The following is a 224264-nucleotide window of genomic DNA, read 5'->3' as shown; positions in this document are numbered from 1 at the left end:
CGCGGGGCAGGCGGGCCTGTCCAGCGCCTACCACCTGCGCAGGCACGGCCTGGACTTCGTCGTCCTCGACGCCAACCCCACCCCCGGCGGCGCCTGGCACCACCGCAGGCCCGGCCTGGTCATGGACAAGGTGCACGGCTTCCACAGCCTGCCCGGCCTCGCCCTGGGCACCCCGGACCCCCAGCGCCCCGCCGCGGAGGCCATCACCGACTACTTCGCCCGGTACGAGGCCGAGTTGGGCCTGCCCGTCGTCCGCCCTGCCCGGGTGACCTCGGTCACCGACGCGGGCGAGCGGCTCACCGTCTCCGCCGACCGCGCCTGGTCCGCGCGGGCGCTGATCAACGCGACCGGCACGTGGGGCAAGCCGTTCTGGCCGCGCTACCCCGGCCAGGAGACCTTCCAGGGCCGCCAGCTCCACAGCGCCGACTACCGCGCGCCCGAGGACTTCCGCGGCAGGCGCGTGGTCGTCGTCGGCGGCGGGACCTCCGCGGTGGAGGCGCTGCTGGAGATCGGCCCGCTCGCCGCGGAGACCACCTGGGTCACCCGCCGCCCGCCGGTCTTCCGCGAGGGCCCCTTCACTCCCGAGTACGGCCGCGCCGCCGTGGCCAGGGTCGCCGACCGGGTCGCCGCGGGGCTGCCGCCCGCCAGCGTCGTCAGCGTCACCGACCTGTCCCTGACGCCCCAGGTCGAGGCCGCCATCGCCCGCGGGGAACTGCGGCGCAGGCCCCTGTTCGACCGGATCACCCCGACCGGCGTCCGCTGGGCGGACGGCACCGAGATCGATGCCGACGTGATCCTCTGGGCCACCGGCTTCCGGGCCGCGCTCGACCACCTGGCGCCGCTGCGGCTGCGCTCGCCCGGCGGCGGCATCGCCATGACCGGCACCCGGGTCACCGCCGACCCGCGCGTCCACCTGGTCGGCTACGGCCCCTCCGCCAGCACGGTCGGCGCCACCCGGGCGGGCCGCGCCGCCGCCGCCGAGGTCCGCGCCCTGCTGGCCAGGACGCCGGTCCCGGCCTGATCACTGCTGGCTGATCACCCCTGGGCGGGGCGCTCCAGGTAGGTCTCGTCGGGCTTGCCGAAACCGAAGCCCTCGTAGAGCCCGTGGGCGTCGGCGGTGTGCAGCATCCACCGGAAGCGCGCGCCCGGCCCGTCCTCGACCATCCGGTGGACCAGCGCCTTGCCCAGGCCCTGCCCGCGCGCCGACGCCAGGACGTAGACGTCGGCCAGGTAGGCCATCGAGACCCCGTCCGAGGTGGCCCTGGCGAAGCCCACCTGCGCCCCGGTGCCCGCCTCGTACGCGCCGACGACGCGCCACGCCGCGCGCAGCTGCGCCTCGAACTGCTCCCGGGTGCGCCACCGGCCCCAGTACGGCTCGGTGGACAGGAACGCCCACACGGCGCCGACATCGATGCGGTCCGGGTCGTCATCCAGGTCGTACACGCCCGCGAAACTACCCGCCCGCGGCGTAGCGGGCAGGTGAGATCCCGATGGCCGCGGTGAACTCGCGGGTGAAGTGCGCCTGGTCGCTGAAACCCAGGTCACCGGCCAGCGCGGCCCAGTCCACCACCCCGCCCCCGTCGGCGCGGGCGGCGGCCTCGTGCATCCGGTACCGGCGGATCACCCACTTCGGACCGACGCCGACGTAGTCGTTGAACAGCCGCTGTACCGAGCGCACCGTGCGGCCGACACCAGCCGCCAGCTCGTCGACCCGGGTCAACCCGCGGTCCTCGGCGATGGCGGCCACCAGCGCGCGCACCTCGTCCACCGCGGGGTCGACCGGCGGGCACAGCGGCAGCAGCGCGGCCTCGGCGGCCTCGACACCGCCGCCGGAGAGCACGGGACCCGAGAGCACGGGACCGGGCGCGAAACCGGGCAGCAGGTCGGCGGCGGCGAAGCGCTCGTCGGTCAGCGACGAGACCCGCCTGCCCAGCCACGGGCGGAACCCGCCCGCGTGGAAGCGCACCCCGTGCGCCTGCCCGCGGCCGACCAGCCGCGCGCGGAACAGCCCGTGCAGCACCCCGTAGACCCAGGCGCCGTCCTCCTCGAACACCAGGTGGACGTTGGGATGGGGCACGACCCGCTGGGTGAAGGCGTCGGCGAGGTCCCACGAGACCTGCCAGTGGTACTCGACGAACGGTGCCAGCGCCGGGGACGGCGGGGCCTTGCGCAGCTCGAACTTGGTCCGCGCCGTCCTCGGGTCCAGCACGCCGGGGCTCGCCTCGTCCACCACAGCCACGAGTCCACGGTAGACCGCCGTCACGTTTCTTCAGCCGTCGCGTTTCTTCAAGACGCGCCACCGGGGCCCGACCTACCGTCGCGGGCATGGAACACCGCCTCATGGCCGACGCGGCGGCCGCCGCCGTCGAGATCGCCCGCAACGTCAAGCCCAGCCAGTACGACCTGCCCACGCCGTGCCCGGAGTGGGACGTGCGCGCCCTGGCCAACCACCTGACCCACTGGTCCGCCGTGGTCTCCGAGCGCACCGCCCGCAAGCTGCCCCGCCCCACCGACGGCTCCGAGGACGAGGGCGTCGACTACACCGACGGCGACTGGCCCGCCTTCTTCGCCGAGCGCATCGGGCGCGCCGTCGCCGCGTGGTCCGAGCCGGGCGCGTGGGAGGGCGAGTCGGTGATGGCGGCGAGCCCGCTGCCCGCCCGCACGATCGCCACGATGCTCTTCGGCGACATCGTCGTGCACGGCTGGGACCTCGCCGCGGCCACCGGGCAGACCCTCGTCGTCTCCGAGGAGGTGGCCCAGGCGGCGCTGCGCGGCATCGAGGGCATGGCGGTCATGGGCCGCGAGTGGGGCGCGTTCGGTCCCGAGGTGAGCGTCCCGGCCGACGCCCCGACCCTGGTGCGCGCGTTGGCGCTGAGCGGCCGCGACCCGAGGTGGCGGCCGTAGTCTTCGGTCATGTCGTGGGACGTGGTGGTCGTCGGGGGCGGTATCGCCGGGGTGTCGATCGCCGGTGAGCTGGCGGCGAGCGGGTCGGTCCTGCTGGTGGAGGCCGAGGCGGAGCTGGCCCGGCACACGACCGGGCGCTCGGCGGCGATCTACCTGCCCTCCTACGGCAGCCCGGTCGTCCGGGCGCTGACCGCGGCGTCCAAGCCCCGCATGGACGACGACCTGCTCACCCCGCGCGCGATGCTCTGGCTGGCGACCGCCGGGCCGGGCCGGGACATCCCCGGCGCCCACCCGATCGACGTCGAGCGCGCCCGGGAGCTGTGCCCGGCGCTGCGCCCGGGCGCGGTCACCGCCGCCGCGCTGGACGAGCACACCGCCGACATCGACGCGATGGGGCTGCACCAGTCCTACGTCCGCGGCCTGCGCGCCCGCGGGGGCGAGGTCCGCCGGGGAGCGCCGCTGACCGCGCTGGCCAGGGACGGCGCGGGCTGGCGGGTCGGCCTCGGCGCCGACGAAGTCACCGCTGGGCTCGTCGTGGCCGCGGCCGGGGCGTGGACCGACCAGGTCGCCGCCATGGCCGGGGTGCCGCCGCTGGGGCTGAGGCCGCTGCGCCGGACCATCGCCATCGCCGCGGGCGGGCCCGTCGACCCCGGCTGGCCGATGGTCGCCGACATCGACGACCGGTTCTACTTCCGGCCCGAGTCCGGCGCGCTGCTGGTCTCGCCCGCCGACGAGACCCCCAGCGAGCCCGTCGACGCCAGGCCCGACGACCTCGACGTCGCCCTCGCCCTGGACCGGGTCAACGAGGTCACCACGCTGGGGCTGCGGTCGGTGCGCACGGCGTGGGCCGGGCTGCGCACCTTCGCCCCGGACCGCGACCCAGTGGTCGGCGCCCATTCCGAGCACCCCGGTTTCGCGTTCTTCGCGGGCCAGGGCGGCTACGGCATCCAGATGGCCGCCGCGCTCGCCGCCGCCGGGGCCGCGGTGATCACCGGACAGCCTTTGCCCGCCGACATCGCGGTCACGCAGGCGCAGCTTTCGCCCAATCGCTTCTCCTGACCAGTGGTCACGGCCGGGGATTCGCCGGAGGTCTCGGCGGCCGAGCTTCCCGCTGGACGCACCGGCGAAAGGCCCGAGTACGACCAGGTACGAGGACCTTCCTCCGGCACACCCAGCGGAAACCTCGATCCACCGATACCCCCAGCGCATCCCCGCCCGCAACCACTAGTGTTACGCGCCAGTACGGCGGAGGGAGTCCCATGACGGACATGCGGTCGCGGCTCGCCGGGATCGTCGGCGGGCCGAACGTGCGCGCGGGCGCGGACGCCGCCGAGGACTACGCCCGCGACGAGGGCCTGACCAGCGTCGCGAGCAGGCCCGCCTACGTGGTGTGCCCCTCGACGGCCGGGGAAGTGGCCGAGATCCTGCGCTGCGCCACCGAGACCGGGACCCCGGTCACCGCGCGCGGGTCCGGCACCGGGCTCTCCGGCGCGGCCGTGCCCCGCGAGGACGCGATCCTGGTGTCCTTCGAGCGGATGAACGCCGTCCTGGAGATCGACACCGAGAACCACGTCGCCGTGGTGCAGCCCGGGGTCACCCTGCGCGAGCTGGAGGAGCGCACCGCGGAGCACGGGCTCGTCTACCCGGTCTACCCCGGCGAGCTGGGCGGCAGCCTCGGCGGCAACGTGGCCACCAACGCGGGCGGGATGCGCGCGGTCCGCTACGGCGTCACCCGCCACCACGTGCTCGGCATCGAGGCGGTGCTGGCCACCGGCGAGGTGCTCCGCTGCGGCGGCAAGTACGTCAAGGCCAGCACCGGCTACGACCTCACCCAGCTCGTCGTCGGCTCCGAGGGCACGCTGGCCCTGGTCACCGAGGCCACCCTGAAGCTGCAGCCGCGCGTGGCCCACCAGGCCACCGTGCTGGCGCCCTTCACCGACCTCACCGCCGTCGTCCGGGCCGTGCCGAAGGTCGTCGCCAGCGGGATCGGCCCGCTGATCCTGGAGTACATCGACGCCATGACGATGGGCGCGATCACCTACACCCACGACCTGCAGCTGGGCATCCCCGACCAGGTCCGCGACACCTCGCAGGCGTACCTGGTGGTCATGCTGGAGAACCGCGACACCGAGCGGCTCGACGACGACGTCGCCGCCACCGGCCAGCTGCTCAGCGACCTCGGCGCCGTCGACGCCTACGTGCTGCCCGGCCCGTCGGCCCGGCGGCTGATCGAGGCCCGCGAGCAGGCGTTCTACACCGCGAAGGGCGCGGGCGCCGACGACATCATCGACACCGTGCTGCCGCGCGCCGCGCTGCCGGAGTTCATGGCCAGGGTCACCGGCGTCGCCCAGGCGACGGAGACCTTCGTCGTGGGCTGCGGGCACGCGGGCGACGGCAACGTGCACCTGGCGGTGTTCCAGAAGGACGCCGAGAAGCGGGCCAAGGCGCTGCACGGCCTCTTCGCAGCGAGCCTGGAGCTGGGCGGGGCGATCTCCGGCGAGCACGGCGTCGGCCACGCCAAGAAGCGCTACTTCCTCGACCTGGAGGACCCGGCGAAGATCGCGCTCATGAAGCGGATCAAGCAGGCGTTCGACCCCAGTGGCGTGCTCAACCCGGGCGTCCTGTTCGACTGACGGAATGGACCACATGAACGGCGCACAGTCCCTCATCCGCACCCTCGTCGACTCCGGTGTCGAGGTGTGCTTCGCCAACCCCGGCACCTCCGAGATGCACTTCGTCGCCGCGCTGGACTCGGTGCCGAAGATGCGGGGGGTGCTGGCCCTGTTCGAGGGGGTGGTGACGGGGGCGGCCGACGGCTACGCCCGGATGGCGGGCAAGCCCGCCGCGACCCTGCTGCACCTGGGCCCCGGCATGGCCAACGGCATGGCGAACCTGCACAACGCCCGCCGCGCGCACACCCCGATCGTCAACGTCATCGGCGACCACGCGGGCTACCACAAGGGGTTCGACGCCCCGCTGGAGTCCGACATCGACGCCCTCAACGGCTGGACGAACGGCTGGAACCGCACCTCGACCGACACCGCCGCGGTCGGCAGGGACGCGGCCGAGGCCGTCGCCGCCGCCCGCACCGCGCCCGGCCGCATCGCCAACCTGGTCCTGCCCGCCGACGTGTCCTGGGGCGAGGGCGGCCACCCCGTCGCGGAGATCATCCCGCCTGCCCCCGCCACCGTGGACGACGCGCGGATCGCCGACGTCGCGGGCGTCCTCGGCGAGTCCACCGTGATCCTGCTGGGCGCGGGCGTGACCGGTGAGCGCGGCCTGCGCGCCGCAGGCCGTGTCGCCGCCGCCACCGGCGCCAAGCTGTTCGCCGAGACCTTCCCCGCCCGCATCGAGCGCGGCGCGGGCCTGCCCGCCGTCGACCGGCTCGGCTACCTGGCCGAGCAGGTCCAGTGGCAGCTCACCGACATCAAGCACCTGGTCCTGGTCGGCGCCAAGGCCCCGGTCTCGTTCTTCGCCTACCCGGGCAAGCCCAGCGAGCTCACCCCCGAGGGCTGCGCGGTGCACACCCTGGCTGAGCTGACCGACGACACCGCCGACGCCCTGGACCGCCTGGCCGAGAAGGTGGCCGCGGGCGTGGAACCGGTCCTGTCCGCCGCCCCGCGCCCCGCCCTGCCCACCGGCGAGCTGACCCCGCAGAACTGGGCCGACGTGATCGGCGCCCTGCTGCCGGAAGCCGCGATCATCTCCGACGAGGCCAACACCTCCGGCCTGATGGTCCCCATGGCCACCGCGGGCGCCCCCCGCCACGACGTCCTCACCCTGACCGGCGGCGCCATCGGCCAGGGCCTGCCCGTGGCCATCGGCGCGGCGATCGCCTGCCCCGACCGCCCGGTCATCTGCCTGCAGTCCGACGGCAGCGCCATGTACACCATCTCGGCCCTGTGGACGATGGCCCGGGAGAACCTCAACATCACCACGGTCCTGCTCAACAACCGCGCCTACGCCATCCTCCGGATGGAGCTGACCCGGGTGGGCGCCGAGAGCGGCGGCGACCGCGCCAGGGCCCTGTTCGACCTCTCCGGCCCCGACCTGGACTTCACCGCGATCGCCCAGGGCATGGGCGTCCCGGCGACCCGGGCGACGACGGCGGAGGAGTTGGCCGAGCAGTTCCGGAACGCCCTCTCCACCCCCGGCCCGCACCTCATCGAGGCGATGGTGCCGTCCCTGATCTGACCGCCCAGGAGCGACACCGCGCATTCGCCCAACCGCGAACCTTTGCACCGTTGTGCCCGCGACGCCGCGTGCGAGCGCGACGTTGCCGATGCTCAACAGGCACATGCCCGCGCCTCGGTGGTGGTCGCCTGCGGTGAACGCGTCCAGGGCCTGCCGGAAATGGGTCATCGCTTCGGTGAGGTCACCGTGGTGCTGAGCCACCAGACCCATTCCGCGGCGGGAGAACCCGGCTGCCCAGTGGTCGCCGATCCGCTGGGCGATCGCATGGGCGGCGGTGTACCGCTGGAGCGCTTGGGGGTGGTCGGCGTCACGGAGTTCGACGTCACCCAGGCACAGCAGGTTGACGGCTTCACCGGGCAGGTCGGCGATGACGCGGGCCGAGGCCAGCCCCTCCTCGTGCAGGTGTCGCCATTCGGTCCAGTAGCAGCGGAGTTCGAACAGCGCGCTGAGCACGACGGGCAGCTTCCAGGCGATGTCGTACTGGCCGAGGTCCACGGCCTGGCGCTGGGCGTCGAGGAGGTTGAGGCGTTCGCGCTCGTACCAGTCGAGGGCGCTGTCGGCGTCGGGGAACTCGGTGACCTGCTCGAAGGCGGCCGGGGCGAGGGCGACCGGCTGGGCGTGGGGCAGGACGCGTTGGCGAGCGGCGTGCGCCGTGTGGACGTACCAGGTGAGCATGCGCCGGAAACACCGTGGGGAGGCGGGAAGCAGGTGCCGGATCTGCTTGGCCGAAACCGCGTTGTCGATGACCACCAGGACGCTGCGCCCACCCAGCAGCGACCGGTAGAGCGCGGCCCGCTCAGCCAATTCGACGGGCATGGTGTCGGGGTCGACACCGAAGGCGCGGATGAAGCCGTCCAAGGCCTGCCCGGCTGTCAACGCGGTTCCCGTGGCGTATCCGCGCATGTCGACGTAGAGGTCGCCGTCGCGGACATTCTCACTCATGCCAGCGGGCGAAACCTCCCGTCGTGGCGCTGGGCGTACTCGGCGAACGGGATCGACAGGTCGACGGCGACATCGCGCCAGCGGCAGGCTTGGTCGACTTCTCCGGCATCCTCCACCAGCTCCGCGCCGACGAACCCGTCGCCATCGTCATAGAGCATGTGCACCAGAGACGTGGAATCGAACAGCCAGTAGTCCAGCCGGGGGAGACCTTCTGGCCAGTGACCGGCGCCGACCGGGATCACCCGCACGTCCTCACCCGCGCGGACGGTCTCGGCGTAGGTCCACGCGCACTCGAACCGCAGATAATCCGACAAGGGCTCTTCCACCACGTGCACCCGCCCAATCACCCGCCCGGAGCCGACCACCACGGACAACACTTTCATCGACCCACGCGGAGACATTGGGGAACACCCCGCGCTCACCGTCGGTCAGGAAACGGCGGAATTCGACAGCTTCCGTGGCAACGTCATAATTCTGCCCGCACTCCAGACGGAAGACCGACTCCCGCGTCTTGAGGAGGCGCTCCAACAACTCCGCCAAGCTCACCGGAGTGTGGCCTTGCCTCACCTCTCATCCTCCGCCGCACCTTGGTGAAACCGGTCCACCGCCGCGAGCAGGGTCCGCGCGGAGATCACAACAGCCCGCTCACCTGAGGCCCACACCACTCAGACCCTCCACCTCCACCGGCTCGACCTCCACTCCCTGCACCACGAAATCGCCACTGTCGGCCACGCAGACCGCGGGGCAGTTAACCGTTCCAGAGGGGCAATCGGTTCCGAGCAGCGTGAGCCTCATGCGAACCACCCATCGGCGAAGAGTATGACAACAACAGGATGGAACTATGCAGTTGCGCCAACAATCACCCAACAGGTTGCTATTGTTCCTGTCGGCGTTCTGTCACTTTTTTGGCGGCTCAATCAGGTGCTCGACGGTGGAGTACGGTGGCAATCTCCGTAGCGGGTGCGGAGTTCCCCACCGATCCGAGCCAGTTCCCATTGGACGGAGGCGGGCTCCACCACCTCGACCATCGCGCCCCAGCCCGCCAGGTTCCTGGCGATATCCAAGGCCGTGGGAGCCCCGAGCCGAACTCGGGATCGGCCGTCGGCCAGTTCTTCATCGGCATGGCAATGCCTGCCGAACTGATTTCGCAGGACCGGCACGAAGCGGGTCTCGATCAAGACGACCGCCCATACGCGCGAGCGTCGCTGCTCCACTTCCCCGACCACTCGCTCCCACGCCGCGGCGAGGGTGAAGTCGTCGGGTCGGGCGGCGGTTTCCTCGGTCGGTTCGGCGCTGGTGATCCGGTCCACCCGGAACGTGCGCTGACCCCGGTCGGTCCCCGCCAGCAGGTACCAGACGTCGTCCTTGTCGACCAGGCCCCACGGGTCGACCAGGCGCTCCGAGCGTTCCCGCGCGCCGCTGGTGTAGGTCAGGCGGACCTTGCGCCTGCGGACCACGGCCGCCTGCAACAGGTCGACCAGCTCGGGCCGCGCCCGGTCGCGCGCTCCCCACCGGGTCGGATCGATCACCACCGCGCTCGCCGCGGCCTCGGCGTCCGCGCGGAACGTCGACGGCAGCGCCCGCACGAGTTTGCGCAGCGCGGCCTTCGCCTCCCCTGACACCGCCGCGGCGGGCCCGACCAGCAGGAACAGCGCCTGCGCCTCCGGGGCCGACAACCCGCTCAGATCCGTCCGGGCGCCCCCGACCAGCGACCAGCCACCCCCGCGCCCCGCCTGCGGGTACACCGGAATCCCCGCCGCCGACAGCGCTTCGAGGTCGCGCCGGGCGGTGGCGACGGAGACCTCCAGCGCCGCGGCCAGCTCCGCCGCCGTCACCCGGCCGCGTGCCTGCATCAGCAGGAGGGCGGCGACAAGCCGGTCGGCCCGCATGATCCCTCCCGAAAAGTGCTCAGTTGATGAGCACTTTAGCCCGGAGACTGGTGTCACCAAGGAAAGGAAGCACCATGCTGCGAGGACTCACCACCATCACCTACTTCACCGACGACGTGCCCGCCGCCGTCGCCTGGTACGCCGACATCCTCGGCGCGGACCCGTACTTCGTCCGCCCGGTGGACGGCCCGCCCGCCTACGTCGAGTTCCGCATCGGCGACCACCAGCACGAGCTGGGCGTCCTCGACCGCCGCTACGCCCCCCACACCGGGACCGGCGGCACCGTCACGTACTGGGCCGTCGACGACGTCCACGCCGCCTACGAGCACCTGATCTCCCGAGGCGCCACCGAGCACGACAAGCCCACCGAGCGCGGCCCCGGCTTCACCACCGCCTCGGTGATCGACCCGTTCGGCAACATCCTCGGCGTCATGTACAACCAGCACTACCTCGACGTCACCAACGGCAGGACATGAGCACCCCAGCGCCTGAGAGACCCAAATTCACCCGATCCGTGACACCCGAACGGATGTCAGCACAAAGTGTCCACTGTGGTCTCGACAGGCGGTCCACCCGGGACAGCTCACGGCGAGTCATCGACCACGATCGGCCGCACCACGGCATCCTCGTCGGGAACGCGGTCCTGGTCGGCGCGGGCGCGGCGGCTCGCCTCATTCATCTCGATGACGTCGGTGGCCCAGTCGCCGACTTCCCGTGCCACATCGCGGACCGCGGTGGTGACGATCTGCGCGATGCGCCCGACGTGGTCGGCGGCGGACTCCGTCAGCTCCTGCAGGGTGTCCTTGCGCGACTCGAACTCGCTGACCATCGGCTGCTCCCCGGGGCTCACGCCGCGCGCGGCGCGCGGTCGGTCTCGACGGTACCGGGCGGGCTCGGCGTGGGCTTCCCGCGCAGCCAGTCCGGCAGGGCGAGCCGGACGATCTTGCCGAACACCGAGCCCAGCTGCCTCGCCAGGCCGCCGGTGTTGTACGGCAGGCCGTACTTCGCGCAGATCGCCCGCACCTCCGGGGCGATCATCGGGTAGCGCCGGGCCGGGATGTCCGGGAACAGGTGGTGCTCGATCTGGTGGGACAGGTTGCCGGACATGACGTGGAACAGCGGGCTGCCGGTGATGTTGGCCGAGCCGAGCATCTGCCGGTGGTACCACTGCCCGCGGCTCTCGTTCGCGGTCTCCTCCTCGGTGAAGGAGGCGACGCCCGCCGGGAAGTGTCCACAGAAGATGATCGAGAACGCCCACACGTTGCGCACCAGGTTCGCCGTCGCGTTGCCCACCAGCGTCGGCACGAACAGCGGGCCGCTCAGCGCGGGGAACAGCGCGTAGTCCTTGAGGACCTGCTTGACCCCCTTGTGCCACATGCGCTTGCGCTCGGCGGCGGTCTCCGACCACTTCTTCTCCCCGGTGGCCAGCTTCTCGGCTTCGAGGTCGTGCAGCATTACCCCCCACTGGAAGAAGACCATCAGCAGCGCCGCGTACACCGGGTTGCCGAGGTAGTAGGGGTTCCACTTCTGCTCGGGGTCGATCCGCAGGATGCCGTAGCCGATGTCGCGGTCCTTGCCGAGGATGTTGGTGAAGGTGTGGTGCACGTAGTTGTGCGAGTGCTTCCAGTTCGCCGCGGGCGCGACGGTGTCCCACTCGAACATCCGCGAGTTCAGCGCCGGGTCGCGCATCCAGTCGTACTGCCCGTGCATCACGTTGTGGCCGATCTCCATGTTGTCCAGGATCTTGGAGACCGACAGCGCGGCCGTGCCCGCGAGCCAGGCGGGCGGCAGGAAGCCCAGCAACAGCAGGCCGCGCCCGGCGACCTCCAGGGCCCGCTGGACCTTCACCACGTCGAGGATGTACTTGCGGTCGGCCTCGCCGAGGTCGGCGAGCACCCGCCGGCGGAGCTCGTCGAGGTCGCGGCCGAGGGCGTCGAACTGGGCCGGGGTGAGCTGGGGGGTCATGGCAGTCCTCTACAGGTCGAGGGTGACGTCGCCGACGGGGACGCGGACGCAGAGCTGGACCTCGGTGTCCGGGTCGGTGGACACCTCGCCGCTGCGCACGTCGCGCACGCGGCCCGCGGTCTTGACGCTGGTGCAGGAGAAGCAGATGCCCATGCGGCAGCCGTGCGCGGGGGTCAGCCCGGCGGCCTCGGCCTGCTCCAGCAGCGTGTGCCCGGTGTTGGGGGCGCTGCGGCCGCTGCGGGCGAAGGTGAGCGTGCCCGTGGCCTCGCCGGTGTCCACCACGATCGGCGCGGGCGCGAACTCCTCGGTCCGCAGCCGCTCGGTTACACCGAGGCGGGTGTAGATCTCGGTGACGGCGCCCATCAGGCCGGGCGGCCCGCAGAGGTACGCGGGCGCCTCGGCGAACCAGGGGGCGGCCGCGCGCAGGTGCTCCTCGGTGCAGGAGCCGCGCAGGTCACCGTCGTCGGCACTGGTGCAGGCCAGAACGAGCCGGACGCTGGGGTGGCGCTCGGCGAGGGCGCGCAGGTCGGCGAGGTGCGGCACGTCGGCCTGGCGCTTGGCGTAGTGCAGGAAGACGACCTCGCCGCGGTGGTCCTCATCGGCCAGCGTGCGCAGCATCGACAGCACCGGGGTGACGCCGCTGCCGCCGCTGACGAGCAGGACGCGCTCGGGCCGCGGGGTGTCCAGGGTGAACCCGCCCTCGGCCCGCGACAGGTGCAGCACCAGCCCGGCGCGGGCGTTGCCGTGCAGCCAGCGCGAGACGAGTCCGCTGTCGTGCGCCTTGATCGTCAGGTCGAACGCGCCGGGGCGGTGCTGGGAGGTCGCGGGGGAGTAGCAGCGGGTCTGCCGGACGCCGTCGATGTCGACCCCTACCCGCACGAACTGCCCCGCGGTGAACCCGCGCCACCGCCGGGTCGGCCGAACGGTCAGCGTGACCGTGCCCGGAGTGCTTCGGTGCACGTTCGTAACCTGACCCCGCAGTTCGTGGACGGTGAGCAGGGGGTTGACCAGTTCCAGGTATCGGTCCAGGCCATGCGGGGTGGCGAGGGCCTCCAGCAGGCGGAGACCGGCGGTGACGGCCATCGGGTCCTCCCAGTTGGTGTACGTTCGTACACTGAAAAGGGAACGCGGGAACGGCGCGGCTGTCAACCCGAGACGGCTGTGAACACCGCAACAAGGTGCCCGGAGGACCGATGGATCGCGCGCGTACGCTCACTGTCGTGAGCGACGTGGCCGTGGGGACCCGGCAGGAACGCAAGCGGCGCACCAGGCAGGCGCTGTTGGACGCCGCCCTCGGCCTGCTCGACCGCAGCAGCCTGGCCGGGCTGAGCCTGCGCGAGGTCACCCGCGAGGTCGGCATCGTGCCGACCGCGTTCTACCGGCACTTCGCCTCGATGGACGAGCTCGGCGTCGCCCTCGTCGAGGAGAGCATGCGCACCCTGCGCGCCATGCTCCGCGACGCGCGGCGGACCAGGGTGGACGACGCCATCCGCGGCTCGGTGGCCATCCTCGCCGAGCAGGTGCTGGCCAACGAGAACCACTTCCGGTTCCTCATCCGCGAGCGCCACGGCGGCGTCTCGCGGGTGCGCGGGGCCATCGCCACCGAGCTGCGGCTGGTCGGCAGCGAGCTGGCCACCGACCTGGCCCGCTTCCCCGGCTTGGCCGAGTGGGACCCCGAGGACCTGCGGATGGTCGCCGACCTCATGGTCTCCGGGATGCTCGGCATCGTCAGCGCCCTGCTCGACGGCCCCCGCCACCCCGAGGCCGTGGCCGAGGCGATCAAGGTCGGCGAGCGGCAGCTCCGGATCATCGCGCTGGGCATGGCACATTGGAGGAGCACGGCGACCTAGGGTCACGCCACTGGCCCAATCCGGACGTACGGACTGTTTTTTCTCCGGTATCCGCGCAGGTCAGCCCGTGATCGTTGGCTAACGGCAACTGGGATCATCGCCGCGAACCACCCATGAGGTGGTAAACCATGGGGCGTGACGGCCAACACTGTCGTAGGGGTCCCCAAGGAGTCCGCTCCGGGCGAGCGGCGGGTCGCCCTCGTCCCCAAAGTCGTGGAGCGGCTGCGCGCCCGCGGCATCGACGTCGTGGTCGAACCCGGCGCCGCGACCGCTGCCCTGATCCCCGACGGGGCCTACACCGCCGTCGGGGCGTCGATGGGCGACCCGTGGGCCGCCGACCTGGTGGTCAAGGTCAGCGCGCCGACCGGGGAGGAGATCACCCGCCTGCGCCCCGGCGCGACCGTGATCGGCTTCCTCGCCCCGCTCACCGACCCGGCGAACGTCGAGGCGCTCAAAGCCGCGGGCGTCACCGGGTTCGCCATGGAGTCGGTGCCGCGCATCTCCCGCGCCCAGTCGATGGACGCGCTGTCCTCCCAGGCCAACGTGGCCGGGTACCGCGCCGCGCTGCTGGCCGCCGAGCACCTGACCCGGTTCTTCCCCATGCTCACCACCGCCGCGGGCACCGTCCCGCCCGCCAAGGTGCTCGTCCTCGGCGCGGGGGTGGCCGGGCTCCAGGCGCTGGCCACCGCGCGCAGGCTGGGCGCGCACACCACCGGCTACGACGTGCGCCCCGAGGTCGCCGAGCAGGTCCGCTCGGTCGGCTCGCAGTGGCTGGACCTGGGCATCGAGGCCGCGGGCAGCGGCGGGTACGCCCGCGCGCTCACCGACGCCGAGCGCGAGGAGCAGCAGCGCCAGCTGGGCAAGGCCATCGGCGGCTTCGACGCGGTCATCACCACCGCGCAGGTCCCCGGCCGCCCGGCCCCGCGCCTGGTCACCGCCGACGCGGTGCGCGGGATGCGGCCCGGCGCCGTGGTGGTCGACCTGGCCGGGGAGTCCGGCGGCAACTGCGAGCTGAGCGAGCCCGGCGGCACCGTCGTGGCCTACGACGTCACGGTGACCGCGCCGCTGAACCTGCCCGCCACCATGCCCGAGCACGCCAGCGAGCTGTACGCGCGCAACGTGCTCGCGCTCATCGAGCTGCTGGTCGACGCCGACGGTGCGCTCACCCCCGACTTCGCCGACGAGATCGTCCGCGGCGCGTGCGTGACCCGGGAAGGGGAATAGATGCTGCTGCAGAACCTGGCGGTGCTCGTGCTCGCGGGCTTCGTCGGCTTCCTGGTCATCTCCAAGGTGCCCAACACCCTGCACACGCCGCTGATGTCGGGCACCAACGCCATCCACGGCATCGTGCTGCTCGGCGGGCTGATCGTGCTCGGCCTCGGCGCCGAGGGCACGCTGGACAAGATCCTGCTGGTGGTCGCGATCGCGTTCGGCACGATCAACGTCGTCGGCGGGTTCCTGGTCACCGACCGGATGCTGGCGATGTTCAAGTCGCCCGCGGACAAGCGCGGGCGCCAGGGGGAGACGAAGCGATGACCCTCGTCCAGATCCTCTACATCATCGCCTTCGCCCTGTTCATCTACGGCCTGATGGGGCTGACCGGCCCGCGCACGGCGGTGCGCGGCAACTGGATCGCCGCCGCCGGGATGGGCGTGGCCGTCGTGGCGACGCTGATGCTGCCCGGCATGGGCAACTGGTGGCTGATCCTGCTCGGCCTGGCCATCGGCGCCGCTGTCGGCGTGCCCTCGGCGCGGCGGGTGAAGATGACCGCGATGCCGCAGATGGTGGCGCTGTTCAACGGCGTCGGCGGCGGCGCGGTCGCGCTGATCGCCTGGGTGGAGTTCCGCCAGAGCGAGGGGTTCGCCCACGAGGCGATGTACGTGGCCATCGCCAGCCTGTTCGCCGCGCTGGTCGGGTCGATCTCGTTCTGGGGCTCGATCATCGCCTTCGGCAAGCTCCAGGAGGTCCTGCCCGGCCGCCCGATCGGGGCGGGCAGGCTCCAGCAGCCGATCAACCTGCTGCTGCTCGTGGCCTGCGTCGCCTGCGTGGTGGCCATCGTCGCGGGATCGGCCTCGCAGTGGCTGATCATCGGGCTGCTCGTGCTCTCCGCCGCGCTGGGCGTGCTCGTCGTGCTGCCCATCGGCGGCGCGGACATGCCGGTGGTCATCTCCCTGCTCAACGCCCTGACCGGCCTGAGCGCCGCGGCCATGGGCCTGTCGCTGGACAACACCGCGCTGATCGTCGCGGGCATGATCGTCGGCGCGTCCGGCACGATCCTGACCAACCTGATGGCCAAGGCCATGAACCGCTCCATCCCGGCCATCGTCGCCGGTGGCTTCGGCGGCGACGGCGGCCCGGCCGCGGAGTTCGACGGCGACCGCACCGTCCGGCGCACCAGCGCCGCCGACGCGGCCGTCCAGATGGCCTACGCCAACCAGGTCGTGGTCGTCCCCGGCTACGGCATGGCCGTCGCGCAGGCCCAGCACGCGGTGCGCGAGATGGCCGACCTGCTGGAGTCCAGGGGTGTGTCGGTGTACTACGCCATCCACCCGGTGGCAGGCCGCATGCCCGGCCACATGAACGTCCTGCTGGCCGAGGCCGACGTGCCCTACGACCGGCTCAAGGAGATGGACGAGATCAACGGCGAGTTCAGCCGCACCGACGTCGCCCTGGTGATCGGCGCCAACGACGTCACCAACCCGGCCGCCCGCACCGACCCCTCCTCCCCGATCTACGGCATGCCCATCCTCAACGTGGACGAGAGCCGCTCGGTGATCGTCCTCAAGCGCGGCATGGCCACCGGCTTCGCGGGCGTCGACAACACCCTGTACTTCGACCCCAAGACGGCCATGCTCTTCGGCGACGCCAAGTCCTCGGTCTCGGATGTGGCCGAGGAGTTGAAGAACCTCTAGCAAGCCCTCAACAGGACCGGACCGGGCGCCATGCCCGGCCCGGAACGCGCCACGGCGGTGTGGGTCAGGGTGGTGGCGGGGACGCTGGTGCGCAGTTCGTTGTTGGCGTAGATGTCGTCGACGAGCCGGACCCGCCGCCGTGGGCGCACCGCGCCGAGGTGATCCACGACTTCCCGTACCGGCCGCCGGTGAAAGACAAGCAGGCGCCCGCCCTGCCGCTAAACCAGGCGGGCATCGGGCGCCTGTCCTATTTCCCGCTGCCGGATGGCGCGCCGGATGTGCGGCGGGCGAGGCTATCCGGAAACGGCGGCGACGCGCGCGACGCGGGCGTTCCGGGCGGTCGCGGCAGCCATGCCGGGCGGTTTCCGGATCGCCCGCGGGCCCTGGCCCGCGCCGCGGGCCCGGCTCGTGGTCGGCGCCATCGGCGCGACGACTTGCCGACCTATAAGGGGAAAATCCGACGGCGCCCACGGGTGTGGGCGCCGTCAGTGCTGTTAGTTGCGCGCGCTACTAGCCGTTGTGTGCTTCCTGGAAACGCATCACGAGCGCGTGCGGGATACGCCCGCGCTCGGCGATGGTCTCGCCCTGACTGCGGGCCCATTCGCGGATCGCCTGGTTGTCGGGCTTGTCCACGGCCGCCGCCTTCCGGGTGCTCGCGGCCTTGCCGCGCTTGCCCCCGGTCTTGCGGGCGTGCCCGACGAACTCCGCCAGCGACTCGCGCAGGCGGGAGGCGTTCTCCGCGGACAAGTCGATCAGGAAGTCCACGCCGTCGAGAGCGAAGGCGACGGTCTCGTCGGCCTTGCCACCGTCGAGATCATCGACCAACTCGACAACGGTCTTCTGTGCCACGGTTTCCTCCGCGTGGTGTGTGCCAGTCTGGAATCGGCGAATCAGACCCGCATGGGCGGATCACCATATCCCCCAAAGCGCCGATCGGGGGGAGCTTATCGCCTAACCGGCGCCGCTTGTCATCGGGCCGCGCCGACTGGCCGCAAGTTTGGCCGGAATATTCTTCAGCTTCATGCCCGGCCGATATTCCGTGTTGCCCGCACACGAGACATTTCGGTGTTCTCGCTACCCGGTCACGGCCAACCGCAGCGCCCGCTCGGCCACCCCGCGCAGGTCCGGGTCCGCCGGGTCGGAGGTCTTGTCCAGCCAGACCGCCCGCACCAGCTTGACGCTGTTGCCCTCCCGGCCGGTGACGAAGGCCGCCGAGTCGAACGTCGGCGCCACCCCGCCGGGCCAGGCCACCGCGTCCTGGTCGCGCACCCCGCCCGCGCCCGGCCGCTCGGCGACGGCCAGCAGCTCGGTGGCGGTGGGGCTGGCCGCGAACCGCAGCACCGAGACCAGCACCGCGGCCCGGTCCCCGTCCGCGGTGGCCTCGTAGCGGGACCTGATCACCCGCACGCACCCGTTGCGCTCCAGCCAGGCCCGCACGTCCCCGTACGTCGCCGCCACGCAGTCCGGACCGGCCGCGCTGCCGCGCGCGGCGAAGGACACCCCGTCCACGCCGACAGCGGCCTCGACGGGTGTCTGCCGCCCCTCCGACGCGGAGTCACCCGAGCCCAGTGCCAGCACGATGCCCGCGACCAGCAGCACCAACACCAGCGCCGCGGCGGCGATCGGCAGCCAGCGCGGCCCGCGCCTGACGCGCTCGGCGCGCGGCGACGCCGAGGACGGCTCCCGGACGACCGACTTGGGGATGAACGTCGTGCGCGCGGCGGGCGCGAACTCCGGGAAGCCCTCGGCGACCAGCTCCTCGGTGTCGAGGTCCACCCCGGGGTGCAGGGCGGTCAGCAGGGCGCGCGCCTGCGACACCGTGCACGGGTGGTCGTGGGTGGCCAGCTCGCGGGCCGCGGTGAGCAGGGTCATCGGCTCCGGGTGCAGGATGCGCACCCCGCGCATGAGGTCGGCCGAGGGCTGGGAGACGTGCGAGACGTAGGGCCCGACCGCGATCACCACCCCGACCGGCAGCGGCTCGACCCGCCGCGCCTGCAACCGCGCGGTCACCGCCGCTCCCGAGGCCAGTGCCTCCGCGCCGGGGTTGCGCGCGCCGTCGGGGCGCACCAGCGGCCAGCCGTCGGTCTTCCACTGCCCGGCCAGCGGCGCCTCCAGCCGCACCGCGGGGTCCGGCAGGTCGACGCCGGTCACCACGATCAGCCCGCGCGGCAACAGGACCACCGCGTCGAGGGGGTGCGGGCACTGCGGCGGGTGCACGCCCAGCAGCGCCACGCCGCCGAGCACGGAGCCCCCCGGGCCCCACGCGGCGAGCGCGGCCCGCACGTCGGCGCTGACCTTGGCGATGGGCTCGCCCAGCCGCAACAGCCGCACGTCACACCTCCCGATCGGCGTGAGTTCCCGCTCAGTATCCGGATCGACACGCTAGCGGGCTCGCTGTTCACCCGATCGCCTGACCTGTGTGACGGGGGTGGCCTCCGTGATTCGTGTGGCCAAAGTGATCGGTTGCGGGCACAATGGCATCCGGGAAAGACCGCGATGTGCGGGGCCGTCGGCGCGTTCGGGGACGTAGGGGAAGACGATCCTCGTCGAGCACCGGAGGTCAGCAGTGAGCACCCGTGGAAACACCCGAGGCGTGGTGTACGTCCACTCGTCGCCGACTGCGGTTTGCCCGCACGTCGAGTGGGCGATCTCCGGCACGCTCGGGGTGCGCGCAGAGCTGCGCTGGACGCCGCAGCCCGCCGCACCCGGCCAGTTGCGCGCCGAGTACGCGTGGACGGCCGAACAGGGCAGCGGCGCCAAGCTGGCCGCCGCCCTGCGCGCGTGGCCGATGATCCGCTTCGAGGTCACCGAGGACCCGAGCGCGGGTGTCGACGGCGAGCGCTGGTGCTTCGCGCCCGCGCTGGGCCTCTGGCACGCCCGCACCAGCGCCAACGGCGACATCGTCGTCGGCGAGGACCAGTTGCGGACCCTCGCCGCGAACGCCCGCGCGGGGGAGTCCTTCGCCTTCGGCGTCGACGAGCTGCTGGGCGCGTCGTGGGACGAGGCCCTGGAGCCCTACCGGCGCGCGGGCGACGGCGCGCCCATCACCTGGCTGCACCAGGTCGGCTGAGTGGCATCCTGGTCCGGTGCGCTCTGACCGGCAGTCCTGGCTGCTCCCGGCGGTCCTGCTCGCGGTGATGGTCACCGCGGCGGGCGGCCTGCTCGCCCGTGACCTCTACGCCGAGACCCCGGTGACCCCGCCCGCGATCCTCCCGACGAGCACCAGCGCGCTGCCCGTGGCCGAGCAGCCGGGCAGGCGCGACGTGCAGGGCACCCAGGACGCGACCAGGCACCCGATGTACGAGACCGTCCGCCAGCTCCTGCAGACGCACTTCGACGCCATCAACGGGCGCAGCTACGAGCGCTGGATGACCACGGTGACCTCGACGGTCACCAAGCACCGGCCCGAGGAGGACTGGCGGGCGGCCTACCGGTCCACTCAGGACGGCAGCGTCGTGGTGTACCGGGTCGAGAGCGGTCCCGCGGAGAGCGCCAGGGTGTTCCTGAGCTTCGTCAGCACCCAGGACGTCGCGGACGCGCCGCTGGAGCTGCCCGAGGAGTGCATCCGGTGGCACGTGGTCTACGCGGTGGTGATCGAGAACGGCGCGTGGCGCATCGACGCGGGCGCCACGGGGGCCAGCCCCCAGCACGACCCCTGCTGAACGCGAAAGCCCCTGTCCACCGCGGTGGACAGGGGCTTTCGCGTCGAGTTCTACAGCGGGATGTTGCCGTGCGCGCCGCGCCCGGCAGGCGCCGCTGCCAGGGCCTCGGCAAGGCGCTGGCGGGTCTGGCGCGGCTCGATGACCTCGTCCACCACGCCGATCGCCATGGCCCGCTCCACGCCGCCCGCGAGGCGCTCGTGGTCGGCGGTCAGCTGGGCCAGCTTCTCCTCGCGCTCGGCCTCCGGCGTGGCGGCCAGGGTCTTGCGGTGCAGGATGCCCACCGCGGCCTTGGCGCCCATCACCGCGACCTCCGCCTGCGGCCAGGCGAACACCGCGGTGGCGCCCAGCGAGCGGGAGTTCATCGCGATGTACGCGCCGCCGTAGGACTTGCGCAGCACCAGCGTCACCCGGGGCACGACCGCCTCGGCGAACGCGTGCAGCAGCTTGGCCCCCCGGCGCACGACCCCGCCCCACTCCTGGCCGACGCCCGGCAGGTACCCGGGCACGTCGACCAGCACGACCAGCGGAACCCCGAAGCTGTCGCACATCCGCACGAACCGCGCGGCCTTCTCCGCCGAGAGCGAGTCGAGGCAGCCGCCCTTGCGCAGCGGGTTGTTCGCGATCACGCCCACCGTGCGCCCGCCGAGGCGGCCGAGGCCGACGACGATGTTGGGCGCCCACTTCGCCTGCAGCTCCTCGAACTCCGAGCGCCCGTCCTCGCCCATGTCCAGCAGGCCGCGCACGACCGGCTTGATGTCGTAGGCCCGGTTCGGCTGCTCGGGCAGCAGCGCCCGCAGGTCCTCCTGGCCGCGCACGGCGTGCAGGTCGAACATGCCCGGCTTGGCGAACATCGCGGTGATCCGCCTGGCCCTGCGGTAGGCGTCGGGCTCGTCGTCGGCGAGCACGTGCACCACGCCGGACTTGCGCCCGTGCGCCTCGGCCCCGCCGAGGCCCTCCTGGTCGATCTGCTCGCCGGTCACGCTGCGGACCACGTCCGGGCCGGTGACGAACACCCTGCCCTGCGGGGCCATGATCACGATGTCGGTCAGCGCGGGCCCGTAGGCCGCGCCGCCTGCGGCCGGGCCGACGACCACCGAGATCTGCGGCACCCGGCCGGAGGCGCGGATCATCGCGGCGAAGACGTTGCCCACCGCGTCCAGCGACTCGACGCCCTCGGCCAGCCGGGCCCCGCCGCAGTGCCACACGCCGACGACCGGGCAGCGCTCCCGCAGCGCGGTGTCGATCGCCTCCACGATGTGCCCGCAGCCGTCGGTGCCCATCGCGCCGCCCATCTTGGTGGCGTCGGTGCAGTAGGCGATCACCTTGGTGCCGTTGATCCGGCCGCGCACGGCGTACACGCCGCTGGAGTCGGCAGGGCGCAGCGGCGCCAGCGAGTCGGGGTCGAGGAGCGCGGTGAGGCGGACCTGCGGGTCGCGGGGGTCCAGCTCGCGCCGCTCGTCGCCGCCGCTCTCCGGGCGGGTGGCCAGGGCGGTCATCTGTTTGTGCTCCCTAAGTGGGGGGTCATGCGGTGAAAGCGAGCGCGACGTTGTGCCCGCCGAAGCCGAACGAGTCGTTGATCGCGGCGTGCAGCTCCACCTTGCGCGGCTGCCCGGCCACCACGTCCAGGCCGATCCGGGGGTCGAGCTGCTCGAGGTTGCGGGTCGCGGGGATGACGCCGTAGTAGATCGAGAGCAGCGTGAAGATGCTCTCCACCGCGCCCGCGCCGCCGACCAGGTGGCCCATCGAGGACTTCGGCGCGGTCAGCACCACGTGCTCGCCGATGGCCTTGCGGATCGCGGCGGCCTCGCCGACGTCGCCGACCACCGTGGAGGTGGCGTGGGCGTTGACGTGGCCGATGTCGGCCGCGGTCAGCCCGGCCATCTGCACCGCGTGCTGGATGGCCCTGATCTGGCCGATGCCGTCGGGGTGGTTGCCGGTGATGTGGTGGGCGTCGGAGGTCATCCCGTAGCCCGCGAGGCGGCCGTACACCCGAGCCCCGCGCGCGGCGGCGTGGTCGGCGCGCTCGAGCACCAGCACACCCGCGCCCTCGCCGAGGACGAAGCCGTCGCGCTCGGTGTCGAACGGGCGCGAGGCCCGCTCCGGCTCGTCGTTGCGGGTGCTCAGCGTCCGCGACTGGGCGAACCCGGCCACCGTGATCGGGTGGATGCACGCCTCGGCCCCACCGGCGACGACCACGTCGGCCCTGCCGTTCTGGATCATCTGGTACGCGCTGGCCAGGCCCTCGGCGCCGGAGGCGCAGGCGGACGCCGGGGAGTGCACGCCCGCGCGGGCGCGCAGCTCGATGCCCACGTGCGCGGCCGGGCCGTTGGGCATCAGCATCGGCACCGTCAGCGGTGAGACCTTGCGCAGGCCCTGCGTCTCCAGGATGTCGTCCTGGTCGAGCAGGGTCACGGGGCCGCCGATTCCGGTGCCGATGCTGACCCCGAGGCGCTCGGGGTCGACCGACTCGTGCTCGTCGGTCGGCAGCTCGAAGCCCGCGTCCGCCCAGGCTTCCCTGGCCGCGATCAGCGCGATCTGCTCGCACCGGTCGAGCCTGCGGGCCTGCACCCGGGGCAGCACCTCGCTGGGGTCGACCGCCAGCGGGGCGTGCAGCCGGGCGGGCAGGCCGAAGCGCTCGACCCAGTCCGCGTCGTTGCTGCGGACGCCGTTCGCGCCTGCCAGCAGCGCTTCCCAGGTGGCGGAGACGTTCCCACCGAGCGGCGTGGTTGCGCCGATACCGGTGACGACGACGTCGACGTTGCTCATGGGGTATTCCTTCGCGAAGCGGGAGTGGCCTGCCGGCGCCGGACGGCCCGGGGTGCTCCTTCGAGCGGGTGGATCAGACGTTGGCCGAGACGTACTTGACCGCGTCGCCGACCGTCTTGAGGTTGGCCAGCTCGTCGTCGGGGATCTTGACGCCGAACCGGTCCTCTGCCTGCACGGCGATCTCGACCATCGACAGCGAGTCGATGTCCAGGTCGTCCACGAAGGACTTGTCCGCGGTCACGTCGTCGGGTGCCACGCCCGCGACCTCCTCGACGATCTCGGCGAGGCCGGTGAGGATGTCCGAATCGCTGGGCTTGTCCGCCATCGCTGACGTCCTTCCTATTGTGCCAACCGGGCCGGTACCGCACCGCCCGGAAACCTTGTGAGCACCCTTTCAGGGGCAGATCACGGCCTGTCCGGCGTAGGACAGGCCCGCGCCGAAGCCGATCAGCAGCGCGATGTCGCCGGGCTTGATCCGGCCCGCGGCGCGCATGTGGTCCATCGCCATCGGGATCGACGCCGAGGAGGTGTTGCCCGAGTGCACGATGTCGTCGGCGACGACCATGTCCTCGCGCGCGCCCTTGGCCCGCAGCCGCTTGGCGATGGCCTCCACGATACGCAGGTTCGCCTGGTGCGGGATGAGGACGTCCACATCGGAGGGTCGCAGACCGGCGGCCTCCAGCGCGCGCAGCGCGATCGGCGCGATCTGGGTGGTCGCCCACCGGAAGACCGACTGGCCCTCCTGGAAGATGTAGCGGTTGTCGCGCATGTAGATCATGTCGACCAGGTCGCCCGCGCTGCCCCAGACCACCGGGCCGATGCCGGGGGTCTCGGACGGGCCGACCACGGCGGCGCCCGCGCCGTCGGCGAAGATGATCGCGTTGGCCCTGTCCACCGGGTCCACCCAGTCGGTCAGCTTCTCGGCGCCGATCACCAGCACCCGCCGCGCCGAGCCCGCGCGCACCAGGTCCGAGGCGGTGTTGAGGGCGTAGCAGAAGCCCGCGCAGGCGGCGTTGAGGTCGAAGGCGCCCGCGGCCTTCACCCCGATCCGGTCGGCCACCTGGGCCGCGCCGTTCGGGATGGGCGTCGGCATGGTGCAGTTGGCCAGGATCACGGTGTCCACATCGGAGGGCGTGAGGCCGGAGTCGGCCAGCGCCTTGGACCCGGCGATGACGGCCATGTCGACGAGCAGCTCGTCCTTGGCCGCGAAGCGCCGCTCGGCGATGCCGACCCGCTCCTTGATCCACTGGTCGGTGGTGTCCATGATCCGCGAGAGGTCGTCGTTGGTGACGATCCGCTCGGGCTGGTGGCTGCCCACGCCCATCAGGCGGGTCGCGGCCGCGCCCTGGGTGATGCGCAGTGCGGTCATGCGGTGGTGCTCCCGATCAGCTCGGCCACCGCGTCGAGGTCGGCGGGGCTCTTGAGGGCCGCGGTGGGGACGCCCTTCAGCTCGCGCTTGGCGAGGCCGACGAGCGCGCCCGCGGGCGGGAACTCGACGATCGCGGAAACACCGCGCTCGGCCATCGCCGCCTGGCACAGGTCCCAGCGCACGGGGCTGGTGACCTGCTCGACGAGGCGGGACAGCACGTCGGGTCCGGTGGTGACGACGGCGCCGTCGCGGTTGGACAGCAGTGTGCGCGCCGGGTCGGCCGGGGTCGCCAGCGTCGCGGCGTGGGCCCGCAGTGCCTCTTGGGCGGGGGCCATGTAGCGGGTGTGGAAGGCGCCCGCGACCTTGAGGGCGATCACCTTGGCGTCGGTGGGCGGCTCGGCGGCCAGCTCCTTGAGCGCCTGGGCCGAGCCCGCGGCGACGATCTGGCCCGCGCCGTTGCGGTTGGCCGCGACGAGGTCCAGCTCGGCGAGGCGGGCCAGGATGCCCTCCTCGGTGCCGCGGACCAGCGCGGCCATGCCGGTCTGCTCCAGCTCGCAGGCCGCGGCCATCTCCCGGCCGCGCACGGCGGCCATGGCCAGCGCGTCCTCGGCGCTGAGCACCCCGGCGATCACGGCGGCGGCGAACTCGCCGATGGAGTGGCCCGCGACCAGCGCCTCGGCGGGGATCTCCACGCGCTCGCGCAGGGCCTCGTAGGCCAGGAGGGTGGCCGCGACGATCAGCGGCTGGGTGATCGCGGTGTCCTTGATCTCCTCGGCGTCGGCCGTGGTGCCGAGCCGGGCCAGGTCCAGCCCCGTGACCTCGGAGAACCCCGCCAGGCGCTCAGCGGCGCCGGGCAGTTCGAGCCACGCGGAGAGCATGCCAGGGGTCTGGGAGCCCTGTCCGGGCGCGAGTAGTGCGATCACTCGTCCACTGAACACTGTTCCGGCCGTCGACGCGCATGCTGTGACTCACCAAGTCGACGCGGCTCCTTTGTAGGAAACCTCCAAAGGTTACCGGCCGATGAACGCCGTAGGCGGCCAAGAGTTGTCTGGTATGGCAGGATCACACGCAGTGATCACCACAGCCCGCGGGCCCTGGAGAGGCGGCCGACGGCGAGGGCGACCCGCAGCACGAGCGCGTCGCGGGGGTCGGCGGCGTTGCGCCCGGTGAGCTCGGTCGCCTTGCGCAGCCGGTAGCGGACCGTGTTCGGGTGCACGAACAGCTGGCGCGCGCACATCTCCAGCACCCCGCCCGCGGCCAGGTACGCCTCGACGGTCTCCAGCAGCGCGCCGCCCGCCTCCTCCAGCGGCCGGGCGACCCGGTCGATGAGCTGCCACTCCGCCTCCGGGTCACCGGCCAGCGCCCGCTCGGGCAGCACGTCGGTCGAGCGCACCGGGCGGGGGGCGTCGGGCCAGGCGACCACCGCGCGCAGCCCGGACAGCGCGTCGGCGGCGCTGCGGTGCCCCTCGGCCAGGCTCGCCACGGTCGGCCCGGCGACCACCGCGCCCTCGCCGAAGGCGTGCGCCATCCGGCCCAGCGCCTCCCGGTCGGCGGCGCTGTCGGTGGGCCCGGCCAGCACCACGACCAGCCGCGAGCCCTGGACCCCGAGCAGCACCGGCCGCCCGGCCCGCGCCGCGCGGCTGCGCACCTCGTAGACGACGGTGGGCGGGTCGTCCGATGGCGGGTTGCCGACCAGCACGGTCGCTTCGGCCGCCGGGTCCCAGCCCAGCGCGGCAGCGCGTGAGAGCAGGGACTCCTCCGCGTCGCCGCGCACGATCCCGTCGACGACCAGCGCTTCGAGCCGCGCGTCCCAGGCGCCGCGAGCTTCCGCGGCCGAGGCGTAGGACATGGCGGAGGCGAAGGCGACTTCCCGCCCGTAGCGCAGCACGGCTTCGGAGAGCACGGCGCGCTCGTCGTCGTCGGCGGCGAGGTCGGGCACCATCTCCTCGAACACCCGCAGCGAGACCCGCACCATTTCCACGGTCTGCCGCAGGCTCACCCACCGGGACAGCTCCCGCGGCGCCCCGCGGAAGGTGTCGGTGGTCAGCCGCAGGGCCTCACGCGGGTCCTTGAGCCACGCCGTGAACCCGGCGACGCCGTTCTGGGCCACCAGCAGCACACTGGCCCGCTGGTCAGCGGGCATCCGCCCGAACCAGGGGAACTCCCGGTCCATGGCCGCCACCGCCGCCGAGGCCAGCTTCCCCGAAGCCCGCTCCACCGCCCCCAACGTCCCCGCAGACAACCGCCGCCCACTCACCCCCCCAGACTCCCACACCCCACCCCCCACCGAACCCCCCAACCGGATCACCAACCGGATCACCAACCGGCCCCCGCCACCACCTCTCCCACCAACCCCCAGACATCACCCGCACCCCATCCGACCCCACCAACCCTCCGGAAACCACCGGCACCCCAAGAACATCACCAGCGAGCCCCCGGACACCACAGGCAACCCGGCGCCTCCAGACCCCCGTCGAGCTTCCAGACACCGCTGGCGAGCCTCCGACACCGTTGTTGAGCCTCCGACACCGCTGGCAACCGCCTGGACACCACGCTGGTTCAGGAACCCGCCGCACCGTGGGGGTCTGGGGGGCTCGGCCCCCCAGGAGTAATCGAAGGACCGATCCCAGCGAAGCGCGCAGCGCGAGCAGGGTCATCGAATCGGTCCGGAACAGGCCGCCCGGCATGTCGGTGCGCTCAATGCCGGGCGGCCATCTCCCCGGTCCCCACCGGTGATTCCACTATGGATCTATGGCGGGCGGACTGCCAGACGGGACAAGGGATTTCCCCCGTTCGTGGCATGTGTCTGCGGTTGCAGGGGCGGACGGCGGAGGAAAGGATCAAATAGGACAGTCATGACCGTCGGGGGACGTAGGGAGGTTCACGCCATGGGTCAGGAGCTTCGGGAAGGGCTGGGGCAGGCGTGGTCGATGGTGGCCACGTTCGTGCCCAAGCTGCTGGCTTTCCTGGTCATCCTGCTGATCGGCTGGTTGATCGCGAAAGCCGTGTCCAAGGGGCTGTCGATGCTCATGGGGAAGCTCGGCTTCGGCCGCCTCATGGAGAGGACCGGGCTCACCAACCTGACCCGGAACTCCGGCGTCGACCCCGGCACGATCATCGTCAAGCTCGTCTACTACTTCATCCTGCTGATCGCGCTGCAGCTGGCGTTCGGCGTGTTCGGGGATTCGAACCCGGTGAGCCAGCTGCTCAACGAGGTGATCGCGTTCCTGCCGCGCATCCTGGTGGCGATCGTGCTGCTGATCGTGGCCGCCGCGGTGGCCAGGGTGGTGCGCGACCTGGTGACCAGCTCGCTCGGCAACCGGCCGTTCGGGCCCGCGCTGGGCACGGCCGCGTACGTCCTCATCCTGGCGCTCGGTGTCATCGCCGCGCTGAACCAGGTCCACATCGCGACCTCGGTGACCACCCCGGTGCTCATCACCGTGCTGGCCACGGTCGGCGCCATCCTGGCCATCGGCCTGGGCGGCGGCCTGATCAAGCCGATGCAGGAGCGGTGGGGCGGGTGGATCGACCGCGCAGAGTCGCAGCTGGGCGGCAACTCGTCTCCGCGCGGTCAGGCTCCCCAGGGCGCGTACACCGCGCCCCCGGGCAGTGCTGAGGCCCCGACCCCGCCCGCCGGGTTCGAGCAGCGTCCGCCGCAGTAAGTGCCGCAATAGGTGCCGCGGTAGGTCGTGCGTGGTCGAAGGGCGCCGGATCGTCTCAGGCGCCCCTTCGGCGTGTTCGAACGGCATCCCAGGCGAGGTGGGCGGGAACATCCACATCGCGTCCCGCGTTGCGGGGTGTGGAGACGTGCGCTCCGGGGTCGGTGCAACTCCGAGCCGGCGGTGACAGCCCGCGACCCGCTCGCTGAGCGGTTGACCTGGTGGAATTCCGGGGCCGACGGTCAAAGTCCGGATGGGAGGACGCGCGCGCCGCCCGCGCGCGCCCTGGTGCCGCACGGGCGGTCTGCGGCGTCCTCCTGTCCGCCCCCGGGGTGCCTGGGGCGAGGAGGATGACGTGCACGTGCTGAGGGAAAGCGGCTTCGTGGTGTTCGGGCAGCCGGTCACCTGGGCCGAGCTGATCGGGCAGGTGTTCGCGCTCGCCGTGGTGTTCCTGGCGCAGCGGCGGACCCTGTGGACGTGGCCGGTGCAACTGGTGTCGGTGGCCCTGCTCTTCGCCGTCTACACCTCCGCGCACCTGGGCGGGCTGGCCGTGCGCCAGGTCGTCGTCGGGCTGATCGCGGTCTACGGCTGGTGGGCGTGGACCCGGCGCCGGGACCCGGTGTTCGGCGTGGCCGTGCGCCGGGCGACAGGGACGGAACTGGCCGTGGTGGCCGCGCTGTACGCGGGCGGGACCGTGGCGTTCGCGCTGGTCCTGGAGTCGCTGGGCGCCTCGTGGGCGCCGTGGCCGGACGCGGCGATCTTCGTCGGGACTGTGCTGGCGTTCGCGCTGCAGGCCCGCGGCCTGGTCGAGTTCTGGCTGGTGTGGCTGGTGGTCGACGCCGTCGGCGTGCCGCTGCAGATCGCGTCGGGCCTGTGGTTCAGCGCCGGGGTCTACCTGGTGTTCGCCGGGCTGGTCGTGCACGGCTGGGTGAGCTGGTACCGCTCGGCCCGCGCCCAACTGGCCGTGGCGTGACGACGGGGGCGCCCCACTGAAGGGACGCCCCCGTCGTCGATCAGGCCACGCCGGGGTCGGACGTCTGCGGACCGGCCGCGGTGACGTCGTCGATCCGGTAGCGGCGGGCGGCCTCGGCCGCCGTCGAGGCGTCGACCTCGCCGCGGCGGGCCAGCGCGCTCAGCACGCCGACGGTGATGCACTCGGCGTCGACCATGAAGTGCCTGCGCGCGGCCGGGCGGGTGTCGGAGAAGCCGAACCCGTCGGTGCCCAGGGTCAGCATGTCCGTCGGCACCCACGGCCGGATCAGGTCCGGCACCGCGCTCATCCAGTCCGACACCGCGACCACCGGGCCGGACGAGCCTGCCAGCGCCGTGGTGATGTACGGCTTGCGCGGCTCGGCGCCCGGGTGCAGCAGGTTGCGCCGGTCGGTGTCCACCGCCTCGCGGCGCAGCTCCGACCACGACGTCGCCGACCACACGTCGGCGTGCACCCCCCACTCCTCGGCCAGCATCCCCTGCGCCTTCAGCGCCCACGGCATCGCCACGCCGGAGGCGAGGATCTGCGCGCGCGGGCCGTCGCCGCCCTCGGCCTGGCGGTACCGGTAGAGCCCGCGCAGCAGGCCCTCCACGTCCAGGCCCTCGGGCTCGGCGGGCTGCTGGTAGGGGTCGTTGTAGACGGTGAGGTAGTAGAAGATGTCCTCCGCCTGCTCCCCGTACATGCGGCGCAGGCCGTCCTTGACGATGTGCGCCAGCTCGAAGCCCCACGCCGCGTCGTAGGCCACCACGGCCGGGTTGGTCGCCGCCAGCAGCAGCGAGTGCCCGTCGTTGTGCTGGAGGCCCTCGCCGGTCAGCGTCGTGCGCCCCGCGGTGGCGCCCAGCACGAAGCCGCGCGCCATCTGGTCGGCCGCGGCCCACAGGCCGTCGCCCGTGCGCTGGAAGCCGAACATCGAGTAGAAGATGTAGACCGGGATCATCGGCTCGCCGTGGGTGGCGTAGGAGGTCCCCGCCGCGGTGAACGACGCCGTCGAGCCCGCCTCGTTGATGCCCTCGTGCAGGATCTGGCCCTGCTCGCTCTCCTTGTAGGACAGCATGAGCGAGGCGTCGACGGAGGTGTAGAGCTGGCCCTGCGGGTTGTAGATCTTCTGCGTCGGGAACATCGAGTCCATGCCGAACGTGCGCGCCTCGTCCGGGATGATCGGCACGATCCGGCCGCCGATCTCGGGGTCCTTGGCCAGGTCCCTGATCAGCCGGACGAACGCCATCGTGGTGGCGACCTCCTGCTTGCCGGAGCCGCGCTTGACCACCTCGTAGACCTTGTCGCCGGGCAGCACCAGCGCCTTGGCCTTGCCGCGGCGCTCGGGCAGGTACCCGCCGAGCTGGCGGCGGCGCTCCTGCAGGTACTGGATCTCCGGGGCGTCGTTGCCCGGGTGGTAGTACGGCGGCAGGTACGGGTCGTGTTCGAGCTCGGCGTCCTCGATCGGGATGCGCAGGGTGTCGCGGAAGAGCTTGAGGTCGGCCAGCGCCATCTTCTTCATCTGGTGCGTGGCGTTGCGGGCCTCGAAGTGCGGGCCGAGGTTGTAGCCCTTGATCGTCTTGGCCAGGATGACCGTCGGCTGGCCGTGGTGGTCCATCGCCGCCTGGTAGGCCGCGAAGACCTTGCGGTAGTCGTGGCCGCCGCGCTTGAGGTTCCAGATGTCCGGGTCGGACATCGGCTTGACCAGTTCCTTGGTGCGCGGGTCGCGGCCGAAGAAGTGCTCGCGGACGAACGCGCCGTCGTTGGCCTTGTAGGTCTGGTAGTCGCCGTCGGGCGTGGTGTTCATCAGGTTGATCAGCGCGCCGTCGCGGTCGGCGTGCAGCAGGGCGTCCCACTCCCGGCCCCAGATGACCTTGATCACGTTCCAGCCCGCGCCGCGGAAGTGGGACTCCAGCTCCTGGATGATCTTGCCGTTGCCGCGGACCGGGCCGTCGAGGCGCTGCAGGTTGCAGTTGATGACGAAGGTCAGGTTGTCGAGCTGCTCGTTGGCCGCGACGTGGATCAGCCCGCGCGACTCCGGCTCGTCCATCTCGCCGTCGCCGAGGAAGGCCCACACGTGCTGGTCGGAGGTGTCCTTGATGCCCCGGTCGCGCAGGTAGCGGTTGAACCGCGCCTGGTAGATCGCGTTCATCGGGCCAAGGCCCATGGAGACGGTCGGGAACTCCCAGAAGTCCGGCATCAGCCGCGGGTGCGGGTAGGACGGCAGGCCGCCGCCTGGACCGGCGTGGGAGAGTTCCTGTCGGAACCCGTCGAGCTGGTCGGCCGAGATGCGGCCCTCAAGGAACGCGCGGGCGTAGATGCCGGGGGAGGCGTGGCCCTGTACGTAGATGTGGTCGCCGCCGCCGGGGTGGTCCTTGCCCCGGAAGAACCAGTTGAAGCCGACCTCGTAGAGGGCGGCGGAGGACGCGTAGGTGGAGATGTGCCCGCCCACCCCGACGCCGGGCCGCTGCGCCCGGTGCACCGTCATCGCCGCGTTCCACCTGATCCAGGCGCGGTAGCGGCGCTCGACCTCCTCGTCGCCGGGGAACCACGGCTCCTTCTCGGTCGGGATGGTGTTGACGTAGTCGGTGCTGGTCAGCGCGGGGAGGCCGACGTGGCTCTCCCGGGCGCGCTCCAGCAGGCGCAGCATCAGGTAGCGGGCGCGCTGCTGGCCGCCCGCGGCGAGGGCGGCGTCGAAGGAGTCCAGCCACTCCGACGTCTCCTCGGGGTCGATGTCCGGGAGGTGCGCCGCGAGGCCGTCACGGATCACGCGGACCCGCTCGGGCGTGCTCTTGCTGTTCTGGGAGGCCAACTCCGAACTCCAGCCTGCGTCGATGGGGCAGTGCACGCGCGCGCGGTTAACGCGCGCGCGTATGGACACTCTGCCATGCTGCTCTGAATCGTGACTGACGTCATCGTTACTGGTCAGTACGGGTGGCGAACCCGATCTGGGGGGACACCATCGCGGCGTGTCGGGAAGCGGACGGTTGCGCTGGTGGCCACACTCAGTGTTCGCTATCGCCTAACCGAACAGGCATAACGCGGTCGGACGGGCTCTGGAAGCCCGACCGACGCGAGAGCGGGACTGGAGGAAAGACACCGTGGTGGCCGCGGGAGACGCCGGGTACGCAGGCGTCGCCGACAAACTGGGGATCGCACAAGACAACGTCGTCCAGGAAATTGGCTGGGACGAGGACGTCGACGACGAGATTCGCGCTGCCGTCGAGGAGCGCATCGGGAGTGAGATCCTCGACGAAGACGCCGACGACGTTGTCGACGTCGTCCTGCTCTGGTGGCGGGAGGACGACGGCGACCTCGTGGACGCGCTCATGGACGCCATCGGGCCGCTCGCCGACAGTGGGGTGATCTGGGTGCTCACACCGAAGACCGGCCGCCCGGGCCACGTCGAGCCCAGCGAGATCGCCGAGGCGGTGCCAACCGCGGGGTTGTCGCAGACCTCGAGCGTGAGCGTGGGGGAGGACTGGATCGGCACTCGCCTGGTCTCGCCGAAGACGGCCAAGACGAAGCGTTGACGTCCACCCGTCGAACACCCGGGCGGTCCGCCGTCCGGGTGCCCTAGGCTTGGTCGAAGCACCAGCCGATCGTGTATATGGGAGGACTCTGCAGATGGCGATCGAGGTCGGTTCCAAGGCCCCGGACTTCACGCTCAACGACTACAACAAGCAGCCGGTGAAGCTGTCCGACTTCCGCGGCGACAAGAACGTGCTGCTGGTCTTCTACCCCTTCGCCTTCAGCGGCATCTGCACGGGTGAGCTGTGCCAGGTGCGCGACGAGCTCGCCGAGTACTCCGACAACAACGTCCAGGTCCTCGGCGTCTCGGTCGACACCCCGTTCAGCCTGAAGGCGTGGGCGGACCAGCAGGGCTACACCTTCCCCCTGCTGTCCGACTTCTGGCCCCACGGCGAGGTCGCGAAGACCTACGGCGTCTTCCACGAGGACGCGGGCCTGGCCCTCCGCGGCACCTTCCTGATCGACACCGAAGGCACCGTCCGCTACGCCGAGGTCAACGCCCCCGGCGAGGCCCGTGACCAGGACGCCTGGAAGAAGGCCGTCTCCACCCTGGCCTGACTCATCGCGGCCTCCCGGCAACCCCGTGCCGGGAGCCCCGCGGGCGTATAGCTCAGCGGAAGAGCACTCGGCTTACACCCGAGCGGTCGCAGGTTCAAATCCTGCTGCGCCCACCAAAATTGACTCTCTCGAACCCTCGCACCCTGAACAGGGTGCGAGGCGGAGACGGGCAAGCTTTCACCCTCCACCTCGGCCTGACCGCCCGTGAACGCCGAAGGGCGCAACTACTCGCTGGCAGACTGCAATTGAATAAGCCAGTGCTCCTTCTTCTTTGTGAACGTTCCTTCAGGCAATTGCGGTCTTATTCCTGTCGGTTGTGTGCATCGTGTGTAGAAGTCGCCAAGCTTGCTGATCGCGATAGTCTGGGTCGACGGCGACCGTCAACTGTGCAAGATCATTCTGACTTTGCGGGCAGCGCAGCGCTGCTCGTCGCCTCTATGCTTGTCGGTATGCGTGTTTTGTTTGTCAGTCTTGGGTCGGTGGGGCACACCTATCCGTTGATTCCGCTTGCCGTCGCGGCGCGGGATGTGGGGGTTGAGGTGCATTTCGCGGCGGGGGAGGGGGTGCATGGGCCGTTGGAGGCTGAGGGGTTGCGGCCGTTTCGGCCCGCGGACTCGTTTTATGAGATCTATGCGGAGGACCTTGAGCCGGAGTTGGCGCGGTTGCGGCCTGATCTGGTGGTGCACGGGTGGGGGTGCCGGGGGCGGCCATTGCCGCGTTCCGGGCGGGGATTCCGGGAATCTGGCATGGGTTCGGGCGGATGATTCCTGAGGGGATCGGGTTTGAGCTGCCGACCAGGATCGCTGGGGCTCCCGGGCGGCCGCACCTTGATATCTGTCCGCCTTCCTTGCAGGACGAGGGATTTCTCGCCGCGGAAGACCGGATTGAACTGCGGCCCGTGTCGTATTCCGCGCCGGGTGCGCTGCCGGTGCGGGACAATGGCGGGAAGCCGCTGGTCTATCTGACGCTTGGCACCGCGTTCGGGACTCCCGAGTTGCTCGCCATGGCCATTGACGGGCTGGCGGGGCTGGACGTGCACGTGGTGGTCGCCACTGGGCGGGTCCTCCCGGAGCAGCTTGGGGACGTGCCCGGCAATGTCACGGTGCGGGAGTGGGTGCCGCAGGCGGAGTTGCTGCCGCATGTCGATGTGGTTGTCCACCACGGGGGCAGCGGGACCACTCTGGGGGCGCTCGCCGTCGGTGCCGTGCAGTTGATCCTGCCGCAGGGGGCCGACCAGTTCGCCAACGCGGAGGCCGTGACCGCCGTGGGAGCGGGGGTGCGGCTGCTCCCGGACGAACTCGGCGCGGACGCCATCGCCTCCCAGGTTCAGAAGCTGCTGCCATGCCGTACCGGGTACAGGGACGCGGCGCGGGGGCTTGCCGAGAAGATCGCGCGCATGCCGTCCCCGGCGGAGGTCGCTCGGAGGCTGCCGGAGTACGCCAAGCGCGCGTGAGCGCTCTGTTGTGGCATCGCCCGACCGGCGGTGGGGGCAGGAGGGGACTCATGGTGCGAGTGGGCGCCAGGGGTGTTCCCGGCTAGGCATGGATACCGTTCGGGGGTTGCCTGCCGTTCGGGTGAATGCGCCGATCGGCGGAGTGTGTTCGGACGAACGGCGCAACGGGGTGGTTGGGGCCCGTTCGTCGCAGGTTGTTGCTGTTTGGGCTCGGGGCACCGGTGAGGGTGTCCTCGGGGGTTTGGGGGGAGGGCAAACTGGCTTACATGCGGCACCGCTTTCAGGTAGGGCTCCCCGCGGCAACAGGGAGCCCTACGCGGTGTCCGCACTCCTCGAGTACCCCGATGAAGAGCCAGAAGGAGGACGAACATGCTGACGGTAACGCGTTCGCGAGGTGATGAGCCAGCGAAGCCCGCGCGGGTCTGGGTGATCCTGACCGCCGCGGGTGGTCAGCAGGAGGTCGTGCCGCTCAGGGAACTGTTCGAACGGCCGCGGTTCCTCGACTGGGTGGAGATCGTCACCCGCAAAGGATCGGTCGGCGGCGAGCGGACGCACCTGAGGCGGCGCTGACAGGAGCGGCAGGCTGGTGCACCAATCACCAGCCTGCCGCCTCCCCCGCAACGATGGCGAACGCCTCAGGGTGCGGCCGGCCACCGAGGCTGTCGGGCGGTGTCCCTATCGTCACCTCACGACACCGCGCACCTGGAGGCCCCGTGACCGAGGAGATCGGCCCGCTCGTCGCCCGCACCATCACCACCCGCGCCGCCGACGGGCGCACGATGATCGGCCACGCCGTGCTGTGCCGCGACGCCGATTCGGTGGCGCTGTGGCAGGTCAGCACGGACGGGCTGGCCACTGGCGCCTGGGTGGTCCCCGCCGAGGAGGCCTTCGGCGAGGCCGCCGCCTGGCTGGTGAGCTGCTGCGCCCAGCGCGCGGTGATCGACGTCGACGTCGAGCCGGGCCTCGCGGTGCTCGCCGAGCTGCGCGAGGCCGCGGGTGTCACCGGCCCCGCCCCGCGCTCGGTGTCCCTGGTGGACGCCGTCGCCGAGATCGCCGCCGTGCGCGCCCAGTGCGAGGCGGCGGTGGCCGAGCGCAAGGAGGCCAACAAGGCGATCCAGTCCCTGGAGTGGCCGCTGGACCTGCCCGCCGAGGCCCCCACCGACCTGGCGGGCTTCCGCGAACTGGCCCGCCTGCCCCATCCGCGCGCCGAGCGCGCCGTGGCCGCCGAAGCGCTGTCGCGGTGCGCGGTGGCGGGGTGGGTCGTGCAGCGGTGGAAGGAGACGGTCTCGGTCATGCGCAGGCGCAACTACCTGCTGGAGCTGATCGGCGGCCCGGCGCTGCTGCCGCCGCGCTGGGAAGCCGTGCTGTGCGAGGCGTTCACCGACTAGGTCGTGTTTCAGATGTGGGGGGCGGGAGAGTCGTGATCAGTCCACTCGCCGGCGGTGCGGACGGATCGTCCTCATACCGGTGTTGTATTCGGGCGTGTCCGGCCCGTGCCGCCTGCGGGCGGACTGGCGCGGCTATGCCGTGTCCCACATCTGAAACACGGCCTAGGTCGGGGCTGGAGAGTCGTGATCAGTCCCGGCCGCCTGCGGTGTGGACGGATCGGTGTCGTGTGCGGGCGGACTGGCACGGCTGGGCCGTGCTTCATATCTGAACCACGGCTTGGTGCCCCGCGCCGGTGATTTCGGCGCGGAGTCAGGCCGTCGGGAAGTCAGCGGACCGGCTGCAGGTCCTCCTCCGGCTCGGCGGACTCCGCTGCCAGGGCGATCGCCGGTGCGGTGCGGTTCTTGTTGCGCTTGCGGATGATGTGGACGGCGAAGAAGGCGACCGCCGCGCCGCCGACGACGAGGATGCCGCCGGTGCTCAGGTACTTCTCGATCTGCTTGGCCGCCTCGCCGAGCGCCGCGCCGATGGCGATGTGCAGGGCTGACCAGCACGCCGCGCCCGCGACGACGGCGGGGAGGAACTTGCGGTACGGCAGGCCGGAGGTGCCCGCGGCGGCCGGGGTCAGGGTGCGGACGACGGGCAGGAAGCGGGCGAAGAACACCGCCCAGGCCCCGCGCCTGCGCAGGATGTCGGTGGCCCTGTCCCAGCCGTCCACACCGTACTTCTGGATGAGCTTGGTCTCGCGCAGCTTCGGCCCGAACCGGCGGCCGATGGCGTAGCCGACCGAGTCGCCGACGCCCGCGCACACCGTGACCACGCCCCACAGGATCAGGAACCGGGCGGTGGAGTTGACCGTCGTGGCCGCGATGAGCAGGCCGCCTTCGCCGGGGGCGATGAAGCCGAGGCCGATGGTGCACTCGGCCAGCACCAGGCCGCCGGTCGCGGCGACCAGGGCGGGCTGCGGCAGGGCCTGTAGCCAGGTCAGGACGTCAGTCAACAGCGCCACGGTGGTTGATCCCCCCTCGAACTGCGGCCGCCCCGCTGGCGCCGCACGTGAAGTCTCTCGTTCAGAGGGAGCCTGGCATAAGCGGGTTCCACCCTGAATCAGACTGGGAGCGGACCCGTAGGGGCTACTTGCGCAGTAGCGCGGTGATCTCCTGGCGCGCCTCGCCCGCCTCGGCGAGGTGGCGCAGGTTCTCCGGGACGGTGTCGCCGCGGTGGGCGACGGCCTGGGTGTAGAGCCTGCCCGCGCGGTAGGACGAGCGGACCAGCGGACCGGCCATCACCCCGGCGAACCCGATCTCCTCGGCGGTTTCCTTGTGCGCCAGGAACTCCTCGGGCCTGACCCAGCGCTCCACGGGGTGGTGGCGCACGCTCGGGCGCAGGTACTGGGTGATCGTGATGATCTCGCAGCCCGCGGTGTGCAGGTCGCGCAGCGCGGCGGTGACCTCATCGGCGGTCTCGCCCATGCCCAGGATGAGGTTGGACTTGGTGACCAGGCCCACCTCCCGCGCGCGGGTGATGACCTCTAGCGAGCGCTCGTAGCGGAACGCGGGCCGGATGCGCTTGAAGATGCGCGGGACGGTCTCGACGTTGTGCGCGAGCACCTCAGGGCGCGACCCGAAGACCTCGGCGAGCTGCTCGGGCTCGGCGTTGAAGTCCGGGATCAGCAGCTCGACGCCGGTGCCGGGGTTGAGGGCGTGGATCTGGCGGACGGTCTCGGCGTAGAGCCAGGCGCCGCCGTCGGGCAGGTCGTCGCGGGCCACGCCGGTGACCGTGGAGTAGCGCAGGCCCATCGCCTGCACGGACTCGGCGACCCGGCGCGGCTCCTCGCGGTCGAGGTCGGCGGGCTTGCCGGTGTCGATCTGGCAGAAGTCGCAGCGGCGGGTGCACTGGTCACCGCCGATGAGGAAGGTCGCCTCGCGGTCCTCCCAGCACTCGAAGATGTTGGGACAGCCCGCTTCCTCGCACACCGTGTGCAGGCCCTCGCGCTTGACCAGGCCCTTGAGCTCGCGGTACCCCGGGCCCATCTTGGCCCGGGTCTTGATCCACGATGGCTTCTTCTCGATGGGCGTCTCGCTGTTGCGCGCTTCCAGGCGCAGCAGCTTCCGACCCTCAGGCGCGACCGTCACGTCCGCCAGGTTACGCCGCGCCTCGCGGTGAGCGGCATCACGCGGGGTCAGGGGCCACGCCGGTCAGCTCGGCGGTGCGCTCCCAGAGCCCGCGGCCGAGGTCGGGATTGAGGGCAGCCGCGCGGGGCTTGGCCGGGCCGGGATCGCCGTAGACCTCGCCGGGGCCTTGCGGGCCGTAGTACTGCCCGCCGGTGACGTCGGGGGCGGTGGCGGCGTAGAGCTGGGGGAGGGCGCCGCGCTCCAGCGACTGGGTGATGAGTCGGTTGCCGAAAGAGACCACCGAGGTCAGCGCGCGGCCGAGTGCTCCGGAACTTCGCTGGCGGGCGGAGTTGGCGGCCAGCTCGGTCATGGTCATACCGGGGTGCGCGGCGACGCTGAGCACGTCGAGGCCCGCGGCGCGGACCCGGCGGTCCAGCTCGATGGCGAAGACCAGGTTCGCTAGCTTGGCCGCGCTGTAGGCCGCGGTCGCGCGGTAGCGGCGGCGCTCGAAGTTGAGGTCGTCGACATCGAGGCCGGGGCCGCGGTGGGCGATGCTGGAGACGGTCACCACGCGGGCCGACTCGCGCAGCGCGGGCATCAGCAGCCAGGTCAAGGCGGCGTGGCCGAGGTGGTTGGTGCCGATCTGCAGCTCGAAGCCGTCGGCGGTGCGCCTGTGCGGGGTGGCCATGACGCCCGCGTTGTTCATCAGGACGTGCAGGCGGTCGTCGGTGCGCTCGCGGACCTCGGCGGCGGCCCTGCGCACGGAGGCGAGGTCGGCCAGGTCCAGGGGCAGCAGCTCGGCCGCGCCGTCGATGGTGGCCAGCGCGGCCTTGCCGCGGTCGACCGAGCGGCAGCCCATGAGCACGTGCGCGCCTCTGCCCGCCAGGACTTGCGCGCTGCGCAGGCCCAATCCGGAGTTCGCTCCCGTGACCAGGACCGTGCGGCCACTCAGATCGGGGATGTCGGCCTCGGACCACGCCATGTCGCGCCCTTCCTACTCATCAGTACGTCCCATGTTAGGGGCGCGCTGATGAGAAGGTCCTCAGGCGCTGGTGACCAGCCCGCGCAGGAACTGCTCGACGGGGTTGCCCCGCCGCTGGACCTGCTTGGGCGGCGCGGAGCGGATCAGGGTGAGGAAGGCCGCGCCCACCCGGCTGATCTCCGCGCGCGGCTCGGCGGGCCCGGCGAGGCCCGCGGCGAGCGCCAGCATCCGCTGCTCGCCTGCGATGGCCGCGGTCAGGGCGCTGTCGGCGTTGGCGTCGAGCACGCGGCGCAGCACCGGGTTCTCGGCGGCCGTGGCGCGCCAGGCCGCGGCCACCGCCTCGACCAGATCGATGCCGGGGTCGCGCTCGGCCTCGAGCTGCGCCAGCCCCACCCGGCCGGTCAGGCGCACTGACCAGCGGTAGTGCAGGGCGAGCAGCGCCTCACCGCGATCGGCGAATTCCGCCGCGGCCTTCTCCGGGAGGGGCAGCGGGCCCTCCGGGTCGTGCCTGGCCAGCTCAAGCACCGCGTCGAGAGCGTCCCGCCTGCGGTAGAAGTCGGTCCAGCCCATGGCTCGTTCCCCTCTCGCCGTGACCTGCGCCATACCGTGAGTTTGCGACATACCATCGGTACGGTCCCGATGTCGCCAACCTACCACGGGTACGTACCGTCGGTATGTCGTAATCTCGTGACCGTGGTGACAACCTCGTCGCGAAAAGCCGACTACAGCGAGTCGACCAGGCAGGCCCTGGTCGACTCCGCGGTCGAGCTGTTCACCGAGGGCGGCTACGCAGCCACGTCACTGGACGCCGTCGCCCGCCGCGCCCGGGTCACCAAGGGCGCGCTGTACCACCACTTCAGCGGCAAGCAGGCCCTGTTCGAGGCCGCGTTCGCCACCGTGGAGGCCGTCGTCGTCGCCCGGCTCGGCGACGTGGTGGTCAACGGCCCCGGCAGCGCGTGGGACCGGGTTATCGGCGGCGTGCGGGAGTACGTGCGGGTCTGCCTGGAGCCGTCCTACCAGCGCATCGTCATCCACGAGGGCCCGGTCGTGATGGGCTGGGAGCGGTGGCGCGCGGCGGAGGAGCACTACAGCTACGGCCTGATCCGCGCGGCCCTGGAGTCGCTGATGCGCGCCGGGGAGATCGACGAACTCCCCGTGGAGACCACCGCCCGCATCCTGTTCGGCGCGCTGTCGACCGGCGCGGCGATCATCGCGGGCGCCGAGGACCCGGAGCGGGCGGTGGCGGAGGTCTCGACGACGATCGTGCGGGTGCTGGAGGGGATACGCCGCTCGCCGGTCAGCTGAGGGCGAAGGTGACGCCGGGGACGCTGGGCGTCGCCTGGCGGATGTCGTGCTCGCGCACGGGCAGGGCGCCTTCCAGGGCGTCCGGGACCGCGGCGCGGGCGAGGGGGAGCACCTCGGCGACGGTGACCTGGCGGCCCAGCTCGGCGGTCAGGGAGGTGACCCCGGCGTCGCGGATGCCGCAGGGGACGATGCGGTCGAAGGCGGTGAGGTCGGCGTCGCAGTTGATCTCGAAGCCGTGCAGGGTGACGCCGCGCTGCACGCGGATGCCGATGGCGGCGACCTTGCGCTCCGGGCGGGTGGCGTCGGCGGGCAGCCAGACGCCGCTGCGGCCCTCGACGCGGCCGGTCGGCAGCCCGAAGGCCGCGCACACCGAGATCAGGGCCTCCTCGATCCGGCGGACGTACTGCACCACGTCGATCGGGTCGTCGAGCTTGATGATCGGGTACCCGACCAGCTGGCCCGGCCCGTGCCAGGTGATCTTGCCGCCGCGGTCGACGTCGATGACCGGGGTGCCGTCCGCGGGGCGGTCGGCGGGCTCGGTGCGCTTGCCCGCGGTGTAGACCGAGGGGTGCTCCAGCAGCAGCAGCGTGTCCGGACCGGCGCCGTCGGCGCGGGCGGTGGCCAGCTCGCGCTGGAGCTCCCAGGCGGGCAGGTACTCGATCAGTCCGAGTTCGCGCACGGCCACCGGGTGGGCGTCGGCGCGGCAGGAAGCGGTGCTCACACCCGCGACCTTACGCCGCCCCGCCGGGCCGGGAGCAGCCCAAGGCCGGTGGCGGTGAGCAGGCCGAGGCCGACCACGCCCAGGCTCGCGCCGAGCACGTCGGTCAGCCAGTGCACGTCCAGCACCATCCGGCACAGCGCCGCCAGCGCCACCGCGGCGACCGACCACCACAGCACCGCCCGCAGCCACCGACCGGCCAGCCACGCGCACAGCACCACCGCGGTGAAGGCCGCCGACGCCACCGACACCACGTGCCCGCTCGGGAAGCTGAAATCGGGGTACTCGCGCGGCCTGCTCCGCTCGAACAGCGGCTTGGCCAGCGACACCGTCCGGCACGCCGCCAGCAGCACGGCCGACCGCAACAGCAGACCCCGCACCTCCCGGTCGCCTCGGCGGTGCGCTGCCAGGGCCGCGATGAGCAGCCCGAGCCCGAGGACCACCGGCAGGACCGGCCCCAGCACCGCGCTCACCACGAACGCGACGTCACCGACCCCCGCCTCCCAGCCGCCGCCCACCGACTCCGCCACCAACCGGTCCACCGTCGGCGTGGTGTCCGACACGGTCACGCCCAGGACCAAAAACGCGATCAGCAGCAGCCCGCCCGCGCTGATCCGGCTCATCGGGTCTCTGTGGCGGCCAATGCCTTGTCCACCGTGGAATAGGTGAAAGTGAACCCGTTGTCCTGCAACACCTTCGGCACGAGGTGTTGGCTGCGGAGAACCTCGTCGGCCAGTTCGCCCAAGGCCAGGTGCAGGGCGGTCCGGGGGACGGCGAAGGGGGCGGGGCGGTGGCGCGCCGCGGCGAGGGCCCGGGTGAACTCGCTGTTCCGCGCCGGGGTCGGGCCCACCAGGTTCACCGGGCCGGAGATGTCGGTGCGCAAGAGGAAGGCCAGGGCGGCGACCTCGTCGTCCAGGTGAATCCAGGGCATGTACTGCTTGCCGCTGCCCAGGCGCCCGCCCAGGGCGAGGGAGAACAAGGGCCGCAGCGGACCCAGCAGACCGCCGCGAGGGGACAGCACCTGCGCGCTGCGGGCCAGCACGACCCGGGCGTTCGCCGCGGGCGCGGTCGCCCGCTCCCACTGCTCGCACAGCTCGGCCAGGAAGCCCGAGCCCCGGGGCGCGGACTCGTCGGCCGGGCCGCCCTCGGTGTCGCCGTAGTAGCCCACCGCGGAGCCGTTCACCAGGACCGGCACGCCGTGCTCGGCCACCGCGGCGGCCAAGACCTCCGTGGGCTCGATCCGGCTGTCCAGCAGCACCTGCTTGCGGGCCGCGCTCCAGCGGCGGTCGGCGACGCCCGCGCCGCACAGGTTGACCACCGCGTCGGCGCCGTCGAGGGCGCCGGGGTCCAGCCGCCCGGCCGGGGGGTCCCAGCCGCGCTCGTCGGCCGCCGAGGGCGCGCGGCGCACCAGGCGCACCACCTCGTCGCCGTCGCGGCGCAGTCGGGCGGCCAGGGCGGTCCCGATGAGGCCGGAGGACCCGGCGAGCACAACACGCATGCGGTTGATGGTCCCTGACCCGGCTGACGCCCGCAGGATCGGGTGAACGCGGACCGGGCCGCCCCCACGAATGGGGACGGCCCGGAAACGGCGATCGCTACAGGCCCAGGTCGGCCTCGAAAGCGCCTTCCTCCAAGCGGGTCTTCACCGTGCTGAGGAACCGGCCCGCGTCCGCGCCGTCGATGAGGCGGTGGTCGTAGGTCAGGGCCAGGTACACCATCGAGCGGACGGCGATGCTGTCGTCGCCGTTGTCGTCGGTGACCACGACCGGGCGCTTGACGACCAGGCCGACACCCAGGATCGCGACCTGCGGCACCGGGATGATCGGGGTGTCGAACAGCGCGCCCTGGCTGCCCAGGTTGGTCAGCGTGAACGTCGCGCCGAACAGCTCGTCGGGGGTCACCTTGTTGGCGCGGGTGCGCTCGGCGATGTCGACGATCTTGTGCGCGAGGCCCGCCAGGTTCAGCTCGCCCGCGTTGTGGATGCCCGGCAGCAGCAGCCCCCGGTCGGTGTCCACGGCGATGCCCAGGTGCTCGGCGGCGTGGTAGGTGACCTCTTTGGTCTCGTCGTTGATCGAGGCGTTGAGCTTCGGGTGCTGCTTGAGCGCCTCGACAGCGGCCTTGGCGAAGAAGGGCAGGAACGTCAGCTTGACGCCCTCGCGCTGCTCGAAGGCCGTCTTCGACCGCGTCCGCAGCTTGGCCACCCTGGTGATGTCGACCTCGATGACCTGGGTGAGCTGCGCGGCGGTCTGCAGCGACTCGACCATCCGCCGCGAGACCGTCTGGCGTAGCCGCGTCATCTTCTGCGTGGTGCCGCGCAGCGTGGTGTCGACCTGGACCGGCTTGCTCGTCGCGACCGGAGCGCTCGTCGCCGCGGCGGCGGGCTGCTGCGGCTGCGGGGCGGGGGCCTTGGCGGCCTCGGCCGCGGCCAGCACGTCCTGCTTGCGGATGCGGCCGCCGATGCCGGACCCGCGCACCGAGCCCAGGTCGACGCCGTGCTCGGCGGCCAGCTTGCGCACCAGCGGGGTCACGTAGGGGGAGCCGTCACGGCCGCCCTCGCCGCCCTGGGGCGCGTCCTGCTTCGGCGCGGGCGCCTGCTGCTTCGGGGCCTCCTGCTTGGGAGCCTCTTGCTTCGGCGCTTCCTGCTTGGGGGCCTCCTGCTGGGGCGCTTCCTGCTGGGGAGCCTCGCTCTGCTGGGGGGGCTCCGGCTCGGACTGGGCCGGGGCCGCCGAGCTGTCGCCGATCACGCCGAGCTTGCCGCCGACGTCGACGGTGGTGTCCTCGCCCGCGGTGATCTCCAGCAGGGTGCCCGCCACCGGCGAGGGGATCTCGGTGTCGACCTTGTCGGTGGACACCTCCAGCAGCGCCTCGTCGACCTCGACGGAGTCGCCGACCTGCTTGAGCCAGCGGGTCACGGTGCCCTCGGTGACGCTCTCGCCCAGCGCGGGCATCGTCACGTCGGTGCCCTTGGCGTTGCCCTTGGGCGCGTCGGGGGACGGCTGCGGCTCCGGCGGCGCCTCCTCCTCGGCCCGCGGCTCGGGCTCCGGCTGGGACTCGGGCTGGGATTCAGGCTGGGCCTCGGGCTCGGGCTGGGACTCGACGTCCCCCCCGGAGTCCTGACCCGAGTCACCAGGGCCGTCCCCGATGACGGCGAGCTGCGCGCCCACCGCCACGGTCTCGTCCTCCTGCGCCACGATCTTCTGCAGCACACCCGCCGCGGGCGAGGGGATCTCGGTGTCGACCTTGTCGGTGGACACCTCCAGCAACGGCTCGTCGACGGCGACGGTGTCGCCCTCCTGCTTGAGCCACCGCGTCACGGTGCCTTCGGTCACGCTCTCACCGAGCGCGGGCATCTCTACGGAGAACGCCATGGTTTCCAGGACTCCTCGGACTTGCTAGCGGGCTGACAGGGTGGACCTACGGACCCGCGGTCAGCCGTGCACGTGCAGTGGCTTGCCCGCGAGGGCGAGGAACGCCTCGCCCAGGGCCTCGTTCTGCGTCGGGTGGGCGTGCACCAGCGGGGCCACGTCCTCGGGGAATGCCTCCCAGTTGTAGATCAGCTGGGCCTCGCCGATCAGCTCGCCGACGCGCTCGCCGACCATGGTCACGCCGACGACCGGCCCGTTGGGCTCGCGGACCAGCTTCACGCCGCCGGAGGTCTTCAGGATCTGGCTCTTGCCGTTGCCCGACAGGGCGTAGACGAGGGTCTCGGCGCTGCCGAACTTCTCCTTGGCCTGCGCCTCGGTGAGGCCGACCGAGGCGACCTCCGGGTTGCAGTAGGTCACCCGGGGGATGCCCGCCTCGTCGATCAGCCTGGGCTCCAGGCCCACGATCTGCTCGGCGACGAAGATGCCCTGCTGGAAGCCGCGGTGGGCCAGCTGCAGGCCGGGGACCAGGTCGCCGACGGCGTAGACGTTGGGCAGGTTGGTGCGCAGGCGCCCGTCGGTGACGACGAAGCCGCGCTCCATGGCGACCCCGGCCTCCTCGTAGCCGTGGCCCGCGCTGTTGGGGCCGCGGCCGACCGCGACGAGCAGCAGGTCGGCCTCCAGGGTCTCCCCGGACTCCAGGGACACGGACACGCCGGTGTCGTTCTGGGTGGCGCCGGTGAACCGCACGCCGGTCTTGAAGGCGATCTTGCGCTTGCGGAAGGCGCGCTCGAGCTGCTTGGAGGCCCACTCGTCCTCGGCGGGCACCAGCCGGGGCAGCGCCTCGACCACGGTCACCTCGGCGCCGAAGGAGCGCCACACGCTGGCGAACTCCACGCCGATCACGCCGCCGCCGAGCACGACGACGCGCTCGGGGATGTGGTCGAGGTTGAGCGCCTGGTCACTGGTGATGATCCGGCCGCCGATCTCCAGGCCGGGCAGGGTGCGCGCGTAGGAGCCGGTGGCGAGCACGACGTTCTTGCCGGTGTAGCGGGTGCCCTCGACCTCGACGGAGTTCGGGCCGACGAAGGTGCCCGCGCCGCTGACCAGGGTGACCTTGTTGGCCTTGACCAGGCCCTGCAGGCCCTTGTAGAGGTTGGCGACGATGCCGTCCTTGTAGGAGTTGACACCGTGGATGTCGATGCCCTCCAGCGAGGACTTCACCCCGAACTTGTCGCCCTCGCGGGCGAGGTCGGCGACCTCGGCGGCGTGCAGCAGGGCCTTGGTCGGGATGCAGCCGCGGTGCAGGCAGGTCCCCCCGACCTTGTCCTTCTCCACCAGGATCACCGACAGGCCGAGCTCGGCGGCGCGGAAGGCGCACGCGTAGCCGCCCGATCCGCCACCGAGGATCACCAGGTCGGCTGTGGCGGGGGTGTCAGTCACGGGATCTCCTCGACGAGCGACTACGTGGTCCAGGTCGCCCGCGCGGTGTCCGGGCGTGCCACCAGCGACCATCTTTCCACTTCGCGGCGTTGCGCCGCGCAGTGGCCGGGGTGTCGGAGACCACGATCAGGTTACTAGTCGGTACCCCTGGGACAATGGACGCACAGAGCCCGGATCAGCCGATTACGGAGGTGGGCCGACGTGGGCCTTTTCGACTCGCTGCGCCGCAAGCGCGGCAAGGCCAAGCCCGGCACCTTGCGCCCGGCCAGCAAGCAGGACACCACGCACCTGGACGAGTGGGCGAACTCCAGGACCGGCGTCGAAGCCTACGTCGAGCCCCGCACCAACGTCACCGACACCACCGTCGTGCTGGTCGCGCACGACGGGGAGTGGACGCGGCGGCGCATCGCCGACTTCGACGCCGCCCTGGAGTTCGGCCGCAAGCGCAAGATGCCGGTCTACGAGGTGGCCCGCGTCGGCTATCCCCAGCGCATGCGTGACTACATGGCCCGTCAGAAGAAGGAGGGCCAGGACTAGCCGTTCTCGGCGATGTCGGCCAGCACGGCGGCCAGCGTGCGCACCGGGACCCCGGTGCCGCCGCGGCTGGTGTAGCCCCAGGCGCCCTCGGCGTTGTAGGCCGGGCCCGCGATGTCGACGTGCGCCCACGGCACGCCGTCGGCGACGAACTCGCCGAGGAAGATGCCCGCGGCCAGCATCCCGCCCCAGCGGTGCCCGGTGACGTTGGCCAGGTCGGCCAGCCGCGAGTCCAGGTCGGCGCGCAGCTCCTCGGGCAGCGGCATCGCCCACGCGCCCTCGCCGACGGCGCGGCCCAGGGTGGCCACCCGGTCGCGGAACTCCGGCGTGCCCATGACCCCGGAGGTCCGCTTGCCGAGGGCGACGACCTGCGCGCCGGTCAGCGTCGAGGTCTCGATGAGGTAGTCGGGGGCGTCCTCGCAGGCGCGCACGATGGCGTCGGCCAGGATCAGCCTGCCCTCGGCGTCGGTGTTGAGGACCTCGACGGTCGTGCCGCCGTACATCGTCAGCACGTCGCCGGGGCGGTAGGCGTCGCCGGAGGGCATGTTCTCGGCCATCGGGACGGTGGCGGTGACCTCCAGCGGGTACTTCAGCTTCGCCGCCAGCACGACGGTGGCCACGACCGCGGCGGCGCCGCTCATGTCCGAGGTCATCTGGTCCATCGCGGCGGCGGGCTTGATCGAGATGCCGCCGGTGTCGAAGGTGATGCCCTTGCCGATCAGGGCGACCTTGGCCTTGGGCCGGGCGCCGCGCCAGGTCATCCTGACCAGGCGGGGACCGCGGGTGGAGCCGCCGCCGACGCCCATGATGCCGCCGAAGCCGCCCTTGCGCAGGGCCTTCTCGTCGAGCACCTCGACCTCGAGCCCGGCGGCCTTGCCCAGGGCGGCGGCCTTCTCGGCGAAGGAGCCGGGGTAGAGGTCGTTCGGCGGGGTGTTGATGAAGTCGCGGGCGGTGGCCACCGCCTCGGCGATCGCGGTGGCGGCCTTCAGCGTGGCCCGGTGCTCCTTGAGCGTGCCCTCCTCGGGCACGGCGAAGTCGACCTTGACCGCCCCATCCTTGGCAGGCCCGTTCTTGGCTGGCTCGGACTTGTACGCGGTGAACGAGTACGCGCCCAGCGCCGCCCCCTCGACCGCGGCCTGCAGGTCGAGAGTGGACAGCAGGCTGGCGACGCGGGCGGTGCCGCTCAGCGCGCGCGCCGCGGCGCCCGAGGCGCGGCGGACCTGCTCGCCCGCGATGCCGTCCTCATCGGAGCCGAGGCCGACGGCGACGACGACGGTCGCGGGGACCTTGCCGAGGGCGGGCAGCTTGACGACCTCGTCGGCCTTGCCGGTGGCGCCCAGCGCGGTCAGCGTCTCGGCGAGCGTGCCCCCGAAGGCCGCGTCCACGGCCTCGGCGCCGGGCTGCAGCGCCACGCCGTCGGCGGTGCGGACGGTGCCGAGGACGAGCGCGTCGACGGCGGCCTCGGCGGCCGGGGTGGCGGCCAGCGCCAGCTTGGGGGCGGTCACTTGGTGGCTCCTAGGGAGTTCTGTCGACCGGCCGCGGCCTCATGGGCGCCCCAGGTCGGTCCGGGCGAGATGTGGACGAATGCTAACGACTTGCCACTGGCTTTCAACCGAAGTCGGCTGGAGAAACACCGGGGAGATCTGGCACGGTTGTGACCGTGACAGAGCTGGGACAGGCCACGGGCGCCGCCTCGGTTATGGTGCCGGGTTTCCTGCTCGGCGCCATGGCCGCGGGCGCGCTCGCGGTCGCCGGGCCCGCCGCGGCCGAGGCGGGTGGCTGGGCGCTGGCCGGGCTCGTGCTGACCGTCGTCGTGGCGGGTCTCACCACTGCCTCCATGATCGACCTCGCCGCGCACCACGGCGCGTTGAGCGGGTACGCGCACGTCAGGGAGGCGCGCGGGCCGTGGATGGGTCGGGTGGCGGCCGTGCTGTCGGTGTCGGGGCGGGTGGTCGCGGCGGGGGCGCTCGCGTCCGCCGCTGGTCACGCCGTGTTGCCCTCGGCGCCGCGGGCGGCCGCCGTCGCGGTGGTGGTCCTCGCCGCGGGGCTGGTGGTGGCGGGCTTTCGTCCACCGCCCGCCGTGCTGCATGTGGTGATCGTCACACTGGGTCTTGTGGTGGCCGCATGCGTTGTGGTGGCGCCGGTTGCGCCGCCGGACGTGCCCGGGGACGTCGCGGGGGTTGACAGCCCACTCGGCGTCGTGCCCGCGGCCGGGCTGCTGTTCCTCGGGTTCGCGGGCATCGAGCGGATCACCGGGGTGCGGCCGTCGCGGGCGCTGCTCGTGCTCGGCGGTGGCGCGGCGGTGCTCGCCGTCGTGGTGTTCGCGGTGCTGCGCCAGCTCGGCGGGCCGCGCCTGGCGGCCTCCCCGGCGCCGCTGCGCGACGCGCTCGCCGCCGCGGACGGGACCGCGCTGACCCCGCTGCTGGTGCTCGGGCTGGCCGCGGCGGCGGTGCTGGTGGTCCGCCCGCTGCTGTCCGATGTGGCCGGAACCCTCCGCGAGCTGGCCGACGCGGGCGAGCTGCGCTCCGGGGTCTACGCCGGACAGGCGGCGGCGGTGCTCGCGGCGGGGGTGGCGGTGGCGCTGCCCACCGGGTTCGCCGTCGCGCTGGCTGTGACGCTGCTGCTGGGCTACTTCGCCGTGGTCAACTCCGCGGCCCGGACGCTGGCGCGGTGCGAGCGCTCGTCGTGGGTGCGGTCGGGGTGCTGCGGGCTCGCGCTGTGCGTGGTGCTGGCGGTCAACGTCTCGGTGCCCGCGCTGCTGGCCGCGGTGGCCGTGCTGCTGGTCGGCGCGGGTCTGTTCGCCATGGTCAGGTCAACCGCGGGTAACGAAAGGTAGCTTTGCGACAGTCGGACTTCCGATCCTCGGGATACCGATTTCCCCGGCTGGCGCGGCGGGCTACCGTTTTCCCATGACGCCCTTCACACGCACCCCCAACCCGCAGCCGGCGACCCCGGAGAGGGTCGCGGAGGTACTGGCGAAGCCGGGCTTCGGGCAGCATTTCACCGACCACATGGTGACAATCCGCCACACCGTTGCCGACGGCTGGCACGACGCCCGTGTCGAGCCCTTCGCCCCCATCACGCTCGCCCCGTCCGCGATGGTGCTGCACTACGGGCAGGCCATCTTCGAAGGGCTCAAGGCATACCGCCAGCCCGACGGGTCGATCGCCTCGTTCCGGCCGGAGGTCAACGCCGCCCGGCTGCGCTCCTCCGCGCGCCGCCTCGCCATGCCCGAGCTGCCCGACGAGCTGTTCATCGCCTCGCTGCGGGAGCTGCTGGCCGTCGACGCGCACTGGGTCCCGACCCGGGACGAGGAGTCGCTCTACATCCGGCCGTTCATGATCTCCACCGAGGCGGGCCTGGGGGTGCGCCCGGCCTCGGAGTACCTGTACCTGGTGATCGCCTCCCCCGCGGGGGCGTACTTCCCCGGCGGGGTGAGGCCGGTGACGGTGTGGCTCTCGGCCGAGTACGTGCGCGCCGCGCCCGGCGGCACCGGCGCGGCCAAGTTCGCGGGCAACTACGCCGCCTCCCTCGCCGCGCAGGCCCAGGCCGCCGAGCAGGGCTGCGACCAGGTGGTGTGGCTCGACGCCGTCGAGCGCCGCTGGGTGGAGGAGATGGGCGGGATGAACCTGTTCTTCGTCCTCGGCTCCGGCGCCGACGCCCGCCTGGTCACCCCGGAGCTGTCCGGCGCGCTGCTGCCCGGGGTCACCCGCGACTCGCTGCTGGCCATGGCCGCCGACCTCGGCTACGGCGTGGAGGAGCGGCGCATCTCCACCGACGAGTGGGAGAAGAAGGCCGAGTCCGGTGAGCTGACCGAGGTCTTCGCCTGCGGCACCGCGGCGGTGATCACCCCGGTGGGCCACGTCAAGCACGCGGGCGGCGCCTTCGACATCAGCGGCGGCGCGACCGGCCCGGTGACGACCCAGCTGCGCGAGAGCCTGATCTCCCTGCAGCGCGGCGGTGTGGCCGACACCCGCGGCTGGATGACCACGCTGGTCCCGTGACCCGGGCGCTGTGCGCCGCGCGTGGTCGCGGCGCACAGCGCGGGGTGTCCGGGTCAGAGCGTGCCCGGGATGAGGACCGCCAGGGTGGCCAGCTCGCAGGCCGCGCCGAGGACGTCGCCGGTGACCCCGCCCAGGCGCCTGCGGACGTGGCGGATCAGGACCGCGACCACCAGCGCGGCCAGCACGACGCCGGTCGTGGCCGCCCAGGGGTCGCCGGGGACGGCGAAGGTGGCCGCCGCGACGGCGACGGCCAGCCAGGCGACGGGGACGAGCCCCGGCTGGGTGCTCGCCACCAGCGCGCCCAGCCCCTCGGGGCGCGCGGCGGGGATGCCGCGCAGGCAGCAGGCGGTGAACGCGATCCGGCCCGCGGTGACGGCCAGGACGGCGACGCCGAGCCTGCCGGGGTCGAGGGCGGCGAACGCGGCGGCCTGCCCGCCCATCACCACGATCAGCGTGGCCACCGCGAACGGGCCCGCGCCGCCGTCGCGCATCACCGCGAGGGCGCGCTCGGGCGGGCCGTAGCAGCCGAGGCCGTCGGCGGTGTCGGCCAGCCCGTCGAGGTGCATACCGCGGGTGGACAGGGCCAGCAACGCCACCGCCAGCAGCCCGCCCAGCAGCGGCGGCAGGCCGATCAGGTGTGCTGTCCACAGCAGAGCGAAGGTCGCCGTTCCCAGGAGCAGCCCGACGACCGGGGCCAGCGCGATGGCCCTCCCGGCCGCCCGTCCGTCCACTTTGGGCACGTGCAGTGGCAGGACGGTGAGCCAGGACAGCGCCAGGCGCACTACTCCCCGCCCGCGGTGCTCACGCCCGCTTCGCCGAAGGTCGCCATCTCGGCCAGGACGCGCACCGCCGCGGCGACCAGGGGCAGCGCGACCGCCGCGCCCGAGCCCTCGCCCAAGCGCATGTCCAGATCGATGACGGGCGTCAGCTCCAACTGCTCCAGCACCATCTGGTGCGCGGGCTCCACCGAGCGGTGCCCGGCCACCCACCACCGCACCGCGCCGGGCGCCAGCTCCTCGGCCACCAGCGCCGCGGCCCCGATGACCACGCCGTCGAGGATCACCGGGGTCTTGCGCACGGCGGCCTGGGCGAGGAAACCGGCCGCGGCGGCCAGGTCGGCGCCCGCGGCGGTGCGCAGCAGGGCCACCGGGTCGGCGGTGACCGGCCGGGCCCGGCGCAGGGCGTCGCGCACGGCGACGGCCTTGCGCATCCAGCCCTGGTCGTCGATGCCGGTGCCGCGGCCCACCACGGCGACCGGCTCCGCGCCGGTCAGCGCGGCGATCAGCACCGCGGCCGGGGTGGTGTTGCCGATGCCCATGTCCCCGGCGATCAGCAGGTCCGCGCCGCTGTCGACCTCCTCGTCGGCGATGGCCCTGCCCGCGTCGATCGCCTGGCGGACCTCGGTGTCGGTGAGGGCGTCCTCGCGGTCGATGGAGCCCGAGGAGCGGCGCACCTTGTGCCCGGCGACGCCCTCGGGGGTGTCGGCGTCGACGGCCATGTCGACCACCCGCACGCCCGCCCCCGCCGCCGCGGCCAGCACGTTGACCGCCGCGCCGCCCGCGACGAAGTTCGCCACCATCTGCCCGGTGACCTCGCTGGGGTAGGCCGAGACGCCGTGGCGCGCGATGCCGTGGTCACCGGCGAACACCACGATCCGGGGCCGGGTGAACGGCCGCGGCGGGCAGACCCCCTGGCACGCGGCGATCCAGACGCCGAGCTCCTCCAGCCGCCCCAGCGAGCCCGCGGGCTTGGTGAGCTGGCCGTGGCGGGCGATCGCGGCCTCCCGCGCGTCCCCGCTCGGGGCTTCGACAGGCGGGAAGTTCACCGGGTGCCTCCTTGTTTCAGGCGCAGCGGCAGGCCCGCGACCAGCAGCAGCACCTCGGTGCACACCTCGGCCATGGACGCGTTCACCGCGCCGAGCTCGTCGCGGAAGAGCCTGCCAGAGCGGGTGCCGGGGACGACACCCAGCCCGACCTCGGCGGAGACCAGGGTCAGCGGGGCCGGGCAGGCGAGGGCGGCGTCGACCAGCGCGGTCCTTTGTGGGGTGAGGTCGACGCCGCCGTCCCAGGCGTTCGCGTCGTCCAGCTCGTTGGTCAGCCAGGTGGCGAGGTCGTCGACCAGCACGGGCAGCTCGGCCGTCCGGAGCGCCGCGGTGAGGCAGGCGGTGTCCGGCGTCTCGACCGTGCGCCAGCTCGCGGGCCTGCGCCCGATGTGCGCGGCGATGCGGGCGTCCCACTCGGCGTCACCGGGGACGCGCCGCGCCGTCGCCAGGTAGAGGGCGGGCCCGTTGTCCAGCAGCCCCTCGGCGTAGGCCGACTTGCCCGACCGCGCCCCGCCGAGCACCAGCGTCATCCCCACGGCCGCGCACGCTACCGTTGCCGCGGTGAGCTTCTTCTGGCGGTACGAGGACAACTCCGGCGCGTCCGTTCCCGGCCCTGACCAGCACTTCGAGGAGCGGGTCATGGCCGAGGAATGGCTCGGCGAGCACTGGCGGGACCTGGCCGACCGCGGGGTCGACCAGGTCACCCTCGTCTACGTCGGCGAGGTCGTCTACGGCCCGATGAGCCTGCACTCGCCGTAGGCCCTAGCGGTCAGCCCGGCAGGATCGCGGCGATCTCGTCGGCGGCGGCCTGCCCGTAGGCGCCCGCGATCCGCTTCACCGCGATGGCCTTGTCGAAGGTCCACTCCTGGGTGCCGATGGTCTCCAACACCAGCACGGCGATCAGCGAGCCCAGCTGCGCCGAGCGCTCCAGCCCCAGGCCCTGGGTGAGGCCCGCGAGCAGGCCCGCCCGGAAGCCGTCGCCGACGCCGGTCGGGTCGGACTTGGCGGTCTCCGGGACGGCGCCGACGTGGATGCTGGTGCCGTCGGCGGAGACGATCTCCACGCCCTTCTCGCCGAGGGTGGTGATGCGCAGCCCGACCCGGGACATGACCTCGGACTCGGTCCAGCCCGTCTTCTGGCGCAGCAGCTCCCACTCGTAGTCGTTGCTGAACAGGTAGTCCGCGCCATCGATGAAGGAGCGGATGGCCGCGCCGTCCATGCGGGCCATCTGCTGGGAGGGGTCGACGGCGAACGTGTACCCGCGCTGGCGGCACTCCTCGGCGTGGCGGACCATGCCCTCGGGGTCGTCCGGGCTGATCAGCACCAGGTCCAGCCCGCCCGCGTGCTCGGCGACCGGGGCCAGCTCGATGTTGCGCGACTCGGACATGGCGCCCGCGTAGAACGAGGCGATCTGGTTCATGTCGTCGTCGGTGGTGCAGACGAAGCGGGCGGTGTGGGCGACCTCGGAGACGTGCACGCCCGAGCAGTCCACGCCGTGGCGCTCCAGCCAGGAGCGGTAGTCGGCGAAGTCGGCGCCGACCGCGCCGACCAGGATCGGGGCGCAGCCCAGGACACCGAGGCCGAAGGCGATGTTGGCGCCGATGCCGCCACGGCGGACCACGAGGTCGTCGACCAGGAAGCTCAGCGACACCCGGTGCAGCTGGTCGGCGACCAGCTGGTCGGCGAACCTCCCCGGGAAGTGCATGAGGTGGTCGGTGGCGATGCTTCCGCTGACGGCAACGGGCACGAGGCGCTCCCTGTCTCGGGCTGGTCGTCTGCACGCGACCACCCGGACGGGTGGCCATGGATCACCGTTCGACACTACCGGGGCGTACCCCTGGGCAGGGCAGCGCGAACGTGCCTAGTGTGCCGGAATGAGCACTCTGGAACCGGAGAGCATCGGAGATTTGATAGCCGACTGCGCCGACATCCCGTCCGACCTCCTCGCCGCCGCCGACCTCCCAGGGCCGCGAGCTGCGGCGACGTGGTCGGTGGACGAGAAGTGCGTGGCCCAGGTCGCCGACCTGGACGCCTACGTCTGAACAAGCGGCGAGGGCCGCGACTGTGACAGTCGCGGCCCTCGCCGTCAGTGCTGCTTCAACGCGCGATCAGTTGCGCGCGATCAGTTGAACGAGTCCCCGCAGGCGCAGCTGCCGCCCGCGTTCGGGTTGTCGATGGTGAAGCCCTGCTTCTCGATCGAGTCCACGAAGTCGATGACCGCGCCCTGCACGTACGGCGCGCTCATCCGGTCCACGGCCACCTTCAGGCCGCCGAAGTCCTTCATCAGGTCGCCGTCGAGGCTGCGCTCGTCGAAGAAGAGCTGGTAGCGAAGGCCCGCGCAGCCGCCGGGCTGCACCGCGATGCGCAGGTGCATGTCGTCACGGCCCTCCTGGTCGAGCAGGGCCTTGGCCTTGGTGGCGGCGGCGTCGGTCAGCTCGACACCGTGGGTGGCCGCCTCGGTGCTGTTCTGCTGAGCGGTCGTCATCGTTCTCCCTCGGACAGGTCCGGCTCGGGTCGTACTCCCAGAACAACAGGGTACGCGCGGGCATTGTTCCCGCCGCCCCTGCGCCCATGGTGACACAGCGACGGACGTGCGGGGCAACCTTGTGAACAGCTCAACGCGGGCCGGGCCTCACCGCCACTGGCGGGCCACGTGCTCGGCGAGGTCGGCCAGCGTGCCCGCGGGGTCGGCCAGCGCGGCGGCCACCGACCCGGCGTGCTCGGCGACGGCGTGCACCTCGGCGATGCCGATGGAGGCGGCCTGGGTGCGCCCCACGCTGGCCTGACCGGCCAGGGCGAGGCACGGCAGCCCGCGCTCGGCGGCGGCCGCGGCGACGCCGGTGACCAGCTTGCCGCGCAGGGACTGCCAGTCGAGGCTGCCCTCACCGGTGATCACCAGCCCGGCCCCGGCGACCGCGGCGTCCAGGCCGGTGGCGGTGCGCACGATCCCGGCGCCGGAGGCGCGCGTCCCGCCGAGGGCGAGGATGGCCGCGCCCAGCCCGCCCGCGGCGCCCGCGCCCGGCTCGTCGGCGACCGGCTCGCGCCACCCGGCCAGCACGCCCGCCCACTGGGTCAACCCCGCTTCGAGCCGCTCGACGGCGGCCGGGTCGGCCCCCTTCTGCGGACCGAAGGTGACGGCCGCGCCGTGCGGACCCAACAGGGGGTTGGTGACGTCGGTCGCGGCGACGATGTCGTCCAGGCCGCCGAGGTCGGCGGTGCCCTCGACGCGGGCGCAGCGGACCAGGGCCGACCCGCCCTCCAGCGGCGTGCCGTTCTCGTCGACGGCGACCGCGCCCAGGGCGGCCAGCATCCCGGCGCCGCCATCGGTGGTCACCGACCCGCCCAGGCCGATCACCGCGCGGCGGAAGCCCTGGTCCCGGGCGGCGGCGAACAGGTCGCCGACCCCTCGGGTGCCCACGCGCTCGCAGACCTCGGCGCGCCGCCCGGCGGGCACCAGGTGCAGGCCCGCGGCCTCGGCGGACTCCAGGTAGGCGACGCCGCCGCTGCCCAGCCAGCGCGCCTGGACGGGCTCGCCGAGGGGCCCGGTGACGGTCTCGGTGCGCAGTTCGCCGCCGATGGCCGTGTGCAGGACCTCGACGAACCCGGGGCCGCCGTCGGCCAGCGGGCGCAGGACCAGCTCGTGGTCCGGGGCGCCGCGGCGCCAGCCCGCGGCGATGGCGGTGGCGGCCTCGGCCGCGGTCAGGGTGCCGCCGAAGCAGTCCGGGGCGATGACGACTCGCACGAGCCGGAGCATAGCGATCACCGCGGCTGTCCTACCCTTGTCGCGTGAGGTTCCTTCGCCGCAACCCGGCCACCACCGACGACGCCGACCAGGCCGAGGAGTCGGCCGTCACTGTGGGCGAGGACGCCCAGCCCAGGGGCTACACCCCGCCCAAGTCGCGAGCGACCCCCAAGCGCCGCGAGGCCGAGCGCAAGCGCGGCCCCGTCGCGCCGCCGCCGAAGACGACCCGCGAGGCGATCCGCCGCTCCCGGGGCAACAAGGAGGAGCGCAAGGCGCTGGCCGCCAAGCGCCGCGAGCAGCGCGTCCAGCAGCGCGAGCGGATGATGGCGGGCGACGAGAAGTACCTCATGCCCCGCGACCGCGGTCCGGTGAAGGGCTACATCCGCGACCTGGTCGACTCCCGCCGCAACCTGCTCGGGCTGTTCATGCCGCTGGCCATCCTGGTGTTCGTGGCGCTGCTGGTGCCGTCGCTGGCCGTGCAGTACTACGCCACGCTGGCGTGCCTGATCATGCTGGTGGCGATGATCGCCGAGGCCGTGCTGAACGGCAGGCGGATCGCCAAGCAGGTCAGGGCCAAGTTCCCGAAGGAGACCGGCCGCGGCTTCGGCATCGGCTGGTACGCCTTCGTCCGCGCCACGCAGCTGCGCCGGATGCGGGTGCCCAAGCCGAGGGTGCGGCCCGGGGAAGCGGTTAGTTAGCAGTTCGAACTATGCTGGCGGCATGGAGTTTCGTCGCCTCGGCCGCAGCGGCCTCAACGTCAGTGAGATCTCGTACGGCAACTGGCTCACCCACGCCTCCCAGGTCGAGGAGGACGCCGCCCACGCGTGTGTGAAAGCGGCCCTCGACGCGGGCATCACCACCTTCGACACCGCCGACGTCTACGCCAACACCAAGGCGGAGTCGGTGCTCGGGCGGGCGCTGAAGGGGCAGCGCCGGGAGGGCCTGGAGATCTTCACCAAGGTCTTCTGGCCCACCGGCCCCGGCGGCCCGAACGACCGCGGGCTGGGCCGCAAGCACATCATGGAGTCCGCGCACGCCTCGCTGCGCAGGCTCGAGACCGACTACCTGGACCTCTACCAGGCGCACCGCTTCGACAAGACCGTGCCGCTCGAGGAGACCATGCTGGCCTTCGCCGACCTGGTCCGCCACGGCAAGGTCCTCTACATCGGCGTCTCGGAGTGGAACGCCGAGCAGATCACCCGCGGCGCGGCCCTGGCCCGCGAGCTGAACGTGCCGCTGGTCTCCAGCCAGCCGCAGTACTCGATGCTCTGGCGGGTCATCGAGTCCCAGGTCGTGCCCGCCTGCGAGCGCGAGGGCATCTCCCAGATCGTGTGGTCCCCGATCGCCCAGGGCGTGCTGACCGGCAAGTACGCCCCGGGCGCCGAGCCCCCGGCGGGCTCGCGCGCCACCGACGAGGCCGGCGGCAAGAACATGATCGCCCGCTGGATGCGCGACGACGTGCTCACCGCGGTGCAGGACCTGCGCCCGCTGGCCGAGCAGGCCGGGCTGTCCCTGGCCCAGCTGGCCATCGCCTGGGTCCTGCAGAACCCCAACGTCGCCTCGGCGATCATCGGGGCGTCGCGGCCCGAGCAGGTCACCGAGAACGTCAAGGCCGCCGGTGTGACGCTCGACGCCGACCTGATGGCCAAGATCGACGACGTTCTCGAGGGCGTTGTCGAGCGCGACCCGATGCAGACCGTCACCCCGTGACCGCGCTCCCGGTCGCTCCCGGCCTCGGGGGCGACCGGGGCGGCGTCACGCGGTGAGGATCACCGGGCCGTCGGCGGTGATGGCGACGGAGTGCTCGGAGTGGGCGGCCCGGCTGCCGTCGCGGGTGCGCAGGGTCCAGCCGTCGGGGTCCACGTCGTAGGGGTCCTCGCCGCCCTTGTGGAGCATGGGCTCGATGGCCAGGACCAGGCCCTCCCGCAGGCGCATGCCCCGGTTCGGGGCGCCCTCGTTGGGCACCGACGGGGACTCGTGCATGGCGCGGCCGATGCCGTGGCCGCCGAAGTCCGGCGGGATGCCGTAGCCGCCCGCGCGGGCGACCGTGCCGATGGCGTGGGCGATGTCGCCCATCCGGTTGCCGGGCACGGCCGCGGCGATGCCCGCCGCCAGGGCCCGCTCGGACGCCTCGACCAGGGCGAGGTCGGTCTCGTCCGGGGTCCCGACCACGAAGGACATGGCCGCGTCGCCGTGCCAGCCGTCGAGGTGCGCGCCGAAGTCGATGCTCAGCAGGTCGCCGTCGCGCAGCGCGGCCGTGGTCGGGATGCCGTGGACGATCGCGTCGTTGACCGACGTGCACAGCACCGCGGGGAACGGGGTCGGCGCGAAGCGCGGGCGGTAGCCCAGGAACGACGACCCGGCGCCGTGGGCGGCGAGCACGTCGCGCGCCACGGCGTCGAGTTCCAGCAGGGTCGTGCCCACGGCCGCGGCCGCGCGGACGGCGGCGAGCGCCGCGGCGACGACCGCGCCCGCCGCCCGCATCGCGGCGATCTCGGCGGGGGTCTTCAGCTCAATCATGGGATAACAATACCGGTATTACTATCCCGGTCAATCCGCACTACCATCACGGACATGGTGCGACCACCCCTGACCACGGCCGAGCGCGAGCGCGGCGAGCGGCTCGGCCGAGCGCTGCGCGAGGCCCGCGGCGCCCGGAGCATGACCGAGGTCGCCGCGGCCGCCGGGGTGCCGGTGGAGACGCTGCGCAAGATCGAGAGCGGCCGCGTGCCCACGCCCGCCTTCTTCACCGTCGCCGCCCTCGCCGGGGCGCTCGGGATGTCCCTGGACGGTCTCGCCGCCATGAACCGGGCCGCCGTGGATCAGATCTTGACGGGGTAGTGCGGCTCGGGGACGACCGGGCGGATGCGGCGCTCGATGAAGATGCCGTGCCAGATCATGAAGACCAGCAGCGCCCAGATGCGGCGGCTGTGGTCCAGCGCGCCCGACCGGTGCTCCTCCAGCAGGCGCATGACCGCGTTCTTGTTCAGCAGGGCGTCGGTCTGCGACTCCAGGATGATCGTGCGGGCCCAGTCGTACATCTCCGCGCGCAGCCACAGCCGGATCGGCACCGGGAAGCCCAGCTTGCGGCGGTTGAGCACGTGCGCGGGCACGACCTCGCGCAGGGCCTGGCGCAGGGCGTACTTGGTGGTCTCGCGGGTGATCTTCTCCTCGAGCGGCACATCCGCCGCCACCGCGAAGACCGCGGGGTCGAGGAACGGCACCCGCAGCTCCAGCGAGTTCGCCATGGTCATCTTGTCGGCCTTGACCAGAATGTCGCCGCGCAGCCAGGTGTAGAGGTCCACGTGCTGCATCCGGGTGACCGGGTCCCAGCCCGCCGACTCCCGGTACGGCCCGGCGGTCAGGTCGCGGTGGCCCACCCGCGGGTCGAAGGTGCGCAGGACCGGCGCGAGCTGGTCGTCGCGGAAGATGCGGGCGTTGCCGTAGTAGCGCTCCTCCAGCGACAGCGAGCCGCGGCGCAGCAGGTCCTTGCCGCGGGTGCCCTCGGGGATCTTCGTCGACACCTTGCCCAGCAGCTTGCGCAGCGACCCCGGCACCCGCTCGAAGGGCGCCAGCGACAGCGGCTCGCGGTAGATCGTGTACCCGCCGAACAGCTCGTCGGCACCCTCGCCGGAGAGCACCACCTTCACGTGCTTGCGCGCCTCGCGGGCGATGAACCACAGCGGCACCAGCGCCGGGTCGGCCACCGGGTCGTCGAGGTACCAGACGATCAGCGGCAGGGCCTCCATCATCTCCGGCGCCGAGACCGTCCTGACCACGTGCTTGACCCCGATCGCCGCGGCCGACTCGGCGGCGACGTCGACCTCGGAGTAGCCCTGGCGCTCGAACCCGGTGGTGAAGGTCACCAGGTCCGGGTTGTGCTGCTTGGCCAGCGCGGCGATCGCGGTGGAGTCGATGCCGCCGGAGAGGAACGAGCCCACGGTGACGTCGGCGCGCATGTGCATCCGGACCGAGTCGCTCATCACATCGGCGATGCGCGCGTACAGCCGCTCGGCCTCGGCCGGGCCGTGCACCGGCTTCGGCGTGAACTTCGGCACGAAGTAGCGGCGCTTCACCGGCCCATCGCCCGGGGTCAGCGTGAACGCCGTGCCGGACTCGATGCGGTGGATCGTGGTGTGCAGGCTCGCGGGCTCCGGCACGTACTGCAGCGTCAGGTAGTGCTGGAGCGCGCGGCGGTCCAGCTCCAGCGGGATGCCCAGCACCGGGGCCAGCTCCAGCAGCGACTTCTTCTCGCTGGCGAAGGCCGCCCCACCCGGGCCGACGGCGTAGAACAGCGGCTTGATGCCGAACGGGTCGCGCGCGCCGAACAGGGTCTGCTTGTGGCTGTCCCAGATCAGGAACGCGAACATGCCGCGCAGCCGGGACACCGCCGCCTCGCCGAGGTAGTGGTAGGCGGCCACGATCGTCTCGGAGTCACCGTCGGTGTGGAAGACCGCGCCGAAGCGGCCGGTCAGCTCCGCCCGCAGCTCCAGGTAGTTGTAGATCTCGCCGTTGAACAGCAGCGTGTACCGGTGCGGCGCCTCGGCGGGCCCCCACACGAGCGGCTGGTGGGAGTGCTCGATGTCGATCATCGAGAGCCGGTTGAAGCCGAACACGGCCTCGCCGCCGTTCCACGTCCCGCTCTCGTCCGGGCCGCGGTGCCGCTGGCACCGCATCGCCGCGCCCACCGCGGACCGGGCCGCGGCGGCGTCCATGTCGGAGGGACAGATCAGTCCAAGCAGACCGCACACGGGTTCTCGCGCACCTCTCGTGGTCCGGCGGGGGGAGAGGCCAGTATGCCGGTGCGCGAGTTCACCGGTGTGACCCACGTCCGATCACCCTCCAGCGGTGTGGCGCAGGTCGCTGGGCTAGGCTCCGGATGCTCCTGGAGGGCCGCTGCGCAGCCGTAACCGCGCTCGGCGGGGGCGTGGAGTCATCGTGTCGAGGAGGATCGCGCAGTGGGCACACCGCAGGCCACCGGGGCCGATCGGCCCGGGAACCGCACGGCACGGGCGGCGAAGCTGGCCGGTGTCGTCGCACTGGTCGCCATCCTGGCCACCGGCTGCTCCACCGAGGAGGTCCTGCGGTTCGGCTGGCCGGAGGGCATCACCCCGCAGGCCGACCGGATGCGGGTCTTCTGGACCTGGTCGGTCGTCGCCGCGCTCATCATCGGCGTGATCACCTGGGTGCTGATCCTGTGGCCGGTCGTGGCCCACCGCAAGCGCGGGGAGAAGCTGCCCAAGCAGTTCCAGTACAACCACTTCCTGGAGCTCATCTACACCGGCATCCCGGTGGTGATCGTGGTGGTGCTGTTCTACTTCACCGCCACCACCCAGAACTACGTGCAGGCCGAGACCGACGACCCGGACGTCGTGGTGGACGTGATCGGCTTCCAGTGGAACTGGGAGTTCGACTACCTCTCCTACAAGGACACCACCGGCGTCGAGCGCGAGCCCGCCGCACCCGGTGACGAGACCGTGCGCACCATCGGCAGCTCCGCGGAAATCCCGATCCTGGTGCTGCCCAACGACCGGGTGATCGAGTACCGGCTGCGCGCCCACGACGTCATCCACTCGTTCTTCGTCCCGGAGTTCCTGTTCAAGCGCGACGTCTTCCCGCACCCGGACAAGAACAACCAGGACGCCACGTTCCAGAACCGCATCGACCAGACCGGCTCCTTCGTCGGCCGCTGCGCGGAGCTGTGCGGCACCTACCACGCGATGATGAACTTCGAGGTCCGCGTGGTCACCCCGGAGATCTTCGACCGGTACATGGACCTGCGCACCAAGGTCAACCCCGCCACCGGCAAGGGCTACACCACCGCCGAGGCGCTGACCGAGCTCAACTGCGGAGACCTGTGCGTCCCGCACGCGGTGACCACCTCGCCGTTCAACACCGACCGCACCGCGCGCACCGCGTCCGGCTGAGAGCGAAGGACTCCTAGCAATGAAGGTCGAAGCCAGGCTGTTCGACGTCACCACGGGCTTCTTCTTCCTCGCCGCCATCGTCTACGGGCTGTGGTCCAAGGCAGCGGACGGCTTCGTGGAGCCGGTGGGCACCGTCGGGCTGATCCTGACCGGCGGGCTCTCGCTGATCATCGGCTCGTACTTCCACTTCATCGCCCGCAGGCTGACCCAGCGCCCCGAGGACAACCCCGACGCCGAGATCAGCGACGGCGCCGGTGAGCTGGGCTTCTTCAGCCCGGGCAGCTACTGGCCGGTCGCCATCGCCGCCTCGGCGGCGCTCGCGGGCCTGGCCATGGCGTTCTGGCAGATCTGGCTGCTGGTCATCGCCGTGGTGCTGGTGCTGATCACCGTCGGCGGGCTGGTGTTCGAGTACCACACCCGGCCCGATCACGACTGACACCCACGCTGGGGAAGGACCGTCGCCGTCATGGCGGCGGTCTTTTCACTTTATGCCGCACTTTCAGCGGCGTTCTTCTCGTGCCAGGCTCAGTGGGCGGAAGGAATTCCGTGCCCGCCCGGTGCCGCGCGGCGACGTTCCCGGCCGACCCCGGGAACGCGGCCCGCCCGGCACGATCGCGGGCAACCGGACCACGGCGCCCGGCGATCCCGGGCGCCCAAGAACAGCAGGGAGCCGCCCCGTGAAGCTCGCCAGCCGCATGGACCGCCTTGGCACGGAATCGGCCTTCGAGGTGCTGGCCAAGGCCAAGGCCCTGGAGGCGACCGGCACCCCGGTGATCCACCTGGAGATCGGCGAACCGGACTTCGACACCCCCGCGCACATCGCCCGCGCCGCGCGGGACGCCCTGGAACGCGGCATGACCCACTATGTGCCCGCCCCCGGCATCCCGGAGCTGCGCGCCGCGGTGACCGCGTCCCTGGAGCGCGACGGGCGGATGACGACCACCCCCGATCGGGTGATCGTGACCCCGGGCGCCAAGCCGATCATGTTCTTCACCATCCTCGCGCTCTGCGAGGAGGGCGACGAGGTGCTGTACCCGGACCCCGGCTTCCCGATGTACGCCTCCATCGCCGCCTTCGCGGGCGCGACCCCGGTCCCGGTGCCCCTGCGCGAGGCCAACGGCTTCACCATCGACCCCGACGAGCTGGCCGCGCTGGTCACCCCGCGCACCAAGCTGCTGATCCTCAACTCCCCGCACAACCCGTGCGGCAGCGCGCTGGACCGCGCCCAGATCGAGGCCATCGCCGACATCGCCATCCGCCACGACCTGACGGTGCTCTCCGACGAGGTCTACTGGGCCCTGCGCTACGGCGGCGAGCACCACAGCGTGCTGGACGTGCCCGGCATGGCCGAGCGCACCGTCCTGCTCGACGGGTGGTCCAAGACCTACGCCATGACCGGCTGGCGGCTGGGCTACGGGGTGTTCCCGGCCGAGCTGGTCGAGCCGGTGTCCCGGCTGGTCATCAACTCGGTGTCGTGCACGTCGGCGTTCAGCCAGCACGCGGCCATCGCGGCGCTGGAGGGCCCGCGCGAGGACGTCGACCGGATGCGGGAGGCGTTCGCGGCCCGCGCGGAGATCGTCGTCGACGGGCTCAACGCGATCCCCGGCGTGTCGTGCGTGCGGCCCGGCGGGGCGTTCTACGCCTTCCCGAACGTCACCGGCCTCGGCCTGTCCTCCGGCGAGCTGGCCGACCGGCTGCTCAACGAGGCCGGGGTCGCCGCGCTCCCCGGCACGGCGTTCGGCCAGTACGGCGAGGGCTACCTGCGCTTCTCCTACGCCAATTCCACCGACAACATCAAGGCCGCCATCGGCGCGTTCGCCGACCTGGCCGGAGAGGTGACCCGTGGCTGACGCGGTGCTGGTGACCCGGCGCATGGTCGACGCGGCGATGGCCGCCCTGGACGGGCTCGGCCCGGTGGAGGTCTACACCGGCCCGCCGACGGCGATCCCGCGCGAGGAGCTGCTGCGCAGGGTGGCGGGCAAGGCCGGGCTGCTCACCGTCCTGACCGAGCGCGTCGACGCCGAGCTGCTGGACGCGGCGGGCCCGCAGCTGCGGGTGGTGGCCAACCACGCCGTCGGAGTGGACAACATCGACATCCCCGAGTGCACCCGGCGCGGGGTCCTGGTCACCAACACCCCCGACGTGCTGACCGAGGCCACCGCCGACCTGGCCTGGTCGCTGGTCCTGGCCTGCGTCCGCCGCGTCGCCGAGGGCGACCGCTTCCTGCGCGCGGGCACGCCGTGGACCTGGGACCCGCGCATGATGCTCGGCCACGACCTGCACGGCCGCGTGCTGGGCATCGTCGGCTGCGGGCGCATCGGCCAGGCCACCGCGCGCCGGGCGCTCGGCTTCGGGATGCGGGTCGTCTACCACAACTCCCGGCCCCTGCCGCCGGAGGTCGCCGAGCCGCTGAAGGCGGAGTGGCGCTCCTTCGACGACCTGCTCGCCGAGTCCGACGTCGTCTCAGCGCACTGCCCGCTGACCGACGACACCCGGCACCTGTTCGGCGCGTCGGCGTTCCGGCGGATGAAGCCGACCGCGGTGCTGGTGAACACCGCGCGCGGACCGGTGGTGGACGAGGCCGCGCTGGTCGAGGCGCTGCGCGCCGGGGAGATCTTCGCCGCGGGGCTCGACGTCTACGAGCAGGAGCCCCAGGTGCACCCCGGCCTGCTGGAGCTGGACTCGGTGACGCTGCTGCCGCACCTGGGCAGCGCCACCGTCGGCACCCGCGAGGCGATGGGCCTGCTCGCGGTCGGCAACCTCACCGCGGCGCTGGCCGGGGAGCGACCCCGGAGCCTGCTCAACCCCGAGGCGCTCTAGGCCAGCTCGCGGGACAGAGTGGCCCAGCGCTCCAGCAGGGACGCCGCCGCGCCGGAGTCGATGGCTTCCGCGGCGGCGCCCAGGCCCGCGCCGAGGTCGGCGTGCAGGTCGGCGGTCAGCCCGCGGAACGCGGCGATGGCCCCGGCGGCGTTGACCAGGACGGCCTCGCGGACCGGGCCCGGCTTGCCCGCGACCAGGTCGCGCACGACCGCGGCGTTGACCTCGGCGTCACCGCCGCGCAGGTCGGCGGGGGCGGCGGGGGAGACGCCGAGGCGGGTGGGGTCGACGGAGTCCTCGCGGACCGTGCCGCCGGAGACCACCCACACCCGGGTGGTGGTCGTGGTGGTGATCTCGTCGAGGTTGTCGTCGCCGCGCACGACCAGGACGCTGGCGCCGCGCTTGGCGAAGACCTCGGCGACGATCGGGGCCATCCGGGCGTTCGCGCAGCCGACCAGGCCCGCGCGCGGCTGGGCCGGGTTGGTCAGCGGGCCCAGCACGTTGAACGCCGTCGGGATGCCCAGCTCGCGCCGGGGCGGGCCGGTGAAGCGGAAGGCCGGGTGGAACGCGGGCGCGAAGCAGAAGCCGATGCCCACCGCGCGCACGCACTCGGCCACGGCGTCGGGGGTCAGCTCGATGGCCACCCCCAGCGTCTCCAGCACGTCGGCCGTCCCGCACTGCGAGGACGCAGCCCGGTTGCCGTGCTTGACCACCGGCACGCCCGCGGCGGCGGTGACCAGGGCGCTCATGGTGGAGATGTTCACAGTGTGGGCTTGGTCGCCGCCGGTGCCCACGACGTCGACGGCGTCGGCGGACACCTCGACCCGCCGGGCGTGCGCGAGCATGCCCGAGGCCATCCCCTCGACCTCGGTGGCCGTCTCGCCCTTGGCGCGCAGGGCGACGGCGAACCCGGCGATCTGCGCGGGGGTGGCCGTGCCGGTCATGATCTGGTCCATCGCCCAGGCGGTGTCCTCCGCGCCGAGGTCGACGCGGTCGATGAGCCGGGTCAGCAGGGCGGGCCAGGTGCGGGCCACGACGGTCACCCGCGCAGGACGGGCAGGCGCTTGGTGCGCAGCACGTCGGCGACGGTCTCGGCGGCGGTCAGCGGGTCGAGCGGGTGCACGAGCACCGCCTCCGCCCGCGACCACGTCGCCAGCCAGCGGTCGTCCTTGCGGCGCACGGCGACCACGATCGGGGGGCAGTCGGCGATCTCGTCCTTGAGCTGCCGCGCCAGCCCGATGCCACCGGTCGGCTGGGCCTCGCCGTCGAGGATCGCCAGGTCGATCTCGCCGCTGTCCATCGCCATCAACACCCCGGAGATGGTGTCGACCTCGGCGTAGACCACGCGGCCGATGTCGGCGGCGGGCCGCCTGCCCACGGCTGTGACGATGGTCTCGCGCACCTCTGGCCGGTGGCTGAACACCAGGATCTTCAACGGCTGCGTGGTCATGGCGTCCTCCAATGGTCGGGCCAGGCGATGTTATCGGGCTCACCGCCGTGCGTCCTCGAGGGTTCCTAGCTCGTGACTTGAGCTATTTCCTGCGGATTAACCGCCGGGGAAAAGCCCAGCGCAAGTGTGACGCGGTGCACGCAAGACCCGACCGGGCGCGCCCCTTACCCGCAAGACATAATGCGTCGCGTGACAGCAGCAGCGCCCTCCATCGGTCAGCGCATCCACTCGCTGAACCGGCCGAACATGGTCAGCGTCGGCACCATCGTGTGGTTGTCGAGCGAGCTGATGTTCTTCGCCGGCCTGTTCGCCATGTTCTTCACGGTGAAGGCGCAGAACGCCACTGGCGTGTGGCCGCCGATCCTGGAGTCCACCGGCGAGCCGATCCACCTGAACCTGCCGCTGGCGCTGCCGTTCACCATCATCCTGGTCGCGTCCTCGTTCACCTGCCAGCTGGGCGTGTTCGCCGCCGAGCGCGGCGACGTGTTCGGGCTGCGCCGGTGGTACCTCTTGACCTTGATCATGGGCGCGGTCTTCGTCGGCGGCCAGGCCTATGAGTACTTCCAGCTCGTGCACGAGGGCGTGACGATCCCGTCCGGCGCCTACGGCACGGTCTTCTTCCTCACCACCGGTTTCCACGGCCTGCACGTGATCGGCGGCCTGATCGCCTTCGTGTACCTGCTCATGCGCACCCGCCTGAGCAAGTTCACCCCGGCGCAGGCCACGTCGGCGATCGTCGTGTCGTACTACTGGCACTTCGTCGATGTCGTCTGGATCGGCCTGTTCGCGATCATCTACCTGGTGCCGTGATGGCCGCCCACCACCGCTTCGCCGCTCCCGAACCGACCGCAAGGGTTGCTGCTCAATGATCAACAAACTCCGCAGCCGGACGAAGCTGCGCAGGCGGGTGGCCGGTCTGCTGGCCCTGTCCTTCGCGTTGATGTCGGTCGGGCTGCTCTACACCGCCTTCGCCCCGGAACCCCCGGTCGCCCAGGCCCAGGCCGACCCCGCGCTGCTGCGCAAGGGTGAGCTGATCTACAACCGCACCTGCATCTCCTGCCACGGCGCGAACCTCGAAGGCGTGACCGACCGGGGTCCCAGCCTCATCGGCATCGGCGAGGCGGCGGTGTACTTCCAGACCGCCACCGGCCGCATGCCGATGGTGCGCCAAGAGGCCCAGGCCGACCGCAAGCCCCCGGCGCTGACCCCGGACGAGATCGACGCCCTGATGGCGTTCGTGCAGTCCCGCGGCGGCGGCGTCACCCTGCCCGAGGGCGAGGGCGCCGCGCTGGTCGGCGACAACCCCGCGCGCGGCGGCGACCTGTTCCGGCTCAACTGCGCCTCCTGCCACAACTTCACCGGCCGCGGCGGCGCGCTGTCCTCGGGCAAGTACGCGCCCAAGCTGGACGGCGTCACCGAGCAGCAGATGTACGCGGCGATGCTGAGCGGCCCGCAGAACATGCCCAAGTTCTCCGACCGGCAGCTCTCCCCCGAGGAGAAGAAGGACATCATCGCCTTCGTCAACTCGGTCACCGACGGCAACAACAACCCCGGCGGCAACGCGCTCGGCGGTCTCGGCCCGCAGTCCGAGGGCCTGATCGCGTTCATCGTGGGCATCGCCGCGCTGGTGGGCATCACCCTGTGGATTGGGGCGAAAGCATGAGCGCCAACAACCCCGAGCAGCAGCCCACCGAGGCCGAGCTCGCCGAGATGTCGCGCGACGAGCTGGTCCGCCTCGGCACCAGGCTCGACGGCGTGGAGCTGGTCGAGTACCCCGACCCGTGGCCGGTCAAGGGCACCCGCGCGGAGAAGCGCGCCGAGCGGCTGGTCGCCCTCTGGTTCGCCATCGCCGCCCTCGCCGGGCTGGCCTTCATCGTCGTCTTCGTCGCCTGGCCCGCCGACTACGTGCCGCCGAGCGACCCCGGCCACTTCATGTACTCGCTCTACACCCCGATGCTCGGCCTCACCCTCGGCGTGTCGATCCTCGGCATCGGCGTCGGCGTGCTGCTCTACACCAAGAAGTTCATCCCGCACGAGCTGGCCGTGCAGCAGCGCCACGACGGCGGCTCCAGCGAGATCGACAAGGCCACGGTCGTCGCCGGGCTGGCCGACGCGGGCAACCGCAGCACCATCACCCGCCGCCCGCTGATCAAGGCGACCCTGGGTGCGGGCGCGGGCGTCATGGGCCTGGGCCTGGGCGTGTTCGCCATCGGCGGGTTCCTCCGCGACCCGTGGAAGAACAGCGACGGCAAGGAGTCGCTGTGGCGCACCGGCTGGCACGAGCCCAGCGGCGAGCGGGTCTACCTGCGCCGCGCCACCGGCAACCCGCACGAGGTCGTGCTGGTGACCCCCGGTGACCTCGACACCGGCGCCATGGAGACGGTCTTCCCGTTCCGCGAGTCCGAGCGCGACGACGAGCACGCGCTGGCCGTGGCGCTCAAGCGCTCGGACAACCCGGTCATGCTGATCCGCCTGCGGCCCGAGGACGCGGCCAAGGTGATCAAGCACCAGGGCCAGGAAGACTTCAACTACGGCGATTACTACGCCTACTCCAAGATCTGCAGCCACCTGGGGTGCCCGACGTCGCTCTACGAGCAGCGCACCAACCGCATCCTGTGCCCGTGCCACCAGTCGCAGTTCGACGCGCTGCAGTACGCCAAGCCCATCTTCGGCCCGGCCACCCGCAAACTGGCGCAGCTGCCCATCGCCCTCGACGAGGAGACGGGCTACCTTTACGCCAGGAGCGATTTCATCGAGCCCATCGGGCCCGCGTTCTGGGAGCGTAAGTCATGAGTGCGATCACAACTCCCACGAAGCCCCGGTCGGTGGCCGCTCGCGCCGCCGGTGGCGCCGCGAAGTGGGCCGACGACCGGTATCACATGGCGGGCGGCATGCGCCGCCAGTTCAACAAGGTCTTCCCGACGCACTGGTCCTTCCTGCTCGGCGAGATCGCGCTCTACAGCTTCATCGTGCTGCTGCTGACGGGCACCTACCTGGCGCTGTTCTTCGACCCGTCCATGGTCGAGGTCGTCTACCAGGGCTCGTTCACCAACCTGCGCGGCCTGGAGATGTCGAGGGCCTACGAGTCCTCGCTGGAGATCGCCTTCGACGTTCGCGGCGGCCTGTTCGCCCGCCAGATGCACCACTGGGCGGCGCTGCTGTTCATGGCCGCCCTGGTCACGCACATGTTCCGGGTGTTCTTCACCGGCGCGTTCCGGCGCCCGCGCGAGGTCAACTGGGTCATCGGCGTGCTGCTGTTCATGCTGGGCGCGCTCGAGGGCTTCTCCGGCTACTCCCTGCCCGACGACCTGCTCTCCGGCGCGGGCCTGCGGATCATGTCCGGGCTGATCCTGACCATCCCGGTCATCGGCACCTGGACGCACTGGCTGCTCTTCGGCAGCGAGTTCCCCGGCACCGAGATCGTGCCGCGGCTCTACACGCTGCACATCCTGCTGCTGCCCGGCATCATCCTGGCGCTGATCGGCGTGCACCTGGCGCTGGTCTGGTACCAGAAGCACACGCAGTTCCCGGGCGTGGGGCGCAAGGAGACCAACGTCGTCGGCGTGCGGATCATGCCGGTGTTCGCGGTCAAGGCCGGTGGCTTCTTCGCCGTCGTCGTCGCGGTCACCGCGCTGCTCGGCGGGCTGTTCCAGATCAACCCCATCTGGAACTTCGGCCCGTTCAACGCCGCGCACATCTCCGCGGGCACGGTGCCCGACTGGTACATGGGCTGGACGGACGGCCTCATCCGGCTCTGGCCCGCGTGGGAGGTCTACCTCGGGGACTACACGATCCCGGCGTCGTTCTTCCCGTTCATGCTCGGCCTGCCGCTGCTGTGCGGTGTCGCCGCGGTGTACCCCTGGATCGAGCGGCGGTTCACCAGGGACTACGCCCACCACAACCTGCTGCAGCGCCCGCGCGACGTCCCGGTGCGCACCAGCCTCGGCATGATGGCGATCACCTACTTCATGGTGTCGCTGCTGTCGGCGGCCAACGACGTGCTGGCGGAGAAGTTCTTCATCTCCCTCAACGCCACGACGTGGATCGGCCGCATCGGGCTGCTCGTGCTGCCGCCGCTGGCGTACTTCATCACCTACCGCATCTGCCTCGGCCTGCAGCGCGCGGACCGCGAGGTGCTGGAGCACGGTGTGGAGACCGGCATCATCAAGCGCCTCCCGCACGGCGAGTTCATCGAGGTGCACCAGCCGCTCGGCCCGGTCGACGACCACGGCCACCCGATCCCGCTGGAGTACCAGGGCGCCCCGGTGCCCAAGAAGATGAACAAGCTGGGCTCGGCTGGCGAGCCGGTGCAGGGCTCCTGGCTCAGCCCGGACCCGCCGGAGGAGACCGTGGCCCTGGCCCGCGCCCGCGCGGCCCAGCACGGCCACGGCGCCGCGCAGATCGAGTCGGGCCCGACCGAGACCGGCACGCACACCGCGTCGATGCAGGACCCGACCAAGGAACTCTGACGCACCGCGCTGACGTATTGCGCTGACGCACTGCGCTGACAGGGGCGGCACCCGGCTCGGGTGCCACCCCTTCGCGCGATAGCCTGCCGCCGTGACCAGATGGGCGGGCGCGGTGTGCCTTCTCCTGTCGCTCGCCGCGTGCGCGACCCCGACATCCCCCGCGGAGGCACCTGCCGTGAGCGCCGTCGCCGAGGGCTGCCCGTACCCGGACTCCGGTTTCGACTGCGACTTCCAGCGCCGCTTCGCCGCGGCCGAGCGCTACGCCGGGACCAGGCCCGGCGCGACGGCGGTGGTGGTCCGCGACCGCGGCCTGGACGCCGTCTGGCGCAATCCGCACGCCGGTGACCTGGTCTGGACGGCGTCGACGATCAAGCTCGCGATGGCGGCGGACCTGCTCGTGCGCCACCGCGCCGGGGACATCGCGCTGAGCGGGGCCGACCGCGCCGACCTGGACGCGATGCTGTTCGACTCCGACGACAAGGCCGCCACCGCCCTGTGGATGCGCTACTCCGGGCCCGACCACACGGTGTTCAACGCCGCCTTCCCGCGCCTCGGGTTGACCTCGCTGCGCCCGCAGCCCGGGTTCGGCCCGGTGTTCCCGTACTGGGGCTTCCAGAAGTGCACGGCGGAGGACCTGGACCGGCTGCTCGCCCACGTGCTGGGCTCGCTGGCCGAGGCCGACCGCGACTACCTGGTGGACCGGATGCGCTCCGTCGCCCCGAACCAGCAGTGGGGCGTGTGGGCGGCGGGGCCCTCGGCCCGGCCGGGCACGAAGAACGGCTGGTCCGATGAGGACACCGGCTGGGTGATGAACAGCATCGGGTTCGTCGGCCCCGATGAGCGCTACACCGTGGTGATCCTCAACGACCTGCGCGGCGAGGGCGGCTACGACGAGGGCAGGGAGACCACGAGCGAGGTCGCCCGCCTGCTGTTCGCGGGCCGGTTCTGACTACCACTTCTGCTCGTCGCCGAAGATCCGGCTGTCGCTGAAGTCGTCGTCATCGGGGCGCTGGGGCTCGGTTCGGGGCTCATCGACGCCGGGGATGCGCTGCACGGTGTCGCGGTCGCCGCCCAGGGGGACGAACGCCTCGGCGACGGTGCTCGCGGCGCTCTGGCGGGCCTTGCGGGCCACCGCCATGATCTCCGCGGCCAACTCGGCGGCGGGCCGCTGGGTGGCCTTGTCCGCCAGGCGCAGGTCCAGCAGCGCGCCGTTGGGGGCCACGGTGACGGTGATGGCGCGGTCCTGGGAGGTCTCGGTGGTGCCCGCGGACTCCAGGTCGCGCTTGAACGCGGTGGCCTTCTGCTGGAGGTCGGCGACCTTGCGCTCGAAGTCGGCCAACCACTCGTCCGGGGTCTGCACGCCGGACAGCATAGGGTGGCCGGGACGACACCGTCCCGAATTGTCCTACCGAAGGGAACTGCCGATGATCACGGCGATCGTGCTCATCCACGCCGCGACCGACCGCCTCCCGGAGACGGCGCAGAAGATCGCCGACATCGACGGGGTGAGCGAGGTCTACTCCTGCGCCGGGGACGTCGACCTGATCGCCGTGGTGCGCGTCGGCGACCACGAGGCCCTGGCCGAACTGGTGCCCGGCGCGATCGGCAAGGTCGACGGCGTGCTCGACACCGACACCCACATCGCGTTCCGCTCCTACTCCAGCCGCGACACCGAGGCCGCCTTCGCCATCGGCATCGACGAGCCCTGAGCCACGTCCCGTCTGGGTGGTCCGAGCGGCGGTCAGCGACCCGTGAAGTACACGAGGGTCTTGCCGTCGTTGGCGATCAGGGACCAGTGCGCGCGGTTGTCCTGGGCGCCTGTGACGTCGAAGAGACCGCCCCGTCCGCTCCGGCAGGCCACCGCGATCACGACGGGGGCGCCCTGCGCGACAGCGGAAATCGGCAGCGGGAATCGGCCTTTCTGGAAACCCCGGAATCGTGGGTCTGTGACCGCGCCTGTCCGCCGCCTGCTGGTTGCGGGGTGCTGCTAGTCGCGGGGGATCTGGGACGTGCGGGCGTGGTCGGCGCGTTCGAGCCAGTGCCGCCAGGTGGCGGCGGCGTGTGCGGGTTCGGTCCACGGGGTCGAGGTGCGCACCAGGCGGGTGCCGGGGCGGTCCAGCCAGCGCAGGATGACCGACACCTCCTCCGGTGCGGCGCCGTGGAGCGGGCCGGGGCCGGTGAAGACGGTCTCCGCCGAGGCGACGAGCTGCTCGACGACCGGCATGGGGGCGATGCCGCGCGGGGCCACCCCGGCGCTGGCCAGGCGGCCGTGGCGCACGACGGCGAACTCCCAGCCGCCCGCGCCGTCGGGGCGGGCGGCGATCAGCTCGGCGACGCGGGCCAGCGCGGCCAGCCGCTGGCCGCGGTCGAGCGCGCGGATCAGCGTGCTCATGCGGTCGCGGTCGGTGCGGGCCTCCTCGTAGCGCTGGGCGGCGGAGAGGTCCAGCAGGCGGGCTTCCAGGGCGCGCAACGGGTCGGTGCGGGCGCCCGCGACCAGGGCGCCGACGCTGTCGACGGCGGGGGCGTACTCGGCGGCGCTCTGGTGGCCCGCGCAGGGGGCGGCGCAGCGGTCGAGCTCGGCCAGGGCGCACGGGGTCGCCGAGGGGGAGCGGGTCGGGATGCGGATGGTGCACGGGCGGATGCCGGTGGCCTGCTGGAGCGCGTGCATGGCGTCCTCGGCCATGGAGCGGCTGCGCAGCGGGCCCAGGGCGCCGTCGCGGGGGGCGCGGACCAGGGACAGGCGCGGGAAGGGCTCGTCGGTGAGGGTGACCCACCAGGCGTTGTGGGGGTTCTTGGAGCGGCGGTTGTAGGCGGGCTTGTGCGCGGAGATCAGGCGCAGCTCGCGGACCTCGGCCTCCAGCGAGTGCGCGCAGGTGACGTGGTCGACCCGGACGGCGAGGGCGACCATCTCGCGCAGGCGGCGGCGGACCTCGCCCGCGGTGAAGTACTGCCGGACCCGGCGGCGCAGGTCCGAGGCGGTGCCGACGTAGAGCACCTCCTCCGACGGCCCGCGGAACAGGTACACCCCGGGCTCGTTGGGCAGGTCCTCGGCGAGGGACCGCTTGCGCCGCTGGGCGTCGGTGACCTCCGGCAGGTAGCCGAGCAGCTCCTCCAGCGACTGCACGCCCAGCGACCCGACCCGCCCCAGCAGGCCGTGCAGCACGTCGACGGTGGCGCGGGCGTCGGCGAGGGCGCGGTGGATGGGCTGGGTCTCGGCGCGGAAGAGCGCGGCCAGGGCGGAGAGCCTGCAGCTGGGCGCCTCCTCCCGGCTGAGCACCCGCCTGCCGAGGCGGACCGTGCAGACCACGGTGGGCTTGGGCCAGGCGTAGCCGAGCCTGGCGCAGGCGGCCTTGACGAACCCGACGTCGAACCCGGCGTTGTGCGCGACGAGGACCGACCCGGCGGCGAACTCCAGGAAGGCGGGCAGCACGGTGCGCAGCCGGGGCGCCGCCGAGACCATGACCTCGGTGATGCCGGTCAGCGACACCACCTCCGGCGGGATGCCCCGCTCCGGGTCGACCAGGGTGGCGAACTCGCCCAAGACCACGCCGCCGCGCACCTTGACCGCGCCGAACTCGGTGATCGCGTCGGCCTCGTGGCTGCCGCCGGTGGTCTCCAGGTCGAAGACCACGAAGGTGGTCTCGCGCAACGGCGTGCCCAGCTCGTCGAAGGTCAACTGCCCAGTCCCGGTCATCCCCCTGAAGCTAGGTCACGGCACCGACAAAAAGCGGACACGCCGCACTGCGTCGTTACCATGCCCGACTAACCTGGAGAGATGGCTCCGCCTCCGGGTTCCGCGCCCGCTGACCCGCCGTCCACGCCGGACCACGAGTTCCGGGATTCCACTGTGGACTGGGCGGCGCTGCCGGAGCCGGTCAGGGCCAGGCTCGCCGAGCTGGCCGCCGAGGCCGTCGGCGCCCTGCCCTCGGTGGACGTCCCCCAGCCGCTGCGCGCGGTGGCCCGCTTCGCCCCCGCCAAGCGGGCCAGGCTCGGCGGCGGGCTCATCCTGGCCAGCCTCCGGGAGGCCGCGGCGTTCCGCACCGCGGTGGTGACCTGGGCCCGCGAGCACAAGCCCGCCGCCCTCGACATCGGCACCACCGACCCGGTGGCCGCCGCCGCGGCGGCCGTGCTGCTCGGCGAGGACTCCGCGGTCCACTACATCGAGCTGGTCGGACGCCGGGCCACCGACTTCGCCCTGCGCGCCGAGCGCGACGCCGCGGTGGCCAAGCTCCGCAGGACCGAGGCCGAGCTGACCCGCGTCCAAGCCCTGCTCGACGACTCCGCGACCGTCGCCGACCGCGTCCGCGCCGAGGGCGAGACCGAGCTGGAGCGGCTCCGCAAGCGCCTGCGGGAACAGGGCGTGAAGCTGCGCGATGCCAAGGACGCCGCCGCCGCGGCCGCCGCCGAGCTCGCCGAGGTGCAGAAGAAGGTGGCCGCCGACCTCACGGTCCTGACCGAGCAGCGCGACCGGGAGCGCGAGCGCGTCGAACACGAGCGGGCCAGGGCCGAGCGGGCCGAGACCGACGCCGAGATCGCCCGGCAGTCGGCGCGCGAGGCCCGCCAGGCCGACGAGGTGCGCCTCGCGCTGCTGGTCGACACCCTCGACGGGGCGGTGACGGGCCTGCGCCGCGAGCTGGCCCTGGGCGGCGGCGGCCCCCGCCCGGCCGACCTCGTGCGCGGCGCGACGGCGGCACAGGGCGTGGCGGGCCGGGTGGAGGACCCGGCCGCGCTGGACCGGCTGCTGGCGCTGCCGTCGGTGCACTTGGTGGTCGACGGGTACAACGTGACCAAGACCGGTTATCCGGAGTTGTCGCTGGCGGATCAGCGGGACCGGCTGATCCGCCAGTTGGCGTCGCTGGCGGCGCGGACGTCCGCCGAGGTGACGCTGGTGTTCGACGGGGCCGGGGTGGTGGCGGTGCCGGTCGCCGCGCCCCGGGGTGTCCGGGTGCTGTTCAGCGACCCCGGGGTATTGGCGGACGACGTCATTCGCGCATTGGTCACCGCGGAGCCCGAGGGCAGGCCGGTGGTGGTCGCGACATCGGATCGGGCGGTCGCGGATTCGGTGCGCCGACGGGGTGCCCACCCGGTTCCCTCCGCCGTTCTCCTCGCCCGCTTGGGCCGCATCTGAACGGCGGCCGGATCGTCCATGATGTCGCTGCGCCAGCCGATTGCCTACCCGGCTGTACTGCGCTTGACCAGGCGATAGTTTGCTCATCGCCGCCCCCCCGAGGTGCTGGCGCCGGCCGAGGAAAATCCGCTTTTCTTGGTATTCTCGCGAAAGTATTGGTATTTCTCGGGAATTCCCGCAAAAACGTTTGTGATGGCGGGGACTTCCTGTGGCGGTGGGTGTGAATAGGGCGCGCGTATTGGCCGCCGCGATGGTGGTGGGTGTGGTCCTTTGGCAGCCATTGGCGGTGGCGCAGCGGAATGAACCGCCCCGCCCGCCAGAGGCCGGGGCCGGGCCCGGTGCCGTGGTGCCTGACCCCCGCCCCGGCGAGGCGTTCGCCGATCCCGCCGTCGCCGCGCTCCAGCGCACCGCGGGCGACGTGCAGCGCGAGCTGTCCGACCTCTCCGCCCAGATCCGCACCGCCGAGGACGACCTGCGCGCCGCCACCGAGGCCGCCGACGCCGCCCGGACCGAGCGCCAGGCCGCCGATGAGGTCGTCGCCGCCCAGCAGGCCGAGGTCGACCGGTTCACCGCCGCGCTCCTCGCCGTCCAGTTCCGCCCCGGTGACATCCAGGTGCTCCTGACCGTCGGCGCCCCGGCCGACTTCCTCCAGGGCAGCGCCATGATCGACCGCCTGCGCGCCGAGCAGGACGGCACCCTGACCGCCGCCCTGACCAGGCAGCGGGCCGCGCGCACCGCCGAGCAGGGCGCCGTCGACGCCCAGAACACCGCGGGCAGGCGCAAGGCCGACCTCGACCGGCGCACCGCCGACGCGACCAACCGGGCCGCCGCGGTCTCCTCGGAGATGCGCGGCCGGATCGCCGAGACCGACGCCGCGGTCATCGCCGCCCAGCGGGCCCAGCGGGAGCGCAACGAGCGGACCGCCGAGAACTGGCGGGCGTACACCGGCAGGCTCCGAGCCGCCGGGATCACCGCGCCATCGGCGGCGGCCCTGCGCGACCCGGCCGCGCTGCCCCCGGGACTGCGTCCCGTGCCCGGGAAGGACGGCCCCCAGGCCGGTGTCGCCGAGACGGTCCTCCCCGGTGGGGAGCGGCTGCTGGTCCTGTCCAGGGAGACGATCGCCGCCGTCGACACCGCGGTGGCCGCCCTCGGCAAGCCCTACGTCCCCGGGCGCGGCGGGGAAGGCCCCACCGCCTACTCCTGCGACGGTCTCGTCCGGGCCGTCTACAAGCGCGCCCTCCCCGCCTCGGCGGACGAGCAGATGGCCGTGCTCCAGCCGGTCGCCGAGCCCCAGCCCGGTGACGTGGTGTTCGTCGGACCCGCCCGCCTCGGCGTGCAGGGCGTGGGCATCGTGCTGGACGAGCGGACCATGCTGGCCGCCGACGCCCGGCTGGCCGGGGTCGTCGTCACCGACCTGCCCGGCGCCGACACCGTGCTCGGCCTCGCCCGGCCCGCCCTCGGCGCCCGTCCGGCGCGGCCGGTGCCCCGGGCCGACGACGGCGGGCTCACCTGGCGCTGCGGCGGCGTCCAGCTCCCGCCGCGGGGGCCGGGGGAGGCCGCGGGGGCGTGGGGCGGCTACCCCAACGGCCTGATCCCGGCGGCGGCGCTGTGCCCGCTCGGCGTCGGCGGCCACGCCCTGCGCTGCGACGCCGCGGGCGCCTACCGGGCGATGTCGGAGGCGTTCGGGGCCGCGTTCGGCGGGCCGCTGTGCATCACCGACTCCTACCGCACCTTCTCCGCGCAGGTCCGGCTCTACGGGCAGAAGCCCGCCCTGGCCGCCGTGCCGGGCACCAGCAACCACGGCTGGGGCCTGGCCGTGGACCTCTGCGGCGGCGCGCAGTCCTTCGGCTCGCCGGAGTACCGCTGGCTGGCGGCCAACGCCGCGGTTTTCGGGTGGTCGAATCCGGCGTGGGCACAACCGGGACGCGGCCGTGAGGAACCGTGGCACTGGGAATTCATTGGCGCCTGACCTGGGCCGGGATATCGTCGGTTCGAACACCTGAGCGAAATTGTCGGTCCCTTCCCCTAACGTGATCAGCGTTGGACCGCGAGTGAGGGAAAGGAGTCCGGGCCATGATCATTGACTGCGACCGGTGCGAGGTCCGCGCCAAGGACGCGTGTGCCGACTGTGTGGTCAGCGTGCTGCTGGGCGCGCCGCCCACCGTCGACCTCGACCCGTCCGAGCAGGCCGCCATCGATGCCCTCGCCGCCGCCGGGATGATCCCGCGGCTGCGCTTGGTGCCGGTGGAGAAGTCAGCGTGATCGCGTCGAATTCGGCCGACACGCCCGGGTGAATCCGGCGGCTCGCTGAGTGGTCGGTGTGGATCGGTGAGTGGTTTCACCACCCGGGTGAACTGTGCTGTTGTGCTCATCACACAACGCAGTCAGCACTGCTCCGTTGGGGGTTCCTCGCGAATCTCCCGGTGTTTTGGCCACGGTCGGTAGACGCGGTGGCTTACGTTTCGTAACCTGTCCGAGATTTCGCGGCAGCCCGTCGCCAACCCCGAGGCGACGACGCGGAATCGCCGCCCTGCTCGGCCCGTGAGGGCCGGACCGGTCCCCCCAACGGTCGGCAGCCTTCACACGTCGGCGTGGCGGTCATGAGGACAAAGGAGTACGCGCGACGTGTCGTCGCATCGACTCAAGCGGGCCCTGAAGGGCGCGATGGGTGTCACCGCAGTCGTCGCGGTGGTGAGCTTCTCCCCCTCACCCGCCCTGGCCCAACCCCCCGCCCCCCCGAACACCGCCTCCGAGGCGGTCAAGAAGTACCAAGAGCTCAGCGAGCAGGCCAGCAACGTCAACGAGGACCTGCTCAAGGCCAAGGAAGACCTGAAGGTCAAGCAGGCCGAGTACGACAAGGCCACCAAGGACGTCGCCGCGGCCAAGAAGCTGGAGCAGGCCGCGCGCGCCCAGGAGGAGCAGTTCCGCGGCGAGGTCGACGACCTGGCCAGCGCCTCGTTCCAGGGCGCTCGGTTCAACAAGGTCTCCGCCCTGCTGACCGGGGACTCCCCGGAGGACTTCCTCGAGCGCGCGTCGGCCTTGTCGGTCCTGGCCGCCGACAGCGAGCAGGCGCTGACCAAGTACACCGGCGCGGTCAGCACCGCCGAGGAGGCCCGCAAGGCCGCCGAGGACGGCCAGCGCCGCGCCGCGGAGGCCAAGGCCTCCGCCGAGAAGCTCACCGCCGAGATCACCAAGAAGCGCGACGACCTGCAGAAGCAGATCACCGAGGTCGAGCAGGCCAAGCAGCGGCTGACCGCCAAGGAGAACCAGGAGCTGCAAGGCCCCTCCGACGACGGTGTCTACCTGGCTCCGCAGGGCGCCGCCGGGATCGCCATGCAGACCGCCCTGGACCAGCGCGGCGACCCGTACGTGTGGGGCGCCGAGGGCCCGAACGCCTTCGACTGCTCCGGGCTGGTCCTCTACGCCTACCGCGCCGCGGGCGTGTCGCTCCCGCACTCCAGCCGGGCGCAGTACGGCTACGGCAAGTCGGTGTCCCAGAGCGAGCTGCAGCCCGGCGACCTGCTGTTCTACGGCGGCAGCGCGTCGTCCATCCACCACGTCGCCATGTACATCGGCGGCGGGCGGATCGTGCACGCCTCCACCTCGGGTGTCCCGGTGAAGACCGACACCGTCGCGGGCGGCGGCCGTGATTACTTCGGCGCCAAGCGCATCGTCGGCTGAGGCCGACACGCGCTGAGCGGGATTGACCGGGCTCGCGGCCACACGGCCGCGGGCCCGGTCCCGTTCTGCCTTACGATTCCGAAATGGCCTCCAGGGCGAAGGTGCGGTCGTGGCTGGGCGCGGTCGTCGCGCTGATCGCCGCGGCCGGGGTCGCCCTGGTGTCGCTGCCCGGCGGCGAGACGGGCCCCGGCGGGCAGAGCGGCCAGGGCCAGCCCATGGGCGCCCGCCCGCCCGCCGAGCCCTCCGCCGTCGACGCCCTGCGCGGGGACGCGGTGTCCGCGCTGCTGGAGCGCCGCGCCGCGGCCGTCCGCGACCGCGACCAGGCCGCGTTCCTGGCCACCGTCGACCCCAGCGCCGAGCCGGTGTTCCACGAGAGCCAGCAGGCCCTGTTCGAGGCCCTGGCGGACGTGCCGCTGGAGCACTGGTCCTACCGCGTCGACGCCGCCGACGTGCTCGACCTGACCGGGCTGCCCGAGGCCGACCTCACCGCGGAGGAGCTGTGGGCCCCCGGCGTCGAGCTGCGCTACGCCCTGCGCGGGGTGGACAGCGTGCCCACCGGGCAGGCCATGGGCTACCTCTTCGCCCGCCGCGGCGACGCCTGGTACCTGCACTCCGACACCGCCCTGTCCGAGCTGGGCAGGCGCACGTGGCGCGGGCCGTGGGACTTCGGGCCGTGCCAGGTGGTGGCCACCGAGTTCGGGCTGGTGCTGGCCCACCCGGGCAGCCAGCCGATGGTCGACCGGCTGGTGCGCGAGCTGGACCCGGCGGTGCGGTCGGTGGGCGAGGTGTGGGGCCAGGACTGGTCGCGCAAGGTGGCGCTGATCCTGCCGGACAGCCCGTTCGAGATGCGGGCGCTGGTCGGGCCGGACTTCCCGGTGGATTCGGTGGTCGCCGTGGCCACCGCCGACCGGGTGGACACCGCGGCCAACCTCGCCGTCGGCCAGCGCGTGGTGCTCAGCCCGATGGGGGCGCGGGCGCTGTCGGTGGCCTCCCTGCGGGTCGTGCTGCGCCACGAGATCACCCACGTGGCCGCGCGCGGCAGCACCGTCGACGGCTCGCCCATGTGGCTGCTGGAGGGCTTCGCGGACTACGTGGGCTACCGCGACAGCGGCCTGTCGCTGGAGCAGGGCGCCCCGGACCTGGCCGCCCTGGTCCGCTCGGCCGGTCCGCCGCCCGGCCTGCCGGAGGACCGGTCCTTCCGCGGGCAGGACAAGGAGCTCGACCTCGCCTACCAGCAGGCGTGGTCGATCGCCCGGTTCATCGCCGAGCGCTACGGCGAGCCGCGGCTGGTCGCCCTCTACCGCTCGGTGGCGGGCGCCGGGCCGGTGTCGGCCGCGGAGACCGACACCCTGCTGCGCGCGTCCATCGGCCTCGACCGCGCCGGCCTGCTGGCCCAGTGGCGCGATCACCTGGGGGAAGCACTGCGCTGATGGCGAGCCACTAGGTTGGTTGAATGCGCAGGACTCTGCTGGTCACCAACGACTTCCCGCCCCGGCCGGGTGGCATCCAGACCTACCTGCACAACTTCGCCACCCGACTCGACGATCTTGTGGTGTACGCGCCCGCCTGGGAGGGCGCGGCCGAGTTCGACGCCCAGCAGCCGTTCCCGGTCGTGCGCCATCCCGGCTCGCTGATGCTGCCGACACCGGCGGTGGCCCGCCGCGCGCGGGAGATCGTCCGGTCCGAGGGCTGCGGGACCGTGTGGTTCGGCGCGGCGGCCCCGCTGGCCCTGCTCGGCTCGCTGGGCGCGGAGCGGACGGTGGCGAGCACCCACGGCCACGAGGTCGGCTGGTCGATGCTGCCCGCCGCCCGGCAGGCCCTGCGCCGCATCGGCTCGACCGTCGACGTGGTCACCTACGTCAGCCAGTACACCCGGGCCCGCTTCGCCGCCGCCTTCGGGCCGAGGGCCGGGCTGGAGCTGCTGCCCTCCGGCGTCGACACCGACCTGTACCGCCCGGACGACGCCGCCCGCGCCGAACTGCGCGTGCGCTACGGGCTGGGGGACCGGCCGGTGGTGGTGTGCGTGTCCCGGCTGATGCCGCGCAAGGGCCAGGACGTGCTGATCCGCGCCCTGCCCGCCATCCGCGCCGCCGCCCCGGACGCCAAGCTGCTGCTGGTCGGCGGCGGCCCCTACCGATCCCGCCTCACCGCGCTGGCCGCCTCGACCGGGATGTCCGAGCACGTCGTGTTCACCGGCTCGGTCCCCTGGTCGGAACTGCCTGCCCACTACGCCGTCGGCGATGTCTTCGCCATGCCCTGCCGCACCCACGCGCGCGGCCTGGACGTGGAGGGCCTGGGCATCGTCTTCCTGGAGGCCGCCGCGACCGGCCTGCCCGTCGTCGCGGGCGACTCCGGCGGCGCGCCCGAGACCGTCGAGGACGGGCACACCGGGCACATGGTCGACGGCCGCTCGGTCGAGGAGGTCGCCGACCGGGTCGGGGCCCTGCTCGCCGACCCGTCGCGCGCCCGCTCGATGGGCGCCGCGGGCCGCGAGTGGATGCGCCGCGCCTGGACCTGGCGCGAGCGCACGGCCCGCCTCGCCGCGCTCCTCGACGGCGAAACCGTCTACCGCAGGCGGTAGACGCGCTAGCTCTCGTAGATCGAGACGATGGTGTCGGAGTGCGCCTTGAGGATGACGTCCCTGCGCAGCTTCAGGCTGGGCGTCACCTCGCCCGCGGCTTCGCTGAAGTCGCGGGGGAGCACGACGAAGGCGCGGATGGACTCCGCCCGGGAGACCGCGGTGTTGGCCTCGTCGACGGCGGCTTGGACCTCGGCGCGCAGGTCGGGGTCCTCGGCCAGGGTGGTGGGGTCGGCGGCCTTGCCGCGCGCGTACGCCCAGGTGGTGAGGAAGTCGGGGTCGAGGGTGACCAGGGCGGCGACGAACGGCTTGCGGTCGCCGACCACCAGGCACTGGCTGACCAGCGGGTGCCTGCGCACGCGGTCCTCCAGCACCGCGGGGGCGACGTTCTTGCCCGCCGCGGTCACGATGATCTCCTTCTTGCGCCCGGTGATCCGCAGGTAGCCGTCGGCGTCGAGTTCGCCGAGGTCGCCGGTGCGCAGCCAGCCGCCGGAGAAGGTCTCGGCGGTGGCGGCCGGGTCGCGCCAGTAGCCGCGGGCGACCATCGGGCCGGTGAGCTGGATCTCGCCGTCGTCGGCGACGCGGACGCCCGCGCCCGCCACGGGCCGCCCGACCGTGCCCACCCGGAACGCCGCCTGGGTGTTGACGCACACCGCCGCGGCGGTCTCGGTCAGCCCGTACCCCTCGTACACCGGCACCCCGACGCCGCGGAAGAAGTGCGCGAGGTGCTCGCCCAGCGGGGCGCTGCCGGAGATCGCCGCGACGCAGCGCCCGCCGAGCACGCCGCGCAGCCGCGTGTAGACCACGCGGGCGGCCACGGCGTGGCGCGCGCGCAGGCCCAGCGGCACGGTGCCGGAGTCCAAGGCACGGCTGTAGGCCACCGCCAGCTCCTCGGCGAGGTCGAACACCTGCCCGCGGCCCGTGGCGTGCGCGTTGCGGCGGGCGGAGTCGTAGACCTTCTCGAAGACCCGCGGCACGGCGACGACGAACGTCGGCCGGAACGTCGCCAGGTCCGCGACCAGGGTTCCGGTGCCCGGCAGGTGGCCCAGGGTGGTGCGCGCGTAGACGCAGCACAGCGAGATGGCGCGGGCGAACACGTGCGCCAGCGGCAGGAACACCAGCATCGAGTGGCCCGGGCGCAGCAGGTGCGGGAAGGCGGCGATGTCGGCGCGGATCTGCGAGAGCAGGTTGGCGTGGGTCAGCTCGACGCCCTTGGGCCGCCCGGTGGTGCCGGAGGTGTAGACGAGCGTGGCCAGGTCATCGGCGCCGACGGCGCGGCGGCGGCGGTGCGCCTCGGCGTCGGGGACCGCCGCGCCCAGGGCGGTCAGCTCGTCGACGGCCGCGGCGGTGTCGGCGCCGGGGTCGATCTGCCAGATCCGCACGGCCTCGCCGAGGCGCTCGACCACGTCCCGCACCGTGCTCCGGTGCCGGTCGTCCTCCACGACGACGGCCTTGGCGCCGGAGTCGGCGAGGACCCAGGCGACCTGCTCGGCCGAGGACGTCTCGTAGACCGGCACGCTGACCCCGCCCGCCGCCCAGACCGCGAAGTCGACCAGCGTCCACTCGTAGCGGGTGCGGGCCATCAGCGCGACCCGGTCGCCCGGCTCGACCCCCGCGGCGATCAGGCCCTTGGCCACGGCCAGCACCTGCGCGGCGAACTCGCCGGTGGTGACGTCGAGCCAGACGCCGTCGACCCTGCGGCGGAAGGCGACGGCGTCGGCGAACCGCTCGGCGTTGGCCCAGACCATGTCGGTCAGGCTCTCCTCGGCCGCCACCGCGCCGATCGCGGGCACGCCGTATTCGCGCACGTCACCACTCCGTAGATCGTTGGCCACTCCTGGCAAGGTAGTCCCGGGCGGGGGCGGCCCGAGCGTCGGTCTGGCATCCTGCACCCGTGCCGCAAGTGGACGTGGTGGACGAGACGTTCGTGGTGGCCCCGCCGCGCGCGGTGGCCGCGGTCTTCGCCGATCCCGCCGCCTGGGCGGGCTTCTGGCCCGACCTCGAACCGACGGTCTACGCCGACCGCGGCGACGAGGGGCTGCGCTGGACCGTGCGCGGGGCGCTGGTCGGCACCATGGAGGTGTGGCTGGAGCCGATGCTCGACGGCACCCTCCTGCACTACTTCCTGCGCGCGGACCTGCCTGGCGCGTCCTCCCCGCGCGCGCTGCACCGGGAGAAGACGCGGCGGCAGCTGGCGGCCAAGGACCTGGCGTTCCGGCTCAAGGCCGTCCTGGAGGACGGCCGCGCCCCCGGCTGCGCGCCGTAGGCTGGGCTCCGTGCGGGTACATGTCGTCTCCGACGTGCACGGCAACGTCGAGGCGCTCAAGCGGGCCGGGGACGGCGCGGACGCGCTCATCGTGCTCGGCGACCTGATCGATTTCGTGGACTACCACGACCACTCCGCGGGCATCTTCGGCCGGGTCTTCGGCCCGGAGCTGGTCGGCGAGTTCGCCCGCCTGCGCCGTGACGGCCGTCCCGGTGAGGCCGGGGCGTACGCGCGCACCCTGTGGACCGGGCTGGCGGACGCGAAGGCCACCGTGGAGGCCGCGGTGCGCGAGCAGTACGCGGCCCTGTTCGCCGCGCTGCCCGCCCCGACGTACGCCACGCCCGGCAACGTCGACCTCCCCGGCCTGTGGTCGGAGTTCGCCGGTGGCGGGGTCCAGGTGCTCGACGGCGAGGTGGCCGAGATCGGCGGGCTGCGGTTCGGGTTCGTCGGCGGGGCGCTGCTGCCCGCCGGGGTCTCCCCGCCGCCGGGCACGGCGGTGTTCCGGGCGTACCTGCGCGCGCCGGAGGAGTTCGACGCCGCGGTGGCCGCGCTGCCCGAGGTCGACGTGCTGTGCACCCACGCGCCCCCCGACCTGCCGGAGCTGACCTACGACGTGATGGCGCGGCGGGTGGAGGTCGGCTCGGCCGGGCTGGTGGCGCGGATGCGGGCGGACCGGCCGCGGTGGGCGGTGTTCGGGCACGTCCACCAGCCGCTGTGCGCCCGGATGCGCTTCCTCGCCACCGAGTGCGCCAACGTCGGGCACTTCCAGCGCAGCGAGACCCCGTACGTGCTGCGCTGGTGACGCAGGTAACCTCTGCCCTCATGTCCGACGAGTCCACCCAGTCCATCGTCGTCGACGCGCCCGCCGAGCGGATCATGGCGGTGATCGCGGACTTCCCGGCCTACCCGGAGTGGGCGGACGCGGTCAAGGCCGCGCAGGTGGGGTCCGTCGACGGCCAGGGCCGCGCAGAGCAGGTCACCTTCACCCTCGACGCCGGGATGTTCAAGGACGTCTACACCCTGGCCTACACCTGGTCCGACGACGGGTGCTCGGTGGAGTGGGACCTGGTCAAGGGGCAGATGCAGCGCTCGCAGAAGGGCCGCTACCTGCTGACCGAGCGCGACGGCCGCACCGAGGTGACCTACACGCTGTCGGTGCAGCTCGCGGTCCCGATGATCGGCCTGTTCCGGCGCAAGGCCGAGAAGATGATCATGGACATCGCGCTCAAGGAGCTCAAGCGCCGGGCCGAACAGGACTGATGCGCCTCCTGCTGTTCACCGGCAAGGGCGGGGTGGGCAAGACCACCCTGGCCGCGGCGACGGCCGTGCGCCTGGCCGACTCCGGTCGCAGGGCACTGGTCGTCTCCACCGACCCCGCGCACTCCCTCGCCGACGCGTTCGGCGCCCGGCTCACCGGCGATCCGTCCGAAGTGGACTACCTGCTCTCGGCGGCCCACATCGACGCCCGCGCCCTGGTGGACCGCTCGTGGTCGTCGCTGCGGTCGGGCGCGCGCTCGCTGTTCGGCCGTCTCGGGCTCGACGCGATCGATGCCGAGGAGCTGTCGGTGCTGCCGGGGGTCGACGACCTGCTGGCGCTCTCGGAGGTCGTGCGGCTGGCCGCCGGGCCGTGGGACGCGGTGGTGGTCGACTGCGGCCCGACGGCGGAGACCCTGCGGCTGCTGGCCCTGCCCGAGGCCGCGGCGGGCTACCTGCGCCGCTTCGGCGAGTTGCGGGAACTGGCGGCCAAGATGGCGAGCCTGCGCGCGGTCCTGGCCGACCCGGCGGTGACCGGCGTGCGCCTGGTGCTCACCCCGGAACGCCTGGTGGTCGCGGAAACCCGCCGGACGCTGACCGCCTTGACGCTGAAGGGAATCCGGGTCGAGGCGCTGATCGCCAACCGCCTCGTGCCCCGCGCCCGGCGCTGGTCCGGCCCCGCGGCGAACTGGCTGCGCGTCCGCAGGTCCGAACAGGACAGTGTCTTGTCCGATCTGGACTCGATGTCGCTGCCGGTGCGCGTGGTCGAGCACCGCGCCACCGAGCCGATCGGCCTGCCCGCCCTGCGCGAGGTCGCCGCCGAGCTGTACGGCGACGGCGACCCCCTGGACGCCCCGGCCGAGCCCACCCGCCTGCTCTCCATCACCGCCGACGGCGAGGACCACCTGCTGGCCATCGCTTTCCCCCTGACCGACCACGCCACCCTCGACCTGGCCCGCGTCGGCGACGACCTCGCCATCACCACCGACGGCGTCCGGCGCCTGATCGCCCTCCCGCTTATGCTGCGTCGCCACACCGTCACCGACGCCGAAGCCACCAAGACCGGCATCGTCCTGCGGTTCACACCCGGTGGGGAGGAGCGTCCGTGAGGCCCGAGCCCGACAGCGTCCTGCGGTTTCTGCCCGGTTTCGTGACCTCGGAGCCCGGCGGCGTCCTGCGGTTCGCGCCTGGTGGGGAGGGGTATCCGTGACGTCGGAGCCCGGCAGCAGGCTGGCCGAGGAGCTGTCGCTGCTGTTCGCCGCCATGGCCGACCAGGTCGCGCCCTGGCTGGACCGCGTGGCCGCCGAAGGGCACGATGAGCCCGCGTGTGGCTGGTGCCCGTTGTGCGCGGTGATCGCCGTCGTCCGGGGCGAGCCCTCGGAACCGGGGCCGGACCGGGTGGCCACCGATGAGCCCGCGTGTGGCTGGTGTCCGCTGTGCGCGGTGGTCGCCATGGTCCGGGGCGAGCCGTCGGCGCTGGCCGCGCAGAGCCTGGAGCGCATGGCCGACGTGGTCGCCCTGCTGCGCGCGGTGCTCGCCGACCGGTGGTCGCCGGAGGAGGCCCCGCACATGCCCGGTTTCCGGCCGCCCGAGCCTCCGGGCCGGGTGCAGCACATCCCGGTGCGCCGCCAGTGAGGGCCATCGGCGTCGACGTGGGCGGCACCAGCGTGCGGGCGGGGGTGGTGGACGAGAACGGCACCGTCCTCGACACCGCGCGCGGCTCCACGCCACAGGACGAAGCCGCGCTGGAGGAGGTCATCTGCGCCGTCGTCCACGGATTGGCCTCACGGCACGAGGTGGGCGCGGTGGGCCTGGCGGTGGCCGGTTTCGTCGCCGCCGACCGCCGGACAGTCCTGTTCGCCCCGCACCTGTCCTGGCGCGACGCCCCCGTCGCCGACCGCGTGTCCGAGCGCCTCGGCCTGCCGGTGGTCCTGGAACACGACGCCAACGCCGCCGCCGTCGGCGAACACCGCCACGGCGCCTTGCGCGGCTCCCGCGTCGGCCTGCTCATCGCCCTGGGCACCGGCATCGGCGGCGCACTCGTGCTGGACGGCACCGTGTTCCGTGGCGCCCACGGCGTGGCCCCCGAACTGGGCCACCTGCCCGTGGTCCCGAACGGCCGCCCGTGCGACTGCGGCAAGTCCGGCTGCTGGGAGCGCTACTGCAGCGGCACGGCCCTAGCCGCCACCGCCCTGGACCTCCTGGCCGACGCCCCCACCTCGATCCTGTCCGCAGGCACCCTCACCGGCCGCAAGGTCGCCGCCGCCGCCCGCGAAGGCGACCCGGTCGCCCAGCGCGCCGTAGCCGACCTGGCCCACTGGCTAGGCGAGGGCCTAGCCATCGCCGCCGACGTCTACGACCCCGAAACCATCGTCCTGGGCGGCGGCGTCTGCGACTCCGCCGACCTGTTCCTGGACGACGCCCGAACCCACTACGCCCGAACCCTCACCGGCGCGGGCCACCGCCCCCTGGCCCACATCCACCCAGCCCAACTGGGCGACGACGCGGGCCTGGTCGGGGCGGCGACACTGGCGGCGGAACTCCACGTCGCGGGCTGATGGACCCGGGACGTTCACGGCAGCGCATCGGCGAGCAAGGCCAGCGATGCTTCCGGCGTGAGCGCTCGTTGTTCGAGCACATCGAGGTGGCTGGCGAAGCGGGCGACAGCGTCCGGTTCGGCGGTGTGGTGGAACGCGAGGCGGCTCGGTTCGACGACAACCGGCGGTGAACCGCAGAGGAGCTGGAACGGGTTCGCGGGCGGGAGTTCGACGCCCGCGGGGATGACCCGGATGGTGACGTTGGGTAACTCGCCCAGTCGAACAAGGTGGGTGAGCTGGTCGGCCGCCACCGCCGGGCCGCCGATCCGGCGGCGGAGCGCGTGTTCACTGGTGACCCACCGAAACAGCAACGGGTCGGTGTCGTCGGTGAGCGGAAGCTCCCGCGCGGTGTTCTTGGTCAGGTCGTCCAGCTCGCTGATGGCCGCCGCGTACTCCTGGGTCTGGAGCTGTGGCGGTACCAGCCAGGGGTCGAAGACGACGATCTCGTCGGCGAAGGCTTCCAACGCGAGCAGCAACTCGGCGTCGAAGGGCCCATCCGTCGCTGGAGTCGCCGATCCCGCGTCTCGGTGGCGAGCCGCCATGAGCATCCCGGACAGCCGGGGTGGGCATCCTGTTGCCCCAACCGGGCGCAGAGCACTTCGAGGGCAGGCTTGCTCAGCAGGTTCTTGCAGGCCAAAGCGTTGCTGGCGGACGGGCGGGAGACGCCGAGCCAGTCGGCCACCGTGTCGTGCCGCACGCCGCTCGCGGCGCACAGCCGCTCCAACTCGAAGCGGAGCAGCCGCCGGGCGACCTCCGGGGACAGCGGAACGCGAGGGGCCACCCGAGGGGGCGCGGTTGTGGTCACGCGCCGATCCCTTGCGCGGCCAGCTCCTTCTCGACCTGCTGCTTGGCCTCGGCGAGGGCCTGGGTTCCCAGTTCGAGGAAGCGCTCAAGGGCCTCCGGGGTGAAGATCACCTCGAAGCTGTCGGCGCGGTGCCCCATCAGCAGTTCGATCTCGTCGTCGCCGTTGACCCGGTACTCCATGGGGCAGCGGTCGTTGACCTTCGCCCAAGTCCCCACATTGACGTCACTGCGCATGCCCGACTCCCACTTTTCACTCGTTAGTGTGGCGGTAACAGCCAGGAGTCGACCGACAACTCCCCGATACCATGGCAATAGAATGCCGCTGGTTTCCCTCGAAGACAATGGTGCATCTTGGCGCCCCGCAAATGCTCTGCGAGTTAAAGCCACCGGCAGTTCACTGAGGGAGGGATCGACACGTGGCACCAAAGAGGCAGACGCCGAGCGTCCGGCTCCGCCGACTGGCGGGCGAACTGCGCAGGCTGCGCGGCCGAGCCGAGCTGACCTGGGAGGACGTCACCGAGAGGACCGGTCTCAACAAGACCACGCTTTACCGGCTGGAGACCGCCAGAACGCGCCCGCATAAGAGCACGCTGGTCATGTTGCTCGACCTCTACGGCGCCAAGACCGACCACCGTGCCTATCTGCTACAACTGTTCAAGGACTCGGCGGAACAGGGCTGGCTCCGCCCATACCACTTGGAGCTGCCCGAGGAGTACGCGGCATACATCAGCTTTGAAAGCGAAGCCCAGAGCGTTCGGACCTACCAGTCGTTGTTCATCCCCGGCTTGCTCCAGACCGAGGATTACGCCCACGCCTTGATCAGGGGAACCTTGCCCGACATCCCCGACGAGGCAGTTGAGGACCGTGTCCAAGCCCGGATGGAGCGCCAAGCCCTGCTCATCAAGCACAAACCACTCAAGTTCTGGGCCGTCGTGGACGAGGCGGCACTGCGTCGGCGGGTCGGCGGCGACACGGTGATGCGCGGTCAACTGACCCGCTTGGCCAAGGCGAACGACGCCCCGAACGTCAAGCTCCAGGTGATCCCTTACGGTGCGGGAGCCCATCAGGGGATGGCCGGTCAGTTCATCGTGCTCGACTACACCGATCCGATGGACGCGGATCTGGTCTACATCGAGAGCATCGCTGGCGACATGTTCTTGGAGACCGAGGCTGACGTCGGCCACTTCCGCTCGATCTTCGACAGCTTGGCGTCGGTAGCGCTTAGTCCGAACGACTCGGCAGCCCTGCTCGCCGATATCATGTAGCGATACAGCCCGAGGAAGGTGAAGCCATGCACCAAGTTGACTGGGCATCGGCAAGTTGGCGCAAGAGCTCCCGGAGCGGCGGCAACGGAGAGTGCGTGGAGGTGGCCCACGCCCAGACCCACACCGCCACCCGCGACTCGAAGAACCCGAACGGCCCGATGCTGGTCTTTGGTTCGTCCGATTGGGCGAAGTTCGTTCGCCAGGTCTGACCGTTTCCCGCTCGGCAACGTGTGGGTCAGGTGTCCGAGTAAGAAGGACACCTGACCCGCATCGACGCCCCAGCAAGGGAGTCCGAGCAATGATCGAGCACTTCCTCACCGGAGTTCGGTGGAAGAAGAGCAGCAAGAGCAGCGGCAACGGAGAGTGCGTTGAGGTGGCCTACGCGGAGGCCCTCGCCGCCGCCCGCGACTCGAAGAACCCGAACGGCCCCATCCTGGTGTTCGGCTCGGCCGACTGGGCGAACTTCCTCCGACAGGTTTAGGTCTTTCTCCTCGAGCCGGGCTGGATCACCCCGCGCCAGACGCTCCCACAATCCGCCCCCACCAACCCGCACACCGAAAGGCCGACAGACCTTCACCGGAGAGTCGACGTGACGACCTTGATCCTCTGGTACTCGCAAGACCAGGGCTGCGACCACGAAGCCGCCACGCCCGAGGAGATCGACGCGGCACTGGACACCGTGAACAACCTCGCCGACGCCTACGGCACCGTCGCAACGGTCGTCAGGGGCAACCTCGACAACCCCGCGCTATATGTCGGGATGAACGGCGACGTCGGAGCCCTCTACTACACAAACGCAAGCGAAGCGTACTGGAGCAAGGGCGACGGCCCGGTCGACGGCGAACCGCTGCTGTACGACTGGCAGCACCACGAGTTCCCCGTGCCGCCCAACGCGGAGATACCAGCCGCCGACGTCCGGGCCGCTGTCAAGCAGTTCGCCCACAGCGGCACCCGGCCGACCGGGGTCGAGTGGCAGCAGTGGTCGCCCCCGCGCGACCCCGACAGCGGAGCCACCCTCGCCCACGACGATCCCGCCTGGGGATAGGCCAACGGCGCGTGCGTCGAGGTAGCCCGCACGCGCCCACACCGCCGCTCGCGACTCGAAGAATCCGCCGGCCCGATGTTGGTGTTCGGTTCGTCCGACTGGGCGCACTTCAAGCGAGAGTCAGTGGTGTCGGGTTGAGTGCTCCCCTGAGGAGGTCGTGGAGGAGTTGCGGGAGGTTGCCGGGTAGTACTTTGTCCTGACAGCGCTGGAGTTCCTGGGCTGTCCACCAGCGGCGTTCGATGAGTCCGGCCTTCTCGTTGTCGGTGGGGCGGGGCGGCACTTGGGCCTGGGTGGTGGCGGTGCGGGCCAGGAAGGCGTGTTCGACGCGGTGGTGGTCGCTGCCTTTGTAGTGGAAGCGGGACTCGCGGACCCAGAGTTCGGGGCCGAGGCTGTCAATGAGGATGCCGGTTTCCTCGGCGAGTTCACGGCGGGCGGCGTCGTGGAGGGTTTCGCCGGGGTCGAGGCCGCCGCCGGGGAGTTCCCACCAGTGGTGGTCGGGTTGGTGGGGGTCGAGGGCGTGGATGAGCAGGACCCGGTCGGCGGGGTCGAGCAGGAGGACGCGGGCGCAGCGTCGGGGAGCGGCGGTGGTAGGCATCCGGCGGTGAGGTCCTCATGGTCGGCTGCTGGTTGTCAGGGCGGCCGACGCGAGGAAGCCGTGGGTCAGAACAGGGTGGGTTCGGACTCGTCGTGCGTGGTGGCCGCTGTGGTGGGGTCCGACGTTAGCAGCGGCGCGGTGGGGGTCGGCTGAAGGTGGATGGCGAGTCCGGAGTGGTCGGTGAGCCGGTCACCCTGTGGTGTGTTTTCCCTGGTTGTGTGGATGTAGTGGCAGGCGGTGAGCCAGGGGGTGAGGGTGGCGGTTCCGTGGGCGTGGTCGTAGCGGTAGCCGAGGTCGGCGCGCCGGGCCCAGCTGTGCTCAACGCGGTCGGGGTGCAGGTGGCGGAACAGATCGACCAAGCCGTGGCGGCGAGTGAGGTCGGTGTAGAAGTCGTATTCAAAGGGGGCGAACTGGCTGCGGTGGGCAGGTTGGTGGTTCGGTTCGAGGACGTTGAGGTCGCCGAGCAGCAGGACCGGGGTGTCGCCGCGGGTGGCGTCCAGGGCGGTGTGGAAGCCGTTGATCCAGGTCTTCTTGCGTTCGGTCTTGGCCAGTGAGGCGTCGCGGGAAGGCACGTAGGCACCGATGACGCGGATCGGGCCGTCGGTGGTGTCGACAATGACACCGGCGGCGCGGGCGGGCAGGTAGTCCAGCGCCGTCCCGATCGGGTCGACGCGGGTGCGGAGCTTGCTGACGATCATGACGCCGAGTTCGCCGGGCTCGTGATCGGGGAAGGTCACCGAGTACCCGCTCGCCAGGAACGCGTCAGTGAGCAGCCTGCTGCCTGGGGTGCCTTTGGTCTCAGTGAGGACGAGGACATCTTCGGGACGCTCGGCCAGCCACCGCAGCTGACGCTGGGCGCGGTCGAGGGAGGGGGCGCCGACGTTGACGGTGATCAGGCTCAGCGGCATACCGGGGTTTCCTTCAGGACGCGGTGGATCTGGGTCACGATCATGGCCGCGATGGTCTCAGGTCGTTCGGCGGTGCAGTCCACCGTCATGACCGGCCACCCCTTGCCGCGCAGCTCGGCGATGGCGTGGACGTAGAGAGCGGATTCCCGCTCGCTGTTGTCCGCGGCGCGTTCAAAGCGGCTGTGCCCGCCGCGTCCGCGTAGCCGCGCGGCGATCACGTGTGGGTCGGCGGTGAGGATGACGGCGAGGTCGGATCGGTGGACACCCTGGTTGAGCGCCCACACCGTGTCCGCGGTCAGCCCGTCGAGACCTTGCAGAACCAGCGACGAGGCTACCGAGCGGTCGCACACCACGATCGTGCCGTCACGCAGCGCGGGCAGGATCTCGATGTCGAGTTGGTGGTGGCGGTCCGCCGCGCACAGACACGCCAACGCCATCCCGGTGGAGGTGTCGGTGCCGTAACGGGCGAGTTCGCCCAGCGGGGATCGCGAGGGCTGGGCGGTGGCGAGGACGGGGAGGCCCTCCGCTGCGAGGGCGTCGACGATCAGCCGGGCCGTGGTGGATTTGCCCACCCCGCCCGGCCCGTCGAGCGTGACCAGAAGTCCCGGGGGCCGGTCGTTCATGCGGGCATCAGCGGCAGCAGCGTGCGTCCCGCCTGGTCGTGGACGACTGGGCACTGCTCGGCGTCGACCTGCCCGATGCGTTCGCCCGAGGCCACGACGGCCGCGGGGCAGCCTTTCCCGCATTCGGAAGTCATCACGCAGGTCCCGCAGGTCGGGTTGGCTCCCAGTTGGTAGCGGTCGTGGAAGCGGTAGTCGTCCAAGCGTTGGGCGATGTCGGCGTCGGTGAAAATGTTGCCCACGATGAACTCGGTGTCGGCGTGCTGGGAGGTCGGGGTACGGGCGGCGAAGACAAGGTAGGGGCACACGGTGACCTCGCCCGGGGTGAACACGTAGATGATCGTGCCCGCCTCGCACCCGGCCAGCGGTTTGCCCTCGTCGTTGGGGAACCGAATGTGCGTGATGTCCAGATCCGAGCCGTCGAACGGGGTGGTCAGAGCATGGATCTCCTGCATGTGCAGGGTGGTCTTGGCCAGCCTGCCCTGCGAGCGCACACCGCGGCCCATGCTGCCCAGCGGGTTGAGCAGCACATACCGGGCGCCGTTGGCGCGGGCGAATTCACACAGCCGCGCGTACTCCTCGTTCTGCGCCAACGAGTTCGGCGTGCACAACAGGCCCTGCAGAATGCCCGCTGCACCCAACTTCCCCACCGTTGCCACCGTCATCGCGAAGGACGCCCGATCGCCGCGGAACCGCCCGTGAGAATCCGCGGCGAACCCGTCGAGCGACACGTTGCAATGCACGCCCAGCTCGGCGAGCACGGTGATCTGCTCATCGCCCAAGGTCGTGGCGTTCGTGCACACCCCGACCTCCATCCCCGCGCTGCGAAACGCGCGCACGATGGCCAGGAAGTCCGGGTGAATGGCCGGCTCGCCACCGGTGAGCGTGATCCGCTGAACTCGGCACGCCAGCAGCCGCGGGATAACCTTGTCGACCACCTCCGCCAGTGGCATCTGCCTGCCCACCCGGGTCGCCGAGACGAAGCAGTGCGCGCAGTGCAGGTTGCAATCCTCGTTGATCTGCACCAAAGCCTTCCGCCACGGCGCGTCCACTGTGGTGCGGAAGTAGCAGGACGTGGCGAGACGGTCTTCGGAGATGTTGCGAGTGCTCACGAGCGGAACCTCCGCGCTCTTGATGCTCCTTCAACCCGGGAGCTTTCGAGTATTGGCCGTCGATTTCGGCTGCTTCCCTGATGTTCGACCGAACATCAGCGCGGCTCGCCGATGATTACCAACCCGCGCTCGAGATCGTCACCGGCATCTTCGCCCGCAGAAACGAACGAAACCGCTACGCGCCCGACCACCCCCTCAACCTTCTCTGGAACGCACTCAAACAAGCCACACCCACACGCCCCACCCCCGCCGCTCTTCCTGACTAAAGCCTGTCCTCAACGTCTTTGAACAGGGCGTGAGGCTCAGGGATTCGATAGGTTGGCCGCTGCCAGCCCAACCAGGTCGGATCGAGGCTGACGCCGGTTCGCTGTTCCATGAGTGCCATGCACACGCGCGGCGCGATCGACAGGTCGACCTCGTCCCCAACCCGGCCTGATTTCGTTGGATTCAGGCGTGGGCGCGAGTGGAGTACAGGTGTTCAAACCGGGCGGTTACCCGGCCGTCTACCGCTTCGGTCAGCAGGCCGAAACCGTTGACGTTCCAGTAGACACTGAAGAATGATCTGAGGACTATGCCCGCGCCGTGATCAGTGGACCCTGCCCGACATCCCCGACGACCTGGTGGAGGACCGCGTCCACCCCCGGATGGAGCGCCAAGCCCTGCTCATCAAGCACAACTCAACTTCCGGGCCGTCGTCGATTTGGCGCCCTGCACCGTGAGGTCGGTGGCGACAAGATCATGCGCGGTCAACTGACCCGCTTGCCGAGGCGAACGGCGCCCCGAACGTCACGCTTCAGTTGATTTCGTACAGCGCGATCGCCGGTGACATGTTCTTGGAGAGCGAAGCCGATGTCCGCCACTACCGCTCGATCTTCGACACCTTGGCGTCGGCAGCGCTCAGTCCGAAGGACTCGGCAACCTATATCGCCGATATCATGAGCAATACCCCCTGTGGGAAGGTGAAGCATGCAAGAGGTTGACTGGTCGGCGGCATCTTGGCGCAAGAGTTCTCGGAGCAGCGCCAACGGGGCGTGCGTCGAGGTGGCCTACACACAGGCCCACACCGCCACCCGCGACTCGAAGAACCCGACCGACCCGATGTTGGTCTTCGGTTCGGCTGATTGGGCGACGTTCGTTCGCCAGGTCTAGCTCACCCCGCTCCGGGGTCGTCCACAGTGGCTTGTGAGGTGAAGGCCAAAAGCATGCGGATGACCGGAGGATTGTGTTCCGGGCGTGCGACTTCTGCCAGGTCGACGAGCATCACGCGCAGCCGGGATCGCACGCGCGGGTAGTCGCCCCCCGCGCGGGCGAGCTCATCCACCGCGAGGGACAGCAGGCCGGTGAAATCCGCCTCGGGCACCGCCAGCAGGAGTATGCCGTCGGCGACCCGGTGGCGGGGGCGCAGCGGGCGGGTGGCCAGGCAGCGGAGCAGGTCGTGGAGCTGATCGATGACCTGGACCGCGGTGGTCGGGTCGTTGAGCGAGGGGGACAGCGCGCGCAGGGCGATGTCCACGAGCTGGCGAAACCCGGAGCCGACGTCCTGGTCCAGGGTGCGCTCGTCGCTGAGGATGACCGCGGCGCGGAGTCGCTCGTCGTCGGGTGGCTCGTCGCCGGTCACCTCCATCAGCGTGGCACCCGCCGGGACGAAATCACCGATCGCGGGCGTCAGCCGGATGGAGCAGTGGTGCTCGGCGGCCGCTTTGGCGAGGCGGTCGTCGTCCACGCTCTGCACGACGCCGCGGGCGCGGGCAGGCACGCGGTGCGCGGGACCGGTGCGGGGACGGCCCGCGGGCGCGGCGTCGCCGTCCTCCGGGTAGCGGCGGACGATGAGCGCCCTGGTGTCGCCCGCGATCCTGGTGATGATCGTCGCGGCCCGGATGGACTGGGTGATGTGGTGGATGTACTGCAGGAATACCAGAATGCTGGCGAAGACCAGCATCACGGCCGCGGTGACCGCCGTCGTGGGGACGAACCCGCCGGTCTCCGTCGTCCCGCGAACCGTGCGGAGCACAACGAACGCGAAGACGAACGTCGCCACGAACACCCCGAGCGCGACCCGTGTCGAGCGGTCGCGCAGGAACGTGTTGAGCACCCGAGGGGAGAACTGGCTGCTGGTCAGCTGCAAGACCACGATCGTGATCGAGAAGACCAGGCCGGTGAACGAGATCATCGACGTGATGATCGCCGCGAGCAGCGCCCGCGCGCCCTCGGGTCCACCGCTGAACAGTGCCGGGACCACACCCAGCACCTCTTGGTCGACCCTGGTGAGCACCACGGCGAGCCCGGCGGCGGCGACCGCGATGGCCAGTGGCACCGCCCAGAAGCGGTCACGCAGCCAGTACCGGAACCCCGTCCTCGCTGGTCGCACCCATCCAATCACCCCGGAATCGTATGCAGCCACCGAGTCCCCTGCCCGACGGCGAACAACTCGGCTCCCAGCCTCCGCCGGACGCGTTCCCGTGGCGAGGTGGGACTCAGACCTCAGCCCCGTTGTCCCCCGGATCATGGCGGGGTGACGTGCGGGCGCGGAAAAGCAGCAGGGCGATGCCCGCTGCCATGCAGACCAGGCCGATCGGCGTCATGAAACGGGGGTCCAGGCCCGCGATGGCAGGCAGCAGGATCAACACCACGCCGAGGCCCAGCAGCCCGATCGCCAGCATCGTCGGCAGGCGCAGCTTGGGCAGCGGCGGCGGCTCCGGGGGCTCGTAGTGCTCGTCCTCGTTGTCATTGAACGTGTCGTGCTCGCCCTGGTAGCCGCGCCAGGACGCCTCCGTGGGCCGGGGGACGGGCTCGGGGGCCGGTTCCGGCTCAGGCTCCGGTGGCTCCTTGGGCAGGGTGCGGCCGAGGCCCTCGCGTTCGAGGTCGGCGACGATTTGGGCGAAGGCGGCGTCCACGTCGTCGGGGCCGTCGCCGAGGCGGCCGCTCACACGCGCTCACCCGCCCCCACGCGGCGGGCGAAGGCGGCGCTCTCGGTGAAGATCTGCGGGGCGTCGTGGTCGAGGGTGGCGACGTGACGGCTGTCGGCCAGCACCACCTCGGTGACATCGCTGCTGCTCACCCCGGCCAGCACCACCTTCGAGTTCTCCGGCTCCACCACGTTGTCCACCGCCGAGTGCAGCAGCAGCAAGGGCTGCGTCACCGCGGGCAGGTCGGCGCGGACCGTAGCCCACAGCTTGGTCAGGCTGGCCAGCGCGCGCAATGGGGTTCGCGGGTACGCGTGCTCGGTGACCCCCGGCTTGGCGATGTCGTCGCTGATCGGCGCCACCGACGGCACGATCCGCGACAGCGCCGGGAGGAGCCCGATCTCCTTCCGCAGCGACATCACCGACGGGTTGACCAGCACCAACCCGGCCACGTCCGGACCGTGGACCTGGGCCAGCCGCAGGCACAGCGCCCCGCCCATCGACAGCCCGAAGACGAACACCGCCGCGCACCGCGACCGCAGCTCGTCGAAGGCGGCGTCCACCGCGCCGTACCACTGCGGCCACGTCGTGCGGTTCATGTCCTGCCAGCGGGTGCCGTGACCGGGCAGCAGCGGCAGCCGCACGCTGAACCCCTCGGCCACCAAGTGATCCGCCCACGGGCGCATGCTGAACGGCGAGCCGGTGAAGCCGTGGCTGAGCAGCACCCCGATCTCCGTGGACCCGTCGTGCGCGAACGGCTCCGCGCCTGCGATTGCGGACACCCCGCCTCCCTACCTCATCGACTGGCCCGGCGCCGCCATCGTCGCACGAACCGGGCTGGGGATGACCGGTCCACCATGTGCCCTTTCATCTCGTCCCGGCATCACCGTGTTACTGGCCACGACCAGTAGGCTCCCGCAGGTGGAACAGGAGGCGCGGTGCTGTACTGGGTGATGAAGCACGTCCTGCTCGGCCCCTTGCTTCGGATCTTCTTCCGACCACGCATCGAGGGCAAGGAGAACATCCCCGCCGAGGGCGGCGCGCTGCTGGCCAGCAACCACCTCGCGGTGTCGGACTCGTTCTTCCTGCCGCTGATGGTCGACCGCAGGGTCACCTTCCCCGCCAAGATCGAGTACTTCACCGAGCCGGGGCTCAAGGGCAGGCTCAAGAAGTGGTTCTTCAGGGGCGTCGGCCAAATCCCGATCGACCGCTCCGGCGCCTCCGCGGCCCAGGCGGCCCTCGACACCGGCGTGCGCCTGCTGCGTGAGGGCAACCTCATGGGCATCTACCCGGAGGGCACCCGCTCCCCGGACGGGCGCCTCTACCGCGGCAAGACCGGCGTCGCCCGGATCGCGTTACAGGCGGGCGTGCCGGTCGTCCCGGTGGCGATGTTCGGCACCGACAAGGCCAACCCCATCGGCTCGAAGATGTGGCGGCCCACCCGCATCCGCATCAAGGTCGGCAAGCCCCTGGACTTCTCCCGCTACGCCGGGCTCGACGGCGACCGCTTCGTCGAGCGGTCCATCACCGACGAGATCATGTACGCCCTGATGGAGCTCTCCGACCAGGAGTACGTCGACCTCTACGCCGCCAAGGCCAAGGAGCTCGCCGCGGGCGTGGTCCCCCTGCGCGCCGAGGCCCGCGTCCCCGAGCGTGAAGCGGGCTGAGCAGGGCCACTAGAGTCTCGACGTGCTGTTTTTCTACGACACCGAGTTCATCGAGGACGGAACGACGATCGACCTGGTGTCGATCGGTGTCGTCGACGAGCAGGGCCGGGAGTTCTACGCCGTCTCCACCGAGTTCAACCCGGACAAGGCCGGGCCGTGGGTGCGCGACAACGTGCTCGACAAGCTCCCCTCGCCCGCGGACAAGGCCTGGCGCGACAAGGCGGCCATCCGCCGCGACCTGCTCGCGTTCCTGACCTCCGGCAAGGGCCGCGTCGAGCTGTGGGCCTGGTTCGGCGCCTACGACCACGTCATCCTCGGCCAGCTGTGGGGGGCCATGCCCGCGCTGCCCCGCGAGCTGCCCCGGTTCACCCGGGAGCTGCGCCAGCGCTGGGAGGACGCGGGCAAGCCGACCCTGCCCGCCCCGCCGGCCGACGCCCACGACGCCCTCGCCGACGCACGCCACAACCTGGTGCGGTGGCGGATCATCGAGGAGCACTGGCGCAAGCGCATGGGCAGGTGACCTTCCACCTCGTGGACCCCTGGTTGCTATACCGATTCAGTGTTTGGCAGGCTGGGCGCCATCAGGCGGTGACGACTGTCACTGGCACATCTCATCGGAGGGATTTCCCATGCGGGTCGGCGTGCTCACCGGCGGTGGTGACTGTCCGGGTCTGAACGCGGTCATCCGGGCTGTGGTGCGCAAGGGCATCGAGGTCCAGGGATGGGACGTCGTCGGGTTCCGCAACGGCTGGCAAGGGCCGCTTGAGGGGCTCAGCAGGCCCATCGGCCTGGACCAGGTGGAGGACATCCTCACCCGGGGCGGCACCATCCTCGGCTCGTCGCGGACCAACCCCTACAAGGTCGAGGGCGGCGTCGACCGCATCAAGGCCGTGCTGGCCGAGCAGGGCGTCGACGCGCTCATCGCCATCGGCGGCGAGGACACCCTCGGCGTGGCCAAGCGCCTGACCGACGACGGCGTCGGCGTGGTCGGCGTGCCGAAGACCATCGACAACGACCTCGGCGCCACCGACTACACCTTCGGCTTCGACACCGCGGTCCACATCGCCACCGAGTCCATCGACCGGCTGCGCACGACCGCCGAGTCCCACCACCGCGCGCTCGTCGTGGAGGTCATGGGCAGGCACGCGGGCTGGATCGCGCTGCACTCCGGCCTGGCAGGCGGCGCGAACGTCATCCTGGTGCCGGAGCGGCCCTTCAGCGTCGACAAGGTCGTCCAGTGGGTCAAGAGCCGCTTCGAGCGCGAGTACGCGCCGATCATCGTGGTCGCCGAGGGCGCGCTGCCCGAGGGCGGCGACGAGGTGCTGCTGACCGGTGAGAAGGACGCCTTCGGCCACGTCCGCCTGGGCGGCATCGGCACCTGGCTGGCCGAGGAGATCGCCCAGCGCACCGGCAAGGAGTCCCGCGCCGTCATCCTGGGCCACACCCAGCGCGGCGGCACCCCCACCGCCTACGACCGCGTCCTGGCCACCCGCTTCGGCCTGCACGCCGTCGACGCCGTCGCCGACGGCGACTTCGGCGTGATGGTCGCCCTCCGCGGCACCGACATCGTCCGCGTCAAACTGGCCGAAGCCACCGCGGAGCTCAAGACCGTCCCGATCGAGCGCTACGCCGAAGCCGAGGTCTTCTTCGGCTAAGCCTTTCGGTTCTGCAGTGCGCCCGCTCCAACTGGAGCGGGCGCACTGCTTTGTCCGCTGTCCGCCAACCCCCAACAGGCGTGCTGACGCCTGAACAGGTACTGGGCATTTGCTGGGCATCATGGTTCACTGCAGTCATGCCCACAAAAAGCCCAGTCGAAGGCGAGATCGTCGCGGCGCTCGGCAGGCTCCTGCGGCAGGGGCTGCCGGTGACCCCCGCGGGCACCGACCCGCAGCTGCTGGAACTGCGCGGCATCGTCGCGCGGGCGGCGGATCCGGCGGACTCCACGAGTCGCACATCGGCGCTGGACGGGATGCTGCGCGGGCTGCTGGCACGGTTCCCCGACGCCCGCTACGCCGCGGCGGCCAGGGCGTTGTTCGGGCTGCCGCCCGCCGAGCAGGGCCTGAACCTGACCGCGCGACGGGACTTGGCGGCCGGGCTGGCCGGACACGAGGTCCACCACTTCCGCAAGCGGGTCGAACCGAGGCTGATCGAGCGGGTCGCCTGGGAACTGATCGCCGACGCTGAGCGGTTCGCCCGGCTACCGATGATCGCTCCCCGGCTGGCGCCGAGCGCCACGAGACAGGCGGTTCCGGCTGACCCGTTCGCCTGGGAGGTCACCGAGCACGAGGAACAGCTGATGCGGTTGTGGTCGGCGCTCTACGCCGCCCGCGCCGAACTGCTCGCCGTCGAGCGGCTGGTCAGCCTCAAGGCCGAGCGGGTCGACCTGGTCCACGCGGCGGTGACCGCGGCCTGGCGCTGGGCCGCGGCCCGAGCGGAGGCGATCAGCTACGTCACCGCCTACGCCGAGGACGAGATGTCGGTTGGTGAGCTGACCGCGCTGGCAGGCTGGAGCCCCGCGCTGGACGAGGCGCAGGCGTCCCGGCTGACCGAGGCCGCCGCGGGCGGGGTCTCCCGCGAGCACTTCGTGCGCTGCCTGCACAACGAGACCGGGCTGGCCGACACCTGGATCGATGGCCTGCTCGGCGACGATCCACCTCCCACCACCAGCGAGAACGGAACCGACCAGTGAGCACCCTCCCCACCGACACCGGCCCGCTGGCCGCCGCGCTCGCGGCCGCGGCGGACGGCCCGCCACGGCGCCACGTCATCACCGGCGGCCCGTCCTCGGGCAAGGACGACCTGATCGAGGCGATCCACGCCGCCGGAATCCCGTGCATGAAGGACGAACCGGGCCGGGAGATCTACCGCAAGCACCGCGAACGGCTCGGTCGTCACCTGCGCAAGGAGGACCGGCGCGAGTACTCCCTGGAGGTCCTGGAGGCGTTCGTCGCCGAGTTCACCGCCCACACCTGCGGGATCAGGTTCTACAACCGGGGCATTCCCGACGGGTTCGGGTGGGAGGGGTTCTTCGGGCTGCCGCCGACCCCGCAGCTGACGCGCGCGACCCGCCTGCACCGCTACGACACGGTCTTCGTGCTGGATCCGCTGGACACCTTCGAGGACCCCGACGACATCGTCTGGGCCAAGGACCGCGAGATCCGCCGGGTGCACGAGCTCGTCGTCCAGGGCTACTACGACGCCGGCTACCAGCCGGTGTTCGTCCCCGCCGACTCCGCCGCCGCACGGCTGGACTTCATCTGCGCCAACCTGCGCCTTCCCAAACCCAGTCGAGGAGCGTGAACCTGTTGAGCCGCAACGGGAGATCGTCGCTGCTGCTGTCGCCGAACAGCATCCTGGCCAACGCCCTGCTGCGCACCATCGACATCCTGCGTCCACGGGTCCGCGCCGCCAGACCTGACCGGATCGAGTTCGTCGTCGGCACGCAGGTCAACGGCGCGCCGCACCTGGGCACCAACCTCGTCCAGACCGCCGCGTTCCTGCTGGCCAAGGCCGCCCGCCGCGAGTTCTCCATCGACACCGTCGTCCGGTTCGGGGCCTTGGACAACGCCCCGCACGAGGTCGTCCTCGACCCGGAAACGCACCACGCCTACCAGCAGACCTACCACCACGCTCTGGGCAGGGACCAGGTCGCCGAGCTCATTGACCGCTACTACGTCGAGTTCTTCGACTCCCTGTCCGAGGCCACCGGCACCGCCTACGAGGTCGAGACCTACACCGACCACCAGGCCACCCCGGGGTTCCGGGCGGAGTTCCTGCGCACCCTCGTGCATCTGGAAGACATCCGGTGGTGGATGGCCCCGTCGCACGGCACCGTCCACATCCGCATCCCCTGCCCGGACTGCGGTTGGGCGGAGAAGCGCGCCGACCGCACCAAGCTGGTGCGGCTCGACGAGGACGGCGCCACCTTCGCCGCGGTCTGCCTGGACCACGGGCCCTACGAAGCCCACGTCGACCCCGAGGACGACCGGCCCTACCTGGACCTGGCCACCCTCTATCGGAACCTGGTCAAGGAACGCGCCCTCGGCCGCGACACGTCCACGCTGCACGTGATGATGAAGGGCGGCGACTGGGCTTTCGGCTGCCAGCTCGTCGACGGCGCCCTCGGCGCGCTGGCGACCCCGGCCACGCAGATGCCGGTCCGCATCTTCACCCCGCAGGTCCTCGCCCCGACCGGGGCGAAGCTGTCGAAGTCGCTGCTGCGCGAGCAGGGCCACAAGGCGCTGCCCGCCGACGTCGAGCCCTGGATGCTCGACACCACGACCTGGCCCGGCGACGTCGACAACTACGTCGACTCGCTGGTCTGGCTCGTCGGGGAACTGCTCGCCGATCCCAAGCACTTCTTCCGCTCGTTCACCGTCAAGGAACTCGGCCGCCTCATGGCCGCCCGCCCCGCGACCCTGCCGGTCCGCGCCCACGAGATGGGCATCTACAAGCGCTACTTCGACCTCATCGCCACCGGCCGCAAGACCACCGAGATCCGCGTCAACGACTCCAGCCGCAAGAAGATCAAACCCGGGTCGCTGATCCGGTTCCGCTGCCAAGGGGACGAAGTCCTCACCCGCGTCACCCGCGTCGCTCGCTACACCACCTTCGACGAGATGTTCGACCACGAACCCGTCGCCTCGGTCAACCCCCTGGCCACCCGCGAGGACCAGCTCGCGAACATCCGCCAGATCTATCCCCCCGAGCGCGAAGCCCTCGGCGTCGTCGCCATCGGCATCGAACTCGTTGCCCCATCGCGGCCCGCTTGATGGGTTCCCGGGCAACGCGTCCGTCCACCCCTGCGCAAGGCCAGGGTCCCGGTCTGCCCCAGGTGCACCTGGCCTTGCGACTCGCCTGGCATCCACGATGCCCGGCTCTCGACGTCCAGGATAATGTGTCCGCTCCTTGTTGGGTGAGCGCATTACTGTGCTGGCATGGAAGATCTGCTCTGGGCCGGGGCTGATGCCCAAGCGAGGGCCTTGCGCGAGGGTTTGGTCACGGCGCCGGAGCTGCTCGCGGCCGTCTTGGCGCGGTTGGATGCGGTCAATTCGCGGATCAACGCCTTTCGCGCTGTCTACGCGGACCTTGCCCGAGCCGACGCGGAGGCCGCGCAGGCGCGTCTTGACGCGGGGGAGTCCACGCCGCTGCTCGGGGTGCCGGTCGCGGTCAAGGACGACACCGATGTCGCGGGGGACGTCACCACCGCGGGTGGGCGGGCGCAGTTCGCCGTCGCGGCCGCGGACAGCGCGGCCGTCGCGCGGCTGCGGGCGGCGGGTGCGGTGATCATCGGGCGGACGCTCACGCCCGACCGCTGCCTGTGGCCCTTCACCGAGACCCTGGCTTATGGCGCGACCCGCAACCCGTGGCACCTCGACCACACCCCGGGTGGTTCCTCCGGCGGGACGGCCGCGGCCGTCGCGGCCGGGGTCGTCGGGGTGGCCACGGGGTCCGACGGGGGCGGTTCGGTGCGGATTCCGGCCACGGCCTCGGGGGTGTTCGGGCTCAAGACCGGTCGCGGGCTGGTGCCGCTGGCCCCGCGTACGGAGATCTGGCACGGGCTTTCCGGGATCGGCGCGCTGGGGCGTGGGGTCGCCGACGTCGCGGCGATGATCGACGTCCTGGTAGGGGAGAGCGGACACCGCGCCGCGGTGGACAGCCCGCCGCGGCGGCTGCGGATCGCGCTGGCCTGGCGGACGCCGCTGGGGCGTCCGCCGATGTCGGCGGAGTACCGACAGGCCGTCGCCGACACCGCCGACCGGCTGCGCGGCCTCGGGCACCAGGTGGTGGAAGCCGACGTGCCGTTGGGGGCGCGGCCCTCACCGCAGTTCCTGGTGCGCTACCTGCGCGGCGTCGCCGACGACGTCGCCGAGCTGCCGCACCCGGAGTGGCTGGAGCGCCGCACGATCCGGCTGGCGCGCCTGGGTGCCCGCGTACCTGACCGGGTACTCGCGTGGGCACGGGCCGCCGAGGCCGGACTGCACGCGCGCATGGCCGAATTCTTCACCGCTCCCACTGCCGATCACGGCGTGGATCACGGTGCCGACAGCGGCCCGGGTCGTGACGCTGTCCGGGGCGTCGACGCCGGGGATCGGTTCGACGTCATCCTGCAGCCTGGGTGGACTCGGCGGCCGACCAGGATCGGGCGGTACCACGGCAGCGGGATCAGCGCGACGCTTGCCGCCGTGGCCGCGCACATCCCGTACTTCCCGACGTGGAACGTCCTGGGTTACCCGGCCGCCGCGCTGCCGGTGGGATTCGACCGGATCGGGATGCCCATTGGGGTGCAGCTCATTGGTCCGGCGGGTAGTGAGCGGTTGTTGCTGGCGCTGTCCGGGGAGTACGAGCGCGCCCACCCGTGGACCGACCGGCGGCCGGACCTGTGAACCTCGCCGATGTCGAGGGCAGGCTGATCCGCCGCTACGGAACCGGCGTCGCGCCGTGGGTGGCGGGTCTGCCCGCCCGGCTCGACTCCCTCGCCGCGGCTTGGGACCTCGTGCTCGGCGAGCCGTTCGGGTCGGGGAACTCCGCGGTGACCGTGCGCGCCCGGCACGACGGGGTGCCCGTGGTGCTGAAGGTGTCGCCCGACGAGGAGTTCGCAACCGAGCAGGCCACCGTGCTGCGCGCGTTCGAACCCAGCGGACGGGTGCCGCGCGTGCTCGCCGCCGAGGGCGGCGCGATGCTGCTGGAGCACGTCGACGGCGAGGCGCGCTGGCCTGCCCCCGCCGAGTTCGGCGCGCTCCTGTCCGACCTGCACGCCGCCGTCCCCGACCCCCGCGCCGTGGCCCGCCGCGACCTGCGCTTCTGGACCACCGAGTTCCAGGCCCGCTTCCCACCCACCGGCCCGGTCACCGCCGCCGACCTCGCCGCTTCCCGCACGGCCTGCGCCACCATGGCCGACACCGCCGGTCCCCACGTCCTCCTCCACGGCGACCTCCACGCCGACAACATCATCGTCGGCACCCGCGCCGTGGTCATCGACCCCAAAGCCTGCCTGGGCGAACCCGAATTCGACGCCGCCGACTACGTCCTGGCAGGCCCCGACATCCCAGCCCGCCGCGACGCCCTGCTCGACGCCACCACCCTGCGCCCCGCCCGACTCGACGGCTGGTGCCGCGCCCTGGCACCCCTGGTCGCCGTGGGAGCGACCCGCCCCGGCTTGCCGACCGACGAGCTGCTCGACTACGCCCGCGGTGCCCGTGAATCGGGGTAGGCGGGAAGAGTTTCCGGCCTACGAGTGGCCTGTCGCGGCTTAGTGCTCGGCGAGCCGCTGCCCACGTTCGCAGTGCCATCTGCGCGCAGATCAGAACATCGCCACCGAGGGCGATTGCTGCGCGGTCTACCCCCAGGCGGAATCGTCATGCGCCAGGGTTGCGCCGGGTTCGACGGGGGGTTCCCATCGCTGCCAACGGATGTTGGCGGGTCGGTTGCCGGTGCGCGCGAATTCGTGCACGGCGGTCCGGACGTCGGCGGCCGGGATCTCCGCGTCGGGGGGAAATTCCGCCACGTGCTGCTGTAGGTCATAAATGAGGGGTTCGCCGTCACGGGGTTCGCCTTGGCTGTAGTAGGCCGCGCCGACTTCCCCGTAGTAGGCGACACCGACGTCACCGTTGAACCCCGCGTACATGAGCCCCGGGAGACTGGTGAGGGTGATCGTGGTGAGGATGCCCCCGCCGTCGAGCGTGGCGACGTGGTCCAGCTCCGCATCGATCTCGTCGGGAGTGGCGGCGACGCGGCTGCCGTCCTGCCCGCGTGCGTGCCAGAAGTTCAGGGGGGTCACGTTCACGCTCCGGTGAAGGTCTGTCTGCCTGCGGCTTTGGGTTACGCCCGTGGCGCGCCCAGGTCCAAGTAGGCGGCGAAGGTGCCGAGCCAGTGTTCGGCGGCGTATCCGTAGCCGAAGACGTAGCGCATGCCTGCCTCTCGGTGTTCGGTTGCGGCCGTGTGGGCCAGGGCGGTGTAGCGGTGGTCTTCGGGGAGGGCTTCGGCGATGCCTCGCCAGCACCACGCCCTCGACAGGGCCAGGCCGGACAGGTGGGAGCCGTAGGGGTCGGAGGGGTCGTCCACCTCGACCGGGGAGCGCAGGGTGGCCCAGCGGGGGGTGTCCAGGTCGGGGAGGAAGGTGTCCAGCCAAGTGGCGAAGTCGGCTGCCGGGCGGACTCGGCGGAGCAGGTCGGCTTCGATCAGGGCGGGGGAGAGGAAGTCCGCGGCGCTGGGCTCGAAGCCGCCGTAGGACTGGTCGGCGGCGAAGAAGCGTTCGGTGGCGTCGGCGCAGGTGGTGGCCAGTTCGGTGTCCCCGGTGGCGTTGGCGGCGTCGATGGCCAGGCCCAGGGCGAAGGCGGTGTTGGCGTGGGTGCCGACGCGCACCGGCAGGCGGGCGGTTTCGAGCCAGGCCAGCCAGCGGGAGCGGATGACCTCGGTCAGGGGCTCCAAGGCGCTGGACCAGGCCGATCCTTCGGGCCAGGTGCGCAGCTCGGCGGCGAGGACCAGCAGCCACGCCCAGCCGTAGGGGCGTTCCCAGTAGGCGCCCTCGGGGCTGGTGAAGAACTCCGCCTCGACGCGCGCGCCCTCCGGGGTGACCAGCTCGTTGAGTGCGGTGCGGGCGGCTCCGGCGCTGGGCAGGTCCGGGAGTTCGCGCAGCAGGCGCACGGCCAGCCAGGTCTGGTGCACGCACGAGTGCCAGTCGTAGGACCCGGCGAAGACGGGGTGCAGGTCGCGCTGGGGTCTGAGGTCGTCGGCCGACTGGATCAGGTGCGTCCAGTGGACGGGGTAGTCGCGGCGGATGTTCGCGACGGCGGTGGCGAGCAGCCGCTCGGCGGTCGCCGGGTCCAGGTCCGGGGTCATCGAAGGCATCTTTCCTTTTGCAAGTCGCTCTCGACCAGGGTTGTACCAGTCTGCAAGCGCTTGAGTCCATCTACTGGGACAGGTGTCCCGGTGTTCGGGCGAATCCGCCGACCTCTTACTCTGGAAGGCGTGAACTGGACCGTGGACGTGCCGGTGGACACGCTTCCCGAGCTTCCACCGCTCCCGCCGACCCTGCGCGCTCGTCTCGACGACGCGCTCGCCCGCCCGGCTGCCCAGCAGCCGGAGTGGCCCGACGCCGAGCAGGTGCGCCAAGTGCGCGCCCTCTTGGAGGCCGTGCCGCCGATCACCGTGCCCGCCGAGGTCGACCGCCTCCAAGCCCGCTTGGCCGAGGTCGCCCAGGGCAAGGCGTTCCTGCTGCAGGGCGGCGATTGCGCGGAGACCTTCGCCGACAACACCGAACCGCACCTGCGCGGCAACATCCGCACACTGCTGCAGATGGCCGTCGTGCTGACCTACGGCGCCAGCCTCCCGGTGGTGAAGGTCGGCCGCATCGCGGGCCAGTACGCCAAGCCCCGCTCGGCGGGCACCGACGCCCTCGGGCTGCCGGTGTACCGGGGCGACATCGTCAACTCCCTGGTCGCCACGCCCGAGGCCCGCGTGCCCGACCCCTCGCGCCTGATCAGGGCGTACGCCAACTCCAGCGCCGCGATGAACCTCGTGCGCGCGCTGACCGGCGCGGGCATGGCCGACCTGGCCCTGGTGCACGACTGGAACCGCGACTTCGTCCGCAACTCCCCGGCCGGGGAGCGCTACGAGGCGCTGGCCACCGAGATCGACCGCGGCTTGCGGTTCATGCGCGCCTGCGGCGTCGAGGACAGCTCCCTGCACACCGCCGAGGTGTACGCCAGCCACGAGGCGCTGCTGCTGGACTACGAGCGCTCGATGCTGCGCCTGCACAGCACCGACGACGACGACCCCAAGCTCTACGACCTCTCCGCGCACTTCCTGTGGATCGGCGAGCGGACCCGCCAGCTCGACGGCGCCCACATCGCCTTCGCCGAGCTGCTGTCCAACCCGATCGGGCTCAAGATCGGCCCGACGACGACGCCGGAGATGGCCGTCGAGTACGTCGAGCGGCTGGACCCGCGCAACCAGCCCGGCAGGCTGACCCTGATCAGCCGCATGGGCAACAGCAAGGTCCGCGACGTGCTGCCCGGCATCATCGAGAAGGTCAACGCCTCCGGCCACCAGGTCATCTGGCAGTGCGACCCGATGCACGGCAACACCCACGAGTCCTCGACCGGCTACAAGACCCGCCACTTCGACCGGATCGTCGACGAGGTCCAGGGCTTCTTCGAGGTCCACAGGCGCCTGGGCAGCCACCCGGGCGGCATCCACGTCGAGCTGACCGGCGAGGACGTCACCGAGTGCCTCGGCGGCGCCCAGGAGATCTCCGACGCGGACCTCTCCGGCCGCTACGAGACCGCCTGCGACCCGCGCCTGAACACCCAGCAGTCGCTGGAACTGGCCTTCCTGGTCGCGGAGATGCTCCGCTCCTGAAGCCACGTCCCACCGAGAACCCCCGTGCCCCGGCGCGGGGGTTCTCGCGTTGTCAGCAGCGCTCGTGGAGTTCGACGGCGGCCTTGGCGATGGCGGTGGCGAGCAGGTCGACGTCCGGGGCGGTCGCGGCGTCGGCGTTGAGGCCGATGTGGACGCCGTCGCGGTAGGGGGAGACGGCGATGCCGACCGGGTGGCCCGCGGCCAGCGGGACGACGGGGTAGACGGCCCGCAGCTCGGCATCGCCGAGGGTGAGGGGAAGCGCGGGGAAGGGGACCGTCGTGACGACGGTGTCGAACAGCAGCGGCGCCGTGCCCGCGGCCAGGCTGGTGCCCAGGCGGTGCAGGAGGGCGGGCACGCGGTCGGCGAGCAGGGGCAGGGCGCCCGCGCCCTTGGTGGGGCCGGACCTCTTGTTGGCGTCCATCACCGCGCGGACGTCCCGCAGGCGGACCAGCGGGTCGGCGACGTCGACGGGCAGCGTGCAGAGGTAGCCGGAGATCTGGTTGCCGCCCGTGCCGCCGCGGGCGCGGGTGTTCACCGGGATCAGGGCGCGCAGGGGGACCACCGGGCGGTCGGTCTCGGTCAGCCAGGTCCGCAGGCCGCCCGCGAGGACGGCCAGGACGACGTCGTTGACGGTGCCGCCGTGGGCGCGGCGGACGTGGCGGAGGTCGGCGGCGTCGAGGCGGAGCATCGCGAAGCGGCGGCCGGGGGAGCTGGGGGCGGCCAGCGGGGCCTCCCACGGCAGCCGGATGGTCCGCAGGACGGCGCCCGCGATGTCCACCGCGGACCGCAGGTCGACCGGGCGCGGGGCGGTCGGCGCGCTGGTGGCCGCTGCGCTGGTGGCTGCCGCGCTGGTGGCCGCCGCGCCGAGGCCGTCGAAGAAGCCCGCGGCGATCTCCACCGCGCCCGCGCCGTCGGCCAGGGCGTGGTGCAGCTTGAGCAGGACCGCGAACTCCCCGCCCGGCAGGCCGGTGACGACGTGGGCCTCCCACGGCGGCCTGCGCAGGTCCAGCGGGCGCGACTGCCACGCGCCGACGTAGGTCGCCAGCAGGTCGTGCCCGGCGGGCAGGCGGAAGGCCCGGACGTGGTCGGCGGCGCGGAAAGCCGGGACCGGCTCCCACACCGCCCCGCCGAGCAGCGTCGGGCGGATCGCCGCGCGCAGCCGGGGGATGGCCGCGGCCCGCTCGGCCAGCAGCGCGGCCACCGCCGCGCCGTCGGCGGCGGCCGAGGGCCGGAACACGCCGACCGCGCCCAGGTGCATGGGGGAAGCCGGGCGCTCCAGGGCGAGGAACGCGACGTCGAGGCCCGTGAGGCGGGTGCGGGACATCGCTCAACGACACCAAACGGAGATGACGCCGGGGTTACCCGGGTGGGTCGACGCGCCGCGCGTCACCCGGTCGAGTCGGTCACACCACATCAGAACGCGAACACCGCCACCTTGCCGCCGGGCTCGACCCTGCTCCCCGGGGCGGGCCCCTGGTTGATCACCCGGCCGTTGCCGTTGGAGAAGGGCTGCAGCTCGAGCGTCAGCCCCTTCTCGGCCAGCAGGGCCTGGGCCTCGGGGACAGTCTTGCCGGTCAGGTCGGGCACCGTGACGGCCGAGGACACGATCACCGTGACCTGCTTGCCCGCCTTGCTGTCGACCTGGGTGTTGGCCGCGGGGTCGGTGCGGATGACCCGGCCGCCCTCGATGTCGGCGGCGAACTCCTGCGGGCCGTCGACGGGCTGGAAACCGGCGTTGGTCAGCGTGGCGAAGGCCTCGTCGCGGGTCTGGCCGCGCACGTCGGGCACCGGCTTGGGCGCCGGACCCCGGCTCAGCACGATGACGACCCGCTGGCCGATGTCCTGCGCCGTCCCCGCGGGCGGTTCCAGCCGCACGACCATGCCCTCGGGGACCTGCTCGTCGTGGACGTTGGCGGCGTCGTCGCGCTGGGGCTGCAGGTCGTTGGCCCGGATCGCGGCCTCGGCGGCCACCGGGTCGGTGCCGGGGCGCACGTCGGGCACCACCGGCCTGCCCGAGGACACCACGAGCACGACCTCGTCGCCGCGCAGCAGCTCGGCCGTCGCGGCCGGGTCGCTGCTGATGACCACGCCCTGCGGGATCTCGTTGTCCCGCACCCGCGTCACCGACGGCGCCAGCCCGGCCTCGCGCACCGCCGCCTCGGCCGAGGCGACCTCACGGCCGGTCAGGTCCGGCACGGCGGTATAGCGGCCCGAGGTGAACCACCAGGCCAGGGTGCCGATGAGGGCCAGCACGAGCACACCGGCGATGCCCAGCAGCACGTAGCGGCGGGTGCGGCTGGGCGGCGGCGGGGGAGGGCCGGGCGGGATCGGCTGCGGGCCGGTCTGCGGCGGCGGCTGGGCGGCCGCCATGGCCTTCTCCAGGTCCGACCGCAGCATGGCCCTGGTGCCCTGCGGCCCGGCCGCGCTGAACCCGTGCGCCGGACGCATGACCGTGGCGATGCCCGCCGCCGCCAGCGCTCCGGTGCTGACCCTGATCGTCGCCTCGGGGTCGTCCACCGGGGCGACGGCCCGCTCGGTGGGCTCGTCGCCGGGGTCGGTGGGCGTGGCCTTGATGGTCCGCTCGTCGTCGGCCCCCGCGCTCTCGGCGGACTTGCTCTCGGCGGACGTGCTTTCGGCCGGCGTGCTCTCGGTGGACGTGCTCGCCGCCGCCGCCCCCTCGGACCGCGCGGCGTCAGGCTGCGAGTTCGCGGGCTGGACACCGTTCGACGACGTGCCCTCGGCAGACGCCCCTTCAAGGCGCGTGCCTCCAGCAGGCGTCCCTCCGGCAGGTGTCCCTCCGAGGGGTGTCCCTCCGGCGGGCGTGCCACCGGTAGGCGTGCTTCCGAGGTGCGTGCCTCCAGGAGGTGTCCCTCCGAGGGGTGATCCTCCAGCGGACGTCTCGTGGGGAGCCGCCGCCCCTGCCGGGGAAAGGACCGGTCCGGCGGCTTGTACCGGGGAGAACGGCGCGGAGGTGGACGGTGCAGAGGTGGTTGGCGCAGGGGCGAGCGGTCCTGAAGTGACCAGCGCTGGAGTACCTGGTGCTGGGGTGGGGGGCAGCGAGGTCATGGGCGGTGCGGTCAATGGTGCTGAGCTGGGTGGTATCGAGCTGGGTGGTGCCGAGGTGATGGGCACGGGGGTGATGGGGGCGGGCCGGTGCGATGACTGCGGCTGGGGCACCGGGATGCGCATGCGGGGCAGGGCCGAGGTGGTGCGGACGCGCTGGAGTTCGGCGAGGAAGGCGGCGCCGTCGGCGGGCCGGGCGGCCGGGTCGCGACGGGTCGCGCGCACCACCAGCTCGTCCAGCGCGGGCGTCAGGCCGCGGGCGACGGCGCTGGGCGGGGGCACGTCGTCGTTGGCGTGGCGGTAGGCGACCGTCAGCGGGTTGTCCCCCACGTACGGCGGCGCGCCGGTCAGCATCTCGTAGAGCACGATGCCCGCCGAGTACACGTCCCCGCCCGGGGTCGCCTTGCCCGTGGTGACCTGCTCGGGGGCCAGGTAGGACACCGTGCCCAAGATCACGCCGCTCTTGGTCGTCCCCGGGCTCGACAGGGCCCGCACCAGCCCGAAGTCGGCGACCTTGACCACGCCGTTCGCGCCGATGAGCACGTTCTCCGGCTTGACGTCGCGGTGCACGAGCCCCGCGGCGTGCGCGGCGGCCAGCGCGGCCAGCACCGGCTCCAGCACCGACAGCGCCAGCGGCGGCGGCAGCGCACCCCGCTCGACGAGCAGGTCGCGCAGCGTGCCGCCGGTGACCAGCTCCATCACCAGGTACACGTGGTCGCCGTCGAGCCCCTGGTCGTGCACGGCCACCACGTTCGGGTGGTGGATGCGCGCCGCCGAGCGGGCCTCGCGCTCGAAGCGCTCCACGAAGCTGCGGTCCGCGGCGAAGCGCGGGTCCATGACCTTGATCGCGACCGGCCGGTCCAGCCGGGTGTCCACCCCCCGGTACACCGCCGACATGCCGCCGCGGGCAAGCGGCGCGTCGACGCGGTAGCGCTGCTCCAGCAGCGCACCGATCAGCCCCGTTTCCCGCACAGTCGTCGATCGTACGGACGCCCGCCCGCCCCCGTGGGCGCGCCCGGGATTTTCACCCCGCCCTCACAAGGGGCGGGTATGGCACAGTGGACAACCGTGAGTTCCGTTCCCGCCGCCACCGACGTGCTCGACCCCACGGTGGAAGTCCTCCCGCTGCCGGACGTCGCGGCCCGCCTCGATCAACCGATCACCAAGGTCCACCAGGCCCTGCGCGATCACCACCTACTGGCCCTGCGCCGCGATGGCATCCTCGTCGTGCCCGCGGACTTCATCGACGACACCGAGGTGGTCAAGGGCTTGTCCGGCACGATCACCGTGCTGCACGACTCCGGGTTCACCATCGAGGAGATGCTGCGCTGGCTGTTCACCGCCGACGAGTCCCTGCCCGGCCGCCCGATCGACGCGCTGCGGGGCAACCGCGGCCGTGAGGTCAAGCGCAGGGCCCAGGCCCTGGCGTTCTGACCCGCGCGGCCAGGCACCGCAGCACCCCGGGCACCGCCACCGCGGCCCGCCGACGCCGGGACACCACGGCGCGGCGGGTCAGCACGTCGTGGTCGGCGGCGGCGATCTCGTCCAGGATGCCCGCGTACAGCCGCGCCGCGGTGTCCACGCAGGGCCGCGCGACCGGGTCCAGCAGCGCGATCCCCGGCAGCGCCACGCGGTAGACCGCCCTGGTGTGCGCCACCAGGTGCGCCACGGCCCGCCGCACCGCCCGGTCGCCGCCGCGGGACCGGGTCCGCAGCAGCCGGTCGCGGTCCACGCCGAACGCGGCGAGGTGGTCGGCGGGCAGGTACACCCGGCCGCGGTCGAGGTCCTCCCCGACGTCGCGCAGGAAGTTCGTCAGCTGGAACGCCTCGCCCAGGGCGGCCGCGGCGGGGGCGGCGTCCGCGCGCGGCCCGACCGTGCCCAGCACCGGCAGCGTCATCAGCCCGATCACCCCGGCCGAGCCGTGCGTGTACTCCCCGAGCGCGGCCAGGTCCGGGTAGTCGGTGACGGTCAGGTCCATCCGCATGGACTTCAGGAACACCCCGAACAGCCCGGGGTCGATCTCGAAGCGCCGGACGGTGTCGACCAGCGCCGCGAGCACCGGGTGCGCGCAGGCGCCGAGGAAGGCCGCCGACAGGTCCGCCTCCAGCGCCTCCAGCGCGCCCGCCGGGTCGGGGCCGGGGGAGTCGACGATCTCGTCGGCGAGCCGGGCGAAGCCGTACAGGGCGTGCACGGCGGGCCGCCGCTGGGGCGGGAGGAGCCGGGTCGCCAGGAAGTAGGTGCGCCCGTGCTCGGCGTTGATGAGGCGGCAGGCGCGGTAGGCCGCGGCCAGGTCGGGTTCGGCGCGCATGGCGCGGGCATCGTCGCATGAGGGGCGAAACCGAACCGCGCGGTTGTGTCAGCGCTTACACGCCGCCCACTGGCCCTTCGGGCAGCCGCCCTCGTGGCCTGCGACCAGCTTGCTCAGCAGGCCGTACCCGGATGCGGCGCCGTCGGCGGCGCCCACCAAGTCCACATCGCACAGCGCCCGCGTCGCGGCCAGGCAGGCGGGACCCTGGCGGGCGGCGTGCTCCTGCCACGACTCGCCCGCGGCCACCCCGTACTTCCACACCAGCCCGTTGGCGTAGGCCAGGGCGTAGACGTGGTGGCTGCCCTCGGTGACCGGCTCGGCGGGCGGGGCGGCGGAGGCCCGTTCCTTCAGCTTGGACAGGTCCGGGGCGTCGGCGAGCACCAGGGTCGACCACTCGACGCTGTAGGGGTGGTTGCCCGGCACGGAGTTCGCCCGCTGGTAGAACGCCTTCCACTGCGCGCTGCCCAGCGTGCACTTCGCCGAGCCCTGCTTCCCCGGGGCGACCGGGCCGGTCTTGGTGGCGCAGGCGCCCAGCGGCGCGCCGTCGCCCTGCCAGACGCCGCGCACCGAGACGGTCACCGCCAGCTTGCTGGAGTTGGTGAAGCGCACCACGATCGAGCAGCTCTGCGCGCCGCAGGCGTCGAAGTTGTGCTCGCCCTCGGTGACGGTGGTGAGCACGTCGACCGGCTCGGCGAGCGCGTCGGCGTGCTTGGCGATCGCGGCGTAGAACGCGGGCAGCTCCGTCGAGGCGTCGCGGACGCTGGTGACCAGGTCCTGCACGCTGGTGGCGTCCGAGCGGCCGACCCGCGCCGCCTCCACCTGCACCACGCCGTGCGGGGCCGCGGCGTCGAGGTAGAGCGTTCCGCCCTCGGTGACGACCTTCACCGCCTCCGTCGAGCCGACCGCCTGCCGCTCGGTCTCGGCGAACGGCGCGTCACCGGCCACGTCCACGCCGCGGGCGAGCTGGGTGCCCAGCGCCTCGGGGGAGAACACGCCGCCGAACTCCAGGCCCAGCAGCCCGCTGGGGGTCTGCACCCACCGGTCGGCCACGGCGGGGCCGCGGCCCGCCCCGCCCGCGAGGCCGGGCACCTCGCCCCAGAAGTCCGCGCCCGCCTTGAGGTAGATCGTGTCGTTGACGACCAGGACGGTGGCGGGCTTCTTGTTGAAGGTGATCGTGCCGCTGACCTCGCCGGTGTGGGCGGCGGTGAGGTCGAAGGCGACGTCCTTGCCCGATGCCGTCATCGAGCCCTTGTAGCGGACCGCGCCCGCCTCGGCGAGGTCGAGCAGCGCCTGGGCCGCGGCCTGGGCCGCGGTGGCGGGGGCGACCGGCGCGGCCACCGGCGCGCCCACGGTCGCCGAGGTGCAGGCGCCGACGGCGAACACGGCCCCGATGGCGAGCACCGCCCTGATCCGCCGCGGTCCTCGCCGTCGCCGCATCAGCATCGCCGCTCCCACTTCCGCCTTCTCGATCCAGGCATTATGGCCGCTGGGCGGGCCGCGAACCCGGCCGGGCAACTCACATTCCGCTCACGGATTCGCCGCGCCCGCGCGATCGGCCCACCCGCAGGCGGGTCCCGGTCACCCGCTGCGCGGCCAGCCGACCGGAGATCACCACCGGCGGGATGCCGACGCCGGGGGTGGTCCCACTGCCCGCCAAAACCACGTTATCCGTACCGGGGACCAGGTTGCGCGGCCGGAAAGGCCCCGTCTGGGTGAAGGTGTGCGCCACGGAGAACGGGCTGCCCGCGGCGAGCCCCGCCGCGGCCCAGTCCGCGGGGGTGACCAGGCGCAGGTCCGCGGTGTCGGTGCCGAACCCGGTCAGCCCGCGCCGGTCCAGCTCCGCGGCCAGCTCGTCGCGGTACGCCGGGCCGACGCGGCGCCAGTCGACCTGCCCGACCGCCAGGTTCGGGCACGGCGCCAGCACCGAGACCAGCTCCCTGCCCGCCGGGGCCAGGGCGGGGTCGGTGGCGGTGGGGCGGGTGACCAGCAGCGACGGGTCGCTCATCAGCCTGCCCTCGCGGGTGATCTCGGCGAAGGTGCGCTCCCACGCCGCGCCGAAGAAGATCGTGTGGTGGTCCAGCTCGGGCCAGCTGCGCGGGGAGCTGGTGTGCAGCACGACCGCGGAGGGGGAGTACCGCAGCCGCAGCGGCCTGCGCGGGGTGATGCCCAGCAGCCGGTAGCTCGCGGCCAGGTCCGCGGTCAGCACGACCGCGTCGCACGGCACCCGCTCGCCCGCGGTGGTCCGCACCGCGCGCACCCGGGACCCGACGCGCTCCAGCCACGCCGCCGCGGTGCCGTATCGGAAGCGCACCCCGGCCCGGCCCGCCGCGGCGGCCATCGCCTCGGCCACCGTGCCCATGCCGCCGCGCGGGTAGTACACGCCCGCCACGGTGTCCATGTAGGCGATCACCGCGTACGCCGCCAGCGCGCGGCTGGGCGCGACACCGGCGTAGAGCGACTGGAAGGAGAACAGCCTGCGCAGCCGCTCGTCCCGCAGGTGCCGACCGATCGCGGGCGCGAGCCTGCCGAACCCGCCCATCGCGGCCAGCCGGGCCAGGTCCGGGTGGGCGAGGTCGAGCGGGGAGTCGAAGTTCGCGCCGATGAACCGCTCCCGCTGCACCTGGTACAGCTCGGTCAGCCAGGCCCGCAGCCGCCGGTAGCCCGCGGCGTCGCGCGGCCCGGCCACCCGGCGCACCTCGGCCTCCATCGCCTCGGCGTCGGTGTGCACCGCGATGGTGCTGCCGTCGGCGAAGTGCGCCCGGTAGGCCGGGTCCAGGCGCACCAGGTCGACCTCGGCGGCCAGCGAGGCGCCCACCGCGGCCAGCGCCTCGTCGATCAGCTCCGGCATGGTGAGCACGGCCGCGCCGGTGTCCACCCGGTGCCCGGCCAGGGTTTCCTGGCCCGCGCGCCCGCCGGGGACCGCGGCGGCCTCCAGCACGGTGACCTCCCGGCCCGCGCCCGCCAGGTGCAGCGCCGCGGACAGCCCGGACAGGCCCGCCCCGACGACGACCACGTGGTCGGTGCGGCCGCTGAGCGTGCGCATGGTCAGCTCGTCCTGCGGCCCGCGGCCACCGCCAGCCCGCGCAGCACGGTCGCGGCCGGGGAGGTCAGCTCGGCGCGGTCGAGGGCGGCCAGGGCGGTCTCGGTCAGCGCGTCGATGCGGCGCTCCACCTCGGCCACCGCGCCCACCTCGACCAGCGCGGCGCGGACCGAGGCCAGGGTCTCGCCGGTCAGGTCGTCGTCGCCGAGGGCGCCGCGCAGCAGGTCGGCGCGGCTGCCCTCGGCCATGCCCACGGCCATCAGCAGCGTCCGCTTGCCCTCCCGCAGGTCGTCGCCCGCGGGCTTGCCGGTCACCTCGGTGTCGCCGTACATGCCGAGCAGGTCGTCGCGCAGCTGGAAGGCCAGGCCGATGTCGGCGCCGAAGGCCCGCAGCGCGGCCACGGTCGGGGCGGGCGCGCCCGCCAGCGCCGCGCCCAGGTGCAGCGGGCGTTCGACGGTGTAGGCGGCGGTCTTCATCCTGGCCACGCTGAGCGCGGTCTCCTCCGTCTCGTCGCCGCGGGCCTGGGTCAGCACGTCGAGGTACTGCCCGGCCAGCATCTCCGCGCGCATCGCCTGCCACGGCGGCAGCGCCGCGACCAGCCGCCCGGCGTCCAGGCCGGAGGTGGCGAACATGTCGTCTGCCCAGGCCAGCGCCAGGTCCCCGAGCAGGATCGCCGAGGCCGCGCCGAAGCGCTCCGGGTCACCCAGCCAGCCCTCGGCGCGGTGGCGGGCGGTGAACTCCACGTGCACGGTGGGCTTGCCCCTGCGCATCGCGGAGGCGTCCATCAGGTCGTCGTGCACCAGCGCGCAGGCCTGGATCAGCTCGAGGGAGCTGACCCCGCGCAGCACCGCGCGCGCCTCGGGCCCCTCGCCCGTGCCGCCGGAGCCGCGCCAGCCCCACCAGGCGAAGGTGGGCCGCAGCCGCTTGCCGCCGCCGAGGACGAACCCCGCCAGCGAGGCCACCGCCGTGCCGAAGGACGGCGCGGCCTCGGCCATGTCGGCGTGCCGGGTGGCCAGGTAGTCGGTCAGGGCGTGCTCGACGTGCGTGGCGACCGCGTCGTCGATGGGGGCGTCGAGTTCTGGCAGCGCTTGGTGCACACCGCTATCGTCCGCTTCCGCCGCTCGGGCGCGCGCGCCGGGTGCGCGTTCCGATCGGTGGACACCGCCGTCCACGAGATGGGCTACGTCAGCAGGTCTGGATACCCTTGCCCGCATGACGACGGTGGTGGAGCGCATCAAGACCGGCCGACCGGTGTTCTCCGTCGAGTTCATGCCGCCGCGCGACGAGGCGGACGAACAGCGGCTCTGGCAGGCCATCCGCGAGTTGGAAGGCCTCGACCCGGCGTTCGTGTCGGTCACCTACGGCGCTGGCGGCTCCAGCCGCGACCGCACCCTGCGCACCACCGGGCGGCTGGCCCGCGACACCGGGCTGGTCTCGATGGCGCACCTGACCGCCGTCGACCACTCCGTGGCCGAGCTGCGCAACGTGATCGGCTGGTTCGCCGAGCAGGGCATCCGCAACGTCCTGGCGCTGCGCGGCGACCCGCCCGGCGACGTCATGGGCGACTGGGTGCAGCACCCGCACGGCCTGGCGTACGCCGAGGACCTGGTGCGCCTGATCCGCGAGCTGGGCGACTTCTGCGTCGGCGTGGCCGCCTTCCCGTACGGCCACCCGCGCTCGGCCGACCTGGACACCGACACCGAGCACCTGATCAGGAAGCTCGACGCGGGCGCGGACTTCGCCATCGCCCAGCTGTTCTTCGAGCCCGAGGACTTCCTGCGCCTGCGCGACCGGGTCGCCGCCCGCGGCTGCACCGCCGCGATGCTGCCCGGCGTCATGCCGCTGACCACGCCCAAGGTGCTGGCCAAGACCATCGAGCTCTCCGGCGCCGACGTGCCCGCCCGCATCGCCGCGCGGCTGACCCCGCTGGCCGAGGACGCCAAGGCGTTCCGCGCCGAGGGCGTCAACATCGTCACCGAGACGTGTGAGCGGCTGCTCGCCGAGGGCGTCGACGTGCTGCACTTCTACACGTTCAACCGGTCGAAGGCGACCCGCGAGGTCGTGGGCAGGCTGGGGCTGGTCCCGGCCCGTGCCTGACCGCGTCGTCCACAGCTCCCCCGGCGGCGACCCGCTGTTCGACTACGTCCCCCGCGAGCTGGACGGCGGGCCGTGGGCGGACCGGCTTCGGCTCCTGCGCCCCGGCGCGGTCGACGCCGTCCTCGCGCTGCGCGGGTGGGTGGTCACCTGCGACCAGGACTTGGCAGGCGCCCTGGTGTCCCGGGGAGCGCGGCTGCGCAAGTACGGCGACCGGATGTCCCGGGACCTCGCGGCCGACCCGCCGCCCGCGCAGTGGGCCCGCCTGGAGCCACCACCGGGGTTGACGCTGACCGCGTGCGACCGCCCGGCCGGGGACCTCGTGGACGCCTGGGTCGCGGCGTACCCGCCGGGCCACCCCGACCACATCGCCGAACCGGCCGAGGTGGTCCTGCGCAAGTGGATCGAGCCCCTGCTGACCGGCGCGGTGCACGGCCCGACGCTGAGGCTGAGCGCGCTGGCGGTGGACCCCGGGGGCGCGGTCGTCGCGGGCGTGCTCGGCCACCACGTCGCGGGAGAACCCCCGTGGGGCGGCCCGTGGATCACCGGGCTGTTCCGCCGCCCGAACCCCCGCTACGCCGGGATAGGCGCCCTGCTGCTGCGCCGGGCCGTCGCCCAGGCCGCGTCGGCGGGACTGCCCGCGCTGGGCCTGGTCGTCTCCGCGGGGAACCCGGCCACCGCCCTCTACGAGCGGCTGGGCTTCCGCGTGCTCGACCGCTTCGGCACGGTCGCGATCCCCTGATCGACCGGTGTCACCGATCGGCCGGTGTCACTGGTCCTGTCGGACGGCGGGGCGGCGGTCGCGGCGGTGGGTCACCAGGGCCAGCACCAGGACCAGCAGGGCGACGCCGACCGCGGACGCGCCGACGACGGCCACCCACTTCGTCCACGACACGCCGGACTGGTCGCTGTACTCGATCGTGGCGGTGAACTCCGTCACCGCGCCCGGCTTCGGGGTCCAGCTGACGGTGCCGCCCTCGTTGACGCCGTTGGTCTGGATGACCGTCCCCGGGAAGGCCACCTTCAGCTGCACGTCGGCGCGGTCGGCGGGCAGCTCGCTCAGGTCGGCCGAGCCGGACATCGTCACCAGGTTGCCCGAGCGGCGGAAGGACAGCCGGTAGCGGCTGCCGGTGGTGATCGTCTGGGTCAGCAGGCTCGTCTCGGCGAAGGTCAGCTCCTGGAAGCTGACCGTGTTGCCCACGTAGCCGTCCTCGTCGTACGCCGTGGCGCGCACCTTCGTGCTCAGCTCCGGCGGCACCGTCAGCTCGGGGCCCTTGTCGTCCTGGCGCAGGACCACCGAGGCGATCACCAGCTGCCCGGAGACGGTGTCGCGGTCGGACAGGGCGAGGGCGGCTTGCACGCGCACGCAGCCCGAGAGCGTCAGCGCCGCCACGACTACGAGCACAGCCAGCGTGGCCTGCCTGCGAAAACGGTGTCGGACCTCAGGGTTGCCGTGCTGCACCGGGCCATCCTGCCGTACCGGCCGTGGCGGCGCGCCGCCGGACGGTGTTCCGGTGCCGCGGCCAGGGTGACCGACGGTAACGTTCGGGGCATGGCGTCCCCACATGACGGTGTGCACAAGATCAGCGATTCCTACGTCGACGACCTCGCGGCGCTGGACCCCATCCTGGCCACGTACGAGGGCATCCTCGGCCACGACGAGAAGCTGCCCGACCTCTCCCCGGACGGGGTGGCCGCGCGCGGCGAGCTGGCCAGGTCCGCGCTCGCGGCGATGGCCGCCGCCGAGCCCGCCGACAAGTCCGAGGCCGACGCCAAGGCCGTGTTCACCGAGCGGGTCGGCGTCACCGCCGAGCTGTACGCCGCGGGCGAGCTGACCGCCCCGCTGAACGTCATCTCCTCCGTGCCGCAGGACATCCGCCAGGCATTCGACCTGATGGCCGTCGACACCACTGAGGACTGGGCGGTCATCGCCAAGCGGCTGGCGGGCGTGCCCGGGGCCCTCGCGGGCTACCGGGCCTCGCTGACGGCCGCCGCCGACGCCGGGCAGGTCGCCGCGGTGCGCCAGATCGTCAAGACCGCCGAGCAGTGCCGCACCGTGGCCCAGGGATACTTCACCGGGTTCGTCGGGGGCGCGGACAAGGCCGCCACCGACGGCCTGCGCGCCGACCTCGCCGCCGCGTCCCGGGCGGCCGACACCGCTTTCAGTGAGCTGGCCGAGTTCCTGACCGGCGAGCTGGCCCCGCGCGCGCCGTCGGCCGACGCGGTGGGGGAGGAGCGCTACAAGCTGTGGTCGCGCAACTTCATCGGCGCCCGGCTCGACCTCCGCGAGGCATACGAGTGGGGCTGGGCCGAGTTCGCCAGGGTGGAGACCGAGATCAGGCAGGTCGCCGAGCGGATCGCGCCCGGGGCGGGCATCGCAGGCGCGGCCGCCGCGCTCGACGCCGACCCCCGCTACCAGGTGCACGGGCGCCAGGCGTTCCAGGACTGGATGCAGGGCCTGTCCGACCGCGCCATGGCCGACCTGCGCGGCGTGCACTTCGACATCCCGGACCCGATCATGGCGCTGGAGTGCCTGATCGCCCCGCCCGGCGGTGTCGTCGGCGCGTACTACACCGGGCCCACAGAGGACTTCAGCAGGCCGGGCCGCATGTGGTGGTCGGTGCCCGACGGCAAGTCCGAGTACTCGACCTGGCGTGAGGTCACCACCGTCTACCACGAGGGCGCGCCCGGCCACCACCTGCAGATCGCCACCTCGGTGTACCAGGGCAGCAGCCTCAACCGGTTCCAGCGCTCGATGGCCTGGGTGTCCGGCCACGGCGAGGGCTGGGCCCTCTACGCCGAGCGCCTGATGCGCGAGTTCGGCTACCTCGACGACGACGGCGACCTGCTCGGCATGCTCGACGCCCACCTGTTCCGCGCCGCCCGCGTCGTCATCGACCTCGGCGTGCACCTCAACCTGGAGATCCCGCGCGGCACCGGGTTCCACGAGGGTGAGCGGTGGACCCCGGAGCTGGCCCTGGAGTTCCTGCGCACCCGCACAATCACCGACCCGGACTGCATCGCCGACGAGGTCGACCGCTACCTGGGCTGGCCGGGCCAGGCGCCCTCGTACAAGCTCGGCGAGCGGCTGTGGCTGGCGGCGCGCGACGAGGTCAAGGCCCGCAAGGGATCGGCGTTCGACCTCAGGGAGTTCCACCAGCGCGCCCTGGAGATGGGCGGCATGGGCCTGGACACCCTCCGCGAACGCCTCGCCGCGTTCTGACCCCTGCCGCAGGCCCCTTGAGAAGTCGCGTCTCAGGGGGCCAGCGGCAGGACCCGGCCCAGGACGCCGAACGGGCGCGGGTCGCCCGCGAACCTGTAGTGGCGCAGCACATCGGTGAAGCCGAGCCTGCGGTAGAGCCGCCATGCCCGCGAGGGCCCTTCCGGCGTCGAGAGCAGCACGTGCGCGCTCGTGACGCCGTCGACCAGCCGCGTCACCAGCTCGGCCCCGCTGCCCTGACCCTGGCTCTCCGGGTGCACGTGGAGCTCGGTCAGCTCGAAGTAGTCGGCCATCCACAGGTCGGCCACCGCGGCGCCGCGCTGCTCGGTGACGCCGCGGCGCACCTGCTCGTGCCACCACTGCCCCGGCGCGCCGCGGTAGCCGTAGGCGATGCCCGCCATGCGGTCGTCGGCGTCGAAGGCGGCCATGCAGCGCCAGCCGTCGCGCATCATGTGCGCCAGCCACATCGGCGCGCGTTGTTCAGCGGTGCCCTGGGGATAGCGCATCGCGGTGACGTAGAGGTCCAAGGCCTCGCGCAGCCGGTCCCGCAGCTCGTCGACGGACAGCTCGGCGAACCGGTGCACGTGGGGGGACGGGGCGGCGGTCACGAAATGGGATCATCCTCCTGCGCGGTCACCGCCGCAGCGGTGCCCCCGGTGAGCGCGACGAGGTCGGCGCGGGTCGTGGGGAAGACCGATTCCGGGTGCCCGGCCGCCGTCCACACCACCGGGTGAACGGCCAGTGCGGTGTCGACGAGCGTCCGCACGGCCGGGTGGTCGAGTGTGGTCACCGCTCCATCACATCACCTTCTCCGCGCGGGCGGGCGGTAGGTCGCACCTCACGGGTTGAAACCGCTCGCTTCCTGCGGTTACGGTGGTACTATCGAACATAGGTTCGATACGGGCTCGGCGGTGGGGCGGGGGAAGCGCCTCGCCGCCGAGCCCCCGCCGGCTCCCCTCGGCGGGCTGTCACGCCATCCGCGGTCCAGTCGAGGAGAGGAGTCCCCCGATGACCAGCACCCTGGACTTCCCCGTCACCCCGGCCGTGCCGCCCACCGCCGTGGCCCTGCTCGCCCAAGCCGAGCGCGGCCTGACCGAGGCGGCCCGCCAGTCCCACCCCGCCTACCGCTTCGCCGACGCGTACCTCTGCGCGCTGCGGGCCGCCGCCGCGCTGCTCGCCGTGCGCGGACGCCCGCACCGCGGCCGGGCGAAGCCCACCAGCGTCTGGACGCTGCTGTCCGCGGTGGCCCCGGAGATGCGCGAGTGGGCGGCGTTCTTCGCCTCCTGCTCGGGCGACCGCGCCGCCGTGCAGGCCGGTCTGGTCGACCGGATCGGCCCGCGCGCGGCCGACGACCTGTCCCGCCAGGCCGGACTGTTCATCGCCCTGGTGCACCGCACCATCCACGGCTCGCGGCGGTGAGCCCGGCACTCAACCAGGACGACCTACTCGACGTGGTGGAACGGGAAGGCACCCGCGCGGCCTCGGCCGCCGAGGGCGCCGACCTCGACCGTCCCGTTCCCGGCTGCCCCGGCCTCACCGTCGGGGAGACCACCCGTCACCTCGGCAGCGTCTACCGCATGGTCGTGACCTGGATTCGCACCGGCGCGCGCCCCCTCACCTGGACCCGCGAACCGGGCGACGGCGAGTCCGTCGAGAACTACCTCCGCGACGGCCTGCGCGCCCTCCTGGGCGAACTGGCCTCGCACGACCCGGGGGAGCCGTGCGCCACCTGGCACCCCCACGACCAGACCTACGCCTTCTGGCGCAGGCGCATGGCCCACGAGTCCACGGTGCACCGGGTGGACGTCGAGAGCGCCCTCGGCCGTGACCTCACCCCCATCCGGGAGGAGGTGGCCCTCGACGGCATCGATGAGGTCCTGCGCCTGTGGTTCACCCACCGCCTGTCCACCCTGGGCGTGGCGGGCACCCGCCCCGCCACGGTCGCCGTCCGCGCCGCCCACCGCACCTGGCTGGCCACAATGGACACGACCCGCACCGCAGCCGCCGACGCCGCCGAAACCGCCCCCGCCACCGCGGTGATCACCGCCGACCCCACCGAGATGTACCTGTGGCTCTGGGGCCGCCGCGCGGTCTACAACCCCGCCATCACCCAGTCGGGCGACTTCGACGCCGTGGCCCAACTCTGGGCGTTACTCCGCCTGGCGACCAGATAACCGCGCGAGCGGCACCCGCCGGGGAGGGCACGTGTCCTCCCCACCGGCCGGTCCCGGTCCCCGGCGCGGGCGGACCGGGCCCGGCCCACCACCCCACTTGGTCTGGCCAGGTCCGGGGTGGGCGGGCTGAGCTTGGCGCAGCATCCTTGCTTGGCGCAGCATCCTTCCCGCCGGCCCGGCCTCTCGTGTCGGTCCGGCTCACCCCGGGCTTGCGGCGGCCGCCCTTAATCGGACGACGTCGCGCGCGTCGTTGGGTTAGCGTGCCGGGCATGCCGACTCGTTTGGTGAGCGTTGTCGTCGACGCGGCGGACCCGCGGGCGTTGGCCGGGTTCTGGGCCGGTCTGCTCGGGTGGTCGCTCGCGTATGTCGATGACGAGGAAGTCGACGTCGAGGCGCCCGCCGGGGATGGCTGCCCGCTGGAGCTGGTCTTCGTCCCCGTGGCCGAACCCAAGACGGCCAAGAACCGCGTCCACCTCGATCTCGCCACGCCCACCGACGCCGCCCAGGCCGCGACGGTCGCGCGGGCTGAGGAACTCGGCGCCCGCCGCCTCGACATCGGCCAGGGCGAGGTGCCGTGGGTGGTCATGGCCGACCCCGAGGGCAACGAGTTCTGCGTCCTGGAACCCCGCCCCGAGTACGCCGACACCGGCGCGCTCGCCGCGATCGTCGTGGACACCCCCGACCTCGCCACCGCCGACTTCTGGCGCGCGGCGGCAGGCTGGACGCTCGTCCGCCAGACCCCGGAGTTCGCCTCCCTGCGCCATCCCGACGCCCGCGGCCCGTGGCTGGAACTGCTGCCCACCAGCGACCCGAAGACGGTCAAGAACCGCGTGCACCTCGACGTCGCCCCGTACGAGGACGACTCCCTGAGCGCCGAGGTCGACCGCCTCCACGCCCTGGGCGCCACCCCGGCCGACGTCGGCCAAGGCGAAAGCTCCTGGGTCGTCCTGGCCGACCCGACCGGCGGCGAGTTCTGCGTCCTCAGCCCGCGCTCCTGAACCTCCTTCCGACGACCGGGCCACGGGCCGAGCGCGGGCCTCGGCCGTTTCCGTCAGGCGCGCAGGCGCAGGCCCTTCGGTGTGGCGCGGAAGCCCGCCTCTCGTAAGACCTCGGCCAGGGCCGAGGTGAGGGCGACCTCGCCGTCGGCGCGCTGGACCGACAGTTCGCCCAGCCACCCTTCGCGCACCGCCCGCGACAGGCCCGCCGCCGCCGCGCGCAGGGCGGCGTCGTCCTCGGTGAACGACAGCAGCGTCCGCCCGCCTCGCTCGACGTACAGCGCGGGTGTGCCGTCGACCAAGACGGCCAGCGCCCCGGCCTTGCGGCCCGGACGGTGCTTGCCCGTGCCGACCGCGTCGGGCCAGTCGAGCGCGGCGCCGTAGGGCTGGGCCGGGTCGGCTGCGGCGAGGACGACCGCCTCGGCATCGGCCGCCGGACCGTCCGAGCGCGACAGGGCGCGCAGCCGGTCGACCGCGCCCCGGCTGGCGAACTGGGCCGCGCCGAGACCCTCGACGACGTAGCCGCGGATGATCTGCCCCGACTCCTCCATCGCCCGCAGCACCTTGTAGACCCCGCTGAACCCGCCGGTGACCCGCTCGGTGTCCAGCGCGCCCCGGGTCAGGACGCCGTGGCGCTCCAGGAACGCCTCGGCCCGCGCGTGCGCCCGCCGGGTGGCCTCGGACTCCCGCCGCGGGGCCAGCGACCACCGCCCCGCCACCGTCGGCGGACCCGTGCGGCTCGGCAGCGACGGCCGGGTCGCCCGCATCCGGGCGTAGCGGCCCCGGGGCGTCGACCGGCGCGGCCGGTGCGCGGCCCCGCGGCCGGACACCACCGCCCGCAACGGCGCCAGCGTGTCGTTGGTGACCAGACCGCCCCACACCAGGTCCCACAGCGCGGCGATCACGTCCTCGTCGCCGGGCGCCGCCGCGCCGCCGTCGAGCAGCATCGCGCCCGCCCGCTCGGTCAACTGGCGGAAGAACAGCGCCCCACCGTCCAAAGCGGACAGCACGGCCGTGTGCAGCGGCGTGTCCGGGACCGTCTCCTCCACCTCCGGCAGCAGCAGGTCGGCCACGTCGGCGGGGGCCAGCGCGACCCAGCCGTCACCACCGGCCAGCGACCCGGTGCCGCACCAGGTCACCTCGCCCGCCGCGGTCAGCTCGTCCAGCAGCGCCGGGCTGTAGCCGGGCAGCCGGGAGGGCAGGATCAGCGACTCCAGCGCACTGGCGGGCAGCGGCGCGCCCGCCAGCTGCTCGACCACCGACAGCACGTCGTCGGCGCTGGGCAGGCCCCGCTGCTTGCGGCCGATCCCGTGCCAGCCCGGCAGGAACCGGCCCAGCGCGGCGGGCTCGACCGGCTCCACCTCCGCGCGCAGCCGGGCCAGCGACGCCCGCCGCAGCCGCCGCAGCACGTCGGCGTCGCAGAACTCGGTGTGCGTGCCGCCGGGCCGCAGCTCCCCGCGCACCAGCCGCCCCGCCCCGGCCAGCCGCTCCAGCACCCCGGTCACCACCGAGACCCCCAGCCCGAACCGCTGCGCCGCCTCGACGGCGGGGAACGGCCCATGCGTGCGGGCGTAGCGCGCCAGCAGGTCGCCCAGCGGGTCGGCCACCGGCTCGGTGAACACCTCCGGCACCCCCACCGGCAGTGCCGTGCCCAGCGCGTCGCGCACGCGCCCGGCGTCCTCGATGGTGATGAACCGCTCCTCGCCGCCGATGCGCACCCGCAGCGCCCGCCGGTCCCGCTCCAGCTCGGCCAGCCACTCCGGCCGGACGCCGCGCGCGCCCGCCTCGGCCTCGGTGAGGTCGCCGAGGAAGCGCAGCAGGTCGGCGGCGTCCTCGGCGTGGCGGGCGTGCCTGGCCGGGTCGAGCCGCTGCAGCGACCGCTCGACCTCGGCCATGATCTCCGGGTCCAGCAGCTCGCGGATCGCCTCGGACCCCAGGAGTTCGGCCAGCAGCGCGCTGTCCAGCGACAGCGCGGCGGCCCGGCGCTCGGCCAGCGGGACGTCGGTGCCGTAGAGGAACATCCCGATGTAGCCGAACAGCAGGCTGCGGGCGAACGGCGAGGCCGACTGCGTCTGCACCTCCACCACCCGCACCCGCCGCGCCCGCACGTCGGCCATCAGCTCGCGCAGGCCCGCCAGGTCGTACACGTCCTGCAGGCACTCGCGCATCGCCTCCAGCACGACCGGGAACTGCTCGTACTTCGCCGCCACCGACAGCAGCTGCGCCGAGCGCTGCCGCTGCTGCCACAGCGGGGTCCGCCTGCGCGGATCACGCCGGGGCAGCAGCAGCGACCGCGAGGCGCACTCCCGGAACCGGGAGGCGAACAGCGCCGAGCCGCCCACCTCGGCCACGACGATCTGCTCGATCTCCTCCGGGTCCAGCACCACGTCCTCGGCGCCCGCCACCAGCTCGCGGCCGCTGTCGTCGACGGTGTCGGGCAGCCGGATCACGATGCCGTCGTCGGAGTGCGCGATCTGCGCCTCCACACCGCGCGACTCCCGCAGCCGGGCCCCGATCGCCAGCGCCCACGGCGCGTTGACCTGCGCGCCGAAGGGCGAGTGCACCACCAGCCGCCAGTCGCCCAGCTCGTCGCGGAACCGCTCGACCAGCAGCGTCCTGTCGTCCGGGATGTGCCGCGTCGCCTCCCGCTGCTCATCCAGGTACGCCAGCAGGTTGTCGGTCGCCCAGCCGTCCAGCCCGGCGGCGGCGGCCCGCTCCCGCGCCGCGGCGGGCTCGGCCGCGGCCAGCTCGCGCAGGAACGCCCCGTGCGCGCGGCCCAGCTCCAGCGGCCTGCCCGGCGAGTCGCCCTTCCAGAACGGCATCCGGGCAGGTTCACCCGGAGCGGGCGTGACGATCACCCGGTCGTGGGTGATGTCCTGGACCCGCCAGGCCGAGGTGCCCAGGAGGAACGTGTCGCCCACCCGCGACTCGTAGACCATCTCCTCGTCCAGCTCGCCGACCCGCGACCCGGCGCCCCGCTCGTCGCCCGGGGTCATCACGGTGAACAGCCCGCGGTCGGGGATCGTGCCGCCGGAGGTCACCGCCAGCCGCTGCGCGCCCGGCCGCCCGCGCAGCTCCCCGTTGACCCGGTCCCAGGTGATGCGCGGCCGCAGCTCGCCGAACTCCTCGCTGGGGTAGCGCCCGGCGAGCATGTCCAGCACCGCGTACAGCGCCGAGTCCGGCAGCGCCGCGTACGGCGCGGCCCGCCGCACGAGCGCCGCCAGCGCCTCCACCGACCACGTCTGCACCGAGACCATGGCCACGATGTGCTGGGCCAGCACGTCCAGCGGGTTGCGCGGATACCGCACCGCCTCGATCGCGCCCGCGGCCATCCGCTCGGCGACCACCGCGCAGGAGACCAGGTCGCCGCGGAACTTCGGGTACATCACCCCGCGCGAGACCGCGCCGACCTGGTGCCCGGCCCGGCCCACCCGCTGCAGCCCGGCCGCGACCGTCGGCGGCGCCTCCACCTGCACCACCAGGTCGACCGCGCCCATGTCGATGCCCAGCTCCAGCGACGAGGTGGCCACCACGCACGGCAGCCTGCCCGCCTTCAGGTCCTCCTCCACCATCGTCCGCTGCTCGCGCGACATCGACCCGTGGTGCGCCCGCGCCACCACCGGCACCGTGGTGCGCGCCAGCCCGGACTGCCCGATCGCCTCCGCCGGGAACCGGTCGAGGTCGGGGACCTGCTCCTCGGCCAGCTCGTTGAGCCGCGCGGTCATCCGCTCGGCCAGCCGCCGCGAGTTGGCGAACACGATCGTGGAGCGGTGGGCGCGGACCAGCTCGAGCACCCGCTGCTCGACCATCGGCCAGATCGACGGCCGCGGCGGCGGCCGGATGCCGTCCTCCTCGGTCGGCTCCGGCTGCTCGTCCAGGCGCGCCATGTCCTGCACCGGCACCTCGACCCGCACCTCGATCGTCTTGCCGGTGCCCGGCCGGACCACGGTGACCGGGCGCCCCCCGCACAGGAACGCGCCGACCTCCTCCACCGGCCGCACGGTCGCCGAGAGCCCGATGCGCTGCGCGGGGCTCTCCAGCAGCGCGTCGAGCCGCTCCAGCGACAGCGCCAGGTGCGCGCCGCGCTTGCCGCCCGCGACCGCGTGCACCTCGTCCACGATCACCGTCCGCACCCCGCGCAGCGACTCCCTGGCCGCCGAGGTGAGGATGAGGAACAGCGACTCCGGGGTCGTGACCAGCACGTCGGGCGGGGTCCGCGCGAACGACCGGCGCTCGTCGGCGGGGGTGTCCCCGGTGCGCATGCCCACGGTGATGTCCGGCTCGGGCAGCCCGAGCCGGACCGCGGCCTGCCGGATGCCCGCCAGCGGCGCCCGCAGGTTCCGCTGCACGTCGACCGCCAGCGCCTTCAGCGGTGACACGTAGAGCACCCGGCACCGGTGCTTGGCCTCCGCGGGCGGCCCCTCGGCGGCCAGCCGGTCCAGCGCCCACAGGAACGCCGCGAGCGTCTTGCCCGAGCCGGTCGGCGCGACGACCAACGCGTGCTCTCCCGCTGCCGCGGCCTGCCACGCCCCCGCCTGGGCGGCGGTGGGCGCGGCGAAGGCCCCGGCGAACCACTGCCTGGTGGCCGGGCTGAACACGTCGAGCTCGTCGATGGGCACACCGACATCTTCACCCAGCCCACCGACGGCCGTCAGAAGTTGTCCACAGGCCGCGGACCTGTCCCCAGTCCGAAAAGTCGGGCTTGACCGACGCCCCGCCCGGCTCCACGCGCGCGCCCGCCTGCGCGAGAGTGGAGGTGGCGTGACCTGCCATGATCACCGCAGCCCGCCAGATGCCCGGACCGCGACCACGAACCCGGCCGGGCATGGCAGCATCACACCCGACATCCCGGGGGGTGGCCGCGCGGCGGCCAGGGGTTGGTGGACCGAGGGGAGAGCAGTGAACGTCCTGTCCGTGGATCTCGGCACGTCGAACACGGTGGCCGTGTTGTCCGCGCACGGCCGCCCGCCGCGGGTGGTGGACGTCGACGGGTCGTCGATGATGCCCTCGGCGGTGTTCGCCGCCGAGGACGGCGGGCTGGTCGTCGGCCGCGACGCCGAGCGGCGCGCGCGGCTGGACCCCTCCCGGTTCGAGCCCAACCCCAAGCGCCGGGTGGACGAGGGGACGCTGCTGCTCGGCGACGCCATCGTGCCCGTCACCGACGCCCTGGCGGGCGTGCTGCGCCGGGTCGCGGACGAGACCTCCCGCCAGCTCGCGGGCAAGAAGCCCGACGAGGTCCGGCTGACCCACCCCGCGCAGTGGGGCCCGGTCCGCCGCAACGTGCTGCTGTCCGCGGCCCGCCAGGCGGGCCTGGGCTCCACCCTCGTGCTCGTCCCCGAGCCGGTCGCCGCCGCCGCGCACTTCGCCTCCTTCCCCGGCCAGAAGCTGGCCCCCGGACAGGCCCTGGCCGTCTACGACCTGGGCGCGGGCACCTTCGACGTCGCCGTCGTCGGGACCACCCAGAAGGGGTTCGTCGTCCTCGCCGAGGCCGGGCTGCCCGACCTCGGCGGCCTCGACGTCGACCAGGCGCTGCTGGAGCACGTCGGCAGGCAGGTCTCCCACCGCGACCCGGCCAGCTGGCAGCGGCTGCTGCGCCCGGAGTCCACCGGCGACCGCCGCGCCCAGCGCGCCCTGCGCGAGGACGTCAAGGCCGCCAAGGAAGCGCTGTCGAGGCACCCGCAGACCGAGGTGCCGCTGCCGGAGCCGTTCGAGGACGTCCTGGTCACCCGGGTCGAGCTGGAGGCGCTGATCCGCCCCGGCCTGCTGCGCAGCGTCGAGCTGCTGGCGGGCACCATCCGCTCCACCGGCATGAGCGCCGACCGGCTCGCGGGCATCTACCTCGTCGGCGGCTCCAGTCGCATCCCGCTCATCGCCACCCTGATCGCCGAGCAGCTGCGGGTGGTGCCGACCAGCCTCGACCAGCCCGAGACCGCCGTCGCCCTCGGCGCGCACCACGTGCCGCAGGAAGGCGTCACGATGCGCACCGGCGACATGAGCAGCACCATCGAGACCGTCCAGCGCACCCAGGCGCTCGTCCCGCCGCGCACCGGCGGGTTCGCCGCCCAGCCGCAGACCGGCGCCACCCCGGCCCAGCCGTACCCGCAGCGGGTGCCGCCGCCTCGGCCCGCCGCGGGTCCGCCCTCGGCCCCGGTGCCCGTCCAGGGCCCGCCATCGCAGCCCACCCCGCTGCCGCACTACCCGCCCGCCCAGCGCCTGCCGCAGAAGTCCAGCAACAAGATGTGGTACCTGGCCACCGCCGTGGTCGCGGTCGTGGTGATCAGCGTCGTCAGCATCATCATCGCCACCTCCGGCGGCGGCGGGTCGGGGGACCTGGCCGCCGACTGCGACGACCAGAGCACCAACTCCGCGGGCTTCACCCCCTGCATGCTGGAGGTCGCGGGCCCGGTCGCCACCGACTTCGACTGCTCGGAGGGCATCCAGGTGACCAACGGTCGGGCCATCCCGACCCCCGGCGCGAAAACCGCCACCTGCAAGCTCGACGGCGACTACCTCGCCCTGTACTACCACTTCGGCTCGCCCGACCTGGTCGACCAGAACATCGACGCCGTGTTCGCGGGCCTGAACAAGACCAAGGCCGACGCCGAGACCGGGTCCTGGAACGGGGGGGAGCTCTCCGGCCAGTACTACGAGGTCGAGATCGTGCGGGGCGCGGGCATCCTGCTGTTCAGCGTGGACGGCACGCCCATCCTGGGCTCGGTCATGCTGCTGACCCCCGTCGACGGCAGCGCCAACCTCGCCGACTACTTCACCAAGAACGTCAAGCCCGGCAGCACGGGCTGACCACGTCGGCGGGCAGGTCCCTCAGCGGATAGGTCTCTCAGCAGGCAGGTCTCAGCGGGAAACCCAGCCGGGGGAACGGGTCACTTGCGGCGGTTGCGCAGGTGCAGCAGGCCCATCACGACAGCGGCAAGCAGCCCGGCGACAATGGCGATGTTGAGGATCATTTCCTCGGTGGCGGAGGGACCCTCGATCAGGAGCAGCACGCGCCGAGTCTAGGCGTCCGTAGACTCGCCACCGATGCGCATCACCGCTTTCCGCTCGCGGCTGGCCCAGGAGTTCGGCGCCCTGCTGGCCGACACCATCGCCCGCGACCACGTCTTCGCCGCCCTCGGCGGCCGCACCGTCGACCAGGCCATCGACGCCGGGCTGCCGACCAAGGACATCTGGCAGGCCGTCTGCGAAGTGTTCGAGGTTCCCGCCGACCGCCGCTGAACGGCGTGTCGTATACGCGATCGAACACCTGTTCGCTACGATCCATCCACAGCGAGCCCGGTTGTCCACAGGTACGGCGAGGTCTACGGAGAATCGTCGGTCCCTGCCCGTAGCGTCAACGGAGTGAGCACAAAGCAGTCTCGAAACCGAGGTGGAACGACGATGCCAGCAGCTCCCGATCGGGACAAGGCCCTCGAACTGGCCTTGGCCCAGATCGACAAGAACTTCGGCAAGGGCTCGGTGATGCGCCTGGGCGAGGAGACCCGGGCGCCGATCCAGGTCATCCCGACCGGCTCCATCGCCCTCGACGTCGCGCTGGGCATCGGCGGCCTGCCGCGCGGCCGGGTCGTGGAGATCTACGGCCCGGAGTCATCCGGTAAGACCACGGTGGCCCTGCACGCGGTGGCCAACGCCCAGCGCGCGGGCGGCATCGCCGCCTTCATCGACGCCGAGCACGCGCTGGACCCCGACTACGCGAAGAACCTGGGCGTGGACACCGACGCCCTGCTCGTCTCCCAGCCCGACACCGGTGAGCAGGCGCTGGAGATCGCCGACATGCTGATCCGCTCCGGCGCGCTGGACATCCTGGTCATCGACTCCGTCGCCGCCCTGGTGCCGCGCGCGGAGATCGAGGGCGAGATGGGCGACAGCCACGTCGGCCTGCAGGCCCGGCTGATGAGCCAGGCCCTGCGCAAGCTCACCGGCGCGCTGAGCAACTCCGGCACCACCGCGGTCTTCATCAACCAGCTCCGCGAGAAGGTCGGCGTCATGTTCGGCTCGCCGGAGACGACGACCGGCGGCAAGGCGCTGAAGTTCTACGCCTCGATCCGCCTGGACGTGCGCCGCATCGAGACCCTGAAGGACGGCGGCGAGCCGGTCGGCAACCGCACCCGGGTCAAGGTCGTGAAGAACAAGGTCGCCCCGCCGTTCAAGCAGGCCGAGTTCGACATCCTCTACGGCAAGGGCATCAGCCGCGAGGGCTCGCTCATCGACATGGGCGTCGAGCAGGCCATCCTGCGCAAGTCCGGCGCCTGGTACACCTACGAGGGCGACCAGTTGGGCCAGGGCAAGGAGAACGCCCGCAAGTTCCTGCTGGAGAACCCGGACGTGGCCGACGAGATCGAGAAGCGCATCAAGGAGAAGATGGGCATCGGACCCAAGCTCGACGCCGAGGAGACCGCCCCGGCGCCGGTCGACTTCTGATGTCGGGGCGGTCGGAGTGGCCCGATGACTGGGTGGTCACTCCGGCCCAGCCCCCGGAAGCGCTGGTGGGCTGGGACGACGCGGTCGCCTCCCCGGAGCGCTCCGGGGAGGACAGCTCCGGGGCCGGAGAACCGGCAGGGGACGAAGAACGTTCGGGGGACGAAGAACGTTCGGGGCAAGAAGAACGGTTACGGCGTGCGGGCCCGCGGGCGGGCGATGAGCGACCAGGCTGGCCTGCCGCTGTGCGGGTCGAGTCGGCGGCGGATGCCCAGGCGTGGATCGAGTCGATCCGGGCCCAGGGCGGCCGTTCGGCTCTGTCCGCCGCCGAGCGCGAGCCCGCCGAGACGCCAGGGCCAGGGAAGGCCGCGGGCGGCCCGGGAAAGGCTCGTGCGGAGGCCGACAAGCCCGCGCGCGCGTCGAGGCAGCCGCGCGCGGTCGAGGACGCCCCACGTGGGCCTGAGCAGGCTGTCGCGGCCGAGAAGCCCGCGCGCGCGTCCAGGCGGTCGCGTGCGGTCGAGGACGTTGCCCAGGGGGCCGAGCAGGCGGTCGCGGCCGACAAGGCCCCTCGCGGCTTGGGTAAGGCACGCGCCGGGGGTGCGCAGAGCGGGCCAGGAGAGGCGCTGGCGGCCGAGGAGGCTCCGCCTGAGCTGGATGAGGGGCGTTCGGCCAGGAAGGGCGCACGTGGCTTAGGACAGTCCCGGGCGGCCAAGAAGCCCGCGCGTGGGCTGGGGCAGTCGCGGGCGAGTGCCCCGCCGGAGTCGGACGAGGCGGGCGCCGAGGAGAAGGCCACCCCGTCCCGCCGCGGGCGGTCGTCGTTCGGCGGTGGCGGGTGGTCCCGGCGGGCGGGGGCCCCAAAGGCGGAGGCCCAAAAGGACGAGGACCCGGCGGTCAAGGCCAAAGAAATCTGCTACCGCCTGCTGGCCATGCGCGCCCACACCCGGCTCGAACTGGCGCAGGCGTTGCGGCGGCGGGAGATCCCCGACGAGGTCGCCGAGGCCGTGCTCGGCAAGTTCGACGACGCGGGCCTGATCGACGACGCCGCCTTCGCGCAGATGTGGGTGCGCTCCCGCCACGAGAACCAGGGTCTGGGCAGGCGCGCGCTGTCCATGGAGCTCAAGCGCCGCGGGGTCGACGGCGACGTGGTGGCCGATGTGGTCGCCTCGGTGGACGACGAGGCCGAGGAGGAGCGGGCCGCCGCCTTGGTGCGCAAGCGGATGCGGGCGATGTCCGGAGTGGACGAGCAGGCCAAGATCCGCAGGCTCGTCGGCATGTTGGCGCGCAAGGGCTACGGGCAGGGCATGGCGTATCGCGTGGTGCGCGCCGAGCTGGGCGCCGAGGGTCTCGGCGAGCCCGACTAACGATCATGGCGCTGGGACGTTTCCGCAGCTCAGCGGCTGTTTGTGAGTGAGATCACAGGCTGCAACTTCGTCTCGACGGTGGTTCGGCGACGCTGCGGCGGGCACCCTGTGGTACTTGTCACACCTGGCATCGGCACGGCAGAGTCGGCGGCGAGCGGTTGCCGGGTCCAGGGAAACCCTGGGTGCGGCGCCGCGATCGAACCGGCCTACGGAGGTGCGGACATGTCGAGCACGGAGTACAGCGAGCTGCAGCGGGCGATCGGTCAGCTGCGGCAATGTGTTGGCGCCCTGCGCGCGCGGTACGGAGACGTCCCCGCGGTGCGCAGGCTGGCCAACGACGTCGACCGGCTCGACATCGACGCGGGTGAGCTCACCCAGCCCGCCACCGCGCCGGTTCCCCGACAGGGCGCGGCGGACCAGATCGTCGTCGTGCCGGACACGCCCTACGACCCCGCGCTGTGGCAGGGCGCGGACGACGAGGGTGTCGGGGGCTACCAGCGCTAGCCCTTTCCCCACCACTCAACGACGAGGACGCGCATGAAGTCAGGCGTTGGCGCCCCCACCAGGGCCCGCATCGCAGAACGCACCCTGCGGACCGACCGGTGGTGGCTCCCGCCACTGCTGACCAACCTGGGCCTGCTGACCTTCGTCGTGTACGCCACCATCCGCTCGTTCATGGGCAAGTGGTACTGGGTGGAGGAATACGGCTACCTCACGCCGTTCTACTCGCCGTGCCTGAGCGACTCGTGCCTGCCGGGGTCCAGCCACTTCGGCACTCCGCTCCCGGAGCTGCCGGGCTGGATCCCGCTGGGCTTCCTGGCCCTGCCGTTCCTGTTGGGCTTCCGCCTGACCTGCTACTACTACCGCAAGGCCTACTACCGCTCGGTCTGGCAGTCGCCGACCGCCTGCGCGGTGGCCGAGCCGCACGAGCGCTACACCGGTGAGACGCGGTTCCCGCTGATCATCCAGAACGCGCACCGCTACTTCTTCTACGTGGCCGCGCTCATCTCGGTCGTCAACACCTATGACGCGATCCTGGCGCTGACCAACGGCCTCGGGGTCGGCGGGATCATCCTGGTGGTCAACGTCGTGCTGCTGTGGGCGTACACGCTGTCCTGCCACTCGTGCAGGCACATCGCGGGCGGGCGGCTCAAGAACTTCTCCAAGCACCCGGTGCGGTACCGGTTGTGGACGGCGATCTCCAAGCTCAACGTCCGCCACATGCAGTTGGCGTGGACAACGCTGGGCACGCTGGTCCTGACCGACCTGTACGTGATGCTCGTCGCCAGCGGCGCCATCAGCGACCTGCGCATCTTCTGACGCCCCCACCACAAAGAGAAGGCAACAAAGCATGACCGAGGTTGAACGGCACCCCTACGACGTCGTGGTGATCGGTGCCGGCGGTGCGGGACTTCGCGCGGTGATCGAGGCCAGGGAGCGGGGTCTGCGCGTCGCGGTGGTGTGCAAGTCGCTGTTCGGCAAGGCGCACACGGTGATGGCCGAGGGCGGCTGCGCGGCGTCGATGGGCAACGCCAACGCCAACGACAACTGGCAGGTCCACTTCCGCGACACCATGCGCGGCGGCAAGTTCCTCAACAACTGGCGCATGGCCGAACTGCACGCGCAGGAGGCCCCGGACCGCGTGTGGGAGCTGGAGACCTACGGCGCCCTGTTCGACCGCACCGCGGACGGCCGCATCAGCCAGCGCAACTTCGGCGGTCACACCTACCCGCGCCTGGCGCACGTCGGCGACCGCACGGGCCTGGAACTGATCCGCACGATGCAGCAGAAGATCGTGTCGCTGCAACAGGAGGACCACGCCGAGTTCGGCGACTACGAGGCCCGCATCAAGGTCTTCGCCGAGTGCACCGTCACCGAGCTGATCAAGGACGGCGACCGGATCGCGGGCGCGTTCGGCTACTGGCGCGAGTCCGGCCGGTTCGTGCTGTTCGAGGCACCCGCGGTGGTGCTGGCCACCGGCGGCATCGGCAAGAGCTTCAAGGTGACGTCGAACTCCTGGGAGTACACCGGCGACGGGCACGCGCTGGCCATGCGCGCGGGCGCGACGCTGATCAACATGGAGTTCGTCCAGTTCCACCCGACCGGCATGGTCTGGCCGCCCAGCGTGAAGGGCATCCTGGTCACCGAGGGCGTGCGCGGCGACGGCGGGGTGCTGAAGAACTCCGACGGCGAGCGCTTCATGTTCGAGTACGTCCCGGATGTCTTCAAAGGACAGTACGCCGAGGGGCCCGAGGAGGCCGACCGCTGGTACACCGACCAGGAGTCCAACCGGCGCACGCCTGACCTGCTGCCCCGCGACGAGGTGGCCAGGGCGATCAACTCCGAGGTCAAGGCGGGCCGGGGGTCACCGCACGGCGGGGTGTTCCTCGACATCGCCAGCCGCCTGCCCGCCGAGGAGATCCGGCGCAGGCTGCCCTCGATGTACCACCAGTTCAAGGAACTGGCCGACGTCGACATCACCGCCGAGCCGATGGAGGTCGGGCCGACCTGCCACTACGTCATGGGTGGCATCGAGGTCGACCCGGACACCGCCGCGGCGAGCGTGCCCGGCCTGTTCGCCGCGGGGGAGTGCTCCGGCGGGATGCACGGCTCCAACCGCCTGGGTGGCAACTCCCTGTCGGACCTGCTGGTGTTCGGCCGCCGCGCGGGCCTGGGCGCCGCTGACTACGTGCAGGGCCTCAGCGACCGCCCCGCCTGTGATCAGTCCGATGTGGACGAGGCGGCGCGGACCGCGCTGGCCCCGTTCGACCCGGTCGACAACGCCGAGAACCCCTACACGCTGCAGAACGAGCTCCAGCAGTCGATGAACGACCTGGTCGGCATCATCCGCAAGGCCGAGGAGGTCGAGCAGGCGCTGGGGAAGCTGGCCTCGCTGCGCGAGCGCGTCGGCAAGGTCACCGTCGAGGGGCACCGCCAGTTCAACCCGGGCTGGCACCTGGCCATCGACCTGCGCAACATGCTGCTGGTCAGCGAGTGCGTCGCCCGCGCCGCCCTCATGCGCACCGAGAGCCGCGGCGGCCACACCCGCGACGACTACCCGCAGATGGACTCCGCGTGGCGCAACACGCTGCTGGTCTGCTCGACCTCCGGTGACGGCCCGGTGCCCGACGTCGAGGTCGTCAGGAAGGAGCAGGACCCGATGCGGGAGGACCTGCTGACCCTGTTCGAGCTGCCGGAGCTGGAGAAGTACTACACCGACGCCGAACTGGCGGCGCACCCCGGAAGGACGTCCTGACGTGGCCTACACCGCGAAGTTCAAGGTTTGGCGCGGCGACGCGGACGCCGGGGCCCTGCACGACTACGACATCGAGGTCAACGAGGGCGAGGTGGTCCTCGACATCATCCACCGCCTGCAGGCCACCGAGACCCCGGACCTGGCCGTGCGCTGGAACTGCAAGGCGGGCAAGTGCGGCTCGTGCTCCGCGGAGATCAACGGCCGCCCGCGCCTGCTGTGCATGACCCGCATGTCGACCTTCACCGAGGACGAGGTCGTCACCGTCACCCCCATGCGGACCTTCCCCGTCATCCGCGACCTGGTGTGCGACGTGTCCTTCAACTACACCAAGGCGCGGGAGATCCCGTCGTTCGCCCCGCCGAAGGACCTGCAGCCGGGCGAGTACCGGATGAAGCAGGTCGACGTGGAGCGCTCGCAGGAGTTCCGCAAGTGCATCGAGTGCTTCCTGTGCCAGAACACCTGTCACGTGGTGCGCGACCACGAGGAGAACAAGGAGTCCTTCTCCGGGCCCCGCTACCTCATGCGCATCGCCGAACTGGAGATGCACCCCCTCGACAGCGCCGACCGCGTCCGCGACGCCCAGGACGCGCACGGCCTGGGCATGTGCAACATCACCAAGTGCTGCACCGAGGTCTGCCCGGAGCACATCAAGATCACCGACAACGCCCTCATCCCCATGAAGGAGCGGGTCGCCGACCGCAAGTACGACCCGATCGTCTGGCTGGGCAACAAGCTGTTCAAGCGCTCTGAGTCGAAGTAGCCCCCACGCGAAAGGCCCCGGTCCGCACCAGGACCGGGGCCTTTCGCGTGGGGTTCAGCCGCCCGCGCCGGTGGCGCCCGCGCCCGCCATGTCGTCGGCGTGCACGACGCCCTCCTCGGTGGACTTGCGGCTCTGGCTGAGCCGCCTCTCCACGTAGACGGCCAGCCTGCTCAGCGCGTAGTTCGCCACGATGAAGATCACGGCCAGCACGAAGTAGACCTGGATCGGGTTGCCCAGGTTCTGGATGATGAAGCCCGCGACCCGGACGGTCTCCTCGTAGCTGATGATGAAGCCCAGCGACGTGTCCTTGAGGACCACGACCAGCTGGCTGATCAGCGCGGGCAGCATCGCCCGGAACGCCTGCGGGAGCAGGATCAGCGTCAGCACCTGGCCGCGGCTCATCCCCAGCGACTCGGCCGCTTCGCGCTGACCGCGCGGCAGGGAGTTGATGCCCGCGCGCACGATCTCGGCGATGATCACCATGTTGTAGGCGGTCAGGCCGATCACCAGGTACCACAGCAGCGGGATGTCCACACCGAACTCAGGCAGCACCCGGGCGGCGAAGAAGATGGTCAGCACGACCGGGATGCCGCGCAGCAGCTCGATGAAGCCGACCACCAGCCAGCGGTACCAGCGGCTGGCGGTGATGCGGGTGACGGCCAGGAACGTGCCGAGCACCAGGGACAGGGCCACCGCGAGCGCCGCGGCCACCAGGGTGTTGGCCAGTGCCTCGCCGAGCAGGGTCCACACCTGGGTGAACACGCTGTCGCCCGGGTTGAGCAGCGGGCCCCACTTGTCCTCGGTGAACTGGTCCCGCTCGTAGAGCCGGTACCCGACGAAGCCGAGCACGCCGAGCAGGACGACGCCCGCGAAGACGCTGCTGATCAGCACCCGGCGCTTGGCGCGTGGTCCGGGGGCGTCGTAGAGGACTGACGCCGTCATCGGACGATCGCCACCTTCCGCTCAAGCCAACCGAGCGCCAGGCCGCCCGGGATGGTGATGATCAGGTATCCGAGGATGACGCCGATGAAGACCGGCAGCGCGGCTTCCCCGCGCGAGCTGGTGAGCGTGGCCGAGACGGAGAACAGCTCGCCGCCGACCCCGAAGGCGCCGACGATCGCCGAGTTCTTGACCATCGCGATGATGACGCTGCCCAGCGGCGGCACCACGGTGCGCACCGCCTGCGGCAGGATGATCGTCCCCAGGGACTGGCCGAAGGTGAAGCCCATGGCGCGGGCGGCCTCGGCCTGCCCGGCGGGCACCGAGTTGATGCCCGCGCGCACCGCCTCGCAGACGAAGGCGGAGGTGTAGAGGATGAGACCGGTGACGCCGAACCAGAAGTACGCGCCGTTGACGCCGATCTCCGGCAGGCCGAACGCACAGAAGAACAGCACCACGGTCAGCGGGCAGTTGCGGAAGACGGTCACCCAGCCCGACCCGATCCACCGCAGCGGCGGGACCGGCGAGACGCGGAAGCCCGCCATGACGGTACCGAGGACCAAGGAGCCGATGAAGGCGTACCCGCAGATCAGCAGGGTTTTGAAGAACCCGTCCCGGTACAGGGCGAAGTTATCGATGATGACGTTCACGTGGACTCCGTGCCCCGGCTACGGATCAGGGCGTCCACCAAGCGGCGGACGCCCTGATCACCGTTGGGTTACTTGCAGACGTCGGTCTCGGGCAGCGTGGGGACCTCGGAGGCCACCTTGCCCGCGGTGTCCTTCCACGCCTTCTCGTAGCCGCCGTCGGAGGCCGCGCCCTTCAGCGTGTCGTTGATGAACTCGCAGAACTTGACGTCGCCCTTCTTGACGCCGATGCCGTAGGGCTCCTCGGTGAAGGCCTTGTCGACCAGCTTGAACTCGCCGTTGCTGTTGTCGACCAGGCCCATCAGGATGACGTTGTCGGTGGTGACGGCCTGCACCTGACCGGTGCGCAGCGCGTCGGCGCACTTGGAGTACACGTCGAACAGCACGATGTTCGCGGCGTCGACGTACTCCTTGATCTTCTCGGCCGGGGTGGAGCCGGTGACCGAGCAGACCTTGACGTTGGCGGCCTTCAGCGAGTCCGGACCGGTGATCGCCGTGTTGTCGCTCTTGACCATCAGGTCCTGGCCTGCCTGGTAGTACGGCCCGGCGAAGGTGATGCGGTCCTTGCGCTTGTCGTTGATCGTGTAGGTCGCCACGACGAAGTCGACGCGGCCCTGCTCGATCGACTCCTCGCGCACCGCCGACGGGGTCTCGACCCACTCGATGCTGTCGGCGGAGACGCCCAGCTTGCCCGCGATGATCTTGGCGATCTCCACGTCGAAGCCCGCGGGCTTGCCGTCGAGGCCCTTGAGGCCGAACAGCGGCTGGTCGAACTTGGTGCCGACCTTGACCTTGCCCGCCGACTTGAGCGTGGCCATGGTGGTGCCCGCTTCGAACTCGGTGCCGGTGTCCACCGGGGGCGCGGAGCCCTCCGTGCCACCTTCACCGCAGGCGGTCAGCGTGAGCGCGAGGGCCGCGGTCACCGAGCCGACCAGGAGGCGCCGGAGTCGCATGAACTGCTCCTTACATGTCGTCGGCAGGCGGTCCCGGCCTGCCGAGCGGGGGGTTGCGATCAGTGCGTCAGGATCTTGCCAAGGAAGTCCTTCGCACGCCCGGACTTGGGGGCGGTGAAGAACGTGTCGGGCGTGCTGTCCTCGACGACCTCGCCGTCGGACATGAAGATCACCCGGTTGGCGGCCTGGCGGGCGAAGCCCATCTCGTGGGTGACCACGAGCATGGTCATGCCCTCGCGCGCCAGGGTCGACATGACGTCCAGCACCTCCTGGACCATTTCCGGGTCCAGGGCGGAGGTGGGCTCGTCGAAGAGCATCACCTTCGGGCGCATGGCCAGGGCGCGGGCGATGGCGGCGCGCTGCTGCTGGCCGCCGGAGAGCTGGGCGGGGTACTTCTCCGACTGGTTGGCGATGCCGACGCGCTCCAGCAGTTCCATCGCGGTCTTGCGCGCCTCGGCGGCGGGCTGCTTGCGCACCTTGACCGGCGCGAGCGCGACGTTCTCCAGGATCGTCTTGTGGGCGAAGAGGTTGAAGCTCTGGAAGACCATGCCGACCTCGGCGCGCAGTTGCGCGAGCTGCTTGCCCTCGGCGGGCAGCGGCCTGCCGTCGACCTCGATGACCCCGGAGTTGATGGGTTCGAGCCGGTTGATGGCCCGGCAGAGGGTGGACTTGCCGGAGCCGGAGGGGCCCAGCACGACCACGACCTGGCCCCTCGGCACGTCGAGGGTGATCTCCTTGAGGACGTGCAGCTGGCCGAAGAACTTGTTCACCGACACCATCCGAATCATCGGAGTGCCGGGGTCCTGGGCGGTCATGCGGGTCCTCCACGAACGCGTTCGGCGACGGTGGGCGGTCGGATTCGCGAAACTTACTCCGGCCGCCACCGAAGTCCAGCAGGCTTGAGCAACACTTAGGGTCTCAACTCTGTCACACCTGCGCTAACCGGGAGGACACGCGGTGCGAGTGCTGCTCGTGGAGGACGACGACCGGGTCGCCGACGCCCTCGTCCCGGCGCTGGTCCGGCGCGGCCTGGCGGTGCGCAGGCTGGCCTCGGGCGCCGGGGTGCTCGACACGGTCGGTGACGTCGACGTGGTCCTGCTGGACCTAGGCCTGCCTGATGTGGACGGCATCGTCCTGTGTCGACAGATCCGCGCGGCCAGTGACGTCGCCGTGATCGTGGTGTCCGCCCGCGGCGAGGTCGACGACCGCATCCTGGGCCTGCGCGCCGGCGCCGACGACTACCTGGTGAAGCCCTACGACGTCGACGAGCTGGTGGCCCGCGTGCACGCCGTGCGCAGGCGCAAAGCCCCCGCGGGGACGGGCGCGGGCGGCAGCGGGGTGGCCGAGCTCGACGGCGTGCACGTCGACTTCGACCGCCATGAGGTCACTGTGGACGGTGCGGCGATCGCCTTGTCGCGCAAGGAGTTCCACGTCTTCGGGCTCATCGTGGGGGCGGGCGGCGCCGTGTGCTCGCGCGAGCACATCCTCGCCGAGGTGTGGGGCCGCGCGGGCGCGGCGGAGAACCGGACCCTCGACGTGCACGTGGCCAACCTGCGCACCAAGCTCGGCCGTCCAGCGCTCATCGAGACCGTGCGCGGCGTGGGCTACCGGCTGGCGCGCAAACCCGACCGCACCGACTGAGGCATCCTGGACCAGACAGGGGGGAGCGGCGATGCGGACTCGGCTGCTGGGCATGGTCTGGTTCCTCGTCGCACTGGTCGTCTTCGGCCTCGGGGTGCCGCTGGCGCTGTCGGTGGCGGGCACCGAGCAGCGCAACGTGTTCCTCGACCGGCTCACCGACACCACCCGCTTCGCCTCGATGGCCCAGCGCCCGCTCATCGACAACCAGCCCGCGTCCATGCGCGAGGAACTGCGGCGATACCACGAGCTGTACGGCATCGACGTGGTCGTGGTCGACCGCGACAGCCAGGCCCAGGTCGGCTCCGGCCGGTTCGGGCAGAGCGACATCGATCTCGACGACCCCGAGGTGCGCACCCAGCTCAACAAGGCGCTGGCCGGGCTCAGGCCGGAGTCGGGCCCGCTGCTGCTGCCCTGGGACAGCCGCCCGCTGGTGCTGGCGGGCCCGGTGCTGGTCGACGCCGACGTGCGCGGGGCGGTGGTCACCGTCTCCCCGACCGGCGAGAGCCGCACCCGGATGCTGTGGTGGTGGCTGCTCATCGCCGCGGGCGGGGTGACCGCGTTCGCGCTGGCCCTGCTGGTCGCCGTCCCGGTGATCCAGTGGATTCTGCGCCCGGTGCGCCGACTGGACGAGGCCACCGGGGCGCTGGTCGGCTCCGTCGTCGGCGGGCGCGAGGTCCGGCCCGTCGGCAGCGCCCACGGCCCGCCGGAGCTGCGCCAGCTCGGCCGCTCGTTCGACCAGATGGCCGCCAGCGTCGCCGACACCCTCGCCGCCCAGCGCGCCTTCGTCGCCGACGCCTCCCACCAGCTGCGCAACCCGCTGACCGCGCTCAAGCTGCGCCTGGCCAACCTCGAAGGCCACGTCGACGAGACCGCCGAGGTGCACAGGGAGGCCGCGGCCGCCGAGGCCGACCGGCTCAAGCGCATCCTCGACGAGCTGCTGGCCATGGCCCGCGCCGAGGGGGCGGGCAGCGACCTGGTCCCGGTCGACGTCGACCAGGTCGTCGCCGAGCGGGTCTCCGACTGGGACGTGGTGGCCATCGCGCGCGGCATCGACCTGGACATCGAGGGCCTGGCCGGGGACGTGACCGCCTTCACCCCCGCCCGCGCGGTCGAGGGAATCCTCGACGCCCTGCTGGACAACGCCCTGAAGTTCACCCCGTCCGGGGAACGGGTGCGGGTCACCGTCACCTCCGGTGACCACCGCGTGGAGCTGGCCGTGCGCGACCACGGGCCGGGGCTGCGGCCGGAGGAGCTGGAGCGGGCCACCGACCGGTTCTGGCGCAGCCACGCCCACCAGAACGTGCCCGGCTCCGGGCTCGGGCTGGCCATCGTCAGCCGCATCGTCGCCAAGGCGGACGGGGAGCTGCGCCTGGACCTGCCCGACGGCGGCGGCCTGCGGGTCACCGTGGTGCTGCCCGCGCAACCGGTCTAGATCTTTTTGTCCCGGTAGTAGCGCACCGCGCCTGGGTGGAGGGGGACTGGAGCGGTCTCGATCGCGGAGTGGATGTCGATGGCGGTGGCCGCCCGGTTCGCCCGCACCAGGGCGGGCTGGGCCTCGAACAGGGTCGCCACCAGCGCGGCCGCCAGCTCCTCGGGCATCGCGTCGGTGGTCAGCAGGTAGTTCGGCACCGACAGCGTGTTCACGGCCTGGCCCGCCAGCCGGTAGGTCGAGGCCGGGATCAGCTCGGCGTTGTAGACCGGGTACCGGATGAGCAGCTTGGGCAGCACGTCGCTGAGGTCGAGCAGCCGGATCGGCAGGACGGCGGCCAGGTCGGAGATCCGGTCGGTCGGCAGCCCGCCGGACCAGAAGAACGCGTCCACATCGCCGTCCTCGAACGCCTTGATGGAGTCGCCGAGGCCGAGTTCGCGCTTGGTGAGCGCACCCGGGCCCGCCAGCCCGGCCACCTCGAGCACCCGGGTCGCCATGACCGCGACGCCCGACTCCGGCGCGCCGATCGCGACCTCCTTGCCCGCGAGGTCGGCCACGGTCTGCAGCTGGGTGTCGCTGCTCCTGACCACCAGGTGCAGGTAGTCGTTGTAGAGCCGGGCCAGCGCCATCGGCCTGCGCGGGCCCCGCGGCGGCGCGGCCGCCACGTCCGCGGTGCTGAACGCGACGTCGACCTCGCCGTTGACCAGCTTGTTCAGGTTGTCCGGGGAGCCGCGGGTCTCCAGCACCTCGGGGCGGGGCATCTCCAGGCGCGCCTGGCAGGCGTCGGCCAGCGGAGCCGACAGCTTGTAGTACACCCCGCCTTCGAGCCCGGCGGCGATCCGCAGGCGCACGCCCTCGAAGCCGGTGTTGCAGGCGCTCAGCAGCACGGCGACGGCGGCCACGACCACCAGCGCCACGCCGAGCCGGATGCGCGCCATCGGCAGATCGTGCCAGATCCGGGTGGGCATCGGCGGGGTCTTCGCGAACGCGTACCCTCAAGCACCGAGATGCGCACCTATGAAGTTCGCACCTTCGGGTGTCAGATGAACGTCCACGACTCCGAGCGGCTTTCCGGCCTGCTGGAGGACGCTGGCTACGCGGCGGCCGTCCCCGGGCAGGTCGCCGATGTCGTCGTGCTCAACACCTGCGCCGTGCGGGAGAACGCCGACAACAAGCTCTACGGCAACCTCGGGCACCTCGCGCCGGTGAAGACCGCCAACCCGGGCATGCAGATCGCCGTCGGCGGCTGCCTCGCCCAGAAGGACCGCGGCGAGATCGTCCGCCGCGCGCCGTGGGTCGACGTCGTGTTCGGCACGCACAACATCGGCTCGCTGCCGGTGCTGCTCGACCGGGCCAGGCACAACCGGCGCGCCGAGGTGGAGATCCTGGAGTCGCTGGAGACCTTCCCCTCCACGCTGCCCGCCCGCCGCGACTCCGCGTACGCGGGCTGGGTGTCGGTCTCGGTGGGCTGCAACAACACCTGCACGTTCTGCATCGTCCCGTCGCTGCGGGGCCTGGAGAAGGACCGCCGCCCCGGCGACGTGCTCGCCGAGGTGCGGGCGCTGGCCGCCGAGGGCGTGCTGGAGGTGACCCTGCTCGGGCAGAACGTCAACTCCTACGGCGTGGAGTTCGGCGACCGCTTCGCCTTCGGCAAGCTGCTGCGCGCGTGCGGGGACGTCGACGGCCTGGAGCGGGTCCGGTTCACCTCCCCGCACCCCAAGGACTTCACCGACGACGTCATCGCCGCCATGGCCGAGACCCCGAACGTGTGCCACCAGCTGCACATGCCGCTGCAGTCGGGCTCCGACGACGTGCTGCGCCGGATGCGCCGCTCCTACCGCTCCACGCGCTACCTGTCGATCCTGGAGGAGGTCCGCGCGGCGATGCCGGACGCGGCGATCACCACCGACATCATCGTCGGCTTCCCCGGCGAGACCGAGGCCGACTTCCAGGCGACGCTCGACGTCGTGCGCGAGGCCCGGTTCGCGAGCGCGTTCACCTTCCAGTACTCCAAGCGCCCCGGCACACCCGCCGCCGAGCTGCCCGACCAGCTGCCCAAGGCGGTGGTCCAGGAGCGCTACGAGCGGCTGGTGCAGCTGCAGGACGCCGTGTCGTGGGAGCAGAACAAGCAGGTCGTCGGGCGGACCGTCGAGCTGCTGGTCGCCACCGGCGAGGGCCGCAAGGACGCCGACACGCGGCGGATGAGCGGCCGGGCCCGGGACAACCGGCTGGTCCACTTCACCCCATCCGGGACGGAGCGGCCCGGGGACGTCGTGGAGGCGGTCGTCACCTACGCCGCCCCGCACCACCTGGTCGCCGACGGCCCGCTGGTCTCCCACCGGCGCACTCGCGCCGGGGACAACCACGAGGCGGGCATCCGCCCCAAGACCGGCGTCGGCTTGGGCCTGCCGGGCTTCGGCGCCCCTGCCGCCGCCCCGGTGACCTCTGGATGTGCCACGCCATGACCTCCGACGACGACGCGCTGCGCGCCGAGGTGGACGCGGTGGAGCGCCGCGCCGTGCGCACGGTGGAGCTGGGCGGGCGCGCGGTCGTGCTGGCCGTCGGCGTGTTCGTGCTGATGATCGGCTACATCCTGCCGTGGATGGGCGACGCGGCGGGCTGGCAGGTGCTCTTCGGCACGGGCGACGCCGCGGGCAAGGCGGGCATGGTGCCCCGGCTCTTCGCCGCGACGTCGCTGCTGTTCGGCGTGCTGGCGTCCGCGCTGGCCCTGATCACCCGGCTGTGGGCGCTGAGCTGGGTCTGCGCCCTGGGCGGCTGGTTCGCCTCGGTCGACGGCCTGCTGGCGATCTGGACGCGCCAGTCCTCGGCCGGGCTGGACTCGCCGGGCCCGGGGATCGGGCTGGTCATCAGCGAGATCGCGATGGTCGTCGTGGCCACGCTGTGGTTCCGCACCGCGTGGTCGCGTCCACTAGGCGTGAGCTGACCACCAGGCGTCATCGAGGGTCCCGTCCGCGACGAACTCGGCCGGGCCGGTGAGGGTGGACGTGCCCTCCCCGATCGTCACCCGGACCGTGCCGCCGGGGATGTGCACGGTGACCTCACCGGTCCGCGCGCCGCTGTGGTGCAGGGCGGCGGCAGCGGCGGCGACGGTCCCCGTGCCGCAGGAGCGGGTCTCGCCGACGCCGCGCTCGTGCACGCGCATCCGGATCTCGTTCGCGGCGGCGGGCACGATGAACTCGATGTTGACCCCGTGCGGGAAGACGCCCGCGTCGAAGTCCGGCTGCCTGGTCAGGTCGAGGGTGTCGAGGTCGGGGACCACGCACGCCAGGTGCGGGTTGCCGACGTCGACGCCGAGGCCGGTCACGGACCGGCCCCCGACGGTGGCGCTCGACTCGCCCAGCAGGCGCACCGGTCCCATGTCGACGGTGACGCTGCCGTCCGGGTGGACGGTGGCCGCGCGCACGCCGGAGCGGGTGCCCACGGGGAACTCGGTCTCGACCAGCCCGGACTTGACCGGCCTGGACTTGACCAGCCCGGACTCGGCGAGGTGGCGGGCGAAGACCCGCACCCCGTTGCCGCACATCTCCGCGACCGAGCCGTCGGCGTTGCGGTAGTCCATGAACCACACGTCGCCGTCCACCTCGGGCGGCGCGTCCTCGACCGCCTTCGTCCGCACGACCCGCAGCACGCCGTCCGCGCCGAGGCCGCGGCGGCGGTCGCAGAGGGCCCGCACCCGCCCGACGGTGAGGTCGAGTTCGCCGTCGGGGTCGGGCAGCAGCACGAAGTCGTTCTCCGTGCCGTGCCCCTTGCGGAACGGGATGGGCATGCCCGCAGCCTACTTAGTGGCGAGTTCCAGGGCGGCGTCGACCAAGTCGGGGCGGGCGGCGTCGAGCCAGGTGACGCGGGCGTCGCGGCGGAACCAGGAGCGCTGGCGGCGCACGAAGCGGCGGGTGGCGCGCGCGGTCTCGGCGGCCGCGGCGGCCAGGTCGCTGTCCCCATCTATTGCGGTGAGGACCTGCTGGTAGCCCAGGGCGCGGGCGGCGGTGCGGCCCTCCCGCAGGCCGCGGGCCTCCAGGGCGCGGACCTCCTCGACCAGACCACCCGCGAACATGTGCTCGACCCGGGCGTCCACCCGGGCGTCCAAAGTCGCGGCGTCGCGGTCGAGACCGAGCAGGACGGCGCCGTAGCGCGGCGGCCCGGGGCGGGGCATGGTCGCGGAGAAGGGGCGGCCGGTCAGCTCGATGACCTCCAGGGCCCGCACGAGCCTGCGGCCGTTGCTGGGCAGGATCGCGGCGGCGGCGACCGGGTCGAGCCTGCTCAGGCGCTCGTGCAGGGTGGGGGCGCCGACGTGGGCCAGCTCGGTTTCGAGCTCGCCGCGCAGCCGCGGGTCGGTGCCGGGGAACTCCAGGTCGTCGAGCACGGCCTGGACGTAGAGGCCCGAACCGCCGACCAGGATGGGCGTCCTGCCGCGGCCGCGGATGTCCTCCACGGCGGCGCGGGCATGGCGCTGGTAGGCGGCGACCGAGGCGGTCTCCCGCACGTCGAGCACGTCGAGCTGGTGGTGCGGGATGCCCCGGCGCTCGGCGGGAGTGATCTTGGCGGTGCCGATGTCCATGCCCCGGTAGAGCTGCATGGCGTCGGCGTTGACCACCTCGCCGCCCAGGCGTTCGGCGAGGGCGACGCCGAGGTCGGACTTGCCGGTCGCGGTCGGCCCCACGACGGCGACGGTCACACCGGTTCCCACAGGGCCAGGTGGTAGGCGACGCCGAAGGGGACGAAGGTGGCCGCGTGGGTGGCGTGCCAGCGGCGTCCGTCGGCGTCGACCGCGCCCGCCAGGACCTGCCACGGCGCCCGGCCCACGGCGCCCAGCTCGTCGGCGGGCGCGGGCTCCAGGCCGAGCAGGGCGCCGGTGTCCACGCCGGCGAGGGCGGCGGCGACCCCGCTGTCGAAGGCCGCGGCCCGCTCGTCCGGGCGGCCGACCGCCCGCGCGCCGTGGCGGTGCGAGCCGTCGCCGAGGATCAGCAGGCCGACGGGGTCGGGTTCGGCGGCGATGGCGTGTCCGAGGGCCGCGCAGGCGTGCGGGTCCAGGTCGGCGGGCACCAGGCGCACATCCACGGACTCGGCCCCGACCTGCCCGCGCAGCCAGCCCGCCACCAGGCTCGGCAGGGGCCACGACGGGTTCGGGCTGGCGGGGGAATCCTGGTCGCGGAGGGTGACCCGGACGTCGACGCCGTAGCCGAGGAACGTCCCCGCCGTCCCGGACCCCGGCTCGCCCACACCGACGGCGACCCAGCGGGACGCGGCGGCCGCCAGGCTGCCCGCCACGGCCAGGCAGGCGGCCCGGACCGCGGCGGCGTCGGGATCGTCGCCACCGATCAGTTCGGGCACCAGCAGCGGCGGCTGGGGGAGCACCGCGACGCGCGAGATCACGGCCCGAGCGTACGTCCGCCGCACATTCTCGGCGTTCGCGCCCCACATGGCGCGGAGTTTGCGGCACGATGTTGTGCAGTGCGGCCCTCGGGATACCCAGGTGGCACCTGACCTGTTTGAATACGCGCAGGTAGAAAGGTGCCCGACGGCCGAGAGATGGTCGTACGCACAGTGCTGGGCCCCGCGCGAGCGGGGCGCCCGTGGAAGCAGCGGGCAACGCAGGCGGGAGGAGCCGGCCAACATGACCGACGAGCAGGACTACGCCAAGGCCGTGACGGAGCGCGGTCACCAGAGCGCGACGGACACCCCCGAGGTGTCCGCACCGGCCACGGACTCGGCAACACCGGACCAGGCCCAGGCCACTCCCGCCCCGGTGACACCGGACCCCACCCCGAACTCCGCCCCCGAGGCGGCCACCCCCACCTCGGCCGTCGCCCTCGCGGACCCCTCCGAGGCCCCCGCCGACAGCGCCGTGACCCCGTCCGAGCCCGCCCCGGACGCCCCTGCCGACAGCGCCGCCCCGTCCGAGCCCGCCTCGGACGCTCCGGCTGAGAACGCGGACCCGGTGTCCACCGACAACGGTGCGGCCCCGAGCGAGCCCGCCCAGAGTGAGCCCGCCGAGAGTGCGGCTGAGGCGTCCGCCGACAGCGTCGCCGCTCCGGCCGAGTCCGCCTCGGATGCCCCCGCTGAGAACGCGGACCCGGCTGAGGCGTCTGCCGACAGCGCCGCGACCCCGTCCGAGCCCGCCCAGAACGCTCCCGCTGAGAGCGCGGCTCCGGCCGCGAGTGCTCCGGCTGAGTCGGCCCCGGTCACGTCGTTCGCCGTTCCCGCTCCGGGCGCGTCGGCGAACGCGGTGGCGGTGTCGAGTTCGGCCGTGTCCGCCGCCCCGGCGCCGCCGCCGACCCCGGCCGTGCTGACCTCGACCTCTGGGCCCACGCAGCACGCGCCCGCTCCGGACGTGGTGGCGGCGATCGTGCACCCGCCCGCGCTGACCGGGGGCGATGAGGTGCAGGCCCCGGCGCTCGCCTCGGACGACCCCGACAAGTGGGGCCGGGTCGACGCCGAGGGCACCGTGTACGTGCGCACCGCCGACGGCGAGCGCTCGGTCGGTTCCTGGCAGGCCGGTGAGCCGGTCGAGGGCTTGGCGCACTTCGCCCGCCGGTTCGACGACATCCGCACCGAGGTGGAGTTGCTGGCCGCGCGGCTGGCGTCGGGCTCCGGTGACCCGAAGCAGTCCGCCGCCTCGGCCCGCCACCTCAAGGACAGCCTCGCCGAGGCGCACGTGGTGGGTGACCTGGTCGGCCTGGCCGCCCGGGTCGACTACGTGATCGAGCGCGCCGGGGTGGCCGTCGAGCAGGCCAAGGTCGCCCGTGACGCGGCCCGCGGCGAGGCCGTGGCCCGCAAGCAGGAGCTGGTCGGCGAGGCCGAGCAGATCGCCGAGGAGTCCACCCAGTGGAAGGCCGCGGGTGACCGCCTGCGCGCCATCCTCGACGAGTGGAAGACGATCAAGGGCGTCGACCGCAAGACCGACGAGCAGCTGTGGCGCCGCTTCGCCAAGGCCCGTGACACCTTCAGCCGCCGCCGCGGGTCGCACTTCGCCGACCTGGACCGCCAGCGGACCACGGCGAAGACCCGCAAGCAGGAGCTGGTCGACGAGGCCGAGACGCTCTCCGAGTCCGACGACTGGGGCCCCACCGCGGGCCGGTTCAAGGACCTGATGGTGGAGTGGAAGGCCGCGGGCCGCGCCCCCAAGGACGCTGACGACGCCCTCTGGCAGCGTTTCCGCGCCGCGCAGGACAAGTTCTTCTCCCGCCGCTCGGCGGTCTTCGACGAGCGCGACGCCGAGTTCGCCGACAACGCCAAGCGCAAGGAAGAACTCCTCGCCGAGGCGGAGAAGATCAACGTCAAGGGCGACCTGGAGGGTGCGCGCAACCAGCTGCACCGCATCCAGGAGCGCTGGGAGCAGGTCGGCAAGGTCCCGCGCGAGCGCATCCGCGACCTCGAGGGCAGGCTCCGCGCCGTCGAGGAGAAGGTGCGCACCGCCGCCGACGCCCAGTGGCGCCGCTCCGACCCCGAGGCCGAGGCCCGCGCCGCCCAGTTCCGCGAGCGCGTCGAGCAGTTCGAGGCCCAGGCCGCCAAGGCCCGCGCCACGGGCGACAAGCGCCGCGCCGAGCAGGCCGAGGCCCAGGCGGCCCAGTGGCGCGAATGGCTCGCCGCCGCCGAGCAGGCCGTCGCCAGCCGCTAGCCAGCCGATCGCACAGGCCCCTGGTCCGCACCGGATCGGGGGCCTGTGCCGTCCCCGCCGGACTCACACCTCCTCGTGCTCCGGCACGTCGCGGAGCTTGCGCAAGGGGGACAGCACGAGCCACAGCGACGCCAGGGCCCACCCGCTGACGGCGATCCAGACGGTCGTGCGGATGCCCAGCCACTCACCCAGCCCCCCGCCCAAGAGCCCGCCCAGCGGCAGGGCGCCCCAGACGATGAACCGGACGCTGGCGTTCATCCGGCCCAGCAGGTGGTCGGGGCAGATGGTCTGGCGGAAGCTGACCTGCGCGACGTTGAAGACCACCACGCACAGCAGGACCATCACGTAACCCGCCACCGCGACGACCAGCGGCCAGCCCGGGGCCGCCAGCGGGATCAGCAGGCCGAACGGCGCGCCGACCACCTGTGACACCCAGATGGCCCGGACCTGCCCGATCGCCCGGTTGACCCTGGAGGCCACGAGCGCCCCGACGATCCCGCCCGCCCCGGCCGCGCCGACGACCAGGCCGACACCGCCCTCGGTCAGCCCCACCTCCTTGACCAGGAACAACACGAACACCGCGTTGTTGACACCCGCGAACAGCAGCCACGTCGACATGCACGCGACGATCGAGCGCAGGTACCGGTTGCCCAGGACGAACCGCAGGCCCTCCATCACCTCCGCGCGCAGGTCCCGGACCGCGGGCCGGACGGGCTCCGGCTCGACGGCGGTGATCCGGCTCAGGAACAAGGCCGAGGCGAGGTAGCCGGCACTGGTGACCACCAGGGCCGACGCCGCGCCCACGGCCTGGGCTAAGCCGCCGCCGAGCGCCGGGCCCGCCGTCTGGGCGACGGAGTGGCTGGCCTGGAGCTTGGCGTTGCCCTCGACCAGGTGCACCCGCCCGACCAGCGACGGCAGGTACGACTGGTAGCCCACGTCGAAGAACACCGTGCAGGTGCCCACGAGGAGCGCGACCACCACCAGATGGGTGAACGTGAGCGCCTCCAGCCACCACGCGGCGGGCACCGTGGCCAGCAGGGCCGCCCTGGCCAGGTCCATGCGGATCATCAGGGGACGCCGCCGCATCCGGTCCACCCAGGCGCCCGCGGGCAGGCCGATCAGCAGGAACGCCGCCGTCTCCGCCGCGGTCAGCACCCCCATCTGCCACGCCGACACGTTCAGCAGCCCCACCGCGAGCAGGGGCAGCACGACATGACCGAGCGCGAACCCGACCTGGGCGATCGAGTCGCCCACCCAGAGGCGCCGGAAGTCGACGTGGTGACGCAGGGTCGTGGCCATGCGGGAGAGGATGGCGGAAGTGATTGGGAAGTGTCAATCGCTTTTGCGGCGCGCCGTAGAGTTGGGCCGTGAGCGAACAGAACCCGGCCCGCAGGCCCGCGTCGCCGGTCGAGGTGGCGGTGCTCGGCTCGGCGGTCCGACTGCGGATCATCCGCCTGACCCACCAGCGGCCGCTGACCAACAAGGAGATCGCCGCCCAACTGGACCGCGATCCGGCCACCACCCTGCACCACGTGCGGAAACTGGTCGACGCGGGTTTCCTGGAAGCGCTGCCCGAGCGACGCGGCAACCGCGGAGCCCGGGAGATCCCCTACCGCTCGACCGGCCGCAGCTGGCAGCTCGACGACCCCGCCCGCGGCAACCGGGACGTTGCCGAGGCCATGCTGCAGGCGTACCTGGGCGAAGTCGGTGAGATCGACTTCGCCGAGCTGCTGCAAACCCGCCTGGTCGTCCAGGTCGACAGCGAGGGCCGCGACGAGCTGGTACGACGCATCGGCGAGGTGCTCGACGAGTTCCAGAAACGCCCGGTGGACCCCGCTGAACCGCGTACCGCCATCTATGTCTCGTTCTATCCGGGGCAATAACCGGTCGTACAACCGGCAAAGTCGTGCAACCATGGAAAGACGGCCGGAACGCCCCGGCCCCGACCGCGAAGGACGTGTTCACCAGGTGACAGAGGAATTGATTCAGCCAGACGACAGCGGCATCCCGAACGGTCCGGCTGACCTCTCCCTCGGTGAAATGGAACTAGAGGAGCGGTCCTCCCTGCGGCGTATCGCCGGACTGTCCACCGAGCTCGAGGACATCACCGAGGTCGAGTACCGGCAGCTCCGCCTGGAGCGGGTCGTGCTCGTCGGGGTGTGGACCGAGGGCGCCGCCCACGAGTCGGAGGCGTCGCTGGCCGAGCTGGCCCGCCTCGCCGAGACCGCGGGCTCCGAGGTGCTCGAAGGGCTCGTGCAGCGCCGCGACCGGCCGGACTCGGCCACCTACATCGGCTCGGGCAAGGTCAAGGAGCTGGCCGACATCGTCGTGGCGACCGGCGCCGACACCGTGATCTGCGACGGCGAGCTATCGCCGAGCCAGTTGCAGCAGCTGGAGTCGCGGCTCAAGGTCAAGGTCATCGACCGCACCGCGCTCATCCTGGACATCTTCGCCCAGCACGCCCGGTCGAAGGAGGGCAAGACCCAGGTCGAGCTCGCCCAGTTGCAGTACCTGCTGCCCAGGCTGCGCGGCTGGGGCCAGACGCTGTCCCGGCAGACCGGTGGTCGCGCGGGCGGCCAGGGCGGCGGCGTGGGCCTGCGCGGGCCGGGTGAGACCAAGCTGGAGACCGACCGCAGGCGCATCCACGCCCGCATCGCCAAGCTCCGCCGCGAGATCAAGGCCATGGGCACCGTCCGGGCCACCAAGCGCGGCAGGCGCGTCGCCAACGCCGTGCCCAGCGTGGCCATCGCCGGCTACACCAACGCGGGCAAGTCGAGCCTGCTCAACGTGCTGACCGACGCGGGCGTGCTCGTCGACGACGCGCTGTTCGCCACCCTCGACGCGACCACCCGCCGCGCCGAGACCACCGACGGGCGCCTGTACACGCTGACCGACACCGTCGGTTTCGTGCGTCACCTGCCGCACCAGCTGGTGGAGGCGTTCCGCACCACGCTCGACGAGGTGGCCGACGCCGACCTGGTCGTGCACGTGGTCGACGGCTCCGACCCGATGCCGGAGTGGCAGATCAACGCCGTGCGCGAGGTGCTCAACGACATCGGCGAGCACCGCGACACGCCGATGCCGCCGGAGCTGGTCGTGGTCAACAAGATCGACGCGGCGGGCGATCTGGCGCTGGCCAGGCTGCGGCACCTGATCCCGGGCGCGGTGTTCGTCTCCGCGCACACCGGGGTGGGCATCGAGGAGCTGCGCGAGCGCATCGGCGACGTCCTGCCGAGGCCGAACCGCGAGCTGGACGTGCTCGTGCCCTACGAGCGCGGCGAGCTGGTGGCCCGCATCCACCGCGAGGGCGAGGTGCTGTCCGAGGAGCACGTCGAGGTCGGCACGCACGTGCACGCCCGGGTCAACCCCGACCTCGCGGGCGTGCTCGCCGCCTACGTCGTGGACCGCTCCACCGTCTGAGGCTCACCCGGGACGGGACTCCGTCCCGGGTGAGCGGCCTCGGCTACCGTGGAGTGGACACGGGGAGGTGGCGGTGCGGGCTTGGGTGACCCTGGCGCTGGTGGCCGTGTTGGGCGCGCCCGGCGCGCTCGCCCAGGGGAACGCGCCGAAGGACCAGTGCAGGCTCAACGACAAGCGCTTGACCGAGGTGTCCGGTGTGGCCTCTGACGGCGAGCGCTGGTACCTGGTCAACGACGGCGGTCGGGCCGCGACGGTCTACGTCCTGTCCCGTGACTGCGCGGTCCAGGACGTGATCAGCGGTCCCACCGACCCCTACGACGTCGAAGACCTCGCCCGCGCCGCCGACGGCACGCTGTGGTTGTCCGACACCGGGGACAACGACAAGGACCGCAAAACCGCCGCCCTCATCTCGCTGACCCCGGCGGGCAAGTCAGCCGTGCACCGGCTGACCTATCCGGACGGTCCACATGACACGGAGGCGCTGCTGCTCGACCGCTCCGGCGTCCCGCACCTGGTGACCAAGAGTCCTTTCGGCACCGCCGGGATCTACCGCCCCGCCGGGAAACTGGCCAGCCCCGGACCGACCAGGCTGGAGCACGTCGGCTCGGTCACGCTGCGACCCACCGACACCCAGGGCGGCCCGGTGCCGCCGTCGGTCGGCTCGGTCGTGGTGACCGGGGGAGCGGTCAGTCCGGACGGGACGGTCGTCGCGCTGCGCACCTACACCGAGGCATACCTCTACCCGGCCCCCGACGGCGACATCGTGGCCGCTCTCGGCCGCGAGCCCGTGCGCGTGCCGCTGCCCAACGAGCCCCAGGGCGAGTCCATCGCCATCGAGCCGGACGGCACCCTGGTCTCGGTGTCGGAAGGCCGCGGCACCCCGGTCCGGCTGGTCAGAGGCGTGGCTCCAGTCGCGGCGGAGCCGACGGCCACCACGACCGACCCGCCCGCCGAGGGCGACCTCGCCGCGGGCAAGGACGCGCCCGTCAGCAAGGACGACGGCCTGGCCACCATTCCCGCCATCGGCTTCACCGCCGTCGCGGTGGGGGCCCTGCTGTTCGTCATGCACCGCAGGGCCACCCGCAAGCGCTAGGACCTGTCCTCCAACCCGGCCGATGAGAGTCGGGATCAGGAGGGCAGCCGCCACAACGGAAACACGGCCTAGAGCCGCCGCAGCACCGCCACGACCTTGCCCAGGATGGTCGCCTCGTCACCCGGGATGGGCTCGTAGGCGTCGTTCTGCGGCAGCAGCCAGGCGTGGCCGTCGCGGCGCTTGAAGGTCTTCACGGTGGCCTCGTTGTCGATCATCGCGGCCACGATGTCGCCGTTCTCCGCCGTCGGCTGCTGGCGCACGACCACCCAGTCGTCGTTGGCGATCGCGGCGTTGATCATCGAGTCGCCCGCGACCTTCAGCATGAACAGCGCGCCCTCGCCGACGAGCTCCTTGGGCAGCGGGAACACTTCCTCGACCGCCTGCTCGGCCAGGATCGGGCCACCGGCGGCGATGCGGCCGAGCATCGGCACGTACGTCGGGCTCGGGCCCTGCTCCGGCTCCGGGGTGAGCTGGGCGGGGGAGGCGTCGGCGGGCAGCACGCCGATCGCGCGCGGGCGGTTCGGGTCGCGGCGCAGGTAGCCCTTCTCCTCCAGCGCGCGCAGCTGGTAGGCCACCGACGAGGTCGAGGTCAGGCCCACGGCCTCGCCGATCTCGCGCACGCTGGGGGGGTAGCCGAAGCGCTGCACCCAGGACCGGATCACCTCCAGCACCTGGCGCTGCCTGAGTGGAAGCTCAACGGCCTCGTGGGCGGGCTCGGGGAACTTGCGCACGGTGCCGCGCACCGCGGGCTTGCGCTTCGGGGTGTCTGCGGGGGTGCGACCGTTCGTGCCTGCCACTGCGCTGTCCTCCAGATGCGAACCGGGCGGGCCCGGGTCTTCCGCGTCGATCATGTCCAGTGTCGACGGTAGTCCGATGACCTGCGGAGATCAAACACCTGTTCGAGCGACACGCCGAGGAACTCTCGATTTTCCCCGCCTCGGATGGTAGACATTCGCACGGACGTTCGATCGAACGCGAGTTCGAGGAGGTTGCCATGGCGACGGCCCTGACCACCAGGTCTTCGACACGGCACGTGGTGCCCGGGCGCGCGCTGCGGCGGGGCGGGGAGGGCAGGCTGCGCCCGCCCAACCGGCGGCGGCCGGTGGGGGCCGCGCACGCGGTCGTCGCGCCCGACTGCGCGCCGCGCCGCTCGCCGATCCCGCTGGCGGCGCTGGTCGGCGTGGCCGCCTCGGTGGCGGCGACGGTGTTCGGCCTCGGCAGCTACGTCGGGTCGATGGCGGAGTCGACCGTGCCGGGCGAGACGGCGGTGGTGCGGGTGGCGCCGGGGGAGTCGTTGTCCGAACTGGCCGCGCGCTCTGCCCCGGGCAGCGATGTGAGCGCCGTCGTCGACCGGATCATGGAGCTGAACGGGCTGGTGGGCGCCGACCTGGTCCCAGGTCAGCCGCTGACCGTGCCGGTCGCGCGCGGCTGAGTGTTACGACAATCACAGCTCTTGGGGAAGTCGGACAGCCAGGGCGGACTCCGGCGCGGCGCGCCGTTGAGACGCCCTCACTGATCTTGCCGGTCATGGCATGTTTTGCGCGGTCTGACGCGTTGTGCTTATAGCACGTTCTTCAGGTCTGCCACACCCAATGGTGTGACAGTGCGTGTTCACCTGGTTGCTTGAATCTGCGCGTCCGCGTTTCCCCTGGTACAGCGCCATGGGCGCGGGCGACTCAGCCGCTGGGCCAGTCGAGTTGCCAACATCTGCGGTCTGGGCATAGGTTTCACCCCAACATCTAGGGGTTACACGCTTGTAGTTTGTCCACAGGTTGGGGTGGGTTATCCACCTCGGCACCCGGTTCTGTCCACAGATTGATCACCATGCGTGGTCGGGCCGCCCACAGAGGAGTCAGCGATGCGGTGCCCGTTCTGTCGACACCCAGACTCCCGAGTCGTCGACTCGCGTGAGGTCGACGAGGGCCAGGTCATCCGCAGGCGGCGGTCGTGCGCGCTGTGCGCCCGCCGGTTCACCACCGTCGAGGAAGCCGTCCTCGCCGTGGTCAAGCGCTCCGGGGTGACCGAGCCGTTCAGCCGCGAGAAGGTCGTGCGCGGGGTGCGGCGGGCATGCCAGGGCAGACCGGTGGACGAGGACCAGCTGCAGCAGTTGGCCCAGCGGGTGGAGGAGACGATCCGGGCGACCGGACCGGCCGAGGTGCCCAGCAACGAGGTCGGCCTGGCCATCCTGGGCCCGCTGCGGGACCTCGACGAGGTGGCCTACCTGCGGTTCGCCTCGGTCTACAGGTCGTTCTCCTCGGTTGCTGACTTCGAGAAGGAGATAGCCGACCTCCGGGCCGCGGTGGCCCGCGAGGCGGCACGTCGTGATGACGAGTAAGCGTCGACGGCCCCAGCACGGGGCACACAAGCAGACCAGGCCGCATCGGACGGGGAGCCCGGACGTGGCCGCACCAGCTCACGAGGGAGACGTCATGACCGAGACCGTGGGGACGCCTGCGGACACAGCACGCCGGGGGCTGCGTATGCAGCGCGTGTACACCACGGAAGGTGTGCACCCATATGACGAGGTGACGTGGGAGCACCGCGACGTCGTCATGACCAACTGGCGCGACGGCTCGGTCAACTTCGAGCAGCGCGGCGTCGAGTTCCCCGACTTCTGGTCCATCAACGCCGCGAACATCGTCACCAGCAAGTACTTCCGCGGCGCCGTCGGCACCCCGGTCCGCGAGCACTCCCTGCGCCAGCTCATCGACCGCGTCGTGAAGTCCTACACCGCCGCGGGCGCCAAGCACGGGTACTTCGCCGACCCCGCCGACGCCGAGGTCTTCGAGCACGAGCTGACCTGGATGCTGCTGCACCAGGTGTTCAGCTTCAACTCCCCGGTGTGGTTCAACGTCGGCACCAGCTCCCCCCAGCAGGTCAGCGCGTGCTTCATCCTCGCCGTCGACGACACGATGGACTCGATCCTCAACTGGTACAAGGAGGAGGGGCTGATCTTCAAGGGCGGCTCCGGGGCGGGGCTGAACCTCTCCCGCATCCGCTCGTCCAAGGAGCTGCTCTCCTCCGGCGGCACCGCCTCCGGCCCCGTGTCGTTCATGCGCGGCGCGGACGCCTCCGCGGGCACCATCAAGTCCGGCGGCGCCACCCGGCGCGCGGCGAAGATGGTCGTGCTCGACGTGGACCACCCCGATGTCGAGGAGTTCATCGAGACCAAGGCCCGCGAGGAGGCGAAGATCCGCGTCCTGCGCGACGCGGGCTTCGACATGGACCTCGGCGGGTCCGACATCACCTCGGTGCAGTACCAGAACGCCAACAACTCCATCCGCGTGTCGGATGAGTTCATGCGCGCGGTGGAGCAGGGCGGCAAGTTCGGGCTGCGGTCGCGGACCACCGGCGAGACCATCGAGCGGGTCGACGCCAAGGGCCTGTTCGGCAAGTTGGCCAAGGCCGCGTGGGGCTGCGCCGACCCGGGCATCCAGTACGACGACGTCATCAACGACTGGCACACCTGCCCGGAGTCCGGCCGCATCACCGCGTCCAACCCGTGCAGCGAGTACATGCACCTGGACAACTCCAGCTGCAACCTGGCGTCGCTGAACCTGATGAAGTTCCTCGGCGACGGCGGGCAGTTCGACGCCGAGACCTTCGTCAAGGCCGTCGAGCTGGTCATCACCGCGATGGACATCTCCATCTGCTTCGCCGACTTCCCGACCGAGCCGATCGCCGAGACCACCCGCCGGTTCCGCCAGCTGGGCATCGGCTACGCCAACATCGGCGCGCTGCTGATGGCCACCGGCCACGCCTACGACTCCGACGGCGGCCGCGCCCTCGCCGCGGCCATCACCTCGCTGATGACCGGCACCGCCTACCGGCGCTCCGCCGAGCTGGCGGGCGTCGTCGGCCCGTACGAGGGCTACGCCCGCAACGCCGACGCCCACCAGCGCGTCATGCGCAAGCACGCCGCGGCGAACGACCTGGTGCGCACCTATCACAAGACCGACTCCGCGGTGCACCGCGTGGCGACCCGGGAATGGCAGGCCGCGCTGGAGGTCGGCGCGCGCGCGGGCTGGCGCAACGCCCAGGCCAGCGTGCTCGCCCCGACCGGCACCATCGGCCTGATGATGGACTGCGACACCACTGGCATCGAGCCCGACCTCGCGCTGGTCAAGTTCAAGAAGCTGGTCGGCGGCGGCTCCATGCAGATCGTCAACCAGACGGTGCCGCGCGCGCTGTCCTCGCTGGGCTACCAGCCCGAGCAGGTCGAGGCGATCGTGGAGTACATCGCCGAGCACGGCCACGTCGTCGACGCGCCCGGTCTGCGGACCGAGCACTACGAGGTGTTCGACTGCGCGATGGGCGAGCGCTCGATCGCGCCCATGGGCCACGTGCGGATGATGGCCGCGGTGCAGCCGTTCATCTCCGGGGCGATCTCCAAGACGGTGAACATGCCGGAGGCGGCGACCGTCGAGGAGGTCGAGGAGATCTACTTCCAGGGCTGGAAGATGGGTCTCAAGGCGCTGGCGATCTACCGCGACAACTGCAAGGTCGGCCAGCCCCTGTCCGCGGGCAAGGGCGCCAACAAGGGCGGCGCGGCGGAGCCGGAGAAGGTCGTGGAGTACCGGCCGGTGCGCAAGCGCCTGCCGAAGAAGCGCCCGTCGCAGACGGTGTCGTTCACCGTCGGCGGCGCGGAGGGCTACCTGCACGCGGGCTCGTACCCCGACGACGGCCTCGGCGAGATCTTCGTCAAGCTGGGCAAGCAGGGCTCGACCCTGGCCGGGGTGATGGACGCCTTCTCCATGTCGATCTCGGTCGGCCTGCAGTACGGCATCCCCCTGGAGTTCTACGTCTCCAAGTTCCAGAACCTGCGCTTCGAGCCCGCGGGCATGACCGACGACCCGGACGTCCGCATCGCGACCAGCGTGCTGGACTACCTGTTCCGCAGGCTGGCCCTGGACTACCTGCCGTACGAGAAGCGCGCCCAACTGGGCATCTTCACCGCCGCCGAACGCTCGGCCCAGGTCGCGACCGACTACACCGGCCAGTCCGATGTGGACCTGGAGGGCCTGCGCACCTCGGTCGACGCCACCCCCCGCGCCCAGATCGAGTCCGCCCCGGAGGCCCACAGCTCGACCGAACTGCTGGAACTCCACCTCGGCAAGGCCGCCGACGCCCCCCTGTGCATGACCTGCGGAACGAAGATGCGCCCCGCGGGCTCCTGCTACGTCTGCGAGGGCTGCGGCTCCACCTCAGGCTGCAGCTAGGTCGAACTACCGTGTCAGAGCCGGGGTCGGCGATTTGCAGCCCCGGCTCTGACACGGCCACCTGGGTGCACTTGTTGATCTCTAGTGTTGGCCTCGACGAGTCCGAGGTAGCCGCGATGAGCAAGGACGAGGCGATCGCCAGGCTCCAGCGCTTCTGGACTGAGGGCAGCTGATCAAGTGACAGCGGCGCGTGTGAGTGGGTGGGTAGGTTGCTGCGCATGATCGAGGAGACCGTTAGCGCGTCGGACATCTGGACGCGGTTAGTGGGCTGACGGGCAGGCCAGAGAGCTGCTGCTGACCTGTACGATCCCCACTCAGCGTGGGGGTGGAGGAATGAGCGAACCGGGCTACCGGCCGGGGTTTGGGGTCGAGGAGCAGCGCAACTCGCCGTTCGTGTTGGTGGCGATTTTCGGGGTGGTGCTGGTTGGGGTGTTGGCGATCGCGCTGGTGGGGCGGGCTTTTTCCGGGGGGTTCACCACCGTGCTGCCGGGGGTCGCGGTGGCCGAGGGGGGCAAGGTCGTTCCGCTGGAGCAACGGGCGAAGGCGGCGTTGGAGGAGAACGCGGGCAACCGGTTGATGGACCCGGGGTCCGCGCTCGACGACGTCGCCTGTGAGTTGCCGCGGCTCGTCACCGACCCCGCCGGGCTCGACGCCTACTACCGCGACGCCCTCGCGTGTCTTGACCAGGCGTGGACCGCGCCGTTGAGGGCGGCGGGCAAGCCCGCTCGGTCGCCGAAGCTCACCGTCGAGGACAGCGCGGTCGGGAAGTGCGGGTTCGCTCCCGACGAGGAGGACGCCGTCGCCTTCTACTGCGACCGCGACGAAGTGATCTCGATGCCGCGCACCCGGCTGGTGACCGACGCGGGCGACGACGCCGGAATCCACCTGGCCGTGCTGGCCCACGAGTACGGCCACCACGTCCAGGCGCTCTCCGGCATCCTCGGCACGGCCGAGCGGCGCGAGCGGGACGCCGACGAGTCCGAGGTGCTGGAGCTCTCCCGGCGGGTCGAGCTGCAGGCGAACTGCTTCGCCGGGCTGTTCCTCGCCGCCGCCCAGGACCGCGGGGACATCAGCGCTGAGCTGGCCCAGGAGGCCATCGACGGCTTCGCCTACGTCGACGACAGCGACAGCCACGGCAGCGCCGACAACCAGCACAGCTGGGCGAAGGCGGGCTACGAGGGCGAAACCACCGCCGACTGCGACACCTGGTCCGCGCCCCCGTCCGAGATCTCCTGACGCCAGCGCGCCAGCACCCGGTCGACGTCCCCCCTGATGCGCTCGCGGGCGACGGCCCGCGGGACCCCGGCCATGAGCATGGCGTCGTAGTCGGTCTCCTCGTGCCGGATCGCCGCGACGACGGCGAGGGTGACGGCCTGCTCGTCGAGCGCCTGCCCGGCCGCCGACCGCCCGACCCGGCCGCTGCTGCGCACACTGGCGTGCTCGGCGATGGCGGCCGCGCGCTCGCGGGCGAGTCCGGGGAACAGCACCGCGATGCGCGAGGCGAACGCCTCGGCGAAGGCGACGTCCTGATCGGCGCGCCGGACCCGGTCGCGGGCCCGGCGGCGCTCGCGGGCGTCCTCGTCGGCCAGGCACTGCTCCTCGGCGGCGTCCAGCGCGGCCCGCTCGACGAGCGTGCCGCAGCGGATGAAGCGCTTGCGGGGCTTGTGCCAGGTCATCACCACGGCGGCCAGCCCGCTCGCGCGCCGGGCGCGCCGGGTGAGGGCGGCGTCGCCGGAGGGCAGGAACACCAGGTGGTCCATGTCCGCGCAGGACAGGCACACCGGCTGCTCGTCCTCGACGAAGTGGTGGTCGCCGGTCTCGCGGCACAGCGAGCAGTGCCAGCGCTTGTCGGGCCGCACGGCGACCGGGTCGGGCGGGGTCCGCTCCTTCGCCGCGATCCGCGCCTTGCGGGCGGGGGAGAGGGCCGGATCGGTCCAATGTGTGCGGAACGGCCGGTCGTCGTCGCCGAAGCGCAGCGCCCGCCCGTCCAGGCTCGCCGCTCGGTACTCCACTTCGGACGCGACAAGGCCGCGCGAGCGCGCCCAGGCTCCCAGCAGGGCCACCGCCTCGGCCAGCTTGGCGGGCGGGACGGACGCGGCCGAGGACAGCCGCTCCACCCGGCCCTGCCGCCACGACTCCACCGTCCGCGGCGAGACCCAGCCCAGCCCGGCCAGCACGTCGACCGGCGCCACGGTTCCCTTGCGCCGCACCAGTTCCTCGGCCACGACCCGCACCCGGGTGGACAGCGCCGTCACGCGTCCTCCGCGAACGCCCGGTACGCGGGCCGCAGGTACTCCACCAGCGGACGCCCGCGCACGATCACCGGCAGCGGGTCCAGCCGGTCGAGCACCGCGCCGGGATTCCCGGCCGCGGGCGGCGGCGCGGGCACCACGGGCCCGGCCGCCCAGAAGTCCTCCGGCGCCTCCGGCAGCGGGTCCGGCCCCGGCTCGGCGGCGACCGTGGCGTGTCCACGCCGCGCGCGCAGCCCGTCGAGCAGCTCTTGGCGCGCCCGCCCGCGCCAGGACAGGATCTCGAACGGGTCGGCGTCGAAGGACTCGGCCAGCAGGTAGCACGTCGCCGCGAGGTGCTTGCACGGCACTTCCCAGTCCGGGCACGAGCAGTCCATCGACAGCTCGGTCAGCGAGTTCGGGAACAGCCGCAGCCCGATCCCCTCGAAGACCTCCTCGATGCCGGTGGGCATCTCGCCCGCGAGCAGCTTGGCCATGTACAGCGCCTGCCCGGCCAGCGCCTGCTCCACCGACCGCCACTGGTCCGCGGTGAACGCCTTGACCCCGATCCGCACCCGGTACGGCGCCGACCGCGAGCCCTGCACGGTGGCCACGACGATGCTGGTCGACAGCGACAGGCTGACCACCTGCCCGGCTCGCGCGTACTGCCGCCCGCGGGCGAGGCGCCCGCCCATCCCGAGTTCCTCCAGCACCTCGATGAACCGGCGCGACCACCAAGTGCGCGCGATCTCGCCGCGGGTGCTGCGCGCCCGCAGCCCGTTCTCCACCTTGATCGTGCGGTTGGGCGCCTCGCGCCACCACTCGTCCTCACTCACCGACGGCCTCCGCGGACAGCGAGACGACCTCGCGCAACTCCTCAGTGGACAGTTGGGTCAGCCAGTCCTCGCCCGCGCCGACCGCGAGCCGGGCGAGCGCCTTCTTGCGCTCGATCATGGCGTCGATCTTCTCCTCCAGCGTGCCGATGCACATGAGCTTGCGGACCTGCACGTCGCGCCGCTGGCCGATGCGGAAGGCCCGGTCGGTGGCCTGGTCCTCCACCGCGGGGTTCCACCAGCGGTCCAGGTGGATGACGTGGTTGGCCGCGGTGAGCGTCAGCCCGGTGCCGCCCGCCTTGAGCGAGAGCAGGAAGATCGAGGGCCCGTCGCCGGACTGGAACCGCTCGACCATGGCGTCGCGGCGGGCCTTGGGCGTGCCGCCGTGCAGGAACATCACCTCGGTGTCGAAGCGGGCCGCCAGGTGCGGCACGAGCATCCCGCCGAACGCGGCGAACTGGGTGAACACCAGCGCCCGGTCCCCGTCGGCGAGCACTTCCTCCAGCGTCTCCTCCAGGCGCAGCAGCTTGCCCGAGCGCCCGGCGATGCGCGAGCCGTCGCCGAGGTACTGCGCCGGGTGGTTGCACACCTGCTTGAGCCTGGTGATCGTGGCGAGCACCAAACCCTTGCGCTGCACACCTTCGGAGTCGTCGACCTTGCCCATCATGTCGTCGACGACGGCCTGGTAGAGCGAGGCCTGCTCCGCGGTCAGGTTGCACAGCTGCTTCATCTCGAACTTGTCGGGCAGGTCGTCGATGATCGTCGGGTCGGTCTTGACCCGGCGCAGCACGAACGGGCCGGTGACGCGCCGCAGCCGGGTGGCGGCGTCCTCGTCCCCGTAGCGCTCGATGGGCACGGCGAAGCGGGCGCGGAAGCGGTGCACCGAGCCGAGCAGGCCGGGGTTGGCGAAGTCCATGATGGACCACAGCTCGGCGAGCCGGTTCTCCACCGGGGTCCCCGTCAGCGCGATCCGGTGCCGGGCGGACACCGCGCGCACGGCCCGCGACTGCCGCGACGCGCTGTTCTTGATGTTCTGCGCCTCGTCGAGCACCACGCGGTCCCACTCGCGCTCGGCCAGCGCGCCGGAGTCGCGGGCGAGCAGGCCGTAGGTGGTGATCACCAGGTCGGCGTCGTCCAGTGCCGCGGCCAGTTCGGCGCCGGTGCGGCGCTCGCTGCCGTGGTGGACGTGGACGCGCAGCGCGGGGGTGAACTTGGCCGCCTCCCGCTGCCAGTTGCCGACCAGCGACATCGGGCAGACCAGCAGCGTCGGCGCGCGGCCCGGGGTCTGGCGCGACAGGGCCTCCAGGGCCAGCAGCTGCACCGTCTTGCCCAGGCCCATGTCGTCGGCCAGGCACGCGCCCAGGCCCAGGCGGTCCAGGAACGCCATCCAGGCCAGCCCGCGCTTCTGGTACGGCCGCAGGTCCGCGCCGAACCCGGGCGGCGCCTCCACCGGCTCCAGCCTGCTCTCCATCCGGCCGTTGAGCAGGTCGGCCAGCCAGCCGTCGCCGCCGATGCCGACGACGGGGGCGGGCAGCAGCGGGTCGTCCGGCGGCAGCGCGGCCAGCGCCAGCACGTTGCCCGCGCTCGTGCTGCCCACGGCGGACTGCCGCAGGAAGGCCAGGCCCGCGGCGAGCCTGCGCTGGTCGAGGAGCACCCACTGCCCGCGCACCCGCACCAGCGGCACCTTCGCCGCGGCGAGGGCGTCGAGCTCGGCGGCGGTCAGCGTGGTGTCGCCGACGGCCATGTCCCAGCGGTAGTCGACCAGCTCGTCCTTGCCCATGCCGCCGCTGGTCCCGGACACCACGCCGGGCGCGCCGGGACTGCTGGTGGTCAGCTTGAGCCCGACCTCGGTCGCCGCGCTCTGCCACCACGACGGCAGCAGCACGCCGAACCCGGCCTGGTCCAGTTCCCCGGCGCGGGTCAGGAATTGGTGCGCGCCCGCGGTGTCGAGGGTCAGCCCGGTCGGGTGGGTCTCGCGCAGGGCGTCGTCGATCTCGCCGATGACCCGGCCCGCCCGGCCCAGCTCGGCCAGCAGCAGCTCGGCGGGCTGGGCGACCCAGCGGCGCAGCACGTTCTCCCCGCCGTCCCACACCTGGCCAGCTGGGACCAGCACGCTCGGGTCGTCGGCGGCCTGGAGCAGGAACTCCACCGACCAGTCCTCGCCGCCGTCGGGGGAGTGCAGGCGGAAGCAGGCGCGCACCGGGCCGTCGTGGGAGGCGCTGGCCCGCCACTTGTCCAGGGTGGCGGCGAGGCGCTCGGTGGCCGGGGCCGGGGCGTCCACGGTCGGGTCGCCGGTCAGCGCGTCGAGCAGGGCGCAGGCCGCCTGGTCGTTCGCCAGCCCGCCGGGGGCGAGGTCGAGGTCGCCCGCGCGCTGCCGGGCGATGGCGTCGACCAGGGTGTTGAGCACCGAGCCGAGAACCGTCGCCGGGGTCAGCGCGTCCTCGCCGACCTGCTGCGCGCGCAGAGCGGGCGGCATGGACTCGCGCAACCGGGCCAGCCGCGCGGAGTCCGCGCCCGTCGGCGCGGGCCGCCACCGGGCCTGGCCCGACGCCGTCAGCGCGGGCAGCACCCGCCCCCGGGCGACCAGGTCCTCGGCGAACTCCCGCAGTTGGACCAGGTAGCGGGCGCTGGCGCCGAGGCGGACGTCCTCGGGCTCGGGCACGGCCGCGGTGGTGGCCAGCCCGGTGACCAGCCACGGCCGCAGCCGGACCGCGCCGCGCGGGGCGGCCGCCTCCGTCAGCGGGTCGCGGGCCAGCTCCGGGGAGGCCACCGGCGCGGAGGGGTGCGAGGGCAGCAGGGCGCGCACGGTCAGCGCGCTCCCCTCGACGCCCAGCCGCCGGGCCAGCTCGTCGGCGGGCACGGCGAACGGGTGCTCGACGACGGCGCGCGCCGCCTTGCCTGCTCTGCGGTCGGGGCGCGCGGAGTCCTCGGCCCAGAGCACGACCTTCCCGTCGGCCGTGCCCAGGCAGTGCAACGCCAACACGACGGTGACTGTACCCAGCGCCTACGACAGTGAACGCAGCAGGAACTCCCAGGCGAGCGCGGACATGAAGGCGCGCTGGGCGTTGTCGGCCGCCGCGCCGTGCCCGCCTTCGATGTTCTCGTAGTACATCGGGGTGTGCCCCTGCTCGCGCATCCGGGCGGCCATCTTCCGCGCGTGCCCGGGGTGCACCCGGTCGTCGCGGGTGGAGGTCGCGAACAGCACCGGCGGATAGGTTCGTCCACTCTGGACCAGGTGGTAGGGCGAGTACTGCTGCAGGTAGGCCCAGTCCGCGGGCTCGTCCGGGTCGCCCCACTCGGCCATCCACGACGCGCCCGCCAGCAGCAGGTGGTAGCGGCGCATGTCCAGCAGCGGGACCTGGCTGACCACCGCGCCGAACAGCTCCGGGTAGCGGGTCAGCATCACCCCGGCCAGCAGCCCGCCATTGCTGCCGCCCTGCACGCCCAGCTTGCCCGGCGGGGTCACCCCGCGGGCCACCAGGTCGCGCGCGACCGCGGCGAAGTCCTCGTACGCGCGCGGCCGGTTCTCCCGCAGCGCCGCCCGGTGCCACTCGGGCCCGTACTCGCCGCCGCCGCGGATGTTGGCCACCACGTACGTCCCGCCGCGGGCCAGCCACGCCCGGCCCATCGCCGCGTTGTACGCCGGGGTCAGCGCGATCTCGAACCCGCCGTAGCCGTAGAGCAGGGTCGGGCCCGGGGTGCCGTCGGAGACGACGAAGTAGGGCACCCTCGTGCCGTCGTCCGAGGTGGCGAAGTGCTGCTCGACGCTGAGCCCGTCGGTGTCGAACAGCGCGGGCGCGGACTTGACGACCTCGGTCGCGCCGCCGACCGTCCCGTGCACCAGGGTCGTGGGCTGCAGGTAGCCGCTGGAGTCGAGGAAGTACTCGTCGTCGCGGTCGGGATCGGTGTCGATGACGTGCGCGGAGCCGACCTCGGGCGCGCCGGGCAGCTCCGCGCGGGTCCACGTCCCCGGGGTGAGGACCTCCAGCCTGCTCTTGACGTCGCGCAGCTCGCTGAGGATCAGGTGGTTGAGCGTCCAGGACCAGCTCTGCAGCGAGGTGTGGGCGTCCGGCTCGAAGACCATGGTCAGCTCGCGCGAGCCCGCCAGGTAGGCGTCGAAGTCCGCGGCGAGCAGCGAACCGGCGGGGTAGGTGGTCTCGCCGACGGTCCACGCGGTGCGCGGGTGCACCAGCAGCCACTGCCGGTGCACCGAGGTCGTCGCGTCGTCGGGGACCTCGATGCGCACCAGGTCGCCGGTCGGCGTGAGCAGGTAGTCCTCGCTGGTGAAGAAGTCCGGGTAGCGGCCGACGAAGTCGCGCTCGTAGCCGGGGGTGTGGTCCCGGTAGGCGGTGACGGTGACGTCCTCGGGCTTGCCCTCGAACACCGTCACGGCCTCGGTGACCGGCGTGCCGCGGCGCCAGCGCTTCATCACCCTGGCGTAGCCGGAGGTGGTCAGCGAGCCCTCGCCGAAGTCGGTGCCGACGTAGACGTGGTCGGCGTCGATCCAGCCGACCTTGGTCTTGGCCTCGGGCAGGGTGAACCCGTCGGTGACGAACTCCCGCGTCCGCAGGTCGAACTCGCGCACCACGGTGGCGTCCGCCCCGCCGCGGGACAGCTCCACCAGGGCGAGGTGGTAGTCGGGGCGCAGCACGGCCGCGCCCTTCCACACCCAGTTCTCGCCCTCCTGGGCGCCGAGCGCGTCCACGTCGAGCAGGACGTCCCACTCCGGGGAGTCGGTGCGGAACTGATCGAGCGTCGTGCGGCGCCACACCCCGCGCGGGTTGTTCGCGTCCTGCCAGAAGTTGTAGAGGAAGTCCCCGCGCCTGCGCGGGTAGGGCACGCGGTCGTCGGCGTCGAGGACTTCCAGGATCTCCCGCTCGATCTCGGTGAACCGCCCGCCGCCGGTGAGCACCGCCGTGGTCTCGGCGTTGCGCTCGCGGACCCATCCCAGCGCGTCCTCGTCGGTGACGCCCTCCAGCCACAGGTACGGGTCGTCGGTGTTCGTCATGGCGCCAGTGTGCCATCGGGGACAGGCACCCTGGCCTGCTCGACGGTAGCGTTGCCGCCGTGCACATCGGATTCGCCGCGCCCGTCTCGGGCTCCTGGGCCACCCCCGACAACCTCGTGCGGATCGGGGTCCGCGCCGAGGAGCTGGGATATCACTCGCTGTGGAGCTTCCAGCGGCTGCTGTCCCCGCCCGGCGGCGACTGGGGGCCGATGTACCGCAGCGTGCTCGACCCGGTGGCGGCCACGGCGTTCCTCGCCGCGCGCACCAGCCGGGTCCGGCTGGGCATCGCGGTGCTCAACCTGCCGTTCTTCGCCCCGCCGCTGCTGGCCAAGCAGCTGGGCACCCTCGACGTGCTCAGCGGCGGTCGGCTGGACGCGGGCCTCGGCATCGGCTGGGCCGACGAGGAGTACGTGGCCGTCGGCGCCGACCGGCGGGCCAGGGGCAGGCGCGCGGAGGAGTACCTGCCGCTGCTGCGCCGGTTCTGGACCGACCGCGTGGTCGAGCACACCGGCGAGTTCTACCGCGTGCCCGCGACCAGCATGGACCCGCGGCCGGTGCAGGCCGGCGGCCCGCCGATCCTGCTGGGCGGGGCCGCCGCGCCCGCCCTGCGCCGCGCGGGCCGCCTGGCCGACGGCTGGGTGAGCAGCAGCCGCGCCGACCTGGCCGAGATCGGCGAGTCCGTCGCCGTGGTGAAGGCCGCCGCGGTCGAGGCGGGCCGCGACGCCGACGCGCTGCGGATGGTCTGCCGGGGCGTGGTGCGGGTGGGCCCGGCCGAGGCCGAGCGGCGGCCGCTGACCGGCTCGCTCGAGCAGATCCGCGGCGACCTGGGCAGGCTCGCCGAGCAGGGCATCACCGAGCTGTTCGTCGACCTCAACTTCGACCCGGCCATCGGCTCACCCGACGCCGACCCCGCCGAGTCGATGCGCCGCGCGGAGGACGCGCTGACCGCGCTCGCGCCATGAGTACCTGATCGGACTAGAAACAAAAACCGGCGGTTGATCGACTCCCCCAGGGAATCTCAGTGGGAGGACCTTGATGCGGCGCGGAGTTTTCCTGCTGTTGTCCGGAGTGGTGGTGTCCGCCGTCGTCGGGCCCTCGGCGTCGGCGGCGCCGTCGCCCGCCCGGTACGCCCCGGCCGACGACCACCGCACGGGCAGCAACCCGTTCCGGGTGGCGCTCGGCGACCTCGACGGTGACCGCGACCTCGACGCGGTCACCGCCGACGCCAGCGCGGGCACGGTGTCGGTCCTGCTCAACACCGGCACGGGCTTCGCCGCCGCGGTCTCCTACAGCGCGGGCAGGAGCCCCACCGACATCGCCGTCGCCGAGGTGAGCGGCGACGGCCGCCTCGACGTGCTGGTCACCGACAACGCGGCGGACTCCGTCGTCGTGCTGCGCGGCAACGGCGACGGCACGCTGGCGCCGCGCCGGGAGTGGCCCACCGGGCGCATCCCGCAGGGGCTCGCGGTGGGCGACGTGACCGGCGACGGCCGCGTCGACGCGGTCACCGCCAACGTCGGCGCGGCCACCGTGTCCGTGCTGGCGGGCCGCGGCGACGGCACCTTCGCCGCGCCCGCGCACCACCCGGTGGCGGGGGCGGCGTTCGGCGTGGCCGTCGCCAGGGTCGACGCCGACTCCACGCCGGACATCGTGGCCGTCAACGTCGGCACCGGCACGGTGTCGGTGCTGCGCGGGACCGGTGGCGGGACGTTCGCCCGCTTCGGCGCCGCCGGGGTGGGCGCGCAGCCGTTCGCCGTGGCCGCGGCCGACCTCGACGGCGACGGCCGGACCGACCTGGTGACCGCCGACGCCGCCGCGAACGCCGTCTCGGTGCTGCGCGGCCGGGGCGACGGCACGTTCACCGCCCGCGTGGCCTACCCGGTGGGGGAGTCACCGCGCGGGGTCGAGGTCGCCGACGTCAACGCCGACGACACGCCCGACCTGGTCGTCGCCAACACGTGGGGCGCGTCGGTGTCGGTGCTGCTCGGCGTCGGCGACGGCACCTTCACCGGTCGTGCCGACCTCGCGGTGGGCCCCGGCGCCCAGGGCGTGCGGGCCGTCGACCTGACCGACGACGGAAACCCCGACATCGTGACCGCGAACTCCTCGGCCAACCACGTGTCGGTGCTGCGCAGCACCAACGAGCCGCGCGCGGACCTGCGGGTCGGGCTGGCCGCGAGCGGGTCGGTCACCTTCACCCTGTCGGCCACGGCGGAGGGGGGCTTCACCGCCGCCCGGCTGCGCCTGACCTACCCGTCGTTCCTGCGCTCGCCGGTCGCCTCCGGCTGCGCTATCGATACCTCCGCGCGGACGGTGACCTGTGACCTCGGCGCCATCCCGCGCGGCACGACGGCGACCCGCACGGTGCGCCTGTCCACGGGATTCCTCTCCAGCGGCACCGGCGCCGTCACGGTCAGCAGGGTGAGTTCCACCCCGACCGACGCCAACGCGGCCAACGACTCGGCCTCGATCACCTGCCGGGCCTCGCTGGGCAGCCTCGACTGCTGAGGGGGACAAGGCCGTGTTTCAGGTGTGGAGCACGGCATAGCCGCGCCAGTCTGGCCGCTGGCGGCACGGCCGGATGCGCCCGAATACGACACCGGTATTAGGCGATCCCGCCGCACCGCAGGCGGCCGGACTGATCACGACTCTCCCGCACCCCACATCTGAAACGCGGCCTAGTCCCGCCATCCCGCCAGGTGGGCGCCCTTGGCGACGTCCACCCGCACGCCGAGGTCGAGTTCGGCGCGGCCACCCGGAGCCAGGTCGAGGCGCCAGGTGACCCGGCCGAGGTCGTCGCGCTCGGCGGGGTCCGGGCGCAGCGTCACCTCGCGCACCACCACCGACTCGTGCCGCGAGACCGGCAGCTGGTCGATCACCGCGATCCTGGCCCGGCGCGGCCCGTGGTTGACGACGGTGATCTTGTACCCGGCCTCCAGCCTGCGGGAACCGCCCAGCACCGCCTTGCCCGCCGAGCGGCGCACCAGCTCGCGCTCCACCCGCACCCGGTCGTCCACCCCCAGCGCCAGCTCCAGTTCCTCGCCCGGAGCCCACACCGCCAGGTCCGTGACCCCGACGTACTCCGCGTCGTGGAACAGCGCCGCCCGGCCCGGCCGCAGCGTGTGCTCGGTGGTGTTGGCCACCGTCGCGCGCAGGTACACCTCCGGGCCCTGGATCGGCGCGGTCACGTGGTCGACCTGGGCGGAGAGCTCCAGCACCGCGACCGTGGCCCGGTGCGCGGAGCCGTCGGCCGAGACCGCGACCGGGCGCCGCGGCCGGTACGTGCTGGCCGTCGTGCCGTGCTCGACCGCAGCGGTGTCCACCGCCATCTCCGGCATCGGCCTGCCCGCGGTGGCCGCGAGCCGGGGCATCGCCGCGCTCGGCGCCATCGGCACCACCGGGCTGAGCACGTCCAGGTACCACGGGTCCAGCTCGGGCACCGCGACCCCGGCCGCCGGGCGCGCGGTGGACAGCGCCAGCTCGCAGGCGGGCCAGTCCTCGCCGGTGTGCTGGGTGAGCAGGGCGTACCAGCTCACCGTCAGCCGCTCGCCCGCCAGCCGCACGTCGTAGCGGGACTCCCAGCCCGCGCCATCGACGACGTAGGACACCTCCAGCTCAATCTCGCCCTCGCCGCGCAGGTCGACCGCGACCGCCACCCGGTCCGGCTCGGCCTGCCCGGCGCGGTCGTTCAGCAGCCGGGTCACCTCGGCGCGCTCGGCCAGCACCCGCTCGCGGGCCACCGCCACCTCGCGGCGTTCGCCGAGCACCCGGGCCAGCTCGCCCGCCAGGCCCTCGCCCGCCGCGGCGATCCGGGCGGCGTCCACCTCGCCGCGGGCCAGTGCCTGCGCCAGCGTCCCCGCCGCCCGCCGCGACACCCCGCTCAGCAGCTCGATCCGGGTGGCCAGCACGGCGTCGGTGTCCTCGACCTCGAGCATCGCGGTGTCCAGCGACTCCTGCCGCTCGCGCAGCTCGACCGCCACGGGGTCGATGCTGAGCGGGTGCCGCTCCGGCATGACGTCCACGCCCAGCACCGTGGCCGCGCCCGTCCCCGCGACCCGCACCGAGTCCGGGTGCAGGGCGGCGGGCAGGCCGGTGACCAGCACCTGGGTGTCCCCGGCCGTCAGGCGCACGCGTCCGCGCCTGGTCACCCTGGCCTGTCCCGGATAGACGGTCACGGCCGTGATCGGTGCGTCGATGCTGGTCACGCCGCGAGATTACCCCGTTCCGCCGCGGTCCTCTGTGGACCATCCGGCCGACTCTTGACAGCGGTGGTCAGGGAGGTGAGGGTGCACTCGGCCCTGTCGAAAACCCCCGCCGACTTGGAGTGGTTCATGAGACGTGCGCGATCCGCCGTCATTGCCCTGGCCGCAGTGGTGTCCCTGCCGGTCATGCCTGGAGTGGCCCAGGCCGATCCACCCGCTCCGGTGTTCGTCGACGGGCAGGCACAGCCCGTGTTCGACCCCGCCGACGTCGTCCGCGAGTCGCTGTGGGTCACCGCGCCCGTCGACAGCGACCGCGACGGGCTCGACGACAAGGTCTACGTCGAGGTCGTCCGGCCCCGCGCGACCGAGGCCGGGATGAAGGTCCCGGTGGTCTACCAGGCCAGCCCGTACTTCTCCGGCGGCAACGACGTGGCCAACCACAACGTCGACGTCGAGCTGCACGTCCCCGGCCGCCCCGGCGCCCACGCGGGCCGCGGGCCCCTGCACTCCTCCGTCGGGCCCAAGCCCGCGATCACGTGGCGCTACGAGCAGTACTTCACCGCCCGGGGCTTCGCCGTCGTCTACGGCGAGTCGCTGGGCACCGGCAAGTCGACCGGCTGCCCGACCACGGGCGGGCTCAACGAGACCATCGGCGCGCGGTCCGTCGTGGACTGGCTCAACGGGCGCGCGGCGGGCAGCGACGCCGCGGGCGCGGGCGTCGGGGCCGGGTGGAGCACCGGCAAGGTCGGCATGATGGGCGTGTCCTACAACGGCACCCTGCCCAACGCCGTGGCCTCCACCGGCGTGGACGGGCTGGAGACCATCGTGCCGATCGCGGCCATCTCCAGCTGGTACGACTACTACCGGTCCGACGGCGCGGTCGTGGCGCCCGGCGGGTACCAGGGCGAGGACGCCGACGTGCTGGCCGACTACGTCCACACCCGCGCCGACCGGGCGGTGTGCCGACCGGTGATCGATGAGCTGCTGGCCGAGCAGGACCGGGTCACCGGCGACTACAGCCGCTTCTGGGACGAGCGCAACTACCTCGACGACGCGCACCGCGTGGACGCCTCCGTGCTGGCGGTGCACGGCCTCAACGACTGGAACGTGAAGATGCGCCACGTCGCCCAGTGGTACGAGGCGCTGAAGCGGCACGGCGTCGAGCACCGGATCTGGCTGCACCAGGGCGGTCACAGCGACCCCTTCAACGTGCGCCGCGACGCCTGGCTGGTGCTGCTGAACCGGTGGATGTCGCACTACCTCTACGACGTCGACAACGGCGTCGAGCGGGAGGCCAAGTCCACGATCCAGCGCGAGGACCGCACGTGGTCGGACGAGGCCGAGTGGCCCGCTCCCGGCGCGGCGCCCGCGACGCTGTACCCGAGGGCGGGCGGCGAGACCACCGGCGGGCTCCAGACGCGCAAGGGCGGGTCGGGCCGCGAGTCGCTGACCGACGACGCGACCAAGCGCGCCGAGGACCTGGCCGCCGCGGCGGCCTCACCGCATCGGCTCTCCTACGTCACCCGGGCCTCGGACACGCCGCTGCGCGTCAGCGGGACCGTGCGCGCGGACCTGCGCCTGTCCTTCAGCCGACCGGCGGCGAACGTGACCGTGCTGCTGGTCGACCGCGCACCGGACGGCACCACCAAGGTGATCACCCGCGGCTGGGCCGACCCGCAGAACCGGAACAGCCACTGGCGCTCGATGCCGGTCAAGCCGGGGCACGCCTACGACATCCGGGTGAACTTGGAGCCGGATGACTACGTGCTCGCCGCCGGGCACCACCTCGGCGTCGTCGTGCTGTCCAGCGACCACGACTACACGCTGCGGCCCGCTCCCGGCGCTGGCGTGACCGTCGACCTGGCCAAGAGCGACATCACCCTGCCGGTCGTGGGCGGGCGCGCCGCCTTGGCCGACGCCGTGGGTTAAACCTGCGGTTGGAAATGATTTGACCAGTGGATTTGCCGGAAAGTCTTCCACTGGTCGGGGTGTCCGTGGTGACATCAGCTGTCTTCTTGTCACAACGGAGGTGGCTGAATGCGCAGCTTCTTATCCATCGCGGGCACCGTGACCCTCGCGGCGGCGTTCCTCCTCACCGGGGCGAACGCCGCCGCTGCGGCGCCCGCGTTCCAGGTGCCCTTCCCCTGTGGCCAGGTGTGGTCGGGGCAGACCCGCACCAACCACAGCCCGGCCAACGCCATCGACTTCAACCGCACCAACGACGACGGCGACCCGGTGGTCGCCAGCGCGGGCGGGCGGGTCAGCCGGGTGGAGAACACCGGGTCGACCAGCTACGGCCGGTGGGTCGAGATCGACCACGGGTCGGGTTGGCGCAGCCGCTACGCCCACCTGTCCAGCCAGCGCGTCTCCGTCGGCCAGACGGTCTCGCGCGGCCAGACCATCGGCACCGTCGGCACGACCGGCGGGTCATCGGGCCCGCACCTGCACTTCGAGCAGCTGCTCAACGGCTCCGCCCAGCGCGTCGTGTTCAACGGGTCGCAGGCGCTCTACTGGGGCACGCGCAACTACACCAGCCAGAACTGCGGCGGGGGCGGGAATCCCTACACCCCGGAAGAGGTCTGCGGCAGCGGCTACTCCGTCATCGACTCCGCCGCCCTAGGCACCTCGGGCCGCGTCTACCTGCTGTACAACTCCGGCACCAACTGCGTCGCGACGATCAAGAGCGTCTCGGTCGGGACGCCGTCGGCGGTGTCGGCCTTCCTTGAGGTCCAAGGCGGAACCCGGAGCACCGACTCGGGCTCGTTCGCCTACTACGCGGGCCCGGTCACCAAGTCGGCGCCAGGGGACTGCGTGAAGTGGGGCGGCTCGGTCGGGTCGGCTTCCTACACCAGCGCGTTCGAACACTGCGGCTGAGCAGGGTAGCAGGTCGGCCCGGTTCGCCGGGCCGACCTGTCCACAGGCGTTGACTTGTCCACAGGGGACCGATCGGGTCCTTTCCGGCTGGTTCGTCCATCCGCGACAGTGGACGCATGACGACAGCACTCGATTCGACCCTCTCCCTGGACGACGGCGGCGACCTGGTGGCCGCGATCCCGCACCTGCTCGGCTTCCACCCGAGCGAATCCCTGATCGTGATCACGCTGGTGGAAGCCGACGAGCTCCAGGTGGGGGCGGTGTTCCGCGTCGACCTGCCGCCTGAGCGACATCGGGCCTCGCTCGCGGGACACCTGGCCGGGCTGGCCGTCACCCACGGAGCCGAGCGGGCGCTGGCGGTGGTCGTGGCCGGGTCCGGCAGCCCGCCGCACAGCCTGCCGCACCGGCGGCTGGTCACCGACGTGATCCGGGCCTTCGCCGCGGTGACGATCCCCATGGACCACACGGTGTGGGTGCCCGCGATCGAGCGGGGGGCCACGTGGTGGTGCTACAACCACCACCGGTGCTCGGGAAAGGTGCCGGACCCGGAGACCTCGGCGCTGGGCGTGGCGATGCTGGTGCGGGGAGCGGTGAAGTACTCCAGCCGGGCCGAGCTGGCCGCCACCCTGGCCCCTGACCCGCCGGAGGTCGTGGACCGGCTAGCCGCGCTGATCGATAGCCGCGCGGGCTCCTCTGCGGCTGACCGCTCCATTGTCGACAGTGCGCTGACCGTCTTCACTGTCCCGGCGGACGCCGAGCAGGAACTGTATGACGACGTCGTGCTGGACCTGTACCACGCGCACACCCCTCCTCCGGAGGAGTTGCCGTCCCTGCCGGAGGAGGAGCTGGCTGATCTGGCGTTCGCCCTGTACGAGGCCGACGTCCGGGGTTACTGCCAGACGCTCGCCCTGACACCCAGTGCAGCGGCGGCGGAGCGGCTGTGGACCTACTTGGTCCGCTCGCTGCCGACGCCCGACCGGGCCGAACCCGCGTGTTTCCTGGCGGTGTCGGCGTACATGCGGGGCAATGGCCCGTTGGCCCGGGTCGCCCTGGACGTGGCGTTGTCGGCCAGCCCGGGCCACCACTTGGCGGGCTTGCTGACCGCGGCGCTGGACGGGGCGATGACCCCGCTGGAACTCCGCGACATCCTGGGCCAGGCGGGCGAGATGTAGCCGGGCCCTCAACGTCAGCCGGTCAGGTGGGTCTGGGTGAACTCCCAGGCGTCGCCGACGATGGTGGGGAGGTCGGTGCGGCTGGGCTTCCAGCCCAGGTTCTCCGTCGCGGCGGCGGAGGAGGCGATCAGCACCGCCGGGTCGCCCGGCCTGCGGGGCGCGAACTCCGCCGGGATGGGGTGGCCGGTGATGTCGCGGCAGGTCTGGACGACCTCGCGGTTGGAGAAACCCGTTCCGCTGCCCAGGTTGTAGATCTGGTGCCTGCCCGCCGCCGCGTGGTCCAAGGCCAACTGGTGGGCGTCGGCCAGGTCCACCACGTGGATGTAGTCGCGCACGCAGGTGCCGTCGGCGGTGGGGTAGTCCTCGCCGTAGATGGCCAGCTTGTCGCGGCGGCCCGCGGCGACCTGCAGGACGATGGGGATCAGGTGGGTCTCGGTCGTGTGGCGTTCGCCGAAGCGGCCGTAGGCGCCCGCGACGTTGAAGTAGCGCAGGCTCACCGCGGCCAGGCCGTGGGCGGAGGCGTACGAGGTGATCGCGTGGTCGATCGCCAGTTTGGTGGCGCCGTAGGTGTTCGTCGGCCGGGTGGGGGCGGTCTCGGTGATCGGGACCGCCTCCGGCTCGCCGTAGGTCGCCGCCGTGGAGGAGAACACCAGCCGCGGGGTTTCCGTGGCACGCATGGCATCCAGCAGACGCAAGGAGGTGACCACGTTGCCCGACCAGTACTTGCCGGGGTCCTGCATGGACTCCCCGACAAGGGACTTCGCGGCGAAGTGCAGCACGCCGTCGAAGCCCTCGGCGAGCAGTTCCCGGGCCGACACGGCGATGTCGGCGCGCACGAAGCGGGCGCCGTCGGGCACGGCGTCCTCGTGCCCGGTCGACAGGTCGTCGACGACGACGACCTCGTGCCCCGCCTCGACCAAGCGCGCGGCGCACACGCTGCCGACATATCCGGCTCCACCGGTCACGAGCAACTTCACCGTGGTCCTTGCCTTCCTGTTCCGGGTCGCCCTGTACTGGATCGCCCTGTACTGGGTCGCCGTGGTCTGGATCGCCCTGGTCTGGACCGGCTCAGCGGTCGCGGCCCGCGCCCGCGGACGGGGCCGCGGTGAACAGCCGGGGCTCGGGCAGCGAGCGCTCGGCGTAGGCCGCGCGCACCGCCGCGCGCACGCCGTCGCCGCGCTCGATCGGGACGAGGGCGATGGCGGACCCGCCGAAGCCGCCGCCGGTCATCCTCGCACCCAGCGCCCCGGCGGCCAGCGCGGCGTCGACCGCGACGTCCAGCTCCAGGCAGGACACCCGGTAGTCATCCCGCAGGCTCACGTGCGAGGCGGTCAGGTGCGGCCCGATCCCGGCGAGATCGCCCGCGCGCAGCGCGTCGACCGTCCGCAGCACCCGCTCGTTCTCGGTCACCACGTGCCGGACCAGCGGGCGCAGGTCCTCGGGCACCCGCTCGGCATCGGCGAGGGTGGCATCGCGCAGCGCGGGCACGCCGAGCAGGCCCGCGGCGCGCTCGCAGCCCGCCCGCCGCTCGCCGTAGGCGGAGTCGGCCAGGGAGTGCTTGGCGCGGGTGTCGACCACCAGCACCTCAAGACCGCTGGCGGCGGCGTCGAAGGGCACCTGCTCGCCCTCGCCGGAGCGCACGTCGAGGAACAGCGCGTGCGCGGCGACGCAGCGCAGCGAGGCCGTCTGGTCGAGCAGGCCGGTCGGCGCGCCGACGAAGTCGTTCTCCGAGCGCTGCACCCACCGGGCGATCTCGTCCAGCGTCGGGCCGCCCGCGCCGGGGGAGCGGTCGGCGAGGCCCAGCAGGGCCAGCGCGACCGCGCACTGCAGCGCGTGCGAGGACGAGAGCCCCGCGCCGCTGGGGACGTCGCCCGCCACCACGAGGTCAGCCCCGCCGGTGATGCCTTCGTGGCGCAGCGCCCAGGCGACGCCGCTGGGAAACGCCGCCCAGCCCGATACCCGGCCGGGTTCGAGGGCGGCCACCGCGATCGGTCCCGCGCTGTGGGCGGTGCCGTCATCGCCGATGGTGGTCACGGTGAGGACGCCGTCGGCGCGCGGCGAGGCGGCCACCGCGCAGCGGAACGGCAGCGCGAACGGCAGGACGAAGCCGTCGTTGTAGTCGGTGTGCTCGCCGACCAGGTTCACCCGGCCCGGCGCCGACCAGACGCCCGCCGGGGTCCGCCCGCAGCGCTCGGCGAACGCCGCGGCGGCGCGGTCGGCCTGGTCGGTGATCGCGTCGTCCAAGCGGGTCACCGAGGCATGGCCAGCACGGCGTGCAGGACCGCGGGCGGGAACATCGCCGACCCGTCGTCGCCGGTGACCTCGATGACGTGCCCCTCGCCGCGCGCGGCGGAGACGCGGACCACCTGGCCCGGGGTGATCCCGGCCCGCTTGAGGTCGGACATCAGGTCGGAGTCGGGCTGGATGTGCTCGGCGATGCGGCGCACCACGACGTTGCCGCCGCCGCGCCTGGCCACCTCGTCGAGGCGGACGAGACCGGCCTCCACCGGCGGGGCGGGCTCGCCCTCGCCCAGTTCGTCCAGGCCGGGGATCGGGTTGCCGTACGGGGACGTGGTCGGGTACCCGAGGAGCTTGACCAGCTTGCGCTCCACGGCCTCGCTCATCACGTGCTCCCAGCGGCACGCCTCGGCGTGCACCTGCTCCCACTCCAGGCCGATCACGTCGACCAGCAGGCGTTCGGCGAGGCGGTGCTTGCGCATGACGGCGATGGCCAGGGACCGCCCGTGGTCGGTCAGCTCCAAGTGCCGGTCACCGGCGACGATGACCAGCCCGTCGCGCTCCATGCGCCCCACCGTCTGGCTGACCGTCGGGCCGCTCTGGCCCAGCCGCTCGGCGATCCGGGCGCGCAGGGGGACCACGCCTTCTTCCTCCAGCTCATAGATGGTCCGGAGGTACATCTCGGTGGTGTCGATGAGCTCGTTCACGGCCGGTTCCCCTTCGTCCCCTTACATCCTAATCGTTGGCATAACCCGCAGGCGGCCCGGTCACGGGCCGCGCTCGGGCAGGATGGGCAGGTGACTGAGACCACCCGTGCCCTGGTGTCCCCGGCCGACATCGCGTCCCTGCTGGACGGTCCACTAGCGCCCGCGCTGCTCGACGTCCGATGGCGCCTTGGCGGGCCTTCTTGTCGGCCGGACCACGCCGCGGGCCACCTTCCCGGTGCGGTGTTCGTCGATCTGGACAGCGAGCTGGCCGCCCCACCCGGCGATGGCGGCCGCCACCCGCTGCCCGAGCCCGCCGCGCTGCAGCGGACCCTGCGGGCGGCCGGAGTGCGGACCGACCGCCCTGTCGTGGTCTACGACGCCGACAACGGCATGGCCGCCGCCCGGGCCTGGTGGCTGCTGCGCTGGGCGGGCCACGACCGCGTGGCCGTGCTCGACGGCGGCTACGCGGCCTGGACCACCGCGGGCCTGCCGGTCAGCGCCGACGACCCCGCGCCCGAGCCCGGTGACATCACCGTACGCCCCGGCGCCATGCCCGTCCTCGACGCGGAGGACGCCGCCGCCCTGGCCCGCACCGGCATCCTGCTCGACGCCCGCGCCCCGGAGCGCTACCGCGGCGAGGTCGAGCCGGTGGACCCGCGCGCGGGGCACATCCCCGGCGCGCTCAACGCGCCGTTCGCGGGCAACACCGACGCCAACGGCCGCTGGCTGTCCCCGGACGCCCTGGCCGCGCGCTTCACCGCGCTCGGGGTGCCCGCGGGCGCGACCGTCGGCGCCTACTGCGGGTCGGGGGTGTCGGCGGCGTCGGTGGTCCTCGCGCTGGAGGTCGCCGGGGTCACCGGCCCCGGCAGGCACGCCGCGCTCTACGCGGGCTCGTGGTCGCACTGGTGCGTCGACCCCGAGCGCCCGGTGGCCACCGGCGCGGAGCCTTAAGTCCGGGGCCTGAGAAGTCCCGGGCCTGGGAAGTCCGGGGCCCTGAAAGCTCAGGAGGCCCGCCCGCGTCACACCCGGAGGAATGCGCCCGCATGGCTGTTGACCACGTTGTTTTCCTTGAGCCACTAGGGTGCGTTCATGGGTGAACGCGCCGCCGCCGTTGTCTGGGACGCCGCTCTGCTCGGGTACGACATGGGGGGCGAGCACCCGTTCAACCCCATCCGCCTCGAACTGACCATGCGCCTCGCCCGCGCCCTGGGCGTCCTCGACGGTGTCGACCTGCTGGTGCCCGCCGCGGCCGAGGACGCCGACCTCGCCCGCGCGCACGACGTGTCCTACGTCGATGCCGTGCGGCAGGCGCCCAGCGTCGGCTGGGACGTCGGGCACGGGCTGGGCACCCCGGACAACCCGGTGTTCGATCACATGCACGCCGCCTCCGCGCTCGTCGTCGGCGGCTCCCTGCTGGCGGCCAGGACCATCGCCGAGGGCGCCGCCGACCGCGCGGTGACCATCGCGGGCGGCCTGCACCACGCCATGCGCGACCACGCCGCGGGCTTCTGCGTGTACAACGATTGCTCCGTCGCCATCTCCTGGCTGCTGGACAACGGTTTCGACCGCGTCGCCTACATCGATGTCGACGTCCACCACGGCGACGGCGTCCAGGCGGCCTTCTACGACGACCCGCGCGTGCTGACAGTGTCGCTGCACCAGCACCCGGCCACGCTCTGGCCGGGCACCGGTTTCGTCAACGAGCTGGGAAGCGGCCCCGCGCAGGGCACCTCGGTGAACATCCCGCTCCCCCCGGGCACCAGGGACCCCGCCTGGCAGCGAGCCTTCCACGCCGTCGTGCCCTCCCTGCTCAAGGCATTCGCGCCCCAGGTGCTGGTCACCCAGTGCGGAGTGGACACTCACGCCGAGGACCCGCTGGCCGACCTGTCCCTGTCCGTCGACGGCCACCGCGCCACCTACCTGGCCCTGCGCGACCTCGCCGACCGGTACGCGGGCGGGAAGTGGCTGGCCACCGGTGGCGGCGGCTACCAGTTGCTGCGCGTCGTGCCGCGCTCGTGGACCCACCTGCTCGCCGCCGTGCTCGCCCGCGACGTCGCCCCCGCGACCCGGGTGCCGACCGAGTGGCTGCAGACCGTGCGCAAGGTCGCCCCGCACGCCGAGCTGCCGCTGAGCATGGGCGACGGCGCCGACACCGCGTTCGAGCCGTGGGAGGGCGGCATCGCCGACCCGGTGGACACCATCGTGCGCGACGTGCGCCGCGCGGTGTTCCCCCTGCACGGCCTCGACCCGGACGATCCGCGCGACTGAAGGAGGCGGGGCATGGACCCCTTCGACTACCCGCGCCGCTGGGACGCCGACGTGGTGCTCTCCGACGGCGGGACAGTGCACCTGCGCCCCATCCTGCCCACCGACGCCGACGCGCTGCTGGCCTTCCACGGCAGGCTCTCCGCGCGCACCCGGTACTTCCGCTACTTCGGCCCGTACCCCCGCATCCCGCCGAAGGACCTCCAGCGGTTCAGCACCGTCGACCACCACGACCGCGTGGCCTTCGTCGCGCTGCTGGGCGACGACATCATCGCCGTGGGCCGCTACGACCGCTATCCCGGGCAGGACTCCGCCGAGGTCGCCTTCGTGGTGGAGGACGCCCACCAGGGCCGCGGCCTGGGATCGATCCTGCTCGAGCACCTGGCCGCCGCGGCGCGCGAGCGCGGGCTGGCCAAGTTCGAGGCCGAGGTGCTGGCCGAGAACGCCCAGATGGTGCGGGTCTTCCGCGACGCCGGGTACCAGGTCAGCCGCGAGTTCGACGGGGGCCAGCTGCACCTGGAGTTCGCCATCGACCCGACCGAGGCGTCGGTGGAGGTGGCCAGGGCCCGCGAGCAGGCGGCCGAGGCGCGCAGCGTGCACAACCTGCTGCACCCGCGCTCGATCGCGGTGATCGGCGCGTCGACCGACCCGACCAAGATCGGCTACGCGGTGTTCTCCAACCTGCTGGCCGCCGACTTCGCCGGTCCGGTGTTCCCGGTCAACGCCGAGCACCCGTCGGTGCGCGGCGTGCGCGCCTACCCCTCGGTGCTCGACATCCCCGACCCGGTGGACCTGGCCGTGGTCGCCGTGCCCGCCGCGGGGGTGGACGAGGTCATGGACGCCTGCCTGGCCAAGGGCGTCAAGGCACTCGTCGTGGTGTCCTCCGGGTTCGGCGAGACCGGTCCGGACGGGCGCGGCGCCGAGCGCAGGCTGGTCGACGAGGCCCGCGCGCACGGCATGCGGGTCGTCGGCCCGAACGCCCTCGGCGTGGTGAACCTCGACCCGGCCGTCCGCCTCAACGCCACCCTGGCGCCCACCCTGCCCGGCCGCGGCCGCACCGGCTTCTTCTGCCAGTCCGGGGCGCTGGGCACCGCGATCCTCGCCGACGCCGCCACGCGCGGGCTCGGGCTCTCGACGTTCGTCAGCGCGGGCAACCGCGCCGACGTCTCGGGCAACGACCTGCTCCAGTACTGGGAGACCGACCAGTCGACCGACGTCGTCCTGCTGTACCTGGAGTCCTTCGGCAACCCGCGCAAGTTCGCCCGGCTGGCCAGGCGGCTGGGGCGCGCCAAGCCGATCGTGGCGGTCAAGTCCGGCCGCAACGCGGTGCTGCCCGCGCTGGCCGCGACCGGCGTCGCGGTGGACGACGCGAGCGTGCAGGCGCTGTTCGAGCAGGCCGGGGTCATCCGGGTGGACTCGATCGCGCAGCTGTTCGACACCGCGCTGCTGCTCGCGCACCAGCCGCTGCCGCCGGGGGAGCGGGTCGCGGTGGTCGGCAACTCCACGGCGATCGGCGTGCTGGCCGCCGACGCGGCCCTGTCCCTCGGCCTGACCCTGGCCGACGACCCGGTGGACATCGGCGCGCAGGCCGGGCCGGACGCCTTCGCCGAGGCGGTCACCCGGACCCTGCGCCGCGACGACGTCGACGCGCTGGTCGTGGTCTTCGTGCCCCCGCTGGCCATCCCCGGGACCGCCTACGCCCGCGCGCTGCGCGAGGCCGCCGCCACGGTCGCGGAGGCCAAGCCGATCGTCTCGACGTTCCTGGCCGCGGAGGGCATCCCCGCCGAACTCGCCGTGCCCGGTCCCGACGGCGCGCCCGGCCAGGGCTCCATCCCCAGCTATCCCAGTCCGGAGCGGGCGGTGCTGGCGCTGGTGCGGGCGACGAACTACGCGCGGTGGCGCTCGACCCCGCCGGGGCATTTGGCGCGGCCGTCCGGGATCGACCGGAGCGCGGCGATGGCGGTGGTCGGCGCCGCACTGTCCGAATCGGGCAACACCGAGGTGGAGCTGGCCGATCCCCAGGTGCGGGACCTGCTGGCCGCGTACGGCATCCACGTCATGCCGTTCCGGGTGGTGGACGACGCCGAGGGCGCGGTCGCCGCCGCGGCGGAGCTGGGGCTGCCCGTGGTGATGAAGACGGCAGGCCGCCAGTTCCGCGGGCGCAGCGACATGATCGGCGTACGGCTGGACCTGTCCACTGACGACGCGATCTGCAACGCGTACGCCGAGCTGCGTTCTGTGTCCGGTGTGGACGGTGTCTATGTGCAGCGCATGGCGCCCAAGGGAACCTCCTGCACCATCGGTGTGCAAGACGACCCCTCGTTCGGCACCTTGGTCTCTTTCGGACTGGCCGGGCTGATCAGCGACCTGCTGGGCGACCGCGCCTACCGCGCGCTGCCCCTCACCGACACCGACGCCGCCGCCGTGGTCCGCGCCCCGAAAGCGGCTCCGCTGCTGGCGGGTTACGGCGGTGGCGAGCCCGCCGACCTCGGCGCGCTGGCCGACCTGGTGCTGCGGGTCGCCGCGCTGGCCGAGGACGTGCCCGAGGTGCGGGCGCTGACCCTGGAACCGGTGCTGGCCTCGGCGGCGGGCGCGTACGTGACCGGCGGCCGGGTGACCGTCGGCCCACCGCCGTCGCGCCACGACACCGGACCGCGCAGGCTGCGCGCCCCCGGTCTCTGACCCCTATGCTGGCTGACCATGCCCGCCGATCTGCCCACCTTCCGCGCGGGTGACCCTGTGCGCGCCGGGATTCCCGAGCACGGCCGGGTACCGCGCTACTACCCGGTCAAGATCGACCTGCTGGCCCTGATCGACAGCCTCGGCGTGGGGGCGGTGCTGCCGCCGGAGCGGGAGCTGGCCGAACGCTCGGGCGTGTCCAGGATGACGGTGCGCCAGGCGGTGGGGGAGCTGGTGCTGGAGGGCAGGCTCCAGCGCAGGCCGGGCGCGGGCACGTATGTCGCGCCGCCGAAGCTGGTGCAGCCGCTGGCCCTGGTCAGCTACACCGAGGACCTGCGCAACCGCGGTTTCGAGCCCGGCCGCAGCCCGGTCACCGTCGAGCACCTGCCCGCGTCGGTGGACATCGCCGGTGAGCTGGGCGTTCGCCCGGGGGCGATGGTGGTGCACCTGGAGCGGGTGCTGCTGGCCGACGGCGAGCGGGTCGGCCTGGAGTCGATCTACCTGGCGGAGTCCCGCTTCCCCGGTCTCGTCGACCGTTTCGACCCGGCCACCTCGCTCTACGCGCACTTGCGCGACCACTACGGCGTGGAGTTCGCCGCGGCCGAGGAGCGCTTGGAGACGGTGCTGGCGACCCCGCGCGAGGCCCTGCTGATCGGCACCAACCCGGCGCTGCCGATGCTGCTGCTCAACCGCCTCTCCAACGACCCCGACGGCGTCCCGATCGAGCGCGCCCGCTCCCTGTTCCGCGGCGACCGCTTCTCGTTCGTCACCAGGCTCGAATCCGTACGCCGGGCAACGTAGAAACCCGCAGGTCGTACGGTGTGGGGCTCAGCCGAAGAGCCGCTCCACAGCCCGACGCGCCCCACCCGGTCGCAGGCCGAACTGGGCTCATGACGCCGAACCCCGCACTCGCGACCGGCATCGGCGCCACCGCGGTCGTCGGCTGCCGCGGCGTTACCCGGTGCGGTCGAGGAGGAGTGCGGCCCCGAGCCCCGCGGTGGTGCTGACGCCTGCCACGCCGAGCCCGCCCGCGCAGCGTTCGAGGTTCTCCAGGCAGTCGCCGACGGTGATGGCGCCGGTGGCTCCCATGGGGTGGCCGGTGGCGATGGTGCCGCCCGCCGGGTTGAGGCGCTCCGGGCCCGCGTCGAAGTCCCGGCGCAGGCGCAGGCAGAGGGCGGCGAAGGACTCGGCGAACTCGAACACGTCGATCTCGGCGGCGCGGACCCCGGCGCGGCGCATGGCCTCGGACATGGCCTCCTGGCCCGCGGTCAGCATGGTCACCGGGTCGCGGGCGGTGACCGCGCTCGCGGCGACCCGGGCGCGGGGGCCCAGGCCCAGGCTCTGCGCCGCGCGCGCGTCGCCGATCAGGAGGAGGGCCGCGGCGTCGGCGGGCGCCGGTGAGGTGCCCGCGGTGTGGCAGTGGTCGACGTGCTCCGGCCAGGCTCGGGTGGCCAGGGCGAGGTCGTCCTGGCCGTCGGCGCCCACGCAGGCGAAGGCGGGCGGCAGGGCGGCCAGGGTGGTGGCCGTCGTGTCGGGCCGGATCAGCTCGTCGTGGGTCAGGCCGCCGACCGGGACCAGCGAGCGGGCGAAGGCGCCTGCCCGGCTCGCCGCCGCGGCCTTGTGGTGGGACTCGACGGCATAGGCGTCGAGGCCGGGGCGGGTGAAGCCGTCGATGGTGGCGTTGAGGTCGGCGGCGACCCCCATGTGCACGGCGCCGACGTGGTGGACCACGGCCACATCGGTCCAGAGGGGGCCGCGGTCGGTGGGCACCCGCGACATGCTCTCGACGCCGCCCGCCACCACCAGGCTCACCTCGCCCGCGCGCACCCTGGCGGCGGCGAGGGCCACCGCGTCCAGGCCCGACGCGCAGAACCGGTTCACCATCATCCCGGGGACGCGGTCACCCCACCCGGCCAGCAGGGTTGCGGTGCGAGCGGGGTTGGCGCCCTGCTCGCCGACCGGGGAGGCGCAGCCGAGCACCACGTCCTGCGCCGCCCCCTCGGCCAGGGCGGGGACGCGCGCGGCCAGGGCGCGCAGCAGCCCGGTGACCAGCTCCAGCGGGCCCAGGTGGTGCAGGCCGCCGCGCGGGGTGGCCCTGCCGCGGGCCGTCCGCACGTAGTCCAGGACGTAGGCCTGGTTCATGACGCCCCCTCACGTGAGCCTGGCCTGCTCACTTCGTCAGTTGTAGTCTCGGAATCCGGATACCCGCAAGCAGGGGCCTCCCACCCCGAACGGAGGAGTCCTGAGTGGACGTGGAGATCCTCGGCCGGGTGCTCAGCACCCTGCCCGACGACGACGATCACCCCTACCGCAGTGGCCCCTGGCGGCCGCAGACGGTCGAGCGGGCCGCGGTCGACCTTGAGGTGGTCGGCGAGATCCCGGCCGACCTCGACGGGGTGTACTTGCGCAACACCGAGAACCCGGTTCACCCGGCCATCGCCAACTACCATCCCTTCGACGGCGACGCAATGGTCCATCTGGTTGGCTTTCGGGAGGGAAAGGCGTTCTACCGCAACCGCTTCGTGCGCACCGACGGCTTCGTCGCCGAGCAGGAGGACGGGCGCTCGCTGTGGGCGGGGGTCGCCGAGAAGCCCGAGTCCGCCATTCGCCCGGACGGCTGGGGTGCGCGCGGCCGGATGAAGGACGCGTCGAGCACCGACATCGTCGTGCACGCGGGCGTGGCCCTCACCAGCTTCTACCAGTGCGGCGAGCTCTACCGGCTGGACCCGCTGACCCTGGACACCCTCGGGAAGTCCACTTGGCACGGTGACTTCCCGGCGCGCGGGGTCTCCGCGCACCCCAAGGTCGACGGCGACACCGGCGAGATGCTGTTCTTCGACTACGGAAAAGACGAACCTTACTTACGTTACGGCGTCATTGACGCCGACAACCGCCTCATGCACTACACCGACGTCGAGCTGCCCGGTCCGCGCCTGCCCCACGACATGGCCTATACCGAGAATTACGCCATCCTCAACGACTGCCCCCTGTTCTGGGACCCGGCCGCGCTGGCCAAGGGCGCGCACTCGGCTCGCTTCCACCGCGACATGCCGCTGCGCCTGGGTGTCATCCCCCGGCGGGGCACCGAGGTGCGGTGGTTCGAGGCCGAGTCCACCTACGTCCTGCACTGGGCCAACGCCTACGAGGACGGCGACGAGATCGTGCTCGACGGGTTCTTCCAGGGCGACCCGGAAGGCCGCGGCGGCACCTTCCCCGGTGAGCAGCGCTATGCCCGCGCGTTCCGGATGCTCTCCCTGGACGGAATGCGGACCCAGCTGCACCGTTGGCGGCTCAACCTGGCCACCGGCACCGTGAAGGAGGAACGGCTCAGCGAGTCCATCACCGAATTCGGTATGATCAACCCGGGGTTCGCGGGCAAGTCCTACCGCTACGCCTACGCGTCCACCGGAGAGCCGGGCTGGTTCCTGTTCAACGGCCTGGTCCGCCACGATCTGCGCGGTGGCGCTGAGGACCGCTACCACTACGGCGCCGGGGTGTTCGGCAGCGAGACCGCCGTCGCGCCCCGGACGGGGGCCCGCGACGAAGATGACGGATACCTGATCACGATGACCACGGACATGACCGCCGACCGCTCCGAGTGCCTGGTGTTCGACGCCGCGCGCCTCGCCGACGGGCCGGTGGCGCGCGTGCGGTTGCCCGAGCGGGTCAGCAGCGGCACCCACAGCACGTGGGCGCCGGGATCGACCCTGCCGGGATGGGGCACGGCCGACGACCCGGCCGCGGCGCTCGGGCTGTCATGATCCATCCGCCGGATGAGCCGACCAGGCTCGGCGCGGGCGGCGACAACGCCATCGCGTGGTCCATCGGCATCACCGCGGACGAGTGGACCCTGCTGATCCTGCGCCACGCCCTCAGCGACGGCGTCACCCGGTTCCAGCAGTGGCAGGAGCTGCTGCCGATCGCCAGCGCGGTGCTGACCTCCCGGCTGCGGCGCATCTGCGAGGTCGGCATCCTCGAACTGGTGGCCTACGCGGAGAAGCCGCTGCGCCACGAGTACCGGCTGACCCCGCGCGGGGCGTCGCTGTGGCCGATGATGGTGGCGATCTGCGGCTGGGAGGGCACCTGGGCACACGGCCAGGCCGAGCCGGTCCCGATCCTCGTGCACCGCGCCTGCGGCCGCCGGTTCGACCCCGTGCTGGCGTGCTGGACCTGCGGGGCCATCGTCGAGCCGCGCCACGTCACCGGCGAGTTCGGCCCCAGCGGGTCGTGGCCCCGTTCGGCGCCCAACACCACGATGCGGCGGCGGTCCAGCGGGTCCTCGGCGCTGGGGCCCGGCTTCTTCCCCCACACCCGCGTGCTGGTCGGCAACCGCTGGTCGGCGGCCATGATGGGCGCGGCCTACCTTGGCGCGCACCGGTTCTCGGAGTTCCAGCGCCGCCTCGGCGCCCCCGCGACGGTCATCGCCGACCGGCTGCGCCGCTTCCAGGACATCGGCGTGCTGCGCGCGGTCGGCGGGGAGGTGCGGCCGGACCGCTCGGAGTACCGGCTCACCGACAAGGGCCGGGCGTTCTTCCCGGTGGTGATGTCGGCGATCGAGTGGGGCCAGCGCTGGTTCCTCGCCCCCGAGGGGCCCGCGGTGACGTTTCGCCACCGCGACTCCGACCACCCGTTCTCGGTGATGCTGCGCTGTTCGGAGTGCCTGGGCGTGCTCGCGGGCCGGGAGATCGCCGTGGTTCCGGGCGCGGCCGTGCAACCCCGCCACGGAGCCGTTCCGTCCTGAGCACATGATGACCCGACGTCTTGGAATCCTCGTCGGGACCGCCCTGCTCGCGGTCGCAACGGCTTGCGCCGAACCGCAGTCCGCGCCCGAGCAGGCGCCTGTCCCGCCAGCCCAGTCCGCGCCAGCCCAGTCCGCGCCCGCGGCCGAGCCGGAGGACCAGTCCGGCCGCACCCCACCGGCCGGTTCCGACCCGGTGCCCGCGGCCCAGGTGGTGACCGAAGCCCTCCCCGAGGGCTACCCCGTCACCGTCTGGACCGCCGATGACGGCACCACCGTCGGCGCCGTCGCTCAAGAAGGCGGCTGTGGCAAGGCCAGCGCCGAGGTGACCGGGCAGTCCGGTGAGCAGGTGGTGATCACCCTGGTCGAGACCACGCCGAAGAAGGCGGAGATGTGCACCATGGACATCCGCTACCAGAAGCTGACCGTCGAACTCGACCAGCCGCTCGGTGACCGCGAGGTCGTCCTGAAGTCCGAGCAGCGCCAGTCCTGACACCGCTCTGGTCCTGATCTCCCGTTGTCCCATGTCCCGTTGTCCCGTGCCCCGGTCGGCCTGCCCCACCGACCGGGGCACCGCCCTGTCATCACCCGCTCGGTCGATTGCTTTTCACCGAAGTGCAACGCGGCGGCGCGGCGGTACCGTCCTTCACCCATGAAGCGTTTCCTGATCCCCGCCGCTCTGCTGGTTCTGGCGACCGCGGGCGCGTGTGGTGAGCGGCCCGACGCCGTCCCGGAGATCCCGGGCGGGGCGTCGCTCTCGCTGACGATGCCCACCAAGCCGAGCGTGCCGGTCGCACCGCCCACCGACACCGTCGACCCGACCGGGCCGAGCGTGAGCCTGGGGCCGTCCGGGGTCGTGGTCCCGTCCGGGTACACCGAGCTGCCCGCCGGGCAGGTCGACGCCAAGGCGCTGCCCGCGGACGTCTACACCGACCGTCGGGTGTGGGCGGCGCCGGACGGGCGGTCCCTGCAGCTGTTCGCCGTCGCCCCGGACCCGTGCACCGAGGTGCGGGCGACCGTGGAGAGCGCGGGCGCGGACGTGGTGACCCTGGCGTTGAGCCCGGTGCCGCACCCGCTCGGCGGTCCGGAGGGGCAGGTGTGCGCGACGGTGGTGACGCCGAAACCGGTGTCGGTGCGCCTCGCGGACGTCTTGGGGGACAGGAAGGTTGTCCTCACCGAGGGTCCGTGAAACTGTGACCCTGATCACCAGACGTTCGACCTGACTGGACTGTCGCCTGTCGACTCCCGATTCGCCCCGCCCCCGTTGGCGCCGCTGTAGCGGACTGCTTACGGGGGCGGTTTCATACCAGGTCACCCTGCGTCTCGCGCACCGGCCCTTCGGCCGGATGATCTCTGCTCATTCCTGAGAACACGCTGAGTAAGCGATCTCGGTGTCCGATTCATCCTTGAGCTGCGAAAATTGAGCGGCAGCACACACTGTTTGCCTAATCGGTTGCGCATGGTTAGCGTTCGGCCTTCGTCACGGTTCGGTTACGAGCTTGTGGTTCGTGGTTCCCCCGCCGCGTGCCACCCGGGATCCCCCGCCCGGTCGCTCATCCGGACCTCCCCGAGACGGAAGGCACCACCCATGCCCACAGAGGGCCGCAGCTTGCCCCCAGCGCGTCGCGCCCGGGGCAAGCACCGCAAGAAGTCCGCATTCCCCGGCGGACACGTGGCAACCACCGTGGTGGCCGCGGGCGTCGTCGCCGCTGTTGGACAGTCCCTGATCGGCGCGCCCGCGGCCTCCCGGCCCGACTCGGCCGTGAGCGACGTGCTCACGATGGCTTTCACCACCGAGCCCGTGGCCGAGAAGGTGCGCTCGTACCCGACGCTCATCCCCACCCGCACCCCCGTCGCGAACCCGCTGACCGAGATCAAGCAGCTGGACAAGGTCACCGAGCTGCGCGAGCGCCAGCACAAGGCCCTGGAGGCCGAGCGCGCCCGCGTCGCCGAGAACAAGCGCAAGGCCGAGGTCGAGCGCAAGGCGGCCGCTGAGCGCAAGGCGGCGGCCGAGCGCAAGGCGGCGGCCGAGCGCAAGGCGTCGGCTGAGCGGAAAGCCTCGGCCGAGCGCAAGACCGTCGCCCGCAAGGCGGCCACGCAGAAGCGGACCAGCGGCTGGGTCAAGCCCACCGTCGGCCGCTTCACCTCCGGGTTCGGCGCCCGCTGGGGCACCACGCACTACGGCGTCGACATCGCCAACTCCATCGGCACGCCGATCCTGGCCGCCGCCTCCGGCACCGTGATCGACGCCGGTCCGGCGAGCGGGTTCGGCCTGTGGGTGCGGGTCCGCCACAACGACGGCTCGATCACCGTCTACGGCCACGTCAACGAGATCCTGGTCGGCAACGGCACCAGGGTCACCGCGGGCCAGCAGATCGCGACCATGGGCAACCGCGGCCAGTCCACCGGTCCGCACCTGCACTTCGAGGTGTGGGCGGACGGCGGCCGCAAGGTCAACCCGGTCCCGTGGATGGCCGCCCGCGGCGCTCCGCTGACCTAGGCACGTGCGAAAGCCCGCTCGGAGGTACGCCGCCGAGCGGGCTTCGCGCTGTTCAGCGGCGGAACGAGATCTGCAGGGTGGGCTGGGAGGTGCCCGCGAAGAAGTCGTTGCCCTTGTCGTCGACCACGACGAAGGCGGGGAAGTCCTCGACCTCGATCCGCCAGACCGCCTCCATGCCCAGCTCGGCGTACTCCAGGACGTCGACCTTCTTGATGCAGTCCTGCGCGAGCCGGGCGGCGGGCCCGCCGATGGAGCCCAGGTAGAAGCCGCCGTGGGCCTGGCAGGAATCGGTGACCTGCTTGGAGCGGTTGCCCTTGGCCAGCATCACCATCGACCCGCCCGCGGCCTGGAACTGCTCGACGTAGGAGTCCATGCGCCCGGCCGTGGTGGGGCCGAAGGAGCCCGAGGCGTAGCCGTCGGGGGTCTTCGCCGGGCCCGCGTAGTAGACGGGGTGATCACGCAGGTACTGCGGCATGGGCTCGCCCGCGTCCAGCCGCTCCTTGATCTTGGCGTGGGCGATGTCGCGGGCCACGACCAGCGGCCCGGACAGCGACAGCCGCGTCTTCACCGGCAGCGCGGACAGCGTCGCCAGGACCTCCGGCATCGGCCGGGTGAGATCGATGCGCACGACCTCGTCGGAGAGCTCCTCGCCGTGGATGTCCGGCAGGAAGTGGGCCGGGTCGCGTTCGAGCTGCTCCAGGTAGATGCCGTCCGGGGTGATCTTCGCCTTGGCCTGCCGGTCGGCCGAGCAGGACACCGCGATGCCCACCGGGCAGGACGCGCCGTGGCGGGGGAGCCGGATGACGCGCACGTCGTGGCAGAAGTACTTGCCGCCGAACTGGGCGCCGATGCCGAACTCCCTGGTCATCGCGAGCACCTGCTGCTCAAGGTCGACGTCGCGGAAGCCGTGGCCCAGCGCGGAGCCCTGGGTGGGCAGGGTGTCGAGGTAGCGGGCGGAGGCCAGCTTGGCCACCTTGAGGTTCTGCTCCGCCGACAGGCCCCCGACGACGATCGCCAGGTGGTACGGCGGGCAGGCGGCCGTGCCCAGGCCGCGGAGCTTCTCGTCGAGGAACGTGGCCAGCCGCTTGGGGTTCAGGACCGCTTTCGTCTCCTGGTAGAGGAAGGTCTTGTTGGCGGACCCGCCGCCCTTGGCCATGAACAGGAACTCGTAGACCGGGTCCGTCCCCGGCTTGGTGTGGATCTCGATCTGCGCGGGGAGGTTGGTCCCGGTGTTCTTCTCGTCCCAGAACGACACCGGCGCCATCTGCGAATACCGCAGGTTCAGCTCCTGGTACGCCTCGTACACCCCGCGCGCGAGCGCCTGCTCGTCGGTCCCGCCGGTCAGCACCGACTCGGTCCGCTTGCCCATGATGATCGCGGTGCCGGTGTCCTGGCACATCGGCAGCACACCGCCCGCCGCGATGCAGGCGTTGCGCAGCAGGTCCATCGCCACGAACCGGTCGTTGCCGCTGGCCTCGGGATCGTCGACGATGGCGCGCAGCTGGGCCAGGTGGCTGGTGCGCAGCAGGTGCTGGATGTCCTTGACGGCTTCTTTGGCGAGCGCGGTCAGCGCCGCGGGCTCGACTTCGAGGAACCGCCTCCCCGCCGCCTCGACCACCCGCACCCCGTCGGGGGTGACCAGCCGGTACTCGGTGGTGTTGTCCGGCCCCAGGGGCAGGACGTCGGTGTAGTCGAAACTCGGGGTGGCGGTCACGGTCCAGCGGCTCCCTTGCGCGCGTCCGGGAAATGCCCCTGAAAGTACCCCCACCGAGAAGGCGCGCCACCGCCGTCCCGGTGTGATTCCGGACCCGGAAAAGCCGGAAGGCCGAGGCGGCCCCCGGCCGCCCCGACCTCCCGTCGACAGCGGGCGCGGACCACCGGCCCACCCCGCGAAGCTCCCCAGCGCCCTGCGCTGGTCTGGTAGACAGTGCCGTGATGCCGGTCACATGTCAACGCGTCTATATGAGTGACGTAGCAATACCCGGAAGGGTTGCCCCATGCCTCGGATTTTCTTCCCGAGTTCGCCCATCCCGAGGTACTGACCAGCCGTGATGTAACATCAGGACGCGTACGCCCGCAGCTTCTCCGCGCGCTCGCCCTGCCGCAGCTTGGACATGACCTCGCGCTCGATCTGGCGCACCCGCTCCCGGGACAGCCCGAACCGCTTGCCGATCTGGTCCAGCGTCCGCGGCTGCCCGTCGTCGAGGCCGTAGCGCAGCCGGATCACCGACTGCTCCCGCTCGTCCAGCGTCCCCAGCACGCGGCGCATGTCCTCCTGCAGCAGGCCGGAGATCACCACGGTCTCGGCGTCGGTGGCCTCGCCGTCCTCGATGAAGTCGCCGAGCGGGGCGTCCTCCTCGGCGCCCACCGGCATGTCCAGGCTCACCGGGTCGCGGGCGTGGTCCAGCAGGTCGGACACCTTCTCGGGGGCGATGCCCGCCTCGCGGGCCAGCTCCTCGGTCGTCGCGTCCCGCCCGAGCTGCTGGTGCAGGTCGCGCTTGATGCGGGCGAGCTTGTTGACCTGCTCCACCAGGTGGACGGGCAGGCGGATGGTGCGGCCCTGGTCGGCCATGCCCCTGGTGATGGCCTGGCGAATCCACCACGTGGCGTAGGTGGAGAACTTGAAGCCCTTGGTGTAGTCGAACTTCTCCACCGCGCGGATCAGCCCGAGGTTGCCCTCCTGGATGAGGTCGAGCAGCGGCATGCCCCGGCCGGTGTAGCGCTTGGCCAGCGACACGACGAGCCGCAGGTTGGCCTCCAGCAGGTGGTTCTTGGCCCGGTGGCCGTCGCGCACGAGCGAGCGCAGCTCGCCCCGGCGCCCGGCGGCCAGCTCCGGGGCGGTGTCGAGCATGTGCTGCGCGAAGACCCCCGCCTCGATGCGCTTGGCCAGCTCGACCTCCTCCTCGGCACTGAGCAGCGCGGTGCGGCCGATCCCGTTGAGGTACACGCGGACCAAGTCGGCGGCCGGGCTCTGTGCGTCGAGGTCCGCCTCGTAGGACAATTCCGGCTCGCGCTGGTGCGGGATCGTCATGGTGCTCCTCCCCCTGTCGCGGTGGTTCTGACACTCCCAACGTGCTAGGGCGCGGAAACGTTCCCGGCCCCATGTGTGATGACGCTCCCCGCGACCAGGGGGTTGTTCAGGTTTAGCTGAGGTTTCGCTGAGAATGAACGACCGTCCATCCCGGACAGGGGAAACCGGTCAAATCTCCACCAGGACGGTGAAGGGGCCGTCGTTGACGCTCTCCACCGCCATCATGGCGCCGAACCGCCCGGTCTCCACCCGGGCGCCGCGCGCACGCAGCGCGGCGACGACGGCGTCCACCAGTGGCTCGGCCTGCTCGGGGCGGGCCGCCGCGGTCCACGAAGGCCGCCTGCCCTTGCGCGTCTCGCCGTAAAGGGTGAACTGGCTCACCACCAGAAGCGGGGCGCCCGTTGAGGCACAGGACTCCTCGTCCCGCAGGACGCGCAGCTCGTGCAGTTTGCGGGCCATGGTGTCGGCTTTCTCTGCGGTGTCCTCCACATGCACTCCGAGCAATACAAGGAGGCCAGGCTCGTCGATACGGCCGACGGTCTCACCGTCCACGACGACGGCGGCCCGGGTCACCCGGGCGGCGACGGCCCTCACGAGCGGGCCACAGGGATGATCAGCATCCCGGAATGCTCACACGCGGGCGACCAGGTGGAAGTACCGGGCGGTGAGCGAGTACGGGGTCCGGACCGAGAGCGCCAGCTCCAACCGGGTGTACGCCTCGATGTCGGCGGGCTCGTCGGAGGGCAGGTACCCCACGACGCAGCACACGCCGTAGTGGGCGTCGACCGGTGTGCCGACCGTCACCAGGTCGGAGCGCACCTCCTCGACCGTGCAGGAGGGCGTGTCGATCGGGACCGGCCCGGCGTCCAGCTCCCGCAGCGCGCGCTCCGGGTCGCGCCTGCGCAGCGCCGCGTGCAAGGGGGTGGAGGCCGGGTTGGGGGCCAGCACCGACAGCAGCCCGCCCTCGCGTACCGGCGCGACCAGCGCGCGCAGCAGGGCCACCCGGTCGTCGGCGAAGTGCACGAGGTTGTGGCACAGCGCGATGTCGAAGTCGTGCTCGCCGAACAGCTCGGGGGCGTCCTCGGCGGCGGCCTGCACGACGTGCACCCGGTCGGCGACGCCGTGCACCTCCGCGTGCGCCTTGGCCGATGCCAGCATGGCGCCCGCCGGGTCGAGCACGGTGACCTCGTGGCCCGCCAGCGCCAGCCGGACCGCCTCGGTCCCGCCGCCGCCCGCGGCGTCCAGCACGCGCTGCGGACCGGAGGCGTGGCGCATCAGGTTCGCCTCGGTGACCCGGTGGCGAAGGGTCACCAGCGGGCTGTCCGGACGCGGGAGCAGCGCCCTCGGGCGCGTCTCGACCGTGTCGAGCGTCATGTCCTTCTTTGTACCGGCGCTCAAGTGATTCCCCATATATCTGTACCCGGATGGCCCAACTGGGCTCTCGCGGTGGGAGGATGGTCGAGGAGGTGGTGTCGTGAAGACTCCCGAACGGGACGACACCCCGGTACTGATCACCGAGGCCGAGCCGTCGTACGAGGACCAGTTCGCCGCGCGCAAGCGCAAGTACCTGATCATGATGTCGCTGCGGCTGCCCTGCCTGATCCTCGCCGGGGTCTTCCACGAGACGTGGTGGCTGGCGCTGGGCTTCGTCGCCCTGTCCATCCCGCTGCCGTGGATGGCGGTGCTCGTCGCCAACGACCGGCCCCCGCGCAAGGCGGAGCACGTCAACCGCTACCAGCGCGAGGCGACGGCGATCGACGACGGGAAGCGCCAGGTCATCGAGGGCTGAGCGGCTGCGCGCCGAGCTGCCCGACAGCCAGCGCGCCCGCCGCCACCCCCGCGGCCAGCGCCGCGGTCGGGCTCGCGCCGCCCAGCCACGCGGTGAGCACGCCCGCGTTGAAGGCGTCGCCCGCGCCGGTGGTGTCCACGCGCTCGGCGGCCGCCGCGGGCGCCGTCACCGTCCCCGCCGGGTCCACCCAGCTCGCGCCGCCCGCGCCCGCGGTCACCGCCACCGCGCGCACCGCGGGCAGCAGTTCCGCGGCGCTCGCCGGGTCCGCTGACCCGGTCAGCGCCGCCAGCTCGTCGGCGTTGGGCAGCAGCAGGTCGACCCCGCGCACCCAGTCGAGGAACGCGGCCGGGTCGGTGATCAGGGCGCCTGCCTGCGGGTCCACCGACGTGGTCAGCCCGGCCGCGCGCGCGGCGGCCAGCGCGTGCAGCCCAGCGGGGCGCGAGGACGCGTCGAGCAGCACGTAGCCGGACAGGTGCAGGTGCGCGGCCCCGGCCAGCACGCGCGGGTCCAGGTCGCCGGGCAGCAGGCGGGCGTTGGCGCCCCGGTCGGGCAGCATGCTGCGCTGCCCATCGCCGTCGACCAGGACGACGACACAGCCGGTGTTGGCCGTGGCGTCCTCGGTGAAGGCGCACCGCACCCCGAGGCGGGCCAGCTGGGCGCGGGCCGTGGCCGCGGCGGCGTCCGCGCCGACCCGGGACACCAGGGTGATCTCGCCGCCCAGGTGCGCCAGCCACGACGCGGTGTTCGCCGCCGCGCCGCCCACGGTGAGCGCGATGGTGGCCCGCGTGTCGTGGCCGTGCCGCACCGGGCCGTCCGGCCGGGCGACGACGTCCAGCGCGGTGTCCCCGACGACGACCACCCTGACCGCCATGTCCGAGTCCTCCAAACCGCTCGCGTGCCCACCGGACATGCGGTAGAAACCTATCCGGCCCCCTCGTTCCCGGGCCGATCCCACCACCCCGCCGAGGAGGCCCCCGCTGTGTCGCGCGCGCCTTGGGCCCTGGTCGTCGCGGGCTTCCGCCGCTACGCCACCTACCGGCAGGCCACGCTGGCAGGCGCCTTCACCAACATCGTCTTCGGGTTCCTGCGCTGCTACGTGATGCTCGCCGTCGCCGCGAGCGCGGGCGGCGTGCTGCGCGGGTACGACGGCGCGCAGCTGGCGACCTACGTCTGGCTGGGCCAGGGAATGCTGTCGGTGGTCAACATGTGGGTGAGCCTCGACCTCGCCGAGCGGGTGCGCACCGGCGACGTCGTCGCCGACCTGCTCCGGCCGATCAATCCACTGTGGACGTACTTGTGGACCGACATCGGCCGGGCCGGTTTCGCCATGCTGACCCGGTTCGTCGTGCCGCTGGCCGCCGGTCTGGTGTTCTTCGAGCTGTACCTGCCCCGCAGGCCGCAAACCTACCTGCTCGTCGCCTGCTCCATCGCCGCCGCCGTCGTGCTCGGCTTCGCCGGGCGCTACCTGGTGGGCCTGACCGCGTTCTGGCTGCTCGACGTCCGCGGCGCGATGATGGCCTGGAGCGTGCTCTCGACCGTGGCCAGCGGCCTGTACTTCCCGCTGCCGATCCTGCCGGACTGGCTCTACGCCGGGCTGTGGGTGGGCACGCCGTTCCCCTCCCTGCTCCAGGCCACCGTGGACATCGCCGTCGAGCGCGGCGGCCCTGGCCACGGCCTGCTCCTGCTCGCGGGCCAGGTCGCCTGGGCCGCGGTGCTGCTGGCGCTGTGCGAGGTCGTGCAGCGGCGGGCCGTGCGCAAGCTGGTGGTGCAGGGTGGGTGACGCGGGCGTCTACTGGAAGGTCGTGAAGGCGCAGGTCCGCAGCCAGACGCAGTACCGGGCGTCGTTCGTCATCGATATGTTTTTCAGCACGCTGATCAGCGCGCTCGACATCGTCACGGTGTTCGTCCTGTTCTCCGTCACCGGGGGGCTCGGCGGCTTCGGCGGCGAGGCCGTGCTGCTGATCGCCGGGCTCTCGGCCGCCGCCTTCTCCCTGGCCGACATGGTGTTCGGCAACGCCGAGCGGCTCCGCGCGCTGGTGCGCACCGGCGAGTTCGACGTCGTCCTGCTGCGCCCGCTGTCCGCGCTGGCCCAGCTGCTCGCGGGCAATTTCGCCATCCGCAGGGTGGGTCGCGCCGTCCAGGGCCTCGGGGTGTACACCGCAGGGCTCGTGGTCGGCGACATCGACTGGGACCTCCCGCGCGTCCTGCTGGCGGTGGTCGCGCCGCTGGCGGGCACGGTGATGTTCGGCAGCCTGTTCACCGCCGGGGCCACGGTCGCCTTCTGGTGGGTCGAGTCCGGCGAGGTGGCCAACTCCTTCACCTACGGCGGCCGCGACTTCACCTCCTACCCGATCACCATGTTCGGCGGCCTGTTCGGCGGCGTGTTCTCCTTCGGCCTCGGGTTCGCCTTCGTGGCCTACCTGCCCGCGCTGGCGCTGCTGGACCTGCCCGACCCGATCGGCGTGCCGGAATGGCTGCGCTGGTGTTCCCCGCTCACCGCCCTGCTCGCCGCCCTGGCCGCCGCCGCCATGTGGCGCGTCGGGGTCCGCCACTATCGGAGCACCGGATCGTGATTATCGAGGCATCGGGTCTGCGCAAGGACTTCACCGTGCGGCGCAAGATCAGCCGCGTGCGCAGCGAACGCCACACGGTGTCCGCTGTGGACGGTGTCGACCTCGCGGTCGGGCGGGGCGAGCTGCTCGGCTACATCGGACCCAACGGCGCGGGGAAGTCCACCACACTCAAGATGCTCACCGGGGTGCTCACGCCCAGCGCGGGCGCCGTGCGGGTGTGCGGGCTGGAGCCGGTGGCGCAGCGGGTGACCCTGGCCCGGCGCGTCGGCGTGGTGTTCGGGCAGCGCTCACAGCTGTGGTGGGACCTGCCGCTGGCCGAGTCGTTCTCCCTGCTGCGCCACATCTACCGCGTTCCGCGGGCCGACCACGCCGCCCGGCTGGCCCGCTGCACCGCGCTGCTGGGCCTCGACGAGTTCACCGACACCCCGGTCCGCCAGCTCTCCCTCGGCCAGCGGATGCGCGGCGAGCTCACCGCGGCCCTGCTGCACGGGCCCGAGGTGCTCTTCCTGGACGAGCCGACCATCGGCCTGGACGTGCTGAGCAAGCAGGCCGTGCGCGGGTTCCTCGCCGAGATCCACGCGGGCGGCGACGCCACCATCGTGCTCACCACCCACGACCTCGCCGACATCGAGAAGCTGTGCAAGCGCCTGGTGGTCATCGACCACGGCCGCGTCGTCCACGACGGCAGCCTGGAGGAACTCCACACCCGCTACGGGTCGCGCCGCGAAATCGTCGCCGACCTCGACGCCCCGTGGCCGGACGGCCTGCTGCTGCCCGGCGCGCAGGTCGCCGCCGTGGAGAACGACGGGCGGCGGGTCCGGCTGAGGCTCGACGGCGCCACCGCGGGCGAGGTCGTCGCCGCCCTCGCCCACGCGGTGCCGCTGCGCGACCTGTCGGTGCAGGAGCCGGAGATCGAGGACGTGATCGCCCGCCTCTACCGCCGCGACTGAGCCACCGCGACCGCCGCCGCCAGCCGGGTGTTCGCCGCGACCAGCTCGATGTTGGCCGTCAGGCTCACCCCGCCGCTGGCGCTGTGGAAGTGCTCCAGCAGCACCGGGGTGACGTCCTTGCCGCGCACGCCCCGCTCCCGCAGCAGCGCCATGCCGTCGGTGAGCAGGCGGTGGTGCAGGTCGGCGTCCATCTCGTACTCGGCGGGCACGGGGTTGAGCAGCAGCACGCCGCCGGGCCCCTGATGGGCGGCGATGACGGCCGCGACCTCCTCCGGGGTCTCGACCCGCCACGGCACGGAGAAGACGGACTCGCGGCGGTAGAAGGCGGGGAAGCGGTCGGTCCGGTAGCCGAGCACCGGGACCGAGCGGGTCTCCAGGACCTCCACCGTCGCTGCGATGTCCAGGACGGACTTGACCCCCGAGCAGACGACGGTGACCGGGGTGGCGGCGAGGACGTCGAGGTCGGCGGAGATGTCCCACGCCTGCTCGCCGGGCATGGCCAGGTGCACCCCGCCGAGGCCGCCGGTGGCGAAGACGCCGATGCCCGCCCGGTGGGCCAGCGCCGCGGTGCTCGCCACGGTCGTGGCGCCGTCGCGTCCCAGGGCGATGGCGGGGCCGAGGTCGCGCAGGGACAGCTTCAGCATGTTCCCCTCGCACACCCGCGCCAGCTCCCGCGCCGAGAGGCCGACGCGGGCCCTGCCGCCCAGGACGGCGATCGTGGCCGGGACCGCGCCCGCTGCCCTGACCAGGGCCTCAAGCCGGACGCCCACCTCGTGGTTGCGTCCCGGCGGCAGGCCGTGCGCCAGCAGCGTGCTCTCCAGTGCGACCACGGGCAGCCCGTCGGCCAGGGCGGCGGCGACCTCGTCGGCCAGTTCGATGCTCACGACCGGTCATCATCGGACACGCGGCGCACTGGTGCATCATTGAGGGGTGAGCGCACCCACCCAGACCCTCCCCGAGGTCGACTCCCGGCCGGAGGGCACCGACAGCACCGGCGACGACACGCCGAAGATGTTCCACTACGTCCGCAAGGACAAGGTCGTGGAGAGCGCCGTCATGGGCAACATGGTCGTGGCCCTGTGCGGCGAGGTCTTCCCGGTGACCCGGTCACCCAAGCCCGGCTCCCCAGTGTGCCCGGAGTGCAAGAAGGTCTACGAGCGCATGAAGGCCTAGGGCTCCCGGTCGGCCGGGGTCTCCTGCCTGATCTGCGTCTCCCGCCTGACCTGCGTTTCCGGGCCGACCTGCGTCCCTTGGCCAGCCTGCGTTTCTGGGCTGACCCCCGTTTCGGGGCTGACCTGTGTTTCCGGGCCGACCGGCGGCCCCGCCGGGGTGCCGCCGTTGGCGCCCGCGGGGGCGTCGTCGCCGGGCTGCCACGCGCGGGTGGACTCCTCGGCCCTGCGGCGCTCGTTGGCGCGGTCCATCTCCAGGCGGCGCCACTTGCGGCGCTGGCGCCTGGTCATCTTCGCGGGCCGCGTGTCCTGGATGGCGGCGTTGAAGTACGCGCCCAGGATGATCGCCAGGCCGATGAAGAACGCGAACAGCAGGAACGCGATCGGGGTGGCCAGCGCGCCGTAGGTGTAGCCGGTGGTGGTGATCCAGCTGATGTAGAGGCGCAGGATGATGCTGGAGAGCACGAACACCGCCATCGCCAGCACCGCGCCGGGCAGGCCGCGGTGCCAGGGCAGCTTCCGCGGCAGTGCCACCTTGTAGAGCGTGGCCAGCGCCAGCACGAGGACGACGCCGATCGCCGGGTAGTAGGCGATGTCCAGCCACTGGGTGATCGTCGGCCGCCAGGACGTCGGGAACAGGTTCGGCAGCACGTCCGGGCCCAGGGCCAGCACCGGCAGGCCGCCGACCAGCAGCACCAGGCTCAGCACGTAGAGCAACAGCGCGAACACCCGCTGCCACACGTCGCCGCGGACGCCGTACTGCCCGTGCGCCACGGTGATCGCGTCGACGAACGAGGACATGGCCGACGAGCCCGCCCACAGGGAGATCAGGAAGCCGACGGAGACGATCTCGCCGCGCCCGACGGTGAGGATGTCGGAGACGGTCGGCTGGATGATCTGGGTGACGACGCTCTCGCTGAACGCCGTGCGCGAGATCTCGATGAGGTCGGCCTCGACCGCGATGGTGAAGTCCTGGCCGAGCCAGTCGGCAATGAAGCCGAGGCTGCCCAGCAGGCCGAGCAGCAGCGGCGGCAGGGACAGGATCTGCCAGAACGCCGCCTCGGCCGCCTCGGAGAACAGGTTGCCGGACCAGGCCTTGGACAGCGTCAGGCGAGCAAGACCGCGCTTCCGCGCGGTCTTGCCCTGGCTGCTGTCCTCGGTGGTCATCGCGAGGACAAGCATGTCCCATTCGGGGCTGGTCGGCCGGACTGACACCGAAATCCGGGTCCGCGTGTCCGGCGGCGCGGTGCGCGGCGGGTATCCTCGTCGGAGCCCTCGTCGGTCTCCGCTGAGGGCGTTGTCGTGTCCGGGGGGTCTGGGCACACCGGAGAGGAGCTGGGCGTGACCCGGGCGGAAGCGGAACCGGACACCCAGGCGGCCCCGGCCGCCCGCCCACTGCGCGACTGGCAGCGCCGGGCGCTGACGAAGTACCTCACCCGCAAGCCCAAGGACTTCCTCGCCGTCGCGACGCCCGGCGCGGGCAAGACCGTGTTCGGCCTGCGCGTGGCCGCCGAGCTGCTGGCCGACCGCACCGTCGAGCGCCTGGTGATCGTGGCCCCGACCGAGCACCTGAAGTACCAGTGGGCCGAGTCGGCCGCGCTGGCGGGCATCCCGATCGACGCGAACTTCACCAACGCCATGGGCGCGACCTCCCGCGACTTCCACGGCGTCGCCGTGACCTACGCCCAGGTGGCCGCCCACCCCTCGCTGCACCGGGTGCGCACCGAGCAGTTCAAGACCATGGTCATCCTCGACGAGGTCCACCACGGCGGCGACGCCAAGAGCTGGGGCGAGGCGGTCCGCGAGGCGTTCACCCCCGCGGTGCGGCGCCTGGCGCTGACCGGGACGCCGTTCCGCAGCGACGACTCGCCGATCCCGTTCGTCGACTACGAGCCCGACGGCGCGGGCTTCCTGCGCAGCAGGGCCGACCACACCTACGGCTACGCCGACGCGCTGCGCGACGGCGTGGTGCGCCCGGTGATCTTCCTGGCGTACTCCGGCGAGGCGTCGTGGCGGACCAGCGCGGGGGAGGAGTTCACCGCGCGCCTCGGCGAGCCGATGACGGCCGAGCAGACCGCGCGGGCCTGGCGCACGGCGCTGGACCCGTCGGGGGAGTGGGTGCCCGCGGTCCTGGGGGCGGCGGACCTGCGGCTGTCCCAGGTGCGGCAGGGAATGCCGGACGCGGGCGGGCTGGTGATCGCCTCCGACCACGAGTCGGCGCGGGCCTACGCCAAGATCCTGGCCACGGTCACCGGCGAGGAGCCGACCCTGGTGCTCTCCGACGACCCGAAGGCCTCCGGGCGGATCGCCGAGTTCGGCGCGTCGACGTCGCGGTGGCTGGTGGCGGTGCGGATGGTCTCCGAGGGCGTGGACGTCCCTCGGCTGGCGGTCGGGGTGTACGCGACGAGCGCGTCGACGCCACTGTTCTTCGCCCAGGCGATCGGGCGCTACGTGCGGGCGCGGCGCCCGGGGGAGACCGCGAGCGTGTTCCTGCCGTCGGTGCCGGTGCTGCTGGACTTGGCCAGCCAGCTGGAGGCGGAGCGCGACCACGTGCTCGGCAAGCCGCACCGGGAGAACGACGGCTGGGAGGACCAGCTGCTCGCCGACGCCAACCGGACCAAGGACGAGTTGGGCGAGGAGGAGAAGGCCTTCACCTCCCTGAGCGCCTCCGCCGAACTGGACCAGGTGATCTACGACGGGTCGTCCTTCGGCACCTCGGCGTTCTCCGGGTCCGACGAGGAGCAGGAGTACCTGGGGCTGCCGGGGCTGCTGGAGCCGGACCAGGTGCGGGCGCTGCTGCGCAAGCGGCAGGAGACCCAGGTGGCCGCGCGCTCGCAGTCGGCGGCCGACGCCCCCGCCGCGCCCCCGCCGCCGCGTCGGCCGCAGAACGTGGCCGAGCGCCTGGCGACCCTGCGCAAGGAGCTGAACGCGCTGGTCGGCATGGCCCACCACCGCACCGGCAAGTCGCACGGCGCGCTGCACAACGAGCTGCGCCGGGTGTGCGGCGGCCCGCCGACGGCGATGGCCACGGTGGAGCAGCTGGAAGAACGCATCGCCACCCTTCGGTCCTGGTAGGACCCGGCTCCAGAGGACGCTCGGACGACCTCGGCGCCCGGCCGCCGTTCGGTCCTCGGGTGCGCCCGCCTCACCGGCGTCGCCCGTTCGCGGTGCGTAGTGGAGCGGTGGCGGATTCGATGACAATTACCCGAAGATGACCTGGTCGTTGCCAAACCGTGTCCACGCGGAGGTGTCTGAATCGAGCAAGTATGGTTCCGGTCACCGTGGTCCGCGACATATGTTGTGCCGCACAACATTTTCGTGACCAGTGCGAAAGGGACATCGATGCGCAGCAGGAAACTGGCGCTGTTGGCGGCGGGACTGGGGGTCTCCCTGGCCGTCACCGCTTGTGGGGCCAACCAGGAGACCCCCACTGCCCCGAGTGGCTCGGAGACGCAGGCCCCGAGCGGCGACGGCGTCAAGGTGGGCGTGATCCTGCCCGAGACCGCCTCCTCCGCCCGCTGGGAGGGCTTCGACAAGCCCATGATCGAGGCGGCCATGAAGGCCGAGGGCCTTCAGGCCGACGTGCAGAACGCCCAGGGTGACGTGCAGAAGTTCACCACCCTCGCCGACGGCATGATCAGCCAGGGCGTCAAGGTGCTGGTGATCGCCGCCATCAACAGCGAGGTCGGCAGCGCGGTCGCCGCCAAGGCCAAGGCCCGCGGCATCCCGACCATCGACTACGACCGCCTCAACCTCGGCGGGTCGTCGGACTACTACGTCTCCTTCGACAACGTGAAGGTCGGCGAGCTGCAGGGCCAGGGCCTGGCCACGGCCCTCGACGGCAAGAAGGGCGCGCAGGTCATCCAGATCGAGGGCGCCCCGACCGACAACAACGCCACCCTCTTCACCGAGGGCCAGATGAAGGTCCTGCAGCCCCTCTACGACTCCGGCGCCCTCAAGCTGGTCCGCAACCAGCCCATCGACGGCTGGGACAACCAGAAGGGCGGCACCACCTTCGAGCAGATCCTGACCGGCAACGGCGGCAAGGTCGACGGCGTCGTCGCCGCCAACGACGGGCTCGCGGGCGCGGTCATCAACGTGCTGCGCAAGAACGGCCTCAACGGCAAGGTCCCCGTGACCGGCCAGGACGCCACCCCGGACGGCCTCATGGCCATCCTGCGCGGCGACCAGTACATGACCGTCTTCAAGCCGATCAAGCAGGAGGCGGAGGCCACCGCCAAGCTGGCCGCCGCGCTGGCCAAGGGCGACACCGCCGCCGCCGACGCGATCGCCACCGACTCGATCGAGGACACCAAGGCGGGCCGCCAGGTCAAGTCGGTGCTCCTGGAGCCGATCATGATCACCAAGGACGGCGTCAAGCAGGTCGTCTCCGAGGGCTACGTGCCCGCCGCCGACATCTGTGGCGGCGACCTGGCCGAGGTCTGCACGGAACTCGGCATCAGCTGACCCAGCCCGCCGTCCCCGGCGCGTCCCGACGCGCCGGGGACGGCTCCTTCCAGGAGATCCGGCCATGAGCGAACCCATCCTTGAGATCAGCGGGCTGAACAAGAGCTTCGGTCCCGTCCACGTGCTGCACGACGTCGACTTCACCGTCCGCGCGGGCGAGGTGACCGCTCTCGTCGGTGACAACGGCGCGGGCAAGTCCACCTTGGTCAAGTGCGTCGCGGGCATCTACCCGACGGACTCCGGAGAGGTCCGCTTCGCGGGCGAGCCGGTGCACATCCACGGCCCGCGCGAGGCCTCCGACCTCGGTATCGAGGTCGTCTACCAGGACCTCGCGCTGGCCGACAACCTCGACATCGTGCAGAACATGTTCCTCGGCCGCGAGCGCGGCGGGGCCTGGCTGCTGGACGAGGCCGCCATGGAGAAGGCCGCGCGGGAGACCCTGGCCTCCCTGTCCGTGCGCACGGTCAAGTCCGTCCGCACGCCCGTCGCGTCGCTGTCCGGCGGGCAGCGCCAGACCGTGGCCATCGCCAAGGCCGTCCTCTGGGAGAGCAAGGTCGTGCTGCTCGACGAGCCGACCGCCGCCCTCGGCGTCGCGCAGACCCGCCAGGTGCTCGACCTCGTGCGCAGGCTGGCCGAGCAGGGCCTCGGCGTGGTCCTGATCAGCCACAACATGGCCGACGTCTTCGAGGTCGCCGACCGCATCGCCACCCTCTACCTCGGGCGCATGGTCGCCGAGGTGCCGACCAGGGACGTCACCCACGCCCAGGTCGTCGAGCTGATCACCGCGGGCCGCTCCGGGGACCTGGGCCTCGCCCGCCCCGAGTCCGCGACCGTCTGAGCCGAGGTATCCCCATGACTGACACTCCTGTGGCCAACCGGGACTCCGGCGGCGCCATCTCCGACTTCGGCATCGACACCACCAAGCAGTCCACCGGCGAGGCCGTGCGCGACTACACCGCCCGGCTGCGCGGCGGCGACCTCGGGTCGCTGCCCGCCGTGCTCGGCCTGGTCGCGCTGGTGATCGTGTTCGCCGCGCTGTCGGACTACTTCCTCACCCTGGACAACGTCGCGAACCTGCTCGCCCAGGGCGCAGGCAAAATGATCATCGCCATGGGGCTGGTGTTCGTCCTGCTGCTCGGCGAGATCGACCTGTCCGCGGGCACCGCCTCCGGCGTGTGCGCGGCGGTGATGGCAATGCACTACGTCCGCTCCGGCAACCTGCTCGGCGGCATGGGCAGCATGGTCTTCTACGTCTTCGCGAGCGGCCTGGTCGTGGCCATCGCGCTGGCGGTGTTCATGCGGATCTGGGCGGGCGCGGGGTTCGCCGCGATCGCCCTGGCCATCGCCGCGGTCGGCGCGCCGCCGAACCCGTGGATCGAGATGCTGCTGGCGGTCTCGGTCGGCGCGGCGATCGGTGTGATCACCGGGTTCCTGGTCTCGAAGATCGGCATGCCGTCCTTCGTGGTGACGCTCGCGCTGTTCATCACCTGGCAGGGCGTGATCCTGCAGTTCATCGGCGAGGGCGGCGTGTTCGGCATCGGCACCCAGCCCACGCTGTTCGCCGTGGCCAACGGCAACCTGCCGGTCTGGGGCAGCTGGCTGCTGTTCGTGGTCGCCGCGGGCGGCTACGCCGGGGTCCTCCTCGGCGAGCACTTCCTGCGCTCCAGCCGGGGACTGGTCACCCCGCCGACGCCGGTCGTGGTCGCCAAGGCCGCCGCGGTCGCCGTCATCGGCGCCCTGGCCACCTGGGCGCTGTGCCTCAACCGCTCGCCCAATGACGCGGTGGTCATCGAGGGCGTTCCCTACGTCGTGCCGATCGTCCTCGCGCTGCTGGTCATCGGCACCTACGTGCTCAACCGCACCCGCTACGGCCGCCACATCTACGCCGTGGGCGGCAACGCCGAGGCCGCGCGGCGCGCGGGCATCAATGTGAGCAAGATCCGGGCGAGTGTTTTCGTGGTCGCGTCCGCCGCGGCGGCGATCGGTGCGATCGTGTACTCGTCCAAGGTCGGATCGGTCGACCCGCAGGCCGGTGGGCTCAACACCCTGCTGTTCGCCGTGGGCGCCGCGGTCATCGGCGGCACGTCGCTGTTCGGCGGGCGCGGCAAGGTGTTCCACGCCGTCGTCGGCGGACTGGTCCTCGCCACCGTGGAGAACGGGCTGGGCCTGATGGAGCAGCCCGCGGCGGTGGTCAACATCGTCACCGGGCTCGTACTGTTGCTCGCGGCGACCGTGGACGCGCTTTCCCGCAGGCGGGCGGCGGTGGCGGGCAGGTAGCAGGAGGAGAACGACGTGACCAGCACACCGACGGCGGGCGCGCGACCCGACGAGGTGCGCAGGCACAACCGCACGGCGCTGCTGCGGCGCCTGCACATCGAGGGCCCGACCACCCGCGCCGCCCTGGCCACCGAGCTGGGGCTCAACCGCAGCACCATCAAGGCCCTGGTCGACGGCCTCGCCGAGACCGGGGTGGTGGAGGAGCGGGTGCCGAGGGCCCGCTCCGGCGCGGGCCGCCCGTCCCTGCTGGTGCTGCCGCAGCCGCTGGCAGCGGTTGTGCTGGCCGTGGACATCCGCGTCGAGCAGGTCGCCATGGCGCTGGTCGGGCTCGGCGGGGAGATGCTCGGCCGCAACAGCTGGAACCTGCGCGGCAGGGCCCGCGAGCCCGACGAGGTGATCACCCACATCATCGAGTCGGTGCGGGTGCTCGCCGACGAGCTGGGCGTGCGCACGATCGCCGCGGGCGTCTCCGTCCCCGGCGTCGTGCGCCGCTCCGACGGCTTCGTCCACGAGGCCCCGAACCTGCAGTGGACCGGCATTCCCCTCGGCGACCGCCTGGGCGCGGCGCTGGGCATCCCCATCAGGGTCGGCAACGACGCCGAGATCGCCGCGCTCGCCGAGCACCTGCGCGGCGTCGCGCGGGGCTCGCTGGACGCGGTGTACGTCTCGGCCGACATCGGGGTGGGCGGCGGGGTCATCTCCGACGGCTCGGCGCTGCGCGGCACCGCGGGCTACATCGGCGAGCTGGGGCACATGGTGGTCAACCCGACCGGCAGGGCCTGCTACTGCGGCAGCCGCGGGTGCTGGGAGACCGAGGTCGGCGAGATCGCCCTGTGCCGGGCCCTGGGGCTGCCCGAGGGCTCCCCGCGCGGGGCCGTGGTCGCCGAGCTGCGGGCCCTCGGCGCGGTGCCCGCGGAGGCCGACCGCAAACTGGCCGACTTCAGCGAGTGGCTGATCCTGGGGCTGGTCAACATCGTCAACGCGTTCAGCCCCGAGCTGGTGGTGCTGGGCGACCTGTTCACCTCGCTGCCGCTGCCGCTGGTGGCGCGGGCGGGCGCGGAGGTCGGGCGGCGCAGCCTGGTCAGCAGGGCCATCGGCGGCACCCGCATCCTGCCGTCGACGATGGGCGCCGACGTCAAGCTGATCGGCGCCGCGGAACTGGCCTTCGAGCCGGTGCTGGGGGCGGTGTAGCCGCTTGCGGTCAGCCGAGTGGCCGCTGCCAGTCAGCCAGTCAGCCAGTCAGCCGGTGGCCGCCACCGGTAGCCGGTCAGCCGGGTGGCCGCCACCGGTCAGGGCGGCGCGGGAAGGTCAGTGCGGGAACCCCGGAATGCCGAACGGGCGGCACCCATGCTGGGTGCCGCCCGTTCGGGGACAAAGGGATGTGAGTTTCAGGCCTCGAGCTGAGCCGACAGCTCACGCAGGCGGTCCTGGTGGGCGCGCGCGTGGTGGTTGCAGAACAGCAGCTCGCCCCCAGAGGGGAGAACGGCGCGAACCTTTGCGGCTGCGCCGCAGCGGTCGCAACGGTCGGCAGCAGTCAGCTCGGGGCGGGTGAGCGTCGTGGTCGTCATGGGAGTTCTCCCTCCGTCCCGGCACCGGGTGGCTCCGGTGCCCTTCGGCTGCGGTCACGGTTGCCGCCGTGCTCGCGCTTCCTACTCTTACAGACGCACGGGCGGATGGCAGTGTTCCCAATGTCTGGACATGATGTGGTCACGGCTGCTTAACGCAACCTCGAACACACACAAAAGCCCAGGTCCAGCGGAAACTCCGCGCAGAAGGGCAACATCGGCCACCTGGGCGCCCACCCTTGTTCACCACGGGCGAACGGTGGTCGACCGCACATCCGACTGGTCGTTCACTCAAACGTCTGCTTGACCACACGACGAAGGGCCGCCCGCTCGACGCGCGGACGGCCCCTCACCGAAATCGAGCGGCTACTCGAGGTAGTCCCGCAGCACCTGGGACCGCGACGGGTGGCGCAGCTTGGACATCGTCTTGGACTCGATCTGGCGGATGCGCTCGCGGGTGACCCCGTAGACCTGGCCGATCTCGTCCAGGGTCCGCGGCTGCCCGTCGGTCAGGCCGAAGCGCAGCCGGACGACGCCAGCCTCGCGCTCGGACAGCGTGGCCAGGACCGACTGGAGCTGGTCCTGCAGCAGGGTGAACGACACCGCGTCCACGGCCACGACGGCCTCGGAGTCCTCGATGAAGTCGCCGAGCTGGCTGTCGCCCTCGTCGCCGATGGTCTGGTCGAGCGAGATGGGCTCCCGGGCGTACTGCTGGATCTCCAGCACCTTCTCCGGGGTGATGTCCATTTCCTTGGCCAGTTCCTCCGGGGTGGGCTCACGGCCCAGGTCCTGGAGCAGCTCACGCTGTATGCGGCCGAGCTTGTTGATGACCTCGACCATGTGCACCGGGATGCGGATGGTGCGGGCCTGGTCGGCCATCGCGCGGGTGATGGCCTGGCGGATCCACCACGTCGCGTAGGTCGAGAACTTGTAGCCCTTGGTGTAGTCGAACTTCTCCACCGCGCGGATCAGGCCGAGGTTGCCCTCCTGGATCAGGTCCAGGAACGCCATGCCGCGGCCGGTGTAGCGCTTGGCGAGGGAGACGACCAGGCGGAGGTTGGCCTCCAGCAGGTGGTTCTTGGCGCGCTCGCCGTCACGGACGATCCAGCGCAGGTCGCGGCGCATCTGCGGCTGGAGCTTCTCGTTGTCGTCCTCGGCCTTGCGGACGCGCTCGGCGGCGTAGAGCCCGGCCTCGATGCGCTTGGCCAGCTCCACCTCCTCCTCGGCGTTGAGGAGCGCGACCTTGCCGATCTGCTTGAGGTAGGCGCGGACGGAGTCGGCGGAGGCGGTGAGCTCGGCGTCCTTGCGGGCCTGCCGCAGCGCCTCGGACTCCTCCTCGTCCCAGACGAAGTCGCCGTCCTTGCTCGGCTTCTCCTCTTCCTTGACCACCTCGACGGGCTCCACGGCCTCGTCGACCGGGTCGACCTCGACCTCTTCGAGGTCGGAGAGGTCGGGGTTGTCCGGGTCCTCGGGCTCCTCGCCCTCGGGCCCGTCACCCTTCTTCGACCCCGCGGCCTTGGGGGCGGCGGGCTTCTTGGGGGCACGGGGAGCCTTGGCGCCCTTTTTCGCCGTTGTCTTGTCGCCAGTGGCGTCCTGCAGCTCCTCGTCCGAAGCCGGTGCGCCCTTGGTCGTCTTGGCGGTGCTCGCCGACGCCGTCGAGCGTCGGGTTGCGGTTCGTGCGGCTGCCACGTACGCCCTTTCAGAACGGTCCATCACGACAGGTCCCACGCAGGAATGCCTGATCAAGCCTGGTCACTGTCGGAGTTCGGGGAGAGCCCGGAGGCCGGCTGGGCCGCGGGCCGTGTTCCATTGTAGCGACGCCGACGGGACAAGAGGGACGCGCCGACCTTCCCGGCCCGCCCGCGGCCGGAGCGGGACCCCACGCCGCCCCGGCCGGGGACGGTTTCAGGCCGTCTCGACGCTCGCGTGGGCGGCCGCGGCCGAGGCGGCCCCGACGATCCCCGCGGCGTTGCGCAGCTCCGCGGCGACGACGCGGGTGCGCACGTCCAGCATCGGCAGCCACTTGTCGGCCTTCTTGCTGACCCCGCCGCCGACGATGATCAGGTCCGGCCAGATCAGGTTCTCCAGGGCGTTGATGTAGCGCGACACCCGCGGCGCCCACTGGTCCCAGGTCAGCTCTTCCTCGTCCTTCACCGACGCCGCCGCCCGGGTCTCGGCGTCGTGCCCGTCGACCTCGAGGTGGCCGAACTCGGTGTTGGGCACCAGCTGCCCGTCGAGGAACAGCGCGCTGCCGATGCCGGTGCCGAAGGTCAGCAGCACGACGACGCCGGAGCGGTCGCCCGGCCAGCCGTAGCGGATCTCGGCCATGCCCGCCGCGTCGGCGTCGTTGAGCACCACGACCTCGCCGGGCCCGCGGTCCAGCCGCTTGGCGAACAGCGTGGCCGCGTCGGTGCCGATCCACGCCTTGTCGATGTTCGCCGCGGTGTGGGCGACCCCGCTCTTGACCACCGAGGGAAGCGTCACCCCGAGCGGACCGTCCCAGCCGAACTCGGTCACGATCTCGGCGATCACGTCGGCCACCGCGTCCGGGGTCGAGGGCTGCGGGGTGTCGATGCGCAGTCGGTCGCCGACGAGCCTGCCCGCCGCCAGGTCGACAACGCCGCCCTTGATGCCGGACCCGCCGACATCCACTCCGAAGCCGCGGGCTGCTGCTGCCATGCCGCTGGTCCTTCCTATTCGATTCAGAACCACGTGCCGCAGACATTAGCCGCCGCGCGCCTTGTGTGGTCCTATGGCCAGGTGGGAACCACAGAACTGGAACTCGCGGACATCGCGTTGACGGTCGCCGGAGAAGCTGCTGAGCTGGCCCGCGCGCTGCGCGCCAGGGCGGTCCGGGAGTTCGGCACCAAGTCGGGCGTGACCGACGTCGTGACCGCGGCCGACACCGCCGCCGAGGAGCTGATCCGCTCCCGGCTCGCCGAGCTGCGCCCCGGGGACGCGGTGCTCGGCGAGGAGGCCGGGATGACCGAGGGCGCGGGCGTCACCTGGGTGGTCGACCCGATCGACGGCACCGTGAACTACCTCTACGGCCACCCCTGGTACGCCGTCTCGGTCGCCGCGCAGGTCGACGGCGACTCGGTGGCGGGGGCGGTGGTGGAGCCGGTCAGCGGGCGCCGCTGGACCGCGGCGCGCGGTCACGGCGCCCGGCTCGACGGCGAGCCCCTGCGGGTCTCGGCGCCGACGTCGCTCGAGGTGACGCTGCTGGCCACCGGCTACGCCTACGACCCCACCATGCGCCAGGCGCAGGCCGAGGTCGTGGCCCGGCTGCTCGGCGTGGTCCGGGACGTGCGCAGGGGCGGCTCGGCCGCGCTGGACCTGTGCGCGGTCGCCGCGGGCTGGGTCGACGCCTACGTCGAGCGCGGGACCAACCGCTGGGACTGGGCCGCGGGCGCGCTGATCGCCCGCGAGGCGGGCGCGGTGGTCCTGCTGCCGGGACAGGCGCGGGACTTGGGCGCCGACGCGGTCTTCGCCGCGGCGCCCGCCATCGCCGAACAGCTGCGCGCGGCCATCGCCGAGGCCGGAATGGGCTTCTAGCCACTCCGCGTTGCTCGGGCGGTGGCCCGGAGCTGTGCGGGTGGCGGCCTGGCAGCCGGCCTCGCGCTCGAATGGGGTCCAGGTCGTGTTTCAGATATGAGGGGCTACCGGACTGGCGCGGCTATGCCCGTGCCTCACATCTGAAACACGGTCTAGCAGCGCACGTCGCGGGCGGCCATGGCCAGGGTGGTGTCCATGGCCGGGCCGTCCCCGTCGGCCTGCAGGCCGCCCTGCTGGCCGGGGTTCTTCGCCGACCACTGGGCGAGCTGCTCGAGGATCTTGCGGCCCTCCGGCCGCGGCGTCACGTGGTCGAAGCGCTGGCCGACGGCGAAGTCGACGGTGGCGTCCTGGCGCTCGTCGCGCACCAGCTCCGCGCACGGGACCAGCAGGCTCAGCGTGCGGGCGGCGGCCACGCCCTGGGCGCCGAAGCGGATCTGGCCGTGGCAGGTCAGCTCGCCCTGCGGGAAGAACTCGTCGTTCTCCGGCTCGGCGAGCTGGGTGAAGCCGAATTCGCGCAGCGCCTCGGTGACCGCGGTGGCCTGGCGGTTCTGGCCGCTGGCGTTGAGCACGCGCACCAGAGCGGTCTTCGCGGGCGCGGCTGCGGTCTCGTCGAGGGCGTTGGCGGGCAGCACCTCGCCGACCCCGGAAAGCTCACCGTCGGGCGCCCCGCTGGCCAGTGTGGACGACGGGCAGACACGCGCGTCAAGGCGTTGCTCCTGGGCCTTCTCCAGCACCTGGATCCACACCACGCCTGCCGCGATGGCGAGCACGCCCAGGAACACCAGCGCGGGCAGCGGGCGCCGCTTGCGGTATCGAGGGGCCTTGCCCCGTTTCACCCCGCGCCCCGACACTCTCGGGCCCTCCCTACCCATGTCCACCCCCGGTTTGGCAACGCGATCGCTGCTGCTCAGCCTATTCGTTTCCAAGATCGTCCGGGGGACTGTCCGACATGGCGCAACGCTCCTGTGACAATCGGCCGATGCCGTCGCCTGGAGCGATGATCCGATGGCGTACAGTCACCTCCCAATCGAGATCGCACCACGTGGGCGCGGCTTGGGCAACACCCTCCCACTCGGGCGGGTGCTGTTCAGATGCCACGAGAGCAACACGGCCAAACCCGCTGATGCGAATCCGGTGCGTGGACGTCGCGGGGATGGGCTACCCTCTGCGCGCTCTCCGTCTTCGCTGGGGCCAGCCGAATCGATCCTGAATGATCGGCGCCACCTCACGTCGGCAGCGAGACGCCCGTCACTCGACGGGCGGGCACAAACCGGGGCGCTGGGACGTTTACCAGCGGCACGACCCACATCCTGAAGGACCGCAGGGGTGAAGGAAGATGGCGACCGACTACGACGCACCACGCCGCAGTGAGGCAGATGACCTTGCCGAGGACTCCCTCGAGGAGCTCAAGGCGCGGCGGAACGAGACGCAATCCGGCGTCGTCGATGTGGACGAGTCGGACACCGCGGAGAGCTACGAGCTGCCCGGAGCCGACCTCTCGGCCTTGTCCGGCGAGGACTTGACAGTCCGCGTCGTGCCCAAGCAAGCCGACGAGTTCACGTGTTCCAAGTGTTTCCTGGTGCACCACCGCAGCAGGCTCGCGGAGGAACAGAACGGCATGTACGTCTGCCGCGACTGCGTGTGAACCCACGCACCGCGCGGCTACCGGGCCTGGAGCGCGGCGACCACGCGGTCCGGATGACGGGTGCTGAACAACCAGTACGGGGTCGGGTCGGCCGGATCGGCCACCCGGACCCGCACGAGTGGTCCCACCCAGCCGCGGTGCAGCAGGTAGGCCGCCGGGTCCAGGTTGGGGCCCAGCGCCGCCCGCTTCTCCCCGGGCCCGAAGACCTCGACCTCGCCGACGAACTCCAGCGGCAGGCGCGCCTCGCCGACCCGCAGCTCGCCGTCCTCGACGGCGACGCGGGTCCCTCCGGCGCGCACGATGGCGAAGACGGCCAGGGGGACCAGCACGACGTAGGGCAGCCACGCGCGCACGCCGGGGTAGCCCATGTGCACCTCCGCGGCGAGCAGGGACGCGGCGATGAGGGGCAGCGGCCACCAGTACCACGTCACGTAGAGGCGTTCCGCGTGGCTGCGCTGGGTGGCCGAGTCGGTGCGGGCCGTGCCCGAGGGGTCCGTCACGGCTCCAGGGTAGTCTCGCCGCTCGTGCCCAGCGTCGAGGTCCTGCTCACCCGGCTCGACCCGGGTGTCCCGCTGCCCGCCTACGCCCGTCCCGGCGACGCCGGGGCCGACCTGGTCACCACCGAGGACGTGGTGATCGAGCCGGGCGAACGGGTGCTCGTGGGCACCGGCATCGCGATCGCCCTGCCGGAGGGGTACGCGGGGTTCGTGCACCCGCGCTCGGGGCTGGCCGCCAGGACCGGCCTGAGCGTGGTCAACACCCCGGGCACCATCGACGCGGGCTACCGCGGCGAGATCAGGGTCTGCCTGGTCAACCACGACCGGCGCGAGCCGATCGCGCTGCGCAGAGGAGACCGGGTGGCGCAGTTGGTTGTGCAGCGGGTGGAACACGCGGTATTCCGTGAGGTGTCGGCGCTGCAGGCGACAGAGCGCGGCGCGGGCGGCTACGGCTCGACCGGCGGGCACTCCGTGCTCGGCGGTCGATACGGGACGGAGGAGTAGTGGGACTGTTCGGGCGCAAGCGCCGCAGGGACGAGGCGGAGTCGGCCCCCGCCGTCGCCGAGCCGGTCGAGGACACCCCGGTCGAGCTGGCCGACCGGTCCGAGGGCCCGTACGACGTCGAGGACGCCCCCGAGGACGACATGCCGCGCCTGGACCTGGGCGCGGTGCGCTTCCCGGTCCCCGACGGCGCGCAGTTGCAGGTCGAGATGGACCCCTCCGGCCCGGTCCGCGCCGTCCACATGCTGACCCAGATCGGGCAGTTCACCGTCACCGCCTACGCCGCCCCCCGCTCCGGCGGCCTGTGGCGCGAGATCTGCGGGGAGCTGGCGGAGCAGCTGCGCGGTGACGGCGCGAAGGTGTACAGCGCGGTGGGCGACTGGGGCCAGGAGCTCAGCGCGTCCATGGGCGAGGCCGCCCTGCGCTTCGTCGGCGTCGACGGCCCCCGGTGGATGCTGCGCGGCGTGGTCGCAGGCCCGCCCGAGCTGGCCGAGAACAGCGCCAAGGCCCTGCGCGAGCTGCTGCGCCGCACGGTGGTCGTGCGCGGCAACTCGCCCATGCCGGTGCGCACGCCGCTGCCGCTGGAGCTGCCGCAGGCGATCGCCGAGCACATCGCCCAGGCCCAACAGGACCAGCCGCCCGCTTAGGCCGTGTTCCAGGTGTGGGGCACGGCATGGCCGCGCGCACAGCACATCTGAAACACGACTAGAGGTCTTCGCGCGCCCGCAGCAGGCCCAGGACCGCGGCCCTGCCCAGGGCTTCCGGGTCGGCTCCCAGGACTTCGAGGCGGGTGCGGCGCAGCACCGCGCGCGGCAGGGCGGCGGCCCACTCCTCGGCGACCCGCTCGGGGTGGACGGGGTCGTCCACGCAGCAGGCCACGCCCGCGGGCACGTCCAGGCCCTCCAGCTCCGCCGTCGACGGCGCGGGCCGGGCCGCCGCGCACGCGAGCGAGTCGGCGAGGCCGGGGCCGTACGCGGTCCAGGCCCGGGTCAGCTCGTCGGCCAGCCACCCGGCCACGCCGTCCACGGCGGAGGCCAGGGCCGCCGCGGTTCCGCGGGCCCGTACGTCGGCGGCGCTGTAGGTGGCCGCCAGCGCCGCCGGGGCGCCGTCGGGTGGGCCGGTCCAGCCCGGCAGGGCGAGCAGGAGCCCGGCGCAGCGCCCGGGGTTCGCCACCGCCCACTCCGCGGCCAGGTGGGCGCCGAGGGAGATGCCCCCCGCGATGACCGGACCCGCGTCCGCCGCGCGATCCAGGCAGGTCAGGTAGGCTTCCGCGAGTCCTAATCCAGGAACGGGCGCGGGCGTCAGCAGGCGGGCACCCAGCACCGACACCGGCACGGCGAAGACCGAGCGGACGAAGACCTCGTCCGAACCGGTCCCCGGCAGGAGCACGGCGGTCGGCGGCTGGGTCACACTCACGCCCTTTTCCTTGTCGCGGTGGCACCTCACACGGTTACGCTGATTGTGCATGGGTCGCGCAGTCGGGGCCGACCCCACCACAGAGCGGATTCCTCATGGTCACAAAGGGGGACGGGGCATGGCACCGCCTCGTCAAACGGCTCACCGCCGACGTGGCGGAGCTGGACGCGGACGACCTGTCCACGCAGTCGGCGCTGCAGGGCGCCCGGCGCGCCTGTGACTGCTCCTCCGGTGACGAGGTGACCCTCTGCGGGCGGCTGCGCAGCGTCGAGCTGTCCCCGGCCGACTCGGTGGCCACGCTGGAGGCCGAGCTGTTCGACGGCACCGACGGCGTGACCCTGGTCTGGCTCGGGCGGCGGCGCATCGCGGGCATCGAGCCGGGCCGGACCGTGAAGGCCCGGGGTAGGATCGCGGTCCGCGACGGTCGCAAGGTCCTGTACAACCCGTACTACGAGCTGCTGACCACAACCTGACTCGCGAAGGTCCCATGACGAATCCCGAGCCCGCCGCCCCCACTCCCGCGGCGGACGAGGAGGAGCGGCAGCAGACCCTGCTGGAGCAGATGGGCGGCATCAGCGGCCTCGTCTACTCCTCGCTTCCCGTTGTCGTGTTCGTGCTCGCCAACGCCTTCTTCGGGCTCACCGCCGCCATCTGGTCGGCGCTGGGCAGCGCCGCGCTGATCACCGTCGTCCGGGTGGTGCGCAAGGAGCCGCTGCAGCCCGCCATCTCGGGGTTCTTCGGCGTCGGCATCGCCGCGTTCATCGCCTACCAGACCGGCAGCGCCAAGGGCTTCTTCCTGTTCGGCATCTGGACGAGCCTGGTCTACGGCGGAGTGTTCCTGGCCTCGGTGCTGGTCCGCAGGCCGCTGGTGGGCGTCATCTGGTCGCTGCTCAACGGCCTGGGCCAGGGGTGGCGCTCGGACCCGAAGTCCCGGCGCGCCTACGACCTGGCCACGCTGACCTTCGTCGCGGTGTTCGCCGCGCGGTTCACCGTGCAGAAGTGGCTCTACGACGAGGACCTGACCGGCTGGCTGGCGTTTGCCAAGCTGGCGATGGGGTACCCGCTGTTCGCGGTCGCCTTGGCGGTCACCGTCTGGGCGGTGCGCAAGGCGGGCGCGCGGCAGAAGGAGCGCGAGGCGGCCGAGGAGACCGACGCCGACGTCGAGGCCAGGTTGCGGACCAAGTACTCAGGTCCGGCCTGATCGTTCACAACTCAGGTGCTTAGCGGTCGCTTCACGCCGGTAGACTTACGGTTACGTAACCGTAGGAAACGTCTTGGGGGAGACGCCAGACCCGAGAGGTGCCCGCTTCGTGACCGCCATCAAGCCCTCACCCGCGCCGAAACCCGTGCTCGGCAGGCGCCGCAGCACCTCGGAGCAGGTCAGCGTGTACCTGTTCCTGCTGATCCCGCTGGCCGCGCTGGCCGCCGCCGTCCCCTTCGCGTGGGGCTGGGGCCTGGGCTGGACCGATGTCGCCATCGGCGCGTTCTTCTTCATGATCTCCGGCCTCGGGGTCACCGTCGGGTACCACCGGTACTTCACCCACAGCTCCTTCCGGGCCACCCGCGCGCTGAAGATCGCGCTGGCCGTCGCGGGCGGCATGTCCGCGCAGGGCTCGGTCATCGACTGGGTGGCCGACCACCGCCGCCACCACGCCTTCTCCGACAAGGAGGGCGACCCGCACTCGCCGTGGCTGTTCGGCACCGGCCCGGTCGCGGTGATGCGCGGCTTCTGGCACGCCCACATGGGCTGGCTGTTCGACCGCGACCGCACCAACGCCGAGCGGTTCGCCCCCGACCTGCTCGCCGATGACGACGTCCAGCGCGTCGACCGGATGTTCCCCCTGCTGACCATCATCACCATGCTGGCCCCCGCCCTGCTGGGCGGTCTGCTGACCTGGTCGTGGCAGGGCGCGCTGACCGCGTTCTTCTGGGCGGGCATCGTCCGCGTCGCGCTGCTGCACCACACGACGTGGTCGGTGAACTCCATCTGCCACATGCTGGGCGATCGCCCGTTCAAGTCCCGCGACCGCGCCAGCAACGTCTGGCCCCTCGCGCTGATCAGCTTCGGCGAGTCGTGGCACAACTCCCACCACGCCGACCCGACCAGCGCCCGCCACGGGGTGCTGCGGGGTCAGGTCGACATCTCCGCCGGGGTCATCCGCATCTTCGAGCGGCTGGGCTGGGCCACCCAGGTCCGCTGGCCCACCGAGCAGCGCCTGGCCAAGCTGCGCGCGGACGCCTAGACCCGCGCGAACCCGGGACCCGCGCGAACAGCTAGGTCGTGTGAACGGCTAGACCCGCGCGAACGCGGCCCGGATCTCACCCTCGACGTTGGCGGAGGCGACGAACAGCAGTTCGTCGCCTGCCTCCAGCGAGTCGTCGGACTGCGGGACGATCACCCGGCCGCCGCGCAGGATCGTCACCAGGGCCGCGTCGCGGGGCAGCTGGACGTCGCGCACCGGGCGGCCCGCCCACGGGGTGTCGTGGGGGAGGGTCATCTCGACGAGGTTGGCCTGGCCCTGGCGCAGCGTCAGCAGCTGCACCAGTCCGCCGACGCTGACCGCCTCCTCGACCATCGCCGCCAGCACGCGGGGCGTCGAGACCGCGACGTCGACCCCCCACGCCGAGGTGAACAGCCACTCGTTGGCCGGGTTGTTCACCCTGGCCACCACCCTGCGCACCGCGAACTCGGTCTTGGCCAGCAGCGAGACCACCAGGTTGACCTTGTCGTCGCCGGTGGCGGCGATGACCACGTCGCACAGCTGGATGCCCGCCTCCTCGAGCGAGGCCAGCTCGCAGGCGTCCGCGAGCACCCACTCGGCCTGCTCGACGGTGTGCGGCTCGAACTGGACCGCGTCCCGCTCGATCAGCATGACCTGGTGCTCGCCCGAGACCAGCTCCGCGGCGATGGAGCGGCCCACAGCGCCCGCCCCGGCGATCGCGACCCGCATCAGTTGCCCTCCTCCGGTGGCTGCGCCGCAGCGGCCGTGACATCGCTGACCGTGCCGGACAGGGCCGCCACGTAGACCTGGTCGTCGGCCTGGATGACGGTTTTGGCCTGGGGCAGCACCCCGCCGCCGAACCGCATGATGAACGCGATCCGCGCGCCCGTCGCCTCCTGGAACTCCAGTGCCGTGCGGCCCACCCAGTCCTCGTGCACCGGCACGGCCAGCAGGGCCACCTTGCCCGAGGGGTCGCGCCAGGCCGAGGCCACGCCGTCGGGCAGCAGAGTGCGCAGCAGGCGGTCGGTCGTCCACGGCACGGTGGCCACGGTCGGGATGCCGAGGCGCTCGTAGACCTCGGCGCGCTTGGGGTCGTAGATGCGGGCCACGACGTGCTCGACGCCGAAGGTCTCCCGCGCCACCCTGGCGGAGATGATGTTGGAGTTGTCGCCGCTGGACACCGCGGCGAACGCCTCGGCCCGCTCGACGCCCGCCTCGATCTGCACCTTGCGGTCGTAGCCGATGCCGACGACCTGCTGGCCGTGGAAGTCGGGGCCGAGCCTGCGGAAGGCCTGGGGATCGCGGTCGATGACGGCCACGGTGTGGTCCAGGCGCTCCAGGGCGGCGGCCATCGAGGCCCCCACCCGGCCGCAGCCCATGATCACCACGTGCACGGCGGCTCTCCTTAGTCCAGTGCGCGACATAACGGACATGGGCGCCCGCTCGTCGTCGACACCGCAGAACCTACCGGTGGCGGCGCGATCGTGGACGGGTACACCGCTTACTGTGTGCCTCCGTGTCCAAGTTCTCCACGACGGCCAAGCGGCTGCTCGTCGGGCGGCCTTTCCGCAGCGACCGGCTGGCGCAGACGCTGCTGCCCAAGCGCGTCGCGCTGCCGGTGTTCGCCTCGGACCCGATGTCCTCAGTGGCGTACGCGCCCGAGGAGATCTTCCTGATGCTCTCGATCGCCGGGCTGGCCGCGTACTCGTTCGCGCCCTGGATCGGCGCGGTCATCGTCGTCGTCATGCTGGCCGTGGTCGCCAGCTACCGCCAGAACGTGCGCGCCTACCCCTCCGGCGGCGGGGACTACGAGGTCGCCACGGTCAACCTCGGCAGGCGGGCCGGTCTCACCGTGGCCAGCGCGCTGCTGATCGACTACGTGCTGACGGTGGCGGTGTCCATCGCGTCGGCGGCGGCCACCATCGGTTCCGCGGTGCCGTTCGTGGCCGCGCACAAGGTCACCTTCGCCGTGGCCGCGATCGTGCTGCTGGCCGCGGCCAA

219 protein-coding genes, 1 tRNA gene, 4 pseudogenes and 1 riboswitch (2 of these 225 only partly in view) are annotated in these 224264 nt (G+C 72.4%); of the genes and pseudogenes, 125 read left to right on the top strand and 99 right to left on the bottom strand.

Going from position 1 to position 224264, the window contains the following annotated elements; translation table 11 throughout:
• Positions 1-1021: the 3' portion of an FAD-dependent oxidoreductase gene (locus tag ACTG9Q_RS18040; RefSeq protein WP_455573954.1), read on the top strand. Its footprint begins 32 nt before the window's first position; the window shows 1021 of its 1053 coding nt (coding positions 33-1053); the start codon falls outside the window, past its left edge; the stop codon is at positions 1019-1021.
• A 14-nt stretch (positions 1022-1035) separates the two neighbouring features.
• Here the strand turns inward: ACTG9Q_RS18040 and ACTG9Q_RS18035 are convergent, their stop codons facing one another.
• Both ACTG9Q_RS18035 and ACTG9Q_RS18030 read right to left on the bottom strand, forming a co-directional pair.
• Complete coding sequence (locus ACTG9Q_RS18035; RefSeq protein ID WP_455573953.1) at positions 1036-1443, bottom strand: GNAT family N-acetyltransferase; 408 nt, start codon at positions 1441-1443, stop codon at positions 1036-1038.
• Between the two features lie 10 nt (positions 1444-1453).
• Positions 1454-2239 (bottom strand): AraC family transcriptional regulator, encoded by a 786-nt coding sequence (locus ACTG9Q_RS18030; RefSeq protein ID WP_455573952.1) that lies wholly within the window; start codon positions 2237-2239, stop codon positions 1454-1456.
• A gap of 86 nt (positions 2240-2325) precedes the next feature.
• Here ACTG9Q_RS18030 and ACTG9Q_RS18025 point away from each other — a divergent pair, with 86 nt between their 5' ends.
• The 4 genes from ACTG9Q_RS18025 to ACTG9Q_RS18010 all read left to right on the top strand — a co-directional run bounded on the left by ACTG9Q_RS18025 (position 2326) and on the right by ACTG9Q_RS18010 (position 7098).
• Positions 2326-2904: a TIGR03086 family metal-binding protein gene (locus tag ACTG9Q_RS18025; RefSeq protein WP_455573951.1), complete on the top strand. Its 579-nt coding sequence runs from the start codon at positions 2326-2328 to the stop codon at positions 2902-2904.
• A 9-nt stretch (positions 2905-2913) separates the two neighbouring features.
• Complete coding sequence (locus ACTG9Q_RS18020) at positions 2914-3963, top strand: NAD(P)/FAD-dependent oxidoreductase (RefSeq protein WP_455573950.1); 1050 nt, start codon at positions 2914-2916, stop codon at positions 3961-3963.
• Positions 3964-4163: 200 nt separating this feature from the next.
• A complete protein-coding gene (locus ACTG9Q_RS18015) occupies positions 4164-5537 on the top strand; it encodes an FAD-binding oxidoreductase (protein ID WP_455573949.1) in 1374 nt (457 codons plus the stop codon).
• 13 nt (positions 5538-5550) lie between these two features.
• Positions 5551-7098: an acetolactate synthase large subunit gene (locus ACTG9Q_RS18010; protein WP_455573948.1), complete on the top strand. Its 1548-nt coding sequence runs from the start codon at positions 5551-5553 to the stop codon at positions 7096-7098.
• Positions 7099-7290: 192 nt separating this feature from the next.
• Here the strand turns inward: ACTG9Q_RS18010 and ACTG9Q_RS18005 are convergent.
• From ACTG9Q_RS18005 to ACTG9Q_RS17990, 4 genes and pseudogenes are all read right to left on the bottom strand, one after another.
• A pseudogene (locus ACTG9Q_RS18005) lies at positions 7291-7773 on the bottom strand (hypothetical protein); the annotation flags it as partial.
• A gap of 263 nt (positions 7774-8036) precedes the next feature.
• Positions 8037-8366 (bottom strand): DUF6879 family protein, encoded by a 330-nt coding sequence (locus tag ACTG9Q_RS18000; protein WP_455573947.1) that lies wholly within the window; start codon positions 8364-8366, stop codon positions 8037-8039.
• Entirely contained in the window at positions 8293-8586 is a 294-nt protein-coding gene (locus ACTG9Q_RS17995) for a DUF6879 family protein (RefSeq protein WP_455573946.1), read from the bottom strand. Before ACTG9Q_RS17995 ends, ACTG9Q_RS18000 begins: the two co-directional genes overlap by 74 nt.
• 371 nt (positions 8587-8957) lie before the next feature.
• On the bottom strand, positions 8958-9929 hold the full coding sequence (locus ACTG9Q_RS17990; protein ID WP_455573945.1) for a helix-turn-helix transcriptional regulator: 972 nt from the start codon (positions 9927-9929) through the stop codon (positions 8958-8960).
• 74 nt (positions 9930-10003) lie between these two features.
• Between ACTG9Q_RS17990 and ACTG9Q_RS17985 the strand changes: the two genes are divergently transcribed.
• A complete protein-coding gene (locus ACTG9Q_RS17985) occupies positions 10004-10405 on the top strand; it encodes a VOC family protein (RefSeq protein WP_455573944.1) in 402 nt (133 codons plus the stop codon).
• 107 nt (positions 10406-10512) lie between these two features.
• Here the strand turns inward: ACTG9Q_RS17985 and ACTG9Q_RS17980 are convergent, their stop codons facing one another.
• The 3 genes from ACTG9Q_RS17980 to ACTG9Q_RS17970 are packed head-to-tail and all read right to left on the bottom strand — an operon-like array spanning position 10513 to position 12977.
• Positions 10513-10758, bottom strand: a complete 246-nt coding sequence (locus ACTG9Q_RS17980; RefSeq protein ID WP_455573943.1) for a hypothetical protein — start codon at positions 10756-10758, stop codon at positions 10513-10515.
• Positions 10759-10775: 17 nt separating this feature from the next.
• Positions 10776-11894 (bottom strand): fatty acid desaturase family protein, encoded by a 1119-nt coding sequence (locus tag ACTG9Q_RS17975; protein ID WP_455573942.1) that lies wholly within the window; start codon positions 11892-11894, stop codon positions 10776-10778.
• Between the two features lie 9 nt (positions 11895-11903).
• Positions 11904-12977 (bottom strand): ferredoxin reductase, encoded by a 1074-nt coding sequence (locus tag ACTG9Q_RS17970; protein ID WP_455573941.1) that lies wholly within the window; start codon positions 12975-12977, stop codon positions 11904-11906.
• A 110-nt stretch (positions 12978-13087) separates the two neighbouring features.
• On the opposite strand from ACTG9Q_RS17970, the gene ACTG9Q_RS17965 reads away from it, so the two are divergent.
• From ACTG9Q_RS17965 to ACTG9Q_RS17950, 4 genes are all read left to right on the top strand, one after another.
• A complete protein-coding gene (locus tag ACTG9Q_RS17965) occupies positions 13088-13744 on the top strand; it encodes a TetR family transcriptional regulator (protein WP_455573940.1) in 657 nt (218 codons plus the stop codon).
• Positions 13745-13879: 135 nt separating this feature from the next.
• On the top strand, positions 13880-14968 hold the full coding sequence (locus ACTG9Q_RS17960) for a Re/Si-specific NAD(P)(+) transhydrogenase subunit alpha (protein ID WP_455573939.1): 1089 nt from the start codon (positions 13880-13882) through the stop codon (positions 14966-14968).
• Positions 14969-15280: an NAD(P) transhydrogenase subunit alpha gene (locus tag ACTG9Q_RS17955; protein WP_455573938.1), complete on the top strand. Its 312-nt coding sequence runs from the start codon at positions 14969-14971 to the stop codon at positions 15278-15280.
• Complete coding sequence (locus ACTG9Q_RS17950; RefSeq protein ID WP_455573937.1) at positions 15277-16656, top strand: NAD(P)(+) transhydrogenase (Re/Si-specific) subunit beta; 1380 nt, start codon at positions 15277-15279, stop codon at positions 16654-16656. The genes ACTG9Q_RS17955 and ACTG9Q_RS17950 overlap by 4 nt, the downstream gene beginning before the upstream one ends.
• On the opposite strand, the gene ACTG9Q_RS17945 is transcribed toward ACTG9Q_RS17950, so the two are convergent.
• The 3 genes from ACTG9Q_RS17945 to ACTG9Q_RS17935 all read right to left on the bottom strand — a co-directional run bounded on the left by ACTG9Q_RS17945 (position 16653) and on the right by ACTG9Q_RS17935 (position 18987).
• Entirely contained in the window at positions 16653-16805 is a 153-nt protein-coding gene (locus ACTG9Q_RS17945; RefSeq protein ID WP_455573936.1) for a hypothetical protein, read from the bottom strand. The two genes, ACTG9Q_RS17950 and ACTG9Q_RS17945, sit on opposite strands and share 4 nt — an antisense overlap.
• A 361-nt stretch (positions 16806-17166) precedes the next feature.
• Complete coding sequence (locus ACTG9Q_RS17940; RefSeq protein WP_455573935.1) at positions 17167-17505, bottom strand: histone-like nucleoid-structuring protein Lsr2; 339 nt, start codon at positions 17503-17505, stop codon at positions 17167-17169.
• A 225-nt stretch (positions 17506-17730) separates the two neighbouring features.
• Positions 17731-18987, bottom strand: coding sequence for a hypothetical protein (locus ACTG9Q_RS17935; RefSeq protein WP_455573934.1), 1257 nt, complete (start codon positions 18985-18987; stop codon positions 17731-17733).
• A gap of 235 nt (positions 18988-19222) precedes the next feature.
• On the opposite strand from ACTG9Q_RS17935, the gene ACTG9Q_RS17930 reads away from it, so the two are divergent.
• Positions 19223-19726 carry a DUF3145 domain-containing protein gene (locus tag ACTG9Q_RS17930; protein WP_455573933.1) on the top strand — a complete coding sequence of 168 codons (504 nt, stop codon included), beginning with the start codon at positions 19223-19225 and terminating at the stop codon, positions 19724-19726.
• Positions 19727-19742: 16 nt separating this feature from the next.
• Complete coding sequence (locus ACTG9Q_RS17925) at positions 19743-20318, top strand: hypothetical protein (RefSeq protein ID WP_455573932.1); 576 nt, start codon at positions 19743-19745, stop codon at positions 20316-20318.
• A gap of 50 nt (positions 20319-20368) precedes the next feature.
• Here ACTG9Q_RS17925 and ACTG9Q_RS17920 read toward each other — a convergent pair whose 3' ends face one another.
• From ACTG9Q_RS17920 to ACTG9Q_RS17895, 6 genes are all read right to left on the bottom strand, one after another.
• Entirely contained in the window at positions 20369-21814 is a 1446-nt protein-coding gene (locus ACTG9Q_RS17920) for an acyl-CoA carboxylase subunit beta (protein ID WP_455573931.1), read from the bottom strand.
• A gap of 25 nt (positions 21815-21839) precedes the next feature.
• The gene (locus ACTG9Q_RS17915) at positions 21840-23084 is read right to left on the bottom strand and encodes a beta-ketoacyl-[acyl-carrier-protein] synthase family protein (protein WP_455573930.1); all 1245 of its coding nucleotides are present in this window, start codon (positions 23082-23084) and stop codon (positions 21840-21842) included.
• A gap of 73 nt (positions 23085-23157) precedes the next feature.
• Positions 23158-23409 (bottom strand): acyl carrier protein, encoded by a 252-nt coding sequence (locus ACTG9Q_RS17910; protein WP_455573929.1) that lies wholly within the window; start codon positions 23407-23409, stop codon positions 23158-23160.
• Positions 23410-23478: 69 nt separating this feature from the next.
• Positions 23479-24453 carry a beta-ketoacyl-ACP synthase III gene (locus ACTG9Q_RS17905; protein ID WP_455573928.1) on the bottom strand — a complete coding sequence of 325 codons (975 nt, stop codon included), beginning with the start codon at positions 24451-24453 and terminating at the stop codon, positions 23479-23481.
• Complete coding sequence (locus tag ACTG9Q_RS17900; protein WP_455573927.1) at positions 24450-25376, bottom strand: ACP S-malonyltransferase; 927 nt, start codon at positions 25374-25376, stop codon at positions 24450-24452. Before ACTG9Q_RS17900 ends, ACTG9Q_RS17905 begins: the two co-directional genes overlap by 4 nt.
• 152 nt (positions 25377-25528) lie before the next feature.
• Positions 25529-26695: a PucR family transcriptional regulator gene (locus tag ACTG9Q_RS17895; protein ID WP_455574048.1), complete on the bottom strand. Its 1167-nt coding sequence runs from the start codon at positions 26693-26695 to the stop codon at positions 25529-25531.
• A gap of 646 nt (positions 26696-27341) precedes the next feature.
• Between ACTG9Q_RS17895 and ACTG9Q_RS17890 the strand changes: the two genes are divergently transcribed.
• Both ACTG9Q_RS17890 and ACTG9Q_RS17885 read left to right on the top strand, forming a co-directional pair.
• A complete protein-coding gene (locus tag ACTG9Q_RS17890; protein WP_455573926.1) occupies positions 27342-28115 on the top strand; it encodes a mechanosensitive ion channel family protein in 774 nt (257 codons plus the stop codon).
• A gap of 143 nt (positions 28116-28258) precedes the next feature.
• Positions 28259-28381: riboswitch (FMN riboswitch) on the top strand.
• Between the two features lie 86 nt (positions 28382-28467).
• Entirely contained in the window at positions 28468-29085 is a 618-nt protein-coding gene (locus ACTG9Q_RS17885; RefSeq protein ID WP_455573925.1) for a nicotinamide mononucleotide transporter family protein, read from the top strand.
• Positions 29086-29125: 40 nt separating this feature from the next.
• On the opposite strand, the gene aceE is transcribed toward ACTG9Q_RS17885, so the two are convergent.
• Positions 29126-31891: a pyruvate dehydrogenase (acetyl-transferring), homodimeric type gene (aceE, locus tag ACTG9Q_RS17880; protein WP_455573924.1), complete on the bottom strand. Its 2766-nt coding sequence runs from the start codon at positions 31889-31891 to the stop codon at positions 29126-29128.
• Between the two features lie 289 nt (positions 31892-32180).
• Between aceE and ACTG9Q_RS17875 the strand changes: the two genes are divergently transcribed.
• The 6 genes and pseudogenes from ACTG9Q_RS17875 to ACTG9Q_RS17850 all read left to right on the top strand — a co-directional run bounded on the left by ACTG9Q_RS17875 (position 32181) and on the right by ACTG9Q_RS17850 (position 36009).
• A complete protein-coding gene (locus ACTG9Q_RS17875) occupies positions 32181-32612 on the top strand; it encodes a DUF3052 domain-containing protein (RefSeq protein ID WP_455573923.1) in 432 nt (143 codons plus the stop codon).
• Positions 32613-32706: 94 nt separating this feature from the next.
• Positions 32707-33168: a peroxiredoxin gene (locus tag ACTG9Q_RS17870; RefSeq protein ID WP_455573922.1), complete on the top strand. Its 462-nt coding sequence runs from the start codon at positions 32707-32709 to the stop codon at positions 33166-33168.
• Between the two features lie 41 nt (positions 33169-33209).
• Positions 33210-33284 (top strand) — tRNA-Val (locus ACTG9Q_RS17865).
• A gap of 333 nt (positions 33285-33617) precedes the next feature.
• Positions 33618-34621: pseudogene (locus ACTG9Q_RS17860) on the top strand (glycosyltransferase).
• Between the two features lie 426 nt (positions 34622-35047).
• Entirely contained in the window at positions 35048-35191 is a 144-nt protein-coding gene (locus ACTG9Q_RS17855) for a hypothetical protein (protein WP_455573921.1), read from the top strand.
• Positions 35192-35334: 143 nt separating this feature from the next.
• Entirely contained in the window at positions 35335-36009 is a 675-nt protein-coding gene (locus tag ACTG9Q_RS17850) for a DUF6218 family protein (RefSeq protein ID WP_455573920.1), read from the top strand.
• Between the two features lie 326 nt (positions 36010-36335).
• Here ACTG9Q_RS17850 and ACTG9Q_RS17845 read toward each other — a convergent pair whose 3' ends face one another.
• The 4 genes from ACTG9Q_RS17845 to ACTG9Q_RS17830 form a co-directional block, all read right to left on the bottom strand.
• Positions 36336-37016: a DedA family protein gene (locus tag ACTG9Q_RS17845; protein ID WP_455573919.1), complete on the bottom strand. Its 681-nt coding sequence runs from the start codon at positions 37014-37016 to the stop codon at positions 36336-36338.
• A gap of 124 nt (positions 37017-37140) precedes the next feature.
• Complete coding sequence (gene lipA / locus ACTG9Q_RS17840) at positions 37141-38142, bottom strand: lipoyl synthase (protein ID WP_455573918.1); 1002 nt, start codon at positions 38140-38142, stop codon at positions 37141-37143.
• Positions 38143-38179: 37 nt separating this feature from the next.
• Positions 38180-39103 (bottom strand): oxidoreductase, encoded by a 924-nt coding sequence (locus ACTG9Q_RS17835; RefSeq protein ID WP_455573917.1) that lies wholly within the window; start codon positions 39101-39103, stop codon positions 38180-38182.
• Between the two features lie 60 nt (positions 39104-39163).
• Positions 39164-39673, bottom strand: coding sequence for a hypothetical protein (locus ACTG9Q_RS17830; RefSeq protein WP_455573916.1), 510 nt, complete (start codon positions 39671-39673; stop codon positions 39164-39166).
• Between the two features lie 126 nt (positions 39674-39799).
• Here ACTG9Q_RS17830 and ACTG9Q_RS17825 point away from each other — a divergent pair, with 126 nt between their 5' ends.
• Positions 39800-40408 (top strand): TetR/AcrR family transcriptional regulator, encoded by a 609-nt coding sequence (locus ACTG9Q_RS17825; protein ID WP_455574047.1) that lies wholly within the window; start codon positions 39800-39802, stop codon positions 40406-40408.
• On the opposite strand, the gene lipB is transcribed toward ACTG9Q_RS17825, so the two are convergent.
• From lipB to lpdA, 5 genes are all read right to left on the bottom strand, one after another.
• On the bottom strand, positions 40401-41129 hold the full coding sequence (gene lipB, locus ACTG9Q_RS17820) for a lipoyl(octanoyl) transferase LipB (protein WP_455573915.1): 729 nt from the start codon (positions 41127-41129) through the stop codon (positions 40401-40403). The genes ACTG9Q_RS17825 and lipB overlap by 8 nt on opposite strands.
• The gene (locus ACTG9Q_RS17815) at positions 41126-41749 is read right to left on the bottom strand and encodes a phosphatase PAP2 family protein (RefSeq protein WP_455573914.1); all 624 of its coding nucleotides are present in this window, start codon (positions 41747-41749) and stop codon (positions 41126-41128) included. Before ACTG9Q_RS17815 ends, lipB begins: the two co-directional genes overlap by 4 nt.
• Complete coding sequence (locus tag ACTG9Q_RS17810) at positions 41746-42624, bottom strand: TIGR01777 family oxidoreductase (protein ID WP_455573913.1); 879 nt, start codon at positions 42622-42624, stop codon at positions 41746-41748. Before ACTG9Q_RS17810 ends, ACTG9Q_RS17815 begins: the two co-directional genes overlap by 4 nt.
• Positions 42625-42721: 97 nt before the next feature.
• Positions 42722-44494 carry a 2-oxoglutarate dehydrogenase, E2 component, dihydrolipoamide succinyltransferase gene (gene sucB, locus ACTG9Q_RS17805; protein WP_455573912.1) on the bottom strand — a complete coding sequence of 591 codons (1773 nt, stop codon included), beginning with the start codon at positions 44492-44494 and terminating at the stop codon, positions 42722-42724.
• A 60-nt stretch (positions 44495-44554) separates the two neighbouring features.
• Positions 44555-45931, bottom strand: coding sequence for a dihydrolipoyl dehydrogenase (gene lpdA, locus ACTG9Q_RS17800; RefSeq protein WP_455573911.1), 1377 nt, complete (start codon positions 45929-45931; stop codon positions 44555-44557).
• Positions 45932-46132: 201 nt separating this feature from the next.
• Here lpdA and ACTG9Q_RS17795 point away from each other — a divergent pair, with 201 nt between their 5' ends.
• A complete protein-coding gene (locus tag ACTG9Q_RS17795; RefSeq protein WP_455573910.1) occupies positions 46133-46468 on the top strand; it encodes an oxidoreductase in 336 nt (111 codons plus the stop codon).
• On the opposite strand, the gene ACTG9Q_RS17790 is transcribed toward ACTG9Q_RS17795, so the two are convergent.
• Positions 46465-47970 (bottom strand): leucyl aminopeptidase, encoded by a 1506-nt coding sequence (locus ACTG9Q_RS17790; protein WP_455573909.1) that lies wholly within the window; start codon positions 47968-47970, stop codon positions 46465-46467. The genes ACTG9Q_RS17795 and ACTG9Q_RS17790 overlap by 4 nt on opposite strands.
• A gap of 155 nt (positions 47971-48125) precedes the next feature.
• On the opposite strand from ACTG9Q_RS17790, the gene ACTG9Q_RS17785 reads away from it, so the two are divergent.
• Entirely contained in the window at positions 48126-49301 is a 1176-nt protein-coding gene (locus ACTG9Q_RS17785) for a hypothetical protein (protein ID WP_455573908.1), read from the top strand.
• A 73-nt stretch (positions 49302-49374) separates the two neighbouring features.
• Positions 49375-50469 carry a branched-chain amino acid aminotransferase gene (locus ACTG9Q_RS17780; protein WP_455573907.1) on the top strand — a complete coding sequence of 365 codons (1095 nt, stop codon included), beginning with the start codon at positions 49375-49377 and terminating at the stop codon, positions 50467-50469.
• A gap of 53 nt (positions 50470-50522) precedes the next feature.
• Here the strand turns inward: ACTG9Q_RS17780 and ACTG9Q_RS17775 are convergent, their stop codons facing one another.
• From ACTG9Q_RS17775 to ACTG9Q_RS17765, 3 genes are read right to left on the bottom strand one after another with little or no spacing between them, the layout of a single operon-like run.
• Positions 50523-51251: an adenosylcobinamide-GDP ribazoletransferase gene (locus tag ACTG9Q_RS17775; protein ID WP_455573906.1), complete on the bottom strand. Its 729-nt coding sequence runs from the start codon at positions 51249-51251 to the stop codon at positions 50523-50525.
• Positions 51251-52294: a nicotinate-nucleotide--dimethylbenzimidazole phosphoribosyltransferase gene (gene cobT, locus ACTG9Q_RS17770; protein ID WP_455573905.1), complete on the bottom strand. Its 1044-nt coding sequence runs from the start codon at positions 52292-52294 to the stop codon at positions 51251-51253. The genes ACTG9Q_RS17775 and cobT overlap by 1 nt, the downstream gene beginning before the upstream one ends.
• The gene (locus tag ACTG9Q_RS17765) at positions 52291-52821 is read right to left on the bottom strand and encodes a bifunctional adenosylcobinamide kinase/adenosylcobinamide-phosphate guanylyltransferase (RefSeq protein WP_455574046.1); all 531 of its coding nucleotides are present in this window, start codon (positions 52819-52821) and stop codon (positions 52291-52293) included. The genes cobT and ACTG9Q_RS17765 overlap by 4 nt, the downstream gene beginning before the upstream one ends.
• Positions 52822-52852: 31 nt before the next feature.
• On the opposite strand from ACTG9Q_RS17765, the gene ACTG9Q_RS17760 reads away from it, so the two are divergent.
• Positions 52853-53050: a hypothetical protein gene (locus ACTG9Q_RS17760; RefSeq protein ID WP_455573904.1), complete on the top strand. Its 198-nt coding sequence runs from the start codon at positions 52853-52855 to the stop codon at positions 53048-53050.
• A gap of 10 nt (positions 53051-53060) precedes the next feature.
• Here ACTG9Q_RS17760 and ACTG9Q_RS17755 read toward each other — a convergent pair whose 3' ends face one another.
• Entirely contained in the window at positions 53061-53996 is a 936-nt protein-coding gene (locus ACTG9Q_RS17755; protein WP_455574045.1) for a carbohydrate kinase family protein, read from the bottom strand.
• A gap of 169 nt (positions 53997-54165) precedes the next feature.
• Between ACTG9Q_RS17755 and ACTG9Q_RS17750 the strand changes: the two genes are divergently transcribed.
• Positions 54166-54333 carry a hypothetical protein gene (locus ACTG9Q_RS17750; protein WP_455573903.1) on the top strand — a complete coding sequence of 56 codons (168 nt, stop codon included), beginning with the start codon at positions 54166-54168 and terminating at the stop codon, positions 54331-54333.
• Positions 54334-54413: 80 nt separating this feature from the next.
• Here ACTG9Q_RS17750 and ACTG9Q_RS17745 read toward each other — a convergent pair whose 3' ends face one another.
• A complete protein-coding gene (locus ACTG9Q_RS17745) occupies positions 54414-54776 on the bottom strand; it encodes a HesB/IscA family protein (protein ID WP_455573902.1) in 363 nt (120 codons plus the stop codon).
• Between the two features lie 147 nt (positions 54777-54923).
• Complete coding sequence (locus ACTG9Q_RS17740; protein WP_455573901.1) at positions 54924-56033, bottom strand: glycerate kinase family protein; 1110 nt, start codon at positions 56031-56033, stop codon at positions 54924-54926.
• Between the two features lie 44 nt (positions 56034-56077).
• On the opposite strand from ACTG9Q_RS17740, the gene ACTG9Q_RS17735 reads away from it, so the two are divergent.
• Entirely contained in the window at positions 56078-56731 is a 654-nt protein-coding gene (locus tag ACTG9Q_RS17735; RefSeq protein ID WP_455573900.1) for a DUF3043 domain-containing protein, read from the top strand.
• A gap of 22 nt (positions 56732-56753) precedes the next feature.
• Positions 56754-57743 (top strand): aldo/keto reductase family protein, encoded by a 990-nt coding sequence (locus ACTG9Q_RS17730; protein ID WP_455573899.1) that lies wholly within the window; start codon positions 56754-56756, stop codon positions 57741-57743.
• A gap of 45 nt (positions 57744-57788) precedes the next feature.
• Here ACTG9Q_RS17730 and map read toward each other — a convergent pair whose 3' ends face one another.
• Complete coding sequence (gene map / locus ACTG9Q_RS17725; protein WP_455573898.1) at positions 57789-58553, bottom strand: type I methionyl aminopeptidase; 765 nt, start codon at positions 58551-58553, stop codon at positions 57789-57791.
• A gap of 54 nt (positions 58554-58607) precedes the next feature.
• On the opposite strand from map, the gene ACTG9Q_RS17720 reads away from it, so the two are divergent.
• On the top strand, positions 58608-58874 hold the full coding sequence (locus ACTG9Q_RS17720) for a helix-turn-helix domain-containing protein (protein ID WP_455573897.1): 267 nt from the start codon (positions 58608-58610) through the stop codon (positions 58872-58874).
• Here ACTG9Q_RS17720 and asnB read toward each other — a convergent pair.
• Positions 58856-60784 (bottom strand): asparagine synthase (glutamine-hydrolyzing), encoded by a 1929-nt coding sequence (asnB, locus tag ACTG9Q_RS17715; RefSeq protein ID WP_455573896.1) that lies wholly within the window; start codon positions 60782-60784, stop codon positions 58856-58858. The genes ACTG9Q_RS17720 and asnB overlap by 19 nt on opposite strands.
• A 207-nt stretch (positions 60785-60991) precedes the next feature.
• Between asnB and ctaC the strand changes: the two genes are divergently transcribed.
• The 4 genes from ctaC (at position 60992) to ACTG9Q_RS17695 (ending at position 64780) form a co-directional block, all read left to right on the top strand.
• A complete protein-coding gene (gene ctaC / locus ACTG9Q_RS17710; protein WP_455573895.1) occupies positions 60992-61960 on the top strand; it encodes an aa3-type cytochrome oxidase subunit II in 969 nt (322 codons plus the stop codon).
• Positions 61961-61979: 19 nt separating this feature from the next.
• Positions 61980-62396: a cytochrome c oxidase subunit 4 gene (locus tag ACTG9Q_RS17705; protein WP_455573894.1), complete on the top strand. Its 417-nt coding sequence runs from the start codon at positions 61980-61982 to the stop codon at positions 62394-62396.
• A 241-nt stretch (positions 62397-62637) separates the two neighbouring features.
• Entirely contained in the window at positions 62638-63810 is a 1173-nt protein-coding gene (locus ACTG9Q_RS17700) for a pyridoxal phosphate-dependent aminotransferase (protein ID WP_455573893.1), read from the top strand.
• The gene (locus ACTG9Q_RS17695) at positions 63803-64780 is read left to right on the top strand and encodes a 2-hydroxyacid dehydrogenase (protein ID WP_455573892.1); all 978 of its coding nucleotides are present in this window, start codon (positions 63803-63805) and stop codon (positions 64778-64780) included. Before ACTG9Q_RS17700 ends, ACTG9Q_RS17695 begins: the two co-directional genes overlap by 8 nt.
• Here the strand turns inward: ACTG9Q_RS17695 and trpD are convergent.
• Both trpD and ACTG9Q_RS17685 read right to left on the bottom strand, forming a co-directional pair.
• A complete protein-coding gene (gene trpD / locus ACTG9Q_RS17690) occupies positions 64777-65820 on the bottom strand; it encodes an anthranilate phosphoribosyltransferase (protein ID WP_455573891.1) in 1044 nt (347 codons plus the stop codon). The two genes, ACTG9Q_RS17695 and trpD, sit on opposite strands and share 4 nt — an antisense overlap.
• Positions 65817-66227, bottom strand: a complete 411-nt coding sequence (locus ACTG9Q_RS17685) for a hypothetical protein (RefSeq protein ID WP_455573890.1) — start codon at positions 66225-66227, stop codon at positions 65817-65819. The genes trpD and ACTG9Q_RS17685 overlap by 4 nt, the downstream gene beginning before the upstream one ends.
• 180 nt (positions 66228-66407) lie before the next feature.
• On the opposite strand from ACTG9Q_RS17685, the gene ctaE reads away from it, so the two are divergent.
• From ctaE to ACTG9Q_RS17660, 5 genes are all read left to right on the top strand, one after another.
• Positions 66408-67037 carry an aa3-type cytochrome oxidase subunit III gene (gene ctaE, locus ACTG9Q_RS17680; RefSeq protein ID WP_455573889.1) on the top strand — a complete coding sequence of 210 codons (630 nt, stop codon included), beginning with the start codon at positions 66408-66410 and terminating at the stop codon, positions 67035-67037.
• Between the two features lie 55 nt (positions 67038-67092).
• Complete coding sequence (gene qcrC, locus ACTG9Q_RS17675; protein ID WP_455573888.1) at positions 67093-67890, top strand: cytochrome bc1 complex diheme cytochrome c subunit; 798 nt, start codon at positions 67093-67095, stop codon at positions 67888-67890.
• On the top strand, positions 67887-69020 hold the full coding sequence (gene qcrA, locus ACTG9Q_RS17670) for a cytochrome bc1 complex Rieske iron-sulfur subunit (RefSeq protein WP_455573887.1): 1134 nt from the start codon (positions 67887-67889) through the stop codon (positions 69018-69020). Before qcrC ends, qcrA begins: the two co-directional genes overlap by 4 nt.
• Entirely contained in the window at positions 69017-70696 is a 1680-nt protein-coding gene (gene qcrB / locus ACTG9Q_RS17665) for a cytochrome bc1 complex cytochrome b subunit (protein WP_455573886.1), read from the top strand. The genes qcrA and qcrB overlap by 4 nt, the downstream gene beginning before the upstream one ends.
• Positions 70697-70787: 91 nt before the next feature.
• Entirely contained in the window at positions 70788-71645 is an 858-nt protein-coding gene (locus ACTG9Q_RS17660; protein WP_455573885.1) for a tat pathway signal sequence, read from the top strand.
• Here ACTG9Q_RS17660 and ACTG9Q_RS17655 read toward each other — a convergent pair whose 3' ends face one another.
• A complete protein-coding gene (locus ACTG9Q_RS17655) occupies positions 71646-72056 on the bottom strand; it encodes a YbaB/EbfC family nucleoid-associated protein (protein WP_455573884.1) in 411 nt (136 codons plus the stop codon).
• A 64-nt stretch (positions 72057-72120) separates the two neighbouring features.
• On the opposite strand from ACTG9Q_RS17655, the gene ACTG9Q_RS17650 reads away from it, so the two are divergent.
• Positions 72121-72405: an Lrp/AsnC family transcriptional regulator gene (locus tag ACTG9Q_RS17650; RefSeq protein WP_455573883.1), complete on the top strand. Its 285-nt coding sequence runs from the start codon at positions 72121-72123 to the stop codon at positions 72403-72405.
• A 278-nt stretch (positions 72406-72683) separates the two neighbouring features.
• Here the strand turns inward: ACTG9Q_RS17650 and ACTG9Q_RS17645 are convergent, their stop codons facing one another.
• Complete coding sequence (locus tag ACTG9Q_RS17645) at positions 72684-74390, bottom strand: DEDD exonuclease domain-containing protein (protein ID WP_455573882.1); 1707 nt, start codon at positions 74388-74390, stop codon at positions 72684-72686.
• An 81-nt stretch (positions 74391-74471) separates the two neighbouring features.
• Between ACTG9Q_RS17645 and ACTG9Q_RS17640 the strand changes: the two genes are divergently transcribed.
• From ACTG9Q_RS17640 to ACTG9Q_RS17615, 6 genes are all read left to right on the top strand, one after another.
• Entirely contained in the window at positions 74472-75824 is a 1353-nt protein-coding gene (locus ACTG9Q_RS17640; protein ID WP_455573881.1) for an NYN domain-containing protein, read from the top strand.
• Positions 75825-76170: 346 nt separating this feature from the next.
• Positions 76171-77793 (top strand): D-alanyl-D-alanine carboxypeptidase family protein, encoded by a 1623-nt coding sequence (locus tag ACTG9Q_RS17635; RefSeq protein WP_455573880.1) that lies wholly within the window; start codon positions 76171-76173, stop codon positions 77791-77793.
• A 104-nt stretch (positions 77794-77897) separates the two neighbouring features.
• Positions 77898-78086, top strand: a complete 189-nt coding sequence (locus ACTG9Q_RS17630; protein WP_455573879.1) for a hypothetical protein — start codon at positions 77898-77900, stop codon at positions 78084-78086.
• Positions 78087-78449: 363 nt separating this feature from the next.
• Entirely contained in the window at positions 78450-79505 is a 1056-nt protein-coding gene (locus ACTG9Q_RS17625; protein WP_455573878.1) for an NlpC/P60 family protein, read from the top strand.
• Positions 79506-79588: 83 nt separating this feature from the next.
• On the top strand, positions 79589-80935 hold the full coding sequence (locus tag ACTG9Q_RS17620) for a basic secretory protein-like protein (RefSeq protein WP_455573877.1): 1347 nt from the start codon (positions 79589-79591) through the stop codon (positions 80933-80935).
• 23 nt (positions 80936-80958) lie between these two features.
• Positions 80959-82086 (top strand): glycosyltransferase family 4 protein, encoded by a 1128-nt coding sequence (locus ACTG9Q_RS17615; RefSeq protein ID WP_455573876.1) that lies wholly within the window; start codon positions 80959-80961, stop codon positions 82084-82086.
• 5 nt (positions 82087-82091) lie between these two features.
• Here ACTG9Q_RS17615 and ACTG9Q_RS17610 read toward each other — a convergent pair whose 3' ends face one another.
• Positions 82092-83891 (bottom strand): AMP-dependent synthetase/ligase, encoded by a 1800-nt coding sequence (locus tag ACTG9Q_RS17610; RefSeq protein ID WP_455573875.1) that lies wholly within the window; start codon positions 83889-83891, stop codon positions 82092-82094.
• An 86-nt stretch (positions 83892-83977) separates the two neighbouring features.
• Between ACTG9Q_RS17610 and ACTG9Q_RS17605 the strand changes: the two genes are divergently transcribed.
• The 6 genes from ACTG9Q_RS17605 to ACTG9Q_RS17580 all read left to right on the top strand — a co-directional run bounded on the left by ACTG9Q_RS17605 (position 83978) and on the right by ACTG9Q_RS17580 (position 88161).
• Entirely contained in the window at positions 83978-84349 is a 372-nt protein-coding gene (locus tag ACTG9Q_RS17605; RefSeq protein WP_455573874.1) for a polyketide cyclase / dehydrase and lipid transport, read from the top strand.
• 10 nt (positions 84350-84359) lie between these two features.
• The gene (locus ACTG9Q_RS17600; RefSeq protein ID WP_455573873.1) at positions 84360-85151 is read left to right on the top strand and encodes a metallophosphoesterase family protein; all 792 of its coding nucleotides are present in this window, start codon (positions 84360-84362) and stop codon (positions 85149-85151) included.
• Positions 85152-85171: 20 nt separating this feature from the next.
• On the top strand, positions 85172-85609 hold the full coding sequence (locus tag ACTG9Q_RS17595; protein WP_455573872.1) for an SRPBCC family protein: 438 nt from the start codon (positions 85172-85174) through the stop codon (positions 85607-85609).
• Positions 85609-86712: a TRC40/GET3/ArsA family transport-energizing ATPase gene (locus ACTG9Q_RS17590; protein WP_455573871.1), complete on the top strand. Its 1104-nt coding sequence runs from the start codon at positions 85609-85611 to the stop codon at positions 86710-86712. The genes ACTG9Q_RS17595 and ACTG9Q_RS17590 overlap by 1 nt, the downstream gene beginning before the upstream one ends.
• 97 nt (positions 86713-86809) lie before the next feature.
• Positions 86810-87238 (top strand): hypothetical protein, encoded by a 429-nt coding sequence (locus ACTG9Q_RS17585; RefSeq protein WP_455573870.1) that lies wholly within the window; start codon positions 86810-86812, stop codon positions 87236-87238.
• Entirely contained in the window at positions 87235-88161 is a 927-nt protein-coding gene (locus tag ACTG9Q_RS17580; protein ID WP_455573869.1) for an ROK family protein, read from the top strand. Before ACTG9Q_RS17585 ends, ACTG9Q_RS17580 begins: the two co-directional genes overlap by 4 nt.
• Before the next feature lie 14 nt (positions 88162-88175).
• Here the strand turns inward: ACTG9Q_RS17580 and ACTG9Q_RS17575 are convergent, their stop codons facing one another.
• Together ACTG9Q_RS17575 and ACTG9Q_RS17570 are read right to left on the bottom strand one after the other, a co-directional pair.
• Positions 88176-88913 carry a DUF5753 domain-containing protein gene (locus ACTG9Q_RS17575; RefSeq protein ID WP_455573868.1) on the bottom strand — a complete coding sequence of 246 codons (738 nt, stop codon included), beginning with the start codon at positions 88911-88913 and terminating at the stop codon, positions 88176-88178.
• Between the two features lie 88 nt (positions 88914-89001).
• A complete protein-coding gene (locus ACTG9Q_RS17570; protein WP_455573867.1) occupies positions 89002-89238 on the bottom strand; it encodes a hypothetical protein in 237 nt (78 codons plus the stop codon).
• A 182-nt stretch (positions 89239-89420) separates the two neighbouring features.
• Here ACTG9Q_RS17570 and ACTG9Q_RS17565 point away from each other — a divergent pair, with 182 nt between their 5' ends.
• The 4 genes from ACTG9Q_RS17565 (at position 89421) to ACTG9Q_RS17550 (ending at position 91314) form a co-directional block, all read left to right on the top strand.
• Complete coding sequence (locus ACTG9Q_RS17565) at positions 89421-90269, top strand: helix-turn-helix domain-containing protein (RefSeq protein ID WP_455573866.1); 849 nt, start codon at positions 89421-89423, stop codon at positions 90267-90269.
• Positions 90270-90295: 26 nt separating this feature from the next.
• Positions 90296-90478: a DUF397 domain-containing protein gene (locus tag ACTG9Q_RS17560; RefSeq protein ID WP_455573865.1), complete on the top strand. Its 183-nt coding sequence runs from the start codon at positions 90296-90298 to the stop codon at positions 90476-90478.
• A gap of 89 nt (positions 90479-90567) precedes the next feature.
• A complete protein-coding gene (locus ACTG9Q_RS17555) occupies positions 90568-90750 on the top strand; it encodes a DUF397 domain-containing protein (protein ID WP_455573864.1) in 183 nt (60 codons plus the stop codon).
• Positions 90751-90858: 108 nt separating this feature from the next.
• Positions 90859-91314 (top strand): Imm1 family immunity protein, encoded by a 456-nt coding sequence (locus ACTG9Q_RS17550; RefSeq protein WP_455573863.1) that lies wholly within the window; start codon positions 90859-90861, stop codon positions 91312-91314.
• A 109-nt stretch (positions 91315-91423) separates the two neighbouring features.
• Here the strand turns inward: ACTG9Q_RS17550 and ACTG9Q_RS17545 are convergent, their stop codons facing one another.
• From ACTG9Q_RS17545 to ACTG9Q_RS17530, 4 genes are all read right to left on the bottom strand, one after another.
• Positions 91424-91909: an NUDIX hydrolase gene (locus tag ACTG9Q_RS17545; protein WP_455573862.1), complete on the bottom strand. Its 486-nt coding sequence runs from the start codon at positions 91907-91909 to the stop codon at positions 91424-91426.
• A gap of 65 nt (positions 91910-91974) precedes the next feature.
• Positions 91975-92817, bottom strand: coding sequence for an endonuclease/exonuclease/phosphatase family protein (locus ACTG9Q_RS17540; RefSeq protein WP_455573861.1), 843 nt, complete (start codon positions 92815-92817; stop codon positions 91975-91977).
• Positions 92808-93440 carry a dTMP kinase gene (gene tmk / locus ACTG9Q_RS17535; protein ID WP_455573860.1) on the bottom strand — a complete coding sequence of 211 codons (633 nt, stop codon included), beginning with the start codon at positions 93438-93440 and terminating at the stop codon, positions 92808-92810. Before tmk ends, ACTG9Q_RS17540 begins: the two co-directional genes overlap by 10 nt.
• On the bottom strand, positions 93437-94462 hold the full coding sequence (locus tag ACTG9Q_RS17530; RefSeq protein WP_455573859.1) for a radical SAM/SPASM domain-containing protein: 1026 nt from the start codon (positions 94460-94462) through the stop codon (positions 93437-93439). Before ACTG9Q_RS17530 ends, tmk begins: the two co-directional genes overlap by 4 nt.
• A gap of 884 nt (positions 94463-95346) precedes the next feature.
• On the opposite strand from ACTG9Q_RS17530, the gene ACTG9Q_RS17525 reads away from it, so the two are divergent.
• Positions 95347-95529 carry a Scr1 family TA system antitoxin-like transcriptional regulator gene (locus ACTG9Q_RS17525; protein ID WP_455573858.1) on the top strand — a complete coding sequence of 61 codons (183 nt, stop codon included), beginning with the start codon at positions 95347-95349 and terminating at the stop codon, positions 95527-95529.
• Positions 95516-95698, top strand: coding sequence for a DUF397 domain-containing protein (locus tag ACTG9Q_RS17520; RefSeq protein WP_455573857.1), 183 nt, complete (start codon positions 95516-95518; stop codon positions 95696-95698). Before ACTG9Q_RS17525 ends, ACTG9Q_RS17520 begins: the two co-directional genes overlap by 14 nt.
• Before the next feature lies 1 nt (position 95699).
• On the opposite strand, the gene ACTG9Q_RS17515 is transcribed toward ACTG9Q_RS17520, so the two are convergent.
• The 3 genes from ACTG9Q_RS17515 to ACTG9Q_RS17505 form a co-directional block, all read right to left on the bottom strand.
• Entirely contained in the window at positions 95700-96917 is a 1218-nt protein-coding gene (locus tag ACTG9Q_RS17515) for a DUF2254 domain-containing protein (protein WP_455573856.1), read from the bottom strand.
• Positions 96918-97023: 106 nt separating this feature from the next.
• Positions 97024-97476, bottom strand: coding sequence for a hypothetical protein (locus ACTG9Q_RS17510; protein WP_455573855.1), 453 nt, complete (start codon positions 97474-97476; stop codon positions 97024-97026).
• Positions 97473-98234: an alpha/beta hydrolase gene (locus ACTG9Q_RS17505; RefSeq protein ID WP_455573854.1), complete on the bottom strand. Its 762-nt coding sequence runs from the start codon at positions 98232-98234 to the stop codon at positions 97473-97475. Before ACTG9Q_RS17505 ends, ACTG9Q_RS17510 begins: the two co-directional genes overlap by 4 nt.
• Positions 98235-98390: 156 nt before the next feature.
• Here ACTG9Q_RS17505 and ACTG9Q_RS17500 point away from each other — a divergent pair, with 156 nt between their 5' ends.
• The 8 genes from ACTG9Q_RS17500 (at position 98391) to ACTG9Q_RS17465 (ending at position 106332) form a co-directional block, all read left to right on the top strand.
• Positions 98391-99119, top strand: coding sequence for a lysophospholipid acyltransferase family protein (locus ACTG9Q_RS17500; RefSeq protein WP_455573853.1), 729 nt, complete (start codon positions 98391-98393; stop codon positions 99117-99119).
• A 22-nt stretch (positions 99120-99141) separates the two neighbouring features.
• The gene (locus ACTG9Q_RS17495; RefSeq protein ID WP_455573852.1) at positions 99142-99639 is read left to right on the top strand and encodes a polyadenylate-specific 3'-exoribonuclease AS; all 498 of its coding nucleotides are present in this window, start codon (positions 99142-99144) and stop codon (positions 99637-99639) included.
• 109 nt (positions 99640-99748) lie between these two features.
• Positions 99749-100774 (top strand): 6-phosphofructokinase, encoded by a 1026-nt coding sequence (locus ACTG9Q_RS17490; protein ID WP_455573851.1) that lies wholly within the window; start codon positions 99749-99751, stop codon positions 100772-100774.
• A gap of 137 nt (positions 100775-100911) precedes the next feature.
• The gene (locus ACTG9Q_RS17485) at positions 100912-101808 is read left to right on the top strand and encodes a hypothetical protein (protein ID WP_455573850.1); all 897 of its coding nucleotides are present in this window, start codon (positions 100912-100914) and stop codon (positions 101806-101808) included.
• Positions 101805-102419 carry an AAA family ATPase gene (locus ACTG9Q_RS17480; RefSeq protein WP_455573849.1) on the top strand — a complete coding sequence of 205 codons (615 nt, stop codon included), beginning with the start codon at positions 101805-101807 and terminating at the stop codon, positions 102417-102419. The genes ACTG9Q_RS17485 and ACTG9Q_RS17480 overlap by 4 nt, the downstream gene beginning before the upstream one ends.
• A gap of 5 nt (positions 102420-102424) precedes the next feature.
• On the top strand, positions 102425-103891 hold the full coding sequence (locus tag ACTG9Q_RS17475; RefSeq protein WP_455573848.1) for an ASCH domain-containing protein: 1467 nt from the start codon (positions 102425-102427) through the stop codon (positions 103889-103891).
• Between the two features lie 165 nt (positions 103892-104056).
• Positions 104057-105505 (top strand): amidase family protein, encoded by a 1449-nt coding sequence (locus ACTG9Q_RS17470; RefSeq protein WP_455573847.1) that lies wholly within the window; start codon positions 104057-104059, stop codon positions 105503-105505.
• Positions 105502-106332, top strand: coding sequence for a phosphotransferase (locus ACTG9Q_RS17465; RefSeq protein ID WP_455573846.1), 831 nt, complete (start codon positions 105502-105504; stop codon positions 106330-106332). Before ACTG9Q_RS17470 ends, ACTG9Q_RS17465 begins: the two co-directional genes overlap by 4 nt.
• 126 nt (positions 106333-106458) lie before the next feature.
• Here the strand turns inward: ACTG9Q_RS17465 and ACTG9Q_RS17460 are convergent, their stop codons facing one another.
• Positions 106459-106899 (bottom strand): Imm1 family immunity protein, encoded by a 441-nt coding sequence (locus tag ACTG9Q_RS17460; RefSeq protein ID WP_455573845.1) that lies wholly within the window; start codon positions 106897-106899, stop codon positions 106459-106461.
• Positions 106900-106940: 41 nt separating this feature from the next.
• Positions 106941-107960 carry a DUF2891 domain-containing protein gene (locus ACTG9Q_RS17455; RefSeq protein WP_455573844.1) on the bottom strand — a complete coding sequence of 340 codons (1020 nt, stop codon included), beginning with the start codon at positions 107958-107960 and terminating at the stop codon, positions 106941-106943.
• Positions 107961-108089: 129 nt separating this feature from the next.
• Here ACTG9Q_RS17455 and ACTG9Q_RS17450 point away from each other — a divergent pair, with 129 nt between their 5' ends.
• Positions 108090-109481 carry a class II 3-deoxy-7-phosphoheptulonate synthase gene (locus tag ACTG9Q_RS17450; RefSeq protein ID WP_455573843.1) on the top strand — a complete coding sequence of 464 codons (1392 nt, stop codon included), beginning with the start codon at positions 108090-108092 and terminating at the stop codon, positions 109479-109481.
• 52 nt (positions 109482-109533) lie between these two features.
• Here ACTG9Q_RS17450 and ACTG9Q_RS17445 read toward each other — a convergent pair whose 3' ends face one another.
• From ACTG9Q_RS17445 to ACTG9Q_RS17435, 3 genes and pseudogenes are all read right to left on the bottom strand, one after another.
• Positions 109534-110805, bottom strand: a complete 1272-nt coding sequence (locus tag ACTG9Q_RS17445; protein ID WP_455573842.1) for a wax ester/triacylglycerol synthase family O-acyltransferase — start codon at positions 110803-110805, stop codon at positions 109534-109536.
• Between the two features lie 89 nt (positions 110806-110894).
• Positions 110895-111851: a PASTA domain-containing protein gene (locus ACTG9Q_RS17440; RefSeq protein ID WP_455574044.1), complete on the bottom strand. Its 957-nt coding sequence runs from the start codon at positions 111849-111851 to the stop codon at positions 110895-110897.
• 606 nt (positions 111852-112457) lie between these two features.
• Positions 112458-113441: pseudogene (locus ACTG9Q_RS17435) on the bottom strand (protein kinase domain-containing protein); the annotation flags it as partial.
• Positions 113442-113612: 171 nt separating this feature from the next.
• Between ACTG9Q_RS17435 and ACTG9Q_RS17430 the strand changes: the two are divergent.
• Positions 113613-113978: an Rv2175c family DNA-binding protein gene (locus tag ACTG9Q_RS17430; RefSeq protein ID WP_455573841.1), complete on the top strand. Its 366-nt coding sequence runs from the start codon at positions 113613-113615 to the stop codon at positions 113976-113978.
• Here ACTG9Q_RS17430 and ACTG9Q_RS17425 read toward each other — a convergent pair.
• From ACTG9Q_RS17425 to ACTG9Q_RS17410, 4 genes are all read right to left on the bottom strand, one after another.
• On the bottom strand, positions 113947-114852 hold the full coding sequence (locus tag ACTG9Q_RS17425) for a phytoene/squalene synthase family protein (RefSeq protein WP_455573840.1): 906 nt from the start codon (positions 114850-114852) through the stop codon (positions 113947-113949). The two genes, ACTG9Q_RS17430 and ACTG9Q_RS17425, sit on opposite strands and share 32 nt — an antisense overlap.
• Before the next feature lie 48 nt (positions 114853-114900).
• Entirely contained in the window at positions 114901-116295 is a 1395-nt protein-coding gene (locus ACTG9Q_RS17420; protein WP_455573839.1) for a hypothetical protein, read from the bottom strand.
• Positions 116296-116368: 73 nt separating this feature from the next.
• Positions 116369-117895, bottom strand: coding sequence for a phytoene desaturase family protein (gene crtI / locus ACTG9Q_RS17415; protein ID WP_455573838.1), 1527 nt, complete (start codon positions 117893-117895; stop codon positions 116369-116371).
• 2 nt (positions 117896-117897) lie between these two features.
• Positions 117898-118989, bottom strand: a complete 1092-nt coding sequence (locus ACTG9Q_RS17410; RefSeq protein ID WP_455573837.1) for a polyprenyl synthetase family protein — start codon at positions 118987-118989, stop codon at positions 117898-117900.
• A gap of 115 nt (positions 118990-119104) precedes the next feature.
• On the opposite strand from ACTG9Q_RS17410, the gene ACTG9Q_RS17405 reads away from it, so the two are divergent.
• Both ACTG9Q_RS17405 and ACTG9Q_RS17400 read left to right on the top strand, forming a co-directional pair.
• Positions 119105-119989: a methylenetetrahydrofolate reductase gene (locus tag ACTG9Q_RS17405; protein ID WP_455573836.1), complete on the top strand. Its 885-nt coding sequence runs from the start codon at positions 119105-119107 to the stop codon at positions 119987-119989.
• Positions 119982-120728, top strand: coding sequence for a GNAT family N-acetyltransferase (locus ACTG9Q_RS17400; RefSeq protein ID WP_455573835.1), 747 nt, complete (start codon positions 119982-119984; stop codon positions 120726-120728). The genes ACTG9Q_RS17405 and ACTG9Q_RS17400 overlap by 8 nt, the downstream gene beginning before the upstream one ends.
• 27 nt (positions 120729-120755) lie before the next feature.
• On the opposite strand, the gene ACTG9Q_RS17395 is transcribed toward ACTG9Q_RS17400, so the two are convergent.
• Positions 120756-121391 (bottom strand): LppM family (lipo)protein, encoded by a 636-nt coding sequence (locus ACTG9Q_RS17395; protein WP_455573834.1) that lies wholly within the window; start codon positions 121389-121391, stop codon positions 120756-120758.
• A gap of 147 nt (positions 121392-121538) precedes the next feature.
• On the opposite strand from ACTG9Q_RS17395, the gene ACTG9Q_RS17390 reads away from it, so the two are divergent.
• Complete coding sequence (locus ACTG9Q_RS17390) at positions 121539-123209, top strand: DUF885 domain-containing protein (protein WP_455573833.1); 1671 nt, start codon at positions 121539-121541, stop codon at positions 123207-123209.
• 32 nt (positions 123210-123241) lie between these two features.
• On the opposite strand, the gene ACTG9Q_RS17385 is transcribed toward ACTG9Q_RS17390, so the two are convergent.
• Positions 123242-123814, bottom strand: coding sequence for a GNAT family N-acetyltransferase (locus tag ACTG9Q_RS17385; protein WP_455573832.1), 573 nt, complete (start codon positions 123812-123814; stop codon positions 123242-123244).
• Positions 123811-124002 (bottom strand): annotated as a pseudogene (locus ACTG9Q_RS17380) (YbaK/EbsC family protein); the annotation flags it as partial. The gene ACTG9Q_RS17385 and the pseudogene ACTG9Q_RS17380, both read right to left, overlap by 4 nt.
• Positions 124003-124214: 212 nt before the next feature.
• On the opposite strand from ACTG9Q_RS17380, the gene ACTG9Q_RS17375 reads away from it, so the two are divergent.
• From ACTG9Q_RS17375 to ACTG9Q_RS17365, 3 genes are all read left to right on the top strand, one after another.
• Positions 124215-124625, top strand: coding sequence for an SAV_6107 family HEPN domain-containing protein (locus tag ACTG9Q_RS17375; RefSeq protein ID WP_455573831.1), 411 nt, complete (start codon positions 124215-124217; stop codon positions 124623-124625).
• A complete protein-coding gene (locus ACTG9Q_RS17370) occupies positions 124622-125380 on the top strand; it encodes a maleylpyruvate isomerase N-terminal domain-containing protein (RefSeq protein WP_455573830.1) in 759 nt (252 codons plus the stop codon). The genes ACTG9Q_RS17375 and ACTG9Q_RS17370 overlap by 4 nt, the downstream gene beginning before the upstream one ends.
• Positions 125381-125649: 269 nt before the next feature.
• Positions 125650-126378 carry a VOC family protein gene (locus ACTG9Q_RS17365; RefSeq protein WP_455573829.1) on the top strand — a complete coding sequence of 243 codons (729 nt, stop codon included), beginning with the start codon at positions 125650-125652 and terminating at the stop codon, positions 126376-126378.
• Between the two features lie 53 nt (positions 126379-126431).
• On the opposite strand, the gene ACTG9Q_RS17360 is transcribed toward ACTG9Q_RS17365, so the two are convergent.
• A complete protein-coding gene (locus ACTG9Q_RS17360) occupies positions 126432-130988 on the bottom strand; it encodes an ATP-dependent helicase (protein ID WP_455574043.1) in 4557 nt (1518 codons plus the stop codon).
• 286 nt (positions 130989-131274) lie between these two features.
• On the opposite strand from ACTG9Q_RS17360, the gene ACTG9Q_RS17355 reads away from it, so the two are divergent.
• Positions 131275-133176 (top strand): Hsp70 family protein, encoded by a 1902-nt coding sequence (locus ACTG9Q_RS17355; RefSeq protein ID WP_455573828.1) that lies wholly within the window; start codon positions 131275-131277, stop codon positions 133174-133176.
• Between the two features lie 80 nt (positions 133177-133256).
• On the opposite strand, the gene ACTG9Q_RS17350 is transcribed toward ACTG9Q_RS17355, so the two are convergent.
• Positions 133257-133379, bottom strand: a complete 123-nt coding sequence (locus ACTG9Q_RS17350; RefSeq protein ID WP_455573827.1) for a hypothetical protein — start codon at positions 133377-133379, stop codon at positions 133257-133259.
• Between the two features lie 34 nt (positions 133380-133413).
• Here ACTG9Q_RS17350 and ACTG9Q_RS17345 point away from each other — a divergent pair, with 34 nt between their 5' ends.
• From ACTG9Q_RS17345 to ACTG9Q_RS17315, 7 genes are all read left to right on the top strand, one after another.
• Positions 133414-133608 (top strand): DUF3046 domain-containing protein, encoded by a 195-nt coding sequence (locus ACTG9Q_RS17345; RefSeq protein WP_455573826.1) that lies wholly within the window; start codon positions 133414-133416, stop codon positions 133606-133608.
• A 162-nt stretch (positions 133609-133770) separates the two neighbouring features.
• Positions 133771-134811: a recombinase RecA gene (gene recA, locus ACTG9Q_RS17340; RefSeq protein ID WP_455573825.1), complete on the top strand. Its 1041-nt coding sequence runs from the start codon at positions 133771-133773 to the stop codon at positions 134809-134811.
• A gap of 902 nt (positions 134812-135713) precedes the next feature.
• Positions 135714-136169: a regulatory protein RecX gene (locus tag ACTG9Q_RS17335; protein ID WP_455574042.1), complete on the top strand. Its 456-nt coding sequence runs from the start codon at positions 135714-135716 to the stop codon at positions 136167-136169.
• A 222-nt stretch (positions 136170-136391) separates the two neighbouring features.
• A complete protein-coding gene (locus ACTG9Q_RS17330; protein WP_455573824.1) occupies positions 136392-136673 on the top strand; it encodes a hypothetical protein in 282 nt (93 codons plus the stop codon).
• Between the two features lie 33 nt (positions 136674-136706).
• The gene (locus ACTG9Q_RS17325) at positions 136707-137489 is read left to right on the top strand and encodes a hypothetical protein (protein ID WP_455573823.1); all 783 of its coding nucleotides are present in this window, start codon (positions 136707-136709) and stop codon (positions 137487-137489) included.
• A gap of 31 nt (positions 137490-137520) precedes the next feature.
• On the top strand, positions 137521-139425 hold the full coding sequence (locus tag ACTG9Q_RS17320; protein ID WP_455573822.1) for a fumarate reductase/succinate dehydrogenase flavoprotein subunit: 1905 nt from the start codon (positions 137521-137523) through the stop codon (positions 139423-139425).
• Position 139426: 1 nt separating this feature from the next.
• On the top strand, positions 139427-140185 hold the full coding sequence (locus ACTG9Q_RS17315; RefSeq protein ID WP_455573821.1) for a succinate dehydrogenase/fumarate reductase iron-sulfur subunit: 759 nt from the start codon (positions 139427-139429) through the stop codon (positions 140183-140185).
• Positions 140186-140239: 54 nt separating this feature from the next.
• Here ACTG9Q_RS17315 and ACTG9Q_RS17310 read toward each other — a convergent pair whose 3' ends face one another.
• The 4 genes from ACTG9Q_RS17310 to ACTG9Q_RS17295 form a co-directional block, all read right to left on the bottom strand.
• Positions 140240-141127 (bottom strand): amino acid ABC transporter permease, encoded by an 888-nt coding sequence (locus ACTG9Q_RS17310; protein WP_455573820.1) that lies wholly within the window; start codon positions 141125-141127, stop codon positions 140240-140242.
• Entirely contained in the window at positions 141124-141774 is a 651-nt protein-coding gene (locus ACTG9Q_RS17305) for an amino acid ABC transporter permease (protein WP_455573819.1), read from the bottom strand. Before ACTG9Q_RS17305 ends, ACTG9Q_RS17310 begins: the two co-directional genes overlap by 4 nt.
• A 68-nt stretch (positions 141775-141842) precedes the next feature.
• Positions 141843-142724, bottom strand: a complete 882-nt coding sequence (locus ACTG9Q_RS17300; RefSeq protein ID WP_455573818.1) for a glutamate ABC transporter substrate-binding protein — start codon at positions 142722-142724, stop codon at positions 141843-141845.
• Between the two features lie 59 nt (positions 142725-142783).
• Positions 142784-143512, bottom strand: coding sequence for an amino acid ABC transporter ATP-binding protein (locus ACTG9Q_RS17295; protein WP_455574041.1), 729 nt, complete (start codon positions 143510-143512; stop codon positions 142784-142786).
• A gap of 169 nt (positions 143513-143681) precedes the next feature.
• On the opposite strand from ACTG9Q_RS17295, the gene ACTG9Q_RS17290 reads away from it, so the two are divergent.
• The gene (locus tag ACTG9Q_RS17290) at positions 143682-144365 is read left to right on the top strand and encodes a response regulator transcription factor (protein ID WP_455573817.1); all 684 of its coding nucleotides are present in this window, start codon (positions 143682-143684) and stop codon (positions 144363-144365) included.
• Positions 144366-144396: 31 nt separating this feature from the next.
• Entirely contained in the window at positions 144397-145797 is a 1401-nt protein-coding gene (locus tag ACTG9Q_RS17285; protein WP_455573816.1) for a sensor histidine kinase, read from the top strand.
• Here ACTG9Q_RS17285 and ACTG9Q_RS17280 read toward each other — a convergent pair.
• On the bottom strand, positions 145794-146732 hold the full coding sequence (locus ACTG9Q_RS17280) for a TAXI family TRAP transporter solute-binding subunit (RefSeq protein ID WP_455573815.1): 939 nt from the start codon (positions 146730-146732) through the stop codon (positions 145794-145796). The genes ACTG9Q_RS17285 and ACTG9Q_RS17280 overlap by 4 nt on opposite strands.
• Positions 146733-146801: 69 nt before the next feature.
• Between ACTG9Q_RS17280 and miaB the strand changes: the two genes are divergently transcribed.
• Together miaB and ACTG9Q_RS17270 are read left to right on the top strand one after the other, a co-directional pair.
• The gene (miaB, locus tag ACTG9Q_RS17275; RefSeq protein ID WP_455573814.1) at positions 146802-148259 is read left to right on the top strand and encodes a tRNA (N6-isopentenyl adenosine(37)-C2)-methylthiotransferase MiaB; all 1458 of its coding nucleotides are present in this window, start codon (positions 146802-146804) and stop codon (positions 148257-148259) included.
• The gene (locus ACTG9Q_RS17270; RefSeq protein ID WP_455573813.1) at positions 148256-148738 is read left to right on the top strand and encodes an Rv2732c family membrane protein; all 483 of its coding nucleotides are present in this window, start codon (positions 148256-148258) and stop codon (positions 148736-148738) included. The genes miaB and ACTG9Q_RS17270 overlap by 4 nt, the downstream gene beginning before the upstream one ends.
• On the opposite strand, the gene dapF is transcribed toward ACTG9Q_RS17270, so the two are convergent.
• The 3 genes from dapF to ACTG9Q_RS17255 are packed head-to-tail and all read right to left on the bottom strand — an operon-like array spanning position 148724 to position 151185.
• Entirely contained in the window at positions 148724-149581 is an 858-nt protein-coding gene (dapF, locus tag ACTG9Q_RS17265; RefSeq protein ID WP_455573812.1) for a diaminopimelate epimerase, read from the bottom strand. The two genes, ACTG9Q_RS17270 and dapF, sit on opposite strands and share 15 nt — an antisense overlap.
• Before the next feature lie 9 nt (positions 149582-149590).
• Entirely contained in the window at positions 149591-150487 is an 897-nt protein-coding gene (gene miaA / locus ACTG9Q_RS17260; RefSeq protein WP_455573811.1) for a tRNA (adenosine(37)-N6)-dimethylallyltransferase MiaA, read from the bottom strand.
• Entirely contained in the window at positions 150484-151185 is a 702-nt protein-coding gene (locus tag ACTG9Q_RS17255) for a hypothetical protein (protein WP_455573810.1), read from the bottom strand. The genes miaA and ACTG9Q_RS17255 overlap by 4 nt, the downstream gene beginning before the upstream one ends.
• Before the next feature lie 970 nt (positions 151186-152155).
• Here ACTG9Q_RS17255 and ACTG9Q_RS17250 point away from each other — a divergent pair.
• On the top strand, positions 152156-153430 hold the full coding sequence (locus tag ACTG9Q_RS17250; protein ID WP_455574040.1) for a DUF349 domain-containing protein: 1275 nt from the start codon (positions 152156-152158) through the stop codon (positions 153428-153430).
• Between the two features lie 63 nt (positions 153431-153493).
• On the opposite strand, the gene ACTG9Q_RS17245 is transcribed toward ACTG9Q_RS17250, so the two are convergent.
• A complete protein-coding gene (locus tag ACTG9Q_RS17245) occupies positions 153494-154729 on the bottom strand; it encodes an MFS transporter (protein ID WP_455573809.1) in 1236 nt (411 codons plus the stop codon).
• A gap of 68 nt (positions 154730-154797) precedes the next feature.
• On the opposite strand from ACTG9Q_RS17245, the gene ACTG9Q_RS17240 reads away from it, so the two are divergent.
• The 3 genes from ACTG9Q_RS17240 (at position 154798) to ACTG9Q_RS17230 (ending at position 157943) form a co-directional block, all read left to right on the top strand.
• A complete protein-coding gene (locus ACTG9Q_RS17240) occupies positions 154798-155313 on the top strand; it encodes an ArsR/SmtB family transcription factor (RefSeq protein WP_455573808.1) in 516 nt (171 codons plus the stop codon).
• 157 nt (positions 155314-155470) lie between these two features.
• On the top strand, positions 155471-156850 hold the full coding sequence (gene hflX / locus ACTG9Q_RS17235; protein WP_455573807.1) for a GTPase HflX: 1380 nt from the start codon (positions 155471-155473) through the stop codon (positions 156848-156850).
• A gap of 67 nt (positions 156851-156917) precedes the next feature.
• Entirely contained in the window at positions 156918-157943 is a 1026-nt protein-coding gene (locus ACTG9Q_RS17230; protein WP_455573806.1) for a hypothetical protein, read from the top strand.
• A 68-nt stretch (positions 157944-158011) separates the two neighbouring features.
• Here ACTG9Q_RS17230 and lexA read toward each other — a convergent pair whose 3' ends face one another.
• Positions 158012-158740 (bottom strand): transcriptional repressor LexA, encoded by a 729-nt coding sequence (lexA, locus tag ACTG9Q_RS17225; RefSeq protein WP_455573805.1) that lies wholly within the window; start codon positions 158738-158740, stop codon positions 158012-158014.
• A gap of 197 nt (positions 158741-158937) precedes the next feature.
• On the opposite strand from lexA, the gene ACTG9Q_RS17220 reads away from it, so the two are divergent.
• From ACTG9Q_RS17220 to ACTG9Q_RS17205, 4 genes are all read left to right on the top strand, one after another.
• Complete coding sequence (locus ACTG9Q_RS17220) at positions 158938-159375, top strand: LysM peptidoglycan-binding domain-containing protein (protein WP_455573804.1); 438 nt, start codon at positions 158938-158940, stop codon at positions 159373-159375.
• A 426-nt stretch (positions 159376-159801) separates the two neighbouring features.
• Positions 159802-160278, top strand: a complete 477-nt coding sequence (gene nrdR, locus ACTG9Q_RS17215) for a transcriptional regulator NrdR (protein WP_455573803.1) — start codon at positions 159802-159804, stop codon at positions 160276-160278.
• 94 nt (positions 160279-160372) lie between these two features.
• Positions 160373-163162 carry a vitamin B12-dependent ribonucleotide reductase gene (locus ACTG9Q_RS17210; RefSeq protein ID WP_455573802.1) on the top strand — a complete coding sequence of 930 codons (2790 nt, stop codon included), beginning with the start codon at positions 160373-160375 and terminating at the stop codon, positions 163160-163162.
• 333 nt (positions 163163-163495) lie between these two features.
• Positions 163496-164398 (top strand): neutral zinc metallopeptidase, encoded by a 903-nt coding sequence (locus ACTG9Q_RS17205; RefSeq protein WP_455573801.1) that lies wholly within the window; start codon positions 163496-163498, stop codon positions 164396-164398.
• Here ACTG9Q_RS17205 and ACTG9Q_RS17200 read toward each other — a convergent pair.
• The 4 genes from ACTG9Q_RS17200 to ACTG9Q_RS17185 are packed head-to-tail and all read right to left on the bottom strand — an operon-like array spanning position 164335 to position 171231.
• Positions 164335-165417: a DUF2293 domain-containing protein gene (locus tag ACTG9Q_RS17200; protein ID WP_455573800.1), complete on the bottom strand. Its 1083-nt coding sequence runs from the start codon at positions 165415-165417 to the stop codon at positions 164335-164337. The two genes, ACTG9Q_RS17205 and ACTG9Q_RS17200, sit on opposite strands and share 64 nt — an antisense overlap.
• Positions 165414-166226: an SWIM zinc finger family protein gene (locus tag ACTG9Q_RS17195; RefSeq protein ID WP_455573799.1), complete on the bottom strand. Its 813-nt coding sequence runs from the start codon at positions 166224-166226 to the stop codon at positions 165414-165416. Before ACTG9Q_RS17195 ends, ACTG9Q_RS17200 begins: the two co-directional genes overlap by 4 nt.
• A complete protein-coding gene (locus ACTG9Q_RS17190) occupies positions 166219-169206 on the bottom strand; it encodes an SNF2-related protein (protein ID WP_455573798.1) in 2988 nt (995 codons plus the stop codon). The genes ACTG9Q_RS17195 and ACTG9Q_RS17190 overlap by 8 nt, the downstream gene beginning before the upstream one ends.
• A 21-nt stretch (positions 169207-169227) precedes the next feature.
• The gene (locus ACTG9Q_RS17185) at positions 169228-171231 is read right to left on the bottom strand and encodes a prolyl oligopeptidase family serine peptidase (RefSeq protein ID WP_455573797.1); all 2004 of its coding nucleotides are present in this window, start codon (positions 171229-171231) and stop codon (positions 169228-169230) included.
• 59 nt (positions 171232-171290) lie between these two features.
• Here ACTG9Q_RS17185 and ACTG9Q_RS17180 point away from each other — a divergent pair, with 59 nt between their 5' ends.
• Both ACTG9Q_RS17180 and ACTG9Q_RS17175 read left to right on the top strand, forming a co-directional pair.
• Positions 171291-172193, top strand: coding sequence for an LLM class flavin-dependent oxidoreductase (locus tag ACTG9Q_RS17180; protein ID WP_455573796.1), 903 nt, complete (start codon positions 171291-171293; stop codon positions 172191-172193).
• 73 nt (positions 172194-172266) lie between these two features.
• Positions 172267-173739 (top strand): FG-GAP repeat domain-containing protein, encoded by a 1473-nt coding sequence (locus ACTG9Q_RS17175; protein ID WP_455573795.1) that lies wholly within the window; start codon positions 172267-172269, stop codon positions 173737-173739.
• Positions 173740-173909: 170 nt separating this feature from the next.
• On the opposite strand, the gene ACTG9Q_RS17170 is transcribed toward ACTG9Q_RS17175, so the two are convergent.
• Entirely contained in the window at positions 173910-175436 is a 1527-nt protein-coding gene (locus ACTG9Q_RS17170; RefSeq protein WP_455573794.1) for a mucoidy inhibitor MuiA family protein, read from the bottom strand.
• Positions 175437-175562: 126 nt separating this feature from the next.
• Here ACTG9Q_RS17170 and ACTG9Q_RS17165 point away from each other — a divergent pair, with 126 nt between their 5' ends.
• The 3 genes from ACTG9Q_RS17165 (at position 175563) to ACTG9Q_RS17155 (ending at position 179479) form a co-directional block, all read left to right on the top strand.
• The gene (locus ACTG9Q_RS17165) at positions 175563-177362 is read left to right on the top strand and encodes a Xaa-Pro dipeptidyl-peptidase (protein WP_455573793.1); all 1800 of its coding nucleotides are present in this window, start codon (positions 175563-175565) and stop codon (positions 177360-177362) included.
• Between the two features lie 108 nt (positions 177363-177470).
• The gene (locus tag ACTG9Q_RS17160; protein WP_455573792.1) at positions 177471-178307 is read left to right on the top strand and encodes a M23 family metallopeptidase; all 837 of its coding nucleotides are present in this window, start codon (positions 177471-177473) and stop codon (positions 178305-178307) included.
• A 116-nt stretch (positions 178308-178423) separates the two neighbouring features.
• Entirely contained in the window at positions 178424-179479 is a 1056-nt protein-coding gene (locus tag ACTG9Q_RS17155) for a DUF4192 domain-containing protein (RefSeq protein WP_455573791.1), read from the top strand.
• Positions 179480-179493: 14 nt separating this feature from the next.
• On the opposite strand, the gene galE is transcribed toward ACTG9Q_RS17155, so the two are convergent.
• The 3 genes from galE to ACTG9Q_RS17140 form a co-directional block, all read right to left on the bottom strand.
• Positions 179494-180456 (bottom strand): UDP-glucose 4-epimerase GalE, encoded by a 963-nt coding sequence (galE, locus tag ACTG9Q_RS17150; protein ID WP_455573790.1) that lies wholly within the window; start codon positions 180454-180456, stop codon positions 179494-179496.
• A 91-nt stretch (positions 180457-180547) separates the two neighbouring features.
• Positions 180548-181732, bottom strand: a complete 1185-nt coding sequence (gene galK, locus ACTG9Q_RS17145; protein WP_455573789.1) for a galactokinase — start codon at positions 181730-181732, stop codon at positions 180548-180550.
• On the bottom strand, positions 181729-182424 hold the full coding sequence (locus ACTG9Q_RS17140; protein ID WP_455573788.1) for a metal-dependent transcriptional regulator: 696 nt from the start codon (positions 182422-182424) through the stop codon (positions 181729-181731). Before ACTG9Q_RS17140 ends, galK begins: the two co-directional genes overlap by 4 nt.
• Before the next feature lie 90 nt (positions 182425-182514).
• On the opposite strand from ACTG9Q_RS17140, the gene ACTG9Q_RS17135 reads away from it, so the two are divergent.
• The 4 genes from ACTG9Q_RS17135 to ACTG9Q_RS17120 all read left to right on the top strand — a co-directional run bounded on the left by ACTG9Q_RS17135 (position 182515) and on the right by ACTG9Q_RS17120 (position 188169).
• Positions 182515-183375, top strand: coding sequence for a sulfurtransferase (locus ACTG9Q_RS17135; RefSeq protein WP_455573787.1), 861 nt, complete (start codon positions 182515-182517; stop codon positions 183373-183375).
• Between the two features lie 138 nt (positions 183376-183513).
• The gene (locus ACTG9Q_RS17130) at positions 183514-184692 is read left to right on the top strand and encodes an acetoin utilization protein AcuC (RefSeq protein WP_455573786.1); all 1179 of its coding nucleotides are present in this window, start codon (positions 183514-183516) and stop codon (positions 184690-184692) included.
• Positions 184693-184704: 12 nt separating this feature from the next.
• A complete protein-coding gene (locus ACTG9Q_RS17125; RefSeq protein ID WP_455573785.1) occupies positions 184705-187371 on the top strand; it encodes a bifunctional acetate--CoA ligase family protein/GNAT family N-acetyltransferase in 2667 nt (888 codons plus the stop codon).
• Between the two features lie 18 nt (positions 187372-187389).
• Complete coding sequence (locus ACTG9Q_RS17120; protein ID WP_455573784.1) at positions 187390-188169, top strand: GntR family transcriptional regulator; 780 nt, start codon at positions 187390-187392, stop codon at positions 188167-188169.
• A gap of 153 nt (positions 188170-188322) precedes the next feature.
• Here the strand turns inward: ACTG9Q_RS17120 and ACTG9Q_RS17115 are convergent, their stop codons facing one another.
• Positions 188323-189510: an acetyl-CoA C-acyltransferase gene (locus ACTG9Q_RS17115; RefSeq protein ID WP_455573783.1), complete on the bottom strand. Its 1188-nt coding sequence runs from the start codon at positions 189508-189510 to the stop codon at positions 188323-188325.
• A gap of 104 nt (positions 189511-189614) precedes the next feature.
• Between ACTG9Q_RS17115 and ACTG9Q_RS17110 the strand changes: the two genes are divergently transcribed.
• The 5 genes from ACTG9Q_RS17110 to ACTG9Q_RS17090 all read left to right on the top strand — a co-directional run bounded on the left by ACTG9Q_RS17110 (position 189615) and on the right by ACTG9Q_RS17090 (position 194606).
• Complete coding sequence (locus ACTG9Q_RS17110) at positions 189615-191129, top strand: carotenoid oxygenase family protein (RefSeq protein ID WP_455573782.1); 1515 nt, start codon at positions 189615-189617, stop codon at positions 191127-191129.
• The gene (locus ACTG9Q_RS17105; protein ID WP_455573781.1) at positions 191126-192109 is read left to right on the top strand and encodes a winged helix-turn-helix transcriptional regulator; all 984 of its coding nucleotides are present in this window, start codon (positions 191126-191128) and stop codon (positions 192107-192109) included. Before ACTG9Q_RS17110 ends, ACTG9Q_RS17105 begins: the two co-directional genes overlap by 4 nt.
• A 7-nt stretch (positions 192110-192116) precedes the next feature.
• Complete coding sequence (locus ACTG9Q_RS17100) at positions 192117-192599, top strand: hypothetical protein (protein WP_455573780.1); 483 nt, start codon at positions 192117-192119, stop codon at positions 192597-192599.
• A 159-nt stretch (positions 192600-192758) separates the two neighbouring features.
• Entirely contained in the window at positions 192759-193295 is a 537-nt protein-coding gene (locus ACTG9Q_RS17095; RefSeq protein WP_455573779.1) for a hypothetical protein, read from the top strand.
• Between the two features lie 483 nt (positions 193296-193778).
• Positions 193779-194606: a M23 family metallopeptidase gene (locus ACTG9Q_RS17090; RefSeq protein ID WP_455573778.1), complete on the top strand. Its 828-nt coding sequence runs from the start codon at positions 193779-193781 to the stop codon at positions 194604-194606.
• 52 nt (positions 194607-194658) lie between these two features.
• On the opposite strand, the gene ACTG9Q_RS17085 is transcribed toward ACTG9Q_RS17090, so the two are convergent.
• The 4 genes from ACTG9Q_RS17085 to ACTG9Q_RS17070 all read right to left on the bottom strand — a co-directional run bounded on the left by ACTG9Q_RS17085 (position 194659) and on the right by ACTG9Q_RS17070 (position 199011).
• Entirely contained in the window at positions 194659-196320 is a 1662-nt protein-coding gene (locus ACTG9Q_RS17085) for a fumarate hydratase (RefSeq protein ID WP_455573777.1), read from the bottom strand.
• 345 nt (positions 196321-196665) lie between these two features.
• A complete protein-coding gene (locus tag ACTG9Q_RS17080; protein WP_455573776.1) occupies positions 196666-197637 on the bottom strand; it encodes a sigma-70 family RNA polymerase sigma factor in 972 nt (323 codons plus the stop codon).
• Positions 197638-197805: 168 nt separating this feature from the next.
• On the bottom strand, positions 197806-198231 hold the full coding sequence (gene dtd, locus ACTG9Q_RS17075) for a D-aminoacyl-tRNA deacylase (RefSeq protein WP_455573775.1): 426 nt from the start codon (positions 198229-198231) through the stop codon (positions 197806-197808).
• A 36-nt stretch (positions 198232-198267) separates the two neighbouring features.
• A complete protein-coding gene (locus ACTG9Q_RS17070) occupies positions 198268-199011 on the bottom strand; it encodes a class I SAM-dependent methyltransferase (protein ID WP_455573774.1) in 744 nt (247 codons plus the stop codon).
• A 100-nt stretch (positions 199012-199111) separates the two neighbouring features.
• Here ACTG9Q_RS17070 and ACTG9Q_RS17065 point away from each other — a divergent pair, with 100 nt between their 5' ends.
• The gene (locus tag ACTG9Q_RS17065) at positions 199112-199426 is read left to right on the top strand and encodes a DUF3099 domain-containing protein (protein ID WP_455573773.1); all 315 of its coding nucleotides are present in this window, start codon (positions 199112-199114) and stop codon (positions 199424-199426) included.
• Here ACTG9Q_RS17065 and ACTG9Q_RS17060 read toward each other — a convergent pair.
• A complete protein-coding gene (locus tag ACTG9Q_RS17060) occupies positions 199413-200297 on the bottom strand; it encodes a carbohydrate kinase family protein (protein ID WP_455573772.1) in 885 nt (294 codons plus the stop codon). The two genes, ACTG9Q_RS17065 and ACTG9Q_RS17060, sit on opposite strands and share 14 nt — an antisense overlap.
• A 108-nt stretch (positions 200298-200405) precedes the next feature.
• Here ACTG9Q_RS17060 and ACTG9Q_RS17055 point away from each other — a divergent pair, with 108 nt between their 5' ends.
• From ACTG9Q_RS17055 to ACTG9Q_RS17045, 3 genes are read left to right on the top strand one after another with little or no spacing between them, the layout of a single operon-like run.
• On the top strand, positions 200406-201206 hold the full coding sequence (locus ACTG9Q_RS17055; protein WP_455573771.1) for an ABC transporter permease: 801 nt from the start codon (positions 200406-200408) through the stop codon (positions 201204-201206).
• A complete protein-coding gene (locus ACTG9Q_RS17050) occupies positions 201199-201999 on the top strand; it encodes an ABC transporter permease (RefSeq protein WP_455573770.1) in 801 nt (266 codons plus the stop codon). Before ACTG9Q_RS17055 ends, ACTG9Q_RS17050 begins: the two co-directional genes overlap by 8 nt.
• On the top strand, positions 201996-202949 hold the full coding sequence (locus ACTG9Q_RS17045; RefSeq protein ID WP_455573769.1) for an ABC transporter ATP-binding protein: 954 nt from the start codon (positions 201996-201998) through the stop codon (positions 202947-202949). The genes ACTG9Q_RS17050 and ACTG9Q_RS17045 overlap by 4 nt, the downstream gene beginning before the upstream one ends.
• Here ACTG9Q_RS17045 and ACTG9Q_RS17040 read toward each other — a convergent pair.
• Positions 202934-203833: a pseudouridine-5'-phosphate glycosidase gene (locus tag ACTG9Q_RS17040; RefSeq protein ID WP_455573768.1), complete on the bottom strand. Its 900-nt coding sequence runs from the start codon at positions 203831-203833 to the stop codon at positions 202934-202936. The two genes, ACTG9Q_RS17045 and ACTG9Q_RS17040, sit on opposite strands and share 16 nt — an antisense overlap.
• Positions 203834-203879: 46 nt before the next feature.
• Between ACTG9Q_RS17040 and ACTG9Q_RS17035 the strand changes: the two genes are divergently transcribed.
• The gene (locus ACTG9Q_RS17035) at positions 203880-204122 is read left to right on the top strand and encodes a DUF3039 domain-containing protein (protein ID WP_455573767.1); all 243 of its coding nucleotides are present in this window, start codon (positions 203880-203882) and stop codon (positions 204120-204122) included.
• On the opposite strand, the gene ACTG9Q_RS17030 is transcribed toward ACTG9Q_RS17035, so the two are convergent.
• Entirely contained in the window at positions 204119-205285 is a 1167-nt protein-coding gene (locus tag ACTG9Q_RS17030) for a YihY/virulence factor BrkB family protein (RefSeq protein ID WP_455573766.1), read from the bottom strand. The two genes, ACTG9Q_RS17035 and ACTG9Q_RS17030, sit on opposite strands and share 4 nt — an antisense overlap.
• Positions 205286-205459: 174 nt before the next feature.
• Between ACTG9Q_RS17030 and ACTG9Q_RS17025 the strand changes: the two genes are divergently transcribed.
• From ACTG9Q_RS17025 to ACTG9Q_RS17005, 5 genes are all read left to right on the top strand, one after another.
• On the top strand, positions 205460-207193 hold the full coding sequence (locus ACTG9Q_RS17025; protein ID WP_455573765.1) for a DEAD/DEAH box helicase: 1734 nt from the start codon (positions 205460-205462) through the stop codon (positions 207191-207193).
• A 267-nt stretch (positions 207194-207460) separates the two neighbouring features.
• Positions 207461-208585 (top strand): sugar ABC transporter substrate-binding protein, encoded by a 1125-nt coding sequence (locus ACTG9Q_RS17020; RefSeq protein ID WP_455573764.1) that lies wholly within the window; start codon positions 207461-207463, stop codon positions 208583-208585.
• Positions 208586-208649: 64 nt separating this feature from the next.
• A complete protein-coding gene (locus tag ACTG9Q_RS17015; protein WP_455573763.1) occupies positions 208650-209423 on the top strand; it encodes an ATP-binding cassette domain-containing protein in 774 nt (257 codons plus the stop codon).
• Between the two features lie 14 nt (positions 209424-209437).
• Positions 209438-210862: a sugar ABC transporter permease gene (locus ACTG9Q_RS17010; protein ID WP_455573762.1), complete on the top strand. Its 1425-nt coding sequence runs from the start codon at positions 209438-209440 to the stop codon at positions 210860-210862.
• 15 nt (positions 210863-210877) lie between these two features.
• Positions 210878-212053 carry an ROK family protein gene (locus ACTG9Q_RS17005; protein WP_455573761.1) on the top strand — a complete coding sequence of 392 codons (1176 nt, stop codon included), beginning with the start codon at positions 210878-210880 and terminating at the stop codon, positions 212051-212053.
• Positions 212054-212250: 197 nt separating this feature from the next.
• Here the strand turns inward: ACTG9Q_RS17005 and ACTG9Q_RS17000 are convergent, their stop codons facing one another.
• The 3 genes from ACTG9Q_RS17000 to ppgK all read right to left on the bottom strand — a co-directional run bounded on the left by ACTG9Q_RS17000 (position 212251) and on the right by ppgK (position 215106).
• The gene (locus ACTG9Q_RS17000) at positions 212251-212430 is read right to left on the bottom strand and encodes a DUF7455 domain-containing protein (protein ID WP_455573760.1); all 180 of its coding nucleotides are present in this window, start codon (positions 212428-212430) and stop codon (positions 212251-212253) included.
• Positions 212431-212793: 363 nt separating this feature from the next.
• Positions 212794-214116, bottom strand: coding sequence for an RNA polymerase sigma factor (locus ACTG9Q_RS16995; protein ID WP_455573759.1), 1323 nt, complete (start codon positions 214114-214116; stop codon positions 212794-212796).
• Between the two features lie 216 nt (positions 214117-214332).
• Positions 214333-215106 carry a polyphosphate--glucose phosphotransferase gene (gene ppgK / locus ACTG9Q_RS16990; RefSeq protein WP_455573758.1) on the bottom strand — a complete coding sequence of 258 codons (774 nt, stop codon included), beginning with the start codon at positions 215104-215106 and terminating at the stop codon, positions 214333-214335.
• 81 nt (positions 215107-215187) lie between these two features.
• Between ppgK and ACTG9Q_RS16985 the strand changes: the two genes are divergently transcribed.
• A complete protein-coding gene (locus ACTG9Q_RS16985; RefSeq protein ID WP_455573757.1) occupies positions 215188-215982 on the top strand; it encodes an inositol monophosphatase family protein in 795 nt (264 codons plus the stop codon).
• 152 nt (positions 215983-216134) lie between these two features.
• Here the strand turns inward: ACTG9Q_RS16985 and cei are convergent, their stop codons facing one another.
• Positions 216135-216818, bottom strand: a complete 684-nt coding sequence (cei, locus tag ACTG9Q_RS16980) for an envelope integrity protein Cei (protein ID WP_455573756.1) — start codon at positions 216816-216818, stop codon at positions 216135-216137.
• Between the two features lie 500 nt (positions 216819-217318).
• On the opposite strand from cei, the gene ACTG9Q_RS16975 reads away from it, so the two are divergent.
• On the top strand, positions 217319-217627 hold the full coding sequence (locus tag ACTG9Q_RS16975) for a DUF4193 domain-containing protein (RefSeq protein WP_455573755.1): 309 nt from the start codon (positions 217319-217321) through the stop codon (positions 217625-217627).
• A 17-nt stretch (positions 217628-217644) separates the two neighbouring features.
• Here the strand turns inward: ACTG9Q_RS16975 and ACTG9Q_RS16970 are convergent, their stop codons facing one another.
• Positions 217645-218127: a DUF3093 domain-containing protein gene (locus ACTG9Q_RS16970; RefSeq protein ID WP_455573754.1), complete on the bottom strand. Its 483-nt coding sequence runs from the start codon at positions 218125-218127 to the stop codon at positions 217645-217647.
• A gap of 24 nt (positions 218128-218151) precedes the next feature.
• Here ACTG9Q_RS16970 and dut point away from each other — a divergent pair, with 24 nt between their 5' ends.
• Together dut and ACTG9Q_RS16960 are read left to right on the top strand one after the other, a co-directional pair.
• Positions 218152-218628: a dUTP diphosphatase gene (gene dut / locus ACTG9Q_RS16965; RefSeq protein ID WP_455573753.1), complete on the top strand. Its 477-nt coding sequence runs from the start codon at positions 218152-218154 to the stop codon at positions 218626-218628.
• Positions 218628-219272, top strand: a complete 645-nt coding sequence (locus ACTG9Q_RS16960; RefSeq protein WP_455573752.1) for a DUF3710 domain-containing protein — start codon at positions 218628-218630, stop codon at positions 219270-219272. Before dut ends, ACTG9Q_RS16960 begins: the two co-directional genes overlap by 1 nt.
• Positions 219273-219330: 58 nt before the next feature.
• On the opposite strand, the gene ACTG9Q_RS16955 is transcribed toward ACTG9Q_RS16960, so the two are convergent.
• On the bottom strand, positions 219331-220041 hold the full coding sequence (locus tag ACTG9Q_RS16955; RefSeq protein ID WP_455573751.1) for an alpha/beta fold hydrolase: 711 nt from the start codon (positions 220039-220041) through the stop codon (positions 219331-219333).
• Between the two features lie 95 nt (positions 220042-220136).
• Between ACTG9Q_RS16955 and ACTG9Q_RS16950 the strand changes: the two genes are divergently transcribed.
• From ACTG9Q_RS16950 to ACTG9Q_RS16940, 3 genes are all read left to right on the top strand, one after another.
• Positions 220137-220514, top strand: a complete 378-nt coding sequence (locus ACTG9Q_RS16950) for an OB-fold nucleic acid binding domain-containing protein (RefSeq protein WP_455573750.1) — start codon at positions 220137-220139, stop codon at positions 220512-220514.
• A 14-nt stretch (positions 220515-220528) separates the two neighbouring features.
• The gene (locus tag ACTG9Q_RS16945) at positions 220529-221242 is read left to right on the top strand and encodes a DUF3159 domain-containing protein (RefSeq protein WP_455573749.1); all 714 of its coding nucleotides are present in this window, start codon (positions 220529-220531) and stop codon (positions 221240-221242) included.
• Between the two features lie 109 nt (positions 221243-221351).
• A complete protein-coding gene (locus ACTG9Q_RS16940) occupies positions 221352-222284 on the top strand; it encodes an acyl-CoA desaturase (protein ID WP_455573748.1) in 933 nt (310 codons plus the stop codon).
• Between the two features lie 48 nt (positions 222285-222332).
• On the opposite strand, the gene ACTG9Q_RS16935 is transcribed toward ACTG9Q_RS16940, so the two are convergent.
• Both ACTG9Q_RS16935 and ACTG9Q_RS16930 read right to left on the bottom strand, forming a co-directional pair.
• Positions 222333-222992, bottom strand: coding sequence for a potassium channel family protein (locus tag ACTG9Q_RS16935; protein ID WP_455573747.1), 660 nt, complete (start codon positions 222990-222992; stop codon positions 222333-222335).
• Positions 222992-223657, bottom strand: coding sequence for a potassium channel family protein (locus ACTG9Q_RS16930; protein WP_455573746.1), 666 nt, complete (start codon positions 223655-223657; stop codon positions 222992-222994). Before ACTG9Q_RS16930 ends, ACTG9Q_RS16935 begins: the two co-directional genes overlap by 1 nt.
• A 122-nt stretch (positions 223658-223779) precedes the next feature.
• On the opposite strand from ACTG9Q_RS16930, the gene ACTG9Q_RS16925 reads away from it, so the two are divergent.
• Positions 223780-224264: the 5' end (the start) of an APC family permease gene (locus tag ACTG9Q_RS16925; RefSeq protein WP_455573745.1), read on the top strand. The gene runs 1516 nt beyond the window's last position; the window shows 485 of its 2001 coding nt (coding positions 1-485); it begins with the start codon at positions 223780-223782; its stop codon lies off the right edge, out of view.

The organism is Actinokineospora lacus, assembly GCF_053813445.1.
This window is presented reverse-complemented; position numbering and strand designations above follow the sequence as displayed.

Bases quoted from the DNA above. Each gene is read 5' to 3' on its own strand.
- ACTG9Q_RS17175 (WP_455573795.1), top strand. From the start codon at position 172,267: ATGCGGCGCGGAGTTTTCCTGCTGTTGTCCGGAGTGGTGGTGTCCGCC.
- ACTG9Q_RS18010 (WP_455573948.1), top strand. From the start codon at position 5,551: ATGAACGGCGCACAGTCCCTCATCCGCACCCTCGTCGACTCCGGTGTC.
- ACTG9Q_RS17545 (WP_455573862.1), bottom strand. From the start codon at position 91,909: ATGCCTACCACCGCCGCTCCCCGACGCTGCGCCCGCGTCCTCCTGCTC.
- ACTG9Q_RS17540 (WP_455573861.1), bottom strand. From the start codon at position 92,817: ATGCCGCTGAGCCTGATCACCGTCAACGTCGGCGCCCCCTCCCTCGAC.
- ACTG9Q_RS17950 (WP_455573937.1), top strand. From the start codon at position 15,277: ATGACCCTCGTCCAGATCCTCTACATCATCGCCTTCGCCCTGTTCATC.
- ACTG9Q_RS17320 (WP_455573822.1), top strand. From the start codon at position 137,521: ATGACCGAGGTTGAACGGCACCCCTACGACGTCGTGGTGATCGGTGCC.
- ACTG9Q_RS17390 (WP_455573833.1), top strand. From the start codon at position 121,539: ATGGCGTCCCCACATGACGGTGTGCACAAGATCAGCGATTCCTACGTC.
- ACTG9Q_RS17030 (WP_455573766.1), bottom strand. From the start codon at position 205,285: ATGACCACCGAGGACAGCAGCCAGGGCAAGACCGCGCGGAAGCGCGGT.
- ACTG9Q_RS16945 (WP_455573749.1), top strand. From the start codon at position 220,529: ATGACGAATCCCGAGCCCGCCGCCCCCACTCCCGCGGCGGACGAGGAG.
- ACTG9Q_RS17650 (WP_455573883.1), top strand. From the start codon at position 72,121: ATGATCACGGCGATCGTGCTCATCCACGCCGCGACCGACCGCCTCCCG.
- ACTG9Q_RS16950 (WP_455573750.1), top strand. From the start codon at position 220,137: ATGGTCACAAAGGGGGACGGGGCATGGCACCGCCTCGTCAAACGGCTC.
- recA (WP_455573825.1), top strand. From the start codon at position 133,771: ATGCCAGCAGCTCCCGATCGGGACAAGGCCCTCGAACTGGCCTTGGCC.
- ACTG9Q_RS17615 (WP_455573876.1), top strand. From the start codon at position 80,959: ATGCGCAGGACTCTGCTGGTCACCAACGACTTCCCGCCCCGGCCGGGT.
- ACTG9Q_RS17745 (WP_455573902.1), bottom strand. From the start codon at position 54,776: ATGACGACCGCTCAGCAGAACAGCACCGAGGCGGCCACCCACGGTGTC.
- ACTG9Q_RS17730 (WP_455573899.1), top strand. From the start codon at position 56,754: ATGGAGTTTCGTCGCCTCGGCCGCAGCGGCCTCAACGTCAGTGAGATC.
- ACTG9Q_RS17270 (WP_455573813.1), top strand. From the start codon at position 148,256: ATGACCTCCGACGACGACGCGCTGCGCGCCGAGGTGGACGCGGTGGAG.
- ACTG9Q_RS16935 (WP_455573747.1), bottom strand. From the start codon at position 222,992: ATGCGGGTCGCGATCGCCGGGGCGGGCGCTGTGGGCCGCTCCATCGCC.
- ACTG9Q_RS17130 (WP_455573786.1), top strand. From the start codon at position 183,514: ATGGGTGAACGCGCCGCCGCCGTTGTCTGGGACGCCGCTCTGCTCGGG.
- ACTG9Q_RS17015 (WP_455573763.1), top strand. From the start codon at position 208,650: ATGAGCGAACCCATCCTTGAGATCAGCGGGCTGAACAAGAGCTTCGGT.
- ACTG9Q_RS17285 (WP_455573816.1), top strand. From the start codon at position 144,397: ATGCGGACTCGGCTGCTGGGCATGGTCTGGTTCCTCGTCGCACTGGTC.
- ACTG9Q_RS17750 (WP_455573903.1), top strand. From the start codon at position 54,166: ATGAGCACTCTGGAACCGGAGAGCATCGGAGATTTGATAGCCGACTGC.
- ACTG9Q_RS17980 (WP_455573943.1), bottom strand. From the start codon at position 10,758: ATGGTCAGCGAGTTCGAGTCGCGCAAGGACACCCTGCAGGAGCTGACG.
- ACTG9Q_RS18025 (WP_455573951.1), top strand. From the start codon at position 2,326: ATGGAACACCGCCTCATGGCCGACGCGGCGGCCGCCGCCGTCGAGATC.
- ACTG9Q_RS17405 (WP_455573836.1), top strand. From the start codon at position 119,105: ATGACGACGGTGGTGGAGCGCATCAAGACCGGCCGACCGGTGTTCTCC.
- ACTG9Q_RS17965 (WP_455573940.1), top strand. From the start codon at position 13,088: ATGGATCGCGCGCGTACGCTCACTGTCGTGAGCGACGTGGCCGTGGGG.
- ACTG9Q_RS17280 (WP_455573815.1), bottom strand. From the start codon at position 146,732: ATGGCGCGCATCCGGCTCGGCGTGGCGCTGGTGGTCGTGGCCGCCGTC.
- ACTG9Q_RS17765 (WP_455574046.1), bottom strand. From the start codon at position 52,821: ATGACGCTGGTGCTCGGCGGGGCGCGGTCGGGCAAGTCGGCCTACGCC.
- ACTG9Q_RS17160 (WP_455573792.1), top strand. From the start codon at position 177,471: ATGCGCAGCTTCTTATCCATCGCGGGCACCGTGACCCTCGCGGCGGCG.
- ACTG9Q_RS17295 (WP_455574041.1), bottom strand. From the start codon at position 143,512: ATGATTCGGATGGTGTCGGTGAACAAGTTCTTCGGCCAGCTGCACGTC.
- ACTG9Q_RS17810 (WP_455573913.1), bottom strand. From the start codon at position 42,624: ATGCGTGTTGTGCTCGCCGGGTCCTCCGGCCTCATCGGGACCGCCCTG.
- ACTG9Q_RS17125 (WP_455573785.1), top strand. From the start codon at position 184,705: ATGGACCCCTTCGACTACCCGCGCCGCTGGGACGCCGACGTGGTGCTC.
- ACTG9Q_RS17300 (WP_455573818.1), bottom strand. From the start codon at position 142,724: ATGCGACTCCGGCGCCTCCTGGTCGGCTCGGTGACCGCGGCCCTCGCG.
- ACTG9Q_RS17720 (WP_455573897.1), top strand. From the start codon at position 58,608: ATGGTGCGACCACCCCTGACCACGGCCGAGCGCGAGCGCGGCGAGCGG.
- ACTG9Q_RS17020 (WP_455573764.1), top strand. From the start codon at position 207,461: ATGCGCAGCAGGAAACTGGCGCTGTTGGCGGCGGGACTGGGGGTCTCC.
- ACTG9Q_RS17975 (WP_455573942.1), bottom strand. From the start codon at position 11,894: ATGACCCCCCAGCTCACCCCGGCCCAGTTCGACGCCCTCGGCCGCGAC.
- ACTG9Q_RS17115 (WP_455573783.1), bottom strand. From the start codon at position 189,510: ATGAACCAGGCCTACGTCCTGGACTACGTGCGGACGGCCCGCGGCAGG.
- ACTG9Q_RS17835 (WP_455573917.1), bottom strand. From the start codon at position 39,103: ATGGCGTGGTCCGAGGCCGACATCCCCGATCTGAGTGGCCGCACGGTC.
- ACTG9Q_RS16975 (WP_455573755.1), top strand. From the start codon at position 217,319: ATGGCGACCGACTACGACGCACCACGCCGCAGTGAGGCAGATGACCTT.
- ACTG9Q_RS17685 (WP_455573890.1), bottom strand. From the start codon at position 66,227: ATGACCACGCAGCCGTTGAAGATCCTGGTGTTCAGCCACCGGCCAGAG.
- ACTG9Q_RS17985 (WP_455573944.1), top strand. From the start codon at position 10,004: ATGCTGCGAGGACTCACCACCATCACCTACTTCACCGACGACGTGCCC.
- tmk (WP_455573860.1), bottom strand. From the start codon at position 93,440: ATGAACGACCGGCCCCCGGGACTTCTGGTCACGCTCGACGGGCCGGGC.
- ACTG9Q_RS17890 (WP_455573926.1), top strand. From the start codon at position 27,342: ATGGGTCAGGAGCTTCGGGAAGGGCTGGGGCAGGCGTGGTCGATGGTG.
- ACTG9Q_RS17645 (WP_455573882.1), bottom strand. From the start codon at position 74,390: ATGACCGGGACTGGGCAGTTGACCTTCGACGAGCTGGGCACGCCGTTG.
- ACTG9Q_RS17905 (WP_455573928.1), bottom strand. From the start codon at position 24,453: ATGACCGCACTGCGCATCACCCAGGGCGCGGCCGCGACCCGCCTGATG.
- crtI (WP_455573838.1), bottom strand. From the start codon at position 117,895: ATGCGCACGCTCAGCGGCCGCACCGACCACGTGGTCGTCGTCGGGGCG.
- ACTG9Q_RS17100 (WP_455573780.1), top strand. From the start codon at position 192,117: ATGACCCGACGTCTTGGAATCCTCGTCGGGACCGCCCTGCTCGCGGTC.
- ACTG9Q_RS17010 (WP_455573762.1), top strand. From the start codon at position 209,438: ATGACTGACACTCCTGTGGCCAACCGGGACTCCGGCGGCGCCATCTCC.
- dapF (WP_455573812.1), bottom strand. From the start codon at position 149,581: ATGCCCATCCCGTTCCGCAAGGGGCACGGCACGGAGAACGACTTCGTG.
- ACTG9Q_RS17915 (WP_455573930.1), bottom strand. From the start codon at position 23,084: ATGAGCAACGTCGACGTCGTCGTCACCGGTATCGGCGCAACCACGCCG.
- ACTG9Q_RS17440 (WP_455574044.1), bottom strand. From the start codon at position 111,851: ATGGCGGCCGCCCAGCCGCCGCCGCAGACCGGCCCGCAGCCGATCCCG.
- ACTG9Q_RS17365 (WP_455573829.1), top strand. From the start codon at position 125,650: ATGCCGACTCGTTTGGTGAGCGTTGTCGTCGACGCGGCGGACCCGCGG.
- ACTG9Q_RS17620 (WP_455573877.1), top strand. From the start codon at position 79,589: ATGGCCTCCAGGGCGAAGGTGCGGTCGTGGCTGGGCGCGGTCGTCGCG.
- ACTG9Q_RS17490 (WP_455573851.1), top strand. From the start codon at position 99,749: ATGCGGGTCGGCGTGCTCACCGGCGGTGGTGACTGTCCGGGTCTGAAC.
- ACTG9Q_RS17105 (WP_455573781.1), top strand. From the start codon at position 191,126: ATGATCCATCCGCCGGATGAGCCGACCAGGCTCGGCGCGGGCGGCGAC.
- ACTG9Q_RS17815 (WP_455573914.1), bottom strand. From the start codon at position 41,749: ATGAGCCGGATCAGCGCGGGCGGGCTGCTGCTGATCGCGTTTTTGGTC.
- ACTG9Q_RS18015 (WP_455573949.1), top strand. From the start codon at position 4,164: ATGACGGACATGCGGTCGCGGCTCGCCGGGATCGTCGGCGGGCCGAAC.
- ACTG9Q_RS17375 (WP_455573831.1), top strand. From the start codon at position 124,215: ATGACCAGCACCCTGGACTTCCCCGTCACCCCGGCCGTGCCGCCCACC.
- ACTG9Q_RS17555 (WP_455573864.1), top strand. From the start codon at position 90,568: ATGATCGAGCACTTCCTCACCGGAGTTCGGTGGAAGAAGAGCAGCAAG.
- ACTG9Q_RS17345 (WP_455573826.1), top strand. From the start codon at position 133,414: ATGCGCATCACCGCTTTCCGCTCGCGGCTGGCCCAGGAGTTCGGCGCC.
- ACTG9Q_RS17590 (WP_455573871.1), top strand. From the start codon at position 85,609: ATGCGCCTCCTGCTGTTCACCGGCAAGGGCGGGGTGGGCAAGACCACC.
- ACTG9Q_RS17485 (WP_455573850.1), top strand. From the start codon at position 100,912: ATGCCCACAAAAAGCCCAGTCGAAGGCGAGATCGTCGCGGCGCTCGGC.
- ACTG9Q_RS17705 (WP_455573894.1), top strand. From the start codon at position 61,980: ATGAAGGTCGAAGCCAGGCTGTTCGACGTCACCACGGGCTTCTTCTTC.
- qcrB (WP_455573886.1), top strand. From the start codon at position 69,017: ATGAGTGCGATCACAACTCCCACGAAGCCCCGGTCGGTGGCCGCTCGC.
- ACTG9Q_RS17060 (WP_455573772.1), bottom strand. From the start codon at position 200,297: ATGGCGGTCAGGGTGGTCGTCGTCGGGGACACCGCGCTGGACGTCGTC.
- ACTG9Q_RS17080 (WP_455573776.1), bottom strand. From the start codon at position 197,637: ATGACGATCCCGCACCAGCGCGAGCCGGAATTGTCCTACGAGGCGGAC.
- ACTG9Q_RS17220 (WP_455573804.1), top strand. From the start codon at position 158,938: ATGGCGACGGCCCTGACCACCAGGTCTTCGACACGGCACGTGGTGCCC.
- ACTG9Q_RS17310 (WP_455573820.1), bottom strand. From the start codon at position 141,127: ATGACGGCGTCAGTCCTCTACGACGCCCCCGGACCACGCGCCAAGCGC.
- ACTG9Q_RS17990 (WP_455573945.1), bottom strand. From the start codon at position 9,929: ATGCGGGCCGACCGGCTTGTCGCCGCCCTCCTGCTGATGCAGGCACGC.
- miaB (WP_455573814.1), top strand. From the start codon at position 146,802: ATGCGCACCTATGAAGTTCGCACCTTCGGGTGTCAGATGAACGTCCAC.
- ACTG9Q_RS17780 (WP_455573907.1), top strand. From the start codon at position 49,375: ATGACGCCCTTCACACGCACCCCCAACCCGCAGCCGGCGACCCCGGAG.
- sucB (WP_455573912.1), bottom strand. From the start codon at position 44,494: ATGGCGTTCTCCGTAGAGATGCCCGCGCTCGGTGAGAGCGTGACCGAA.
- ACTG9Q_RS17185 (WP_455573797.1), bottom strand. From the start codon at position 171,231: ATGACGAACACCGACGACCCGTACCTGTGGCTGGAGGGCGTCACCGAC.
- ACTG9Q_RS17470 (WP_455573847.1), top strand. From the start codon at position 104,057: ATGGAAGATCTGCTCTGGGCCGGGGCTGATGCCCAAGCGAGGGCCTTG.
- ACTG9Q_RS17095 (WP_455573779.1), top strand. From the start codon at position 192,759: ATGAAGCGTTTCCTGATCCCCGCCGCTCTGCTGGTTCTGGCGACCGCG.
- map (WP_455573898.1), bottom strand. From the start codon at position 58,553: ATGATTGAGCTGAAGACCCCCGCCGAGATCGCCGCGATGCGGGCGGCG.
- ACTG9Q_RS17830 (WP_455573916.1), bottom strand. From the start codon at position 39,673: ATGGGCTGGACCGACTTCTACCGCAGGCGGGACGCTCTCGACGCGGTG.
- ACTG9Q_RS17910 (WP_455573929.1), bottom strand. From the start codon at position 23,409: ATGGCGGACAAGCCCAGCGATTCGGACATCCTCACCGGCCTCGCCGAG.
- ACTG9Q_RS17165 (WP_455573793.1), top strand. From the start codon at position 175,563: ATGAGACGTGCGCGATCCGCCGTCATTGCCCTGGCCGCAGTGGTGTCC.
- ACTG9Q_RS17330 (WP_455573824.1), top strand. From the start codon at position 136,392: ATGTCGAGCACGGAGTACAGCGAGCTGCAGCGGGCGATCGGTCAGCTG.
- ACTG9Q_RS18020 (WP_455573950.1), top strand. From the start codon at position 2,914: ATGTCGTGGGACGTGGTGGTCGTCGGGGGCGGTATCGCCGGGGTGTCG.
- ACTG9Q_RS17120 (WP_455573784.1), top strand. From the start codon at position 187,390: ATGCCCGCCGATCTGCCCACCTTCCGCGCGGGTGACCCTGTGCGCGCC.
- ACTG9Q_RS17520 (WP_455573857.1), top strand. From the start codon at position 95,516: ATGCAAGAGGTTGACTGGTCGGCGGCATCTTGGCGCAAGAGTTCTCGG.
- ACTG9Q_RS17325 (WP_455573823.1), top strand. From the start codon at position 136,707: ATGAAGTCAGGCGTTGGCGCCCCCACCAGGGCCCGCATCGCAGAACGC.
- ACTG9Q_RS17210 (WP_455573802.1), top strand. From the start codon at position 160,373: ATGACCGAGACCGTGGGGACGCCTGCGGACACAGCACGCCGGGGGCTG.
- ACTG9Q_RS17970 (WP_455573941.1), bottom strand. From the start codon at position 12,977: ATGGCCGTCACCGCCGGTCTCCGCCTGCTGGAGGCCCTCGCCACCCCG.
- ACTG9Q_RS17920 (WP_455573931.1), bottom strand. From the start codon at position 21,814: ATGACCGCCCTGGCCACCCGCCCGGAGAGCGGCGGCGACGAGCGGCGC.
- ACTG9Q_RS17445 (WP_455573842.1), bottom strand. From the start codon at position 110,805: ATGTCCCGCACCCGCCTCACGGGCCTCGACGTCGCGTTCCTCGCCCTG.
- ACTG9Q_RS17245 (WP_455573809.1), bottom strand. From the start codon at position 154,729: ATGGCCACGACCCTGCGTCACCACGTCGACTTCCGGCGCCTCTGGGTG.
- ACTG9Q_RS17070 (WP_455573774.1), bottom strand. From the start codon at position 199,011: ATGACGCTCGACACGGTCGAGACGCGCCCGAGGGCGCTGCTCCCGCGT.
- ACTG9Q_RS17560 (WP_455573865.1), top strand. From the start codon at position 90,296: ATGCACCAAGTTGACTGGGCATCGGCAAGTTGGCGCAAGAGCTCCCGG.
- qcrA (WP_455573887.1), top strand. From the start codon at position 67,887: ATGAGCGCCAACAACCCCGAGCAGCAGCCCACCGAGGCCGAGCTCGCC.
- ppgK (WP_455573758.1), bottom strand. From the start codon at position 215,106: ATGGCAGCAGCAGCCCGCGGCTTCGGAGTGGATGTCGGCGGGTCCGGC.
- ACTG9Q_RS17570 (WP_455573867.1), bottom strand. From the start codon at position 89,238: ATGCGCAGTGACGTCAATGTGGGGACTTGGGCGAAGGTCAACGACCGC.
- ctaE (WP_455573889.1), top strand. From the start codon at position 66,408: ATGCGTCGCGTGACAGCAGCAGCGCCCTCCATCGGTCAGCGCATCCAC.
- ACTG9Q_RS17955 (WP_455573938.1), top strand. From the start codon at position 14,969: ATGCTGCTGCAGAACCTGGCGGTGCTCGTGCTCGCGGGCTTCGTCGGC.
- qcrC (WP_455573888.1), top strand. From the start codon at position 67,093: ATGATCAACAAACTCCGCAGCCGGACGAAGCTGCGCAGGCGGGTGGCC.
- ACTG9Q_RS17630 (WP_455573879.1), top strand. From the start codon at position 77,898: ATGATCATTGACTGCGACCGGTGCGAGGTCCGCGCCAAGGACGCGTGT.
- ACTG9Q_RS17000 (WP_455573760.1), bottom strand. From the start codon at position 212,430: ATGACGACCACGACGCTCACCCGCCCCGAGCTGACTGCTGCCGACCGT.
- nrdR (WP_455573803.1), top strand. From the start codon at position 159,802: ATGCGGTGCCCGTTCTGTCGACACCCAGACTCCCGAGTCGTCGACTCG.
- ACTG9Q_RS17205 (WP_455573801.1), top strand. From the start codon at position 163,496: ATGAGCGAACCGGGCTACCGGCCGGGGTTTGGGGTCGAGGAGCAGCGC.
- ACTG9Q_RS17870 (WP_455573922.1), top strand. From the start codon at position 32,707: ATGGCGATCGAGGTCGGTTCCAAGGCCCCGGACTTCACGCTCAACGAC.
- ACTG9Q_RS17640 (WP_455573881.1), top strand. From the start codon at position 74,472: ATGGCTCCGCCTCCGGGTTCCGCGCCCGCTGACCCGCCGTCCACGCCG.
- hflX (WP_455573807.1), top strand. From the start codon at position 155,471: ATGGAACTAGAGGAGCGGTCCTCCCTGCGGCGTATCGCCGGACTGTCC.
- ACTG9Q_RS17455 (WP_455573844.1), bottom strand. From the start codon at position 107,960: ATGACCCCGGACCTGGACCCGGCGACCGCCGAGCGGCTGCTCGCCACC.
- ACTG9Q_RS17420 (WP_455573839.1), bottom strand. From the start codon at position 116,295: ATGCTGATGCGGCGACGGCGAGGACCGCGGCGGATCAGGGCGGTGCTC.
- ACTG9Q_RS17425 (WP_455573840.1), bottom strand. From the start codon at position 114,852: ATGCGCGCCGAACCCGACCTGGCCGCGGCCTACCGCGCCTGCCGCCTC.
- ACTG9Q_RS17155 (WP_455573791.1), top strand. From the start codon at position 178,424: ATGACGACAGCACTCGATTCGACCCTCTCCCTGGACGACGGCGGCGAC.
- ACTG9Q_RS17755 (WP_455574045.1), bottom strand. From the start codon at position 53,996: ATGCACTTCCCGGGGAGGTTCGCCGACCAGCTGGTCGCCGACCAGCTG.
- ACTG9Q_RS17595 (WP_455573872.1), top strand. From the start codon at position 85,172: ATGTCCGACGAGTCCACCCAGTCCATCGTCGTCGACGCGCCCGCCGAG.